Annotated in this window: 205 protein-coding genes, 2 tRNA genes, 2 pseudogenes and 1 riboswitch (2 of these 210 only partly in view); of the genes and pseudogenes, 85 read left to right on the top strand and 124 right to left on the bottom strand. The window is 71.9% G+C overall.

Annotated features, from left to right (window positions below; genetic code table 11):
* Nucleotides 1-2,030: the 5' portion of an endopeptidase La gene (lon, locus tag ADL34_RS30230; RefSeq protein WP_062668243.1), read on the bottom strand. It extends 385 nt beyond the left edge of the window; the window shows 2,030 of its 2,415 coding nt (coding positions 1-2,030); the start codon lies at nt 2,028-2,030; its stop codon lies beyond the left edge, outside the window.
* 246 nt (nt 2,031-2,276) lie between these two features.
* On the opposite strand from lon, the gene ADL34_RS30225 reads away from it, so the two are divergent.
* From ADL34_RS30225 to ADL34_RS30210, 4 genes are all read left to right on the top strand, one after another.
* On the top strand, nt 2,277-2,954 hold the full coding sequence (locus ADL34_RS30225) for a hypothetical protein (RefSeq protein ID WP_062668242.1): 678 nt from the start codon (nt 2,277-2,279) through the stop codon (nt 2,952-2,954).
* Nucleotides 2,955-3,086: 132 nt separating this feature from the next.
* A complete protein-coding gene (locus tag ADL34_RS30220; RefSeq protein WP_030956984.1) occupies nt 3,087-3,824 on the top strand; it encodes a response regulator transcription factor in 738 nt (245 codons plus the stop codon).
* Nucleotides 3,821-4,927, top strand: coding sequence for a sensor histidine kinase (locus ADL34_RS30215; RefSeq protein ID WP_062668241.1), 1,107 nt, complete (start codon nt 3,821-3,823; stop codon nt 4,925-4,927). Before ADL34_RS30220 ends, ADL34_RS30215 begins: the two co-directional genes overlap by 4 nt.
* A 291-nt stretch (nt 4,928-5,218) precedes the next feature.
* On the top strand, nt 5,219-8,998 hold the full coding sequence (locus ADL34_RS30210) for a multifunctional oxoglutarate decarboxylase/oxoglutarate dehydrogenase thiamine pyrophosphate-binding subunit/dihydrolipoyllysine-residue succinyltransferase subunit (RefSeq protein ID WP_062668283.1): 3,780 nt from the start codon (nt 5,219-5,221) through the stop codon (nt 8,996-8,998).
* Between the two features lie 82 nt (nt 8,999-9,080).
* On the opposite strand, the gene ADL34_RS30205 is transcribed toward ADL34_RS30210, so the two are convergent.
* Nucleotides 9,081-10,070: a hypothetical protein gene (locus tag ADL34_RS30205; protein WP_062668240.1), complete on the bottom strand. Its 990-nt coding sequence runs from the start codon at nt 10,068-10,070 to the stop codon at nt 9,081-9,083.
* A 136-nt stretch (nt 10,071-10,206) separates the two neighbouring features.
* Between ADL34_RS30205 and ADL34_RS30200 the strand changes: the two genes are divergently transcribed.
* A complete protein-coding gene (locus ADL34_RS30200; protein WP_055624112.1) occupies nt 10,207-10,389 on the top strand; it encodes a DUF6104 family protein in 183 nt (60 codons plus the stop codon).
* A gap of 49 nt (nt 10,390-10,438) precedes the next feature.
* Here the strand turns inward: ADL34_RS30200 and ADL34_RS30195 are convergent, their stop codons facing one another.
* Nucleotides 10,439-11,284: a hypothetical protein gene (locus tag ADL34_RS30195; RefSeq protein WP_062668239.1), complete on the bottom strand. Its 846-nt coding sequence runs from the start codon at nt 11,282-11,284 to the stop codon at nt 10,439-10,441.
* A gap of 169 nt (nt 11,285-11,453) precedes the next feature.
* On the opposite strand from ADL34_RS30195, the gene ADL34_RS30190 reads away from it, so the two are divergent.
* A complete protein-coding gene (locus ADL34_RS30190; RefSeq protein ID WP_062668238.1) occupies nt 11,454-12,443 on the top strand; it encodes a DUF4097 family beta strand repeat-containing protein in 990 nt (329 codons plus the stop codon).
* A gap of 1 nt (nt 12,444) precedes the next feature.
* On the top strand, nt 12,445-13,542 hold the full coding sequence (locus ADL34_RS30185; RefSeq protein WP_062668237.1) for a helix-turn-helix transcriptional regulator: 1,098 nt from the start codon (nt 12,445-12,447) through the stop codon (nt 13,540-13,542).
* A 138-nt stretch (nt 13,543-13,680) separates the two neighbouring features.
* Here ADL34_RS30185 and ADL34_RS30180 read toward each other — a convergent pair whose 3' ends face one another.
* The 4 genes from ADL34_RS30180 to ADL34_RS30165 form a co-directional block, all read right to left on the bottom strand.
* The gene (locus ADL34_RS30180) at nt 13,681-14,244 is read right to left on the bottom strand and encodes a Clp protease N-terminal domain-containing protein (protein WP_062668236.1); all 564 of its coding nucleotides are present in this window, start codon (nt 14,242-14,244) and stop codon (nt 13,681-13,683) included.
* Nucleotides 14,244-14,453, bottom strand: a complete 210-nt coding sequence (locus ADL34_RS30175) for a helix-turn-helix domain-containing protein (RefSeq protein ID WP_003997975.1) — start codon at nt 14,451-14,453, stop codon at nt 14,244-14,246. The genes ADL34_RS30180 and ADL34_RS30175 overlap by 1 nt, the downstream gene beginning before the upstream one ends.
* A gap of 124 nt (nt 14,454-14,577) precedes the next feature.
* Nucleotides 14,578-15,540 (bottom strand): zinc-binding dehydrogenase, encoded by a 963-nt coding sequence (locus ADL34_RS30170; protein ID WP_062668235.1) that lies wholly within the window; start codon nt 15,538-15,540, stop codon nt 14,578-14,580.
* Nucleotides 15,541-15,808: 268 nt separating this feature from the next.
* Nucleotides 15,809-17,032: an NAD(P)-dependent malic enzyme gene (locus ADL34_RS30165; RefSeq protein WP_062668234.1), complete on the bottom strand. Its 1,224-nt coding sequence runs from the start codon at nt 17,030-17,032 to the stop codon at nt 15,809-15,811.
* 662 nt (nt 17,033-17,694) lie between these two features.
* Between ADL34_RS30165 and ADL34_RS30160 the strand changes: the two genes are divergently transcribed.
* From ADL34_RS30160 to ADL34_RS30150, 3 genes are read left to right on the top strand one after another with little or no spacing between them, the layout of a single operon-like run.
* Nucleotides 17,695-18,648 carry an ABC transporter substrate-binding protein gene (locus ADL34_RS30160; protein ID WP_062668233.1) on the top strand — a complete coding sequence of 318 codons (954 nt, stop codon included), beginning with the start codon at nt 17,695-17,697 and terminating at the stop codon, nt 18,646-18,648.
* Between the two features lie 35 nt (nt 18,649-18,683).
* On the top strand, nt 18,684-19,628 hold the full coding sequence (locus ADL34_RS30155; RefSeq protein WP_062668232.1) for an amino acid ABC transporter permease: 945 nt from the start codon (nt 18,684-18,686) through the stop codon (nt 19,626-19,628).
* Nucleotides 19,625-20,386 (top strand): amino acid ABC transporter ATP-binding protein, encoded by a 762-nt coding sequence (locus ADL34_RS30150; RefSeq protein ID WP_062668231.1) that lies wholly within the window; start codon nt 19,625-19,627, stop codon nt 20,384-20,386. The genes ADL34_RS30155 and ADL34_RS30150 overlap by 4 nt, the downstream gene beginning before the upstream one ends.
* A gap of 57 nt (nt 20,387-20,443) precedes the next feature.
* Here the strand turns inward: ADL34_RS30150 and ADL34_RS30145 are convergent, their stop codons facing one another.
* Nucleotides 20,444-21,229, bottom strand: coding sequence for a class I SAM-dependent methyltransferase (locus ADL34_RS30145; protein WP_062668230.1), 786 nt, complete (start codon nt 21,227-21,229; stop codon nt 20,444-20,446).
* A gap of 98 nt (nt 21,230-21,327) precedes the next feature.
* Between ADL34_RS30145 and ADL34_RS30140 the strand changes: the two genes are divergently transcribed.
* Entirely contained in the window at nt 21,328-21,957 is a 630-nt protein-coding gene (locus ADL34_RS30140) for a CGNR zinc finger domain-containing protein (protein WP_062668229.1), read from the top strand.
* Here ADL34_RS30140 and sodX read toward each other — a convergent pair.
* On the bottom strand, nt 21,861-22,295 hold the full coding sequence (gene sodX / locus ADL34_RS30135) for a nickel-type superoxide dismutase maturation protease (RefSeq protein ID WP_062668282.1): 435 nt from the start codon (nt 22,293-22,295) through the stop codon (nt 21,861-21,863). The two genes, ADL34_RS30140 and sodX, sit on opposite strands and share 97 nt — an antisense overlap.
* Nucleotides 22,296-22,440: 145 nt before the next feature.
* On the opposite strand from sodX, the gene sodN reads away from it, so the two are divergent.
* The 3 genes from sodN (at nt 22,441) to ADL34_RS30120 (ending at nt 25,387) form a co-directional block, all read left to right on the top strand.
* A complete protein-coding gene (gene sodN / locus ADL34_RS30130; RefSeq protein ID WP_020123534.1) occupies nt 22,441-22,836 on the top strand; it encodes a superoxide dismutase, Ni in 396 nt (131 codons plus the stop codon).
* A gap of 341 nt (nt 22,837-23,177) precedes the next feature.
* On the top strand, nt 23,178-24,617 hold the full coding sequence (locus ADL34_RS30125; RefSeq protein WP_062668281.1) for a glycosyltransferase family 39 protein: 1,440 nt from the start codon (nt 23,178-23,180) through the stop codon (nt 24,615-24,617).
* A gap of 29 nt (nt 24,618-24,646) precedes the next feature.
* The gene (locus ADL34_RS30120) at nt 24,647-25,387 is read left to right on the top strand and encodes a VOC family protein (protein WP_062668280.1); all 741 of its coding nucleotides are present in this window, start codon (nt 24,647-24,649) and stop codon (nt 25,385-25,387) included.
* Here ADL34_RS30120 and ADL34_RS30115 read toward each other — a convergent pair.
* From ADL34_RS30115 to ADL34_RS30100, 4 genes are read right to left on the bottom strand one after another with little or no spacing between them, the layout of a single operon-like run.
* Nucleotides 25,374-25,592 carry a hypothetical protein gene (locus ADL34_RS30115; RefSeq protein ID WP_062668228.1) on the bottom strand — a complete coding sequence of 73 codons (219 nt, stop codon included), beginning with the start codon at nt 25,590-25,592 and terminating at the stop codon, nt 25,374-25,376. The two genes, ADL34_RS30120 and ADL34_RS30115, sit on opposite strands and share 14 nt — an antisense overlap.
* Nucleotides 25,583-25,915, bottom strand: a complete 333-nt coding sequence (locus tag ADL34_RS30110) for a DUF952 domain-containing protein (protein WP_062668227.1) — start codon at nt 25,913-25,915, stop codon at nt 25,583-25,585. The genes ADL34_RS30115 and ADL34_RS30110 overlap by 10 nt, the downstream gene beginning before the upstream one ends.
* A gap of 44 nt (nt 25,916-25,959) precedes the next feature.
* Complete coding sequence (locus ADL34_RS30105) at nt 25,960-26,268, bottom strand: hypothetical protein (protein ID WP_062668226.1); 309 nt, start codon at nt 26,266-26,268, stop codon at nt 25,960-25,962.
* 26 nt (nt 26,269-26,294) lie between these two features.
* Nucleotides 26,295-26,879, bottom strand: a complete 585-nt coding sequence (locus tag ADL34_RS30100) for a dihydrofolate reductase family protein (protein ID WP_062668225.1) — start codon at nt 26,877-26,879, stop codon at nt 26,295-26,297.
* Nucleotides 26,880-27,002: 123 nt separating this feature from the next.
* Between ADL34_RS30100 and ADL34_RS30095 the strand changes: the two genes are divergently transcribed.
* Entirely contained in the window at nt 27,003-27,593 is a 591-nt protein-coding gene (locus tag ADL34_RS30095) for a TetR/AcrR family transcriptional regulator (RefSeq protein ID WP_062668224.1), read from the top strand.
* 30 nt (nt 27,594-27,623) lie between these two features.
* Here the strand turns inward: ADL34_RS30095 and ADL34_RS30090 are convergent, their stop codons facing one another.
* From ADL34_RS30090 to ADL34_RS30080, 3 genes are all read right to left on the bottom strand, one after another.
* On the bottom strand, nt 27,624-28,217 hold the full coding sequence (locus tag ADL34_RS30090) for a GNAT family N-acetyltransferase (protein ID WP_062668223.1): 594 nt from the start codon (nt 28,215-28,217) through the stop codon (nt 27,624-27,626).
* Nucleotides 28,218-28,486: 269 nt separating this feature from the next.
* Nucleotides 28,487-29,614 carry a family 2 encapsulin nanocompartment cargo protein polyprenyl transferase gene (locus ADL34_RS30085; protein ID WP_062668279.1) on the bottom strand — a complete coding sequence of 376 codons (1,128 nt, stop codon included), beginning with the start codon at nt 29,612-29,614 and terminating at the stop codon, nt 28,487-28,489.
* Nucleotides 29,615-29,737: 123 nt separating this feature from the next.
* Nucleotides 29,738-31,144, bottom strand: a complete 1,407-nt coding sequence (locus ADL34_RS30080; protein WP_062668222.1) for a family 2B encapsulin nanocompartment shell protein — start codon at nt 31,142-31,144, stop codon at nt 29,738-29,740.
* A 304-nt stretch (nt 31,145-31,448) separates the two neighbouring features.
* Between ADL34_RS30080 and ADL34_RS30075 the strand changes: the two genes are divergently transcribed.
* Together ADL34_RS30075 and ADL34_RS30070 are read left to right on the top strand one after the other, a co-directional pair.
* A complete protein-coding gene (locus tag ADL34_RS30075; RefSeq protein ID WP_179199249.1) occupies nt 31,449-32,039 on the top strand; it encodes an N-acetylmuramoyl-L-alanine amidase in 591 nt (196 codons plus the stop codon).
* A gap of 63 nt (nt 32,040-32,102) precedes the next feature.
* Nucleotides 32,103-33,017, top strand: a complete 915-nt coding sequence (locus ADL34_RS30070; protein ID WP_062668221.1) for a 1-aminocyclopropane-1-carboxylate deaminase/D-cysteine desulfhydrase — start codon at nt 32,103-32,105, stop codon at nt 33,015-33,017.
* A gap of 31 nt (nt 33,018-33,048) precedes the next feature.
* On the opposite strand, the gene ADL34_RS30065 is transcribed toward ADL34_RS30070, so the two are convergent.
* Nucleotides 33,049-34,644, bottom strand: coding sequence for a Na+/H+ antiporter (locus ADL34_RS30065; protein WP_062668220.1), 1,596 nt, complete (start codon nt 34,642-34,644; stop codon nt 33,049-33,051).
* Nucleotides 34,645-34,779: 135 nt separating this feature from the next.
* Between ADL34_RS30065 and ADL34_RS30060 the strand changes: the two genes are divergently transcribed.
* The 3 genes from ADL34_RS30060 (at nt 34,780) to ADL34_RS30050 (ending at nt 36,872) form a co-directional block, all read left to right on the top strand.
* Nucleotides 34,780-35,040, top strand: coding sequence for a UBP-type zinc finger domain-containing protein (locus ADL34_RS30060; RefSeq protein WP_062668219.1), 261 nt, complete (start codon nt 34,780-34,782; stop codon nt 35,038-35,040).
* A gap of 270 nt (nt 35,041-35,310) precedes the next feature.
* On the top strand, nt 35,311-35,724 hold the full coding sequence (locus tag ADL34_RS30055; protein WP_055624136.1) for a hypothetical protein: 414 nt from the start codon (nt 35,311-35,313) through the stop codon (nt 35,722-35,724).
* A gap of 17 nt (nt 35,725-35,741) precedes the next feature.
* A complete protein-coding gene (locus ADL34_RS30050; protein ID WP_079034150.1) occupies nt 35,742-36,872 on the top strand; it encodes an RNA polymerase sigma factor SigF in 1,131 nt (376 codons plus the stop codon).
* A 31-nt stretch (nt 36,873-36,903) separates the two neighbouring features.
* On the opposite strand, the gene ADL34_RS30045 is transcribed toward ADL34_RS30050, so the two are convergent.
* Nucleotides 36,904-37,350, bottom strand: a complete 447-nt coding sequence (locus tag ADL34_RS30045) for a hypothetical protein (RefSeq protein WP_062668217.1) — start codon at nt 37,348-37,350, stop codon at nt 36,904-36,906.
* A 196-nt stretch (nt 37,351-37,546) separates the two neighbouring features.
* Between ADL34_RS30045 and ADL34_RS30040 the strand changes: the two genes are divergently transcribed.
* Entirely contained in the window at nt 37,547-38,515 is a 969-nt protein-coding gene (locus tag ADL34_RS30040) for a diacylglycerol/lipid kinase family protein (RefSeq protein ID WP_062668216.1), read from the top strand.
* Between the two features lie 317 nt (nt 38,516-38,832).
* Nucleotides 38,833-39,090 (top strand): WhiB family transcriptional regulator, encoded by a 258-nt coding sequence (locus ADL34_RS30035; RefSeq protein WP_003992873.1) that lies wholly within the window; start codon nt 38,833-38,835, stop codon nt 39,088-39,090.
* Between the two features lie 237 nt (nt 39,091-39,327).
* Here the strand turns inward: ADL34_RS30035 and ADL34_RS30030 are convergent, their stop codons facing one another.
* Entirely contained in the window at nt 39,328-40,794 is a 1,467-nt protein-coding gene (locus ADL34_RS30030) for a sensor histidine kinase (RefSeq protein WP_062668277.1), read from the bottom strand.
* A gap of 665 nt (nt 40,795-41,459) precedes the next feature.
* On the opposite strand from ADL34_RS30030, the gene nagB reads away from it, so the two are divergent.
* On the top strand, nt 41,460-42,245 hold the full coding sequence (gene nagB, locus ADL34_RS30025) for a glucosamine-6-phosphate deaminase (RefSeq protein WP_062668215.1): 786 nt from the start codon (nt 41,460-41,462) through the stop codon (nt 42,243-42,245).
* Nucleotides 42,246-42,301: 56 nt separating this feature from the next.
* Here the strand turns inward: nagB and ADL34_RS30020 are convergent, their stop codons facing one another.
* From ADL34_RS30020 to ADL34_RS30005, 4 genes are all read right to left on the bottom strand, one after another.
* On the bottom strand, nt 42,302-43,783 hold the full coding sequence (locus ADL34_RS30020) for a glycoside hydrolase family 3 protein (protein WP_062668214.1): 1,482 nt from the start codon (nt 43,781-43,783) through the stop codon (nt 42,302-42,304).
* A gap of 9 nt (nt 43,784-43,792) precedes the next feature.
* Nucleotides 43,793-44,623, bottom strand: a complete 831-nt coding sequence (locus ADL34_RS30015) for a carbohydrate ABC transporter permease (protein WP_062668213.1) — start codon at nt 44,621-44,623, stop codon at nt 43,793-43,795.
* Nucleotides 44,620-45,606, bottom strand: a complete 987-nt coding sequence (locus ADL34_RS30010; protein WP_062668212.1) for a carbohydrate ABC transporter permease — start codon at nt 45,604-45,606, stop codon at nt 44,620-44,622. Before ADL34_RS30010 ends, ADL34_RS30015 begins: the two co-directional genes overlap by 4 nt.
* A 79-nt stretch (nt 45,607-45,685) precedes the next feature.
* Nucleotides 45,686-46,963, bottom strand: a complete 1,278-nt coding sequence (locus ADL34_RS30005) for an extracellular solute-binding protein (RefSeq protein ID WP_062668211.1) — start codon at nt 46,961-46,963, stop codon at nt 45,686-45,688.
* A 357-nt stretch (nt 46,964-47,320) separates the two neighbouring features.
* Between ADL34_RS30005 and ADL34_RS30000 the strand changes: the two genes are divergently transcribed.
* The 6 genes from ADL34_RS30000 to ADL34_RS29975 all read left to right on the top strand — a co-directional run bounded on the left by ADL34_RS30000 (nt 47,321) and on the right by ADL34_RS29975 (nt 54,368).
* A complete protein-coding gene (locus ADL34_RS30000; RefSeq protein ID WP_062668210.1) occupies nt 47,321-48,085 on the top strand; it encodes a GntR family transcriptional regulator in 765 nt (254 codons plus the stop codon).
* Nucleotides 48,086-48,233: 148 nt separating this feature from the next.
* The gene (locus ADL34_RS29995; protein ID WP_079034149.1) at nt 48,234-48,497 is read left to right on the top strand and encodes a DUF3311 domain-containing protein; all 264 of its coding nucleotides are present in this window, start codon (nt 48,234-48,236) and stop codon (nt 48,495-48,497) included.
* A complete protein-coding gene (gene mctP / locus ADL34_RS29990; protein WP_062668208.1) occupies nt 48,494-50,122 on the top strand; it encodes a monocarboxylate uptake permease MctP in 1,629 nt (542 codons plus the stop codon). Before ADL34_RS29995 ends, mctP begins: the two co-directional genes overlap by 4 nt.
* A gap of 73 nt (nt 50,123-50,195) precedes the next feature.
* The gene (locus tag ADL34_RS29985; RefSeq protein WP_062668207.1) at nt 50,196-50,702 is read left to right on the top strand and encodes a GNAT family N-acetyltransferase; all 507 of its coding nucleotides are present in this window, start codon (nt 50,196-50,198) and stop codon (nt 50,700-50,702) included.
* Between the two features lie 45 nt (nt 50,703-50,747).
* Nucleotides 50,748-50,880: riboswitch (cobalamin riboswitch) on the top strand.
* Between the two features lie 123 nt (nt 50,881-51,003).
* Nucleotides 51,004-53,358 (top strand): ribonucleoside-diphosphate reductase subunit alpha, encoded by a 2,355-nt coding sequence (locus ADL34_RS29980; protein ID WP_062668206.1) that lies wholly within the window; start codon nt 51,004-51,006, stop codon nt 53,356-53,358.
* A 53-nt stretch (nt 53,359-53,411) separates the two neighbouring features.
* Nucleotides 53,412-54,368 carry a ribonucleotide-diphosphate reductase subunit beta gene (locus tag ADL34_RS29975; protein ID WP_420714257.1) on the top strand — a complete coding sequence of 319 codons (957 nt, stop codon included), beginning with the start codon at nt 53,412-53,414 and terminating at the stop codon, nt 54,366-54,368.
* On the opposite strand, the gene ADL34_RS35275 is transcribed toward ADL34_RS29975, so the two are convergent.
* Nucleotides 54,281-54,520 carry a hypothetical protein gene (locus ADL34_RS35275; protein WP_062668204.1) on the bottom strand — a complete coding sequence of 80 codons (240 nt, stop codon included), beginning with the start codon at nt 54,518-54,520 and terminating at the stop codon, nt 54,281-54,283. The two genes, ADL34_RS29975 and ADL34_RS35275, sit on opposite strands and share 88 nt — an antisense overlap.
* A gap of 92 nt (nt 54,521-54,612) precedes the next feature.
* On the opposite strand from ADL34_RS35275, the gene ADL34_RS29970 reads away from it, so the two are divergent.
* Nucleotides 54,613-55,578 carry a GlxA family transcriptional regulator gene (locus ADL34_RS29970; RefSeq protein WP_062668203.1) on the top strand — a complete coding sequence of 322 codons (966 nt, stop codon included), beginning with the start codon at nt 54,613-54,615 and terminating at the stop codon, nt 55,576-55,578.
* 27 nt (nt 55,579-55,605) lie between these two features.
* Here the strand turns inward: ADL34_RS29970 and ADL34_RS29965 are convergent, their stop codons facing one another.
* The 10 genes from ADL34_RS29965 to ADL34_RS29920 form a co-directional block, all read right to left on the bottom strand.
* Nucleotides 55,606-56,985, bottom strand: a complete 1,380-nt coding sequence (locus tag ADL34_RS29965; RefSeq protein WP_062668202.1) for a cytochrome P450 — start codon at nt 56,983-56,985, stop codon at nt 55,606-55,608.
* Entirely contained in the window at nt 56,982-58,067 is a 1,086-nt protein-coding gene (gene cyc1, locus ADL34_RS29960; protein ID WP_107115628.1) for an epi-isozizaene synthase, read from the bottom strand. The genes ADL34_RS29965 and cyc1 overlap by 4 nt, the downstream gene beginning before the upstream one ends.
* Nucleotides 58,068-58,340: 273 nt before the next feature.
* A complete protein-coding gene (def, locus tag ADL34_RS29955; protein WP_062668200.1) occupies nt 58,341-58,991 on the bottom strand; it encodes a peptide deformylase in 651 nt (216 codons plus the stop codon).
* Between the two features lie 74 nt (nt 58,992-59,065).
* A complete protein-coding gene (locus tag ADL34_RS29950) occupies nt 59,066-60,046 on the bottom strand; it encodes a tetratricopeptide repeat protein (protein WP_062668199.1) in 981 nt (326 codons plus the stop codon).
* 108 nt (nt 60,047-60,154) lie between these two features.
* A complete protein-coding gene (locus ADL34_RS29945; RefSeq protein WP_062668198.1) occupies nt 60,155-61,396 on the bottom strand; it encodes an HD-GYP domain-containing protein in 1,242 nt (413 codons plus the stop codon).
* A complete protein-coding gene (locus tag ADL34_RS29940; protein ID WP_062739832.1) occupies nt 61,393-62,700 on the bottom strand; it encodes an HD-GYP domain-containing protein in 1,308 nt (435 codons plus the stop codon). Before ADL34_RS29940 ends, ADL34_RS29945 begins: the two co-directional genes overlap by 4 nt.
* Nucleotides 62,701-62,810: 110 nt before the next feature.
* Nucleotides 62,811-63,113, bottom strand: coding sequence for a mycothiol system anti-sigma-R factor (rsrA, locus tag ADL34_RS29935; RefSeq protein WP_062674009.1), 303 nt, complete (start codon nt 63,111-63,113; stop codon nt 62,811-62,813).
* Nucleotides 63,110-63,805, bottom strand: coding sequence for a sigma-70 family RNA polymerase sigma factor (locus ADL34_RS29930; protein WP_062674007.1), 696 nt, complete (start codon nt 63,803-63,805; stop codon nt 63,110-63,112). The genes rsrA and ADL34_RS29930 overlap by 4 nt, the downstream gene beginning before the upstream one ends.
* A 257-nt stretch (nt 63,806-64,062) precedes the next feature.
* A complete protein-coding gene (locus ADL34_RS29925; RefSeq protein ID WP_062674005.1) occupies nt 64,063-64,701 on the bottom strand; it encodes an alpha/beta family hydrolase in 639 nt (212 codons plus the stop codon).
* Nucleotide 64,702: 1 nt separating this feature from the next.
* A complete protein-coding gene (locus ADL34_RS29920; protein ID WP_062674003.1) occupies nt 64,703-65,518 on the bottom strand; it encodes an SOS response-associated peptidase in 816 nt (271 codons plus the stop codon).
* Nucleotides 65,519-65,568: 50 nt separating this feature from the next.
* Between ADL34_RS29920 and ADL34_RS29915 the strand changes: the two genes are divergently transcribed.
* The 4 genes from ADL34_RS29915 to ADL34_RS29900 all read left to right on the top strand — a co-directional run bounded on the left by ADL34_RS29915 (nt 65,569) and on the right by ADL34_RS29900 (nt 69,184).
* Nucleotides 65,569-66,291, top strand: coding sequence for a M50 family metallopeptidase (locus ADL34_RS29915; protein ID WP_062674002.1), 723 nt, complete (start codon nt 65,569-65,571; stop codon nt 66,289-66,291).
* 95 nt (nt 66,292-66,386) lie between these two features.
* Nucleotides 66,387-67,703, top strand: a complete 1,317-nt coding sequence (gene aroA, locus ADL34_RS29910) for a 3-phosphoshikimate 1-carboxyvinyltransferase (RefSeq protein WP_062674000.1) — start codon at nt 66,387-66,389, stop codon at nt 67,701-67,703.
* 17 nt (nt 67,704-67,720) lie between these two features.
* Nucleotides 67,721-68,731 (top strand): ribosome small subunit-dependent GTPase A, encoded by a 1,011-nt coding sequence (rsgA, locus tag ADL34_RS29905; RefSeq protein WP_062673999.1) that lies wholly within the window; start codon nt 67,721-67,723, stop codon nt 68,729-68,731.
* Between the two features lie 129 nt (nt 68,732-68,860).
* On the top strand, nt 68,861-69,184 hold the full coding sequence (locus ADL34_RS29900; RefSeq protein WP_062673997.1) for a DMT family transporter: 324 nt from the start codon (nt 68,861-68,863) through the stop codon (nt 69,182-69,184).
* Nucleotides 69,185-69,247: 63 nt separating this feature from the next.
* Here the strand turns inward: ADL34_RS29900 and ADL34_RS29895 are convergent, their stop codons facing one another.
* The gene (locus ADL34_RS29895; protein WP_420714281.1) at nt 69,248-69,862 is read right to left on the bottom strand and encodes a TetR/AcrR family transcriptional regulator; all 615 of its coding nucleotides are present in this window, start codon (nt 69,860-69,862) and stop codon (nt 69,248-69,250) included.
* Nucleotides 69,863-70,054: 192 nt separating this feature from the next.
* Between ADL34_RS29895 and hisN the strand changes: the two genes are divergently transcribed.
* Nucleotides 70,055-70,855, top strand: coding sequence for a histidinol-phosphatase (gene hisN / locus ADL34_RS29890; RefSeq protein WP_062673995.1), 801 nt, complete (start codon nt 70,055-70,057; stop codon nt 70,853-70,855).
* Nucleotides 70,856-70,990: 135 nt separating this feature from the next.
* A complete protein-coding gene (locus ADL34_RS29885; protein ID WP_062673993.1) occupies nt 70,991-71,383 on the top strand; it encodes a cyclic nucleotide-binding/CBS domain-containing protein in 393 nt (130 codons plus the stop codon).
* Between the two features lie 70 nt (nt 71,384-71,453).
* Here ADL34_RS29885 and ADL34_RS29880 read toward each other — a convergent pair whose 3' ends face one another.
* Entirely contained in the window at nt 71,454-72,905 is a 1,452-nt protein-coding gene (locus ADL34_RS29880) for a catalase (RefSeq protein ID WP_062673992.1), read from the bottom strand.
* A 153-nt stretch (nt 72,906-73,058) separates the two neighbouring features.
* Here ADL34_RS29880 and ADL34_RS29875 point away from each other — a divergent pair, with 153 nt between their 5' ends.
* Nucleotides 73,059-73,475 carry a Fur family transcriptional regulator gene (locus tag ADL34_RS29875; RefSeq protein ID WP_062673990.1) on the top strand — a complete coding sequence of 139 codons (417 nt, stop codon included), beginning with the start codon at nt 73,059-73,061 and terminating at the stop codon, nt 73,473-73,475.
* Between the two features lie 142 nt (nt 73,476-73,617).
* Here ADL34_RS29875 and ADL34_RS29870 read toward each other — a convergent pair.
* From ADL34_RS29870 to ADL34_RS29855, 4 genes are all read right to left on the bottom strand, one after another.
* Nucleotides 73,618-73,691: transfer RNA gene (locus tag ADL34_RS29870), tRNA-Met, on the bottom strand.
* Between the two features lie 57 nt (nt 73,692-73,748).
* On the bottom strand, nt 73,749-75,551 hold the full coding sequence (locus ADL34_RS29865) for a tetratricopeptide repeat protein (protein WP_063892374.1): 1,803 nt from the start codon (nt 75,549-75,551) through the stop codon (nt 73,749-73,751).
* 343 nt (nt 75,552-75,894) lie between these two features.
* A tRNA-Met gene (locus tag ADL34_RS29860) sits at nt 75,895-75,968 on the bottom strand.
* 58 nt (nt 75,969-76,026) lie between these two features.
* Entirely contained in the window at nt 76,027-78,978 is a 2,952-nt protein-coding gene (locus tag ADL34_RS29855) for a UPF0182 family protein (protein ID WP_079034466.1), read from the bottom strand.
* A 167-nt stretch (nt 78,979-79,145) separates the two neighbouring features.
* On the opposite strand from ADL34_RS29855, the gene ADL34_RS29850 reads away from it, so the two are divergent.
* On the top strand, nt 79,146-79,688 hold the full coding sequence (locus tag ADL34_RS29850) for a PPA1309 family protein (RefSeq protein ID WP_062673984.1): 543 nt from the start codon (nt 79,146-79,148) through the stop codon (nt 79,686-79,688).
* Nucleotides 79,689-79,759: 71 nt separating this feature from the next.
* Here the strand turns inward: ADL34_RS29850 and ADL34_RS29845 are convergent, their stop codons facing one another.
* The 4 genes from ADL34_RS29845 to ADL34_RS29830 form a co-directional block, all read right to left on the bottom strand.
* Complete coding sequence (locus ADL34_RS29845) at nt 79,760-80,857, bottom strand: PDZ domain-containing protein (RefSeq protein ID WP_062673982.1); 1,098 nt, start codon at nt 80,855-80,857, stop codon at nt 79,760-79,762.
* A gap of 83 nt (nt 80,858-80,940) precedes the next feature.
* Nucleotides 80,941-81,105: a hypothetical protein gene (locus ADL34_RS36460; protein WP_179199429.1), complete on the bottom strand. Its 165-nt coding sequence runs from the start codon at nt 81,103-81,105 to the stop codon at nt 80,941-80,943.
* A 138-nt stretch (nt 81,106-81,243) separates the two neighbouring features.
* Nucleotides 81,244-81,705 carry a molybdenum cofactor biosynthesis protein MoaE gene (locus ADL34_RS29835; protein ID WP_062673978.1) on the bottom strand — a complete coding sequence of 154 codons (462 nt, stop codon included), beginning with the start codon at nt 81,703-81,705 and terminating at the stop codon, nt 81,244-81,246.
* 160 nt (nt 81,706-81,865) lie between these two features.
* Entirely contained in the window at nt 81,866-82,984 is a 1,119-nt protein-coding gene (locus tag ADL34_RS29830) for an SDR family oxidoreductase (RefSeq protein WP_079034465.1), read from the bottom strand.
* Between the two features lie 192 nt (nt 82,985-83,176).
* Between ADL34_RS29830 and ADL34_RS29825 the strand changes: the two genes are divergently transcribed.
* Entirely contained in the window at nt 83,177-84,649 is a 1,473-nt protein-coding gene (locus ADL34_RS29825; RefSeq protein ID WP_062673975.1) for a zinc-dependent metalloprotease, read from the top strand.
* Nucleotides 84,646-85,167 carry an NUDIX hydrolase gene (locus ADL34_RS29820; RefSeq protein ID WP_062673973.1) on the top strand — a complete coding sequence of 174 codons (522 nt, stop codon included), beginning with the start codon at nt 84,646-84,648 and terminating at the stop codon, nt 85,165-85,167. The genes ADL34_RS29825 and ADL34_RS29820 overlap by 4 nt, the downstream gene beginning before the upstream one ends.
* Before the next feature lie 70 nt (nt 85,168-85,237).
* Here ADL34_RS29820 and ADL34_RS29815 read toward each other — a convergent pair whose 3' ends face one another.
* The 4 genes from ADL34_RS29815 to ADL34_RS29800 form a co-directional block, all read right to left on the bottom strand.
* Nucleotides 85,238-85,993 carry an AIM24 family protein gene (locus ADL34_RS29815; RefSeq protein ID WP_062673971.1) on the bottom strand — a complete coding sequence of 252 codons (756 nt, stop codon included), beginning with the start codon at nt 85,991-85,993 and terminating at the stop codon, nt 85,238-85,240.
* 18 nt (nt 85,994-86,011) lie between these two features.
* Nucleotides 86,012-86,692, bottom strand: a complete 681-nt coding sequence (locus ADL34_RS29810; RefSeq protein WP_062673970.1) for an AIM24 family protein — start codon at nt 86,690-86,692, stop codon at nt 86,012-86,014.
* Nucleotides 86,693-86,703: 11 nt separating this feature from the next.
* Complete coding sequence (locus ADL34_RS29805; protein WP_062739831.1) at nt 86,704-88,422, bottom strand: TerD family protein; 1,719 nt, start codon at nt 88,420-88,422, stop codon at nt 86,704-86,706.
* 148 nt (nt 88,423-88,570) lie between these two features.
* Nucleotides 88,571-89,167 carry a M48 family metallopeptidase gene (locus ADL34_RS29800; protein ID WP_062668748.1) on the bottom strand — a complete coding sequence of 199 codons (597 nt, stop codon included), beginning with the start codon at nt 89,165-89,167 and terminating at the stop codon, nt 88,571-88,573.
* 450 nt (nt 89,168-89,617) lie between these two features.
* Between ADL34_RS29800 and ADL34_RS29795 the strand changes: the two genes are divergently transcribed.
* Both ADL34_RS29795 and ADL34_RS29790 read left to right on the top strand, forming a co-directional pair.
* On the top strand, nt 89,618-90,772 hold the full coding sequence (locus ADL34_RS29795) for a TOMM precursor leader peptide-binding protein (protein ID WP_079034206.1): 1,155 nt from the start codon (nt 89,618-89,620) through the stop codon (nt 90,770-90,772).
* Nucleotides 90,765-92,135, top strand: a complete 1,371-nt coding sequence (locus ADL34_RS29790) for an ABC1 kinase family protein (RefSeq protein WP_062668747.1) — start codon at nt 90,765-90,767, stop codon at nt 92,133-92,135. Before ADL34_RS29795 ends, ADL34_RS29790 begins: the two co-directional genes overlap by 8 nt.
* 10 nt (nt 92,136-92,145) lie before the next feature.
* On the opposite strand, the gene ADL34_RS29785 is transcribed toward ADL34_RS29790, so the two are convergent.
* The 5 genes from ADL34_RS29785 to ADL34_RS29770 all read right to left on the bottom strand — a co-directional run bounded on the left by ADL34_RS29785 (nt 92,146) and on the right by ADL34_RS29770 (nt 96,058).
* Nucleotides 92,146-92,355 carry a hypothetical protein gene (locus tag ADL34_RS29785; protein WP_062668752.1) on the bottom strand — a complete coding sequence of 70 codons (210 nt, stop codon included), beginning with the start codon at nt 92,353-92,355 and terminating at the stop codon, nt 92,146-92,148.
* A gap of 136 nt (nt 92,356-92,491) precedes the next feature.
* Nucleotides 92,492-92,815, bottom strand: coding sequence for a hypothetical protein (locus tag ADL34_RS29780; protein ID WP_062668746.1), 324 nt, complete (start codon nt 92,813-92,815; stop codon nt 92,492-92,494).
* The gene (locus tag ADL34_RS29775; protein ID WP_062668745.1) at nt 92,812-93,180 is read right to left on the bottom strand and encodes a WhiB family transcriptional regulator; all 369 of its coding nucleotides are present in this window, start codon (nt 93,178-93,180) and stop codon (nt 92,812-92,814) included. The genes ADL34_RS29780 and ADL34_RS29775 overlap by 4 nt, the downstream gene beginning before the upstream one ends.
* A gap of 175 nt (nt 93,181-93,355) precedes the next feature.
* Complete coding sequence (locus ADL34_RS35270) at nt 93,356-93,682, bottom strand: hypothetical protein (RefSeq protein WP_079034204.1); 327 nt, start codon at nt 93,680-93,682, stop codon at nt 93,356-93,358.
* Nucleotides 93,683-93,847: 165 nt separating this feature from the next.
* Nucleotides 93,848-96,058, bottom strand: a complete 2,211-nt coding sequence (locus tag ADL34_RS29770) for an ATP-dependent DNA helicase UvrD2 (RefSeq protein WP_199835654.1) — start codon at nt 96,056-96,058, stop codon at nt 93,848-93,850.
* A gap of 183 nt (nt 96,059-96,241) precedes the next feature.
* Between ADL34_RS29770 and ADL34_RS29765 the strand changes: the two genes are divergently transcribed.
* Nucleotides 96,242-96,484: a mycoredoxin gene (locus ADL34_RS29765; protein WP_062668743.1), complete on the top strand. Its 243-nt coding sequence runs from the start codon at nt 96,242-96,244 to the stop codon at nt 96,482-96,484.
* Between the two features lie 114 nt (nt 96,485-96,598).
* Here ADL34_RS29765 and nudC read toward each other — a convergent pair whose 3' ends face one another.
* From nudC to ADL34_RS29740, 5 genes are all read right to left on the bottom strand, one after another.
* On the bottom strand, nt 96,599-97,540 hold the full coding sequence (gene nudC / locus ADL34_RS29760; protein ID WP_062668742.1) for an NAD(+) diphosphatase: 942 nt from the start codon (nt 97,538-97,540) through the stop codon (nt 96,599-96,601).
* Between the two features lie 156 nt (nt 97,541-97,696).
* Nucleotides 97,697-99,100, bottom strand: a complete 1,404-nt coding sequence (locus ADL34_RS29755; protein WP_062668741.1) for a dipeptidase — start codon at nt 99,098-99,100, stop codon at nt 97,697-97,699.
* A 10-nt stretch (nt 99,101-99,110) separates the two neighbouring features.
* On the bottom strand, nt 99,111-102,719 hold the full coding sequence (locus ADL34_RS29750) for an ATP-dependent DNA helicase (protein WP_062668740.1): 3,609 nt from the start codon (nt 102,717-102,719) through the stop codon (nt 99,111-99,113).
* Nucleotides 102,720-102,876: 157 nt separating this feature from the next.
* Nucleotides 102,877-106,326: an ATP-dependent helicase gene (locus ADL34_RS29745; protein ID WP_079034202.1), complete on the bottom strand. Its 3,450-nt coding sequence runs from the start codon at nt 106,324-106,326 to the stop codon at nt 102,877-102,879.
* A 311-nt stretch (nt 106,327-106,637) separates the two neighbouring features.
* Complete coding sequence (locus ADL34_RS29740; protein WP_062668738.1) at nt 106,638-107,045, bottom strand: MGMT family protein; 408 nt, start codon at nt 107,043-107,045, stop codon at nt 106,638-106,640.
* A gap of 186 nt (nt 107,046-107,231) precedes the next feature.
* Between ADL34_RS29740 and ADL34_RS29735 the strand changes: the two genes are divergently transcribed.
* The 4 genes from ADL34_RS29735 to ADL34_RS36245 all read left to right on the top strand — a co-directional run bounded on the left by ADL34_RS29735 (nt 107,232) and on the right by ADL34_RS36245 (nt 113,645).
* Nucleotides 107,232-110,018 carry a lysylphosphatidylglycerol synthase domain-containing protein gene (locus ADL34_RS29735; RefSeq protein WP_199835653.1) on the top strand — a complete coding sequence of 929 codons (2,787 nt, stop codon included), beginning with the start codon at nt 107,232-107,234 and terminating at the stop codon, nt 110,016-110,018.
* Nucleotides 110,019-110,158: 140 nt separating this feature from the next.
* On the top strand, nt 110,159-111,706 hold the full coding sequence (locus ADL34_RS29730; protein ID WP_062668736.1) for an alpha/beta hydrolase: 1,548 nt from the start codon (nt 110,159-110,161) through the stop codon (nt 111,704-111,706).
* A gap of 134 nt (nt 111,707-111,840) precedes the next feature.
* Complete coding sequence (locus tag ADL34_RS29725; RefSeq protein WP_062668735.1) at nt 111,841-113,388, top strand: alpha/beta hydrolase; 1,548 nt, start codon at nt 111,841-111,843, stop codon at nt 113,386-113,388.
* An 86-nt stretch (nt 113,389-113,474) separates the two neighbouring features.
* Nucleotides 113,475-113,645, top strand: a complete 171-nt coding sequence (locus ADL34_RS36245; RefSeq protein ID WP_159038997.1) for a hypothetical protein — start codon at nt 113,475-113,477, stop codon at nt 113,643-113,645.
* 275 nt (nt 113,646-113,920) lie between these two features.
* Here the strand turns inward: ADL34_RS36245 and moeZ are convergent, their stop codons facing one another.
* The 12 genes from moeZ to ADL34_RS29670 all read right to left on the bottom strand — a co-directional run bounded on the left by moeZ (nt 113,921) and on the right by ADL34_RS29670 (nt 129,090).
* Nucleotides 113,921-115,099: an adenylyltransferase/sulfurtransferase MoeZ gene (moeZ, locus tag ADL34_RS29720; RefSeq protein ID WP_062668734.1), complete on the bottom strand. Its 1,179-nt coding sequence runs from the start codon at nt 115,097-115,099 to the stop codon at nt 113,921-113,923.
* 63 nt (nt 115,100-115,162) lie between these two features.
* Nucleotides 115,163-116,068 (bottom strand): spherulation-specific family 4 protein, encoded by a 906-nt coding sequence (locus tag ADL34_RS29715; RefSeq protein ID WP_062668733.1) that lies wholly within the window; start codon nt 116,066-116,068, stop codon nt 115,163-115,165.
* Nucleotides 116,056-117,066, bottom strand: a complete 1,011-nt coding sequence (locus tag ADL34_RS29710) for an NAD-dependent epimerase/dehydratase (RefSeq protein ID WP_062668732.1) — start codon at nt 117,064-117,066, stop codon at nt 116,056-116,058. The genes ADL34_RS29715 and ADL34_RS29710 overlap by 13 nt, the downstream gene beginning before the upstream one ends.
* A 205-nt stretch (nt 117,067-117,271) precedes the next feature.
* Nucleotides 117,272-118,504 carry a hypothetical protein gene (locus tag ADL34_RS29705; RefSeq protein WP_062668731.1) on the bottom strand — a complete coding sequence of 411 codons (1,233 nt, stop codon included), beginning with the start codon at nt 118,502-118,504 and terminating at the stop codon, nt 117,272-117,274.
* A gap of 121 nt (nt 118,505-118,625) precedes the next feature.
* A complete protein-coding gene (locus ADL34_RS29700) occupies nt 118,626-120,317 on the bottom strand; it encodes a DUF3492 domain-containing protein (protein ID WP_062668730.1) in 1,692 nt (563 codons plus the stop codon).
* Nucleotides 120,318-120,538: 221 nt separating this feature from the next.
* Nucleotides 120,539-122,239 (bottom strand): dipeptide ABC transporter ATP-binding protein, encoded by a 1,701-nt coding sequence (locus tag ADL34_RS29695; RefSeq protein ID WP_062668729.1) that lies wholly within the window; start codon nt 122,237-122,239, stop codon nt 120,539-120,541.
* Nucleotides 122,236-123,234, bottom strand: a complete 999-nt coding sequence (locus ADL34_RS29690; protein WP_062668728.1) for an ABC transporter permease — start codon at nt 123,232-123,234, stop codon at nt 122,236-122,238. Before ADL34_RS29690 ends, ADL34_RS29695 begins: the two co-directional genes overlap by 4 nt.
* Entirely contained in the window at nt 123,231-124,217 is a 987-nt protein-coding gene (locus tag ADL34_RS29685; protein ID WP_062668727.1) for an ABC transporter permease, read from the bottom strand. Before ADL34_RS29685 ends, ADL34_RS29690 begins: the two co-directional genes overlap by 4 nt.
* 4 nt (nt 124,218-124,221) lie before the next feature.
* The gene (locus tag ADL34_RS29680) at nt 124,222-125,940 is read right to left on the bottom strand and encodes an ABC transporter substrate-binding protein (RefSeq protein WP_062668726.1); all 1,719 of its coding nucleotides are present in this window, start codon (nt 125,938-125,940) and stop codon (nt 124,222-124,224) included.
* A gap of 195 nt (nt 125,941-126,135) precedes the next feature.
* Complete coding sequence (locus tag ADL34_RS37155; RefSeq protein ID WP_324610564.1) at nt 126,136-126,228, bottom strand: Ms4533A family Cys-rich leader peptide; 93 nt, start codon at nt 126,226-126,228, stop codon at nt 126,136-126,138.
* Between the two features lie 56 nt (nt 126,229-126,284).
* A complete protein-coding gene (locus ADL34_RS29675) occupies nt 126,285-127,691 on the bottom strand; it encodes a DUF3152 domain-containing protein (protein ID WP_420718772.1) in 1,407 nt (468 codons plus the stop codon).
* Nucleotides 127,692-128,064: 373 nt separating this feature from the next.
* The gene (locus ADL34_RS29670; protein ID WP_062668724.1) at nt 128,065-129,090 is read right to left on the bottom strand and encodes an alpha/beta fold hydrolase; all 1,026 of its coding nucleotides are present in this window, start codon (nt 129,088-129,090) and stop codon (nt 128,065-128,067) included.
* Between the two features lie 289 nt (nt 129,091-129,379).
* Here ADL34_RS29670 and ADL34_RS29665 point away from each other — a divergent pair, with 289 nt between their 5' ends.
* From ADL34_RS29665 to ADL34_RS29650, 4 genes are all read left to right on the top strand, one after another.
* Entirely contained in the window at nt 129,380-129,604 is a 225-nt protein-coding gene (locus ADL34_RS29665) for a hypothetical protein (protein ID WP_062668723.1), read from the top strand.
* 237 nt (nt 129,605-129,841) lie between these two features.
* The gene (locus tag ADL34_RS29660) at nt 129,842-130,483 is read left to right on the top strand and encodes a TetR/AcrR family transcriptional regulator (RefSeq protein WP_062668722.1); all 642 of its coding nucleotides are present in this window, start codon (nt 129,842-129,844) and stop codon (nt 130,481-130,483) included.
* Between the two features lie 194 nt (nt 130,484-130,677).
* The gene (locus ADL34_RS29655; protein ID WP_062668721.1) at nt 130,678-130,905 is read left to right on the top strand and encodes a DUF3107 domain-containing protein; all 228 of its coding nucleotides are present in this window, start codon (nt 130,678-130,680) and stop codon (nt 130,903-130,905) included.
* A gap of 218 nt (nt 130,906-131,123) precedes the next feature.
* On the top strand, nt 131,124-131,393 hold the full coding sequence (locus ADL34_RS29650; RefSeq protein ID WP_062668720.1) for a hypothetical protein: 270 nt from the start codon (nt 131,124-131,126) through the stop codon (nt 131,391-131,393).
* 151 nt (nt 131,394-131,544) lie between these two features.
* Here ADL34_RS29650 and ADL34_RS29645 read toward each other — a convergent pair whose 3' ends face one another.
* Entirely contained in the window at nt 131,545-132,309 is a 765-nt protein-coding gene (locus ADL34_RS29645; RefSeq protein ID WP_062668719.1) for a ferritin-like domain-containing protein, read from the bottom strand.
* 474 nt (nt 132,310-132,783) lie between these two features.
* On the opposite strand from ADL34_RS29645, the gene ADL34_RS29640 reads away from it, so the two are divergent.
* Together ADL34_RS29640 and ADL34_RS29635 are read left to right on the top strand one after the other, a co-directional pair.
* Nucleotides 132,784-135,129: a DEAD/DEAH box helicase gene (locus ADL34_RS29640; protein WP_062668718.1), complete on the top strand. Its 2,346-nt coding sequence runs from the start codon at nt 132,784-132,786 to the stop codon at nt 135,127-135,129.
* A gap of 108 nt (nt 135,130-135,237) precedes the next feature.
* Entirely contained in the window at nt 135,238-136,119 is an 882-nt protein-coding gene (locus ADL34_RS29635; protein ID WP_062668717.1) for an alpha/beta fold hydrolase, read from the top strand.
* Nucleotides 136,120-136,182: 63 nt separating this feature from the next.
* Here the strand turns inward: ADL34_RS29635 and ADL34_RS29630 are convergent, their stop codons facing one another.
* Nucleotides 136,183-137,076 carry an NYN domain-containing protein gene (locus tag ADL34_RS29630; RefSeq protein ID WP_062668716.1) on the bottom strand — a complete coding sequence of 298 codons (894 nt, stop codon included), beginning with the start codon at nt 137,074-137,076 and terminating at the stop codon, nt 136,183-136,185.
* A 240-nt stretch (nt 137,077-137,316) separates the two neighbouring features.
* Between ADL34_RS29630 and ADL34_RS35895 the strand changes: the two genes are divergently transcribed.
* Nucleotides 137,317-137,469 carry a hypothetical protein gene (locus ADL34_RS35895; protein ID WP_086867242.1) on the top strand — a complete coding sequence of 51 codons (153 nt, stop codon included), beginning with the start codon at nt 137,317-137,319 and terminating at the stop codon, nt 137,467-137,469.
* 85 nt (nt 137,470-137,554) lie between these two features.
* On the opposite strand, the gene ADL34_RS29625 is transcribed toward ADL34_RS35895, so the two are convergent.
* The 3 genes from ADL34_RS29625 to ADL34_RS29615 form a co-directional block, all read right to left on the bottom strand.
* Nucleotides 137,555-138,160: a MarC family protein gene (locus tag ADL34_RS29625; protein WP_062668715.1), complete on the bottom strand. Its 606-nt coding sequence runs from the start codon at nt 138,158-138,160 to the stop codon at nt 137,555-137,557.
* 113 nt (nt 138,161-138,273) lie between these two features.
* Nucleotides 138,274-139,131 (bottom strand): PHP domain-containing protein, encoded by an 858-nt coding sequence (locus tag ADL34_RS29620; RefSeq protein WP_062668714.1) that lies wholly within the window; start codon nt 139,129-139,131, stop codon nt 138,274-138,276.
* 114 nt (nt 139,132-139,245) lie between these two features.
* The gene (locus ADL34_RS29615) at nt 139,246-139,887 is read right to left on the bottom strand and encodes a DUF6758 family protein (RefSeq protein ID WP_062668713.1); all 642 of its coding nucleotides are present in this window, start codon (nt 139,885-139,887) and stop codon (nt 139,246-139,248) included.
* 173 nt (nt 139,888-140,060) lie between these two features.
* Between ADL34_RS29615 and ADL34_RS29610 the strand changes: the two genes are divergently transcribed.
* Complete coding sequence (locus ADL34_RS29610; RefSeq protein ID WP_062668751.1) at nt 140,061-141,287, top strand: MFS transporter; 1,227 nt, start codon at nt 140,061-140,063, stop codon at nt 141,285-141,287.
* A gap of 63 nt (nt 141,288-141,350) precedes the next feature.
* Here ADL34_RS29610 and ADL34_RS29605 read toward each other — a convergent pair whose 3' ends face one another.
* Entirely contained in the window at nt 141,351-141,935 is a 585-nt protein-coding gene (locus ADL34_RS29605) for a suppressor of fused domain protein (RefSeq protein ID WP_062668712.1), read from the bottom strand.
* Between the two features lie 505 nt (nt 141,936-142,440).
* Here ADL34_RS29605 and ADL34_RS29600 point away from each other — a divergent pair.
* Together ADL34_RS29600 and ADL34_RS29595 are read left to right on the top strand one after the other, a co-directional pair.
* A complete protein-coding gene (locus tag ADL34_RS29600; RefSeq protein ID WP_062668711.1) occupies nt 142,441-143,556 on the top strand; it encodes a magnesium and cobalt transport protein CorA in 1,116 nt (371 codons plus the stop codon).
* Between the two features lie 32 nt (nt 143,557-143,588).
* On the top strand, nt 143,589-144,101 hold the full coding sequence (locus tag ADL34_RS29595; RefSeq protein WP_062668710.1) for a hypothetical protein: 513 nt from the start codon (nt 143,589-143,591) through the stop codon (nt 144,099-144,101).
* Nucleotides 144,102-144,105: 4 nt separating this feature from the next.
* Here the strand turns inward: ADL34_RS29595 and ADL34_RS29590 are convergent, their stop codons facing one another.
* Nucleotides 144,106-144,855, bottom strand: coding sequence for a hypothetical protein (locus tag ADL34_RS29590; RefSeq protein WP_062668709.1), 750 nt, complete (start codon nt 144,853-144,855; stop codon nt 144,106-144,108).
* Between the two features lie 231 nt (nt 144,856-145,086).
* On the opposite strand from ADL34_RS29590, the gene ADL34_RS29585 reads away from it, so the two are divergent.
* From ADL34_RS29585 to ADL34_RS29575, 3 genes are read left to right on the top strand one after another with little or no spacing between them, the layout of a single operon-like run.
* Nucleotides 145,087-146,382, top strand: a complete 1,296-nt coding sequence (locus ADL34_RS29585; protein ID WP_062668708.1) for a magnesium transporter MgtE N-terminal domain-containing protein — start codon at nt 145,087-145,089, stop codon at nt 146,380-146,382.
* Nucleotides 146,372-146,971, top strand: a complete 600-nt coding sequence (locus tag ADL34_RS29580) for a DUF1003 domain-containing protein (protein WP_062668707.1) — start codon at nt 146,372-146,374, stop codon at nt 146,969-146,971. The genes ADL34_RS29585 and ADL34_RS29580 overlap by 11 nt, the downstream gene beginning before the upstream one ends.
* Nucleotides 146,972-147,014: 43 nt before the next feature.
* On the top strand, nt 147,015-148,148 hold the full coding sequence (locus ADL34_RS29575) for an Mrp/NBP35 family ATP-binding protein (RefSeq protein WP_062668706.1): 1,134 nt from the start codon (nt 147,015-147,017) through the stop codon (nt 148,146-148,148).
* A gap of 610 nt (nt 148,149-148,758) precedes the next feature.
* Here ADL34_RS29575 and ADL34_RS29570 read toward each other — a convergent pair.
* Nucleotides 148,759-149,739 (bottom strand): aldo/keto reductase, encoded by a 981-nt coding sequence (locus ADL34_RS29570; protein WP_062668705.1) that lies wholly within the window; start codon nt 149,737-149,739, stop codon nt 148,759-148,761.
* Nucleotides 149,740-149,913: 174 nt separating this feature from the next.
* The gene (locus ADL34_RS29565; protein ID WP_079034200.1) at nt 149,914-150,819 is read right to left on the bottom strand and encodes an MBL fold metallo-hydrolase; all 906 of its coding nucleotides are present in this window, start codon (nt 150,817-150,819) and stop codon (nt 149,914-149,916) included.
* 123 nt (nt 150,820-150,942) lie between these two features.
* Between ADL34_RS29565 and ADL34_RS29560 the strand changes: the two genes are divergently transcribed.
* On the top strand, nt 150,943-151,371 hold the full coding sequence (locus tag ADL34_RS29560; protein ID WP_062668704.1) for a MarR family winged helix-turn-helix transcriptional regulator: 429 nt from the start codon (nt 150,943-150,945) through the stop codon (nt 151,369-151,371).
* A gap of 166 nt (nt 151,372-151,537) precedes the next feature.
* On the opposite strand, the gene ADL34_RS37080 is transcribed toward ADL34_RS29560, so the two are convergent.
* Nucleotides 151,538-151,672, bottom strand: coding sequence for a hypothetical protein (locus tag ADL34_RS37080; RefSeq protein ID WP_267891486.1), 135 nt, complete (start codon nt 151,670-151,672; stop codon nt 151,538-151,540).
* Nucleotides 151,673-152,001: 329 nt separating this feature from the next.
* On the opposite strand from ADL34_RS37080, the gene ADL34_RS36240 reads away from it, so the two are divergent.
* On the top strand, nt 152,002-152,304 hold the full coding sequence (locus ADL34_RS36240; RefSeq protein WP_062668703.1) for a hypothetical protein: 303 nt from the start codon (nt 152,002-152,004) through the stop codon (nt 152,302-152,304).
* A 218-nt stretch (nt 152,305-152,522) separates the two neighbouring features.
* Here the strand turns inward: ADL34_RS36240 and ADL34_RS29550 are convergent, their stop codons facing one another.
* From ADL34_RS29550 to sigE, 5 genes are all read right to left on the bottom strand, one after another.
* Nucleotides 152,523-153,191 (bottom strand): hypothetical protein, encoded by a 669-nt coding sequence (locus tag ADL34_RS29550; RefSeq protein ID WP_062668702.1) that lies wholly within the window; start codon nt 153,189-153,191, stop codon nt 152,523-152,525.
* Nucleotides 153,192-153,417: 226 nt separating this feature from the next.
* Nucleotides 153,418-153,864, bottom strand: coding sequence for a sec-independent translocase (locus ADL34_RS29545; RefSeq protein WP_062668701.1), 447 nt, complete (start codon nt 153,862-153,864; stop codon nt 153,418-153,420).
* A 139-nt stretch (nt 153,865-154,003) separates the two neighbouring features.
* Nucleotides 154,004-156,046 (bottom strand): S1C family serine protease, encoded by a 2,043-nt coding sequence (locus ADL34_RS29540; RefSeq protein ID WP_062668700.1) that lies wholly within the window; start codon nt 156,044-156,046, stop codon nt 154,004-154,006.
* A 103-nt stretch (nt 156,047-156,149) separates the two neighbouring features.
* Nucleotides 156,150-157,121: an anti-sigma factor family protein gene (locus ADL34_RS29535; protein WP_062668699.1), complete on the bottom strand. Its 972-nt coding sequence runs from the start codon at nt 157,119-157,121 to the stop codon at nt 156,150-156,152.
* A complete protein-coding gene (gene sigE, locus ADL34_RS29530; protein ID WP_079034198.1) occupies nt 157,118-157,816 on the bottom strand; it encodes an RNA polymerase sigma factor SigE in 699 nt (232 codons plus the stop codon). Before sigE ends, ADL34_RS29535 begins: the two co-directional genes overlap by 4 nt.
* Nucleotides 157,817-158,051: 235 nt before the next feature.
* Here sigE and ADL34_RS29525 point away from each other — a divergent pair, with 235 nt between their 5' ends.
* Entirely contained in the window at nt 158,052-158,750 is a 699-nt protein-coding gene (locus ADL34_RS29525) for an O-methyltransferase (RefSeq protein ID WP_324610565.1), read from the top strand.
* 81 nt (nt 158,751-158,831) lie between these two features.
* Here ADL34_RS29525 and ADL34_RS35250 read toward each other — a convergent pair whose 3' ends face one another.
* Nucleotides 158,832-158,999, bottom strand: a complete 168-nt coding sequence (locus ADL34_RS35250; protein WP_003966491.1) for a DUF3117 domain-containing protein — start codon at nt 158,997-158,999, stop codon at nt 158,832-158,834.
* A 383-nt stretch (nt 159,000-159,382) separates the two neighbouring features.
* On the opposite strand from ADL34_RS35250, the gene ADL34_RS29520 reads away from it, so the two are divergent.
* Nucleotides 159,383-160,186 (top strand): enoyl-CoA hydratase/isomerase family protein, encoded by an 804-nt coding sequence (locus tag ADL34_RS29520; protein WP_062668697.1) that lies wholly within the window; start codon nt 159,383-159,385, stop codon nt 160,184-160,186.
* A 63-nt stretch (nt 160,187-160,249) separates the two neighbouring features.
* Here the strand turns inward: ADL34_RS29520 and ADL34_RS29515 are convergent, their stop codons facing one another.
* Both ADL34_RS29515 and ADL34_RS29510 read right to left on the bottom strand, forming a co-directional pair.
* Nucleotides 160,250-160,837, bottom strand: a complete 588-nt coding sequence (locus ADL34_RS29515; protein ID WP_062668696.1) for a DNA-3-methyladenine glycosylase I — start codon at nt 160,835-160,837, stop codon at nt 160,250-160,252.
* The gene (locus tag ADL34_RS29510) at nt 160,834-161,190 is read right to left on the bottom strand and encodes a DivIVA domain-containing protein (RefSeq protein WP_062668695.1); all 357 of its coding nucleotides are present in this window, start codon (nt 161,188-161,190) and stop codon (nt 160,834-160,836) included. Before ADL34_RS29510 ends, ADL34_RS29515 begins: the two co-directional genes overlap by 4 nt.
* 138 nt (nt 161,191-161,328) lie before the next feature.
* Here ADL34_RS29510 and folP point away from each other — a divergent pair, with 138 nt between their 5' ends.
* Nucleotides 161,329-162,189 carry a dihydropteroate synthase gene (gene folP, locus ADL34_RS29505; protein WP_062668694.1) on the top strand — a complete coding sequence of 287 codons (861 nt, stop codon included), beginning with the start codon at nt 161,329-161,331 and terminating at the stop codon, nt 162,187-162,189.
* A 53-nt stretch (nt 162,190-162,242) separates the two neighbouring features.
* On the opposite strand, the gene ADL34_RS29500 is transcribed toward folP, so the two are convergent.
* Both ADL34_RS29500 and dapE read right to left on the bottom strand, forming a co-directional pair.
* Nucleotides 162,243-163,001, bottom strand: coding sequence for a TIGR00730 family Rossman fold protein (locus ADL34_RS29500; protein WP_062668693.1), 759 nt, complete (start codon nt 162,999-163,001; stop codon nt 162,243-162,245).
* Between the two features lie 118 nt (nt 163,002-163,119).
* The gene (gene dapE / locus ADL34_RS29495; RefSeq protein WP_062668692.1) at nt 163,120-164,199 is read right to left on the bottom strand and encodes a succinyl-diaminopimelate desuccinylase; all 1,080 of its coding nucleotides are present in this window, start codon (nt 164,197-164,199) and stop codon (nt 163,120-163,122) included.
* Nucleotides 164,200-164,294: 95 nt separating this feature from the next.
* On the opposite strand from dapE, the gene ADL34_RS29490 reads away from it, so the two are divergent.
* Both ADL34_RS29490 and ADL34_RS29485 read left to right on the top strand, forming a co-directional pair.
* Nucleotides 164,295-165,269, top strand: coding sequence for a hypothetical protein (locus ADL34_RS29490; protein ID WP_062668691.1), 975 nt, complete (start codon nt 164,295-164,297; stop codon nt 165,267-165,269).
* 345 nt (nt 165,270-165,614) lie between these two features.
* On the top strand, nt 165,615-166,091 hold the full coding sequence (locus ADL34_RS29485; RefSeq protein ID WP_062668690.1) for a hypothetical protein: 477 nt from the start codon (nt 165,615-165,617) through the stop codon (nt 166,089-166,091).
* Nucleotides 166,092-166,192: 101 nt separating this feature from the next.
* Here ADL34_RS29485 and ADL34_RS29480 read toward each other — a convergent pair whose 3' ends face one another.
* On the bottom strand, nt 166,193-167,311 hold the full coding sequence (locus ADL34_RS29480) for a bifunctional succinyldiaminopimelate transaminase/glutamate-prephenate aminotransferase (protein WP_062668689.1): 1,119 nt from the start codon (nt 167,309-167,311) through the stop codon (nt 166,193-166,195).
* A gap of 111 nt (nt 167,312-167,422) precedes the next feature.
* The gene (gene fdxA / locus ADL34_RS29475) at nt 167,423-167,743 is read right to left on the bottom strand and encodes a ferredoxin (RefSeq protein WP_010474859.1); all 321 of its coding nucleotides are present in this window, start codon (nt 167,741-167,743) and stop codon (nt 167,423-167,425) included.
* 140 nt (nt 167,744-167,883) lie between these two features.
* Here fdxA and ADL34_RS29470 point away from each other — a divergent pair, with 140 nt between their 5' ends.
* Nucleotides 167,884-168,876, top strand: coding sequence for a GNAT family N-acetyltransferase (locus tag ADL34_RS29470; RefSeq protein ID WP_062668688.1), 993 nt, complete (start codon nt 167,884-167,886; stop codon nt 168,874-168,876).
* A 39-nt stretch (nt 168,877-168,915) separates the two neighbouring features.
* Complete coding sequence (locus ADL34_RS29465; protein WP_062668687.1) at nt 168,916-169,767, top strand: transglutaminase-like domain-containing protein; 852 nt, start codon at nt 168,916-168,918, stop codon at nt 169,765-169,767.
* A gap of 14 nt (nt 169,768-169,781) precedes the next feature.
* Here the strand turns inward: ADL34_RS29465 and ADL34_RS29460 are convergent, their stop codons facing one another.
* The 7 genes from ADL34_RS29460 to mshB all read right to left on the bottom strand — a co-directional run bounded on the left by ADL34_RS29460 (nt 169,782) and on the right by mshB (nt 177,048).
* Entirely contained in the window at nt 169,782-170,396 is a 615-nt protein-coding gene (locus tag ADL34_RS29460; protein ID WP_062668686.1) for a response regulator transcription factor, read from the bottom strand.
* Nucleotides 170,393-171,556: a sensor histidine kinase gene (locus ADL34_RS29455; protein ID WP_062668685.1), complete on the bottom strand. Its 1,164-nt coding sequence runs from the start codon at nt 171,554-171,556 to the stop codon at nt 170,393-170,395. Before ADL34_RS29455 ends, ADL34_RS29460 begins: the two co-directional genes overlap by 4 nt.
* Nucleotides 171,553-172,293 carry an ABC transporter permease gene (locus ADL34_RS29450; protein ID WP_062668684.1) on the bottom strand — a complete coding sequence of 247 codons (741 nt, stop codon included), beginning with the start codon at nt 172,291-172,293 and terminating at the stop codon, nt 171,553-171,555. The genes ADL34_RS29455 and ADL34_RS29450 overlap by 4 nt, the downstream gene beginning before the upstream one ends.
* Nucleotides 172,290-173,216, bottom strand: a complete 927-nt coding sequence (locus ADL34_RS29445) for an ABC transporter ATP-binding protein (protein WP_062668683.1) — start codon at nt 173,214-173,216, stop codon at nt 172,290-172,292. The genes ADL34_RS29450 and ADL34_RS29445 overlap by 4 nt, the downstream gene beginning before the upstream one ends.
* Nucleotides 173,217-173,347: 131 nt before the next feature.
* Entirely contained in the window at nt 173,348-175,636 is a 2,289-nt protein-coding gene (locus ADL34_RS36455) for a hypothetical protein (protein ID WP_062668682.1), read from the bottom strand.
* A gap of 156 nt (nt 175,637-175,792) precedes the next feature.
* Complete coding sequence (locus ADL34_RS29435) at nt 175,793-176,194, bottom strand: DUF6113 family protein (RefSeq protein ID WP_062668681.1); 402 nt, start codon at nt 176,192-176,194, stop codon at nt 175,793-175,795.
* Nucleotides 176,191-177,048 (bottom strand): N-acetyl-1-D-myo-inositol-2-amino-2-deoxy-alpha-D-glucopyranoside deacetylase, encoded by an 858-nt coding sequence (gene mshB, locus ADL34_RS29430; RefSeq protein WP_062668680.1) that lies wholly within the window; start codon nt 177,046-177,048, stop codon nt 176,191-176,193. Before mshB ends, ADL34_RS29435 begins: the two co-directional genes overlap by 4 nt.
* 285 nt (nt 177,049-177,333) lie before the next feature.
* Between mshB and ADL34_RS29420 the strand changes: the two genes are divergently transcribed.
* On the top strand, nt 177,334-178,209 hold the full coding sequence (locus ADL34_RS29420; protein ID WP_062668678.1) for a helix-turn-helix domain-containing protein: 876 nt from the start codon (nt 177,334-177,336) through the stop codon (nt 178,207-178,209).
* A complete protein-coding gene (locus tag ADL34_RS29415) occupies nt 178,206-178,415 on the top strand; it encodes a DUF397 domain-containing protein (protein WP_062668677.1) in 210 nt (69 codons plus the stop codon). Before ADL34_RS29420 ends, ADL34_RS29415 begins: the two co-directional genes overlap by 4 nt.
* A gap of 51 nt (nt 178,416-178,466) precedes the next feature.
* Here the strand turns inward: ADL34_RS29415 and ADL34_RS29410 are convergent, their stop codons facing one another.
* Nucleotides 178,467-178,661 (bottom strand): hypothetical protein, encoded by a 195-nt coding sequence (locus tag ADL34_RS29410; protein WP_003992731.1) that lies wholly within the window; start codon nt 178,659-178,661, stop codon nt 178,467-178,469.
* A 174-nt stretch (nt 178,662-178,835) separates the two neighbouring features.
* On the opposite strand from ADL34_RS29410, the gene ADL34_RS29405 reads away from it, so the two are divergent.
* Entirely contained in the window at nt 178,836-180,977 is a 2,142-nt protein-coding gene (locus ADL34_RS29405; RefSeq protein ID WP_062668676.1) for a prolyl oligopeptidase family serine peptidase, read from the top strand.
* A gap of 148 nt (nt 180,978-181,125) precedes the next feature.
* Here the strand turns inward: ADL34_RS29405 and ADL34_RS29400 are convergent, their stop codons facing one another.
* Genes ADL34_RS29400 through ADL34_RS29380 form a run of 5 tightly spaced genes read right to left on the bottom strand, consistent with a single transcriptional unit; the run spans nt 181,126 to nt 186,689 of the window.
* Nucleotides 181,126-182,163, bottom strand: coding sequence for an ABC transporter ATP-binding protein (locus tag ADL34_RS29400; RefSeq protein ID WP_062668675.1), 1,038 nt, complete (start codon nt 182,161-182,163; stop codon nt 181,126-181,128).
* Nucleotides 182,156-183,130: an ABC transporter ATP-binding protein gene (locus ADL34_RS29395; RefSeq protein WP_062668674.1), complete on the bottom strand. Its 975-nt coding sequence runs from the start codon at nt 183,128-183,130 to the stop codon at nt 182,156-182,158. Before ADL34_RS29395 ends, ADL34_RS29400 begins: the two co-directional genes overlap by 8 nt.
* A gap of 8 nt (nt 183,131-183,138) precedes the next feature.
* On the bottom strand, nt 183,139-184,143 hold the full coding sequence (locus tag ADL34_RS29390; protein WP_062668673.1) for an ABC transporter permease: 1,005 nt from the start codon (nt 184,141-184,143) through the stop codon (nt 183,139-183,141).
* Nucleotides 184,136-185,059 carry an ABC transporter permease gene (locus ADL34_RS29385; RefSeq protein WP_062668672.1) on the bottom strand — a complete coding sequence of 308 codons (924 nt, stop codon included), beginning with the start codon at nt 185,057-185,059 and terminating at the stop codon, nt 184,136-184,138. Before ADL34_RS29385 ends, ADL34_RS29390 begins: the two co-directional genes overlap by 8 nt.
* 7 nt (nt 185,060-185,066) lie before the next feature.
* Entirely contained in the window at nt 185,067-186,689 is a 1,623-nt protein-coding gene (locus ADL34_RS29380; RefSeq protein ID WP_062668671.1) for a peptide ABC transporter substrate-binding protein, read from the bottom strand.
* A gap of 314 nt (nt 186,690-187,003) precedes the next feature.
* Between ADL34_RS29380 and ADL34_RS29375 the strand changes: the two genes are divergently transcribed.
* Genes ADL34_RS29375 through ADL34_RS29355 form a run of 5 tightly spaced genes read left to right on the top strand, consistent with a single transcriptional unit; the run spans nt 187,004 to nt 192,763 of the window.
* Entirely contained in the window at nt 187,004-188,827 is a 1,824-nt protein-coding gene (locus tag ADL34_RS29375) for an ABC transporter substrate-binding protein (protein WP_062668670.1), read from the top strand.
* 3 nt (nt 188,828-188,830) lie between these two features.
* The gene (locus ADL34_RS29370; protein ID WP_062668669.1) at nt 188,831-189,883 is read left to right on the top strand and encodes an ABC transporter permease; all 1,053 of its coding nucleotides are present in this window, start codon (nt 188,831-188,833) and stop codon (nt 189,881-189,883) included.
* Complete coding sequence (locus ADL34_RS29365) at nt 189,880-190,818, top strand: ABC transporter permease (RefSeq protein WP_062668668.1); 939 nt, start codon at nt 189,880-189,882, stop codon at nt 190,816-190,818. Before ADL34_RS29370 ends, ADL34_RS29365 begins: the two co-directional genes overlap by 4 nt.
* Entirely contained in the window at nt 190,815-191,789 is a 975-nt protein-coding gene (locus ADL34_RS29360) for an ABC transporter ATP-binding protein (protein ID WP_062668667.1), read from the top strand. Before ADL34_RS29365 ends, ADL34_RS29360 begins: the two co-directional genes overlap by 4 nt.
* On the top strand, nt 191,786-192,763 hold the full coding sequence (locus tag ADL34_RS29355; protein WP_079034195.1) for an ABC transporter ATP-binding protein: 978 nt from the start codon (nt 191,786-191,788) through the stop codon (nt 192,761-192,763). Before ADL34_RS29360 ends, ADL34_RS29355 begins: the two co-directional genes overlap by 4 nt.
* Nucleotides 192,764-192,839: 76 nt before the next feature.
* On the opposite strand, the gene ADL34_RS29350 is transcribed toward ADL34_RS29355, so the two are convergent.
* The 7 genes from ADL34_RS29350 to ADL34_RS29320 all read right to left on the bottom strand — a co-directional run bounded on the left by ADL34_RS29350 (nt 192,840) and on the right by ADL34_RS29320 (nt 204,380).
* A complete protein-coding gene (locus tag ADL34_RS29350; protein WP_062668665.1) occupies nt 192,840-193,985 on the bottom strand; it encodes an ABC transporter ATP-binding protein in 1,146 nt (381 codons plus the stop codon).
* Between the two features lie 27 nt (nt 193,986-194,012).
* Nucleotides 194,013-195,074: an ABC transporter ATP-binding protein gene (locus ADL34_RS29345; protein WP_062668664.1), complete on the bottom strand. Its 1,062-nt coding sequence runs from the start codon at nt 195,072-195,074 to the stop codon at nt 194,013-194,015.
* Nucleotides 195,075-195,084: 10 nt separating this feature from the next.
* Complete coding sequence (locus ADL34_RS29340) at nt 195,085-196,062, bottom strand: ABC transporter permease (protein ID WP_062668663.1); 978 nt, start codon at nt 196,060-196,062, stop codon at nt 195,085-195,087.
* 114 nt (nt 196,063-196,176) lie between these two features.
* Nucleotides 196,177-197,973 (bottom strand): ABC transporter substrate-binding protein, encoded by a 1,797-nt coding sequence (locus tag ADL34_RS29335; protein WP_062668662.1) that lies wholly within the window; start codon nt 197,971-197,973, stop codon nt 196,177-196,179.
* Between the two features lie 123 nt (nt 197,974-198,096).
* Nucleotides 198,097-199,128, bottom strand: a complete 1,032-nt coding sequence (locus ADL34_RS29330) for an ABC transporter permease (RefSeq protein WP_062668661.1) — start codon at nt 199,126-199,128, stop codon at nt 198,097-198,099.
* Between the two features lie 912 nt (nt 199,129-200,040).
* The gene (gene typA / locus ADL34_RS29325) at nt 200,041-201,957 is read right to left on the bottom strand and encodes a translational GTPase TypA (RefSeq protein WP_062668660.1); all 1,917 of its coding nucleotides are present in this window, start codon (nt 201,955-201,957) and stop codon (nt 200,041-200,043) included.
* Nucleotides 201,958-202,187: 230 nt separating this feature from the next.
* A complete protein-coding gene (locus tag ADL34_RS29320) occupies nt 202,188-204,380 on the bottom strand; it encodes an ABC transporter family substrate-binding protein (protein ID WP_062668659.1) in 2,193 nt (730 codons plus the stop codon).
* A 352-nt stretch (nt 204,381-204,732) separates the two neighbouring features.
* Between ADL34_RS29320 and ADL34_RS29315 the strand changes: the two genes are divergently transcribed.
* The 5 genes from ADL34_RS29315 to ADL34_RS29295 all read left to right on the top strand — a co-directional run bounded on the left by ADL34_RS29315 (nt 204,733) and on the right by ADL34_RS29295 (nt 210,266).
* Nucleotides 204,733-205,023: a hypothetical protein gene (locus ADL34_RS29315; RefSeq protein WP_062668658.1), complete on the top strand. Its 291-nt coding sequence runs from the start codon at nt 204,733-204,735 to the stop codon at nt 205,021-205,023.
* 31 nt (nt 205,024-205,054) lie between these two features.
* Nucleotides 205,055-205,876 (top strand): hypothetical protein, encoded by an 822-nt coding sequence (locus ADL34_RS29310; RefSeq protein ID WP_062668657.1) that lies wholly within the window; start codon nt 205,055-205,057, stop codon nt 205,874-205,876.
* 20 nt (nt 205,877-205,896) lie between these two features.
* Nucleotides 205,897-207,840 carry a fumarate reductase/succinate dehydrogenase flavoprotein subunit gene (locus ADL34_RS29305; protein ID WP_062668656.1) on the top strand — a complete coding sequence of 648 codons (1,944 nt, stop codon included), beginning with the start codon at nt 205,897-205,899 and terminating at the stop codon, nt 207,838-207,840.
* Nucleotides 207,837-208,607, top strand: coding sequence for a succinate dehydrogenase/fumarate reductase iron-sulfur subunit (locus ADL34_RS29300; RefSeq protein ID WP_062668655.1), 771 nt, complete (start codon nt 207,837-207,839; stop codon nt 208,605-208,607). Before ADL34_RS29305 ends, ADL34_RS29300 begins: the two co-directional genes overlap by 4 nt.
* Nucleotides 208,608-208,679: 72 nt before the next feature.
* Nucleotides 208,680-210,266: a hypothetical protein gene (locus ADL34_RS29295; protein WP_234375131.1), complete on the top strand. Its 1,587-nt coding sequence runs from the start codon at nt 208,680-208,682 to the stop codon at nt 210,264-210,266.
* Between the two features lie 100 nt (nt 210,267-210,366).
* Here ADL34_RS29295 and ADL34_RS29290 read toward each other — a convergent pair whose 3' ends face one another.
* The 6 genes and pseudogenes from ADL34_RS29290 to ADL34_RS29265 all read right to left on the bottom strand — a co-directional run bounded on the left by ADL34_RS29290 (nt 210,367) and on the right by ADL34_RS29265 (nt 217,027).
* The gene (locus tag ADL34_RS29290; RefSeq protein WP_062668653.1) at nt 210,367-213,129 is read right to left on the bottom strand and encodes a SpoIIE family protein phosphatase; all 2,763 of its coding nucleotides are present in this window, start codon (nt 213,127-213,129) and stop codon (nt 210,367-210,369) included.
* 307 nt (nt 213,130-213,436) lie between these two features.
* Nucleotides 213,437-213,838, bottom strand: coding sequence for an ATP-binding protein (locus tag ADL34_RS29285; RefSeq protein WP_234375130.1), 402 nt, complete (start codon nt 213,836-213,838; stop codon nt 213,437-213,439).
* Nucleotides 213,839-213,955: 117 nt separating this feature from the next.
* Nucleotides 213,956-214,354, bottom strand: a complete 399-nt coding sequence (locus tag ADL34_RS29280; protein WP_062668651.1) for a (deoxy)nucleoside triphosphate pyrophosphohydrolase — start codon at nt 214,352-214,354, stop codon at nt 213,956-213,958.
* A gap of 28 nt (nt 214,355-214,382) precedes the next feature.
* Nucleotides 214,383-214,574 (bottom strand): annotated as a pseudogene (locus ADL34_RS29275) (SPOR domain-containing protein).
* A 353-nt stretch (nt 214,575-214,927) separates the two neighbouring features.
* Nucleotides 214,928-215,680 (bottom strand): GntR family transcriptional regulator, encoded by a 753-nt coding sequence (locus ADL34_RS29270; RefSeq protein ID WP_062668650.1) that lies wholly within the window; start codon nt 215,678-215,680, stop codon nt 214,928-214,930.
* Between the two features lie 147 nt (nt 215,681-215,827).
* Nucleotides 215,828-217,027, bottom strand: a complete 1,200-nt coding sequence (locus tag ADL34_RS29265; RefSeq protein ID WP_062668649.1) for a DUF4190 domain-containing protein — start codon at nt 217,025-217,027, stop codon at nt 215,828-215,830.
* 166 nt (nt 217,028-217,193) lie between these two features.
* On the opposite strand from ADL34_RS29265, the gene ADL34_RS29260 reads away from it, so the two are divergent.
* Nucleotides 217,194-217,886 (top strand): hypothetical protein, encoded by a 693-nt coding sequence (locus ADL34_RS29260; RefSeq protein ID WP_062668648.1) that lies wholly within the window; start codon nt 217,194-217,196, stop codon nt 217,884-217,886.
* 14 nt (nt 217,887-217,900) lie between these two features.
* Here ADL34_RS29260 and ADL34_RS29255 read toward each other — a convergent pair whose 3' ends face one another.
* Both ADL34_RS29255 and ADL34_RS29250 read right to left on the bottom strand, forming a co-directional pair.
* Nucleotides 217,901-219,478, bottom strand: coding sequence for a S8 family peptidase (locus ADL34_RS29255; protein ID WP_062668647.1), 1,578 nt, complete (start codon nt 219,476-219,478; stop codon nt 217,901-217,903).
* A 232-nt stretch (nt 219,479-219,710) separates the two neighbouring features.
* Nucleotides 219,711-220,541, bottom strand: coding sequence for an oxidoreductase (locus ADL34_RS29250; RefSeq protein ID WP_062668646.1), 831 nt, complete (start codon nt 220,539-220,541; stop codon nt 219,711-219,713).
* Nucleotides 220,542-220,655: 114 nt separating this feature from the next.
* Here ADL34_RS29250 and ADL34_RS29245 point away from each other — a divergent pair, with 114 nt between their 5' ends.
* Entirely contained in the window at nt 220,656-221,567 is a 912-nt protein-coding gene (locus ADL34_RS29245; RefSeq protein ID WP_062668645.1) for a LysR family transcriptional regulator, read from the top strand.
* Between the two features lie 87 nt (nt 221,568-221,654).
* Here the strand turns inward: ADL34_RS29245 and ADL34_RS29240 are convergent, their stop codons facing one another.
* Entirely contained in the window at nt 221,655-223,841 is a 2,187-nt protein-coding gene (locus ADL34_RS29240; RefSeq protein ID WP_062739830.1) for a DEAD/DEAH box helicase, read from the bottom strand.
* Between the two features lie 121 nt (nt 223,842-223,962).
* Here ADL34_RS29240 and ADL34_RS29235 point away from each other — a divergent pair, with 121 nt between their 5' ends.
* Complete coding sequence (locus ADL34_RS29235; protein WP_062673274.1) at nt 223,963-224,544, top strand: Uma2 family endonuclease; 582 nt, start codon at nt 223,963-223,965, stop codon at nt 224,542-224,544.
* A 259-nt stretch (nt 224,545-224,803) separates the two neighbouring features.
* On the opposite strand, the gene ADL34_RS29230 is transcribed toward ADL34_RS29235, so the two are convergent.
* From ADL34_RS29230 to ychF, 3 genes and pseudogenes are all read right to left on the bottom strand, one after another.
* Nucleotides 224,804-225,910, bottom strand: coding sequence for a hypothetical protein (locus tag ADL34_RS29230; RefSeq protein ID WP_062673272.1), 1,107 nt, complete (start codon nt 225,908-225,910; stop codon nt 224,804-224,806).
* A gap of 118 nt (nt 225,911-226,028) precedes the next feature.
* Nucleotides 226,029-226,334: pseudogene (locus ADL34_RS29225) on the bottom strand (hypothetical protein); the annotation flags it as partial.
* 164 nt (nt 226,335-226,498) lie between these two features.
* On the bottom strand, nt 226,499-227,334 hold the 3' portion of the coding sequence (ychF, locus tag ADL34_RS29220; protein ID WP_062673270.1) for a redox-regulated ATPase YchF. 253 nt of this gene lie beyond the right edge of the window; only the last 836 of its 1,089 coding nucleotides appear in the window; its start codon lies off the right edge, out of view; the stop codon is at nt 226,499-226,501.

Genomic DNA, 227,334 nt, shown 5'->3' with positions numbered 1-227,334 from the left:
AGGTCGGCGACGGGCAGCTCCAGCTCGGCGCCGCGGCTGCGCAGGAAGCTCAGCGCGATCTGGGCGCTCTCCTTCATCACGTCACCCAGCTGGCCGGTCAGCGTCAGGCCCGCCGCGCCCGTCTCCGGGTCGGCCAGCGACGCCTCGACGAACAGGACGTCACCGCCCGCGCCGGTCACCGCGAGTCCGGTCGCCACGCCGGGCACCGCCGTACGGCGCTCGGCCGGGTCCTGGGCCGACTCGGGCACGTGGTGCGGCCGGCCGATCAGGCCGCGCAGCTCGCCCTCGGTGACGGTGAACGGCAGCTTCCGCTCGTCCAGTTCGTGCTGGGCCGCCACCTTGCGCAGCAGCCGCGCGATGGACCGCTCCAGGGTGCGCACACCCGCCTCGCGCGTGTACTCGCCGGCGAGCTTGCGCAGCGCGCCCTCGTCGATGGTGACCTCGTCCGCGTTCAGTCCCGCCCGCTCCAGCTGGCGCGGGAGCAGGTGGTCGCGGGCGATGACGACCTTCTCGTCCTCGGTGTAGCCGTCGAGGCGGACCAGCTCCATACGGTCGAGCAGGGCCTCCGGGATGGCCTCCAGGACGTTGGCGGTGGCCAGGAACACCACGTCGGACAGGTCGAGCTCGACCTCCAGGTAGTGGTCGCGGAACGTGTGGTTCTGCGCCGGGTCCAGGACCTCCAGGAGGGCCGCGGCCGGGTCGCCGCGGAAGTCGGAGCCGACCTTGTCGATCTCGTCGAGCAGGACCACCGGGTTCATCGACCCGGCCTCCTTGATCGCCCGCACGATCCGTCCGGGCAGCGCCCCGACGTACGTACGGCGGTGACCGCGGATCTCGGCCTCGTCGCGTACACCGCCGAGGGCGACGCGCACGAACTTGCGGCCCATCGCGTGGGCGACGGACTCACCCAGCGAGGTCTTGCCGACGCCGGGCGGGCCGACGAGCGCCAGCACGGCACCGCCGCGCCGGCCACCGACGACACCCAGGCCCCGGTCGGTACGGCGCTTGCGCACCGCCAGGTACTCGGTGATCCGCTCCTTCACGTCCTCCAGGCCGGAGTGCTCGGCGTCCAGCACGCCCTTCGCGCCCTGGATGTCGTAGGCGTCCTCGGTGCGCTCGTTCCACGGCAGCTCCAGGACGGTGTCCAGCCAGGTGCGGATCCAGGAGCCCTCGGGCGACTGGTCGGAGGACCGCTCCAGCTTGTCGACCTCCTTGAGCGCGGCCTCGCGGACCTTCTCCGGCAGGTCGGCCGCCTCGACGCGGGCGCGGTAGTCGTCGGACTCCTCGCCGTCCTGCTCGCCGTTCAGCTCGCGCAGCTCCTTGCGGACGGCCTCCAGCTGGCGGCGCAGCAGGAACTCGCGCTGCTGCTTGTCGACGCCCTCCTGGACGTCCTTGGCGATGGTCTCGGCCACGTCCTGCTCGGCGAGGTGATCGCGCAGCTGCTGCGTGGCGAGCTTGAGCCGGGCCACCGGGTCGGCGGTCTCCAGCAGCTCGACCTTCTGCTCGGTGGTCAGGAAGGGCGAGTACCCGGAGTTGTCGGCGAGCTGCGAGACGTCGTCGATGGCCTGCACCCGGTCCACGACCTGCCAGGCGCCGCGCTTGCGCAGCCAGGCGGTCGCGAGGGCCTTGTACTCCTTCACCAGCTCCGCCACCTGTCCGGGCAGCGGCTCGGGCACGCTCTGGTCGATCCGCGTGCCCTCGACCCACAGCGCCGCACCCGGCCCGGTGGTGCCGGCACCGATGCGCACCCGGCCGCGGCCGCGAATCAGGGCACCGGGATCACCGTCGGCCAGCCGGCCGACCTGCTCCACGGTGCCGAGCACGCCGGTGCTCGCGTAGGTGCCGTCGATGCGCGGCACCAGCAGCACCCGGGGCTTGCCGGGCGTGGACCGCGCGGCGGCCTGGGCGGCCTCCACGGCGGCCCGCACGTCGGCGTCGTTCAAGTCCAGGGGGACCACCATCCCGGGCAGCACGACCTCGTCGTCGAGCGGCAGCACGGGCAGGGTGAGCGATGTGGACGTCGAAGCCATGATCTCCCCTTAGGCAGTCAAGTTGAGTTACGCCGACTCAATGCTTGACGGGACCTGATTGTTCCCGGCCCGGTGACGCGTTCGCTGACAGCGATCGGACGCGGACCCGGCGTGCCGGAACGCGCGACACTCGCATGGGGAAGCGGCGGGACGAGCTCCCCTATTCCGGCCGCTCCCGGCCGCCGGAACAGGGGAGGCCCGGACGGTGGCCGGAGCGTGCCGGGGCGGAGCTGGCAGGATGGCGCGGTGCCCACTTCGTACGACACCCCTGTAGTCCTGGACCGTCGCGAAGGCCCCCACGGGGAGGTCGTGCTGCGGCGGCACGGTGATCTGCTCCAGATCATCGCCAACGGCTGCTTCCTGATGGACACCTCCGACGGCCGCTCAGAGAGGCTGCTGGTCGACGCGGCGCTGGACGCGCTGGGCGGGCGTTCACGGCCGCACATCCTGATCGGCGGGCTCGGTGTCGGGTTCTCGCTCGCACACGCCGCGGCCGACCCGCGGCCAGGGCGGATCACCGTCGCGGAGCGCGAGCGCGCGATCATCGACTGGCATCTCGGGGGGCCGCTCTCCGGTCTCTCCGCGGCGGCGCTCGCGGACCCGCGGACGTCGATCCTGGAGACCGATCTCGTCACCCACGTGTATGAGACATCCGCCACGTACGACGTGCTCTGCCTCGACATCGACAACGGGCCCGGATGGACCGTCACCGAGGGCAACGAGAGCCTGTACTCACCGGGCGGACTGGCCGCCTGCGCAAGGGCGTTGACACCGGGTGGGGTACTGGCCGTATGGTCCGCGCAGCCCTCTCCGGAATTCGAAGAAACCTTGCGCAATGCCGGATTCCAGCAGGTGCGTACCGAAGAGATCCCCGTTGCCCGGGGCGTTCCGGACGTCGTCCACCTCGCCGTCCGACCTGGATAGCCCTGGCGCGGTGACTCCCCGTACTCTGCTTTCCTGACGCGGATCATTCAAGCGTCAATCGGAAGCATGCGCAGGCACAGCCAGTAAGCGGAATCACCCCACGGATTCCGGAAAGCAACTTTGGGGCGGGCGATGGAGCAGACACACACCTCCCACAACGGCACGGCGGCGACCCCCGGCGCACAGCGCCGGGTCCTGGTGGTCGAGGACGATCCGACCATCGTGGACGCTATCGCGGCCCGTCTGCGCGCCGAGGGTTTCCTCGTGCAGACCGCGGGAGACGGCCCGGCGGCCGTCGACACGGCCGAGGCCTGGCAGCCCGACCTGCTGATCCTCGACATCATGCTGCCGGGCTTCGACGGCCTGGAGGTCTGCCGCCGGGTGCAGGCGCAGCGGCCGGTGCCGGTGATGATGCTGACCGCGCGCGACGACGAGACCGACATGCTGGTCGGCCTCGGCGTCGGCGCCGACGACTACATGACCAAGCCGTTCTCCATGCGTGAGCTGGCGGCACGCGTGCACGTGCTGCTGCGCCGCGTCGAGCGCGCCGCCCTCGCGGCCACCACGCCGCGCTCGGGCATCCTGCGCCTCGGCGAGCTGGAGATCGACCACGCGCAGCGGCGCGTGCGGGTGCGCAGCGAGGACGTGCACCTGACGCCTACCGAGTTCGACCTGCTGGTGTGCCTGGCGAACACCCCGCGCGCGGTCCTCTCCCGCGAGCAGCTGCTCGCCGAGGTGTGGGACTGGGCGGACGCGTCCGGCACCCGGACCGTCGACAGCCACATCAAGGCCCTGCGGCGGAAGATCGGGGCCGAGCGCATCCGCACCGTGCACGGCGTGGGCTACGCCCTGGAGACGCCGACGCCATGAGCGACGGTCCGGCCGTGCGGAGAGGCCCCGGGGAGCCCTGGGGCGGCGTTCGTCCGTTCTCGATCAAGACCAAGCTGGGCGCGCTCGTCGTCATCGCGGTCCTGATCACCACCGGACTGTCGATGATCGCGGTGCGCACCCAGACGGAGCTGCGCTTCATCACGGTCTTCTCGATGATCGCCACCCTGCTCATCACGCAGTTCGTGGCGCATTCGCTCACCGCGCCGCTGGACGAGATGAACACGGTGGCCCGGTCGATCTCCCAGGGCGACTACACGCGCCGGGTCAGCGAGAGCCGCCGCGACGAGCTGGGCGACCTGGCCGGGACGATCAACCTCATGGCCGACGAGCTGGAGGCCCAGGACCAGCAGCGCAAGGAGCTGGTCGCGAACGTCTCGCACGAGCTGCGCACCCCGATCGCGGGGCTGCGCGCGGTCCTGGAGAACGTGGTCGACGGCATCGCCGAGGCCGACCCGGAGACGATGCGCACGGCGCTGAAGCAGACCGAGCGCCTCGGCCGGCTGGTGGAGACGCTGCTCGACCTGTCCCGCCTGGACAACGGCGTCGTGCCGCTGCGGATGCGCCGCTTCGAGGTGTGGCCCTATCTGTCCGGGGTGCTGAAGGAGGCCAACATGGTCGCCTCCGCGCGCGCGGGCATGACCTCGGGCTCCGGCAGCCACACCCGCACGGACGTGCATCTGCACCTCGACGTGTCGCCGCCGGAGCTGACTGCGCACGCCGACCCCGAGCGCATCCACCAGGTCGTCGCCAACCTCATCGACAACGCGATCAAGCACAGCCCGCCGCACGGCCGCGTCACGGTCAAGGCGCGGCGCGGGCCGCACCCGGAGTCGCTGGAGCTGGAGGTCCTGGACGAGGGCCCGGGCATCCCGCGCTCGGACTGGCACCGGGTCTTCGAGCGTTTCAACCGGGGCGCGGTGAGCCGGCCGCACGGCCCGGGCAGCGACGGCGGCACGGGTCTGGGGCTGGCGATCGCTCGCTGGGCCGTGGATCTGCACGGCGGCCGGATCGGTGTGGCCGAATCGGATCGCGGTTGCCGGATTCTTGTCACACTTCCAGGGCAGCCGTCCGTACAAAGTTGACGTAAAGTTCGAAGCGGAGCGCCAAGATCCACACGCATCGTGCCTGACAGGGCCGTGTGATCAGGTACAGACCTGCACCGTCGCAGCGTCAGCTCGCGGCCGCGCCTTCCCATTTGCGGTCCGCTGAAGCGGAACCACGCTTGTTTCCCGCCATTTCTGAGCCCGAAACACGCTTCCCGATGTGACTTACACGACGATGACCATGCCCGGCCTGACCTTCCCGGCCGGGGAGGCGTAGCCTTGATTCCCGCTGTCCATCACCTTGTGAAGCGGAAGAGGGCGGTTCTCGCCGTGTCGCCACAGTCCCCCAGTAACGCATCGAGCATCTCGACCGACGCGGACCAAGCGGGCAAGAACCCCGCTGCCGCGTTCGGAGCCAACGAGTGGCTCGTCGACGAGATCTATCAGCAGTACCTCCAGGACCCGAATTCGGTAGACCGCGCCTGGTGGGACTTCTTCGCCGACTACAAGCCGGGGGCTGCCGCCGCCCCGGCTGCGGCGGGTACCGCGGCCGCGGGGGCCGCGGAGACCACCGCTCCCGCCGCCGCGCCGGTCCCGGCTCCCGCACCGGCCGCGAAGCCGGCTCCGGCCAAGGCCGCCGCGCCCGCCGCTCCGGCGGCTCCCGCGGCTCCCGCGACGAAGCCCGCCCCGGCCGCGAAGCCCGCCCAGCCGAAGAAGGCCGAGCCCGCCGCCGCCTCCGCGGACGGCCCCGAGTTCGTGACGCTGCGCGGCCCGTCCGCCGCCGTCGCGAAGAACATGAACGCCTCGCTGGAGCTGCCGACCGCCACCTCGGTCCGCGCGGTCCCGGTGAAGCTGCTGTTCGACAACCGCATCGTCATCAACAACCACCTCAAGCGGGCCCGGGGCGGGAAGATCTCCTTCACGCACCTGATCGGCTACGCGATGGTGCAGGCCATCAAGGCCATGCCGTCGATGAACCACTCCTTCGCGGAGAAGGACGGCAAGCCGACCCTGGTCAAGCCGGACCACGTCAACCTCGGTCTCGCCATCGACCTGGTCAAGCCCAACGGCGACCGCCAGCTCGTCGTCGCGGCGATCAAGAAGGCCGAGACGCTGAACTTCTTCGAGTTCTGGCAGGCCTACGAGGACATCGTCCGCCGCGCCCGCGACGGCAAGCTGACGATGGACGACTTCTCCGGCGTCACGGTCTCCCTGACCAACCCCGGCGGCCTCGGCACCGTGCACTCCGTGCCGCGTCTGATGCCCGGCCAGTCGGTGATCATGGGCGTCGGCTCCATGGACTACCCGGCGGAGTTCCAGGGCACCTCCCAGGACACCCTGAACAAGCTCGGCATCTCCAAGGTCATGACGCTCACGTCGACCTACGACCACCGGGTCATCCAGGGCGCCGCCTCCGGCGAGTTCCTCCGCCAGGTCGCGAACCTGCTGCTGGGCGAGAACGGCTTCTACGACGACATCTTCGAGGCCCTGCGCATCCCCTACGAGCCGGTCCGCTGGCTCAAGGACATCGACGCCAGCCACGACGACGACGTCACCAAGGCCGCCCGGGTCTTCGAGCTGATCCACTCCTACCGGGTCCGCGGCCACGTCATGGCCGACACCGACCCGCTGGAGTACCGCCAGCGCAAGCACCCCGACCTGGACATCACCGAGCACGGCCTCACCCTGTGGGACCTGGAGCGCGAGTTCGCCGTCGGCGGCTTCTCCGGCAAGTCCCTGATGAAGCTGCGCGACATCCTCGGCGTGCTGCGCGACTCGTACTGCCGCACCACCGGCGTCGAGTTCATGCACATCCAGGACCCCAAGCAGCGCAAGTGGATCCAGGACCGCATCGAGCGCCCGCACACCAAGCCGGAGCGCGAGGAGCAGCTGCGCATCCTGCGCCGGCTGAACGCGGCGGAGGCCTTCGAGACCTTCCTGCAGACCAAGTACGTGGGCCAGAAGCGCTTCTCGCTGGAGGGCGGCGAGTCCGTCATCCCGCTGCTGGACGCGGTCATCGACTCGGCGGCCGAGTCCCGCCTGGACGAGGTCGTCATCGGCATGGCCCACCGCGGCCGGCTGAACGTCCTGGCCAACATCGTCGGCAAGTCGTACGCGCAGATCTTCCGCGAGTTCGAGGGCAACCTCGACCCGAAGTCGATGCACGGCTCCGGCGACGTGAAGTACCACCTGGGCGCCGAGGGCACCTTCACCGGCCTGGACGGCGAGCAGATCAAGGTCTCGCTCACCGCCAACCCCTCGCACCTGGAGGCGGTCGACCCCGTCCTGGAGGGCGTCGCCCGCGCCAAGCAGGACATCATCAACAAGGGCGGCACGGACTTCACCGTCCTGCCGATCGCCCTGCACGGCGACGCGGCCTTCGCGGGCCAGGGTGTCGTGGCCGAGACCCTGAACATGTCGCAGCTGCGCGGCTACCGCACCGGCGGCACCGTCCACGTGGTCATCAACAACCAGGTCGGCTTCACCGCGGCCCCCGAGTCCTCGCGTTCCTCCATGTACGCGACGGACGTGGCCCGCATGATCGAGGCCCCGATCTTCCACGTGAACGGCGACGACCCCGAGGCCGTCGTCCGCGTCGCGCGGCTCGCCTTCGAGTTCCGTCAGGCGTTCAACAAGGACGTCGTGATCGACCTCATCTGCTACCGCCGCCGCGGTCACAACGAGTCGGACAACCCGGCGTTCACCCAGCCGCTGATGTACGACCTGATCGACAAGAAGCGCTCGGTGCGCAAGCTCTACACCGAGTCCCTGATCGGTCGCGGCGACATCACCCTGGAAGAGGCCGAGCAGGCGCTGCAGGACTACCAGGGCCAGCTGGAGAAGGTCTTCACGGAGGTCCGCGAGGCCACCTCGCAGCCGTCGACGGCCGCGCCCTCGGACCCGCAGGCCGAGTTCCCGGTCGCCGTGAACACCGCGGTGACCTCGGAGGTCGTCAAGCGGATCGCCGAGTCCCAGGTCAACATCCCCGACCACATCACCGTGCACCCGCGCCTGCTGCCGCAGCTGCAGCGCCGGGCGTCGATGGTGGAGGACGGCACCATCGACTGGGGCATGGGCGAGACCCTCGCGGTCGGCTCCCTCCTGCTGGAGGGCGTCCCGGTCCGGCTCGCCGGCCAGGACTCGCAGCGCGGCACCTTCGGCCAGCGCCACGCGGTGATCATCGACCGTGAGACGGGCGAGGAGTACACGCCGCTGCAGTACCTCTCCGAGGACCAGGCGCGCCTGAACGTCTACAACTCGCTGCTGTCCGAGTACGCGGCCATGGGCTTCGAGTACGGCTACTCGCTGGCCCGCCCCGAGGCGCTCGTGATGTGGGAGGCGCAGTTCGGCGACTTCGTCAACGGCGCGCAGACGGTCGTGGACGAGTTCATCTCCTCGGCCGAGCAGAAGTGGGCGCAGACCTCCGGTGTCGTCCTGCTCCTGCCGCACGGCTACGAGGGCCAGGGCCCGGACCACTCCTCGGCCCGCCCGGAGCGCTTCCTCCAGATGTGCGCGCAGAACAACATGACGGTCGCGATGCCGACGTCGCCGTCGAACTACTTCCACCTCCTGCGGTGGCAGGTGCACAACCCGCACCACAAGCCGCTGGTCGTCTTCACGCCGAAGTCGATGCTGCGCCTGAAGGCGGCCGCGGCGAAGGCGGAGGAGTTCACCACCGGCCAGTTCCAGCCGGTCATCGGTGACGCGTCGGTCGACCCGGCCGCCGTGAAGAAGGTCGTCTTCTGCGCCGGCAAGGTCTACTACGACCTGGAGGCCGAGCGGAAGAAGCGCGGCGTCACGGACACGGCGATCATCCGCATCGAGCGCCTGTACCCGCTGCCGGGTGCCGAGCTCCAGGCGGAGATCAAGAAGTACCCGAACGCCGAGAAGTACCTGTGGGCCCAGGAGGAGCCGGCGAACCAGGGTGCGTGGCCGTTCATCGCGCTGAACCTGATCGACCACCTGGACCTCGCGGTCGGCGCCGACGTCCCGCACGGCGAGCGCCTGCGCCGCATCTCGCGTCCGCACTCCTCGTCCCCGGCCGTCGGTTCCGCCAAGCGGCACCAGGCCGAGCAGGAGCAGCTCGTGCATGAGGTGTTCGACGCCTGATCCTGCGGATCCCCGTAGGAGAGCCTGTACGGAAGGCCCGGTTCCGAGTCCTTCGACTCGGCGCCGGGCCTTCCCGCGTTTCTCAGCTCAGGGCGGCGAGGAGCTGGGCCAGCGCCCGTACGGTGGAGCGGGTCTCCAGCAGGTACGCGGTCGCGCCGGACGGGCGCCGGGCCGGCTCCCGCGCGCTGGACGGTTCGATGCCGACCGTGTCCACCTCCACGGCGAAGGGCAGCTGGAGCATCCGTACGGCGGTGGCGTGCTGGGCGGGGACGTGGAGCGCGGTCGTGACCAGCAGCAGGCGCTCCCCCGGCTCCAGTTCGGCGATCCGCTCGGCGAAGAAGGCGTAGCTGTCCGCGGTGTCCGCGCGGCGCCGCTCCGGCTCGCTGGACGGGGCGGCGACCACGCGGACGGGCAGCCTGCCGGGCGTGCGGTAGGTGCGGACGGCCCAGGTGCCGCCGGGCAGTCCGGACTCCTCGCCGGCCACGGATTCCGGTGTCTGCAGGCCGAAGGCGCGCCGTGTGCCGAAGTCCAGCGCCTCGTACTCCTCGCCGAGTTCGGGTGCCCCGGCGAGCGCCGCGAGCTCGAACTCGTCGCCCAGGAAGGGCCGGTGGCCGCCGAGGGCGGTGACGGAGCCGGTCGTCACCCGGCCGGTGCGGATCAGCTGGGCGGCGTACGCCGTGCGCGCCAGGCAGGCCCGGATGAGGCCGCCGAGCACCAGGACGTGCTCGTAGTGGCCGTAGCGCAGGCGGGTGCCGCCGCACAGGCCGAGCGCCTCGGCCGCGGCCCGCACGAGCCGTTGCTGCTCGGGCCGCACGGGCAGGTCGTCGGCGAGGTTGCGTTCCCTGCCCCGCCGGGTGTCCCAGCGCCGGGTGAAGACGTCGAGCCGTGCCAGCCGCTCCGCCGCGTCGCCCTTGCCGGCCGCGAGGTCGTGGGCCAGCTCGTGGTCCTGGTCGGTGCGGGCGAACGCCTCGACCAGGGCGCGGACCGGCGGGGAGGCCAGCCAGAACTCGATGTCCGCGGCCGGTTCAACTCCCGTGCCGACGAGGGGGACCGGGTCGAAGTGGGTGCTCATGTCGTTCCGTCTCCGTGGGATGGGTCTACCGCGCGCCGTCCCGAGAACTGCCGGGAGGGGGGCGGGGTCACGGAGCCCGCGGGGGGCGGCTCCGGCCCGGCACGCAGCCGTGGCGGACAGGACATATCCTCACTGCATGTACTTCACCGACCGAGGCATCGAAGAGCTGGAGAAGCGGCGCGGCGAGGAGGAGATCACCTTCGAGTGGCTGGCCGAGCAGCTGCGCACCTTCGTCGACCTGAACCCCGACTTCGAGGTACCGGTGGAGCGGCTGGCGACGTGGCTGGCCCGGCTGGACGACGAGGACGACGACATCTGAGGACGCGCGCGCGTCGGCCCGGACGGCGTCCGAGGACCTGGGACGGGCGTCAGTCCAGCGGCCGGACCGGCGCGCAGGCGAGGCCGAGCGCGCCGTGGGCCAGCAGGAGCGCGCCCGCGGCAGTCCAGCCGCCGCTGCGGCGGTGCAGACCCCAGGCGGTGAGGGGCAGACCGGCCGCGATCTGGACCAGGGCGAGCATGCCGCCCCGGGGCCCGCCGGCCCAGGGCGGCCACGGGCCCGGACCGTCCCCCTGCGTCCCGTGCGGGGGCGTGCGGTCGCCCTCCGGCCGGTGCGCGCCCTGCGCCGGGCGCGTGTGGGGCCATTCGCGGGCGGCGGCGCACAGCAGGTCGGCGCTGTCGCCGGGGGCGAGGCCGTCGGGCAGGTCCACGCCCGCGCGCTGGAGGACGGCGAGCAGGCCGCGCAGCCGGGAGCGGGCGTCGGAGGCCGGGTCGGGGCGGGTCAGTTCGTCGAGGGACTGCACGTCGAGCACGGGGTCGAGGCCGAGGCGCCCGGCGAAGGTGTGCATGGCCTCGTCCACGCCCACGGGGGTGCCGTTGGCGAGCCATTCGTAGCCGACCGGGCGGCGGAAGCCCGAGGCGAGGGAGTACCCGGCGCGTTCGGCGTCCCACCACAGGGCGAGGGCGGGCCACGGAGCGCCGACGGCCAGGGCGAGGGCCCAGCCGGAGAGGACGCGGTCGACCGGTTCGCCGCCGTCCTGCCAGGGCCTGCCCTCGGGCACGAGGACGCTCCACCCCTCGCCGGCGGGCGCGAGCAGCATGTCCTCGCGCAGCAGCCGGGCCACGGGCGCGACGGAATCGGGTTCCGCCCGGCACAGGAGCAGGGCGCCCGGGGCCGGCAGGGCCTCGCGGGCGGACCGGGACTGTTCCGTCGACATGCCCCCACGCTAGGCCGGTTTGTCCGGTCAGTGGGATTTGTGATCACCAGAACGAGTGCCTTGACTTTACCTGGCCGCGATATATCGTGTTTTACGGAAGACGCGATATGGCGTGTCGTGTTCAGGTCCGGCCCGTGGGCCGCGCCCGGTCAGCCAGGAGGTCCGCACCATGCCCGAGTGGTCCGTCACGGAGCCCAGGAAACTCACCTTCGAGGAGCCGGTGCGCGACCTGCACGTCCGCGTCGTCAACGGAACGGTGAACGTCGTGGGCACGGAGGAAGGTTCCGCCCGCCTGGAGGTGTCCGAGCTGGAGGGCCCGCCCCTGGTGGTGACGCAGCAGCGCGGCACCCTGACGGTCGCGTACGAGGACCTGCCCTGGAAGGGCTTCCTCAAGTGGCTGGACCGCAAGGGCTGGCGCCGCAGCGCGGTGGTCTCCCTGGCGGTGCCGGCCGGCACCCGCGTCGAGGTGGGCGTCGTCGGCGCCAACGCGTTCGTCTCCGGGCTGCGGGGGCCGTCCACGATCAAGGGCGTCACCGGCGACACCACGCTGGTGGGCCTGTCCGGCCCGGTCCGCGCGGACACCGTCTCGGGGAACCTGGAGGCGCAGGCCGTCACCGGCGACCTGCGCTTCAACTCGGTCTCCGGCGATCTGACGGTCGTCGAGGGGGCCGGCTCGTCGGTGAAGGCGGACTCCGTCAGCGGGTCCATGATCGTCGACCTCGACCCGGAGGGCCCGACGGACGTCCGGCTGACCAGCGTCTCCGGTGAGATCGCCATACGGCTGCCCGCCCCGGCGGACGCCGACATCGAGGCCAACACCGCGAGCGGCACCATCTCCAACGCCTTCGACGACCTGCGGGTGCGCGGCCAGTGGGGCGCCCACAAGATCACCGGCCGGCTGGGGGCCGGCACGGGCAAGCTCCGGGCGACGACGGTCTCCGGCTCGATCGCCCTGCTGCGCCGCCCGCCACGCGACGAGGAGCCGTGGGAGGGGCGCGCCGGCGCAGAGCCGGGCCCCACCCCGGGTGCGGCGCCCGGCCCGGTGGACGGCCCGGCGGGCGGAGCGGGGGACAATTTCCCCTCCGGCCCGGGCGACGCCCCGTCCGACGCCCCCACCCCCCGCCCGGCCGACGGCACGACCGACAAGAAGGTGCTCTGACATGCCCCCCGTCTTCGCCCACGGCCGCCTCCGCCTGTATCTGCTGAAGCTGCTGGACGAGGCGCCCCGCCACGGCTACGAGGTGATCCGCCTCCTGGAGGAGCGCTTCCAGGGGCTGTACGCGCCGTCCGCCGGCACCGTCTACCCGCGCCTGGCCAAGCTGGAGGCCGAGGGCCTGGTCACCCACACCACCGAGGGCGGCCGCAAGGTGTACGCCATCACGGACGCGGGCCGCGCCGAACTGGCCGACCGCAGCGGTGAACTGGCCGATCTGGAGCTGGAGATCCGCGAGTCGGTCGCCGAGCTGGCCGCCGAGATGCAGGCCGACGTGCGCGGCGCCGCCGGGGATCTGCGGCGCGAGATGCGGGCCGCCGCGTCCGAGGCCCGCAAGGGCGGCTCCCGACCGGAGACCTCCTTCGACGACCACACGGACGTCACCGACAAGGAGGCGTGGCGGGCCGCCAAGGAGGAGATGCGCCGGGCCAAGCAGGAATGGAAGGAGCAGGCCCGCCGCGCCAAGGACGAGAGCCGTCGCGCCCGCGAGGAGGCCCAGCGAGCCCGGCGCCAGGCCAAGGAGGCGCAGGACCGCGCCCGGGCCCAGGCCCAGGAGGAGGTCCAGCGCATCGCCCGCCGGGTCCAGGAGCAGGTGCAGGACCACTTCGCGCGTGGCGACTGGCCGACGGGGCTGCGCGAGGGCCTGACGGAACTGGCCAAGGAGTTCGGCGACTTCGGGAAGGACCACGGCAAGGGGTTCGGCCGGGACTTCGGCTTCGGCCGGCAGGGCGCCGCCGCGCAAGGGGCCTCGTCCGCCGGTGCCGACCCGGCCGGACCCTCCCCCGCCGCCGAGTACACACGGCCCCCCGAGTACTCCGAGACCCCGGAGGACTTCCCGGCCGGCTACGAGCCGTCCTGGTCCCATGAGGCCGGCAGCGGCGACCCGGTCCGCGACCTGGACCGGCTGCTCGACCGCTTCCGCGACGACATCCGCGACGCGGCCCGCGACCACGGCGTGACGCCGGATCAGTTCCGGGACGTGCGCCGCCACTTGTCGACGGCGGCGGCCCACATCGGGGCACTGCTGCGGGCGCCCAAGCCCTGAGGGAGCCGGGGCGGTACGGCCGTGCCGCCCACCTCTCACGCACCACCGCTCGTGCGCCCGTCCTCCGCGTGCCGGGTCTCGCCCGAGCCGGGCCTCGCCTGGACCCGGCCTCGCCTGCGCCCGGCCGGTGGCGGCTCGTCAGCCGGCCTTGGCCTCCGGGCCGCCGTACAGCACCCGGGTGACGGACTCATGGGTGACCCCGTGGTCCGCGAGGGCCTCGGCGGGTACGCCGGGGCGGCTGGTGAGGGCCAGCAGAAGATGCTCGTCGCCGATGTGCCGGTCCCGGCGGGCGACGGCCATGCGCAGCGACCGGGTCAGCACGTCCTTGGCCTCCTTGCTGAACGGGCGGTGCCCGGACCACCCGGTCCCGCTCCGGCGGTTTCCGGCGAGCGCGCCGACGCCGTGCGCCTCCTCGACCCGGGCGACGATCTCCGTGACGTCGATCCCGAGCCCGGAGAGGGCCTCGGTCTCGGCCTGCGACAGCCCGCCCCGCCGCCGGGCGTCGTCGAGGGCCTGGCGTACGGAGTCGACCCACTCCCCGCCGCCGAGTGCCGCCAGGGCGAACGAGGCCCGGCTGCCTTCGCGGTCCAGCAGTGCGAGCAGCAGATGCTCGGCGCCGACCGTCGGCGCCTCGTCCCGCCCGGCATGCTCCACCGCGCCCGTCACCACCGCACGGGCGTCCTTCGTGAACCGCTCGAACATCAACGCCTCCCGTATTTCTTGTGCACGGCCTGCCTGCTGACCCCGAGTTCCGCGGCGATCTCCTGCCACGACCACCCTTGGTTGCGCGCGCTGCGCACCTGCACCGCCTCCAGCTGCTCCAGCAGCCGGCGGAGTGCCGCGACGGCCCGCAGGCCCACACGTGGATCGCGATCTCCCGCCCGCTCGGCGAGATCCGTTGCCTCGGTCATGGCGTCAATGCTGGTTGACAGACCTCGTCATGTCAACCCCAGTTGACACGCCTGGGTGTGCGAGAACGCGAACGGCGGGCCCGGACCAGGTCCGGACCCGCCGTGCACGGCATCACGCGTGAGGTCAGTTGGTGAGCACGATCTTCCCGAACTGCTCGCCGGACGCCATCCGCTCGAAGCCCTCACGGGCCCGGTCCATCGGCAGCACCTCGTCGATCACCGGGCGCACCCCGGTCGCGGCGCAGAAGGACAGCAGGTCCTCCAGCTCGTCCTTCGTGCCCATGGTGGAGCCGACGACCTTCAGCTCCAGGAAGAAGATCCGGGTGAGCTCGGCGTGCGAGGGTCGGTCGCCGCTGGTGGCACCTGAGATGACCAGCGTGCCGCCGGGCTTGAGCGACTTCACGGAGTGCGACCAGGTGGCGGCGCCGACTGTCTCGATCACGGCGTCCACCCGCTGCGGCAGCCGGGCCCCCGACTCCACGGCCTCGACCGCGCCGAGCTCCAGGGCGCGCTTGCGCTTGGCCTCGTCCCGGCTGGTGGCGAAGACACGCAGCCCCGCCGCCTTGCCGAGGACGATGGCGGCCGTGGCGACACCGCCGCCCGCCCCCTGCACCAGCACCGAGTCCCCGGGCCGCACACCGGCGTTGGTGAAGAGCATCCGGTACGCCGTCAGCCAGGCGGTGGGCAGGCAGGCGGCCTCCTCGAAGGAGAGCTCCTTGGGCTTGGGCAGGACGTTCCACGTCGGGACGGCGACCCGCTCGGCGAAGGTGCCCTGGTACCGCTCGGTGAGGATGGACCGGGGCTCCCGGGGGCCGACCCCGTGCCCGCTCTGGCCGATGACGGAGTGCAGGACGACCTCGTTGCCGTCCTCGTCGACGCCCGCGGCGTCGCAGCCGAGGATCATCGGCAGCCGTTCCTCGGGGAGGCCCACGCCCCGCAGGGACCACAGGTCGTGATGGTTCAGGGAGGCGGCCCTGACGTCGATGGTGCTCCAGCCGGGGCGGGCCTCGGGGGCCGGGCGGTCCCCCAACTCCAGGCCGGAGAGCGGCTGGTCGCGGTCGATTCGGGCGGCGTAGACGGCGAACATGACCTTGACGATAGGCTCCGCGCCCGGCCGGCGGAACGGTGGGGCGCTGTGAGACACGCCCTCTTGCCAAGCCGCGGAGCGCCCCGCCGGGCGTTCCGCACCTCCGGGGCCGCCTCCGCGCGACACGCCGGACCCGCCCTCCCCGCCCACCCGGACGGGCCAGGCGGCGGGTGAGAAACGGGCGGGTGAAGAGAGGGCACGAACCGGCGGAGCGCATGGAACGGCCCCGCCCGGGGAGCCGGGCGGGGCCGTCCTCGTGACGTCCGGGTCAGCGGCGCGCGACGCCCTCGGCGCGCGCGGCGGCGGCGACGGCCGCGGTGACCGCGGGGGCCACCCGCTCGTCGAACGGGGACGGGATCACGTAGTCGGCGGCGAGGTCGTCACCGACGACACCGGCGAGCGCCTCGGCGGCGGCGATCTTCATGCCCTCGGTGATGCGGGAGGCCCGCACCTGGAGCGCCCCGGCGAAGATGCCCGGGAAGGCCAGCACGTTGTTGATCTGGTTGGGGAAGTCCGACCGGCCGGTGGCGACGACCGCCGCGTACTTGTGCGCGACCTCCGGGTGCACCTCGGGGTTCGGGTTGGCCATGGCGAACACGAACGCGCCCTCCGCCATGGAGGCGACGGCCTCCTCGGGCACCGTGCCGCCGGAGACGCCGATGAAGACGTCCGCGCCGGCCAGCGCCGACTCCAGCGAACCGGTGAGGCCGGCCTTGTTGGTGAACCCGGCCACCTCCCGCTTGACGTCCGTCAGGTCGGTCCGGTCGGCCGACACGACGCCCTTGCGGTCGGCCACCGCGACATCGCCGATGCCGGCCTCGACCAGCATCCGGGCGATGGCGACCCCGGCCGCGCCGGCGCCGGAGATGACGGCCCGCAGGTCCGCGAGCCCCTTGCCGGTCAGCCGCGCCGCGTTGCGCAGGGCGGCCAGCGTGACGACGGCCGTGCCGTGCTGGTCGTCGTGGAAGACCGGGATGTCGAGCCGCTCCTGCAGCTTGCGCTCGATCTCGAAGCACCGGGGCGCCGAGATGTCCTCCAGGTTCACCCCGCCGAAGGACGGGGCGAGGCGCACCACGGTCTCGACGATCTCGTCGACGCCGGTGCAGTCGAGGGCGATCGGGACCGCGTCGACGCCGCCGAACTGCTTGAACAGGATCGCCTTGCCCTCCATCACCGGGAGGGAGGCTTCGGGGCCGATGTCACCGAGCCCCAGCACGGCCGTGCCGTCGGTCACGACGGCGACGACGGACGACTTCCACGTGTAGTCGTTGACAAGGTCCGGCTGCTCGGCGATCGCGCTGCACACTTTCGCGACGCCGGGCGTGTACGCCAGGGACAGGTCGTCCTTGTCACGGATCGGCACGGTGGCCTGCACGGCCATCTTGCCGCCGCGGTGCAGGGCGAATGCCGGATCGAAGGAATCGAGGGGCTCGACCCCGCCGTCCTGATCGGTATTGCCCCCGCTGCGAGGATTGACGATCTCCGCTGCCACTTTGTCTGACCCCTTAGGTGTTCTGGTTGAGGGTGGGACCACTCCTGGTGAGAAGTGGGCGGGGACGCGCATGGCCCTGCTCGTTGATACGTACGACGTACGACGTACGGCCCATACGCGACGGGCGCGCCGCACACGCGCCCTGAAGCCCCGGATGAGGGGTGTAAAGAACCTTCTTACCGGACGGACCGCGCCGCGACGAGTCCAATACGTGCAAGATCACATGACGCATGGGGAGACTTCCTCACCCATGGATACGAATCGGACACGACATGAGGACGCCACCGGTGTGAATCGTGCCGAAATGGGCGGACAATCATCACCAAACATCATGAAAGGTCGATGACCCTCACGTACCCCGCATGCGACTGATCCCTGTCCCGTGAAACACCGAAGATCTTCCGGCCGGAAGGAAGGATTCCCGCAAGAGGTGCGGTCCGGGTGGACCGGCCTGCGGCGGTTCGAGGGTAACCCGTTATCCGATTTTGACATGGCGGGCGCCCTGAATGGCCCAGTCCGAATGGCAAGATGCCGTAATCACACAGGGTCGCGACACTCGAAGGCGTGTGCTCTCGTCGACCTGAGTACCCCAGGCCCCTGCCGGTCCACCGGCAGGCGCCCGCCCCATCGGCAACTCCACCCATCCGCCGGAGGAACCCACCATGACCGCACGCACCACCCGTCGTACGACCGCCGCTCGCTCCCGGTTGGCAGTGGTCGGCTCGATCGCGGTCGCAGGCGCACTGATTCTCACCGGTTGCGGTGACCAGACCGACAGCAACTCGGAGAGCTCGGGCTCGAAGAGCGCGGCGCCGCTCGCCGACAAGCTGCCGCAGGCGATCCGCGACAAGGGCGTCATCAAGGTCGGCTCGGACATCGCCTACGCCCCGGTCGAGTTCAAGGACGACTCCGGCAAGACGGTCGGCATCGACCCCGACCTGGCCGCCGCCATGGGCAAGCAGCTCGGCGTGACCTTCCAGTTCGAGAACGGCACCTTCGACAGCCTCATCACCGGTCTGCGCTCGAAGCGCTACGACGTCGCGATGTCGGCGATGACGGACACCAAGGACCGCCAGGAGGGCATCGACTCGGACACCGGCAAGAAGGTCGGTGAGGGCGTCGACTTCGTCGACTACTTCACGGCCGGCGTCTCGATCTACACCCAGAAGGGCAAGAACACCGACATCAAGACCTGGTCGGACCTGTGCGGCAAGAAGATCGTCGTGCAGCGCGGCACGGTCTCCGAGGACCTGGCCAAGGCCGAGGCCAAGAAGTGCTCCGGTGGCAAGACCATCACCATCGAGGCCTTCGACAACGACCAGCAGGCCCAGACCCGCCTGCGCGCCGGTGGCGCCGCCGCCGGCTCGTCCGACTTCCCCGTCGCCGCGTACGCCGTGAAGACCTCCGGCGGCGGCAACGACTTCCAGCTGGTCGGTGAGCAGGTCGAGGCCGCCCCGTACGGCATCGCGGTCGCCAAGAACAACACCCAGCTGCGGGACGCCCTCAAGGCCGCCCTCGAGGCGATCATCGAGAACGGCGAGTACGACAAGATCATCAAGAAGTGGGGCGTCGAGGACGGTGCGGTGAAGGAAGCCACCGTCAACGGCGGCAAGTGACCGCGCCGGACCGCGGGCACTGAAAGGCAACACCTGTGACTGACATCGACAAGAAGGACGGGCCGGCGGACACCCCGCCGGCCGGTCCGGAGGCCATCAAGGCCATCCCGGTCCGCCACTACGGACGGTACGTCTCCGCCGTCGTGGCGCTCGCCCTCTTCGGCGCGATCGTCTACGCCTTCTCCCAGGGCAAGATCAACTGGGGTGCGATCCCGGACTACTTCTTCGACGACCGCATCCTCGACGGCGTCGGCAGGACCCTGCTGCTGACGATCCTGTCCATGGCGATCGGCATCATCGGCGGCGTCCTGCTCGCCGTGATGCGCCTGTCCAAGAACCCCGTGACCTCGTCCATCGCGTGGTTCTACATCTGGTTCTTCCGCGGCACCCCGGTCCTGGTCCAGCTCATCGTCTGGTTCAACCTCGGCCTGGTCTTCGAGTACATCAACCTCGGCCCGTTCTACAAGAACGAGTGGTCGGACTTCATGACGCCGTTCCTGACGGCGCTGCTGGGTCTCGGCCTCAACGAGGCGGCGTACATGGCGGAGATCTGCCGCGCCGGTCTGCTCGCGGTCGACGAGGGCCAGACGGAGGCCTCGCACGCGCTCGGCATGAGCCACGTCAAGACGCTGCGCCGCATCGTCATCCCGCAGGCCATGCGCGTGATCGTGCCGCCCACGGGCAACGAGGTCATCAACATGCTGAAGACGACCTCGCTGGTCTCGGTCGTCCAGTACCCCGAGCTGTTCCGGGCGGCCCAGGACATCGGCCAGACCTCCGGTGCACCGGCCGAGATGCTGTTCCTCGCGGCCGCCTGGTACCTGCTGCTGACCTCGGTCTTCAGCATCGGCCAGTACTACCTGGAGCGCTACTACGCGCGCGGTTCGAGCCGGTCGCTGCCGGCCACGCCGTTCCAGAAGATCAAGGCGAACCTGCTGTCCCTGTCCAACCGCTCCGCGTCGACGGGAGGCACCGCATGACCGCCATGGTCAAGGCCGAGGGCGTCCACAAGTCCTTCGGCCCGGTAGAGGTCCTCAAGGGCATCGACCTCGAGGTCAAGCAGGGCGAGGTGTTCTGCCTCATCGGTCCCTCGGGCTCCGGCAAGTCGACCTTCCTGAGGTGCATCAACCACCTGGAGAAGATCAACGCCGGGCGGCTGTACGTCGACGGCGAGCTGGTCGGCTACCGCCAGAAGGGCGACAAGCTGTACGAGCTCAAGGACAGCGAGGTCGCGGTCAAGCGCCGGGACATCGGCATGGTGTTCCAGCGGTTCAACCTGTTCCCGCACATGACGGCCCTGGAGAACGTCATCGAGGCGCCGATCCAGGTCAAGGGCGTCGCCAAGGGCCAGGCCCGGGAGCGGGCGCGCGAGCTCCTCGACCGGGTCGGCCTGGCCGACAAGGCCGGGAACTACCCCTCGCAGCTCTCCGGCGGCCAGCAGCAGCGTGTGGCGATCGCCCGCGCGCTGGCGATGGACCCGAAGCTGATGCTCTTCGACGAGCCCACCTCGGCGCTCGACCCGGAGCTGGTCGGCGACGTCCTGGACGTCATGCGCGACCTGGCCGAGTCCGGCATGACGATGGTCGTCGTCACCCATGAAATGGGCTTCGCCCGCGAGGTCGGCGACAGCCTGGTCTTCATGGACGGCGGCGTGGTCGTCGAGTCCGGCGATCCGCGGGAGGTCCTGACCAACCCGCAGCACGAGCGGACGCAGGCGTTCCTGTCCAAGGTGCTCTGACCGGGGACAGACCGAAGGGGCGGTACGGGTGATCCGTACCGCCCCTTTCGTCATGCGCTACTTCAGTGCCAGCACCAGCGCGTCCGAAGGGGAGCACCAGACCGGCCTCGCCTCCCCGAAGCCCTGCTCACGCAGGACGCGCGCGTGCCACGCGGCCGAGGGCGTGTCGCCGTCGGCGTGGTCGCCGTAGATCTCGAAGCGGCGGGCCGTCGGCCCGGCGAGGGCCGGGTCCCGGGCCGCCAGCCGCCACCACTCGGACCAGTCCGGGACGCCGTCCGCCCTGGCCTCCTCCATGCGCGCGTGGCGCTGCGCGCGCTCGGCGGCGTTGATCCGGGGCGTCGATTCGTCGATCATGTGGTCCGCGTTCATGAAGACACCGCCGTCACGGACCAGCTCCGCGACCTGACCGTAGAGGGCCACGAGGGGTTCACGGTGCAGCCAGTGCAGGGCCGTGGCGGTCAGGACGGCGTCGTAGGAGTCGTACGGCAGCCTGGCCGGCCAGTCGGGGTCCTTGAGGTCGGCCGTGACGAAGGAGATCCGCTCGTCGCCCGCGAAGGTGCCCTCCGCGATGGCGAGGAGCGCCGGGTCGAGATCGACGCCGGTGCTCGTGGCCTGCGGGAACCGCGCGAGCAGCCGGGCCGAGATGCTTCCGGTGCCGCACGCGAGGTCGAGCACGCGCGGGGCGGGACCGACGACGGCCTCGACCATGTCCAGCATGATCCGGAAGCGGTCCTCCCGGTCGGGCATGTACCACTCCTGCTGCCGGTCCCAGCTGCGCTGCCAGCCGGCCCAGTCCGCCGTGGCCTCGGTCGTCGTGGTGGCCGAGCTGTCCAAGTCCGTCATCGGGCCCCTCCGTCACACGAATGCGTAATACCCTGGATGCGCGATCGCCCATTACCCGACCGCACGACGACGATAGAACGTCTCCGTAAGGACTACAAGTGGAACTGGCCTATTACTCGGACTACGCCGTACGACTCGTCAACAGCGAGGACCCGGCCCGGGGCAAGGACTCGCTGACCTCGGTCGAGGCCGTCCGCGACCTCTTCGGCAGCCACAAGGAGGCGGCCCGCCGCGCCACCGACGCCGACGTCACCCGCTTCCGCTCGGTCCGTGCGCGCCTGCGGTCGGTCTTCGCGGCGGCGGACACCGGCGACGAGTCCACGGCGGTGAACCTGCTGAACGCCCTGCTCCTGGAGTTCCCGGTCAGCCCGCAGATCTCCGGGCACGACGTACGGGACGACGACGGGCGCCCGCTGTGGCACATGCACCTGGCCGACCACCCGTCGAACGCGACCGCCGGCTACGCGGCCATCGCCGCGATGGGCCTGGCCTTCCATCTGACGGAGTACGGCGTCGACCGGCTGGGCCTGTGCGAGGCGTCGCCCTGCCGCAACGCCTACCTGGACACCTCGACCAACCGCTCCCGGCGCTACTGCTCGGACCGCTGCGCGACCCGTGCCAACGTCGCCGCCTACCGGGCCCGCAAGCGCCTGGAGGCCGACCGGTCGGCCGGCACCGGCCGCACTGCCGACAGCGCCCAGCGCACCACCGCCCACGGCGAGCGCTGACCGGGCTTGCGCGGCCGCACCCGCAGCCGTACACGGCCGAGGATCAGCTCGTCGGGGACGACGCCGTAGTCGGTGCTGTCGCCGCCCGCGAACGCGTTGTCGGCCAGCACCCACCAGCCGCCCTCCCGGCGCTCGGCCGCGCGCTTGACGACCAGCAGGTCCTGCTGGAAGGGGTGGCGCAGGACGACGACCTCGCCCGGCCGGGTGCGGCCCCGGTGCGACACGACGAGCAGATCGCCGTGGTACAGCGTGGGCACCATGGACGGACCGGTCACCTCGGCCCACCCGAAGGGCCGACCGGCCCGCCCGCGCTCGGTCTCCTGCGACAGCTCCGGCATCCCCGGCACCTCCCCGGTACGGTCCTCCACCAGTCTCAGTCTCACCCTGGACTTTTGTCCTAAGCCCACGGGGGCACTCGCGAAATCCGGTCTTGCAGGGAGTAATGTCCCACCTGAGAAGACGATCACGAGGAAGGAATGCTCCATGCTTTCCCGCCTGTTTGCCCCCAAGGTCAAGGTCAGCGCACACTGCGACCTGCCCTGCGGTGTGTACGACCCGGCCCAGGCCCGCATCGAGGCGGAGTCGGTGAAGGCCGTCCAGGAGAAGATGGCCGCCAACGACGACCCGCACTTCCAGGCGCGTGCCACCGTCATCAAGGAGCAGCGCGCCGAGCTGGCCAAGCACCACGTCTCGGTGCTCTGGAGCGACTACTTCAAGCCCCCGCACTTCGAGAAGTACCCGGAGCTGCACCAGCTGGTCAACGACGCCCTGAAGGCCCTCTCGGCCGCCAAGGCGTCTACGGACCCGGCGACGGGCCAGAAGGCTCTGGACTACATCGCCCAGATCGACAAGATCTTCTGGGAGACCAAGAAGGCCTGAACCCAGGCCGTTTCGTCGTTCTCCCGACGCCCGGAGGGGCTCGGCCGGTTCGCCGGCCGGGCCCCTTCGGCGTCCCGTCGGGGCGGGCGGGCCCCTCCGGTGTCCGTCGGGGCGGGCGCCTGCGCCCCGCACGTGTTTCACCGGCTTTCGGTTCCCCCGATGTGCGGTGATCGTGTTCACCTGCGGAGAATTGGCTCTTGATCGGCACGGCCCCGTAGGTTTTGGCATGTCCACCCCGGTGGATGAGATGCCGATCCCCGGGGGGAAGACCGGTGCCCGAATCCAGCTCGACGGCCGTCGTACCGGCGCCGGCCGTCCCGCGCGCGCCCACCGAAGAACCGATACCTCAGCGGCCTCGCCGGCCGTTCCTGTGGGTGCTCCCCGCGGTGTGGACCGTCGGCCTCGGCCTGTGGGGGCTCTCCCGGCAGAACAGCGTCTGGCGCGACGAGGCCGCGACCTGGCAGGTGGCCCAGCGCTCCAGCGGGGCGACAGCGCACCTCCTGGAGCACGTCGACGCCGTGCACGGCCTCTACTACCTGCTGATGCACGCCCTGTTCACCTGCTTCGGCAGCGGAACGACCACCCTGCGGCTCCCCTCGGTGCTGGCCATGGCCGTCGCGGCGGCCTGTGTGACCCGCCTCGGGCAGCGGCTGGCCGGAGACTGGGCGGGGCTGGCGGGCGGACTGGCCCTCGCGCTGCTCCCGGCCGTGCAGTTCCACCTCCAGGAGGGCCGCCCGTACGCCCTCGTCACCGCCGGGGCCGGGGTCGCGACCGTGCTGCTCGTGACGGCCCTCGAAGGGCGTGCCCGGCACCGGCACTGGGCCGCCTACGCGGCCACGGTCGCCGTGTGCGGGCTGCTGAACTGGCTGTCGCTGCTGGTGCTGCCCGCGCATCTCGTGACCCTGGCCTGGTCCCGCGCGCGTCGCCGGGTCCTGGCGCGCTGGGCGACGGCGTCGGTGTTCGCCGTGGCAGCGGTGCTGCCGCTGATCCTGTTCAGCCTCGGGCAGGCCGAACAGGTCTCCTGGATACCGCCGTCGACCTGGCACATGCTGATCGGCCCCGGGGTCCTCGTCGCGATCGGGGCGCTCGGCGCCCTGGCGGACCGCCCGCGCACCCGGCGTCCGTCGGCGGCGGCCGTGGGGCTTCCGCTGCTCGCCGTGCCGCAACTCCTGCTCCTGTGCGTCTCCTTGGTGAAGCCGCTCTTCCTGGACCGCTACGTGCTGTTCGCGATGCTGGGTCTGGCGCTGCTCATCGGCGCGGCGCTGGGCGCGGCCGTCCGGGCGCTCCGGCCGCGGCTGCCGCGCGTGTCGGTGGCGCTGGTTCCGGTGGTGGTCGCCGTGGCGCTGGTCGCGCTGCTGCCGCAGTCGCTGGCCAAGCGGTCCCCGGCGAGCCGGGTGGACGACGTGCTGGCGGTGGCGGAGGACGTAGGGCGGCTGAAGCGGAGCGGTGACGCCGTGGTGTTCGTGCCGGCGGCCCGGCGGGACGCCGCGCTGGTCTCGCCGGCCGCCTTCGCGGGGGTACGGGACATAGCGCTGGTCCGTGGCCCGGTGGAGTCCGGCACGCTCAAGGGCGAGGAGGCGTCGCCCGCCCGGATACGTTCCGCGATGCTGGCCCGGCGGCGCGTCCTGCTCGTCACGGACGCGGCGGTGGTGGCCCGGCCGGTGTCGGCGCGCCGGGACCAGGTCAAGTCGGCCGTTCTGGAGCGGTACTTCACCGTGGTGACGGACATACAGGTGCGCGGGCGGCGGGTGACCGTGTACGAGCGGCGGCCGACCCGGTGAGCGGCGGCGGCCCGGCCTACGATCACTCCATGAGCATCCGCTGGACGTACGCCTTCGTGGACCGGCCCACCGCCGTCTTCGAACGGGCCCACTCCTTCTGGGCGGCGGTGACGGACAGTCGCCTGTCGGCCTTCCGGGGCGACCGGGACGAGTTCGTCACCCTGCTGCCGGGCGGCGGGGCGGACGCCTGCGTCAAGGTGCAGGGGGTCGGGGCGGGGGCAGGGGGCGCGCATCTCGACTTCGCCGTCGAGGACGTACGGGCGTTCGTGGACGGCGCGTCGGAGCGCGGGGCCGGCCTGGTCGCCGAGCACGACGGGTGGGCCGTGCTGCGCACGCCCGCGGGGCTGTCGTTCTGCGCGGTGCCGTGGGCCGGGGAGGCGGTCCGGCCGCCCGTCGCGCACGGAAGCCGGCTCGACCAGGTCTGCCTGGACGTCCCGCCGTCCGCGTTCGACGTCGAAGTCGCCTTCTTCGACGCCCTGTTGGACGGGTGGGAGTCCTTTCCCGGCTCACGCCCCGAGTTCCATGTACTGCGTCCGCCGGCCGGGCTGCCGGTCCGCATCCTGATCCAGCGGCTCGGCGAGGAACGCGCGGCCTCGGCCCATGTGGACCTCGCCTGCGCGGACGTGACGGCGACCCGCGCCCGGCACGAGGAGCTGGGCGCCGCCTTGGTCGCGGAGGGCGCGCACTGGACGGTGATGCGGGACCCGGCGGGCGGCGTCTACTGCCTGACGGCACGTGACCCGGGGACGGGCGCGCTCAGCGGCTCCTGACGAAACAGAGGCTGTCCTCCCCCGGTGCGGGCCGCGGGCACTCCGGAGGGGGCGCCGGGCTCGTGGCGTTCTCCCAGACGTACGGCCCCGGCGGCTCGGTGGCGTCCTGCAGCCACAGCGTCACGCCGCCCGCGACGGCCACCAGCACCAGCCAGACGGCCACGATCCACCGCCATGACCGGCCGCGCCGCCCCGTCACGCCCATCGCTCCACGTCGACCACGGCGCTCACCGGCAGGGGTCCGTACACGTGCGGGAACTCCTCGCCGCCCGGCTTCACGGCCTCGTAGCGCAGCGGCACGTCCAGCCGCTCCGGGTCGACGACCAGCACCACCAGGTCGTCGGAGCCGTCGTAGGAGCCGTAGAGGAAGGCGGCGACCGCCGGGAGCTGGGCGCGGGTCGAGCAGTGGATGAAGCCCTCCTCCTGGAGCGTGCGGCCACGGGTGGAGATCTCGTAGGCGCCGCGCTCGCGGGCGGCCTCCCAGAGCGAGCGCTCGGTGAGGTGGAGGATGTACGTGTGTTCGGACATACGGCGAGCCTATGGTCCGGGGCGGACCGGCTTCCCGCCGCAGGTCAGGATTCGGACGTGGTGGTCGTCTTCTCGGTCCGGTCGGCCGGGGCGGGCTGTCCGGGCTGTTCGGGCTGTCCGGGTGGCTGTTCGGGCTGTCCGGGCTGTCCGGGCGGCACGGATGTCCCGGGCGGGGCGGGCCGGTGGTGATGATGCTGCTCGGCGGTCTCCTCCGAGGAGTGCGCCGCGCAGTCGGGGTTCCGGCAGGGGCCGGCGACCCAGGTGGGGACCCAGGCGCCGAGCGTCTTGTGACGCCGGACGACCGTCTCGACGGGCTGTCCACAGGAGGGACAGACGTGCTCTTCGCTGCCCATGTCCCCAGGGTAGGGCGGCTCGGGGCTCAGCGCTTCCTGCTGTACGTACGGACCACGGCTCCGTTGCCGAAGCCGCGGACCTCGTCGAGGGTGAACTCGGTGACGGAGAAGCCGGAGGCGAACATCGGCATGCCCGTGCCGTAGACGACCGGATAGCTCTTGATGACCAGTTCGTCGATCTCGTCGAGCAGGGCGCCGGCGAGCTGCGAGCCGCCGCACAGGTAGATGTCCAGTCCGCCCTTCTCGGCCTTGAGCGCCCGGACCCTGCCGACGACGTCGTCCGCGATCAGCTCGACCTCGGGGTCCGGCGACTCGGGCAGGGAGCGCGTCGCGACGTACTGGCGCAGATGGGCGTACGGGCTCGTGATGCCCAGCTTCAGGGCCTCGTCGTAGCTGCCGCGCCCCTGGATCACCGTGTCGAACCGCTTGTTCTCCAGGTGGTCGAGGCCGAGGGCGCGACGGCCCTGGGTCGCCACCGTCTCCGGATACTGCTCCGTGAGGTACGCCAGGAACTCCTCGTCCACGAAGCGGTACATGTCCGTGGCGTCGCCGGCGGAGTCCCCGATGAAGCCGTCGAGGGAGCAGGCGATGAAGTACGTGAGCTTTCGCAAGCCGGTCTCTTTTCGTAGGCTGACTTCAACTACTTCGGTTGTAGTGCTTCAGTTGTAGTACTCCGGCTGTAGTGGTTGCAAGTGCTTTTCCGTGAGAACTTCAAGTGAGGGAGGGGATTCCGCATGGCGGGGAATCCGGAGCGGCGGGCCGCTCTCGTCGACGCGGGCGTCGAGGTGCTGGCGCGTGAGGGGGCGCGGGGGCTGACCTTCCGGGCGGTGGACGCCGAGGCCGGGGTGCCGGTCGGCACCGCCTCCAACTACTTCACCGGGCGCGCGGACCTGCTCCGGCAGATCGACACCCGGCTGCACACGCGGCTGGCGCCGGACCCGCAGGTGCTGGCCGGGCTGCTCGAACGGCCGAAGGACCGCTCGCTCGTCACCGCGTTCATGCACGACCTGATGGGCCGGGCGACCCGCGACCGCACCGGGTATCTGGCGCTGCTGGAGATGCGCCTGGAGGCGTCACGGCGCCCCGAACTGCGCGCCTCGTTCACGAAGTCGGTGCGCGCCGACCTCGACGAGGGCCTCGCCTTCCACCGCGCCGCCGGGCTGCCCGGCGGCGACGAGGTCGTCACCGTGCTCTATCTGGCGATGCTCGGCCTGCTCCTCGAGCACCTGACCCTGCCGGACGTCCTGGACGGCGTCCTGCCCGGCGTGACCGTCCCGGACGGGCTGCTGGAACGGATCACGGCGACGGTGGTGCCGGAGGAGTAGAAGCCGAGAGGGCGTCGTGGGCGCCGCGGTTCAGGCGCGCGGCTCGCGCCACATCGGCCACATCCGCGGGCCCTCCGGGAGGTCGAGGGGGCGCCCTTCGAGGGTGAAGCCGAGGCGTTCGTACAGCACGCGGCTTCGGGCGCTGCTCGCCTCCAGGTAGGCGCCGAGGCCTTCCTGGTCGCAGCGGTCGAGCACGGCGGTGATGAGGGCCGTGCCCAGGCCCTGCCCCTGCCGCTCCGGCGCGGCGGCGATCATCCACAGGTACTCGTGGGCCCGCCCGGCCGGATGGATCCCGGCGGTCAGCCGGCCGATCAGCTCGACGCGCTCGTTGTCCGGGTCGACGGCCGCCCGCAGCTCGGCGGGGCCCTCGTCGTCCTGCCCGGGCGCGTCGGCGGGAACGGACATCCACAGCGCGCAGGCCGTGCCGTCCTCGGTGACGTCGATCCGGCCGTGGGCCAGGACGACGTCGGTGAACGCGGCCATCAGTTTCGGGTGGGTGGTGCGGCGGTGCTCCGCGCCGGGGAAGACCCAGCCGCTGACCGGGTCGTCCTGGAAGGCCGCGTCCAGCAGCCCCACCACCAGCTCGCGGTCCGCCTCGCCCGCCGTCCGGATCGCCACGCCCATGAGTCCGCGCCCTTCGTCTCAACCGGCCTTGATCGTAGGTCCGTTGACCGGACGCTGCCGCACCGGGGACGACTTTGACGTGATCCGTTCGTCTCGCGGACGCGGAGAGCGGGCACCCGTGTACGGCGGCGCAGACGTGGGACGGGCCCCGCACACCGTGGGGATGTGCGGGACCCGCCGGGCCGGAGCCGGGAAGCCGTACGGGGTCAGGAGCCGTACGGCCCCGGTGGCTCCGGGGTCCTCGTGGCCGCGGGCGGTCGCCGCGGCGCTCAGGCGCTGCGCCGGGTCACGAACTCGGCCAGTGCCAGCAGTCCACCCGCCTCCTCCGGGTCGGGCACCGCGGTGGCGAGCGCCTGCACGGCACGGGCCATCCGGTCCGCGGCCTGGGCCTGCGCCCAGTCACGGCCGCCCGCCCGTTCCACGGCGAGCGCGGTGCGCTGAAGGTCCTCCTGGTCGTAGGGCGCCTCGTACAGCGCGGCCAGCTCCTGGGCCGCCGGGCCGCCCGAGGTGAGCGCCGCGACGACGGGCAGCGACTTCTTGCGGGCGGCGAGGTCCGCGCCGACCGGCTTGCCGGTGCGGCCCGGGTCTCCCCATATGCCGATCACGTCGTCGATGAGCTGGAACGCGAGCCCGGCCTCGCGGCCGAACGCGTCGAGCGCCCGGACCTCGTCGTCGCCAGCGCCCGCGTACAGCGCCCCGAGCGCGCAGGCGCATCCGAGGAGCGCGCCGGTCTTGGCCTCGGCCATGGCGAGCACCTCGTCGAGGGAGACCCCGCCGGGGTGCCGTTTCTCCAGCGCGGTGTCCGCGTGCTGGCCCGCGCACAGCTCGACCACGCAGTCGGCGAGCCGGGACGCGGCCGCGGAGGACGCCGGATGCGGGTCGTCGGCGAGCAGGCGCAGAGCGAGCGCCTGCAGGGCGTCCCCGGCGAGGATCGCGTCGGCGTCGCCGAACACGGTCCACGCGGTGGGCCGGTGCCTACGGGTGGTGTCCCGGTCCATCACGTCGTCGTGCAACAGCGTGAAGTTGTGGACCAGTTCCACCGCGACGGCCGCCCGCAGGGCCGCCGCCCGTGCTCGTGGGCCGCCGAGCGCCGCCGCGGCGGTGAGGACGAGGGCGGGCCGGATGGCCTTGCCCGCGCCGCCCGTCGCCGGGGTGCCGTCCGGTTCGGTCCAGCCGAAGTGGTAGAGCGCGATCCGGCGCATGGCGGGCGGAAGCGACTCGACCGCGGCGCGCATCTCGGGGTCGACGGACGCCCGGGTGCCCTCCAGGATCGCCGCCGCCTCGGGCGGGTCGGCCGGTCCCGGAGCGTCCTGCGGGACGGTCGGGACGGACCCCCGCCTCTCGGGCGGTGCGGTCGGACGCGGTACCCCGGCGGTGCGGTGCTGTGTCTCCGTCATGAACTCACCCACGGCCTCGCCTCGATGAGTCGGCCCACGGTGGCCCTTCCGCTCCAGCTGGACGCCTACGCCGTGGGTCTACCCACGCGGAGTGCGCGGAACACGGCGTACCGCCGGTGAAGGTCATCGCCAACGGCCGATCTCGACGTTCTCCAGGACGCCGAGGGCGTCCGGGACGAGGACCGCGGCCGAGTAGTACGCCGTGACCAGGTAGTTGATGACGGCCTGTTCGTTGATGCCCATGAAGCGGCACGACAGGCTCGGCTCGATCTCGTCCGGGATGCCCGCCTGCTGGAGCCCGATGACGCCCTGCTCTGCCTCGCCGGTGCGCAGCGCGATGATCGAGGTCGTCCGGGCCTCGGTGACCGGGATCTTGTTGCACGGGAAGATCGGCACGCCCCGCCAGGTCGGGATGCGGTTGCCCCCCATGTCGACGGTCTCCGGGACCAGTCCGCGCTTGTTCAGCTCGCGTCCGAACGCGGAGATCGCGCGCGGGTGGGCGAGGAGCATCTTGGTGCCGCGCCGCCGGCTGAGCAGCTCGTCCATGTCGTCGGGGCCGGGCACGCCGTCGTGCGGCTGGAGCCGCTGGTCGTACTCGCAGTTGTGGAGCAGGCCGAACTCGCGGTTGTTGACGAGTTCGTGCTCCTGGCGCTCCTTCAGGGCCTCCACGGTGAGCCGCAGCTGCTGCTCGGTCTGGTTCATCGGCTGGTTGTACAGGTCGGCCACGCGCGTGTGGATGCGCAGCACGGTCTGGGCGATGCTCAGCTCGTACTCGCGGGGCCGGGCCTCGTAGTCGACGAAGGTGTGCGGGATGTCCGGCTCGCCGCTGTGGCCGGCCGCCAGGTCGAGCGCCTTCTCGCCGTACTTGTTGGTGCGCTGCGCGGGGATCGACCGCAGCTGCTCCAGATGTCCCTGGAGCGACTCGGCGCGCTCGGCGACCTGCTCGAAGTCGCGCCGGTCCAGGACCAGGACGGTGCAGGCGGTGACCGTGCGGGCCGTGTACTCCCAGATGGCGTCGGGGTCGAGCAGCGCCTGCTCGCCGAGGTAGGCGCCGTCGGCGAGGACGCCCAGCAGCTCGTCCTCCCCGTAGGGGCCGGTGCCGATCTTCTCCACCCTGCCGTGCGCGAGCAGGTACACCGCGTCGGTCGTGCTGCCGAACGACGCGATGACCTGGCCGGCGGCGAACTCCCGCTGCACGCACCGCTGGGCGAGCTCGGCCAGCACGTCCTCGTCCTCGAAGTCCCGCAGCACCGGGAGTTCGCCCAGCTCGGCGGGGATGACCTCGACCCGGTCGCCGGTCTTCACGAACGTGACGCGGCCGTCCCCCACGGCGTACGTCAGACGCCGGTTCACCCGGTACGTGCCGCCCTGCACGTTCACCCAGGGCAGCATGCGCAGCAGCCAGCGGGAGCTGATCTCCTGCATCTGGGGTGCTGACTTGGTCGTGGTGGCCAGGTTCCGTGCGGCCGCCGTGCCGAGACTCTGCTGGGTCTTGGCCTGCTCCGTACGGACCTCTTCGCCTACCGACATATGGAATTGCCCTCCCGGTCGTGCACCGGCGCCGTCGCGGCGCCACGCGTAGCGATCTGCCTGACCAGGCTTTCATCACGGAACGTGTTGGTGCTATTACACGAACGAGGGGGAATGGATCACGGCCCTGCTGGGCAGATGGTGGTCTTCTGTCCATCGGTACCGGCACCGGGGGCTGGCTGAAACAGCTCGCTCACCGTGCGAGCGGGGAAGCGACAAGGAGTCCTTGCCTCCGTTTCCGGTAAAGCACCGGTACGAGGGCGGCCGCATCCGGCGGCCGGCCCCACGGCGCGAGGAGGCGTACATGGCCACTCCGATGTCCGCGAGCAGATTCCTGCAGAGGCTGCGCGCGGAGGGCGTGACGGTCGTCGAGGTCGGCGACTGGGAGCACCACAACCGCAACCACGTGGGGCCCTGGGGCCCCGTGCACGGTGTCATGATCCACCACTCGGTGACCAAGGGCGCCGCGCACACCGTGGAGCTGTGCCGCAAGGGCTACGAAGGGCTGCCCGGCCCGCTCTGCCACGGCGTGATCACCAAGGACGGCAAGGTGCACCTGGTCGGCTACGGCCGTGCCAACCACGCCGGTCTCGGTGACGACGACGTGCTGCGCGCGGTCATCGCGGAGAAGGCCCTGCCGCCGGACAACGAGGCCAACACCGACGGCAACCGCCACTTCTACGGCTTCGAGTGCGAGAACCTGGGCGACGGCAAGGACCCCTGGCCCGAGGCGCAGCTGGAGGCGATCGAGCGGGTGTCGGCCGCCATCTGCCGGCATCACGGCTGGAACGAGCGCTCGGTGATCGGGCACCTGGAGTGGCAGCCCGGGAAGGTGGACCCGCGCGGGTTCACGATGGCGTCCATGCGCGGGCGCATCAAGGAGCGGCTGAAGTAGCGACTGCCGTAGCGGCTGACGTAGCGGCTGAAGCAGTGCCGCCGCGCCGGTCACAATGGCCGGGTGACCAGCCGTGACGCCGTACCCGACCTCGCCGCCCTGCGGCCCCGGCTACCCTCGCCGCTGCGCGAGTCGGCGGACGGGCGCCTGGAGCGGCACGGGGTACGGCTGCTGCTCAAACGGGACGACCTGATCCACCCGGAGCTGATCGGCAACAAGTGGCGCAAGCTCGCGCCGAACCTGGCGGCCGCGGCCGGACGGACGGTCGTCACCTTCGGCGGCGCCTATTCGAACCATCTGCGGGCCACGGCGGCGGCGGGCCGTCTCCTCGGTCTGCCCACGGTCGGCGTGGTGCGCGGCCAGGAGCTGGCGGAACGTCCCCTCAACCCCTCGCTCGCCCGGTGCGTGGCCGACGGGATGCGGCTGCACTTCGTCGACCGGTCGACGTACCGCCGCAAGAGCGAGCCCTCGACGCTCGCCGCCGTGCTGCGCGCGGCGGGCGCCGAGGACGCCCACGTCGTCCCGGAGGGCGGCAGCAACGCCCTCGCCGTCCAGGGGTGCCGGGCGCTCGGCGAGGAGCTGCGCGGGCGGGCCGACGTGGCCCTGATCGCGTGCGGCACCGGCGGGACCCTGGCGGGCCTGGCCGCCGGGCTGGGTCCGGACGGGCGGGCGCTGGGCGTCCCGGTGCTCAGGGGCGGCTTCCTCGGCGCCGAGGTCCGCGCCCTGCAGCACGCCGCGTTCGGGGGCCCGCGCGGCGACTGGTGGCTCGACGAGCGCTTCCACTTCGGCGGGTACGCGCGTACGACGCCCGCTCTGGAGTCCTTCGCGGAGGACTTCGAGGACCGGCACGGCATGCCCGTCGAGCGTCTTTATGTCGCCAAAATGCTGTACGCGCTCGTGGCCCTCGCGGAGGAGGGCGCCTTCGCGCGCGGGACGACGGTCGCGGCCGTCGTCACCGGGGCGCCGTTCACCGGCTGAGCCCGCGCGGGCCGCGTCGGCCCCGGCCCGGTCAGCCCGCCTCGCGGTAGGCGGCCGCCTCCTCCAGGTCCAGCCTGCGCAGCAGGGTCCGCAGCATCTCGTCGTCGATGTAGCGGCCGTCGCGCAGCTTGACGAAGACGGCGCGTTCGGCGCCGATGGCCTCCCGGGACAGCCGCCTGTAGGTGTCGTCGACGGATTCTCCGGTGATCGGGTTGGCCTGCCCGAGGCGTTCCCAGACGGAGTTGCGCCGGCGTTCCAGGACCGCCCTCAGGCGCTCGGCCAGCGGCTCGGGAAGGGCGTTGCGCTCGTCGGCGAGGAGTACGCGCAGGCGTTCCTCGGCGACCCGGGACGCCTGCGCCTGCGCGTTGGCCTCGGCGAGGGTCTCGGCCTGCGCGTCGCGCCCGGGCAGCTTCAGCAGGCGGATTAGCGGCGGCAGCGTCACGCCCTGCACGACGAGGGTGCCGATCACCGTGGTGAAGGTCAGGAACAGGATGAGGTTGCGTTCGGGGAACGGCTCGCCGTCGTGCATCCTCAGCGGGATGGAGAACGCGATGGCGAGGGAGACCACGCCCCGCATCCCGGCCCAGGAGATGACGAACGACCCCCTCCAGGTCGGGTTGTCCTCGTGTTCCCTGATCCTGGCGGAGAGCATCCGCGGCAGGAAGGTCGCCGGGTACACCCACAGGAACCGCGTGGCGACGACGACGGCGAACAGAGCGGTCGCGTACCAGGCGGCGGTGGAGCCCTCGAACTCCCCGAGGCCACGCAGGACGACCGGCAGCTGCAGGCCGATCAGGGCGAACACGGCCGACTCCAGCACGAACGCGACCATCTTCCACACCGCCTCCTCCTGGAGCCGGGTCGCGAAGTCGACCTCCCACGCGCGGTGCCCGAGGTAGAGGGCGACGACCACGACGGCGAGCACACCGGAGGCGTGCACCTGCTCGGCGACCGCGTACGCCACGAAGGGCGTCAGCAGCGAGAGCGTGTTCTGCAGCAGCGCCTCCTTCAGGTGGGTGCGCAGCCAGTGGATCGGCACCATCAGCACCAGTCCCGCGACGACACCGCCGACCGCGGCCAGCAGGAACTCGCGGATGCCGCCGGCCCAGGTGGCGCCCTCGCCGACGGCCGCGGCGACGGCGACCCGGTAGGCCGTGATCGCGGTGGCGTCGTTCACCAGGGACTCGCCCTGGAGGATCGTGGTGATCCGCGACGGCAGCCCCACCCGGCGGGCGACGGCCGTCGCCGCGACCGCGTCCGGCGGCGCCACGACCGCGCCCAGCACCAGGGCCGCGGTCAGCGGGAGCCCGGGGACGAGGAGGTAGGCGGCGTAGCCCACGACGAGGGTCGCGAAGAGGACGTACCCCACGGACAGCAGTGCCACGGGGCGCAGCTGCGCGCGCAGGTCGAGGTAGGAGCTGTCGGCTGCCGCCGTGTAGAGCAGCGGCGGCAGGATCAGGGGCAGCACGACGTGCGGGTCGAGCGTGTAGTCGGGCACGCCCGGCACGTACGACACCATGAGCCCGGCCGCGACCAGCAGCAGCGGCGCCGGCACCGGGACCCGCCGGGCGAGCGCGGCCACCGCCGCGCTCCCCGCCACCAGCAGCAGCAGCGGCATCACGTCCATGCTTCTCGCCCACCCTCGTCAGTCGCCCGCGCCCGCGCGGCCCGCTCGTCGTGTCCGGGGACGGCGGCCACCCGCGCTTCCCCGGCCATGATTTTCGCGCGCCGGTCCACGCGCGGCCGTCGTAACCTGGCAATCATGAAACAGTGCACGCACGCCGGCGGGCTGCCGCACCCGGAACCCGAACCGCTGAGCGAGACGTGTCCGGAGTGCCTGGCGGAGGGCACGCATCCGGTGCAGCTGCGGATCTGCCTCACCTGCGGTCACGTCGGCTGCTGCGACTCCTCGCCCGGGCGGCACGCCACCGGGCATCACAAGGAGTCCGGGCACCCGGTCATGCGGACCTTCGAGCCCGGCGAGCGCTGGCGCTGGTGCTTCGTGGACCACGTTCTCGTGTGACGGGGACGTAGGCTGGACGGCGCCGGAACCGGACGGTTCGACCGTCTGACGTCTGGGTACGTCAAACCGGCGCGCGCTCTTCCCAATTGGGCCCGCAGACCCCCTAGCCACGGAGCGTATCCGTGTGTTTACTATGAGTGACAGCAAGGGGTTGGGGTCCTGGGGACAGGAAACTTCGAAGCGCGGTAGCGTCACCGCTGAACCACAGATCGCGTTACCCCGGGGGGCGACCCTCGGCCCCGAGAAGCTTGTACCACCTTGGAGGTGAGGGTGTCCCAGATCGCAGGCGAGCCCGTGACCCAGGACTTCGTGGAAGTCCGGCTGCCGGCTGCGGGTGCCTACCTGTCGGTGCTGCGTACGGCGACTGCCGGCCTCGCCGCCCGTTTGGACTTCACCCTCGACGAGATCGAGGACCTTCGCATCGCGGTGGACGAGGCCTGCGCGATCCTGCTCCAGCAGGCCGTGCCCGGCTCGGTGCTCAGCTGCGTGTTCCGGCTCGTCGACGACTCGCTGGAGGTCACCGTCTCGGCCCCGACCACGGACGGCCACGCCCCGTCGCGGGACACCTTCGCCTGGACCGTCCTGTCGGCCCTGGCCGGCAAGGTCTCCTCGGCGGTGGACGAGGACAAGACCGTGTCGATCAGCCTCTACAAACAGCGCGGCGCGGGACCCGGGCCGGCGTGAGGGACGGGGACGGGCCGGTGCGGGACGAAGAGCGCGGCACACGGGGGCTGCCGGACGGCACCTCCCCCGGCTCCGACGGAGCCGGGAGCCTGGGGGCGGGCCCGAGCGGCCCGGGCGTTTCCCGCCGTATGGCGGACGGCATCGACGGCATCCCCGAGCAGGCCCGGCCGCACCCGGAGGACGACTCCGTGGCGACCGGCCTCCTGGACGACGGGCGGGATGACGAGGGTGCCGTGCAGGGCGCGCCCGCGGCCGGGCGCAACGGGGTCTCCCCGGCCCGGCCGGCGGCGAGGGCTCGGGAGAGGGCGACGGGCGGGACGATGAGCGAGCACGAGCGATACGCCGAGGGCCGGGCGACGAACGCGCGCGGCGCGCAGGCCACACGCCACGACCCGCAGGACCGCAGCGGGGCGCGCGCCCTGTTCATCGAGCTGCGCGAGCTGCAGGACGGCACCCCGGAGTACGCGGAGCTGCGCAACCGGCTGGTCCGGATGCATCTGCCGCTCGTGGAGCACCTCGCGCGCCGCTTCCGCAACCGCGGCGAGCCGCTCGACGACCTCACCCAGGTCGCCACCATCGGGCTGATCAAGTCGGTCGACCGGTTCGACCCGGACCGCGGCGTCGAGTTCTCGACGTACGCGACGCCGACGGTCGTCGGGGAGATCAAGCGGCACTTCCGCGACAAGGGCTGGGCGGTCCGCGTCCCGCGCAGGCTCCAGGAGCTGCGCCTCGCGCTGACGACGGCCACCGCGGAGCTGTCCCAGCTGCACGGCCGCTCCCCCACGGTCCACGAGCTCGCCGAGAAGCTGGCGATCTCGGAGGAGGAGGTCCTGGAGGGCCTGGAGTCGGCGAACGCCTACTCCACGCTGTCCCTGGACGTCCCCGACACCGACGACGAGTCCCCGGCGGTCGCGGACACCCTGGGCGCGGAGGACGAGGCGCTGGAGGGCGTCGAGTACCGCGAGTCGCTGAAGCCGTTGCTCGAGGACCTCCCGCCGCGCGAGAAGCGCATCCTGCTGCTGCGCTTCTTCGGCAACATGACCCAGTCGCAGATCGCGCAGGAGGTCGGCATCTCCCAGATGCACGTCTCGCGTCTGCTGGCGCGCACGCTGGCGCAGCTGCGGGAGAAGCTCCTCGTCGAGGAGTGAGCGCCGCGGAGGTGCCCGGGTGGACCGGCGGTCAGCGCTCGCCGGGTTCGGCGCCGGGCCGCCGGATTCCGAGGGCCTGCGTGGTCGACGGGCTGAGCAGGAAGACCAGCGTGGCGATCGCGGCGGCGGCGACGGCGATCCCGGCCGGGATCGCGATGCTGTCGGCCTGCAGCAGGCTGTAGGCCACCGGCAGCGCCAGGATCTGGGTGATCACGGAGGGGCCCCGGCTCCAGCTGCGCCGGGCGAGCAGTCCGCGCGCGGCGAGCAGCGGCAGCAGGGCGAGGACGACGAGCGTGACACCGAGAGTGACGGCCTGCTGCCGGTCGTCGGGGTCTCCCGTGAGCCCGAGCACCAGCACCCAGACACCGCCGACGGCCAGTCCCAGCCCTTCCAGGGCGGTGAGCACGGCGGCGTAGGTGAGCCGCCGCGGGCGCGGACCGGCGGTTTCCTCGGGAGTGGGGGTCTGCTGCTTGGTCACCCCAGAAGGGTAGCCCTCCGTGCGGGGGCTCTTTCCGGCCGAGGTCTCCTCCCTCGGCCTTCCCGGCTTGCCGGTCTCCCGGCTTCCCGGTGTCCCGGCTTCGCCCCGGCTCCCGTGGCGAGGCTCACGCGGGTTGTCCCGGTCGATCCCCACTCCGACCTGTGCCCGGTACCCCCCAGTAGGTACGCTGCCAGTCATGCGTGCACTTCTCGTGGTCAATCCGGCGGCAACCACCACAAGCGCACGTACGCGCGATGTCCTGATCCATGCGCTCGCCAGCGAGATGAAGCTGGAGGCGGTCACCACCGAGTACCGCGGACACGCGCGCGACCTGGGCCGGCAGGCGGCGGACAGCGACGACATCGACCTGGTGGTCGCCCTCGGCGGCGACGGCACGGTGAACGAGGTCGTCAACGGTCTGCTCCACAAGGGCCCCGATCCGGAGAGACTGCCGCGCCTCGCGGTGGTCCCCGGCGGTTCCACGAACGTCTTCGCCCGTGCCCTCGGGCTGCCCAACGACGCCGTCGAGGCGACCGGCGCCCTGCTGGACGCCCTGCGCGAGGGCAGCGAGCGCACGGTCGGCATGGGCATAGCCGCCGGCACCCCGGGGACCGCCGACGAGGCGGTGCCCGGCCGGTGGTTCACCTTCTGCGCGGGGCTCGGCTTCGACGCCGGGGTCGTCGGCCGGGTCGAACAGCAGCGCGAGCAGGGCCGGAGGTCCACACACGCCCTGTATCTGCGCCAGGTGGCACGCCAATTCCTCCAGGAGCCCAACCGCCGGCACGGCACGATCACCCTGGAGCGGCCGGGCGAGGACCCGGTGACCGATTTGGTGCTGTCCATTGTGTGCAACACCGCTCCGTGGACCTATCTGCTCAATCGCCCCGTGTACGCGGCACCTAAAGCCTCGTTCGATACCGGTCTCGACGTACTCGGTCTCAGCCGTATGTCGACGGTCGCGGTTGCCCGGTATGCGACCCAGTTGCTCACTTCGTCCCCCGAGCGGGGACCCCATGGCAAGCACGCGGTCTCGCTGCACGATCTGGACCGGTTCACCTTGCATTCGAAGGTGCCCCTGCCCCTTCAGATGGACGGCGACCATCTGGGGCTGCGTACGAGCGTGACGTTCACAGGCGTACGCCGTGCACTGCGTGTGATTGTGTGAGCGGAACGGGCGAAAGTCCTTTCACTCGAACGTTTAGGCCAGCATCCACCCCATGGAAGTACGGCTGTGACCTAGTCGACACCGAGGAATCAAAAAAAACTTTCCGGAAGGGGTTGTATCCGCCGCCGAGGTTTGCGAGTCTCTACATGGCGATCGGGACGGCCCGCAAGACCGGCCTCCACTGATCACCAGAATCCCCCTTCAACTCACAGGACCCGCGCCGGGGAACTGGCGGTAGGCCCTTCACTTGTTGAGGGATTCGTGAAAGCGTTCACATTCACAAGCAACCCGCATGTAATCAAGGAGAGGTAGCAGCCATGGACTGGCGTCACAACGCCGTTTGCCGCGAGGAAGACCCCGAGCTCTTCTTCCCCATCGGCAACACCGGTCCTGCGCTGCTGCAGATCGAGGAAGCCAAGGCCGTCTGCCGCCGCTGCCCGGTTATCGAGCAGTGCCTGCAGTGGGCGCTCGAGTCCGGTCAGGACTCCGGCGTCTGGGGTGGTCTCAGCGAGGACGAGCGCCGCGCCATGAAGCGCCGCGCCGCCCGCAACCGGGCCCGTCAGGCCTCCGCCTGACACTCCCACCCCGTAAGAACAGCCTGAGCTTGGCGGCGCGTACAGCGCGTACGCATCTCCCGCCCCCGAGCCGCAGCGCGCAGTACCCCCGATGCTCCCCCGTCACTCGGCCCCGGTCGAGCCGGGGGTACCCATCGCCTTGCTGACGAGCAGCAATGAGCACTGGCCCCGGACCTTCTGGTCCGGGGCTGTCTGCTGTCCGCACTCCCCCGCCGCCGGCCGCTCCCCCGGCCGGGGCTACTTGGCCGCCCGCACCGGGATGTCGAGGATCACCCGGGTGCCCCGCTCCGGCGCCGGGACCATGTCGAAGGAGCCGCCCAACTCGCCCTCGACGAGCGTCCGTACGATCTGCAGGCCGAGGTTGCCCGCCGTGTGCGGGTCGAAGCCCTCGGGCAGGCCGACGCCGTCGTCCTGGACGGTGACCAGGAGGCGGGCCTGCTTGGTCGTCCCGCCGCGGACCGCCGACACCTCGACGGTGCCGGTGTCGCCGTCGCGGAACCCGTGCTCCAGGGCGTTCTGCAGGACCTCGGTCAGGACCATCGACAGCGGGGTGGCGACCTCGGCGTCGAGGATGCCGAAGCGGCCCGTGCGCCGGCCGGTCACCTTGCCGGGCGAGATCTCGGCCACCATCGCGAGCACGCGGTCGGCGATCTCGTCGAACTCGACGCGTTCGTCCAGGTTCTGGCTGAGCGTCTCGTGCACGATGGCGATCGAGCCGACGCGGCGGACCGCCTCCTCCAGAGCCTCCCGGCCGCGGTCGGACTCGATCCGCCGGGCCTGCAGGCGCAGCAGGGCGGCCACCGTCTGGAGGTTGTTCTTGACCCGGTGGTGGATCTCCCGGATCGTCGCGTCCTTCGTGATCAACTCGCGCTCGCGGCGGCGCAGTTCGGTGACGTCCCGCAGCAGCACCAGCGAACCGATGCGGATGCCCTTGGGCTTGAGCGGGATCGCCCGGAACTGGATGACGCCGTCGTCGGACTCGATCTCGAACTCGCGGGGCGCCCAGCCGCTGGCGACCTTGGCGAGCGCCTCGTCCACCGGGCCGTGGGTCGGGGCGAGTTCGGCGGTCGTGCGGCCCAGGTGGTGGCCGACCAGGTCGGCGGCGAGGCCGAGGCGGTGGTAGGCGGAGAGGGCGTTCGGGGAGGCGTACTGGACGACGCCGTCGGCGTCCACACGGATCAGGCCGTCGCCGACCCGCGGCGAGGCGTCCATGTCGACCTGCTGGTTGGCGAACGGGAACGAGCCGGCCGCGATCATCTGCGCGAGGTCCGAGGCGCTCTGCAGATAGGTGAGCTCGAGACGGCTCGGGGTGCGGACGGTGAGCAGGTTGGTGTTGCGGGCGATGACGCCGAGGACGCGGCCCTCCCGGCGGACCGGGATCGACTCGACGCGGACCGGGACCTCCTCGCGCCACTCCGGGTCGCCCTCGCGCACGATGCGTCCCTCGTCGAGCGCGGCGTCCAGCATCGGGCGGCGGCCGCGCGGGACGAGGTGGCCGACCATGTCGTCCTGGTAGGAGGTGGGGCCGGTGTTGGGCCGCATCTGGGCCACGGAGACGTACCGGGTGCCGTCGCTGGTGGGCACCCACAGCACGAGGTCGGCGAAGGAGAGGTCGGAGAGCAGCTGCCACTCCGAGACCAGCAGATGGAGCCACTCGAGGTCGGTGTCGTCGAGGGCCGTGTGCTGGCGTACGAGTTCGTTCATGGAGGGCACGAGGCCGAGCGTACCCGGGGTCACCGACGGGGTCCGCACGCCGGCCTCGGGAGGCCGTACGGCCTCGGAGACACCCGCGGGCCGCGGCGCCTGAGAGGGACCCTCAACCCTCCCGGCACCGCAGCCCGGAGCAATATCGGCCGTGGGGTGTGCGGTCCCGGTCGGCCGAGGATGAGGACCCGGGGCAGTCAGGGCAGAGAGCTCCGGTTCCTCGGTCCGCCTTCCTGTGCGGGGAAGACGGAAGTCGGTGCGTACTTCGTTCTACGCACTCCCTGGCATTGTGGACTAGACCACTCGGGTGTGTCCATGCGTGGGAGTTGTTCGCTGTTGGCGCTTCCGTGCGGGCTCTCGGACCGGCCCGAGCCGGTCGGTCGCCCTGGCATACATCACGCAGCCTAACCCGTGTGGGTTCATGTCGGGGCGGGTCCGCCGGGGCAATTCCAGCAGCGACCCCCGGTTCGTCCGGGATCGCCCGGTTCGGCTGAAGTCGCACCGGGTAGCGCCGGCCGGCGGGAGGGCCCTCGCGGGGGTGCCGGGACGGCGACCCGCGGGGCGCGCTCACCTGGGCCGGAGGGCACCGCTCTGTTAGATTGGTCTAAACCACATGCTCCCTTCAGGGTGCCCTTCGAGTCCCTCTTCAGATCGGCAGGCCCAGCGTGGAAGTTGTCATCGTTCCGGACGCCCAGGCGGGTGGCGAGCTGATAGCCGAGGCCATGGCCCAGCTGCTCCGACGCAAGCCCGACGCCCTGCTCGGTGTGGCCACCGGGTCGACCCCGCTGCCCATCTACACGGCGCTCGCGGCCAAGGTGCGCTCCGGTGCCGTCGACGCCTCGCGGGCGCGCGTCGCCCAGCTGGACGAATACGTGGGGCTCCCGGCCGAGCACCCGGAGTCCTACCGCTCGGTGCTGCGGCGCGAGGTGCTGGAACCGCTGGGCGTCGGCATGGACGCGTTCATGGGCCCGGACGGCACGGCCGAGGACGTGCAGGCCGCGTGCGAGGCGTACGACAAGGCCCTGGCGGAGGCCGGTGGAGTCGACCTCCAGCTGCTCGGGATCGGCACGGACGGGCACATCGGCTTCAACGAGCCCTGCTCCTCGCTGGCCTCGCGGACCCGGATCAAGACGCTCACCGAGCAGACCCGGGTGGACAACGCGCGCTTCTTCGACGGGGACATCGAGCAGGTCCCGCACCACGTGATCACCCAGGGCATCGGGACGATCCTGGAGGCGCGGCACCTGGTGCTGCTGGCCACCGGCGAGGGCAAGGCGGACGCGGTCGCCGCGACCGTCGAAGGGCCGGTCGCGGCCGTGTGCCCGGCGTCGGCGCTGCAGCTGCACCCGCACGCCACGGTCGTCGTCGACGAGCCCGCCGCCTCGAAGCTGAAGCTGGCGGACTACTTCCGGCACACCTACGCCAACAAGCCCGACTGGCAGGGGATCTGAACTCCCGCCCATGACGAAGGCGCCGGTCCCCTCGGAGGGACCGGCGCCTTCGTCGTCTAGACGCCCGCGATGACCTCGGCCGCCGCGCGGCCGCAGACGCGGGCCGCGCCGTGGGTGGCGATGTGCAGGGCGCCGCGCGGGGCGGCCTGGGGGACGCCCATCTCGACCACGATCGTGTCGGGGCGGACCGTGAGCAGGTCGTCCAGGGCCGCCGCCATCCAGGGATGGCGGTGCTCGTCGCGCACGACCGCCACCAGACGGCTGTCACCGGCCGCGGCCAGCGCCTCGCGGCCGGCGTCGCCGCCCGTGTGAGTGCCCGTGCGGGTGCCGGGGAGGAGGCGGTCCAGGTCCGCCGCCACGCCCCAGGGGGTCTCGTCGCCCACGGCGATGTTGGCGACCGGCGTGAAGGCGGCCACGTACGGCGCCTCGGTGAGCGGGGTGAAGGAGGCGGCGCCCGTCAGCCGCAGGGCGCGGCGGGCCGCGACGAGGCCGATGTCGGGGCGGGCCTCGACCGGTTCCGCCGTGGCGGTGGCCGTCCAGCGGGCCAGCTCGCGGACGCGTTCGGCCGCCTCCGCGAGCCGGGCCTCGGGAAGCTCGCCCGAGCGGACGGCCGTGACGAGGGCGTCGCGCAGCCGCCGTACCGTCTCGTCGTCGGCGAGGCCGCCGCCCACGCAGATCGCGTCGGCGCCGGCCGCGATCGCGAGGACGCTGCCGCGTTCGATGCCGTAGGTGGCGGCGATGGCCTGCATCTCCATGCCGTCGGTGACGATGAGGCCGGTGTAGCCGAGTTCGCCGCGCAGCAGTTCGGTCAGGATGGCGCAGGACAGGGTCGCCGGCCGGTCCGGGTCCAGGGCGGGGACGAGGATGTGCGCGCTCATCACCGCCCGGGTGCCGGCCGCGATCGCCGCGCGGAACGGGGCGAGTTCGCGCTCCGTGAGCACCGAGACGTCGGCGTCGATGCGGGGCAGGGCGTGGTGGGAGTCGACGGCGGTGTCGCCGTGGCCGGGGAAGTGCTTGGTGCACGCCGCGACGCCCGCCGACTGCAGGCCGGTGACATAGGCGGCGGTGTGCCGGGCGGCCAGGGCGGTGCCGGCGCCGAAGGAGCGCACGCCGATCACCGGGTTCGCCGGGTTGGAGTTGATGTCGGCCGACGGGGCCCAGTTGAGGTTGACTCCGCAGGCGGCGAGGCGGCGGCCCAGTTCGGCCGCGACCTGCCGGGTGAGCTCGACGTCGTCGACGGCGCCGAGGGCGTGGTTGCCGGGGAAGCTGGAGCCGGAGCGCACCTCCAGCCGGGTCACGTCACCGCCCTCCTCGTCGATCGCCACGAGGACGTCGTCGCGCTCGGCGCGCAGCTGGGCGGTCAGGGCCGCCAGCTGCTCGGACGAGGCGATGTTGCGGCCGAACAGTCCGACGGAGGCGAGGCCCTCCCCGAGCCGGCGCAGCAGCCAGTCCGGCGCGGTGGTGCCGGTGAAGCCCGGCTGGAGGACGGTCAGGGCATCGCGCGTGAGTGTGTCGGTGCCGCTGGCGATTGTCGTCATCGGGTGGCGTTATCCCTTCACGGCGCCGGCCGTCAGGCCGCTGACAGCCCTGCGCTGCAGGAAGACGAAGAGGATCAGGATCGGGACGGCGAAGAGGGAGGACGCCGCCATGGTCGCGCCCCAGTCGTTGCCGAAGGCGGTCTGGAAGCTGGACAGCCACAGCGGCAGGGTCTGCGACTCCGCCTCCTTGTTCAGCACCAGGACCAGGGGGAACTCGTTCCACGCGGTGATGAAGCCGAACAGGGACGTGGACATCAGTCCGGGCGCGAGCAGCGGCAGGATGACCTTGAGGAAGGCCTGGGAGCGGGTGCAGCCGTCGACCATCGCCGCCTCCTCCAGTTCCCGGGGCACCGCGGCGACGAAGCCGCGCAGCGTCAGGATGGTGAAGGGCAGGATCATCATCATGTAGAAGACCGTCAGCGGCAGCAGGCTGTTGAGCATCGACGCGTCCCGGACGATCATGTACATCGCGATGATCATGACCTCCCAGGGCGCCATCTGGGCCAGCATGAAGCCGATGACGAAGCCGCGCCGCCCCTTGAACCGCATCCGGGCGAGGGCGAACGCGCCGGCCAGCGCGATGACCAGGGCGAAGGCGACCGCGCAGACGGTGACGATCAGCGAGTTGGAGACGTAGGTCCAGAAGTGGTCGACGCCGGTGGCCCGCTGGAAGTGCTCGAAGGTGATGTCGGTCGGGAACCAGACCGGGTCCTCGGAGATGATGTCGCCGGTCGGCTTGAGGGCCGTGGCGAACATCCAGTACACGGGGAAGACGAAGCCGACGAACAGGATGACGGCCGTGACGTTGGGCCACAGGCGGCCGAAGAGTGAGCGCTTCACAGCTCGTCCTCCTCTTGCTTGAGCACGATCCTGAGGTAGTACGCGGTCAGGCCGAGCAGGATCAGGATGGTCAGGACGGCGATCGCGGCACCCATGCCGTAGTGCTGGTTGCCGACGCCCTCGATGTAGGCGTAGACGGGCAGGATCTCGGTGAGCCGGTCGGGGCCGCCGCCGTTGATGGTGAAGACCTGCACGAACGCCTTGAAGACCCAGATGACCTCGAGGAAGGTCGTGGCGTACAGGAAGGGCCGCAGGAACGGCATGGTCACCGTGGTGAAGCTCTTCCACACACCCGCGCCGTCCAGGGACGCGGCCTCGTACAGCTCGCTGGGGATGGTGGTCGTGGCCGCGTAGAGGTTGATCGCGACGAACGGGATCGACATCCACACGATCAGCAGCGTGACCACGAAGAACGTGGACATCTGGCTGCTGGTCCAGCTGTAGTCGGCCATCGAGTGCCAGCCCAGCTTGTCGAGCACCCAGTTGACGACGCCGAAGCGCTGCGCGAACAGCCACTGGTAGACCGTGCTCGCGGCGACCACGGGCATCGCCCAGGCCAGCACGAGCCCCATCATGAGCGTGATCCGCATCCGCTTGCCGAGGCGGGCGAGCAGCAGGCCGATCAGCGTTCCCGCGACCATGATCAGGACGACGTTGACCGCCGTGAACAGGATCGAGCGCAGGGTGACGCGCCAGAAGTCCTCGCCGGTGAGGACCTGCCTGTAGTTCTCGACGCCGTTCCACTCGGTGACGTGCTGGATCAGCTGCGCCATGTTGAGGTTCTGGAACGACAGCAGGACGTCCTTCAGCAGCGGCCAGCCGAGCAGCAGCACGGTGGCCGCGCAGGCCGGCAGCAGCAGGAGGTACGGGACGAGCGCGCCCGGGCGCTTCCCCGTCGCGGGTCTGCCCCCGCCGGAGCGGCCCGGCGTCGTCTTCGCCACGTCCACCGGACCGGAGGGCGGCCGTTCGGTCTGCACGGTCATGCTCGCGATCTCTCTTCTCGACCTACCGGAACGAGGGTGCGGGGGGCGGCCCGACGGCCGGCCCCCGCACCCGGTGCCCTTACTGCTGCTGCGCGAGGCGCTTGTTGAACTCGTCCTCGACCTGCTTGGCGGCGGCGGCCGGGGACTTGCCGTTCAGCACGGCGGTCATGTAGGTCTTCACCGGGTTCGGCGCGTTCTCCACGGCGGCCCACTCGGGGATCAGCGGCGTGGTGCCACCGCCCGCGGCGGCCGGCGCGGCGGCCTCGGCGACCTCGTTGCCCTTCAGGTTGCTCTGCAGCGCCTCCTTGTTGGGGATGACGCCGTTGAGCTTGGCGAGCTCGCCCTCGTAGGTGTCGGACAGGGCGATCTTCAGGAACTCCTTGGCCAGCTCCTGCTTCTTGCTGCCCGCGGCGACCGCGAGGTTGGAGCCGCCGAGGAAGACGCCCTCGGGCTTGTCGGCCGTGGCACCGGGGATGGTGAAGTAGCCGATCTCCTTCTCGATCTTCGGGTTCGCCTTGATGGCGATGCCGGCCTCCCAGCCCATGCCGATGAAGGCGCCGACGTTGCCCTTGCCGAAGACCTCGCCCTGCTGCGGGGTGGCCTCGTCCTTGTCCTTGGGGGCCTTGGACAGGGCCTGGAACTTCTTGTAGGTCTCCATCGCGGCGGCGACCTTGGGGTCGGCGAGGTTGGAGACGTACTTGCCGTCCTGCTCCTTCACGAGCTGGACGCCCTCGCCGATGGTGAGGCCGACGAAGTGGTACCAGTTCTGGCCGGGCAGGTAGATCGGCTCGGCGTCGGTCTTCTCGCCGATCTGCTTGAGGTCGGCGTAGAACTCGTCACGCGTCTTGGGCGTGTCCTTGATGCCGGCGTCGGCCCAGACCTTCTTGTTGTAGAGCACGACGCGGTTGGCGAAGTACCACGGCGCCGCGTACTGCTTGCCCTCGAAGATCGAGGACTCGTTGAGGGACGCCGTCCACTCGCCGCCGATCTCGCTCTTGAGGTCCGCCAGGTCGGCGAGACCGCCGGTCTTGGCGTACGCCGGGGTCTGGGTGTTGCCGATCTCGAAGACGTCCGGCGGGTTCTCCTCGGAGAGCGCGGTGGTCAGCTTCTGCTGGATGCCGTTCCACTGCTGGATCTGGAACTTGACCTTGGCCTTGGTCTTCTTCTCGAACGCGGCGGCGACGTCCTTCTGCCACTGGTCGGGCGAGGAACCGTCCATCACCCACACCGTGAGCGTCTGGCCCGCGTAGCCGTCCGCCCCGGCCTTGCCGTCGCCGTCGCCGTTGTCGCCCCCGCACGCCGCCAGGGAGATCATCATGCCCGCGACACCGATCGCGGATATCAGCCTGCGCTTCACGCCACCCTCCTCAGGGATGCCACAAACCCCCCTGCCTCCCCGCGCTAGCGATGGGCCGGGACCTGGACCAATGGTGTAGACCAGTACCCGGAGCTTGGACCAGACCAGAAAGGGTGTCAAGGGTGCGCGAATAGCCTCCGACCAGCCGTTATGCGACCTACATATGCAGGAACCTTTAAGTAAGAAACCCTAGAAATTACGGCTCAGGGCCGCCATCAGTCGCTATACCACTGCGTTCTGTGGACTAGACCAAACGACGCGGCGGGGGTATACAGAACAGATCACGGAGCGTACGGGGACAGGCCCCGCGCCGCCGTGCCACGATGTGAGCCGCAGCCGGAGCCGGGAAGGCGGAGCATGAGCACCGACGTCAGCAGTGCGGAGAACGAGAGCGGCGTCCCCGTCCGCACCGCCCGCGTGCCCAAGTACTACCGCCTGAAGAAGCACCTCCTCGACATGACGGAGACCCAGGCGCCCGGCACACCGGTGCCGCCCGAGCGCACGCTCGCCGCCGAGTTCGACACCTCGCGCACGACCGTGCGCCAGGCCCTCCAGGAACTCGTCGTCGAGGGCCGGCTGGAGCGCATCCAGGGCAAGGGCACGTTCGTCGCCAAGCCGAAGGTGTCGCAGGCGCTGCAACTCACCTCGTACACCGAGGACATGCGCGCCCAGGGCCTGGAGCCCACCTCGCAGCTGCTGGACATCGGCTACATCACCGCCGACGACCGCCTGGCCGGACTGCTCGACATCACGGCCGGCGGCAGGGTGCTGCGCATCGAGCGGCTGCGCATGGCGAACGGCGAGCCGATGGCCATCGAGACCACGCATCTGTCGGCCAAGCGCTTCCCGGCCCTGCGCCGGTCGCTGGTCAAGTACACCTCGCTGTACACCGCGCTCGCCGAGGTCTACGACGTCCACCTCGCCGAGGCCGAGGAGACCATCGAGACCTCCCTGGCCACCCCCCGCGAGGCCGGCCTGCTCGGCACCGACGTGGGCCTGCCGATGCTCATGCTGTCCCGGCACTCCCTGGACCGCGACGGGCAGCCGGTGGAGTGGGTGCGCTCGGTCTACCGGGGCGACCGCTACAAGTTCGTCGCGCGACTGAAGCGGCCGCAGGACTGAGGCGTCAACGCCGCTGCTCAGCCGCCCTGTGGCACGTACACGATTCCTTTACATCCGAACCATGACCGAGGCCTTCCGCTGCGGTCGCGCCGTCACCTAGATTGCCCGGGCATTTCACAGGCGATCAACAAGGGGACGGAGCCGAAAGATGTCAGATGCCCCAGAAGTGAACAGAGGCGTGGTGACGCCGACCCGGGTCGTCATCGGTCTCTGCCTGGCCGCGCCCTTCGTGGCGATGTTGTGGGTGGGTTCGTACGCCAAGACCGACCCGGAGTTCATCGGCATCCCCTTCTTCTACTGGTACCAGATGCTGTGGGTGCTGCTCTCGACGCTGCTGACGATGACGGCGTACAAGCTGTGGCAGCGTGACCAGCGCGCCCGCGCCCCCCGGAAGGGCGGTGCGGCGGAATGAACGACGGCGTGAACGGCGTCGCGCTCGGCGTCTTCATCTTCTTCTTCCTGGCCGTCACGGTCATGGGCTTCCTGGCCGCGCGCTGGCGCAAGGCCGAGAACGAGCACACCCTCGACGAATGGGGGCTGGGCGGCCGGTCGTTCGGCACCTGGGTGACCTGGTTCCTGCTCGGCGGCGACCTGTACACCGCGTACACCTTCGTGGCGGTCCCGGCGGCGATCTACGCGGCCGGCGCGGCGGGCTTCTTCGCGGTGCCGTACACCATCCTGGTCTACCCGCTGATCTTCACGTTCCTGCCGCGGCTGTGGTCGGTCTCGCACAAGCACGGCTATGTGACGACCTCGGACTTCGTGCGCGGACGGTTCGGCTCCAAGAGCCTGTCGCTGGCCGTGGCGGTCACCGGCATCCTGGCGACGATGCCCTACATCGCGCTCCAGCTGGTCGGCATCCAGGCCGTCCTGGACGTCATGGGCGTCGGCGGCGGCGAGAGCACCCACTGGTTCGTCAAGGACCTGCCGCTGCTCATCGCATTCGGCGTGCTGGCGGCCTACACCTACTCGTCGGGCCTGCGCGCCCCCGCGCTGATCGCCTTCGTGAAGGACACGCTGATCTACATCGTCATCGCGGTGGCGATCATCTACATCCCGATCAAGCTCGGCGGCTTCGACGAGATCTTCGCCCGGGCGGGCGACGCCTTCGCGCAGCCGAACCCGGCCACGGGTGCCCCGCGCGGGGCGCTCACCCCGGGCGACGCGACCCAGTGGACGTACGCCACGCTGGCGCTGGGCTCCGCGCTCGCGCTGTTCATGTACCCGCACTCGATCACCGCGACGCTGTCCTCGCGCAGCCGTGAGGTGATCCGCCGCAACACCACGATCCTGCCGCTGTACTCCCTGATGCTGGGTCTGCTGGCCCTGCTGGGCTTCATGGCGATCGCGGCCGGGGTCAAGGTGCAGAACGGGCAGCTGGCGATCCCGCAGCTGTTCGAGAACATGTTCCCGGCCTGGTTCGCGGGCGTGGCCTTCGCGGCCATCGGCATCGGCGCCCTGGTGCCGGCGGCGATCATGTCCATCGCGGCGGCGAACCTGTTCACCCGCAACATCTACAAGGACTTCATCAAGCCCGACGCCACGCCCAAGCAGGAGACCGCCGTCTCCAAGATCGTGTCGCTGCTGGTGAAGGTGGGCGCGCTGATCTTCGTCCTCACCATGGACAAGACGGTCGCCATCAACTTCCAGCTCCTGGGCGGCATCTGGATCCTGCAGACCTTCCCGGCCCTGGTCGGCGGCCTGTTCACGCGCTGGTTCCACCGCTGGGCGCTGCTGGCCGGCTGGGCGGTCGGCATGATCTACGGCACGGCCGCCGCGTACGGGGTGGCGACCCCGGCGCAGAAGCACTTCGGTGGCTCCTCCAAGGAGATCCCGGGCATCGGCGAGATCGGCTACATCGGTCTGACGGCGTTCGTGCTCAACGTGCTGGTCACCGTCGTCCTGACGTTCGTCCTGAGGGCCGCCAAGGCCCCCGACGGCATCGACGAGACGAAGCCGGAGGACTACACGGCGGACGCGGGCGACCCCGGCGTCCAGGTGGAGCTGCCGCCGGCCACGGCGGGCTCGTCCCACTGAACCCCCGGCACACGGCGGGCCGTCGGAGAAATCCGGCGGCCCGCCGCCGCGTTCGTACGGCAGACTCGGCCCCATGGACATCGTGATCCGGCCGGCGGACCCCGGCGAGTACGGCATCCTCGGCGAGATCACCGCTCGGGCCTACCTCCTGGACGGCCTCCTGGACTTCGGCGGGGACGACGCCTACCTCGGCGAGCTCAAGGACGTGGCCAAGCGCGCGGCGGCCGCACAGGTGCTCGTGGCCGTCGAGCACGACCGCGTCCTCGGCGGTGTGACCTTCGTCCCGGACGGCGGCCCGATGGCCGATCTGGCCCGCCCCGGCGAGGCGGAGATCCGCATGCTCGCCGTCGACCGCGCGGCCCGGGGCCGGGGAGCCGGTGAAGCGCTGGTGCGTGCCTGTCTCGACCGCGCCCGCGCCACGGAGGGCTGTGTGCGGGTGATCCTCTCCTCCCAGTCCGCCATGCACAGCGCCCACCGCCTCTACGAGCGGCTGGGCTTCGTCCGCACGCCGGAACGGGACTGGAACCCGCTGCCGGAGCTGACCGACCTCACGCTGATCACCTATGAGTTGACGCTCTGACACCAGCGCGCCACAACATCTAGGGGTGGCGCGGCAGGCGAGCACAAGATGTATGCTCATGCTCGCTGTCGCCGCAGGGGAATCCGGTGCGAATCCGGAACTGTCCCGCAACGGTGTACTTGTGCATGTCTCATGCGCTTCGTCAGTCCGAGGACCTGCCGACAGTGCGTCCCGGCCACCCGGCCGGTGCGCTCCGACGTCCGGGCCTCGTGGAATGGGCCGGTGGACGCGACGCCCCGTGCGCTCGTGAGCTGCCCCCTGCCCTCCGCAAGGCCCTGTGCCGAGCGAGGGAGAGCCTCACGTGACCATCGCGCCAGCCGAACCGGCCTCAGCGGCGGCCGAACCGGAGAACGACGGTCCCGGTGCCGCGCTGCTGCGGACCCTGACCGAGCTGACCGCCGACCTCCCCGACGCCGACCCCGGCCGGGTCGCCGCCGCCGCGCTGCGCGGCCGGTCCGCCCGGGCCGACGAGACGGAGTTGCGCGAGCTCGCCACCGAGGCGGCGGCCGGGCTCATCTCCGAGGACCCCGCGTACAGCAGGCTGGCCGCGCGGCTGCTCACCCTCTCCATCGCCGCCGAGGCGGCCTCGCAGGGGGTCACCACCTTCACCGGGTCGGTCGCGACCGGCCACCGCGAGGGCCTTGTCGCCGACCGGACCGCCGCGTTCGTGCGCACGCACGCCGCCCGGCTCGACGCGCTCGTCGACACCGGCGCCGACGACCGGTTCGGCTACTTCGGTCTGCGCACCCTGCACAGCCGTTACCTGCTGCGGCACCCGCACACCCGCAAGGTGATCGAGACGCCCCAGCACTTCCTGCTGCGGGTCGCCGCCGGTCTCGCCGCGGACGACACCGCCGGGGCGGTGGACGAGGTCGCGGCGCTCTACCGGCTGATGAGCCGCCTGGAGTACCTGCCGTCCTCCCCCACGCTCTTCAACTCCGGTACGCGACACCCCCAGATGTCGTCCTGCTACCTCCTGGACTCCCCCAAGGACGAGCTGGACTCGATCTACGACCGCTACCACCAGGTCGCGCGCCTCTCCAAGCACGCGGGCGGCATCGGTCTGTCGTACTCCCGCGTCCGCGCCCGGGGTTCGCTGATCCGGGGCACCAACGGGCACTCCAACGGCATCGTCCCGTTCCTCAAGACGCTGGACGCCTCGGTCGCCGCCGTGAACCAGGGCGGCCGGCGCAAGGGCGCCGCCGCGGTCTACCTGGAGACCTGGCACTCCGACATCGAGGAGTTCCTGGAGCTGCGGGACAACACGGGCGAGGACGCCCGCCGTACGCACAACCTGAACCTCGCGCACTGGGTGCCGGACGAGTTCATGCGCCGGGTCGAGGCCGACGCGCCGTGGAGCCTGTTCTCCCCCGCCGACGTGCCCGAGCTGGTCGACCTGTGGGGCGAGGAGTTCGACGCCGCCTACCGCGAGGCCGAGCGCAAGGGGCTGGCACGCAAGACCCTCCCGGCCCGGGAGCTGTACGGCCGCATGATGCGCACCCTCGCGCAGACCGGCAACGGCTGGATGACCTTCAAGGACGCCGCCAACCGGACCGCCAACCAGACCGCCCTGCCGGGCCACGTCGTGCACTCGTCCAACCTGTGCACCGAGATCCTGGAGGTCACGGACGACGGGGAGACGGCGGTCTGCAACCTCGGCTCGGTCAACCTCGGCGCCTTCGTGCGGGGCGGGGACATCGACTGGGAGCGCCTGGACGAGACGGTCCGCACGGCCGTCACGTTCCTCGACCGGGTCGTGGACATCAACTTCTACCCGACCGAGCAGGCCGGCCGCTCCAACGCGCGGTGGCGCCCGGTGGGGCTGGGCGCGATGGGCCTGCAGGACGTGTTCTTCCAGCTGCGGCTGCCCTTCGACTCCCCCGAGGCCAAGGCCCTGTCCACCCGGATCGCCGAGAGGATCATGCTGGCCGCGTACGAGGCGTCCGCCGACCTCGCCGAGCGCGAGGGTCCGCTCCCCGCCTGGGAGAAGACGCGGACCGCGCGGGGCGTGCTGCACCCCGACCACTACGGCGTCGAGCTGACCTGGCCCGAACGCTGGGCCGCGCTGCGCGAGCGGATCGACGAGGTCGGTCTGCGCAACGCGCTGCTGCTGGCGATCGCGCCGACCGCCACGATCGCGTCCATCGCCGGTGTCTACGAGTGCATCGAGCCGCAGGTCTCCAACCTGTTCAAGCGCGAGACCCTGTCCGGCGAGTTCCTGCAGGTCAACTCCTACCTCGTCGAGGAGCTGAAGCGGCTCGGCGTGTGGGACGCCCGCACCCGCGAGGCGCTGCGCGAGGCGAACGGCTCGGTGCAGGACTTCGCCTGGATCCCGGCGGACGTACGGGCGCTGTACCGCACGGCCTGGGAGATCCCGCAGCGCGGCCTGATCGACATGGCCGCGGCCCGCACCCCGTTCCTCGACCAGTCGCAGTCCCTGAACCTGTTCCTGGAGACGCCGACCATCGGCAAGCTCTCCTCGATGTACGCGTACGCCTGGAAACAGGGGCTGAAGACGACGTACTACCTGCGCTCGCGCCCGGCGACGAGGATCGCCCGCGCGGCCCGCGCCACCGTCCCCGTACCGCAGGTCACCGACCCCGACGCGGTCGCCTGCTCCCTTGAGAACCCCGAGTCCTGCGAGGCCTGCCAGTGACGTCCCGTACCCCGAACCTTCTCGACCCCGGCTTCGAGCTGACCCTGCGCCCCATGCGCTACCCGGACTTCTACGAGCGCTACCGGGACGCCATCAAGAACACCTGGACCGTGGAGGAGGTCGACCTCCACTCGGACGTCGCCGACCTCGCGAAGCTGACCCCGGCCGAACAGCACCTGATCGGGCGGCTGGTGGCGTTCTTCGCGACCGGTGACTCGATCGTCGCCAACAACCTGGTGCTGACGCTGTACAAGCACATCAACTCCCCCGAGGCGCGGCTCTACCTCTCGCGCCAGCTGTTCGAGGAGGCCGTGCACGTCCAGTTCTATCTGACGCTGCTCGACACCTACCTCCCCGATCCGGAGGACCGGGCGGCGGCGTTCGCGGCGGTGGAGAACATCCCGTCGATCCGTGAGAAGGCCGGCTTCTGCTTCAAGTGGATCAACGAGGTGGAGAAGCTGGACCGCCTGGAGTCACAGGCCGACCGCCGGCGGTTCCTGCTGAACCTGATCTGCTTCGCGGCCTGCATCGAGGGCCTGTTCTTCTACGGCGCCTTCGCGTACGTCTACTGGTTCCGCAGCCGGGGCCTGCTGCACGGTCTCGCGACCGGCACCAACTGGGTGTTCCGGGACGAGACCATGCACATGTCGTTCGCGTTCGACGTGGTCGACACCGTCCGCAAGGAGGAGCCGGAGCTGTTCGACGACCGGCTCGGGCAGGAGGTCACCGACATGCTCAAGGAGGCCGTCGAGGCCGAGCTGCAGTTCGCGCGCGACCTGTGCGGTGACGGCCTCCCCGGCATGAACACCGACTCGATGCGGCAGTACCTGGAGTGTGTCGCCGACCAGCGGCTGACCCGCCTCGGCTTCGCCCCGGTGTACGGCTCCGAGAACCCCTTCTCCTTCATGGAGCTGCAGGGGGTTCAGGAGTTGACCAACTTCTTCGAGCGGCGTCCCTCGGCGTACCAGGTGGCGGTGGAGGGCACCGTCGACCTGGACGAGGACTTCTGAGTCCGGACCGCGTCGCGCTCCTGGGCCTCCCTGATCTGACGGTCGATGCGGCGGTCGTGCACGATCCCGATCACCGAGGGGAGGACCAGGAGGACGAACATCCCGAGCACGACGGCCATGGCGAGCAGTGTCTGTGTCTGTTCCGTAGTCATGACACCACTGTCGCGCCGGACACTCCTGTCGAACAGTGGCAGGACTGCCGTACGCCCTCGATTTACTGCCATCCGCGAGGCACAATGGCAGCATGCTGAAGAACGTGGCGGCCGTCCTGCTGGACGGCGTACACCCCTTCGAACTCGGCGTGGTCTGCGAGGTGTTCGGCATCGACCGCAGCGACGAGGGCCTGCCCACGTACGACTTCGCGGTCGTCTCGGCCGAGGGGCCGACGCTGGGCACCCACGCCGGCGGGCTGACCCTCTCCACGCCGTACGGCCTGGAGCGGCTGGAGGAGGCGGACCTGATCGCGGTGCCCGCGGGCAACGACTACGTCACCCGCGACTTCCCGCCCGAGCTGCTGGACGCCCTGGTCAGAGCGGTCGACCGGGGCGCCCGGGTGCTCAGCGTCTGCTCCGGTGTCTTCCTGCTGGGGGCGGCGGGCCTGCTCGACGGGCGACGGTGCAGTGTGCACTGGCGGCACGCCGACGAGCTGTCCCGGCGCCACCCCCGGGCGACGGTCGAGCCCGACGTCCTGTACGTCGACGCGGGGCCGGTGATCACCAGCGCCGGCACCGCCGCCGGCATCGACGCCTGTCTGCACCTGGTGCGGCAGGAACAGGGCACGGAGGTCGCCAACAAGATCGCCCGGCGCATGGTCGTGCCGCCGCACCGGGACGGCGGCCAGGCCCAGTACATCGAGCGGCCGCTGCCCGTCTCCTCGTGCGACACGGTCGGTGAGGTGCTGGCCTGGATGGAACGGCACCTCGACGAGGACGTCACCGTGGAGCAGCTCGCCGAGCGCGCGCTGATGTCCCCGCGGACCTTCGCCCGCCGCTTCCAGCAGGAGACCGGCACCACCCCGTACCGCTGGATCCTGCGGCAACGGGTTCTGCTGGCCCAGCAGTTGCTGGAGGCGACGGACGAGACGGTGGACGCGATCGCCGGCCGGACCGGGTTCGGCACGGCGGCCGCGCTGCGCCACCAGTTCGTACGGGCCCTCGGAACGACCCCGCAGGCGTACCGGCGGACGTTCCAGGGGCCCGAGGCCGCCTAGCCTCGGGGCCCCTAACCTCTCGACCCCCTAGCTTCGGGGCATCGTCCGCAACCTGAGGTCGTGCGGGTGGAGGGTGATGCCGACCCGGGTGCCGTCCTTGGAACCGGGTGCCTGCTCGAAGCGGTACGACGTCGCGAGCGCCGCCGTGACGAGGGTCAGCAGTGCCATCGAGAAGTGGTCGCTCGGGCACTTGCGGTTGCCGACGCCGAACGGGGCCATGGCGTGCTTCGGCACGTCCTTCGCCCGCTCCGGGAGCCACCGGTCCGGGTCGAACCGGAGATGGTCGGCGTACGACCGCGGATCGCGCTGGACCGCGTACGGGCTGTAGACGATGTCGGACCCGGCCGGAATGCGGTAGCCACCGAGTTCCGTGTCCGCGACCGCGCGCCGGGTGAGAATCCAGATCGCGGGCCGCAACCGCATTGCCTCCACGACGACATTGTTGGTGTGCCGCAGGGCGCGGACGTCCTCGAATGCCACCGGCCGGCCATCGGTCACGGATTCAACTTCCGCCCGCACCTTGTCGGCGTGTTCCGGGTGCTCGGCGAGCACATGGAGCAGCCACATGATCGTCGATCCCACGGTTTCGGCGCCCGCGGTGAGAATGGCCACGACCTGATCGTGGATCTCCTGCTCCCCAATGGGGTCGCCATTCCCGTCCGTGGCCTCCAGCAATGCCGTCAGCAAATCGTTCGGCTTTTGACCGGACGCCCGGCGTTCGGCGACGATCTCGTCGACGATGAGATGGAAGTCGGCCAGGGCGCCGTTGAATCGGCGGTTGGCCGGAAGGGGCAGCCTGTAAAGCGGCCCGAGCGGGATCACCATCCGCCGGTACATGCCCCGGAAGAGGGTGTCGAGCGCCGCGGACAGCCGCTCGGCGCGCTCGTCCATGTACGCCCCGCGCAGCAGGCAGCGGGCGGCGACCCGTACGGCGATCCGGAACGCCTCGGTGGTGCAGTCGATGGTCTCGCCGGCCGCCCACCGTCCGGTGAGCGCGTGGGCCTCCTCCTCCATGACCGGCGCGTAGCCGGGGATGGCGTCGAGCCGGAAGGCGGGCTGCATGGTGCGGCGCTGCCGGCGGTGGCGGGGGCCGTTCGCGGTGGCCACGCCCTCCTTGCCGAGCAGGTCCTCCAGCGACTCCCACAGCGGCCCGGCGATCTCGAAGTCGGTGCTCAGCGCCAGCGCGCCGGTCAGTTCGGGGGTGGTGACGGCGTACAGGGTCTTCGGGCCGAGCCTCAGCCGGACGACGTCGCCGTGGTCCCGCAGCCCGGACATGAAGGCGAGCGGGTCGCGGACCATGCGCCAGGCGTGGCGCAGCACGGGGACTCCACCGCCGGCGAGGGGCGGCTCCCGCAGTTCGGAGGAGGGACGGGAACCGGTCGTGGGGTGCGTGGACTCGACGGTCATTTCTCACCTGCCGCTTCGTTGCTGACGTACGGGGGCGTGGACCGGTCGTCCCAGCTGTCGACCTTGTACCGGCCGGACTCGTGGTGGAACCAGTAGACGGAGCTGAACCAGTTGCGCATGTCGCCGACGCAAGTTCGCACGGCGGCGCCGAGTTCCTTTCCCCGCCGGGTGCCGTCGGAGAGGGAGTCGGCGAATTCCAGGGCCTCGCGTTCGGCGACGAGGAATTCGGAGATGCAGCTGTCGACTCGTCGCCGCATTTCCGCGATCGCCTCCTCCAGGGTCAGCCGCTCATGGGTGACGAGACTGATGCCGAGATTGTGGACCTCGTCGCCCGCTATTTCCTTCGGGAGTGAGCAGAGGTCGTTGTACCAGGCGGCGAAATCCTGGCTCAGCAATGCCGCCCGCGCATAGGCGGGATGTTTTCGCACCGGGTCCGGGAGTTCCAGCTGTGCGCTCGGCTCCAGCAGATCGGTCCAGATCCGGTGGGCGAAGGTGAGACGGCGCAGGGCGAGGTATTCGTCGACGGTGGGGATACGGCCCTCGGTGCGGTTCACGAATTCCCGGTCGTACGCATCGATCACCGCGTGGAAGTGGCGGGCGAAGCGGGTGTTCCAGGAGGGGGACAGGAACGAGTAGAGGCGCACCAGGCTGTCGGCGAGGCCCGCGACCAGCGGATCGGCGTGCCGGAGGTGGTGCTCGGGCGCGTCGAGGGCGGCGTGCAGCCGCGTCCGCAGGCGCCGCCAGGCGGCCGGGCGGCGGTGGACGATGTCACGGTCGTGCCGGTCGTCCCAGACGAAGAACCACGCGCTGTAGTCGGCTATCGCCTGCAGGACGTCCTCGGGGGCCTCGGTGTAGTACCCCGCCATGAGGTCCGTGTAGCACAGGCCGTCGGCGTGCTCTTCGACCTTGTCGGCCGGCATGAGCCGCTTTTCGAGGAGCCAGGTGCGGGTCTTCTCCTGGAGCCGGGGCCAATACGGATGGAGTTGCCTGGGAAACGCTTCCTCGATCACCGGAAGAGAGAGCGATGGTGGAACGGGTACCGCCATGGGTGTCGCTGTGGTGCCGCGTGAGAAAGCATGCACGAACAAACCCCTCTCAGGCCGCCAGTCGGTCACGCCCTCCTCTGCGCCGGGCGTGCACCGTCGTGTATCCCCGCTCTTCCATTCAGCACCACAACTGACCGTTCTGGGAACGGATTTGCATCATTCACTACCCCTACAGGACCGCCGTCCCGCTGTCATCGGTGGAACACGCTCGAACAGATGACGGACATGCGAACGGCGCCCGCCCGGGACGGAGGTCGCGGGGGGCGCCGTACGGAAGGTGCCTGTGGGGCCTGTGAGGCCTGGGGGTCGTCAGTCGTTGGCGACGACGGGGTAGCGCGGCTCGTTCTCGGCCATCTGCCGCAGCGCGTCCTTGCGTTCCCGCTTGGAGAGGCGGTCGATGTAGAGGTAGCCGTACAGGTGGTCCGTCTCGTGCTGGAGGCAGCGGGCGAAGTAGCCCGTGCCGCGCACCCGGATCGGGTTGCCCTTCTCGTCCTGGCCGGTCACCTCGGCGTAGTCGGGACGGGCGAGCGGGGCGTACGCGGTCGGCACGGACAGGCAGCCCTCGTTGCTGTCGTCCAGGCGCCGCCGGTCCGCGGGCAGTTCCACGAGCTTGGGGTTGCAGACCACACCGACGTGCCGCACGCCGTCGTCGTCCGGGCAGTCGTAGACGAAGACCTTCAGGTCGACGCCGATCTGGTTGGCGGCCAGGCCGACGCCCTCGGCGGTCCGCTGCGAGGCGAACATGTCGTCGACCAGCTTCCGCAGCTCGTCGTCGAACTCGGTGACGTCCCTGCACTCCTTGTGCAGGACAGGGTTGCCGACGACCGTGATGGGCCGCGAGGTGCCACGCTCGCGGTACGCCTGCTCGCGTTCCTCGCAGTCCTCCGAGTCGATGACGAAGCCCTCGTCGTCGACGGGGAGCACGCCCGCGTGCTGCTGTTCGGTGTCCTGCTGGGCCATGACAGACGTAAGCCTTTCCTGCACAAACCGGGGATCGGACGGACGGTGATGTGGATACAGGGTACGGCGAATGCTCAGCAGACCTCTTCGAGATCACGCCAGTCACGGCTGTCCGGGCTGTCCGCGACCCAGCCGTCGAGCAGGCCCCGGACCAGCGCGGCCGGCGCCGCGACCCCGCACTCGCGCTCCGGCACCCACAGCTGCCCGTCGGTGCGGTGCCCGAGCGGGCCGGGGTGGCCCGGCTCACTGTGGTCGTGCGGGTCGAGATGCTCCCCGTCGCCCTCGTCGGACGGCATCCGTGACTCCGAGCACATCCGGCACAGCAGCCGGACGGACGACGACCAGTCCTCCGCGGCGAACCCGGCGTCGGCGGCGAGCTGCTCCAGGGCGTCGCGGTCGGACTCGGTGGCCGCCTCGAGGAGGACCACCCAGGTCGGGACCGGCGAGGGCGCCCACAGCTCGATCTCGTCGAAGACCGGGAAGGAGTGACCGGACGACGTGGTGCGCTCCCCGTGGGGCACGCCGTCGTGCAGCACGACCTCGCCCCAGCGGCGCCCGGACGACGGCAGCGGGATCGACAGCACCTCGATCCGGGCGGGGTCCAGCCGCCGCCCCCACACGACCTCGGCCTCGCCCTCCGGGGAGAGCCGTACGGCCGCGCTGCCCAGGTCCATCCCGGACGGCTCGCCGGACTCGGTGGCCCCTCCGGGCACCCGCAGGCCGTACGCCTGCCAGGCGCGCCGGGCCAGCGGCCAGTCCTGGAGCGCGGTGGCCGCGATGCCGACGTTCCACCAGTCGGGGGCGCCGGTCTCCCGGTCGAGCAGGGCGACCGCCCGCAGCCCGGCGGCGCGGGCCTGCTCCCAGTCGTGCCGGAACTTGTGCAGCAGCGCGAGATTGAACCAGGACTCGGACAGCCAGGGCTCCAGATCGGCGGCCCGCGTCAGCAGCGCGCCGGCGTCCTCGTACCGGCCGTCGCCGATGAGAGTGAACGCCCGGTCGGTGGCCTGCCGCCAGGAGGCGGAGGGCCGGTGCCGTCCCTTGCCGAAGATCCTCACGATTCCCGCCTGCCAGTTCCGTGGAGTGGGCTGGCTAGTGCTGCCCCCGGACACCCTTTCCTTCGCATCCAACCACGTACGGTTGGAAGGGCGCTCATTACCCATGGGTTACCCAGCCACGGGCATGCTCAGACCGTCTCTGGACAGGACCCGCGCCAGCGATCCGACGACCTCCGGGGCGTACTCCCCCGCCGTCCCCAGGCGCAGTTCCTCCAGGGCTTTCAATGCCCCGCCGGGCCCGGCGTCGCGGGCCTTCTCCTCGTAGGCGTTCACCGCGCGCACGATCCGGGCGGCGACCGGCTGCTCGGCGCAGGGGTCCGCGAGGCGCTCCACGACCAGGGCCACCTGCGGGCTCACCCCGGTCTGCCGGACGACGGCCCCGCCGAGCAGCGCGATGCGCCGCTGCTCCTCGGCGGGCAGCCGGGCGGTGGCCCCGGCCGGCACCGGGTCGACGAGGCTGAGCTGTCCGATGTCGTGCATGAGTGCCGCGTACTCCAGGATCGTGAGCTCCGCCTCGGACAGGCCGAGGTCCCGGCCGACCTCCCGGCTGAGGGCGGCCACCCGGCGGGCGTGCCCGGCCGGGGTGTACCCGGCGATCTCGGTGGCCCGGGCGAGGGAGGCGATGGTCTGCCGGTAGGTGGTCCGCACGGCGGCGTACCGGCGGAACGACATCTGGGTGAGCAGCAGCGGCACCGAGAAGACCGGAAGCGCCCACAGTCCGACCACGGCGACCGCGAGCGCCGTCACCGCGCCCGTCGCGCAGACCGCCGAGCCGATGCCGAGGGTGGCCCGCAGCTCGTCCCGCAGCAGCGGGCCGAACGGCCAGCCGGTGCGGGAGCGCGCGAGGGCGGCGGCCAGCAGGGCGTCGCACAGGAAGGTGAGGGTCAGGACCGCCGCCAGGAGGAGGGCGTAGGCGGTGCCCCGGCCGTGAAAGGGGCCCTGGTGGGAGAAGGGGTGCAGACAGACGGCGGCGAAGCCGGTGGTGAGCACGCGCCGCGCGAGATGGTCCCGCACGGGCCGGCCCTGCGCGATGTGCGGCACGCTGCCGAGCAGCGAGGCGGCGAGGACGACGCCGACCACCTGGGTCACCCCGTGGTGGGTGGCCTGCCCGCCGACCTCCCCGAGCAGCGCGTACGACAGGGCGGCCGCCGCGCCGAGGGGTGCGGTCTCCCGGCCCTCGGCCCCGGGCCGGCGGGTCAGTTCGCCCAGGACGACGAGGGCGCCGAAGGCGAGCGCGGTGCCGCGTCCGTCGAGGCCGTCGCGCAGGCAGTCGAGCAGGGAGAGACCCGCGAGGAGGGCGGCGCCGGTGTGGACGCACACGAGCAGGAGCGGGGGCCGCGGGGCGGTCACCGGTGGGCCCCGGGGGCGCTGGAGACGGGCGGGCGGGGCGGGGGCGCGCCGGTCTCGTCGGCGGTCACCGCGGGGTGCCAGCCGAAGCGGCGGACGGCCCGGACGAGCGCGGTGACCATCCGGGGGTCGAACTGCGAGCCGGCGCACCGCTCCAGCTCCCGCAGCGCGACGGGGACGGGCCGGGCCCGGGAGTAGGACCGGGTGGACGTCATCGCGTCGAAGGCGTCGGCGACGGCCACCACCCGGGCGGGCTCCGGGATCTGGCTGCCCCTCAGCCCGTAGGGGTAGCCGCTGCCGTCCAAACGTTCGTGGTGGTGCAGGACGGCGGCCCGGGCCTCGCCGAGGAAGGAGATGCCGCGGACCATCTCGTGCCCGTACTCGGGGTGCAGCTCGATGATCCGGCGTTCCTCGGGCGTGAGCGGGCCGTCCTTGCGGAGCAGCCGGGTGGGCACGCCGAGTTTGCCGACGTCGTGCAGGATCCCGGCGAAGCGGAGGACCTCCACCCGTTCGTCCTCCAGGCCCAGCTCCCGCGCGATCATCATGGAGGCGTGCCCGACGCGCTCGCTGTGGCCCCGGGTGTAGCCGTCCTTGATGTCGACGGCCTGGACGAGGGCGCGGATGGTGGCCTGGTGGGCCGCGTGCTCCCGGTGGTACTGGCCGAACACCCACCACGACACGCACATGGGCAGCAGCACGAGCAGGGCCGCGACCGGGCCGTACGGGCTCTGCCACAGGACGGCCATCATGAGCCCGGCGAGTCCGTGCACGGCGATGGGGGCGAGGGAGCGCGGGAAGAGACCCCGCCAGGCGCGGCGGGCGGGGACGCGCTCGGCGAGCGCCAGGATGCCGCCGTCGAGCAGGGTGAGGACCAGGCAGAACGCGACGACGGCGGCCCCGGCGGCGGCGAGCGCGCCGGGGAACTCGGCGGCGGTCACGGCGTCCGGCTCGCCCAGTGCCCCGTAGACCTCGGCGGCCGCCCGCACGGCGAGCACCAGCTGGGCGGCCCGCCACAGGCGGCGCGTTCCGCGCGGCCGGCGTCCGACGGGCCCGAGCAGCGCGCCCGGCACCGCGACGAGCGCGGCGGCGGGCGGAGGCAGCAGGAACGCCCCGGCCAGCAGCACGGGGTAGAAGGTGCCGGACAGACGTCCGCGGGCGGCGACGCGTCCCCCGCCGGCGTAGAGCGCGGCGAGGAGGGCCACCGCCCACCAGGACGGGCGCGCGGAGGGCACGGGCAGCAGACAGAGCACCGCCGCGAGTGCGGCACAGGCCACGTACACGCGTGCCCGTGCCGGCAAGGTCTCCATGCCCGGCCCCTCCCCCACCGTCACCTGCTCAGCTCACGCGGAGCCTAGGTGGGGCGGGGGGCGGGTGCGGGCGTGTCGCCCGCCATTCGCACGTTCGGGTGACGCGGGGGTCAGGTCTCCTGCGGTGTGGCGGCGACGTCGTGCTCGGGCACGGACTGACCGGAGCGGATCAGGTCGAGCCGGCCCAGCACCTTCGCGCGCAGGTCCGTGGGGACGTCGTCATGGCCGCAGCAGCGCTTGACGAGCTTCTTCACCGCTTCTTCGAGCCCGTACTTCTCCAGGCACGGCGAGCACTCCTGGAAGTGCTGCTTGAACTTGTCGCGGTCGACGTCCGGCATCTCGCTGTCGAGGAACTCGTAGAGGTGGTCGAGTACCTCGGAGCAGTCCGTCTCGTGCGGCTCTCCGCAGCTCATGAGCCCGAGCCTTTCGCTTCGTCCGACTCTCCGGCGCCGGCCGGGACCAGCCCGCGCTCGCGGGCGTAGTCCTCGAGCATGCCGCGCAGTTGACGGCGGCCCCGGTGCAGCCGGGACATCACCGTACCGATGGGTGTCCCCATGATGTCCGCGATCTCCTTGTACGCAAAGCCCTCTACGTCGGCCAGATACACGGCGATGCGGAATTCCTCGGGGATCGCCTGAAGTGCTTCCTTCACGTCCGAGTCCGGCAGGTGGTCGAGCGCCTGCGACTCGGCGGAGCGCAGACCCGTCGACATGTGCGACTCGGCGCGCGCCAGCTGCCAGTCCTCGATCTCCTCGGCCGCGGAGCGCTGGGGTTCGCGCTGCTTCTTGCGGTACGAGTTGATGAAGGTGTTGGTGAGGATCCGGTACAGCCAGGCCTTCAGGTTGGTGCCCTCGCGGAACTGGTGGAAGGACGCGTACGCCTTGGCGTAGGTCTCCTGCACCAGGTCCTCCGCATCGGCCGGGTTGCGCGTCATGCGCAGGGCGGCCGAGTACATCTGGTCGAGGAATTCCAGCGCGTCCCGCTCGAAGCGCGCGGTGCGCTCGGCGCTCGTCTCCGGGGACGTGCCCACGCCCGTGCCCAGGCCCTCGGGCTGCTCCGCCTGGCCGTTGTCGGTCCCTGCGTCGGTACCGGGAACCGGACCCACCTCCTCAAGATTCACGGCAGGACCGAATCCGGCCGTGCCTGAATCGGAGGATAGACGACCCGCCGTACCTGCCGCCCCTCGGATGGGAGCGGTCTTGGCCGCGTGCAGCACCGTCCAGTCCAGGTCGGCACGGCTGCTGCGACTCGGGCAGAAGGTCGAACCCATGCGGTGGACTTCCTCTCCTACGACGTCGGTGCCGGTGCTCAGCACCGCATGTCCGCCACAACAGAGGCCGGGCCCGCATCATTCCCGAACCTTTACCCCAGTGACCCGGCCCACCTCACTACGGCGTCCGTGACGAGGGCCACGGCCTCGTCCTGTCCGAGGGGCGCCCGCTTGGGCACGGCGAACCCGTGGTCGGCGTGGGGCACCTCGACGAGTTCGTACGGGCCGTCGGGGAACTCCTCGGGCTTGCCGAAGGGGTCGTTGCCGCCCTGGACGACGAGGGTGGGCACCCCGGCGCCGAGCAGTTCACCGGCCCGCGACTTCTCCGGCCTGCCCGGCGGGTGCAGCGGGAAGCTGAGCGCCAGCACGGCGTGCGCCCCGAGTTCACCGGCCGTGCGGCAGGCCACGCGGGCTCCGGCGCTGCGCCCGCCCGCGATCACGGGCAGCCCCGGCGCGGCGAGCGCGGGCCACAGCCCCCGCCAGCCGGTGTCCAGGGTCTTCGGCGCGGGCGCCAGCTTCTTGCCGGCCACCCTCCAGGGCTGCTCGACGAGGGCGACGCTCACGCCGTGCTCCGGAAGGGCCCGGGCGAGCGCCACGAGGTCCCGGGCCCCGATGCCGCCGCCGGCGCCGTGGCTCACGGCCAGCACGAGCCGGGGCCGGGGTGCCGGGTGCCAGGTGACGCGAGCGTCCCCCGCGTCCGTGGCGATGGTCTCGATGATCTCGGTCGTCACGTCAGAAGAGTGTGCCCTCTTCGGGGCCGTCGAGCTCCTTCAGCAGCTCCGGGCCGTTGTTGCGGACGTTGCTGACGAGGGTGGAGACGGGGTAGGCGCGCATCTGGCCGGACGGCGGCGGTGCGAGCAGGGGCCGCAGCTCCTCCGGGTCCTGGCGGGCGGGGTCCAGCCAGGCGTCCCAGCGGTCGGGGGTGAGCATCAGCGGCATCCGGGGGTGGATGTCGGCGAGGGAGCGCGGGCCCTCCCCGGGCGCGACGGCCAGCGGGGCCGTCTCCGCCTCGGTCGTGATCACCGAGCAGGTCACCCACCAGGCCCGCGGGTGGTCGTCCGGCAGGGTCCGGTCGCGCCAGAACTCGTAGAGCCCGGCCATCGCGAAGACGGAGCCGTCGGCGGGGAGCACGAAGTAGGGCTGCTTGCGCGGCCGTTTGCGCTTCCCCTCCTGCTCCAGGTCCAGCTCCTGGCGGCCGGTGACCCACTCGTAGTAGCCGTCGGCGGGGATGATGCAGCGCCGGGAGGTGAAGGCCCGCCGGTAGGACGGCTTCTCGTGCACGGTCTCCGCACGGGCGTTGATCATCTTGAAGGCGGTCTCGGGCGTCTTGGACCAGCTCGGGACCAGTCCCCACTTCAGCGTGCGCAGCTGCCGAACCGGACGCTGGTCGGCCGCGTCTTTCAGGGGGCGGTCGAGGACGACGTGGACCTCCTTCGTCGGGGCCACGTTGTAGTCCGGCTCCAGGGTCTCCTCGGGCTCCCACTTCTCGATCTCGAAGATCGCCGCGAGATCCTCGGGCCCACGACTGGCTGCATACCGTCCGCACATACGTGCCACACTGCCAGATTCCATCCACCCCGAGGGAGCCGATGCCTCACATGGACCGCACCGCATCCGCCTCGCTCGCCTCCCTGTGGGGCGAGGTCTCCGGTACCCAGACCGACCCGGACCTGTGGGTGGTGATCGCCACCCTGGTGGCGGCGCTCGCCGTGGTCGTCCCGCCCGGACTGTGGCGGCTGTCGCGCAACGCCATCACCATCGCCCACGAGGGCGGGCACGGACTGGTCGCCCTGCTGACCGGCCGGACGCTGACCGGGATACGGCTGCACTCCGACACCAGCGGCCTGACCGTCAGCCGCGGCAAGCCGTACGGCCTCGGGATGATCCTCACGGCGGCCGCGGGCTACACGGCCCCGCCGCTGCTGGGGCTCGGCGGGGCCGCGCTGCTGTCGGCCGGGCGCATCACGCTGTTGCTGTGGCTGGCGACGCTGCTGCTGCTGGCGATGCTGGTGATGATCCGCAACGCCTACGGGGCGCTCACGGTGTTCCTCACGGGCGGCACCTTCGTGGTCGTCTCGTGGCTCACGGGACCGCAGGTGCAGGCGGCGTTCGCGTACGCGGTGGTGTGGTTCCTCCTGGTGGGTGGTGTCCGGCCGGCCTTCGAGCTGCAGGCGAAGCGCTCGCACGGCGGGGCCGGCGACTCGGACGCGGACCAGCTGTCGCGGCTCACCCATGTACCGGCGGGGCTGTGGCTGTTCCTGTTCCACGCGGTGTCGCTGTGCGCGCTCCTCGGCGGGGGCCGGTGGCTGCTGGACCTGTGAGCCCCTGAGGCGCCCAGGTCACGGGGCGGTGCCGCGCGGCATGACCGGGCCCACGGCGCGGCACCGGCGGGACCGCCTGCTTATAAAGTGGGGCCATGGCCCCGAACGACGCATCCACCGCCCTCTGGCCCGCCCCGCACGCGAGCGGAGCCGTCGACGCGACGGTCCACGTGCCGGGGTCCAAGTCGGTCACCAACCGCGCCCTCGTCCTCGCCGCCCTGGCCAGCGAGCCGGGCTGGCTGCGCCGTCCGCTGCGCTCCCGCGACACCCTGCTGATGGCCGGCGCGCTGCGCACGATGGGCGTCGGCATCGAGGAGGGCGTGGGTCCCGAGGGCACCGGCGAGGCGTGGCGGGTGCTGCCGGCGGGGCTGCGCGGCCCGGCCACGGTCGACGTGGGCAACGCCGGCACGGTGATGCGCTTCCTGCCCCCGGTGGCCGCGCTGGCCGACGGCCCGGTCCGCTTCGACGGCGACGCACGGTCGTACGAGCGTCCGCTGCACGGGGTGATCGACGCGCTGCGCGTCCTCGGCGCCCGGATCGACGACGACGGCCGGGGCGCGCTGCCGCTGACGGTGCACGGCGGGGGTGCGCTTGAGGGCGGCGTGGTGGAGATCGACGCCTCGTCGTCGTCCCAGTTCGTGTCGGCGCTGCTGCTGTCGGGTCCGCGGTTCAACCAGGGCGTCGAGGTCCGGCACACCGGTTCCACGCTGCCGTCGATGCCGCACATCCGGATGACCGTCGACATGCTGCGCGCGGTCGGTGCCCAGGTGGACACCCCGGAGTCGGGCGGCGAGCCGAACGTGTGGCGGGTCACGCCGGGCGCGCTGCTCGGCCGCGATCTGACCGTCGAGCCGGACCTGTCCAACGCCCAGCCGTTCCTCGCGGCGGCGCTGGTGACCGGCGGCAAGATCCTGATCCCGGACTGGCCGGCCCGCACCACGCAGCCCGGCGACCGGCTGCGGGAGATCTTCACCGAGATGGGCGGCTCCTGCGAACTCACCGAGTACGGGCTGGTGTTCACCGGTTCGGGCGCGATCCACGGCATCGACGTGGACCTCGGCGAGGTCGGCGAGCTCACCCCGGGCATCGCGGCGGTCGCGGCCCTCGCGGACTCCCCCTCCACCCTGCGCGGGGTGGCGCATCTGCGGCTGCACGAGACGGACCGGCTGGCCGCGCTCACCAAGGAGATCAACGAACTCGGCGGCGACGTCACCGAGACCGCCGACGGCCTGCACATCCGCCCGCGTCCGCTGCACGGCGGCGTCTTCCACACCTACGAGGACCACCGCATGGCGACGGCCGGCGCGGTCATCGGCCTCGCGGTCGAGGGCGTACGCATCGAGAACGTGGCGACGACGGCGAAGACCCTGCCGGACTTCCCCGATCTGTGGACCGGGATGCTCGGGGCGTAGGGCTCGGGGACACAGCGATGCGCCGCTACGGCAAGCACACCGACGAGGACGACATCCGCACGCGCCCCGGCCGTCGGAACACCAGGCCCCGCACCAACATCCGGCCCAAGCACGAGGACGCCGCCGAGGGCATGGTCCTCACCGTCGACCGGGGCCGGCTGACCTGCCTCGTGGAGGACCGGGTCGTCCTGGCGATGAAGGCACGCGAACTGGGCCGCAAGGCCGCGGTGGTCGGTGACCGGGTGGCCCTCGTCGGCGATCTCTCCGGCAAGAAGGACACCCTCGCGCGGATCGTGCGCATCGAGGAGCGCACCTCGGTGCTGCGCCGTACCGCCGACGACGACGATCCGTTCGAGCGGGTCGTGGTGGCCAACGCCGACCAGCTCGCGATCGTCACCGCCCTCGCCGACCCCGAGCCGCGTCCCAGGCTGATCGACCGCTGCCTGGTGGCGGCGTTCGACGGCGGTCTGGAGCCGCTGCTGGTGCTGACGAAGTCCGATCTCGCGTCGCCGGACGAACTGCTGGAGCTGTACGGCGCGTTGGACATCCCGTACGTCGTCACCAACCGCGAGGAGCTGACCGACGGGGCGGCGGCGGACCGGGTGCGCGAGCATCTGGACGGCAGGGTCACGGCGTTCGTGGGCCACTCCGGCGTCGGCAAGACGACGCTGGTGAACGCGCTGGTGCCGGAGGACCGCCGGCGGTCGACCGGGCACGTCAACGCGGTGACCGGGCGCGGCCGGCACACCACGACGTCGGCGCTCGCGCTGCCGCTGGGCGGCGCGGACGGCTGGGTGGTGGACACCCCGGGCGTCCGGTCGTTCGGCCTCGCCCACATCGACCCCTCCCGCGTGATCCACGCGTTCCCCGATCTGGAGCCGGGCACCGAGGGCTGTCCCCGCGCGTGCAGTCACGACGAGCCCGACTGCGCGCTGGACGCGTGGGTGGCGGAGGGGCACGCCGATCCCGCGCGGCTCTACTCCCTGCGGCGGCTGCTGGCGACGCGGGAGCGCACGGAGGGCGACTGACCTCCGCGTTGTTTGTCCCCGCACGAGTCTGGTAAGGGCATAATCGCACCGAGCGAGCTGCAAGCCTGGCCAAAGGCTGACGATTCTGACGAAGCGGTCACCGAAACACGGCGTACGGGAGGACAGCACATGGCGTGGCTGCTGGTCATCGTGGCGGGGCTGCTCGAAACCGGATTCGCCGTCTGCCTCAAACTGTCGCACGGCTTCTCGCGGCTGTGGCCGACCGTCGCCTTCTGCATCTTCGCGCTGGGCAGCTTCGGCCTGCTGACGATGTCCCTGCGGAAGCTGGACGTGGGTCCCGCGTACGCGGTGTGGACGGGCATCGGGGCGGCGGGCACCGCGATCTACGGGATGGTCTTCCTCGGCGACATCGTCTCGACGCTGAAGATCGTGTCGATCTCCCTGGTCATCCTGGGAGTGGTCGGCCTCCAGCTGTCCGGTTCGGCCCACTAGGGGGTGCCTTGTCGATCGGGCGGGAACCCGGCCTGATCGACAAGACACCCCCTAGGGCCGCGCTCAGTCCGTCAACTGACGGTCCAACGCCTCCCGTACGAGATCGGCGACACCGTCCTCGCCGGGCGGCGGGGCGGCGACACAGGACAGGGCGAGCCGCAGGGCGAGTTCACAGCAGTGCGCGAGGCCGACCCGGTCCGGCGGGGCGGCCCCGGACGCGGCGAGCACCGAGACGGCCCGGTCGCGCACCATGACCACGAAGTCGCCCGGCGCGGGCAGCGGCCCGTCGGCCCTGCGCTGGGCGGGCACGGCCGAGGAGGACGGCACGGCGGACAGCGTCGGCGACGGCAGCCGCTCGCTCCAGCAACCGGTGAGCAGGGAGCGGACCAGGGCGTTGTCGCGGGCGAGGCGCGCGGTCCACTCGGCGGTGGCGGTCAGGCGGCCCCGGACGTCGCCGGGGGTGGCGAGGGCGCGTTCGACGCCCGCAAGATAGGTGTCGGCCTCCCTGCGGACCAGCGCGCGGGCGAGCCCTTCCTTGCTGCCGAACTCGTTGTAGAGCGTCTGCCGGGACACCCCGGCCGTCGCGGCCACGTCGACCATCCGCACGGCTGACCACGGCCGGCGCGCCAGCGCCGAGTGGGCGGCGTCGAGCAGTGAATCCCGCGCTGCAGGCATCATCGCCTCCTGGGGCGAGCGGCTTAGCGCCCAGATTTGACGGGTGCGGGGGCACTGTCAAGGGTTCGCGAAGGCGTACGGGGTGCCCTTCGGCCGGGTGTTCGGAGCCGGGACCGGGCGCCGGTCGCGCGAGCGACGGGATGCGCGCGGGGGTGTGGTGGCCCCACCCCGATCACGACAGATACGGTTCGTTCCATGCCGGACTACCTCGACGATCTCCGCCTCGCCCACGTCCTCGCGGACGCCGCCGACGCCGCCACCATGGCCCGCTTCAAGGCGCTCGACCTCAAGGTCGAGACCAAGCCGGACATGACGCCGGTGAGCGAGGCCGACCGGGCGGCCGAGGAGCTGATCCGGGGGCAGCTGCAGCGGGCCCGCCCGAGAGACGCGATCCACGGCGAGGAGTACGGCGTCGAGGGCACCGGCCCCCGCCGCTGGGTGATCGACCCGATCGACGGCACCAAGAACTACATCCGGGGCGTCCCCGTGTGGGCCACGCTCATCTCGCTGATGGAGGCGGGCGAGGGCGGCTTCCAGCCGGTCGTCGGGGTCGTGTCCGCGCCCGCGCTCGGGCGGCGCTGGTGGGCCGCCCAGGGGTACGGGGCGTTCAGCGGGCGCAGCCTCTCCGCCGCGACCCGGCTGCACGTCTCGCGCGTCTCGAAGCTGGCGGACGCGTCGTTCGCGTACTCCTCGCTCAGCGGCTGGGAGGAGCAGGGGCGTCTCGACGGCTTCCTGGACCTGACCCGCGAGGTGTGGCGCACGCGCGCGTACGGCGACTTCTGGCCGTACATGATGGTCGCCGAGGGTGCGGTGGACCTGTGCGCCGAACCCGAGCTGTCCCTCTGGGACATGGCCGCCACCGCCATCGTCGTGACGGAGGCGGGCGGCACGTTCACCGGGCTCGACGGCCGTCCCGGCCCGCACAGCGGCAACGCCGCGGCCTCGAACGGACTGCTGCACGACGAACTCCTGAGCTACCTCAACGGCCGCTACTGACCGCCCTCTTGTTGACCTCCCCTTTGCCTGTCACTCTGGGGATCCCCCACTTGTGAACTTGTGCATTGCCGACTGGCGCGTCCGGCGCCGGGCAGGAGCGGCGGTGCGGGGGCACTTCAGGAGGTGGCTCCATCCATGCTCGTACGAGACGCCATGAGCACCGTGGTCCTCACCATCGGCCCCACCCACACCCTTCGTCAGGCAGCCGCGTTGATGTCCACCCGCCGGGTGGGCGCGGCCGTCGTCCATGATCCCGACGCGGGCGGTATCGGCATCCTGACCGAACGCGACATCCTCAACTCCGTCGGTCTCGGGGAGAGTCCGGACGCCGAGCGGGTCCAGGACCACACCACCGACGACGTCGTCTTCGCCACGCCGTCCTGGACCCTGGAGGAGGCCGCCCGCGCCATGGCGCACGGCGGTTTCCGCCATCTGATCGTGCTGGAGGGCGACGAGCCCGTGGGCGTGGTCTCGGTCCGGGACGTCATCCGCTGCTGGGCCCCGGCCCGGCAGCAGGTGCCGGCCTGAGACACCGGACGGGCCGGGCTCCCCGCGGGAACCCGGCCCGTCCGTCCGGCAGGCGGTCCAGTGCCGGTGGTCAGCCGCGCAGCTCCCGCACGGCGGCCTCCAGCCGCTTGCCGAAGTCCTCGTCGGCCTGCCGGAAGTTGTTGATCGCGCGCTCGGCGATGTCGTCGCGCGTGACCCCGGAGACGGCGTTCGCCAGGTTCTTCACCAGGCGCTCCTTCTCGTCCTCCGACATCAGCCGGTAGAGGTTGCCCGCCTGCACGAAGTCGTTGTCCTCGGCGTGGACCGGCGTGACCGTCTCGCCGGTGACGCCGGAGACGGCGACGGGCTGCCACAGCGGGCGGTCCGTCTGGAACGGGCCGCCGAAGCTGTTCGGCTCGTAGTTCTTCCCGCCCTTGTGGCGGCCGTCGTACAGATGGCCGTCACGGGAGTGGGTGCGCGCCTCGGTGGCGTGCGGGCGGTTCACCGGCAGGTGGTCGGCGTTGATGCCGACGCGGTAGCGGTGGGCGTCGCCGTACGCGAAGAGACGGCCCTGGAGCATCTTGTCCGGGGAGGGACCGATGCCCGGCACGAAGTGGGCAGGGCTGAAGATCGACTGCTCGACCTCGGCGAAGATGTTCTCCGGGTTGCGGTTGAGCTCCAGCTTGCCGAACTCGATCAGCGGGTAGTCCGCGTGCGGCCAGACCTTGGTCAGGTCGAACGGGTTGAAGCGGTAGGTCGCCGCCTCGGCCACCGGCATGACCTGGACGGACACGGTCCAGGACGGGTACTCGCCGCGCTCGATGGCCTCGCGCAGGTCCCGCTGGTGAGAGTCGGGGTCCTTGCCCGCGAGGATCTCGGCTTCCTCGGCGGTCAGGTTCTTGATGCCCTGGTCCGTCTTGAAGTGGTACTTGACCCAGAAGGCCTCGCCGGCCTCGTTGGTCCACTGGTAGGTGTGCGAGCCGAAGCCGTCCATGTGGCGGTAGGACGCCGGGATGCCGCGGTCGCCGAACAGCCAGGTCACCTGGTGGGTCGACTCGGGCGACAGGCCCCAGAAGTCGAAGACGTTGTCCGCCTCCTGCGAACCGGTGTACGGGTCGCGCTTCTGGGTGTGGATGAAGTCGGGGAACTTGATCGCGTCCCGGATGAAGAACACCGGGGTGTTGTTGCCGACGAGGTCGTAGTTGCCCTCCTCGGTGTAGAACTTCACCGCGAAACCGCGCGGGTCACGTACCGCGTCGGGGGCGCCGAGGTTGCCCGCGACCGTGGAGAAGCGCAGGAAGGTCTCGGTCTCCTTGCCCACCTCGGACAGGAACTTCGCCCGGGTGTACCGCGTGACGTCGGCGGTCACGGTGAACGTGCCGTAGGCGCCGGCGCCGCGTGCGTGCACCACCCGCTCCGGGATGCGCTCGCGGTTGAAGTGGGCCAGCTTCTCCAGCAGGAGCTGGTCCTGGACGAGCACCGGGCCGCCGATCCCCGCGGTCTCGCTGTTCTGGTTGTCGGCCACCGGAGCTCCGGCCTCCGTCGTGAGCGGTCCCTGGGTCACGTACGCCTCCTGCGTGGTTCCGTATGACTCCGACCATTCCTGTCCCTTGGCCAAAGTCCTCACCGATCCTACAATGGACATTGTCTAAGTCAAGTGACGCTCCAAAGTCACATCTGTTCAGAACCTGGTCCTGGTGCTGTTAAGGTGTCCTCCATGAGTGACCTTCTGGAACGGCTGCGTGGACGCGGATGGCGCATGACCGCTCAGCGGCGCGTCGTGGCCGAGGTCCTCGCCGGTGAGCACGTCCATCTGACGGCCGACGAGGTGCACGCCCGAGCTGTCGCGAAGCTGCCCGAGATCTCCCGCGCCACCGTCTACAACACGCTGGGTGAGCTGGTCTCCCTCGGCGAGGTGATCGAGGTCTCCACCGACAAGCGCGCCAAGCGGTACGACCCGAACGCACACCAGCCGCACCACCACTTGGTGTGCGCCCAGTGCGGCACGATCCGGGACGTCCACCCCACGGGGAACCCGATGGCCGACCTTCCCGACTCCGAGCGCTTCGGCTTCTCGGTCTCCGAGGTCGAGGTCACGTACCGGGGCGTCTGCCCGAACTGCTCGAAGGCCTGATCACTTCGAAGGCCTGATCACACTTCGTCGAAGCCCCGGCGCCTCTGAGGTGCCGGGGCTTCGCCCTGCCCGGCGACTGCGGGATACGACGACGGAAACACCAAGGGCCGGAATCCTGAGGATTCCGGCCCTTGGCCTTGAGTAGCGGGGACAGGATTTGAACCTGCGACCTCTGGGTTATGAGCCCAGCGAGCTACCGAGCTGCTCCACCCCGCGTCGGTGAAATGAACACTACGTCAAGGACGCGGACAGAGGCAAATCACTTCAGGCAGCTCAGGCCGACAGCTCCTCGCGCAGAGCGTCCCGCAGCCGCGCCGCGCGCTGCGCGACCTCCTTCGGCCCGAGGGTCACCGCGCGGTCGGCCCACCGCTGGCCCTCCGCCAGCTCGCCGCGACGCGCGTAGACCAGGGCGAGGCGCAAGGCCGACCGCCCGTGCCCGGCGTCGGCCGCACGGGTCCACCACACGGCGGCCTCGGGCTCGCTGCCCTCCCTGGCCAGCAGCAGGCCGAGGTTGAACGCGCCGTTGCGCGAGCCGGCCTCGGCGGCCCTGCGGTACCACTCGGCCGCCTCCACGACGTCACCCCGTGCCGCGGCCAGCATGCCCACCCGGACCTGGGCGCGCCGGTGACCCTGGGTCGCCGCCCGCTCGTACCACTCCTCGCACTCGGTCTTCTCGTGGACGATCTCCCCGAGCTCGTGCGCGGGCTCCGGCGGGCGCCGCGCGTCGAGCAGGGTCGCCAGCCGGTACGCGGCCTCGGCGCTGCCGGCCCCGGCCGCGCACCGCAGATGCCGCTCGGCCGCGAACTCGTCGCCGTCCCGCAGACGCGCGATGCCGACCTGGAGCGCCGCCTCCGAGTGCCCGGCGGCGGCCGCGCGCTCGTACCAGCGCAGCGCGGCCTCCTCCTCGCCGCGCCCGGCGTGCAGGATGCCCAGGTTGAACGCGGCGTCCACGCTCCCGGCCTCGGCGGCCTTGGAGAACCAGGGCTCGGCGCCCGCCGCGTCCCCGACCTGCAGCAGCAGGATGGCCAGCGCGTTCGCCGCCTCCCGGTGCCCGGCGTAGGCGGCCCGGCGGTACCACTGCTCGGCCTGCGCGGTGCGCTTCTGCTCGGCGCAGAGCAGCCCGAGGTTGTAGGCGCCGTTCACGTCACCGGCGTCCATGGCGGCCCGGTACCAGCGCTCGGCGGTCTGCGTCTCCCCCCGCTCGGCGTGCAGCGCACCCAGCGCGTTGGCCGCGTTGCCGTCGCCGTCCTGGGCGGCACGCAGCCACCACACGGCGGCGCTCTCGCTGTCCCCGGCGTCGCGCAGCAGGAAGCCCAGCGCGCAGGCGGCCCTCGCCTCGCCGTCCTTGGCGGACGTCAGGTACCAGCGCCCGGCCTCCTTGAGCTCTCCCCGCCGCTCGAGGATGGCCCCGAGGTGCAGGGCGGCCCGGCGGTGCCCGCGCGCGGCGGCCTGCCGGTACCACTGCTCGGCCTCCTCCGCCGCCGCCTCGTCCGCGGCGACACCGTTGTCCGGCCCGTCCAGGTCCGTACGGCCGGCCTGCCGGTCGAGCGCGCGGGCCAGCCGGTACGCCGCCTCCCGGTGGCCGCGCTCGGCGGCCGCCCGCATCCAGCGCTCGGCGCCGGGGTCGCTGCGGTGCTCCAGCAGATCGGCGAGTGCGTACGCGCCGAGCGCGTGGCCCTGCTCGGCGGACTGCCGCAGCCAGTACTCGGCGGCGGGCTCGTCACCGCGCTCGCGGTGATGCCGGCCGAGCGCGTGCGCGGCGGCGGCCGATCCGGCGACCGCGGCGATCCGCCACCAGCCGGCGGCCTCATCGGCGTAGCCGCGCTGGTGCAGCAGCACGCCCAGGTTGTTGGCCGCGGCCCGGTCGCCCGCGGCGGTGGCCGCGCGCAGTTGCGGCTCGGCCCCGTCGAGGTCGCCGCGGCGCAGCAGCATGGCCCCGAGGACGCTCATGGCCTCGACCTCACCGCTCTGCGCGGCGAGCCGGTGGCGCGCCTCCTCGGCGGCCTCCCCCGCCTCGTCGGCGTCCACGGGACGGACCGGAACCGGGGTGTCGTCGGGCTGCACCAGGTCACTCATCGACTGCGAGGCGTCCTCCGTCGGCTGCACGGAATCGCCCACCGACCGTACAAAGTCGGCAGGCTGCGCAAACCGCCCTGTCTCCAACAGAGTTGCCTTGTCCCCCATAACGTCCATCGTCGCACCACCTGCAACCTGGGTACACCTGGTATACCGCAGCCAGTGAGGTCACTACAGCGTTTTGTCGACATGCCCACAGAGAGACAAGTCAAACACAAGAGGCCCAACTCCCCACGGCGGCGCGTCCATCCCGCTGCCCGGCACATGCGTTCGCACACCACAAAGGCCCGGATCCATGAGGATCCGGGCCTTCGGTGTCGAGCGAACGAATCGCCGACTTCAGTAGCGGGGACAGGATTTGAACCTGCGACCTCTGGGTTATGAGCCCAGCGAGCTACCGAGCTGCTCCACCCCGCGCCGTTGTGTTGCAACCGTACCACGGCGCGGGGTGGGCCCTTCGACCAGCCGAGCTGCCCTACGTACCGGTAGGACTGCTGCTCGGCTCGGGACTCTTGCTCGGCTTGGCGCTCGCGCCGCCGTCACCGGCACCGCTCGCGCCCTTGTCCGCGGCGTCCTGGGCGTCCTCGGCCCGCCGCAGCGCGTCCTGCAGGTCCTTCTGCGCCTTGCCGTACGCCTCCCAGTCGCCCTTCTTCAGAGCGTCCTGGCCGGCGTCGAACGCCTTCTGGGCGTCGTTCAACGCGTCCTGGACCGTCGGGTCGCTGGACTTCGGCGGCGGCTTCGTCCCGCCGTCGTCGCCCTCGTCCGGCGGCTCGGTGGTCGGGCCCTCGGCTCCGAAGATCTTGTTCAGCGCCTCGTCGAGGGTGTCCTCGAACGCGGTGGCGCCGCCGTAGGACACCAGCACCTTGCGCAGCAGTGGGTACTTCAGCCCGCCACCCCGGACGTAGACCGGCTCCACGTAGAGCAGTCCGCCGTCGAGCGGGACCGCCAGCAGGTTGCCGTACTCGACCTCCGAGTCGCCGCCTCTCAGCAGCCTGATCGTCTCGGCGATGTTCTGCTCGGAGTTGAACTGGCTCTGCACCTGGCTGGGGCCGTTGACCGTGGTGTTGGTCGGCAGTTTCAGAATTCTGATCTTGCCGTAGTCATTCGTCCCCGCCTCGGCGTCGACGGCCATGAACGCGCTGAGGTTGTCCCTGCCGTTGGGCGTGAACGTCGTCGTCAGCGAGAACGCCTGCGCCTGCTGGTCGGGCATCTTCATGCTCAGGTAGTACGGCGGCACCGCGCTGCCCGACTTGTTGGTCGGGTCGTCCGGCACCTGCCAGACCTCGCTGCCGCTGAGGAACGTCGTCGCGTCCTTCACGTGGTAGCGGGTGAGCAGCTCGCGCTGGACCTTGAACAGGTCCTGCGGGTAGCGGAGATGGTCCATCAGCCCGCTGGAGATCTCGCTCTTGGCCTTCACCGTGCCGGGGAACGCCTTCATCCAGGTCTTCAGGACGGGGTCCTTGGTGTCCCACTGGAAGAGCTTGACCTCACCGGTGTAGGCGTCGACCGTCGCCTTCACCGAGTTTCGGATGTAGTTGACCTGGTTCTGCTGGGCCACCACCGCGCGGTTGTCGTTGGTGGCGGTCAGCGAGTCGGCCGTGGTGTCGCCCAGGGTCGTGCGCGAGGAGTACGGGTAGCCGTTCGTCGTCGTGTACGCGTCGACGATCCACTGGATCCGTCCGTCCACGACCGCCGGGTAGGCGTCGCCGTCGATGGTCAGCCACGGGGCGACCGCCTCGACGCGCTCCTTGGGCGTGCGGTTGTACAGGATGCGCGAGCCGTCGCCGATCGCGCCGGAGTACAGGATCTGCGGCTCGCCGAACGCCACGGCGTACGCGGCCCGGTTGACCGGGTTGGAGAGGCTGACCCCGCTGTCGCCCTTGTAGCTGTAGGTCTTCTCACCGCTGTCGTCGGAGTAGTCGATCTCCTTCTGGGGACCGCCGACGATCGAGTACATCGTGGTCTTCTCGCCGTAGTAGACCCGCTGCTCGTACGTCCCGAGGTCGCCCTGGGACGGCAGGTCGGACTCGGTGAACTCCGGACGGCCCTGGGAGTCTGCGCTGGTGCCCTCGGCGGCGACGGCGCCGTAGCCGTGGGTGTACCGGAAGTGGTCGTTGATCCAGTTGCGCTTCGGGATGCCGTTGAGGTTGATCTCGCGCAGACCGATGACCGTGTCCTGGTCCTTGCCGTCCTTGCTGTACCGGTCGACGTCCAGGTTCGTCGGGAACGCGTAGTAGTTCCTGATCTGCTGGAGCTGCTGGAACGTCGGCGAGACGATGTTCGGGTCCATGATGCGGATGCTCGCCGTGGGGCCGACGTCGTCGCGCAGCTTCGTCTTGTCGTCGGTCTGGCTGGTGCCCGGGTACTCGGTCACCTTCGTGCCGTCGATGCCGTAGGCCTCGCGCGTCGCCTTCAAATTCTTCTCGACGTACGGCGCTTCCTTGGCCTGCTCGTTCGGCTGGACCTGGAACTTCTGCACGATCGCCGGGTACAGGCCGCCGATGAGGATCGCGGACAGCACCATCAGGCCGAAGCCGATCACGGGCAGCTGCCAGGTGCGCCGCCACAGGGTGGCGAAGAACAGCAGGGCGCAGATGACGGCGATGCAGAACAGGATCGTCTTCGCCGGCAGATAGGCGTTGGCGTCGACGTACCGCAGACCGGTCCAGTTGTCGGTGGCCTTGAAGTCACTGGACTTCACGGCCAGGCCGTACCGGTCGAGCCAGTAGGCGACGGCCTTCAGCGTGACGAAGATGCCGAGGAGGACCGACAGGTGCCCGGTGGCGGCGGCCGTGGCGCGCGCGCCGGGGCTGGTGATGCGCAGCCCGCCGTACAGGTAGTGGGTGAGCGCGGCGGCGATCACGGAGAGGATCACGGCGGCGAAGCCGAAGCCGAGCAGGAACCGGTACCAGGGCAGGTCGAAGGCGTAGAAGCCGACGTCGAGGTGGAACTGAGGGTCCTTCTCGCCGAAGGGCACGCCGTTGACCCACATCAGCCAGGTCCGCCACTGGCTGGAGGCGGAGGCGCCGGCGATCAGGCCGACCAGTGCCGTGATGGCGATCAGCAGCCACTTCTTGTAGGGCGCGATGCCCATGCGGTAGCGGTCGAGGTTCTGCTGCTCCATCGACATCGCGCTCAGCGGCGGGCGCAGCCGGTGGGCCAGCCAGATGTTGAAGCCGACCGCGAGGGCCATCAGCAGGCCGAAGACGAAGAACAGCCCGATCTTCGTCCACAGCGTCGTCGTGAAGACCGACGAGTAGTTCACCGACCGGTACCAGAGCCAGTCCGTCCAGAACCCCGCGAACATGGTGAAGGCCATGCCGAGGACGGCGAGGACGCCCAATGTCAGGAGCAGGGTCCGGACCCGCCGGGACGGGCGGCCCACTCTCATCCGTGGCCCGGTCGGGCCTCCGCCGCGGTCCGGCATCTGGAAAGCCAAGGTTTCGCACCCCGAAGTTCGCTGTTGGTCTGGGTCAGGCCCGCGTCTTCGTGGACCCTCTGTGGCCCCCCGTGATCGTGGGCCCACACCTATGCAACTTACTCACGCTTTACTCGGTTCCCGATTCCGGCCGGGAACGAGGCAGGATTGTGACCATGTCCAACACTCCCATGGCAGCCAACCCGCTGACCCGGGCCGTTCTCGAGATCGACGAGTACGCCTCCGGACTCGGCTGGGACCAGCCCGCCCGCCTCTTCGCCCTCGTCGACACCGCACGGCTGCGAGCCCAGGAACCCGGCCTCGCCGCCCAGCTCGGCCTGGGGGACGAGCAGGAGTCCACCGGCCTGACCCCGATCGAGCAGGACGAACTTCCAACGGGCAAGCAGCTCGACGAGTTCCTGGGCACGATCGCCTGGCCCGACGCCGTGTCCGGCTGCGCCCTCACCGTGGAGCGCCTGATGCTGCCCCCGTCCGCCGAGGCGCAGGTGCCGCAGGGCCTGAGCGACTCCGAGCTGACCCGGTGGGTGGCCGAGCACCCGGAGCGCCAGGAGGTCCGTATGACCGTGGCCGTCCTGCGTGACGGCAGCCGTGAGTCGGCGCTGCGGCTGCGGGAGAAGGACACCCCCACGGAGGTCCTGACCGGCCCCGAGCTGGTGCCCGGCCTGGCACAGGCGCTGGCGGCGACGTTCGAGGACTGAGGACTGCGGCGACGACCGCGGGGGCGCCCCTCAGGTGAGGGGCGCCCCCGCGGTCGTGCGTGCCGGGCGGGTCAGCTGCCGGTGGTGCACTTCGGCAGGGCGGCCGTGTCGCCGGAGCGGATGTCCTTCAGGGCGCCGAGCGCGTCGTCGATGGTGTCGACCTTGACCAGGGTGAGCCCGTCGGGGACGTCCCTGGCGGCGGTGGCGCAGTTGTCGGCGGGGGTGAGGAAGTACTGGGCGCCCTTGTCGCGCGCGCCCACGGTCTTCATCTCGATGCCGCCGATGGGCCCGACCTTGCCCGCGTCGTCGATGGTGCCGGTGCCGGCGACGAACTTCCCGCCGGTGAGGCTGCCCGGTGTGAGCTTGTCGTAGAGACCGAGGGCGAACATCAGTCCCGCGCTGGGGCCGCCGACGTCGGCGAGCTTGATGTCGATGTCGAACGGGAAGGTGTGGTCGGTCCCGGCGGAGATCCCGACGATGGCGCGCTTGGCGCCGCTGTCGTGGGACTCGGCGGTGGTGATCGTCACCTTCTCGGTGCCCTGCGGCGACCGGCGCTCCTTCTCCGCGGCGGCCTGCTCCTTGGCGGGGACGATCGTGAAGACGACCTTCTGGCCCGGCTTGTGCTTGGTCACCAGCTCGGCGACGTCCCCGGGCTTCTTGACGGCGGTGCCGTCCACGGCCTTGATGACGTCACCGGCGTGCAGCTCGCCCTCGGCCGGGCTGCCCTTGACGACGGTCGACACGATCACCCAGCTCCGCACCGGGATGTCCAGCGCCTCCAGGGCGGCGACCTTCGCGCTCTCCTGGGACTGGCTGAACTCCTCGGCGTTCTCCTGGGTGGACTCCTCCTCCGTCTTGCCGTCCGGGTAGAGGGTGTCGTGCGGCACGACCTTGTTGTCGTGCGCGAGCCAGCCGTAGACGGCCTCGACGAGGTTCATCCGGTAGTCGGCGCTCGTGACCCGGACGGTGGTCATGTTGAGGTGGCCGGTCGTCGGGTACGTCTTGCGCCCGGTGATCTGCAGCACCGGCTCGCCGTCGTGCTCCCCCAGGGTGTTGACCGTGGGGCCCGGGGACATCTCGGCATACGGCACGCGGATGAAGACTCCCGCGCACAGGAGCGCGATCAGCATCAGGGTGGAGGCGAGCATCGTCGCGGTGCGGCGTGGCATGGCACGACAGTACGTGACAGTCCTGTCAGAGCCCCGTCAGGGCCGGGATCCGAACCACGCGGGCGTCTCGAGGCGCGGACGGATCAGGTCCGGGACGGGGGCTTCTCCATGGCCGCGCGGAAGCGGGCGTACCCGTCGAGCTCCGGCCCGTCGCCGCGGGTCCTGCGGGTCCTGTTGGCCCAGCTCCCCCACAGCCCCGCGCCGACCGCGGCCCCGAGCGGAATCAGCAACCAGGCGAGCGCCGTCATGCGCGCCTCCCGTCCCCACAGAGCGAACCGCAACTGACTGATCAGCAGATTAACCGCTGGCACTGACAACGCTCATGCCAGGGGTGCGGTTACGCAAGCCGGGTGAGGCGGACGGGTTCCCCAGGGCTTTCCGGCAGGTCAGCAGGCGCCGACCCACTCCTCGGTGCCGTCGGAGAACTTCTGGTGCTTCCAGATCGGCACCTCGTGCTTGAGGTCGTCGATCAGCTTCCGGCACGCCTCGAACGCCTCGCCGCGGTGGGGGCAGGAGACGGCGACGACGACGGCGAGGTCACCGACCGCGAGGTCGCCGACGCGGTGCACGGCGGCGAGCGCCCGCACCGGGTACTCGGCGACGACCTTCTCGGCGATCCGCCGCATCTCGGCCTCGGCGCTGGGATGGCAGGAGTACGTGAGCGCGTCGACGTCGGCGCCGCCGTCGTGGTTGCGCACGGTGCCCACGAAGAGCGCGGTCCCCCCGGAGGCGTCGTCCCCGACGGCCTGGAAGACCTCGTCCACGGAGAGGGCCGTCTCACGGATGCCGATGAGCTTGACCGGGTCCTGAGCGCCCTGCTCGCCGGGGTGATCACTGGTAGGTGCCATGTCCCCATCGTGCCCCACGCGCGCGAGGGCGGGGAATAGCGTCATCGCCCGGCACACGCGTGTGCGGCTTTGGAGCCTCCTACAGACGACACGCGCGGACGACACGCGCGGACGGCAGCGCGAACGACACGCCCGGACGGCGCGCGGCCGTGGCGCGCGGTCAGATCCGGCGGCGGGCCTTGCGGGCCCTGCGGACCACCGCCGCGGCGCCCAGCAGCGCCACCGTCGCGCCCGCGGCACCGGCGGCCGTCGCGTCCTTGCGGCCCAGGCGCCGTCCGGCGACGGTGTGCCGCCCGGAGACCTCCTCCAGCAGCTCCGCGAGGACCTCCTCGTTGGTCCACTGCGGCCGCCATCCCGCGTCGTGCAGCCGGCTCCCGCTGACCACCCACGGGTACATCGTGTACGCGAGGTCGCCGGCCGGGGAGGGCGTCAGGCCGATGCGGTGCAGCCGCGCCGCCGCGCCGAGGGCCACCGCGGACGGCAGTTCCATGCGCCGGATGCCGCTGAGCTCCTCGACCTCCTCCTGCTCCAGCCATCCGTCGCAGCCGACGGCCAGTTCCCCGTCGACCTTCTCCAGGACGGCGTACTCCAGCGCGCCGCACAGGTCCTCGACATGGCAGAACTGCCAGGCGGGCCGGGACCCGGCGACCACGAGCAGCCGGGGCGACTCGAAGTACCTGGTCAGGGCGGTGTCGGTGCCGCCGACGAGGATGGCGGGGCGCACGACGGTGACGTTGAGGCCGGGGTGGGCGCGGGGGGCGCGGCGCGCCAGGCGCTCGATCTCCAGCAGGTCGCCGACGCCGGTGGCCTCGGCGGTCGCCCGCAGCTCGGCGTCCTCGGACAGCGGCAGCTCGTTGTCGGGCAGGGCGCCGTAGACCATGGCGGAGGTGCACAGCACCACCCGGTGCACCCCGGCGGCCGCGGCGGCCGTCAGGACGGTCTGGGTCCCCCGAACGTTGTAGGCGGTCCGCGCGGCGGAATCCGTCTCCAGATCGAGGTCGAGCGCCAGGTGCACGACGACGTCGGCGCCGCGCAGCTTGTCCGCGATCGCCGGGTCGCGCACGTCCAGGATGTGCCACTGCGCCGCCGCGCACTCGCCTCGCCGCTCGTCGATGGCGATGACCTGCTTGACCTCCTCGGAGGCGGCGAGCCGCTCCGTGAGCAGGGCGCCGACGCCTGACGCGGCACCGGTGACCGCGACGACGGGACCGCGCACACCGCGCGCGGGAGGGGTTGACGGGTTTCGCGCTGCGCGAACCTGCGGATCGGGGGAACTCACCGGGCGTCTCCAGCGGTTGTCTTCAGTACGAGCGTGAGTGACGCGTACGTACCAGGTGGCATCCATCCTGCCGCAGGCCGAGAGTCGGCGAAGCACCGAGGCCCGATCGGTCACAGGTGTCTACGCTGGGTGGTGTTATCGGGCAGTCGTGCCGCCGGCGCCAGCCGGTGGCCTTACCAGCCGAGGAACCCCGTGAGTGACACCCCATTCGGATTCGGCCTTCCGCCGGAGGAGCCGGACGACGGCGACGAGGGCAAGAAGAAGGACCAGGAGAGCGGTGGTGGTCAGGGACCGTCCAACCCGTTCGGCTTCGGGCTGCCCGGCGCCGGAGGCTTTGGCAGCCCGGGCGCCGACAATCCGTTCGCAGCCATGTTCGGTTCGCTGAGCCCCAACGATCTGGGCGCCGCCTTCCAGCAGCTCGGCCAGATGCTCTCCTACGAGGGCGGCCCGGTGAACTGGGACATGGCCAAGCAGATCGCCCGCCAGACGGTCTCCCAGGGCACGGCGGACGGCACCAAGGACGCGAGCGTCGGCCCGGCCGACCGCAGCGCCGTCCAGGAGGCGGTGCGCCTGGCCGACCTGTGGCTCGACGACGCGACGTCGCTGCCGTCGGGCGCGGGCACCGCCGTCGCCTGGAGCCGCGCGGAGTGGGTCGAGGCGACCCTCCCCGCGTGGCAGGAGCTGGTCGACCCGGTGGCCGAGCGGGTCGGCGCCGCCATGGGCGACGTCCTGCCGGAGGAGATGCAGGCCATGGCCGGCCCGCTGATCGGCATGATGCGCTCGATGGGCGGCGCCATGTTCGGCACGCAGATCGGGCAGGCCGTGGGCGTGCTCGCGGGCGAGGTCGTCGGCTCCACCGACATCGGCCTGCCACTCGGCCCGGCCGGGAAGGCCGCGCTCCTCCCGGTCAACATCGAGACGTTCGGCAAGGACCTCGGTGTGCCGAAGGAGGAGGTGCGGCTGTACCTGGCGCTGCGCGAGGCCGCCCATCAGCGGCTCTTCGCCCATGTGCCGTGGCTGCGCTCCCACCTGTTCGGCGCCGTCGACGGCTACGCGCGCGGGATCAAGGTCGACACCGCCAAGCTGGAGGACGTCGTCGGCCAGTTCGACCCGCAGAACCCCGAGCAGCTGCAGGACGCCCTCCAGCAGGGCATGTTCCAGCCGGAGGACACCCCGGAGCAGAAGGCCGCCCTGGCCCGTCTGGAGACGGCTCTGGCGCTGGTCGAGGGCTGGGTGGACGCCGTGGTGCACGCGGCCGCGAAGCCCCGTCTGTCGTCCGCGGACGCGCTGCGCGAGACGCTGCGCCGCCGCCGGGCCTCGGGCGGTCCGGCCGAGCAGACGTTCGCCACGCTGATCGGGCTGGAGCTGCGGCCGCGCCGGCTGCGCGACGCCTCCCGGCTGTGGGCCTCGCTCACGGACGCGCGCGGTGTCGACGGCAGGGACGCCCTGTGGCACCACCCGGACATGCTGCCGACGGCCAGTGACCTGGACGACCCGGACGGCTTCGTGCACCGCGAGCAGATCGATTTCTCCGAGCTCGACAAGATGCTCGGCGAGGCGGCGAGCGGCGGCTCCACCGGCAAGCCGGACCTGAGCAAGGGCGACGGGAACTCCGGCGACTCCGAGGCCGGCGAGGACCGCAAGAAGGACGACGACAGCGAGTGAGCCTGTACGACGACGCGGTCCTGGTGCTCAAGGGGTACGAGGACCAGACCGACCTGCGCCAGGTCTACCTCGACCATCTCGCGGCGCACCCCGACGGCCTGTGGAAGTCCTGCTCGGACGGCCACATCACGGCGAGCGCCCTGGTGGTCGACCCGGCCCGTGAGCGCGTGCTGCTGACGCTGCACAGGAAGCTGCGGATGTGGCTGCAGATGGGCGGCCACTGCGAGCCGGGCGACGCGACGCTGGCGGCGGCTGCCCTGCGCGAGGCCTCCGAGGAGTCCGGCGTCACCGGTCTGACCCTGCTGCCGGGCGGCCCGGTGCGCCTCGACCGCCATCCCATCCCGGCGCCCTGCAACTGGCACCTGGACGTGCAGTACGCCGTCCTCGCGCCCCCGGACGCCGAGCACGCGATCAGCGACGAGTCCCTCGACGTGCGCTGGTTCGGCTACGCCGAGGTGGCGGACGTGGCGGACGAGTCGGTCGTACGACTGCTGCGGGCGACCCGCGAACGGCTGTGAGCGCATGAGCGGGAACGGGTGAGGGGCGACCACCCTCGGTGGTCGCCCCTCACCCGTTCCTGCCCGTCCGTCAGCTCCAGACGTTGCCCTGGTTCTGACCGCGGGCACCCTGCTGGCCCATGCCGTACTGGGCGGCGAGGCCCGAGCCGATCTGGGCGTTCTGCGGGGGCAGCAGCTCGCTGGGCTGGACCAGTGCGAAGCCGGTGCCCATGAAGCTGAGCTCCCAGCCCTCACCGGTGCTGGCGCGGCGCCGCCACACCCCGGAGGAGTGCGTCTGCGCCTGCATCTGCACCCGCAGACCGGTGGACCAGGCCACGATCGCGTCCGCGTCGCAGTTGACGTACTTGTCGGGCGTCACCTGCATCATCAGCGGCATGCCGGAGGTCATCAGGGCGACCTTGCCGCGGCCGGTGATGTTGAGCTGGTACTTCCCGGAGCCGGAGATGCCGTAGAGGCTGTCCACGGCGATCACCTCGTGGTGCAGCGAGGAGTCCATCGCCAGCACGTAGCTGCTGTCGACGGTCAGCCCGTCCTGGTCGACGTCGACCAGGTGGACGTGCTGCTTGAGGTTGGCGAAGTAGACGACGCCCTGTCCGTGGCAGCGCATGAGGTCCAGGCCCTCACCGGTGCGGGCACGCGCGCGTGACTGCTGGTTGCTCTGGAACTCGGCGTCGAACTCGACGAGTCCCTGGTAGGCGACCATCGTGCCCTTACGGGCCAGGACGTCGTCGTGCCCCTCCAGGGCGACGCGGAGCATCTGCTTGTTCTGCAGGCTCCAGCGGTCCTGGGTCTGCTGGTCGTTGTAGGCGAAAATCGGGCTCTGCATGGCGTTCTCTGCTCCCCCTCAGCCCCGGACCCGGAGGCGGTCGGTACTGTCCTCGCTCGGCTGGACGACGACGATGCCCTGGCCGGAGAAGGCCATCTGGTAGGCCTCGCCGCTGCCCCGGCCGATCAGGGACTGCGCCTTGAAGCTGCGCTTGCCCTTCACCTTGAGGTTCGGCGACCATGCGACGAGCGCGTCGGGGTCGACGTACGTCTCGTCCTCGCCGCCGCCGCAGTCGACGACGATCGGCTTGCCCCGGGAGGTCAGCGCGACCCAGCCCTGCCCGGAGATCTTGGTGTTCCACAGGCCCTGCCCGGCGAACTTCGCCAGGCCCTTCACCCGCTCGACGCCCCACGTCAGATGGGCGTCGAAGGCGAGGAGGTTGGTGGCGTTGACGGAGATGCCGTCGCCGTTGAGGTTGATCACGACGACGTTGGCGCCGTAGTCGGCGAGGTAGAGCAGGCCGTCGCCGGAGCACTTCATCAGCGGCGCGCCCTCACCGGTGAGCCAGTCCTTGGCGATCTGGCGGACGGCGGGCGGGTTGGGCTCGTACTGGACGAAGCCCTCGTAGGCGACCATCGAGCCCACGCGCGCCATGAGGTCGTGCCCGGTCTGCATGGCGACCTTGACCATGTGGTTGCCGTGGTTCTCCATGCGGGCGGTGACGGGTGCGGGGGCGTAGCCCGCGAGCGGCTGGTTCATGACGGGCTCCCTCAGATCTCGTACGGCTGGACGACGACGAAGCTGCCGGGCGCGGCCCGGAACTGGAGGTTCACGCTCTCGCCGGTGTCGCCCGGGTAGGCGTTGCGGCGCATGCGCACCTGGCTGGAGACGACGACCTGCGCGGCGGCCGACCACGCGACCACGGCGTTGCAGTCGGCGAACGTCGTGGGCGTGACGGGCAGCACCACGGGGGTGCCGTGCGTCTTGACGACGATCGTGCCGGTGCCGGTGAACTGCATCGTGAACAGCGCGCCGCCGGGGATGCCGTGCCCCTCGATCCGGCGGACCTCGTACTGCAGGGACTCGTCGAAGGCGAGGACGTTCTCCGCGGAGACGCAGATGCCGTCGCCCTGGAGTTCGATGGGGTGCAGCATCGTGGAGTCCTCGGCGAGGAACACCTGGCCCTGGCCGGTGCAGCGCATGAGCTGCATCTCCTGGCCGGTCGCGTTGCCCACGATCCGGCCGGTGAATCCGGCGCCCTTGTAGCTGAAGTCGACCTTGCCCTGGTACAGCACCATGCTGCCCTGGCGGGCCAGCACCGGCTGGCCGCCGATGCCGAGGTCGACGCGGACCAGCTTCTTGTTCTGCTGTGTCCAGCGCTGACCGGTCGGCGTCTCCTTGAACTGCTGGAGCGCGGCGGCGACACCGGGTGCCTGGGGCGCGCCCGGCGGGGCGCCGTGCGGGATCTGCCCGGGGATCTGGCCGGGCATCTGCCCGGGGGCCTGCCCGTACGGGGGCTGCTGGCCGTAGCCCGGGGGCGGGGCCGGCTGGCCGTATCCGGGCGGCGGGGCCGGGGCCTGGGGTGCCTGCGGTGCGGCCGGCGCCTGGGGGTAGCCGTAGCCGGGAGGCGGCGGCGCGGTGGGCTGGCCGTAGGGCGCGGGCGCCGGGGCGGGCGGCGGCGGGGCGGCGCCGGGCGGCGTCATGGGCGCGACGATCGTCGGCTGGGCGTGCACCGACGGGGCCGGGCCGGGAGGCGGAGGCGTGGCACCCGGCGGGGGCGCGAAGCCCTGTGCGGCCGGGGCCGGGGCGGGAGGGGCCATGGGCTGCGGGGCGGGGGCCGGCGCGGGCGCCCCCGCGGGGGCACCGAACGCGGGCGGGGCCGCGGCCTGGGCGGGCGGCGCGAAGCTGGGCGCGCCGGCACCGGCCTGGGGCTGCGGCGGGGCCGCGGCGGGGGTCTCCTCCTCCGCCACCTCACCGCCGAAGTTCCTGAGCAGCGCCTCGAGACCGCCGTCGAAGCCCTGTCCCACGGCGGCGAACCGCCAGACGTCCTTCAGGTAGAAGTCACCCAGCATCACGGCGCGCTCGGTGGTGAACTCCGAGCCGCTGAAGGCGTACCGGGCCACCTCCTCGCCGCCCGCGACGATGCGGAGGTAGCCGGGGCCGATCTGCGACATCTGACCGGCGCCGTCGAGCGTCGCCGTGAACGACAGCTTCTGGATCTGCGGGGGGATCTTGTCGAGCGTGACCCGGAACGACTCGGTGTCGCCGGCCTGCGCGCCGAGGAGCTGGATGCTCTCCTCGGGGGACTTCGGCTGGTTGAAGAAGACGAAGTAACGGTCGTCGGAGAGCCGTTCGTCGGCGTCGAGACCGAAGCAGCTGATGTCGAAGGTCAGCCCTGGGCCACCGATCTGTACGCCTACGTACAGATCCGTGCCCGCCGTGAGGTCACTGATCCTGGCCTTGTGGCCGCGTTGGAATTCCCTGGCCATGCGTAACGACCGTCCCCCATCCCGAAGTGAGTGCGTCGCGACAGGCTAACGGCAAACTCGGACATCGGACGAAGCCGGTACAGACCCGGTACACAACTTCCGCGAAGGAAGCGGAGGCACCGTCTCCGGACACCGTGGGCGGGAGCGGTCACTCGCCCCGGGCGGCGGGAAGATGCGGCAGACGCTCGGCGGCGACGACGCCTTCGAGGTATCCCTTGGCCCGCTCGGTGCGGGGATACGCCTCCAGCAGCCGCCAGAAGCGCGGCCCGTGGCCGGGGACGAGGAGGTGCGCCAGCTCGTGCAGGAGGACGTAGTCCACGACGTACTCGGGCATGCCCTGCAACCGGTGCGATAGCCGGATGCTGCCCTCGGCGGGGGTGCACGAACCCCAGCGGGTGTTCTGGTTGGTGACCCAGCGGACCGAGTCCGGCCGGGCCCGGCCGCCCAGATACTGCTCCGACAACCGGTCGGCCCGCGAGGACAGTTCGGCGTCGCCGAGGACCTTCTTGCTCTCCTGGGCGGCCAGCTTGTCGAGCATGACGCGCACCCAGCGCTGCTCCTCCGCCTCGGACATCCGGGCGGGGATGAGCACGATGGTGCGATCGCCCTCGCGGTACGCCGACACCGTCCGGCGGCGCCGGGCGCTCCTGCGGACCTCGATCGCGTTCGCCCCCGAGCCGCTCACGGGCGGGCTGGTCGTACCGCGCTGTGGCGTTCCGGCGCGGTGCAGTGGGTCGGCGGACACGCCCCGACGTTACCCGTTGCCCCGGGGGGAAGTCCCGACTCCGGGACGGTTCGATTCCGATCCCTCGCCCCGGTGTCTGATTTGTACGACGAATATCCACTGCCTGTGGACAACTTTCCGCACCGATCGCCGCGTCAGGGCATGCTGACTGTCGTCGGGGAGGCCATGACCGGGCTCCCCCGGCGCACGGGGACGCACCACGACGACGGCTACGGGGGCCTGTTCATGCACGCTGCAGCTTCGACCGAGACCGACACCGGTGACACCACTGACACCCGTTTCGACACTAGTGCGGCGATTTCGACTTTTTCGCCCGGGAGTTCGGTGGAGGCGGAGACAGAGTCGGAGGCGGAGGTGCACCGGGAGGCCGGTGCGGGGCTTCCACGGGCGCCTTTGCTGAAGCCCGCGTTGCGTCGGGGCTGGCGGGACCTCAATACGGTGCAGTTCGGGATGACTCCGGCGCACGCGCTGACGCTGGGTCCGATGGACACGGCGACGGGCAGCTTCCTCGACCTGCTGAACGGCACCCGGGGGCCGGAGCTGCTGCGCGAGGAGGGCCGGCGGATGGACCTGCCCGTCGGGCATGTCGACGGACTGCTTCGACGGCTCACGCGCGCCGGCCTGCTCGACGACGCCCGGGGCGGCGGGCCAGGGGGCGACTGGCTGCGGCGCAGGAAGGCGGTCCTGGACCGGCTGCGCCCCGATCTGGCCTCACTGTCCCTGACCACCTCCGAGCCGGGTGAGGCGATCGGCCGGCTCGCCGCCCGCCGCTCCGCGCGGGTGCAGGTGCGCGGTGCGGGCCGGGTCGGCGCCGTGCTCGCCTCGCTGCTGGCGGCGGCCGGGGTCGGCGAGGTGGACGTGCGCGACATCGGGCGGGTCGAGCCGTGGGACGTGACGCCGGGCGGGCTGCCCGCCGAGACGGTCGGTGACCGCCGGGACGACGCCGCCCGCCGGATCGCACGCCGCCACGCACCGGACCGCCCACCGCGCCGCGACACCCGCTCCCCTCGCGGACAGGACGCCCACGGCCACTCGCTGGTGATCATCGCTCCGCGCGACGACGTCGGCGTGCACGCCCCGTCCCCGTCCGCCGCGGAACCGCTGATCGACTCCGGCACGCCCCATCTGTACGTCGGCGTGGTGGAGGGCACCGGCGTGGTCGGCCCTCTCGTCCTGCCGGGCGAGACGGCCTGCGCCGGATGCCTGGACGCGGACCGCACCGACCGGGACCCCGTCTGGCCCCGCCTCGTGACCCAGTGGCGGTCGGGCCGGGGGCGGGCCCGGCCCGTGCCGCCCTGCGACGTCGCGCTCGCGACCACGGTCGCCGGACTGGCCGCGGCGCACGCCCTGGCCTTCCTCGACGGCCGGATCCCGTCCACGGCGGGCGCACGATGGGAGGTGTCACTACCCGGTCTGACCTGGCACGCCCGCCCGGTGTGGGCGCATCGTGCCTGCCCGTGCGGTGCGGCGGACAAAGGCGAGGAGGAACACCCCTCCGCCGACGAGGGGTCGCACGAGACAATGGCGGAGGAACGGCCGTCGAAGAAGCCACGCCGCGAGGCGGACACCGCACGGCCGGCTCGGATCTGGAGGGCGCATGTCTGATCTTCCGCGCAAGGCGGTCACACGCACCGCCAAGCTCGCCGCGCTGCCGCTCGGCTTCGCCGGGCGGGCTACCTGGGGACTCGGCAAGCGGATCGTCGGTGAGTCCGCGGAGATCGTCGGCCGCGAACTGCAGCAGCGGACCGCCGAGCAGCTGTTCAAGGTCCTCGGCGAGCTCAAGGGCGGCGCGATGAAGTTCGGGCAGGCCCTGTCCGTCTTCGAGTCGGCCCTGCCCGAGGAGGTCGCCGGACCGTACCGGGCGGCGCTCACCAAGCTGCAGGAGGCCGCGCCGCCGATGCCGACGCGCACCGTGCACGCGGTCCTGTCGGAACGGCTCGGCGAGGACTGGCACGACCTGTTCCTGGAGTTCGAGGACAAGCCGGCCGCCGCCGCGTCGATCGGCCAGGTGCACCGGGCGGTGTGGCACGACGGCCGTGAGGTCGCGGTCAAGGTGCAGTACCCCGGAGCCGGGGAGGCCCTGCTCTCCGACCTGAACCAGCTGAGCCGGTTCGCCCGGCTGCTGGGCCCCCTGATCCCGGGCATGGACATCAAGCCGCTGATCGCGGAGCTGAGGGACCGCGTCTCCGAGGAGCTGGACTACGGCCTGGAGGCGCAGGCGCAGCAGGCCCACGCGGAGGAGTTCGCGGACGACCCGGACGTCGTCGTGCCGGCGGTCGTCCACCAGAGCGATGAGGTCCTGATCACGGAATGGATGGACGGGGTGCCGCTCTCGGAGGTGATCTCCGACGGCACCGAGGAGCAGCGCGACCGCGCCGGTCAGCTCCTGGCCCGGTTCCTCTTCTCCGGACCGGCCCGCACCGGCCTGCTGCACGCCGACCCCCACCCGGGGAACTTCCGTCTGCTGCCGGGCGGCCCGGAGGGCGAGGACGACTGGCGGCTGGGCGTGCTGGACTTCGGCACCGTCGACCGGCTCCCCGGTGGCCTGCCGACGCCCATCGGGGAGTCCCTGCGGATGACGCTGGACGGCGACGCGGACGCGGTCTACGAGATGCTGTGCGCCGAGGGTTTCGTCAAGGAGACGATCGACCTGGAGCCCGACGCCGTCATGGACTACCTGCTGCCGATCATCGAACCGGCCCAGGTCGAGGAGTTCACGTTCTCACGCGGCTGGATGCGCAGTCAGGCCGCCCGGGTGGCCGACCCCCGCTCGCCCGCCTACCAGCTGGGCAAGCGGCTCAATCTGCCCCCTGCCTATCTCCTCATCCACCGGGTGACGCTGAGCACCATCGGCGTGCTGTGCCAGCTCGGTGCGACGGTGCGGCTGCGTCAGGAACTGGAGGAGTGGCTGCCGGGGTTCGCGCCGGAGGACCTGACGGACGAGGAGGACTCGGCGGCGGAGGCCTGAGCGGCCGGGGCTACCACCAGGCGGAGTCCAGCCGGCCCTCGATCGCCCGGAGGTTCTCGCGCGAGCAGGTGTCGCAGAAGTGGACCCGGACGCCGTTCTCCACGGAGCAGGTCCAGGTGGGCCTCGGTTCCTCGCTGCGAGCGCCGCAGCGGGCGCACACCATCGGCCGGGACTCGGCGTCGGAGCCGCGGTCACCGTCGCTGCCGGGAGGACTCGTCACCCACCCGACGATAACGCCGGCGCCGGCCGGGCGTCCGGACAACGCACGGCGGGGGCCGCTCCGTTCATGACGGATCGGCCCCCGCGGGAGTCGCTGCCCTGCCGGTGGGAAGACCCACCGGCCGGCGGTGCGGCGATTACTGCATGACCGCCATGGCGAGCGCGCGGCGGGCGCGCATCGAGGCGCGCTCGGCCCGGCGCTGCATCCGGCGAGCGGTCGCCAGGCGCACGGCCTGGCGCTCCCGCTGCGCCTCGCGCTGGAGGTCGTGCATATGCGCACGTGCCAGGGCTTCTTGGATGAGTTGCATCTCTCGGTTCCTGTTCTGGCGCGAGGTGGTGGCGCCACTGGTGGTGAAGTCTTCAGGCGCGGAGCCTGCGGTCTCGTCGGTGGACGGCTTCATCGGGGCCTGCTTCTGGGGGTCGTGCGTGAGGGGGCGGTCGATCGTTCCGGTGATGTTCATGCCGTGACCGGGTTCTTGCGCGGGCGGCCACGCGGCCGCTTCCGGGCGACGACGACACCCTGGACGAACAGCTCGCCACCCCAGACTCCCCAGGGCTCACGCCGCTCCTTGGCGCCGGCGAGGCAGGCCTCCATCAGCGGGCAGGTGCGGCAGAGGGACTTGGCGTACTCGACGTCCGCCGGCGACTCGGCGAAGAAGACCTCCGGGTCGTAGGAACGGCAGGGGACGGGCACGCCGAGGTTCTCGATGGCGTCGTCGAGCGCGGTGAGCGCGGTGAGGGGGATCAAGGTCGGGTCCTCCGTGGAGCCAGGCTTGGGAATCACGTCTGAAGGCGGTACGGACGGGGCGTGCGCTTCGAGTTGCACGGTTCGTCTTCCTCGTCTGTTCGTTCCGGTCCTGTTGGACCGGTTGGCGGCTGGTACCGGGTCTTGCCTGTCCCGAGGCCCCTTCGCTCTGCCGTCCCGTGTGTGAGGACAAACAGAAGGGCCGCGGATCCCGGATGGGGTTCCGCGGCCCTGAAGGCGCCGGCCTGATCGTCGATCAGGCTGGATCACTCCAGGGTTCTGGCCCACGGAAGGCCCACATCTGGTGGTGCTGCGTCGTCTGCTTCCGGAATCCGGCACCGGTCGCCGTAAAGGCATAGGCCTGCGCCTGTGCCACTACTGCCGCTTCCAGTGCCTTGGTCGGTCGCTCATTGCGCTCACGGACGGGAAGGCCCGCGAGGGACACGGCGGACGCCGGACGAACGGCAGGAATGCCGGACAGACCGGTGCCCAGGTCCGAGGCGCCGAGCATGCACAGGGAGGCGACGACCGAGCGATCGGTCATTTTGGCGGTGCTGAAGGAGCTGGCGTTGATGCTGATCACTGGACTCGCCTCCTCTCGGCGTCTCGGGGGACTGGTGTGAACCAGTCCTGCGGGTATGCAAGTACATCACGGATCAGGGGCCTGCGAGAAGGCCTCCGTTCGCGTGGTTAAGAACCTATGGGGATTGCTGGGGCATGCGCAAACTATTTTTGCGACGAGTTCTTCTCAGCCTCCCATCTCGCTCTCCCCGACCTCCTGACCTGCGCATATGGCCAGCACGTCGGCTCCGTAGCGATCGAGCTTCCGTTTGAGGAGACCTGGAATACGGGCCAACTCATCCGGACTGCCCGGCTCCGCCTCGGCGATCGCCATCAGGGTCCGGTCCGTGAAGACGCAGAAGTCGGGCTGGCCGCTGCGCCGCGCCTGGTCGGCCCGCCAGTCGCGCAGGCGCTCGTACAGTCCCTCGTTCATGTCGGAGGGGCAGCTCTCACAGCGCATCAGCTTCATCTCACCGGCGTCGATGAGGGTGCGCCCGCAGACCCGGCAACGGGCCGGGCTGCGCTGCCTGCGTCTCGGGGCGTCCTCGCGCCGGCCGGTGGAGCCGCGCGTGTACCCCCGCTCGACGCCGCCGGTCCCGCCTCCGGAAGCCGCCCGGCCCGCGGCGCCTCCGGAACCGGGGCGCAGTCCGTCCAGGAAACGGCTGGGACGGCGGTTGGGGCGGCCGCCGGGGGCGCGGGTCAGCGCCCAGGAGACATGGAGGTGGCGCCGGGCGCGCGTGACACCCACGTACAGGAGGCGGCGCTCCTCCTCGACCTGTTCGTCGGTCTTGGCGTACGAGATCGGCATCATGCCCTCGGCCACGCCGACCAGGAAGACGGCGTCCCACTCCAGGCCCTTCGCCGAGTGCAGGGAGGCGAGGGTGACGCCCTGGACGGTGGGGGCGTGCTGGGCGTTCGCCCGCTCGTCGAGCTCGGCGACCAGGTCGGCGAGGGTGGCGCCGGACTTGGCCGCGGCGAAGTCCTGCGCGAGGTGGACGAGGGCGGCCAGCGATTCCCAGCGCTCTCTGACGGCACCGGAGCCGGCCGGCGGCTCGGACGTCCAGCCCTCCCCCGACAGCACGGCACGCACCTGCGAAGGCAGGTCCACGGCGTCGTCCAGGAGCGAGTCGTTGCCGCCGAAGCGGGCCGCGCCGCGCAGGGCGACGCTCGCCTTGCGCACCTCTGGCCGGTCGAAGAACCGCTCGGCGCCGCGCAGCTGGTAGGGGATGCCGGCGTCGGCGAGGGCCTGCTCGTAGGTCTCGGACTGGGAGTTCGTCCGGAACAGGACGGCGATCTCGGCGGCCGGCACACCGGCGTCCATCAGGTCGCGGATACGCCGGGCGGCGCCCTCCGCCTCGGCCGGTTCGTCGGTGTACTCGGTGTAGACGGGCTCGGGGCCGGGGTCGCGCTGGGAGACCAGTTCCAGCCGGTGGTCGGCGGCGCGGCCGCGGGCCTGGGAGAGCAGACCGTTGGCGAGGCGGACGACCTGGGGGGTGGAGCGGTAGTCGCGGACCAGTTTGACGACGGTGGCCCCGGGGTGGCGGGAGCGGAAGTCGAGCAGATGGTCCGGGGTGGCACCGGTGAACGAGTAGATCGTCTGGCTGGCGTCCCCGACCACGCAGAGGCTGTCGCGGTCGCCGAGCCACAGCTCCAGCAGGCGCTGCTGGAGGGGGCTGACGTCCTGGTACTCGTCGACCACGAAGTGCTGGTACTGGGAGCGCACCTGTTCGGCGATGTCCTGCCGGTCCTGGAGGACGGCGACCGTGAGCAGCAGGACGTCCTCGAAGTCGATGACGGCGCGGTCCCGCTTGAGGTCCTCGTAGACGGTGTAGAGCTGGGCGATCTCGGCCGGGTCGCGGGGGGCCTCACGGCCGGCCTTCGCGGCGGCGAGCGCGTAGTCGGCGGGGATGGTCTGGGTGACCTTGGACCACTCGATCTCGGCGGTGACGTCCCGCAGCTCGTTGCGGTCGAGGCGGATGCGGCAGGCGGCAGCCGCGTCGGCGACGAGCTGGATCTTGCGGTCGACGAGGCGCGGCATGGAACCACCGACGGCTTTCGGCCAGAAGTACTGCAGCTGCCGCAGCGCGGCCGAGTGGAACGTGCGGGCCTGGACCCCGGCGGCGCCGAGCTGGCGCAGCCGCCCGCGCATCTCCCCCGCGGCGCGGGCGGTGAAGGTGACGGCGAGGACGCTGGCGGGCTGGAGGATGCCCGCGCGCACCCCGTAGGCGATGCGGTGGGTGATGGCCCGGGTCTTGCCGGTACCGGCTCCCGCGAGCACGCACACCGGACCGTGCAGGGCGGTCGCCACCTCGCGCTGCTCGGGGTCGAGCCCGTCGAGCACCGCGTCGGGGGAGGCCGGTACCTGCGGGAAGAGGGTGGAGTGCGTTGCTGCTGTCACACGTTCATGCTGCCAGGTCGCCGGAGACGGCCGCGCAGGTTGTCCACAGGCGGGCAGGGATAGTCGTACGAATGCGGCAGGCGTCACGCGCCCGGCATACCCCGGGTGGGAATGGAGCGCCGCCGCTGTACGTTCCCCCACCGGACGACCTGATCCCCGAGCCATCCGAGGAGCGCGCGAGACATGCAGGGCACTGTGACGATGTACAGCACCACCTGGTGCGGCTACTGCCAGCGGCTGAAGAAGCAGCTGGACCGCGAGGGCATCGCGTACACCGAGATCAACATCGAGCAGGACCCCGAGTCCGCCGCTTTCGTCGAGAAGGCCAATGGCGGAAACCAGACCGTGCCGACCGTGCTCTTCGCGGACGGTTCGACGCTGACCAACCCGTCGCTGGCCCAGGTGAAGCAGAAGATCGCCGTCTGAGCACACCTCTGATCCACACCTTGGGTCACCCATCTGCTCCACATCGCGAAGAGGGTGGCGGCCCGTGACCGGGCCGCCACCCTCTTCGTCTGCGTCCGTGCGCCTCGCCGCGGGTCAGACGACGCGCGTCGGCAGCTGCTTGCCGTACCAGAGCTCGATCAGCCGGGCCGCGATGGAGATGCCGTAGGGCGGCAGGACCTCGCCCGACTCGAAGGCCGCGCGCAGGTCGTCGCGGGAGAACCAGCGGGCCTCGTGGATCTCCTCGCCGTCGACCTGGATGTCGAACGAGGTGGCGCGGGCCATGAAGCCGAGCATGAGGCTGGACGGGAACGGCCAGGGCTGGCTCGCCACGTACTCGACCCCACCGACGGTGATGCCGGCCTCCTCGAAGACCTCGCGCCGCACGGCCTGCTCGATCGACTCCCCCGGCTCGACGAAGCCTGCGAGCGTGGAGAAGCGGCCCTCGGGCCAGTGCACCTGGCGGCCGAGGAGGATGCGGTCCTCCTCGTCGGTGACGGCCATGATCACGGCCGGGTCGGTGCGCGGGTAGTGCTCCGCGCCGCAGGCGGGGCAGCGGCGGATGTGCCCGGCGGCGGCGATGACGGTGCGCTCGCCGCAGCGGGAGCAGAAGCGGTGGGTGCGCTGCCAGTTCTCCAGACCGACGGCGTGCACCATCAGGCCCGCGTCACGCGGTGACAGCAGCAGTCCTGCCTCGCGCAGCCCCGCCGGTCGCGCGGACTGGTCGATACGGCCGGGCAGGGCGTCCTTCTGCAGGGCGAAGTAGCTGACGCCGTCCTCGTCGATGCCGAGGAAGTACCGGTGCGCCTCGGTGAGGGGTGCCTCGAACGAGGGGGTCATGACGAGTTCGGTACGTCCGTCCGGCGTCTCGTCGATCAGGACCTGGCCGCCGGAGACCACGAAGCAGCGGGTCGTGGGGTGGCTCCACGCCGCCGCCAGCCAGGCCTCGTCGAGCCGGTGGTGGGCGGCGCGGTCGATGCCGCTCGGGGCGGTGAGCGAGACGGGTCGGTCGGCGGTGTGGTCGGTCGAGGTGGTCACGGGTGCTTCCAACTCCCCCAGTGGAACGGTGTGCTTCGACGGGTGGATCGGCGGGACGTGGGACTTGAGGTGACCGGGGGCGGCAGCGCTCGGCGTGGTGCGGCGGCGTCTCCAGTGTGCCGCGCGCGCGGTGCCGCTCCGGGTGGGGGCGGTGTGTCAGGGCTCATGACGCCAGTGCGCGGCGAGGTCGCCCCACAGGTAGGCGGTGGTCTCGACGCCTTTGAGGAGCAGGTCGAGCTCGACCTTCTCGTTCGGGGCGTGCCAGCCGTCGGAGGGGACGGAGATGCCGAGGAAGAGCACGGGCGCGCCGAGCACGTCCTGCAGGTCGGCGGCGGGCCCGGAGCCACCCTCGCGCGTGAAGCGGACGGGCCCCTCGAAGGCGCGGCCCATCGCACGCACGACGGACCGCAGGGCCGGGTGGTCGAGCGGCGTCAGGCACGGACGGGTGGCGCCGCTGAAGGTGATCTCGCTGCGGATCCCCGCGGGCACCTGCTCGGCGGCCCACGCGCGGACGGCCTTCTCGATGTGGTCGGGGTCCTGTCCCGCGACCAGCCGGAAGGACAGCTTCACCATGGCGGACGACGGGATGATCGTCTTGCTGCCGGGGCCCTGGTAGCCCCCGCCGATCCCGTTCACCTCGGCGGTGGGGCGGGCCCAGACGCGCTCCAGCGTGGTGTGGCCGGCCTCCCCGTGGGCGGCGTGCGACCGGGCGGTGCGCAGCCACCGTGCCTCGTCGAAGGGCAGCTCGGCGAAGAGCTCGCGCTCGCGGTCGGTCAGCTCCACGACTCCGTCGTAGAAGCCGGGGATCGCCACGCGCGCGTGTTCGTCGTGGAGGGCGGCGACCAGGCGGGCGACGGCGGTCGCAGGGTTCGGGACGGCGCCGCCGAACGAGCCGGAGTGGATGTCCTGGTCGGGGCCGTGCAGCCGGATCTCGCACTCGGCGAGGCCGCGCATGCCCGTGCACACGGTGGGGGTGTCCTCGGCCCACATGCCCGTGTCGGAGACGATCACCGCGTCGGCGGCGAGCCGGTCGGCGCGTTCCTCCACCAGAGCGCGGAAGTGCGGGGAGCCGGACTCCTCCTCGCCCTCGATCAGCAGCTTGAGGCCGACGGCCGGGGCGGTACGGCCGGTCGTGGCGAGGTGGGCCCGGACGCCGAGTGTGTGGAAGAACACCTGGCCCTTGTCGTCGGCCGCCCCGCGCGCGTACAGCCGTCCGTCGCGGACGACGGGCTCGAAGGGCTCGCTGTCCCAGCCGTCCTCTCGGGCGGCGGGCTGCACGTCGTGGTGCCCGTAGACGAGGACCGTGGGCGCCTCGGGGTCGTCGGAGGGCCAGTGCGCGAAGACGGCCGGGGCGCCGGGCGTGGGCCAGACCTCGACCGTGGGGAAGCCGGTCTCCAGCAGCTTGGCGGCGAGCCAGTCGGCGCTGCGGCGGACGTCGGGCGCGTGGACGGGCTGAGCCGAGACGGACGGGATGCGCAGCCATTCCGCGAGATCGTCGAGGAAGGCGGTGCTGTGCTGTTCGATGTACGTACGGACAGCGTCGTCCGGGGTCTGGCTCATGCTCCCGAGCCTATCGGCCCGCGCCGACATCCTGATTGGGCGGTTCCTCACACTCCGTCTCCCCGGCGGGCTCGCCGGTGAGCAGGCGTTCCAGCGCCGAGCGGTCCGGCAGGGCGTCCGGGCGTACGACCTCGCCGCTGCGGACGTACAGGAACGCGGCGCCGACCGACTCCAGGGGGACACCCTGCTGCTCGGCCCAGGCGAGCCGGTACAGGGCGAGCTGGAGGGGGTCGGCGGTGCGGGCGCGGTTGGTCTTCCAGTCGACGATCTCGTACGTCACCCCGTCGCCCTCGCCGTTGCGGTACACGGCGTCGATACGGCCGCGGACGACCCGGCCGGCGATCGCGAGCTGGAACGGGGCCTCCACCCGGTACGGCGTGCGGTGCGCGTACTCCGTTCGCTCGAAGGCATCCTTGAGGGCCTCCAGGTCGCGTTCGTCGGCGATCTCCGCCTCGCTGCCCGGCAGCTCGTCGGGCTCCAGCATCGGCAGCGTCAACTCTTCGAAGCGGGCTTCCACCCATGCGTGGAACCGGGTGCCTCGGCGTGCGGCGGGTTGCGGGGGGCGCGGCATGGGGCGCGCGAGTTCCTGCGCGAACCCGTCCGGGTCGGCGGCCAGCCGCATCAGCTGGGACGCGGTCAGGGACGCGGGCAGCGGTACGTCCGTGACGCTCGCGCGGGCACGCAGCAGCTCGCCGGAGAGGGCGTCGAGGTCGCGGTCCCAGGAGGCGAGGGTGCGGGCCTCCTCCGGTGTGAGGTGTTCGTCGTCCGAGGTGCGGGGGCGCGGCGGCGGCGCCTGGTGCGGGATGGAGGGGCGCACGGGGGTCCGTGGCTCCGGCGGGCGGGGGCGTCCGTGTTCGGCGGTCGGGTCGGGGGCGGCCTCGTCGGGGGCTCTCTCGCGCGGGGCGTCGTCGTAGCGGGCGCCGTCGTAGGCGTCGTCCTCGAAAGGGGCCTCGTCGAGGGGGGCGTCGTCCCAGAGTCCGGACGCGTCAGGGGCGTCGGCCACGGGCTCGTCGCCCAAGGGGCCGTACGCGGGGTCCTCGTCCTCGTCCGGCGGGGGCGGCCAGTCGGGGTCGTCGTAGGTCTCGGGGTCGTGCGTCGCGACTGGGTCGTCTTGGGACGCCAGCTTCTCCAGGTGCGCGAGGACCGTCTCGGCGGCCGCGCGGCGTCGGGCCAGGGCGGTCTCGTCCAGGGGCAGGGGCCAGGCGTGCTCGGCGCCCTGCCGGAGCAGGGCCGGGTTCTCCGCGCCCTCGGCCGGCTCGTCGGCCCACACCTCGATCTCGCCGTAGCCGGCCGCGCAGTGGTCGTGGAGGGCCAGCAGGAAGTCGGAGGGCCCACGGGGCTTCTTCTGGCTGGGACCCCACCAGTGGCCGGAGCCGAGGAGCAGCGAGCGGGGTCGGGTGAAGGTGACGTAGCCGAGGCGCAGTTCCTCGGTGTGCTGGTGTTCCTTCATGGCCTCGTGGAAGGACTTGAGGCCCCGGGAGTCCCAGGAGGTGACGTCGGGGAGCGTGTCGGCGTCGCCGCGCAGCTCGTGCGGGAGGACCTTGCCCTGCGCGGTCCACTTCTCACGGCCCTGGCTGCTGGGGAAGGTGCCGGTGACCAGGCCGGGGACGGCGACGACGTCCCACTCCAGGCCCTTGGACTTGTGCGCGGTGAGCACCTTGACGGTGTTGTCGCCGCCCGGCAGGGCGTTGTCGAGGCCCTTCTCGTACTGGGCGGCGGTGCGCAGGAAGGCCAGGAAGGCGAGCAGGGAGGCCTCGTGGTCGCCGGCCGCGAAGGAGGCGGCGATGTCGAGGAAGTTGGACAGGGTCTCGCGGCGCCGGGCGGCGAGCGCGTGCGGGGAGGCCGACAGCTCGACCTCCAGGCCGGTGACGGCGAGGACGCGGTGCAGGACGTCCATGAGCGGGTCGGACAGGGAGCGGCGCAGGTCGCGCAGCTCGGCGGCGAGCCGGGCGAAGCGCACGCGCGCGTCCGGCGAGAAGGGCAGCCCGTCGTCGTCCCCGGCGCCGTCCAGTGGCGTCTCCAGGAACGTGTCGAGGGCGTCCGCGAGGGAGATCACCTCGGCCGGGTCGATGCCCTCGACGGCCTCGGCGAGACGGCGGTCGGGGTCGTCGTCGCCGTCCACGCGCGCGTGGGACACCAGCAGGCGGGCGCGCCGGCCCAGCAGGGCGAGGTCGCGCGGCCCGATGCGCCAGCGCGGGCCGGTGAGCAGCCGGACCAGGGAGGCGTTGGCGCCGGGGTCCTGGAGGACCTCGCAGACGGCGACCAGGTCGGCGATCTCGGGCAGGTGGAGCAGGCCCGACAGGCCGACCACCTCGACGGGGACGTCCCGGGCGACGAGTGCCGCCTGGATCTCCGCGAAGTCGGTCGCCGTACGGCACAGGACGGCGATCTCGCCAGGCGCCTTGCCGGTGTTCACCAGGTGGGCGACTGAGTCGGCGATCCAGTCGATCTCCTCGGCGTGGGTGCTCAGCAGGGCGCAGCGCACGATGCCGTCGCGCTCGGCTCCCGGGGCCGGGCGCAGGGCCTCCACGCCCGCGTGCAGGGCGCGCAGGGGCTCCGCGAGGCCGTTGGCGAGGTCGAGGAGGCGGCCGCCGCTGCGGCGGTTCTCGCTGAGGGCCTGGCGGGTGGCGGGGCGGCCGTCGGCGTGGGCGAAGTGCTCGGGGAAGTCGTCGAGGTTGGCGACGGAGGCGCCGCGCCAGCCGTAGATCGCCTGACAGGGGTCGCCCACGGCGGTCACCGGGTGGCCGGTGCCGTCGCCGAACAGCCCGGCGAGGAGGACGCGCTGGGCGACGGACGTGTCCTGGTACTCGTCGAGGAGGACCACCCGGAACTCCTCGCGCAGAAGGCGGCCGACCTCGGGCATCTGTGCCAGGCGCGCCGACAGGGCGATCTGGTCGCCGAAGTCGAGCAGGTCCCGTTCGCGCTTGGCGGCCCGGTAGCGGACGACGAGGTCGGCGAGCTCGCGGCGCGCGGCGGCGGCCTCGGGGACCTTGCGCAGGTCGGCGTTGCTGAGCTTGGTGCCCTGGAGCGTGAGCAGCAACCGGGCGTCGTGGGCGCGCAGCGCCTCGGGGCGCACGAGGTGCTCGGACAGTTCGGCGTCGAGGGCGAGCAGGTCGCTGACGAGGTCGGCGAAGGAGCGGGTGAGGGCCGGGTAGGGGCCGGGGGCCTCGCGCAGCACGCGCGCGGCGAGCTGGTAGCGGGTGGCGTCCGCGAGCAGCCGGGAGGTCGGTTCGAGGCCGATGCGCAGGCCGTGGTCGGTCAGCAGGCGGCCCGCGAACGCGTGGTACGTGGAGATCACCGGTTCGCCCGGCGGGCGGTCCGGGTCGATGGCGTCGGGGTCGGTGACCCCGGCCCGGACGAGGGCCTTGCGGACGCGTTCGGCGAGTTCGCCGGCGGCTTTGTTGGTGAAGGTCAGGCCGAGGACCTGTTCCGGCGCGACCTGGCCGGTGCCGACCAGCCAGACCACGCGGGCCGCCATGACGGTCGTCTTGCCCGATCCGGCGCCGGCCACGATCACCTGCGGGGCGGGCGGCGCGATGATGCAGGCCGTCTGCTCCGGGGTGAACGGGATGCCGAGGAGCTCTTTGAGCTGCTCGGGGTCGGTGATACGGGCGGGCACCTGAGGAAGGCTAGCGGCGGCCACTGACAGCGTGTGCCGGATCGCCCCCCGGGGCGGAAGAAGCGCAGGTCGGAGCGGGTGGTGCGATCCGTCACGCCGGTCGCGGGGGCCGGGTTCGGCAGCGTGGGGCGGGAGGGGACGGGGCGGGGCAGGGCGGTCACTCGACCACGTGCCGCCCCTCCGGGCGCGCGCTGCACGACGCGCGGAACGCGCAGTGCGTGCAGTGCTGGCCCGCCGTGGGCGCGAACCGCTCGTCGAGGACCTTGCCGGCCGCCGTGGCCAGCAGATCGCCGACCCACTCCCCCTCCGGGCCGTCCAGCGGCTGCTGCGCCTGCACCTTGGGCAGCGTGTCGCCGCCGTCCCGCTGGGCGGCGCCCTGACGCAGCTGGACGAGTTCGGCGCCGCCCGGCTCGGCCCGTACGCCGTCGAAGGCGTCGTCGACGGCGCCCTCGCGCACGGCCAGCTGGTAGACGGCGAGCTGCGGGTGGCGGGCCACCTCGGCCGCGCTGGGCGCCTGCTTGCCGGTCTTGAAGTCCACGACGTAGGCGCGTCCGTCGGCGTCGGCCTCGACGCGGTCCATCTGGCCGCGGATGCGCACCTCGAAGTCGCCCGCCTCCAGCGTCACGTCGAAGTCGTGTTCGCTGGCCACCGGCGTGCGGCCCGCGCGGTCCATCACATGCCACCGGAGGAAGCGTTCGAGCGCCACGCGCGCGTTGGCCTTCTCCTGCTCCGACTTCCACGGGGCGTCGAAGGCGAGGGCGTTCCAGACGGAGTCGAGCCGTTCCATGAGGACCGCGAGATCGGCCGGTGTGTGCCCGGAGGCGACCTCGTCGGCGAGGACGTGCACCACGTTGCCGAAGCCCTGGGCGACGGTGGCGGGCGCGTCGGCCTTCACCTCGCGGCCCAGGAACCACTGCAGGGAGCAGGTGTTGGCCAGCTGGTCCAGGGCGCTGCCGGACAGCACCACGGGCTGGTCGCGGTCGCGCAGCGGCACCTTCGACTCGGTGGGTTCGAACATGCCCCACCAGCGGTAGGGGTGGGCGGCGGGCACCAGGGGACGGCCGTCGTCGTCGGCGAGCGCGGCCAGCCGGGCCAGCCGGAGCGCCGCGGCCCGGCGCAGCGCGTCCGACGCGCGCGGGTCGACCGTCGTGGCCCGCAGTTCGGCGACGAGGGCGGCCACGGACAGCGGGCGGCGGGGGCGGCCGGTCACGTCGACGGGTTCCACGCCGAGTTCGGTGAGGAACCGGGACGGCTGGTCGCCGTCGTCGGCGGGTGCCTTCACGGCCGTGACGACGAGCCGCTCACGCGCGCGTGTGGCGGCCACGTAGAACAGCCTGCGCTCCTCGGCGAGCAGCGCGCCGGGGGTGAGCGGTTCGGCGAGCCCGTCGCGGCCGATGCGGTCGGCCTCCAGGAGCGAGCCGCGGCGGCGCAGATCGGGCCACAGTCCCTCCTGGACCCCGGCGACGACGACCAGGCGCCACTCCAGCCCCTTGGAGCGGTGCGCGGTCATCAGGCGCACCGCGTCCGGGCGTACGGCACGCCGGGTGAGGGTGTCGGCGGCGATGTCCTCGGCGTCGATCTCCTCCAGGAAGTTCAGGGCGCCCCGGCCGCCGGTGCGCTCCTCCGCGCGCGCCGCCGTCGCGAAGAGGGCGCACACGGCGTCCAGGTCGCGGTCGGCGTTGCGCCCGGCGGCGCCGCCGCGGCGGGCGGCGCGTTCCAGGCGGGTGGGCCACGGGGTGCCCTCCCACAGGTCCCACAGCGCCTCCTCGGCCGTACCGCCGCCCGCGAGGCGCTCGCGTGCCGTGCGCAGCAGGGCGCCGAGGCGCTGGGCGCCCCGCGCGTACGTGGGGTCGTGCACGGCGAGCCGCTCGGGCTCGGCCAGCGCCAGGGCGAGCAGTTCGTCGGAGGGCGGCGGCAGCGGGTTGCCCGCGGCCCGCTCCTCGTCCCGCAGGGCCCGTCCGAGGCGGCGCAGGTCGGCGGCGTCCATGCCGGCCAGCGGGGAGGCGAGCAGCGTCAGGGCGGTCTCGGTGTCGAGCCAGCAGGGGGCGGGCTCGGTCCCCTCGTCACCGGAAGAAGCGGGCACGGAAGACCCGGACTCGCCCGGCCCCTCCTCCGCGAGTCCCTGCCCCTGCTCCGCGAGTTCCTGCCGCTCCTCCGCGCGTCCTAGCCCCTCCTCCGCGCGTCCTTGCCGCTCATCCGCGCGTCCCTGCCCCGCCACCGCCGTGGCCACCGCGCGCAGGGCCGTCAGCAGGGGCGCGACGGAGGGCTCGTGGCGCAGGGGCAGGTCGTCGCCGTCGATGTCCAGGGGCACCCCGGCGGCCGTGAGGGCGCGGCGGACGGTCGGGATGGTGCGGGAGCCGGCGCGCACCAGGACGGCCATGTCGCTCCAGGGGACGCCGTCCTCCAGATGCGCCCGGCGCAGGATGTCCGCGATGTTGTCCAGTTCGGTGCCGGCCGTCGGGTACGTGTGGACCTCCACCCGGCCGCCCTCGCGGACCGCGGTGAGTTCGCGGTGGGCGCGGACTTTGTCGGCCGGGAGCCGGGTGAGCGGCATGCGCCGGGTCACCAGCCGGGTCGCGGCGAGGAGCGCGGCGCCCGAGCGGCGGGAGGTGCGCAGGACCTCGACGGGGGCGGGGCGGCCGTCCGCGCGCGGGAAGGTGTGCGGGAACTCCAGGATGCCGTTCACGTCGGCGCCACGGAACGTGTAGATCGACTGGTCGGGGTCGCCGAACGCCACGAGGGTGCGGCCGCCGCCTGCGAGGGCGCGCAGCAGCCGTACCTGGGCCGGGTCGGTGTCCTGGTACTCGTCGACGTACACGGCGTCGTACCGCGCGGCGAGCGCCTCGGCGGCGTCGGGCCGCCGGGCGAGCAGGACCGCGCGGTGGACCAGCTCGGCGTAGTCGAGGACGCCCTGGAGGTCGAGGACGTCCAAATACTCGGCGAGGAAGGAGGCGGCGGCCCGCCAGTCGGGGCGGCCGATGCGGCGCGCGAAGTCGTCGAGGGCGCCGGGGCCGAGGCCCAGCTCGCGGCTGCGGGCGAGAACCGCGCGGACCTCGTCGGCGAAGCCTCGGGTGGTCAGGCAGGCGCGCAGCTCGTCCGGCCAGCGCACATGGGCGAGCCCGAGCCGTTCCAGTCCGGGCTGGCCGGCGAGCAGCTCGCGGACGGTCACGTCCTGCTCCGGGCCGGAGAGCAGTCGCAGGGGCTCGACGAACAGGTCGTGGTCCTGGTGGGCGCGGACCAGGGCGTAGCAGAACGAGTGGAAGGTGGTGGCCTGGGGCGCGCGGGCGGCGCCGATGCGCAGGGCCATGCGGTCGCGCAGTTCGACGGCGGCCTTGCGGCTGAACGTCAGCACGAGGATGCGCTCGGGGTCGCCCCCGCGCGCGATGCGGGCCGCCACCGACTCGACGAGCGTGGTGGTCTTGCCGGTGCCCGGGCCGGCGAGAACGAGCATCGGGCCGCCGGTGTGGTCAACCACCGAGCGCTGGGCGGCGTCAAGACGAGGGGGAGCCGCCTGGGCCGGAGGGGTACGCACCAACCGGTAAGCGCCACGGGCCCCCTGTCGCACCGGGGTGTGCGACAGGCGCCTGGTGGAGGAAGAGGAGCTCACGTGGTTCGCCGGTCCTGGTGGGTGTGCAAGGGGTCGTCGCCGGCGCGCTGCGCCGTCGCCGTCAGGCGGTGGTCGGGGCCTCGGGCGGCCGCCTTCCGCGCGGGGAGGGCGGTGACCGCGGGGTGAGGGGGACACGCGCAGCCGACGCTACGCCGGGGGACAGCACGGAAGCAGGGCTTCCGCTTCATCCCTCGGGTCACTCCTGGCACCTGTGCCCCTCGCCTCACGAACGTACGTCATGCCTCGGACGTGCCCTCCTGCCCCGGAACGCGTCACGCGTCACACGGCGGGCCCGCCGATGGCGGAAGCTGTCAGGTGTGACCCTGTGCGCGTCCACCGCCGTCCCAGCGCGCGCGTCTCATGTCGAGGCGCGGCAGGTGGCCCCCGGCTGCCCTGCTCGCCTCCTTCAGAGGCGTGCCCTCGGCGCGGTAGTGCTCCAGTGCCCGCAGTTCGTGACCGGGCAGCAGGACGCCGTCCGAGCGGACCACCCGCCACCACGGGACGGCACCCCCGTAGAGGGCCATCACCCGGCCCACCTGACGAGGCCCGCCCTCCTCCAGCCACTCCGCCACGTCGCCGTACGTCATGACGCGCCCCGGCGGGATCAGCTCGGCGACCTCCAGGACCCGCTCGGCGTACTCCGGCAGCGCGTCCGTGTGCTCCGGCAGCGCGTCCGTGTGCTGCGGACGGGCGGCGTCCGGAAGGCTCTCCTCGCTCATCCGCCCCATCCTGCACCACGCCACCGACAACGCGACGCGCCCGCCACCGTGCGTAGCCCTCGCTCCGGGGCGACGCTTCGGGCAGACTGTGCGCCCCCGCGTTTGCACCCTGATGCCCCTGTGTGTCGGTGGGGCATGCCACCATCGTGCGGGCGGTGACTGGTGATACGAGATCAAGAAGAGACGATGAAGCAGCAGGGCGTGCACCCGGAGGACGCGGAGAGCACGTCCGGCGCTTCGTCGCGCCCTGACACCGCGCGCGCCGGCGACAAGGACCCGGAAGGGACCGCCGCCGACGAGGAACAGCAGGCCGGCGGGGGTTCCGACGCGGACCGCGCGGCCGGCGAGGGCACTGCCCCGGACATCGAGGAGGCGCACGCCGACGAGGTGGAGGGCGACGAACCGCTGCTGCCCGCGCGCGTGCACCGCCCCTCCGACCTCGTCCGGGTCCTGGCGGGCGTGCTGGGCATCGTGCTGCTGCTCGCGATCGCCGCGTTCGCGCACGGCACCACCTCGGGCCTCGAACAGGACATCAACAAGGGCACCGGGCAGGCGCCCGACGTGTTCAGCAAGCTCGCGGGTCTGGTCTCCAGCATCGCCATCCTGCTGGTCCCGGTGGCCTTCGCGATCGAACGGCTGATCAAGCGGGACGGGCTGCGCATCGCCGACGGCGTCCTGGCGGCCGTCCTCGCGCACGGGGTGACACTCGCCACAGACCTGTGGGTCGCGCGGGCGGCCCCGGAGTCCATCCGGGACGCGCTCACCCAGCCCTCCCCCGGTGACGTCGGCTCGCTCACCGACCCGGTGCACGGCTACCTCGCGCCGGTCATCGCGTACATGACGGCCGTGGGCATGTCCCGCAGACCCCGCTGGCGCGCGGTCCTGTGGGCGGTCCTGGTCCTGTACGCCTTCTCGATGCTGGTCACCGGCTACACCACGCCGTTCTCGATCCTGCTGACGCTGCTGATCGGCTGGGCCGTCGCCTACGGCACGCTCTACGCGGTCGGTTCCCCCAACGTCCGCCCGACCGGCCGGACGCTGATGGCGGGCCTGCGGCACGTCGGGTTCCGCCCGGTGAGCGCGGCCCGCGAGGAGGTCGCCGACACCCAGGAGACCGCCACCGACCGCGGCCGGCGCTACTTCGTCACCCTGGAGGACGGCCCTCCGCTGGACGTCACGGTCGTCGACCGGGAGCAGCAGGCGCAGGGCTTCTTCTACCGCGCGTGGCGCAACCTCACGCTGCGCGGCTTCGCCACCCGCAGCAGCCTCCAGTCGCTGCGGCAGGCCCTGGAGCAGGAGGCCCTGCTCGCCTACGCGGCCATCGCGGCCGGGGCCAACGCGCCCAAGCTGATCGCCACCTCCGAGCTCGGCCCGGACGCCGTGATGCTGGTCTACGAGCACACCGGCGGCCGCACCCTCGACTCGCTCGCGGACGACGAGATCACCGACGATCTGCTGCGCGACACCTGGCTGCAGGTCAAGGCGCTGCAGTCCCGCCGTATCGCACACCGCAGGCTCGTCGGTGACGCCATCCTGGTGGATCGTTCCGGCAAGGTGATCATCACCGACCTGCGGATCGGCGAGATCGCGGCGAACAGCCTGCTGCTGCGCATGGACATCTCCCAGCTGCTGGTCACCCTGGGGCTGCGCGTCGGCGCCGAGCGTGCCGTGGCCTCGGCGGTCGGCGTCCTCGGCCCCGATGCCGTGGCCGACTGCCTGCCCATGCTCCAGCCGATCGCGCTGAGCCGCTCCACGCGCGCGACGCTGCGCCGGCTCGCCCGGGAACGCGCCCAGCGTGAGCGTGACGCGGTCCTGGAGGCGTCCCGGCTGTCCAAGCAGGCCCGCAGCGAGGAGGCCGCCGCCGATACCGGCGTCGACTCCGAGAAGCTGGACAAGAAGACCGTACGGGCGCAGGCGCGCGCCGAGAAGCGGGCGCTGGACGAGGCTCTGGAGGACGCCCGCGAGGAGGACCTGCTCACGCTGATCCGGCACGAGGTGCTGCGCATCAGGCCGCAGGCACCGGTCGAGCCGGCCCGGCTGGAGCGGGTGCGCCCGCGCACCCTGATCAGCTTCATCGCGGGCGCCATCGGCGCGTACTTCCTGCTCACGCAGCTCACGCACATCGAGTTCGGCCCGCTCGTCGCGAACGCCCAGTGGGGCTGGGTGGCCGCGGCCGTGCTGTTCTCCGCCCTGAGCTACTTCGCGGCGGCGATGGCCCTGCTGGGGTTCGTGCCGGAGCGGGTGCCCTTCCGGCGGACGGTGGGGGCGCAGGTCGCCGGGTCGTTCGTGAAGATCGTCGCACCGGCCGCGGTCGGCGGCGTCGCGCTGAACACCCGCTTCCTGCAGCGCGCCGGAGTGCGGCCGGGGCTCGCCGTGGCGAGTGTCGGCGCGTCCCAGCTGTTCGGGCTCGGCTGCCACATCCTGATGCTGCTGTCCTTCGGCTATCTCACCGGAACCGAGAAGACGCCCTCGCTGTCGCCGTCCCGCACGGTGATCGCCGGTCTCCTGACGGTGGCGGTGCTGGTGCTCGTCGTGACGTCGGTGCCGTTCCTGCGGAAGTTCGTCGTCACGCGCGTGAGGTCGCTGTTCGCGGGCGTCGTGCCGCGCATGCTCGACGTGCTCCAGCGGCCGCAGAAGCTGGTCACCGGCATCGGCGGCATGCTGCTGCTGACCGCCTGCTTCGTGATGTGCCTGGACGCCTCCATCAGGGCGTTCGGCAGCGAGGGCACCTCGCTGAGCATCGCCAGCGTGGCCGTCGTCTTCCTCGCGGGCAACGCGCTCGGCTCCGCCGCCCCGACCCCGGGCGGTGTGGGCGCCGTGGAGGCCACCCTGACCGTCGGCCTGATCGCCGTCGGCCTGCCCAGCGAGGTCGCCGCGCCCGCGGTGCTGCTGTTCCGTCTGCTGACCCTGTGGCTGCCGGTGCTCCCCGGCTGGCTGGCCTTCAACCATCTGACCCGCAAGGGCGCGCTGTAGGACGCCGGCCGGCGGGCCGTGGGGACGTACTCCATGCCGGGCGCCGTACGGTCGAGGGGCACCGGACGAGCGTGGCGCCGCCGTACCTCGTACGGCCCGTGTCCCGGGCGCCGCGCCCCGCACGACCGCAGGATGGGATCATGCCGAACCCGCCCCGGCTGCGCGCCGCCACCCTGACCGCCGCCGCCCTGCTGCTGGCCTCCGCGCTGGCGGCCTGCGGGGACGACGACTCCGGTGACCGCGATCTGACGGCGCAGGAACTGACGTGGCGGGACTGCCCGGCGCCGTCGCAGGCGCAGGGAGGCGGGGGCAGCCCTTCGCCGCTGCCGGACGACGGCACCTGGCAGTGCGCCAGGATGAAGGCGCCGCGCGACTGGGACGACCCCAAGGGCGACACCATCGAGCTCGAGCTGATCCGGGTGAGGACCACCGGCCCCGAGAACCGCCGCATCGGCTCCCTGATCTTCAACTTCGGCGGGCCGGGCGGCTCCGGCGTCACCACGCTTCCGGCCTTCGGCGAGTCCTACGAGACCCTGCGCACCCGCTACGACCTGGTGAGCTTCGACCCGCGCGGGGTCGGCCGCAGCGCGCCCGTGTGGTGCGAGGACGACCAGCAGCTCGACGCCTACTTCCAGCAGGACGCGACACCGGACGACGCGGCCGAGCGCACCGAGCTCGTCGACAGCACAAGGGACTTCAACAACGCGTGCGAGAAGAACTCCGGCGAGATGCTCCCGCACGTCGGCACCACCGAGGCGGCCCGCGACATGGACCTGATGCGCCAGGTCCTGGGCGACGACAAGCTCCACTACTTCGGCATCTCGTACGGCACGGAACTCGGCGGCGTCTACGCCCACCTGTTCCCCGAGAAGGTCGGACGGGCGGTGTTCGACGCGGTGGTCGATCCGACCCAGACCCCCGAGCAGGAATCGCTCGCCCAGGCCCGGGGCTTCCAGCTCGCCCTCGACAACTTCGCCGAGGACTGCACCTCCCAGGCCGAGGACTGCCCGATCGGCGACACCCCCGAGGACGTCGAGAACCGCATCGCCACACTGCTGAAGGACCTCGACGGCAAGCCGATCAAGGGCATCTTCCCGCGCGAGCTCACGCAGACGGACGCCACCAACGGCATCGTGCAGGCGCTGTACTCCAAGGACTTCTGGCCCTACCTGACGGAGGGTCTTGAGCAGGCGTACGACGGGGACGGCAGCACCCTGATGCTGCTCTCCGACTCGCTGAACGGGCGCAGCGAGAACGGCGAGTACAACAACAGCACCGCCGCGAACGTCTCGATCAACTGCGCCGACGACAAGCCCCGTTACACCCCGGCGTTCGTGGAGGATCGGCTGCCGCTGTTCCAGAAGGCCTCGGATCTCTTCGGCGACGCCCTCGCCTGGTCGATGCTCAGCTGCACCGACTGGGCCGTGCCCGGCGCCGCGGATCACCCCGACGTCAGCGCGCCCGGTTCGGCACCGATCCTCGTCGTGGGCAACACCGGCGACCCCGCCACCCCCTACGGGGGAGCCCGGAAGATGGCGCGGGCGCTGGGCGACGGGGTGGGCGTCGAGATGACCTACAAGGGACAGGGGCACGGGGCGTACGAGAGCGACAACAAGTGCGTACGGGGCGCGGTGAACGGCTATCTGCTGGACGGGAAGGTGCCCCCGGCCGGGACGGTCTGCGGGTGAAACTCGCCAATCCCTTGCATATTCGCAGGTCAGACAGTTATCCACAGGGTCCGACGGGCTTTCCGTGATCCGCCTAGTATGGCCGGACCGCCCTCCGCTGCACGGTGCGGAGGGCCCGCGAGGGGGGACACGGCATGGCACGGTTCGTACGGTGGACGGCTCTGACGGCTGCCGCCGCGCTGCTCGCGACCGGGTGCAGCGGGGGCTCGTCGGACGACCCGAAGTCCGACGGGGACACGGGCGGCAGCAGCGCCTCGGCGCCGGCCAAGAGTTCCGAGCCGGCGCTGCCCTCCTCTCTGACCTCGCAGGACCTGGACTGGGGGCGCTGCAAGGCCACTGCGGGCTCGCCCGCACCGGGCGGCGAGTGGCAGTGCGCGACGCTCAAGGCACCGCTGGACTGGAAGAAGCCCGAGGGCAGGACGATCGATCTCGCGCTGATCCGCGCCAAGGCCACCGGGGACGACCGCATCGGCTCCCTGTTGTTCAACTTCGGCGGCCCCGGCGGCTCGGGCATCGCCACCCTGCCCTGGTACTCGGCGGGCGCGTCCGCGCTGCGCGAGCACTACGACCTGGTGAGCTGGGACCCGCGCGGAGTGGGGGCCAGCGAGGGCGTGCGCTGTCGCCGAGACCAGGAGATCCAGGCGTCCGAGGCCGTCGATCTGACGCCGGACACCCCGGCGGAGGAGACGGCGTACTTCCGTGACGCCGGGGACTTCGGCAAGGGCTGCCAGAAGGCCGGGGGCTCCCTCATTGCGCACGTGTCGACCACGGACACCGCGCGGGACATGGACCTGATGCGCCAGGTGCTCGGCGACCGCAAGACCCACTACTTCGGCATCTCGTACGGCACCGAACTGGGCGGCGTCTACGCCCACCTCTTCCCGAAGAACGTCGGGCGGATCGTCCTCGACGCGGTGGTCGACCCGAGCGCCGACGCGGCGGGCCACGCCGAGAACCAGGCGCTGGGCTTCCAGCGCGCGCTCAACAACTACCTGAAGTCCACCGGCAAGAGCGCGGAGGCGGGCACCCGTGAGGTGGTCGACCTGCTGAAGCGGATCGACGCGGATCCGCTGCCGACGTCGTCGAGCCGCAAACTCACCGAGTCGCTCGCGCTCACCGGCATCATCAGGCCGCTGTACAGCAAGGCCGGTTGGCCGACCCTGACCAGCGCGCTCCAGGCGGCCCAACAGGGCGACGGCACCGAACTCCTGGCCCTCGCCGACGAGTACAACGACCGTGAGGCGTCGGGGAGGTACGGCACGGGCAGCCACTCGCAGCGGGTCATATCGTGCCTGGACGACAAGCAGCGCCCGACGGCCGAGGACGCGAAGGAGCTGCTGCCGCGCTTCGAGAAGGTCTCGCCCGTGTTCGGCCCGATGCTGGGCTGGGACACGGCCGGCTGGTGCCACGACTGGCCGGTGTCCGGTCAGTACGACACCCCGGAGGTGAGCGCCGCGGGCTCGGCCCCGATCCTCCTCGTCGGCAACACCGGCGACCCGGCGACCCCCTACGAGGGGACGCGCCGCATGGCCGACGAACTCGGCAAGGGGGTCGGCGTGATGCTCACCTGGAAGGGCGAGGGCCACTCCGCGTACGGCAAGGGCAGCGACTGCGTGGACTCCACGGTCAACGCGTACCTGCTCAAGGGCACCGTCCCGAAGGACGGCAAGGTCTGCTCCTGACGACTCGCCCAAGATCTGTACGCGACGGCAACCCGCTGCGATCATGAACGCCGGGCAGAAGCCCGCAGACGTGGGGGGGTAGGACGATGCGTGACCTGATCGTGAGCCTGGTGCTGATCGTCGCAGTGTTCGCACTGCTGCTGGCACTCGGCAGCAGCATGGGCGGCGTGGAGACCGGCATCTGGGCGGTGGCGCTGCTGGCGGCGATCACTGTGGTGGTCCGCCGGTACGCACGACAGAGGCGGCTGGGCCAGTGACGTGAAGGCGTCGATCATCACCCTCTGATCGCCGATCACATCCGCGCCCGGCCAACTGGCCGCATACGCCGTTCCCTTCGGGTTGCCCTTGATGGCGAGCGCACCGTACCCGCACGCACTGACAACGGAGGCGGCTCAGCCCAGCTCGGCGAACTCGGCCGTCTCTGGGCCGTGCGAGGCCAACCGGCGCCGACCGACAACGACAGAAGCCCACGGCATCTGAGTAGTTCAGAGCCGTGGGCTTCCTCGGTCCCGCTGGTCGGCGGGAGCCTCGGTCAGTAGACCGGCTTGTTCGGTTCGATCTGGTTGACCCAGCCGATGACGCCGCCGCCGACGTGGACCGCGTCCGAGAAGCCCGCGGACTTCAGGACCGCCAGGACCTCCGCACTGCGGACACCCGTCTTGCAGTGCAGGACGATCTTCTTGTCCTGCGGGAGGGTCTCCAGGGCGGTGCCCATGAGGAACTCGTTCTTCGGGATCAGGCGGGCGCCGGGGATCGAGACGATCTCGTACTCGTTGACCTCGCGGACATCGATGATGTCGATGTTCTCGCCGTCGTCGATCCACTCCTTGAGCTGCTTGGGAGTGATCGTCGAGCCGGCCGCCGCCTCCTGGGCCTCCTCGGACACGACGCCGCAGAAGGCCTCGTAGTCGATGAGCTCGGTGACGGTCGGGTTCTCGCCGCAGACCGCGCAGTTCGGGTCCTTGCGGACCTTGACCTGGCGGTACTGCATCTCCAGGGCGTCGTAGATCATGAGGCGGCCGACCAGCGGGTCGCCGATGCCCGCGAGGAGCTTGATGGCCTCGTTGACCTGGATGGAGCCGATGGACGCGCAGAGCACGCCCAGGACGCCGCCCTCGGCGCAGGAGGGGACCATGCCCGGCGGCGGGGGCTCCGGGTAGAGGCAGCGGTAGCACGGGCCGTGCTCGGACCAGAACACGGAGGCCTGGCCGTCGAAGCGGTAGATCGAGCCCCACACGTACGGCTTGTTCAGCAGCACGCAGGCGTCGTTGACCAGGTAGCGGGTCGCGAAGTTGTCCGTGCCGTCGACGATCAGGTCGTACTGGCTGAAGATGTCCATCACGTTGTCGGCCTCGAGCCGCTCCTCGTGAAGGACCACGTTCACGTACGGGTTGATGCCCTTGACGGAGTCACGGGCGGACTCGGCCTTGGAGCGGCCGATGTCGGCCTGGCTGTGGATGATCTGGCGCTGGAGGTTCGACTCGTCGACCTCGTCGAACTCCACGATGCCGAGCGTGCCGACGCCCGCCGCGGCCATGTACATCAGCGCCGGCGAGCCCAGGCCGCCGGCGCCCACACAGAGCACCTTGGCGTTCTTCAGCCGCTTCTGCCCGTCCATCCCGACGTCGGGGATGATCAGGTGGCGGGAGTACCTGCGAACCTCGTCTACGGTGAGCTCTGAAGCGGGCTCGACCAGGGGTGGCAGCGACACGGAGACTCCGTTGGTCGGTCGATCACTACATTTGTTCTCCTCGTAACAGTGCCACGGCCTTTTTCATTCCGAGACACCTGTTCCGATCCGCGAGACGATGTCGTCCCAGTAGCCGGGCATGGCCTCCCAGGGGTCGGTGCGCCCGCCGCGGTCGGTGCGGTCGGTGAACCAGACGGTCGCGGCACCCTGCCAGCGCGCGATGCGCATCGCCTCGTCCAGGTGTCCGCGCGGCACTCCGTGGACCAAGTGGCAGAAGCGGCCCGGCGGATAGTCGGCCGTCCACTCCGCCACCTGCGACCAGCGGTACTCGGACCAGGGCCCGGAGAACGTGACGAGCTGGTCGCCGCACTCGGCGTATCCGGGGTGGGGGTGGGTGCCGTGGCCGAGGACGATGTGGGCCTTGTCACGCAGCGCGCGCAGCGTGCCGACCGCGCGGCGGGTCTCGGGCAGGTCGGCGCGTTCGATCGGGCAGCGGTCGAGGTAGAAGCCGTCGACCCGGTACCAGTCGACGTACCGCTGGGCCTCGGACATCAGGTCGCCCAGGCTCCGGCCGCCGCCCCCTCGGGAGGGGCCCCGGCCCGGCCCGCCTGAGCCCGTCGCCCGTGGGCCCGTCGCACGCGAACGCGCCGCGCCGGCACGGGCGGTGTCGAAGCGGGTCGTGTCGAACCGGGCCGTGTCGAACCGGGCGGTGTCCAGGCGGCTCGTGTCCAGACGGGAGGCGTCCAGGTGGCCGAGGACGCGGACGCCCGCGTTGCGGAGCCGGCCGGCCGCCTCCAGGCAGTGGGGGTCGGGCTGGGTGCCGGGGCCGTCGGCGACGTTGAGGACGGCCCAGTGCACGGGGGCGCCGGGGCGGGTCAGCTCCGCCCACTCGGCGGGCGCGAGCAGGGGGTGGGCCAGGCCGGGGATGCCGAGCCCCGGGCGCAGGTCCGTGCTCGCGGTCGTCGTGGGGGTACCGGTCAGATACGGCATGCCGCCTCCATCCAGATGTCGCCCAGGGACTCCTCGAGGCTGATGCGGGGGCGCCACCCCAGCCGGTCGCGGGCGGTGCGCACGTCGGCCTGCTGCCAGCTGCCGCAGCCGTCCGGGTAGGCCACGGGCGCGGCGTTGTGGCCCACGTGACCCGCGTGACCGGCGTGGGTGCCGTGCGGGCCGTGCGCCGCGTGGTCCGAGTCGCCCCGGGGGTGGCCGATCGTGGCGCGCAGCGGCCCTGGCGGGCCGTCGAGTTCGTGCAGGGCGCCGCCGTACCCGGCCACCCGGGCGAGGACGGCGGCGGCGTCGCGCAGCCGGACGGCGCGCCCGGAGCCGATGTTGATGACGCCCTGCGCCGCCGAGAGGGAGGCGGCGTGGACGGCGCGGGCGACGTCCCGCACGTCGACGAAGTCCCGCTGCGCCCCGAGCCCGGTGAGCTTCAACTCGCCGTCGCCGGACTGCATGGCCCGGCGCATGGCCTCGGCGAGACGGCCGAGCGGGGAGCCGGCCGGGGTGCCGGGCCCCGCGGGCGAGAACACCCGCAGCACGACGGCGTCGAGACCCGACCCGAGGACGAGCTCGGTGGCGGCGAGCTTGCTGACGCCGTACGGGCCTCCGGGGCGGGGCACGGCGTCCTCGGCCGTGGAGGAGCCGGGCTGGCTCGGGCCGTATTCGGCACCGCAGCCGATCTGCACGAGCCGGGCGCCGCAGCCGCTGCGCCGCAGGGCCTCGCAGACGGTGGCGACGGCGACGGTGTTGTGCCGGGTGAGCTCGCGGGCGCCGCCGCGGGTGGCGCCGGCGCAGTTGACGACGACGCCGGGGTGGACCGCGTCGAGGAAGCGGGTGAGGGCACCGGGGCTGCCGGACGCGAGGTCGAACCGGACGTCCGCGTCGTCGCCGCGGCCCAGCGCGGTGAGCTGGACGGCGGGGTCGGCGAGGAGACGGTCGGCGACGAAGCGGCCGAGATAGCCGTTGGCTCCGATCAGCAGGACTCTCATCGCGCGGCTCCCGGGGCCGAGGGGAGGTCGGGTCGGGAGGTGGTCATGGGAGGTCTCTCCTTCGTCGGGGTGCCTCCGGCGGTTCGGGCCGGGGGCCAGAGGTGGTGGGAGAAGCAGGACAGGCGGGGCGTGGCGGGGCGGCGGGGGCGGAGGCACGGCCGCGAGCCCTGCGCCGCCGAAACGCCGGGTCGCCGTCCGCCGGCGCTCACCACCGGTCCTCCCCCGCCGCGTGGGCCGACGCCCGGGTCAGGGTGCGGCTCGCGTGGAGCAGCAGGGCCAGGGCGGCTGCGCCGCAGGCGAGGACCGGGACGGCTGCGGGACCCCAGGCGTCGGCGAGCGCCCGGGTGGGGGCCGCCAGCCACGCGCAGCCCGGAAGGCGGGCCCCGAAGACACTGGCGAGGGCCGTCGCCTCGGCCGCGGCGGTGGCGGTCAGGACGAGCGCCGGGGCGTGGGTGAAGCCGTGCACGGTGAGGAGCCGGGCGAGGAAGAGCAGGGCGCCCAGCGTGAGGGTCGCCGGGTAGGCGGCGGGCTCGTCCAGGGCCGCGGCGGTCGCGGCGGTGAGGGCCGCGAGGGCACCGACGTAGGCGGCGAACGCGGCCAGCAGCAGCGGCTGCACCGAGGTGGCGAAGTCGGCCAGTGCCCGGCTGGAGGACAGCGTGCGGCGGGCCCGTACGGCGAGGAGGTGCGCGCACCAGGCCGCGGGGGCGCAGGAGAGCGCGAGGGCCAGGAGGGGCGCGGTGGTCAGGGGCCAGGAGCCCTCGGCGCCGCCGCCGGGCAGGGTGTCGGGTCCTCCGGTGAGGGCCGCGCGCAGGAGGCCGTCGCCGAGCAGGGCGTAGCCGAGGAGCCAGCCCGTCCAGGTCGCCGTCGGGCGGGTGGTGTGCGCGGTCGACAGCGGGCCCCTGGAGAGGGCCGCGCGCAGGGCGAGGAGCACGGCGAGCGCTCCCACGGCGGCCGCGATCAGCCGGGTCTGGCCGTGGGTGAGACGTACGGCGGCCAGGGTGGCCGTGCCGAGCGCGCCGGGCAGGAGGGTGAGCAGCACCCAGTCGGCGCGTACGCGCGGCGGTGCGACGGGGGCGGGGTCGTCGGGCGCGTCCCCGTCGCGGGGCACGCGCGCGTACATCTCCTCGGCCAGCGAGAACACGTCCCGGTGCCGGAAGCGGGCGGCGGTGCGGTCGGTGATGCCGTGGGCCTCGAGTCCGGCGGCGATCTCCAGGGGGTCCACCGCGCGGGCGCACAGGTCGTGGTGCCGGTGCATCAGGGCCTTCACGGGGTCCGCGCCCGCGCGGGGCGGGCGGGGACGGTCGAGGGGGTCGGCGAGGGCGGCCTGGTCCTCGGGGCCCTCGGCGCCGGCCGTGAGCCACTCCTCGGCGCGTTCGTCCCAGACCTCCGGGCCGCCGGGCGCGGTCATGGGGTGGTCGGTCCCTCCTGCGGCGGTCATCGCGTCTCCTCCCACGCCGGCGCCGGTCGAGCCGGCGTACGGCCGGTCCGCACGCCCCTCGTCGCGCCCTCTAGCGTCACCGGGACCGGGCAAGCCGGCGTGACACCCCTGCGTACGCCCCTCATCGCGCCCCCTCCGGCGTGGGAAGCCCGGGAGCCTGGGCGGGTGCCGTCGGCTCCGGCCCGCCTTGCGGGCGGTTGCTGGTCCAGTGCCCGGGGACATGCGCCTCGGCGGGGACGCCGAACGGCAGCGGGGCACCGGCGTCGTCGAGGACCACGCGCCGGACCGGCGTTCCGGCGACGACGTCGAGGTAAATGCCGTGAAATGCCGCGACGTTCTGCTCGACCGTGAACAGTTCGAGCGCTCGCGCGCGGGCCGCCGCGCCGAGGCGTTCACGGCGCTCGGGGTCGCGCAGCAGCGTCACGCACGCCTCCGCGAGCGCCCGCGGGTTGCGCGGCGGTACGACGAGACCGGTGCCGCCGATGACCTCGACCACCGCGCCGACGTCGGTGGACACCGTGGCGCGGCCACAGAGCATGGCCTCGACCAGGCCGACGGGGAAGCCCTCGACGACGCTGGACAGGACGGTCACCGCGCCGGAGGCGTAGGCGTCGGCGAGGGACGGGAGCTGCGGCCCGCCGATCTCCTCGAAGGAGACGGGGTTCTCCCCGACCGTGTGCGGGCCGTCGGCCTCGTCGGGGAAGAGCTGGGCGGCCAGCGCCCTGCAGTGGCCGAGGTAGGCCTCCCCCTCGGGCCCCGCCGGGGCGCCGACGATCCGCAGGCGGGTCTTCGGCTCCTCCTTTCGGACCTCGGCGAAGGCGTGCAGCAGGGAGACCAGGTCCTTGGCGGGTTCGACGCGGCCGACCCAGACCAGCGTGTCGGGGTCCGCGCACGACGACGCCTCGCCGACCTCCGCGAAGCGGGAGGCGTCCATGCCCGGGTAGACGGTGCGGAGCCTGGAGCGGTCGGCGCCGCAGCGCTCCTGCCAGCGGCGGGCGTGGGCGTTGCCGGGGGTGATGACGGCCGCCCGGTCGTACGCCTCGGCGGCGAGGGCGCCGTGGAAGCCGGCGAGGAGGGCGCGTACGGCGGGCGGGGCGCCGGTGCCGGCGAGGTACTGGGTGCGCAGCCGGACGCCGTACTCGGTGAGCAGCAGCGGTACGTCGCAGAAGTGCCGGGCGAGCAGGCCGGTCAGGGCCGCGGTGCCGCCGGAGGTGGCGTGGCTCAGGTCGGCGGCGCCCAGCCCGTCGTCCTCGTACCAGTCGAGCGAGAGGGGGCGCAGGGCACGTTCGAGGTGGGCGGCGACGGCCAGGAGGTCGGGGACGCGCGCCTCGCGCGCCGTGCGCATCGCGTCCCGCGCGCGGCAGGCGCGTTCGAGGGTGCGGACGGCGGTCTCGGACCGTAACGCCCCGGCCAGTCCGCCTTCGTCGCGGGCGAGTTCGGCGAGCCCGTACAGCGCGTTGCCGAAACGGTCCGCCTGGAGGGTCGACGGGGGCTCCGTGGCGCCGTCGGCTCCTCGGTCGCCGCCCACGCAGAGGACGGCGGCCAACGCGCCGTAGTGCTCCTCGAAGCGCCGGCGGGCGCGGCGGCCGTACACGACCCCGTCGTCCTCGGCGGTCCACAGCGACGCCGTGCGCACCCGGCTGACCTGCGGGGGCAGCGGGACCCAGCCCTCGTCCTCCTGGCGCTCGCTGCGGCTGAGCGCGTAGATGTCGAACTCGTGCTGCCCGAGCCCGCGTACGAGCCGGTCGCACCAGAGCCTGGCGTCACCGCTCACATACGGATAGCCACCCTCCGCAATCAGTCCGATGCGCACGAGTACACCCCCGATCTCCCTTGAGGGGAGCCGCCGTACGGCGGCGGCTCACAGCGGGAAGAACGTATGCGCACAAGGCGGTGGCGCGATGGACGGTTGTCCATCGCGCCACCAAAAGGGGTGAACGGTCGTAACTTTCCCGTGCGGGTCGCGTTCCGTCGCGCTAGGAGTTCAAACGCACACGGATCGTCACGCTCTCCACCCTGTTCCGACGGGTCCGGTCAGATCGTGGCCGGCTCCCGTCGCGCCGACCGCCGTCGCGCCGCGACCGCCGGGTCGAGCGCCGGTACGGCGGCCAGCAGTTGCCCGGTGTACGGGTCCTGCGGGTGGTCGTACACCTGGTCGGCGGGCCCCTGTTCGACGATCCGCCCGCGCCGCATCACGGCGACCCTGTCGCTGACCTGGCGGACGACGGCGAGGTCGTGCGCGATGAAGACCAGCGCGAGGCCGAGTTCACGCTGCAGCTCCGCGAGCAGCGCTACCACCTGGGCCTGCGTGGTGACGTCGAGCGCGGAGACGGGCTCGTCGCAGACGATGACGCGCGGGTCCGCGGCGAGCGCCCGCGCGATGCCGACGCGCTGGCGCTGGCCCCCGCTGAACTCGTGCGGATAGCGGTCGTGGTGGGCCGCCTCCAGGCCGACGCGCTCCAGGAGTTCGCGCACCCGGGCCCGGATCCGTGTCTCGTCCCGTTCGCCCCGCGCGCGCAGCGGGTCGGCGATCGACTCGCCCACGCTGCGGCGGGGGTTGAGGGAGGAGACGGGGTCCTGGAACACCATCTGCACGGACGGATCGACGCCCACGCGCGCGTGCCCGTCGTGGCGGACCTCTCCGGCCGTCGGCTCCAGGAGTCCGACGAGCATGCGGCCGAGGGTCGTCTTGCCGCTGCCGCTCTCCCCCACCACGCCGAGGGTCTCGCCCCGGCGGACGGTGATCGACACCCCGTCCACGGCCGCGAACGCCTTCTTCCCACGCCCGAACACCCGGTGCAGCCCGACGGCCTCCAGCACCGGCTCCCCGGGCCCGTCGCTCCCGGAGGCGCTCCCGGCATCGCACCCGGCGCCGCTTCCGGCATCGCTCCCGGCGCCGGTCTCCGCGCCCGGCTCGGCACGGCCCGCCCGGGGCGCGTCCACGCGCGGGACGGCGCCGAGCAGTTCGCGGGTGTACGGCTCCCTCGGCGCGCCCAGGACCTCCGTGACGGACCCGTGCTCCACCTGCCGCCCGTGCCGCATGACCAGCACCTCGTCGACGCTCTCGGCGGCCACGCCCACGTCGTGGGTGACCAGCAGCAGTCCCATCCCGGTCTCCTCGCGGAGGGTGTGCAGCAGGTCGAGGATCTGCGCCTGGACGGTGACGTCGAGGGCCGTCGTGGGCTCGTCGGCGATCAGCAGCTCGGGCTCGCAGGCCAGCGCCATGGCGATGAGCGCGCGCTGGCGCATGCCGCCGCTGAACTCGTGCGGCCGCGACCGGGACCGCCGTACGGCGTCCGGGATGCCCACCCGGTCGAGCACCTCCACGGCACGCGCGCGTGCGGCCCGCCGCGAGGCACGCGTGTGCACCCGGTACACCTCGGCGATCTGGTCGCCGACGGCGTAGTACGGGTCGAGCGAGGACAGCGGGTCCTGGAAGACCATGGCGGCCGTCCCGCCCCGCAGCCGGCGCAGCGCGTCCTCGGACGCCCGCCCCACGTCGAGGCCCGCGACCTCGATCGTGCCGCCGACCTCCGCCCCCGTGCCGCGGTGCAGGCCGAGCAGGGCGGAGGCGACCGTGGACTTGCCGGAGCCGGATTCGCCGACGAGGGCGAGGGCGGCGCCGCGTTCCAGCCGGAACCCGAGCCCGTCGACGGCCCGCAGGCCGCCGAAGTCGACGGTCAGGCCGTCCACCTCGACGAGGCTCCCGGCCGTGTCCTTCACGGTGTCGCTCATGTCAGCACCACCCGTCGGTCGGCCAGCGCGTACAGGACGTCCGCGACGGCGTTGGCGAGGACCACGAAGAAGCCGGTCACGAGGACCATCCCGACGACCACGGGCAGGTCGACGACCTTGACCGCCTCGACCATCTCCCGGCCGACGCCGGGCAGTCCGAACAGGGTCTCGGTGAGCACGGCGCCGCCGAACAGGACGCCTATGTTGTTGGCGTTCACGGCGATGAGCGGGGCGAGCGCGCCGCGCAGGGCGTGCCGCCCGATGACGGCCCGCTCCCCGACACCGTAGGCGCGGAAGGTGCGCACATGGTCCTCGGTGAGCGTCTCCAGCATCGCGGCGCGGGTGATCCGGGCGTACGTGGCGGACTCGACGAGCGCCAGCGACAGCCAGGGCAGCAGCAGGTTCCACGCCCACTGTTCGGGGTCGTCGGTGAAGGGGACGTACTGCGGGAAGGGCAGCAGTTCGAGCTGTCCGCAGACGACGATCATCAGGACGAGCCCGATGACGAAGACCGGGGTGGACATGCCCGCGAGGGTGACGGTGGTCAGCAGCCGCTCGGTGAGCCGGCCGCGCCGCCACACCGACAGCACGCCGGTGCCGACGCCGATGATCAGCCACAGCACCATCGAACCGAGCGCGAGCGAGGCGGTGACCGGCAGCTTCGCCAGGATCAGCGTCAGGACCTGCTGGTCGCTCTGGTACGACAGCCCGAGGCAGGGCGCGGAGCAGTGCTGGACCGAGGTGCCGGTGGAGTAGTCCTGGCCGGCGACGATCCCCTGGAGGAAGTGCCAGTACCGCGCGTACAGCGGGTCGTCGAGGTGCAGTTGCGCGGAGACCTGCTGCACCTGGGCCGGTGAGCAGCGCGGGCCGCAGGTGATCTGGGCGACGTCGCCTGGAGTGACGTAGAAGACCACGTAGATGATCACCGAGAGGGCGAGCAGGGTGACGACGGCGCCGGCCGCCCGGCGCACGGCGAATCCGCCGAAGCCGTTCATGACCGGCCGCCCTTCCGGCCCGTGCCGACGCGCAGCCGGGAGGCGGCGCGCGGGTCGAGGGCGGTGCGGACGCCGTCGCCGAGCACGGTGAGGGCGAGGACGGTGACGAACAGGGCGCCGGCGGGCAGCAGCAGGTACTGCGGGGCGGCCTGGTACCAGACGTTCGCGGAGGTGAGCATCTGTCCCCAGGACGGTGTCGGCGGCCGTACACCCACGCCGAGGAAGGACAGGGCCGCCTCGACGGAGATGTTCGTCGGCACGAGGATGGCCGCGAACGTGATGACGGGCGCGGCGAGGCCGGGCAGCAGTTCGCGTCGGGCGATGCGGACCGTGCCCCAGCCGCTGAGACGGGCGGCGGCCACGTGGTCGGCCTCCTTGAGGGTGAGCGTCTGCGCGCGGACCAGCTTGGCGAGGGTGGCCCAGCCGGAGACCAGCCCGACGACCAGCGCCACCAGGACGGGGCGCGGGAAGCTCGTGGGCACGACGGCGAGCAGGGCGAGCGCGACGATCATCAGGGGCATCGCGACGAAGATGTCGGCGACACGGGTCAGGAGCTGGTCGATCCAGCGGTTCCCGAGCCCGGCGGCGAGGCCGACGGCGACCCCGAGGACGAGCTGGACGACGGTCGCCGCGAGGGCGACGCCGAGGGACACGCGGGCGCCGTACACGAGCCGTGCGAACAGGTCGCGTCCGGTCTGTGGTTCGACGCCGAGCCAGTGGTCGGCGCTGATGCCGCCGAGGGGTCCGACGGGGACGCCGCCGCGCGCGGAGTCCACGAGGGACGGGTGGTAGGTGGTGGGGTCCTGGCCCTCGAGCGCGGTGAGCAGGGGCGCGGTGAGCGCGACCAGGACGAGCAGGGCGACGGCGGACGCCGCGACGAGGGCGGCGCGCCGCGTGCGCAGCCGCCGCCAGAACTGACGGGCCCCCGAGACCCCCGGAGCGTCCGCCCCGGGGGTCTCGACGGCGAGAACTGCCTCGCTCACGGCGCTACTTCACCGCGACCTGGGAGACGTCGAGGACGCCGGTCCAGTCGCTGATCACGACGTTCTTGACGTCCTTGCCGTACAGCCGCTTGTAGACGGGGTGGAACAGCGGCACGGTGAGGGCCTTCTCCCCGATCCGGCTGTCGAGGGCGCCCCACCGCTCGGCGGCGGCGTCGAGGTCGGTCAGCTTGTTGATCGCGTCGATCTCGGCGTTGACGGAGGCGTCGTCCAGCAGGCCGTTGTTGAAGTTGGCGCCGTCCTTCACGATCTGCCGGCCGTCGAAGATGGGGGCGAGGAAGGGACCGCCGGAGGGCCAGTCGGCACCCCAGTGGGCGAGGAAGAACCCGGGCTCGGTCTTCACGTCGTGGATCTTGTCGGAGTAGTCGTTGTCCTCCAGGCCCTGGAGGCGGACGGTGATGCCGGCCTTCTTCAGGGCGTCCTGGATGGCGGTGGCGATCTCGGGGCTGGTCTCGAAGTCCTTGGCGTTGGAGTGGGTGAGGGTGACGGTCAGCCCGTCGCCGTGCCCGGCCTCCTTCAGCAGCTCCTTGGCCTTCGCCGGGTCACCGCTCTTGCCGGCCGGGTAGTGGTCGTACGGCGTGTGGCCGAAGGACTTCTGGTCGGGCAGGAAGGTGGTGGCGGGCTCGGCGAGCGCGGAGCCGCCGGCGGCGTTGACGACGGAGGAGCGGTCGAGCGCGTAGGAGATCGCCTGGCGCACCTTGGGGTCGTCGAACGGCTTCACCTTCGGGTTGAACGCGATGTAGTTCGTGTAGCCGAAGTGGCCGGTGCCGACGCGCGCGGCCAGGTCCTTGTCGCCGGAGACCTTGGCGAGTTCGGCGGGGCCGAGGTTGGTGTCCGTGGTGACGGCTGCGGCGTCCGCCCCCTGGGACGCGGAGAGCCGCTGGTTGATCACGGAGGAGTCGAGCCCGGACCGTACGTCGATCTTGTCCGGGTACGCCTTGCGCTCGGCGTCGGTCGCGGCGGACCAGTGCGGGTTGCGCTCCAGGACGAGCCGCTCCCCGTCGTTCTCGTTCGAGACGACCTTGTACGGCCCGGAGGAGACCGGGTGCTGCTCGTACTTGGTGCCGGTGTCCTTGGCCTTGGGGACGGGCGTGAACTGCGTCTGGGTGGCCAGATACGGGAACTCGCCCTCTGGCTTGTTCAGATGGAAGACGATGGTCCGCTCGTCCGGCGTCTCGATCGCCGACAGACCCTTCTTGTCCTTGTACGGCCCCTGGTAGCCGGCGGCGCCGACCAGCCAGTCCCGCAGGTAGGGGGCGCCGCCGGAGAGCTCAGGGGCGAAGGAGCGCTCGATGCCGTACTTGACGTCGGCCGAGGTGATCTCGGTGCCGTCCTCGTACTTCAGGCCCTCCTTGAGGGTGAAGGTCCAGACGGTGGCGTCCTTGTTGGGGCGCCCGGTGTCGGTGGCGAGGTCGGGGACGACCTGAGCCCCGGCCTCGCCGTTCTCGCGATTGCGGGTGGTGAGGGTGCGGAAGACGAGCGAGGGGACGTTGCCGCCGCCGGAGGTGTAGAGGCGCGCGGGGTCGAAGTCCTGCTGCGGGTTGGAGTTCAGAACGGTCAGCGTGCCGCCCTTGTGCGGCGCGGAGTCGTTGCCGGCTGCCTTGGCATCGTTGTCCTCAGGCCCGCAGGCGGCGGCGCCCGCTGCCACGACCAGGCTGACGGATGCCGCTGCCACGCGGCGCGCTATGACGGACGGTTGACGCATCGGAGACGACCTCTCGGTTGATGAACGCGTGCCGGTCCCGCTTCGGATCTCGAAGCATGAGACGGAACGACACGGAGTGAGACGTGCTGGAACGGACGTCTGCCCCGGCGCCGGGTCGTCGAGAGGCCGCGCCGGGTCAGGGACCGCAGCGCGGAGGAAAGAGGGGGTCGCGACGCGTACGCCGAAGGGCGGGCGTCAGCGACAGTCGATGTCGGCCACGCACAGAGCGGTCACGCCGATGAGCGCCAGCTCGATGGCGGCGCGGCAGGTGGCGGGACGGCACGACATGCGCAGAAATATGAACGATCTGGCTGCGCATGTCAATGTGAGCTGTGAGTCACCTGTCAACTCCCGGGGAACGCCCAGGGGTTGGCCTTGCAGCTGATCCCGTCGTGGTCGAGGAACTTGGTCTGCTGCTGCATGACCGGGGCGAGCTCGCCGTCCTTGTCGCAGGTGACATGGCCGAAACCGAGCCGGTGGCCGATCTCGTGGTTGATCAGCATCTGCCGGTAGGCGTGGATGTGGTCGCCGTAGGTCTCGGACCCCTGCGCCCACCGGTAGGCGTTGATCATCACGCGCTCGGTGGCCGCCGAGTCGCACGAGACGTTGTCCTCGGTGGTGTCGAGGCCGGACTTGGCGCACCAGTCGGCCGTGGTACCGGGGCTGGCGAGGGTGATCACGAAGTCGGGGTCGCCGTCGTGGACGCGCTCGAAGGTACGGGCGCCGCCGTGGGCCCAGCTCCGCTTGTCGTTCAGCGTCTTCTGCACGGCCTCGGCGAACAGCTCGGCGTCCAGCCCGAGGCCCCGCTCGACGTCCACGCGGTAGGTGAACTTCCGTCCGCCGCCGGGGGCCTTGTCGGTCCCCGGTACCGCGTCGAACTTCCCGGAGCCGGTCGCGTCCGCGGCCAGCGCGTACCGCCGGCCCATCTTCTGGTCGTACGTCAGCGGTGTCGCCGAGGGCGTCGGGCGGTCGTCGGTGCGGGAGGCGGCGTCACGGGAGTCCCGCGTCCCGCCCTCGGCTGCCCCGGTCTGGGTGCCGGTGCCGCCTTGGCCCTGTGCGGCCTGGCCCGCGACCACGACGGCCAGCACGGTGACGACGGCGGCGGCCGCGACCCCGGTGAAGGCCCGGCCCCTGCCGCCCTTGACGGCGGCGGGCACGCCGGTCGGCGGCGCGTCGTCGGCGACGCCTGACGTATCGCGGTCGGCGGCCGGCGGGTACGCCCGCTCGGCGGTGTGAGGCGCGCGGACGCCGGTGTCCGCGTCGAAGGCGTCGACGAACTCCTGCCGGGGTCCCGCGGAGCCGGGCGCCTGGCGGGGCCGCGGCACGGGGGCACCGGTCGCCGCCGTGCCGTGGGCGACCGCGGTACGCCCTCTCAACTCGCCCCAGCCGCCCCCGGGTTCCCGCTGCTCGGGGTGACCGCCGCGAGCCCGGGGAACCCCGTGGGCGGGCGTGCCGTCCGCGAACCGGGGGACGCCGCGCGCGGGTGTGCCGTCGGGGAACATCGGCACCCCACGCGCGGGCGTGCCGTCGCCATAGCGGAGCACACCACGGGCCGGGGTGCCGTCGGGGAGGCGCGGGACGCCCCGTGCAGGGGTGCCGTCAGGGAGACGCGGGACGCCCCGTGCAGGGGTGCCGTCAGGGAGACGCGGGACGCCACGCGCAGGGGTGCCGTCGGGCAGGCGCGGGGTCCCTTGGGCCGGGGTGCCGTCAGGGAGACGCGGGACGCCACGCGCGGGCGTCCCGTCGGGCAGGCGCGGGACCCCACGGGCCGGGGTCCCGTCGGCGAAACGCGGCACACCGCGCGAGGGAGTGCCGTCGGGCGGCCTCGGCACACCCTGGGCCGGACGCGGGACACCGCGCGCGGGGGTGCCGTCCGGTAGGCGTGGGGAGCCGTGTGGGGGCGTGGGGGCCGCCGGATAGGGCTGCCCGCCGTACGCCGGGGGTCCTCCTCGCCGGGCGGGCGGGGGCGTCGGAGCTCCCGAGGGGCGGCCGGGACCCGGTACAGAGGGCCGGCCCTGTGGCGGGCCCTGCTCGGGCGGCGCCTGCGCGGCGTCCTGTCGTGCCGTCGTCTCCGCGGCGTCCCGTCTGGCGAGGCCGCGCCGGCTGTGGCGTCCCACGCGCGCCTCAGCTCCCCGGGTTCTCGGTCGGGGCACCCGCGCCGGTGCCGGACGGGCGTCGGCCCGCGTCGGGCTCACCGCCCGGGGTCCGCGCGAGGAGGTCGAGGAAGCCCCGGGCCACGACGTCCGGGTACTCCATCATCGCGACGTGCCCCGCCTCCGGAAGGGTCAGCAGCCGGGAGTCCCGGAAGGCACGTGCCGCCCTGACGGACATGCGGTGGCCGACGAGCTGGTCCTTGCCGCCGTAGACGAGCAGGGTCGGGGCCAGCACCCGCTCGGCCTGCCGCCACAGCGCGTGCTGTCCGCCCAGGGTGTAGGCGTTGACGAGCCCGCGCGCGGACCGTGTCATCGCGTCCCAGAAGTACGGCAGCCGCAGCCGCCGTTCCATCTCCGCGACGGCGTCGCGGAAGCCCTCCGGCGTCACCCGTCCCGGCTCGCCGTAGCAGAGCTGCAGCACCCCCCGCACGCGCTGCTCCGCCGTCCACTTCCGGGTGAGCCGCGTGAAGAGCGCCGTCACCCCCGGCACCGCCAGCAGCCCGGTGGGCACGGCGGTGCGCTGGACGCGGAGCTCCGGTAGCGCGGGCGACACGAGGGTGAGCGTACGGACGAGGTCGGGGCGGACGGCGGCGACGCGCGTGGAGACCGCACCGCCGAGCGAGTTGCCGAAGAGGTGTACGGGGCCGCGGCCGGACGCGTCCAGATAGCGGATCACCGCGCGTGCGTGCGCGGTGATGGAGTAGTTGCCGTCGTCCGGTGGCGGGGAGTCGCCGAAGCCGGGCAGGTCGACGGCCTCGGAGTCGACGACGCCGTCGAGCTGCTCCATGAGCGCCGACCAGTTGAGCGAGGAGCCGCCGAGCCCGTGGACGTACAGCGCGGGGGGCAGCCCTTCACGCGCGGGCGGGCGCGACCGCACGGTGAGCGTCACGCCGGGCAGCCCGACCGACCGCAGCCGCTCCCCCTCCGCGACCCGGACGGTCGCCACCTGGGGGAGCACGTGGGCGGCCGGCACGGAGGGCAGCTCGGTCGAAGACATGCGGCAATGTTACGAGGTGATCACGCGGTGATTCATGCGTTCGCCATTGTGTTCGCCATCACAAGCCGACGCGTACATGGCAGGACTACCGCCGGGAACCGGCCACGGGGACCGTCCCGTGCGCAGCGGTCCGGAAACCGCCCGGATCGCCCGCGAACGGCCCGCTCATCGCATAGCGTCCGGATCGGGTGTCTCCTAGGCTCGTACGCAGGGCACCCGGACACGGACCCCAGTCTCGCCCGGGGACACCGCACCCCCCACGGGGACGTTCTAGGAAAGGGAGCCCACCATGGCCGTCGATCCCACCGACCCCGAGACGTTCGTGCACGACGACTCCGAGGACGCCGAGGAGTTCGACGTCGAGGCGCCGCCCGCCGACGCCGCAGAGCAGAAGGCGGACGTCACACCGGACCGCGACGACCCGCTGACGGAGGTGGACCCGGACCGGGCCAACGAGGCCGATCTGGTCGAGCAGGCGCGCGTGGTCTCCCTCGACGAGGACGACTATCGCTGACCGGCCGGTGCCGCGAGGGCCGGGACCGGCGAGGGCCCGTCCGGGCGCGGGAACAGGGCCGCTGAGCAGGAGAGATTCGAGGCCCATGCCCATTGCGACCCGGTTTCAAACCCTCCGTGCGACTTTCGCCACCGTCCGGTCCGTGAAATTCTGCGCTCGCACCGCGCACACCGGGGTTACCGAAAAGTACGATGGCGACGCGGCGCACACCGCATGTGGACGATCTTGGGAGGCGGCGTGACAGCCATCGAGCAGACAGAGGCGGCACGCCCGCGAGGCACGCGCCTGCCGCGCCGTGCCCGACGGAACCAGCTGCTGGGCGCCGCCCAGGAAGTCTTCGTGGCGCAGGGCTACCACGCCGCCGCGATGGACGACATCGCCGAGCGCGCCGGTGTCAGCAAGCCGGTGCTCTACCAGCACTTCCCGGGCAAGCTCGACCTCTATCTCGCGCTCCTGGACCAGCACTGCGAGTCGCTGATCCAGTCGGTGCGCAGCGCGCTCGCGTCGACCACCGACAACAAGCAGCGCGTGCGCGCCACGATGGACGCCTACTTCGCGTACGTCGAGGACGACGGTGGCGCCTTCCGGCTGGTCTTCGAGTCCGACCTGACCAACGAGCCCGCCGTGCGCGAGCGCGTCGACAAGGTCACGAACGACTGCGCCGAGGCGATCTGCGACGTCATCGCCGAGGACACCGGGCTCTCGCGCGCGGAGTCGATGCTGCTGGCCTCCGGCCTCGGCGGGCTCGCGCAGGTGGTGGCCCGCTCCTGGCTGCACAGCGACCGCAGCGTCCCGCGCGACCAGGCCGTCCAGCTGCTGACGTCGCTGGCCTGGCGCGGTATCGCCGGCTTCCCGCTGCACGGCTCCGACGCGCACTGAGCCGCACACGTCACGCACCACGCGCGCGTACGGCCGCCTCGGGCCCGCACGCGCGCGTGGTGCGCGTTTGTTCCCGTCCGCTGTTCGCTCCTGGCGTGGCCCGGCGGAGCGTGGACATCCCCTCACCGGGCTAATGTGTGCTGGGTACGGCGCGCAAGGTCGCGCACTTCACTGACCGTCGGAGGGACATAGCCGTGGAGGTCAAGATCGGCGTGCAGCACGCGCCCCGCGAGATCGTTCTGGAGAGCGGTCAGAGTGCCGAGGACGTCGAGCGGGCGGTGTCCGAGGCGCTGGCAGGCAAGTCTCAGCTGCTGAGCCTCGTCGACGAGCACGGCCGCAAGGTCCTCGTCCCGGCCGACCGTCTCGCGTACGTGGAGCTCGGTGAGCCGGCTCCGCGCAAGGTGGGCTTCGGCGCACTCTGAGGCATCCGCCGCCACAGCGTGCGGAGAGGGGCCCGGCGACCACGGTCGCCGGGCCCCTCTTCCGTTCCCCGCACCGCGTTCCGCGGCGTCGGCGCCTCCAGGTCTCCTCCACGCGCGGGACACAGCCCGTTCACAGAGGAGGATTGGATTCCGCAGGTCAGGGGTATGACGGGGTACGACCGTTTCGAGCAGGTCGGCCATGTGGGAGGGACCCCAGCATGCTCTTGGAAGCGCTCAGCTCCGCGATCCTCGGCCTGGCCCTGGCGTGGGCCGCGTACAGCCGCCTGCCGCACCGCATGCCCGCCCGCTCGCTCGTCCTGCCGACCGGTGCCGGCGGCGCCCTCTTCGGCGCCTTCGTCACGCACACGGCGCTCGACTTCGGCAACCTCGCCGTGATCCTGACCGGCGCCGCGATCGTCGCCGCCGCCTCACTCTCCCTGCTGGTGCGCCCCGCGGGAAGACTCGGCCGCCGCTCGGCCACCGCCTAGGGGGTGTCTTGAGGAGGGAGTCGATGCGGCGCATCGGCGACCGACGACAACGCGGCGAGGCGCGGTGCCAGACACCGGGAGCCCGGCCTGATCGGCAAGACACCCCCTAGCCCGGAGGAAGCGGTCGCCGAGCGCCTGACATGTGGGGCGGCTAGGCCGCCAGGCCCAGCGCGGCCATCCGCTTGGTGTGCGCCTCGGTGATCCGCGAGAACATCTTGCCGACCTCCGCGAGGTCGAACCCGTCCGCGACCCCGCCCACGAGCATCGTCGACAGCGCGTCCCGGTCCGCGACCACCCGCTGCGACTGCGACAGGGCCTCGCCCATCAGACGCCGCGCCCACAGCGCGAGACGGCCGCCCACACGCGGGTCGGCGTCGATGGCCGCGCGCACCTTCTCCACGGCGAACCCGGCGTGGCCGGTGTCGTCCAGCACGGCCAGCACCAGATCGCGCGTGTCCGAGTCGAGCCGGGCGGCGACCTCCCGGTAGAAGTCGCTGGCGATCGAGTCGCCGACGTACGCCTTGACGAGGCCCTCCAGCCAGTCCGAGGGGGCCGTCTGCCGGTGGAAGCCGTCCAGGGCGGCGACGAACGGCTCCATGGCCTCGGTGGGCTCGACACCGATCTCGGCGAGCCGGTCCCGCAGCTTCTCGTAGTGGTGGAACTCGGCCGACGCCATCTTCGCCAGCTCCGCCTTGTCCGCGAGCGTCGGCGCCAGCTTTGCGTCCTCCGCCAGCCGCTCGAACGCCGCCAGCTCGCCGTAGGCCAGCGCGCCGAGCAGGTCGACGACGGCGGCCCGGTACTGGGGATCGGTGGAGGCCTTCGCCCAGTCCTGGGCGGCGACCCCGGTGCGTGCGACGGGGGCGTCGGCGGTGTCCGCGGCGTCAGAGGTGTTGTCAGGCGTCGTCATGAAGCGCACAATAGCCCGCTCGGTGCGTGACGGAAGTCCCTGGTCAATCACTGTGACGACGACTACGTGACCAATTCGGCCATCGCATGTGCGCGATTCCGGGGTATGGTGGTAATGCGCCCGCTGAGTACTCTGACGTACCCGACGGGCCGCGCGTTATGAGGATGCCCGGTCGGTGGCCCGATCGGCTCCGACCCGACAGCCCTCCCCGGCCGTACGGCACCATGCGTACGACGACCGGAGGGACACCCTCAGCGGTACGAGCGCTAGAGCGTCGGCAGTGGTCCCGTGCCTTACGGTCCCGCCGTACGGCAGCCGACGTCCCCGGCACGGTCCGTCAAGACCCCCCGCGCGCTCGCCTCGCACCGCGTACACAGAAGAGGCAGCACCCTGACTACGACTTTCCGAGAGCTCGGAATCCTTCCCGAGACCGCCGAGGCCCTGGAGGCCGTCGGCATCGTCACCCCCTTCCCCATCCAGGAGATGACCCTCCCCGTCGCCCTCTCCGGCACGGACGTCATCGGCCAGGCGAAGACCGGCACCGGCAAGACGCTCGGTTTCGGCCTCCCCCTCCTGGAGCGGGTCACCGTCCCCGCCGACGTCGAGGCCGGCCGCGCCCGTCCCGACGCCCTCACCGACGCCCCCCAGGCGCTCGTCGTCGTCCCCACGCGCGAGCTGTGCCAGCAGGTCACCAACGACCTGCTGACCGCGGGCAAGGTCCGCAACGTCCGCGTCCTCGCCATCTACGGCGGCCGCGCCTACGAGCCCCAGGTCGAGGCCCTGAAGAAGGGCGTCGACGTCGTCGTCGGCACCCCGGGCCGGCTTCTCGACCTCGCGGGCCAGAAGAAGCTCGACCTCAGCCACATCAAGGCGCTCGTCCTCGACGAGGCCGACGAGATGCTCGACCTGGGCTTCCTCCCCGACGTCGAGAAGATCATCAACCTCCTGCCGGCCCGGCGCCAGACCATGCTGTTCTCGGCGACCATGCCGGGCGCGGTCATCGGCCTCGCGCGCCGCTACATGTCGCAGCCGACCCACATCCGCGCGACCGCGCCGGACGACGAGGGCAAGACGGTCGCGAACACCGCGCAGTTCGTCTACCGCGCGCACAACATGGACAAGCCCGAGATGGTCGCGCGCATCCTCCAGGCCGAGGGCCGGGGGCTGGCCATGGTCTTCTGCCGCACCAAGCGCACCGCGGCCGACCTCGCCGACCAGCTCCAGCAGCGTGGCTTCGCGGCCGGCGCGGTCCACGGCGACCTCGGCCAGGGCGCCCGTGAGCAGGCGCTGCGCGCGTTCCGCAACGGCAAGGTGGACGTGCTCGTCTGCACCGACGTCGCCGCGCGCGGCATCGACGTCGAGGGCGTCACCCACGTCGTCAACTACCAGTCGCCCGAAGAGGAGAAGACGTACCTGCACCGCATCGGCCGCACCGGCCGCGCGGGCGCCAAGGGCATCGCGATCACCCTCGTCGACTGGGACGACATCCCGCGCTGGCAGCTGATCAACAAGGCGCTGGAGCTCGACTTCAACGACCCGCCGGAGACGTACTCCACGTCGCCCCACCTCTTCGAGGACCTGAAGATCCCCGCCGGCACCAAGGGTGTCCTGCCCCGCTCGGAGCGCACGCGCGCCGGGCTGGCGGCGGAGGAGCTGGAGGACCTCGGCGAGACCGGTGGCCGCGGCGCCCGCGGCCGTGGTGGCCGCGGCGGCCGGGACGACTCCCGCACCGAGGAACGTGAGCGCCCGGCGCGCACGCCGCGCCGCCGTCGCCGGACGCGCGGCGGGAGCCCGCTGGACGCCCCGGCGGCGCCCGACGCCACCGGTACGCCGGCGGCGGAGGCGGCCCCCGCGGAGACCGCGGAGTCCGCGACCGAGTCGCGCACGCCCCGCCGCCGTCGCCGCACCCGCGGCGGCGCACCGGCCGAGGCGTCCCTGACGGCCGCGCCGGCCCCGCAGGAGGCCGAGGCCGCCGTGGCCACGGCCGAGGGCCCGGCCGTGGAGACCGCCGAGGAGACCGCGGCGAAGCCGCGCCGCCGCCGTACCCGCAAGTCGGCCGAGGCGCAGACGGCGCCGGTGGCCGAGGCCGCCGAGGAGGCCGTACGGGCGTCCGAGCCGGTCGCCGCACCGGTGACGGAGGAGGCCCCCGCGGCCGCCCCGCGCCGCCGCACCCGCAAGGCCGCCGCGACCGCCGAGGCCCCCGCCGAGGTGGCCGAGACGACCGAGGCCAAGCCGCGCCGGACGCGGAAGACGGCCGAAGCGGCCCTCGACACGGCCGAGGCCACCGAGGCCAAGCCCAAGGCCCGCCGCACCCGCAAGACCGCGGCGACCGCCGAGGCGGCCGACATCCCGGCGCAGACGGCTCAGGAGCCGGAGGCCGCCGAGACGACCAAGCCGCGCCGGACCCGCAAGGCCGCCGCGACCGCCGAAGCGGCCGTCGACACGGCCGAGGGCACGGAGGCCAAGCCGAAGGCGCGCCGCACCCGCAAGACCGCGGCGACCGCCGAGGCTCCGGCCGACGCGTCCGAGACGGCCGAGGCCAAGCCGCGCCGGACCCGCAAGGCCGCCGCGACCGCCGAGGCCGCCGTCGACACGGCCGAGGGCACGGAGGCCAAGCCCAAGGCCCGCCGCACCCGCAAGACCGCGGCGGCGACCGCCGAGGCCGCCGACATCCCGGCCCAGGCCACGCAGGAGCCCGCGGCACCCCGCCGCCGCACCCGCAAGGCCGCGGCCGCCGAGGAGACCGTGGAGACGGCCGCCGAGGCGAAGCCGAAGGTGCGCCGCGCCCGCAAGGCCACGGCAGTCGCCGAGGAGCCCGCGGAGAGCTGACCCGCACGACGCCGACGGCCCGGCCCCACCGAGAGGGGGGCCGGGCCGTCGGCGTTCCCGGGCTCCCGCGCGGTGGACGCCGGGGGCGCACCGGTTACCCTCCCCCTCGTGAGCAGCGAACCCGTCCACACCCCGCCTCCCGGCTCCCACGCCTACGCCCTGCGGACCGACCGCGGCGCCTTCGCCGTCGTCGACTGCCCCGTCGCGCCCGGGGTGCGGCCCCGCGGGGTCGCGCTGATGCTGCCCGGATTCACCGGCAGCAAGGAGGACTTCACCCTGATGCAGGGGCCGCTCGCGGAGCGCGGCTATCGCACGGTGGCCGTCGACGGGCGCGGCCAGCACGAGTCGGACGGGCCCGAACACGACGAATCCGCCTATGAGCGGGGTGAGTTGGCGCGTGACGTACTCGCGCAGGCGGCGGCCCTCGGCCCCCTCGACTCCCCGCTGCACCTGTTCGGCCACTCGCTGGGCGGCCAGATCGCCCGCGCGGCCGTCCTCCTCGACCGCACGCCCTTCCGGTCGCTGACCCTGATGGCGTCGGGCCCCGCCCAGATCTCGGATTCCCAGCAGCAGCGCGTGAAGCTGCTGCGGGACGCGCTCGCGGTGATGACCATGGCCGAGACCTGGGAGGCGATCCTCGCCATGGGGCCGCCCGAGGAGGTCGGCGGCCCGGCCCGCGGCATCGGCGGCCCGGAGCTGCTGCGCCGCCGCTGGCTGGGCACCAAGCCCGCGCAACTCCTGGCGACGGGACGCCAGTTGTGCACGGAACCGGACCGCGTGGACGAACTCGCCGCCCTGCCGCTGCCGTTCCACGTCCTGTCGGGGGCGAGCGACGACACCTGGCCGGTCTCCGTCCTGGACGACATGGCCGAACGGCTGCGCGCGCACCGGACGGTGATTCCGGGTGCCGAGCACTCACCCAACGCCGACCGGCCCCTGCCGACCGCCCGGGCCACGGCCGACTTCTGGGACACGGTCACCGGGGGCTAGGTCGTGTCCGCAAAGTCCCGCCTGCCGCCCTACGGGCGAACGACGGGACTTTGACGAAAGACCCTAGTACTGGCCCTGCAGGTGCTCCCAGAAGCCGTCGCGCAGCGCGCGGCGCAGGTCGGCCTGGCCGCGCAGGGAGTACTGGAGCAGCCCCTCCGCCTCGACCAGCAGGTCCTGGTCGACGGAACCGGGGAGGTACGGGTGGCCGGGCAGCAGCTCGACCAGTGACTCGCGGCCGCGTGCCGCGAGCCACTTGGCCGCGATCTGGGCGCCGACGAACCGCACGTCCTCCCGGGTGGGCCGGGCGGACGGGGCTTCGTAGGCGGCGGCGGTGCGCCGGGAGACGTACGGCTTGAAGAAGTCGAGGTCGAGGGTGCGCTGGCTGTCGACCTCCCAGAGCAGCGGCTCGGCCTGGTTGCGGCCCTCCGGCGCCTCGATGCCCCACAGGTGGACGCGCGCCCCGTACCCCTGGGCCGCCTCGACCGCCGACACGAGGTCCTCGTCGCCGCCGAGGAGGGCCGCGTCACTGATGGCGCGGTGCCGGGCCAGGGACTCCAGGTCGGTCCTGATGAGGGAGTCGACGCCCTTCTGCTGGTTGTGGGCGTTGAGGTTGCCCAGGCGCACCTTGACGTCGGGGAGTTCGGCGATCGACTGCTGTTCCGCGGTGTGGATGCGGCGCCGGGCGCCGTCGTACCAGTAGACGCGCAGCAGCCGGCTGTCGGCGAAGATCGAGCGGGCCCGGTCGATGAGGGCCTCGATCAACCCCTCGGCGTCCAGGTCGAACGCCCGGCGGTCCTCCGTGCCGGCGACCAGGCGCCCGGCGGCGGCGTAGAGGTAGCCCGCGTCGACGAAGATCGCATGGGTGGAGGGCGTCTTCGCCACCTCGGCGAGCATGCGCAGCAGCAGCTCGTTGGTGTGGTCGATGCGGGCGGCGAGCGCCGCCAGGTCGTCGTTCATCGACTCCATTGTCCCGGCGGTCACGCTGCGAACACAACCGGTCCCGGTCGGTCCCTGCTTGATCGTTCGACGATCTCTTACCGGTCAGTAGTTAGTCGTTCGAAAAATTTCTTTAGCGTAGGGAATGTTTGTAACACGCGGCCCGTTAGATACCTATGGAACCGGGAGCGCCATGGCTCGCGGGGACCTCCACCCCAGATGTTCTCCTCAGGAGGATGACCAGACGAAGGGAGAAGCCATATGCGCTTCGAGATCATGCGACTCGACGAGCTGGACGGCACGCCCGTGGACAGCACCGTCGTGGACGCCGCCTCCGTCAACCGGATCGTTCAGCAGGCTGCCGCCATAGGGCAGCGACTCTGGATCCGCCCGGCCGACACCTCGGCCTCGTAACGCGCGGATCGACGCGAAGCTTCAGGGCCCCGTACGGCACGACGCCGTACGGGGCCCTTTGGTCTGCCGAGGGGGTGCCCGGGTCTCAGCTCCCCTTGATCACCTGGGTGACGCCGTTGATGATCTGCTGGACGGCGATCGCGGAGAGCATCATGCCCGCGAGCCGTGTCACGAGGACCACTCCCCCGTCCTTGATGACCCGGATGATCAGCAGCGAGTACCGCATCACGAGCCACAGCACCACGTGGATGGCGAGGATCGCCGTCCACACGGACACCTGGCCGCCGACGCTGTCGGCCTTCTGCACGGCGAGGATGACGGAGACGATCGCGCCCGGCCCGGCGAGCAGCGGCATGCCGAGCGGCACGAGGGCGACGTTCACGTCCTTGGTCTGCTGCGGCTCGTCCGTCTTGCCGGTGAGCAGGTCGAGCGCGATGAGCAGGAGCAGCAGACCGCCGGCGATCATCAGCGCCGGGATCGAGACATGCAGATAGTCGAGGATCTGATGGCCGAGGAGGCCGAACACCGCGATGACCCCGCCCGCCACACAGACGGCCTGGAAGGCCATCCGCCGCTGCACCTTGGCGGGCCGGCCGGCGGTGAGCGCGAGGAAGATCGGGGTGATCCCGGGGGGATCCATGATCACGAACAGGGTGAGGAAGAGCGAGCCGAAGACGGCGACGTCGAACATGGGTGAGCTGTGCCTTGCGCAGGGGCGTGCCACCGTGACCGGCCGCCCGCGAGGCGGGCAGGGGTGGGCACGGCGGACGACGCCGGGTGGATCGGACGGGCGGGTGAGGGTGCTCAGACTCCGCCGGTACCGGGGACGGGGAACGCGCCGGTCGCCCGCCGCGTGATCTCGCCGTACACCTCGGGGTCGGTCGTGTACTCGCCGAGGACGCAGGTCTTGCGGCTGCCGTGGTAGTCGCTGGAGCCGGTGGTCAGCAGCCCGAGCTCCTGGGCGAGTCCGCGCAGCCGCGCGCGGGTGCCGGGGTCGTGGTCCATGTGGTCGACCTCGATCCCGTCGAGGCCGGCCGCGGCCAGCTCGGCGATCGTGGACTCCGGGACCGTACGGCCGCGCTTGCTGGCGGCGGGGTGGGCGAAGACGGTGACGCCTCCCGCGGCCTTGACCAGCCGGACGGCCTCGAAGGGATCCGTCTCGTGCTTCTCCACATGGGCCCGGCCGCCGTCGGCCAGCCAGTCCTCGGTGAAGGCCTCGTCCACGGACGGCACGACACCGAGCTCGACGAGCGCGGAGGCGACGTGCGGGCGGCCGACCGAGCCGCCGCCGGCGATCCGGCTCACCTGCTCCCAGGTGACGGGCACACCCAGCGCGTTCAGCTTGGCGACCATGCCCTTGGCCCTCGGCACCCGGTCGTCGCGCACCAGCTCGCGCTCGGCGAGCAGGGCGGGCTCCTCGGGGTCGAAGAGGTAGGCCAGCAGATGCATGCTGATCCCGTCGACCCGGCAGGACAGCTCCGCGCCGGTGACGAGCGTGAGCCCCTCCGGCAGCGCGGCGATCGCCTCGGCGTAGCCGCGGGTCGTGTCGTGGTCGGTGAGCGCCACGACGTCCAGCCCGGCCTCGGCGGCGTGACGCACCAGCTCGGCGGGGGTGTCCGTACCGTCGGACGCGGTGGAGTGGGTGTGCAGGTCGATACGCACGACGCGGACTCCAGTCGGGACGGCACGGAAGGGACCGCACAAGGATAGCCGTATTTCCGGACTCGCCTGTCACACCCGCACGGCACCGGCGCCCCCTACACCGAGGGGCGCCTCCTACGGTTCGAGCAGGCGAGGGGACAGCGCCCCGCAGGGCACCAGCTCCACCTCGGCCCCGGCGTCCCGCAGATCGGTGAGCACCAGTTCGTCGTACAGGAGCAGCCCGGACTGCTCGGGCCACGTGATCGCCCACAGCCACATCCCCAGCGCCTCGCCGGCGAAGACCGCGCGGTCGTCGGGGGTGCCGGAGACATGCCACAGCGGGGTGGGGCGGCCGGTGGCGAGGACCTTGGCCTGCGGCGGTTTCTCGACGTCGATGTACGCCCCGGGGTCGGGTCCGTCGATGCCGGCGTAGCGGGCGCCGAGTCCGACGCCGAGCTCCTCGGCGATCAGGATCAGCTCGCCGGGGCCGCCGAGCGGTCCGGGTCCGGAACAGGCCACGGCGCTCGCGCGTCCGCCGCTGCGGTCGTCGCCCGCGCTGGCGACGCCGGTGAACAGCCACCCGATCGGCAGCGGCCACGGCATCCACACGGGCACCCGCGTGCGGTGCACGACCACTCCGAGCGCCTCGACGCTGGGCGGGATCACGGGCTGCACCGGATACACGGTGCCGTGCACGTCGCACTGCCAGGTGTCGGCGAAGAGTCCGGGAGCCCTGACCCGGCCACCGCACTTCGGGCAACTGGGTTCGCCCCTCATAGGGCCCCACGGTCCTACCCCTTCCGCGTCACGTCAAGGACGATCACCCGTCCGGACGGAACGCGTGGACCGCGAGGATATAGATGTAGCTTGCATTAATTAGAATAGCTAACCTAATCTGTTCAGGTACCAACCACCTTCACCGACTGAACCAGTCCTGATTGGAGAACGGCATGGACCCCCTCGATGCGGGATCCGGCGGCATCCTCCGGCAGCCCAAGGCCGTCTGGGCGACCGCCGGCGCGTCCGTCGTCGCCTTCATGGGCATCGGGCTCGTCGACCCGATCCTGCCGTCCATCGCGAGCGGCCTGGACGCCACGGCCGGCCAGGTCTCCCTGCTCTTCACCTCGTACTTCCTGATCACCGCCGTGGCGATGCTGCTCACCGGCTTCGTCTCCAGCCGCATAGGCGGGCGCAGGACGCTGCTGCTCGGCCTGGCGCTGGTCGTCGTCTTCGCCGCGCTCGCGGGCACGTCCGGCTCGGTCGGGGAACTGGTCGGGTTCCGGGCCGGCTGGGGCCTGGGCAACGCGCTCTTCGTGTCCACCGCCCTCGCGGTGATCGTCGGAGCCGCGGCCGGCGGCAGCGCGGCGGCGATCCTGCTGTACGAGTCCGCCCTCGGGCTCGGCATGGCCTGCGGCCCGCTGCTGGGTGCGCTGCTCGGCGACGCCAGCTGGCGCTACCCGTTCTTCGGCACGGCGTTCCTGATGGCCGTCGGCTTCCTGTGCATCACGGCGTTCCTCAAGGAGCAGCCCAAGCCGGCCACCAAGACCTCGGTGCTCGACCCGATCCGCGCCCTCGGCCACGGCGGCCTGGCGTCGGCGGCGGCCTCGGCGTTCTTCTACAACTACACGTTCTTCACCGTGCTGGCCTTCACGCCGTTCGTGCTGGACATGAGCCCGTACCGGTCGGGCGCGGTGTTCTTCGCCTGGGGTGTGCTGCTCGCCGTGTTCTCGGTGATCGTGGCGCCGCGCCTGCAAAAGCGGTTCGGCTCGCTGTGGGTCCTCGGCGGCTCGCTCGTCCTGCTCGCGGCCGACGTGCTCGTCCTCGGCTACGGCGACCACACGACCGCCGTGGTCTGCACGATCCTGTCGGGGGCGTTCATCGGCGTGAACAACACCGTCTACACCGAGCTGGCCCTCGGCGTGTCGGACGCGCCGCGCCCGGTGGCCAGCGCCGGCTACAACTTCGTCCGCTGGTTCGCGGCGGCCGCGGCGCCGTTCTTCGCCCCGCGGATCGAGGAGTGGACCGGCAGCCTGAAGGTGCCGTTCGTGGTGGCCGCCGTCACCGCGGTGCTGGGCGCGCTCGTCGTCCTCGTCCGCCGCGGGGCGCTCACCCTGGCGGCCGAGGAGCACACCACCCGGCACGCGACCCGGGACAGCGTCACCGTGTTCGCCAACTGACGCTCCCCTACGGCCGGTTGGTGAGATCGCTCACGTGGGGCTCATCGGGCGCTCACGCGACGCTCACGTCAACGGGACGGACGTGCGGGTGGGATCCCGCAGGTCCGTCCCCTGCGTCAGCCAGCGCTCCTGGAGGGCCTGGGCGCCGTGCACGCGCTTCCAGGCGGCCTCGTTCGGCGTCATCGGGAGCAGCGGCAGGAAGCTCACCGGGTCGAGGGGGGCGTCGAGGTCCAGGTCCTCCACGAGACCGCCCGGCTCGGCGACCAGCACCGAGGTGAACGGGGCGCCGGGCCACAGGGGTTCACCTACGTCGAGGGAGGCGCCGGGGGCCACGACGACACCCTCCACCTGCGGGGACGCGGCGAGCACCGCGAGCGGGCGGAGCACCTTGTCGGTGTCGGCGAGACCGGCGCGGACGGACAGGACCAGCTCGGCGCGGGGGCCCTTGACGGGGTCGGCGACCACGGCCGTCGGGTCCGTCATGGGGTGCGCGGACATGCCGAGGGTGGCGTAGCGGACGATGTCGCCCTCCTGGAAGCGGAGCACCTCGACGCGGTCGGTGCCGAGGAAGGTGACCGCCGCGCGTGCGTCCGGTTCACCGAGGGCGGTGCGCAGCCGGGCCTCGACCAGGGGAAGAACATCAGCCATGTGGCGAGCATAGAACTCGTCAGGACGCGGCAAAGCAGCGCCTTGACACTTCTGTCGGCTGATACTCTTGCCCGGTGTTCGGGCAGCGTGCCGAGGCATCGCGAACGAGTCCCGACGCCTGAATACTCCCGTACGGGGAACCCCTTAGGGGTATGGAACGTCCCTCACGAGGGACCGGCCGGAGGAGGTGGGGCTGTCATGGATCGAAGTCGACCGTGCAGTACCACTCGCTCTTCCCGCCGTTGATGTAGCTGGCTCGGCTGTTCCGGCTCCGGCTGACCGCCGCCTTTCACGCTCGTGTTCCTGACGCGGAAGAGCACTTCGTTTCGCTTTGCCTGATCGGTCTGATCTGTTTCAGCAACGAAGCCCATCACCGCAACGGTGCGGTGCTCCCCGCTTTGTGGACGTACCAAACATCCTGAGGTCAGGACGTCCTCATTCCGGGCAGTTCCACCCGTGCGGCGGTACGCACGCGCTTCGTTGCCCGTCGCGAAGGAGCCTGCTCATGTCGATGATCCGCGACCTGCGTGCCGTGGTCCGTCCGTCCCGCATCTCGCTGCGCAAGGACAGCGGCCCGTACGAGACCACCCGTGACCCCGCGACGCCCTCCGCCGTCGTCGACTGCGCCGTCTACCGCGACGGCGCCCGCCTGGCGACCGCGACGCCGCTGACGCCGCACGAGGCGATGCGCCAGGTGCGCCGCGACGGAGGCTTCGTCTGGATCGGGCTGCACGAGCCCACCGAGGCCGAATTCGCTGGTATCGCCGGTGAGTTCGGGCTGCACCCGCTCGCCGTCGAGGACGCCGTGCAGGCGCACCAGCGGCCCAAGCTGGAGCGCTACGACGACACCCTGTTCACCGTGTTCAAGACGGTCCACTACGTCGAGCACGACCGTCTCACCGCCAACAGCGAGGTCGTGGAGACCGGTGAGGTGATGTGCTTCACCGGCCGGGACTTCTTCATCACCGTCCGGCACGGCGGCCAGGGCTCGCTGCGCGCGCTGCGGCACCGCCTCCAGGACGACCCCGAGCTGCTCGCGAAGGGCCCGTCCGCGGTGCTGCACGCCATCGCCGACCACGTGGTGGACGGCTACATCGCCGTCGCCGACGCCGTGCAGGACGACATCGACGAGGTGGAGACCGAGGTCTTCTCGCCGGGCCGCAAGGGCGCCCCGCGCGGCACGGACGCCGGCCGGATCTACCAACTCAAGCGCGAGGTGCTGGAGTTCAAGCGTGCGGTGTCGCCGCTGCTGCGCCCGATGCAGCTGCTGAGCGAGCGGCCGATGCGGCTGATCGACCCCGACATCCAGAAGTACTTCCGGGACGTCGCCGACCACGTCGCGCGCGTGCACGAGCAGGTCATCGGCTTCGACGAGCTGCTGAACTCGATCCTCCAGGCCAACCTCGCGCAGGCGTCCGTCGCGCAGAACGAGGACATGCGCAAGATCACCTCATGGGCGGCGATCATCGCCGTCCCGACGATGGTCTGCGGGGTGTACGGCATGAACTTCGACTACATGCCGGAGACGCACTGGAAGTACGGCTACCCGGTGATCCTCAGCGTGACCGTCGCGATCTGTCTGGGCATCCACCGCACGCTCAAGCGCAACGGCTGGCTCTGATCCGGACGGGCCCCGCTGGATAGGCTTGGGCCATGACAAGCGAGCTGCTCGACCAGGCCCTCGTCGAGGAGGCCACGAAGAAGTCCGGCCTCGTCTGGGTCGCGGCGCCGGGCGTCCCGGCCCGCGCGCTGTGGCACGTGTGGCACGAGGGTGCCGCGTGTGTCGTGGGCGACGGCCCGGGTGAGCAGCCGCTGCCCGGCCTGACCGACGGGGCCGCCGTCGAGGTCACCGTGCGCAGCAAGGACAAGGGCGGCCGGCTGGTGTCCTGGCCGGCGCGGGTCGTCGAGCTGGCGGCGCGGACCGAGGCGTGGGAGGCCGCGGTAGCCGAGCTCAAGGGCAAGCGCCTGAACGCCCCGGACGGGGAGGCGATGCCCGAGCGCTGGGCGCGCGAGTGCCGGGTGCTGCGCCTGGAGCCGGCGGGAGCGCCGGCCCCGCTGCCGGACGGCTCTCTCGCCGAGGTCCCCGTGCCGACACCGGCGACGACCCGCCACCCGATCCCGGCGGGGCTGCCCCGCCTGCTGGCGAAGCGCCGCAAGCGGGGCTGAGGGTTCAGGACGACGGCAGCTGCCGGCCGTAGTCCACGGTGTCGTCCTTGTTCGGCTTCTCCAGCGGGAAGTCCTTGCCCCACGCCGAGAAGGTGAGGGTGCCCGCGCCGCCCGCGCGGGTCAGGAGCAGCGGGTAGGGCTTGCCCTCCAGGGAGACGTCGAGGGTGCCGCCGTCCCCGCCGTCGCCGGAGAGCCTGATGGTGCGCAGGCCCGCCTGCTCGTGGTGCCCGTCCGTGGTCACTTTGCCGTGCAGCGCCAGCAGCCCGTCGAGCAGGACGTCCTTCTCGGTGAACCCGCTGAACTTCTGGTACGAAGGATCGCCCTGCGGCACCTTCACGTACTTGCCGTCCAACTTGTCGACCGCCCCGGCGTCCGTCTTGCCGTCGGTGCCCGCGTCGCTCCAGAAGCCTGCGTCGGCCTTCAGGAACAGCTGCTCGCCGACGCGCAGCAGATGGAACGTGGACCCGCGCGCGGTGACCGATCCGGTCGCGCCGTCGGCCTTCAGCCGCATGTCGAGTCTGTAGGTGCGTCCGCTGGTGACCACGTTCCCCGAGAGGCGCACCGCCTGGGCGGAGTCGGCGGCGGCCCGGGTCTTGCGCTGGATCTCGGCCACCGGCAGCTTGCCGACCCCGTTGGTCCCCGCGTCGGGGTCCTCGCTGCCGCATCCCGTCAGCCCCGTCGCCGACACGGCCAGGGCGCACATGGCGGACACCAGCACGGCCTTGCGGGGGCGGCCGTGGGGAATCGCAGTCACAGGTGGGGCTGCCTTTCTGTCGTGGTACCCGAGCGGCGTACGGCAGCGTACCGGGGCGCCGGGTCCCGGGCGGAGCCAGTCCGTCCGGACCCCTCACCAGGGCGGACCGGATGCGGACGGGCTAGCCTGAAGCCCACCCCAGCGGGCAATTCGGAAAGGGCGCCCCGGCGCGGCACCCCGTCACAGCAGCACCAGGAATTCGGCCGACCCGCACGCAGAGGAGCCTCAGCCATGGCAGCCGGCGCGCCCCGGATCTTCGTCTCGCACCTCGCCGGTGTCGCCGCGTTCGACCCGAACGGCGACCAGGTGGGCCGGGTGCGGGACCTGGTCGTCATGCTGCGCGTGGGCCGGCGCCCGCCGCGGCTGCTCGGCCTCGTGGTCGAACTGTCCACGCGGCGCCGTATCTTCCTGCCGATGACCCGGGTGACCAGCATCGAGTCCGGGCAGGTCATCACGACCGGGGTGCTGAACGTCCGCCGGTTCGAGCAGCGGCCCACCGAGCGGCTGGTCTTCGGTGAGCTGCTCGACCGTCGCGTCACCCTCGTGGAGACCGACGAGGAGGTCACCGTCCTGGACCTGTCGGTGCAGCAGCTGCCCGCCCGCCGGGACTGGGAGATCGACAAGGTGTTCGTCCGCAAGGGCGGCCGGGGCGGCGCCTTCCGGCGGGCCAAGGGCGAGTCGCTGACGGTCGAGTGGTCGGCCGTCACCGGGTTCTCCCTGGAGGAGCAGGGCCAGGGCGCGGAGAACCTGCTGGCCACGTTCGAGCAGCTGCGCCCCGCCGACCTCGCCAACGTGCTGCACCACCTCTCCCCCAAGCGCCGCGCCGAGGTCGCCGCCGCCCTGGACGACGACCGCCTCGCCGACGTGCTGGAGGAGCTGCCGGAGGACGACCAGATCGAGATCCTCGGCAAGCTGAAGCAGGAGCGCGCCGCCGACGTCCTGGAGGCCATGGACCCCGACGACGCGGCCGACCTGCTCGCCGAGCTGCCCGCGGACGAGCAGGAGCGGCTGCTGAACCTGATGCAGCCCTCGGACGCGGCCGACATGCGCCGCCTGATGTCGTACGAGGAGCACACCGCGGGCGGTCTGATGACGACCGAGCCGATCATCCTGCGGCCCGACGCCACCGTCGCGGACGCCCTCGCCCGCATCCGGCACCCCGACCTGTCGCCGGCGCTGGCCGCCCAGGTCTACGTGTGCCGCCCGCCCGACGAGACCCCGACCGGCAAGTACCTCGGCACGGTCCACTTCCAGCGCCTGCTGCGCGACCCGCCGTACACCCTGGTCAGCTCCATGGTGGACGAGGCGCTGGAGGCCCTGGAGCCGGACGCGACGCTGCCCGTCGTCGCCGGGTTCTTCGCGACGTACGACATGGTGGCGGCGCCCGTCGTCGACGACTCGGGGTCGCTGCTGGGCGCGGTCACCGTGGACGACGTGCTGGACCACATGCTGCCCGACGACTGGCGGGAGACCGAGTTCCACCTGGACGAGGACTCCGGCGGGGGAAGGGGCCCGGATGGCTCCTGAGCGCGAGGGCGGCGCACGCGAGCGCGCCACGGCGGGCGCGACCGCCGCCGGACGGGGACCGCGGACCCGGCTGGACCAGCCGCGCCCGCCGCGCCGCCGCATCCTGCCCGAGTGGGACCCGGACGCCTTCGGACGGCTGTCGGAGCGGGTCGCCCGGTTCATCGGCACCGGGCGGTTCCTGGTGTGGATGACGGTCGTGATCATCCTGTGGGTGCTGTGGAACATCGCGGCGCCCAGCGAGCTGCGCTTCGACGAGTACCCGTTCATCTTCCTGACGCTGGCCCTGTCCCTGCAGGCGTCGTACGCGGCCCCGCTGATCCTGCTCGCGCAGAACCGGCAGGACGACCGGGACCGGGTGAACCTCGAACAGGACCGCAAGCAGAACGAGCGGTCGATCGCCGATACCGAGTTCCTGACCCGCGAGATCGCGGCGCTGCGGGTCGGCCTGGGCGAGGTCGCCACCCGCGACTGGATGCGCTCGGAGCTGCAGGACATGCTGAAGGAGCTGGAGGAGCGGCACAACGGGCATCGCGAGCGCGGGGTATTCCCGGCGGAACGGCCACCGGGACGTGACGTAGACGACCGCTGACGGCCTTACCCGGGCATGGCTACCGGGCCGTACCATCGTCCTTATGGCTACGGAAGACGCGGTGCGCGAAGCACTGGCGACGGTGAACGACCCCGAGATCAACCGCCCCATCACCGAGCTGGGGATGGTCAAGTCGGTGGAGATCGGTGCGGACGGTGCGGTCGCGGTCACCGTGTATCTGACGGTCTCCGGCTGCCCGATGCGCGACACCATCACGCAGCGTGTGACGGACGCGGTCTCCCGCGTCGAGGGCGTGACCCGGGTCGACGTCACGCTCGACGTGATGAGCGACGAGCAGCGCAAGGAGCTGGCGAACGCCCTGCGCGGCGGCCAGGCCGAGCGTGAGGTCCCCTTCGCCAAGCCGGGCAGCCTGACCCGGGTGTACGCGGTCGCCTCCGGCAAGGGCGGCGTCGGCAAGTCCTCGGTGACGGTGAACCTGGCGGCGGCCATGGCGGCCGACGGTCTGAAGGTGGGCGTCGTCGACGCCGACATCTACGGCCACAGCGTGCCGCGCATGCTGGGCGCCGACGGACGCCCGACCCAGGTCGAGAACATGATCATGCCGCCGTCGGCGAACGGCGTGAAGGTCATCTCCATCGGCATGTTCACCCCGGGCAACGCCCCGGTGGTGTGGCGCGGCCCGATGCTGCACCGCGCGCTCCAGCAGTTCCTCGCGGACGTCTACTGGGGCGACCTCGACGTCCTGCTCCTGGACCTGCCGCCCGGCACCGGCGACATCGCGATCTCGGTCGCGCAGCTCGTCCCGAACGCCGAGATCCTGGTCGTGACGACTCCGCAGCAGGCCGCCGCCGAGGTGGCCGAGCGGGCCGGCTCCATCGCCGTCCAGACGCACCAGAAGATCGTCGGCGTGGTCGAGAACATGTCGGGCCTGCCCTGCCCGCACTGCGGCGAGATGGTCGACGTGTTCGGCACCGGCGGCGGCCAGACGGTCGCCGACGGCCTGACCCGCACGACGGGTGCGACGGTCCCGGTCCTCGGCAGCATCCCGATCGACGTCCGCCTGCGCGAGGGCGGCGACGAGGGCAAGCCGGTCGTCCTGACCGACCCGGACTCCCCGGCGGGCGCGGCCCTGCGCTCGATCGCGGGCAAGCTGGGCGGCCGCCAGCGCGGCCTGTCGGGCCTGTCGCTGGGGATCACCCCGAAGAACAAGTTCTGAACTCGCACGTCTGCGGTCTGCGGCTCCGTCACTGGTCAAACTTCTGACCAGCGGCGAAGCCGTCGACGTCTGTCAACGTTGGTGGTCGTTGAGCGCCCATGCACGGCCCAGAGACGGCCCGAGCGGACCGCCCTCGGCATGTCCCTCCATACGAACTACAGGCGGGGGTTCATTGAGGTCGGCCGAGCACGTCAGCCGGTCGCCTGACGCCTGGGCTCGTCGTCGACTGGGCTGGGGGTCGCGCGGGGGTGCTGCTGTGCCACTGTCCGAGTTCGTTGATGCCGACGTTGGGCGTCAGCGGAACAGTTCCGGAACTGGGCAGACCTCCAGCGGTTCGGCCGGCCGGTCCGCCCACTGCCACCAAGTGTGCCGACCAGCGCATCGCCACAGAGAGCGGCAAATCCTCCGGCCGTCCAGGCGGCTACCTGTCGTGGCTGGAAGTCTGTTCCTGGGACACGGCAAGATCATCTCGTCTCTGACCATCGGTTACGGGACGGGTCTCAGCGACCCGAGCAGCTGGCACCAGGCCCTCGAAGCGACATAGGGAGTCGACGGCCCGGTGCTCCTGTGGTTGGCGAGCGTGTGGCCTGTATTCATGTCCGGGCCGAGGTCAACGCTCCAGGGTGCGCAGGCCCGCCTCGTCGTGGGTCTCGCCGACGGCTGGGGGGAGATCGTTGAGCTTCTTGAGCTGTTCTGAGGTCAGCTCCACGGCGTCAGCGGCGGTATTCTCCTCGACGCGTGCCACGCGCTTGGTGCCGGGGATGGGGGCGATATCGTCGCCCTGGGCCAGCAGCCAGGCCAGGGCGACCTGCGCCGGGGTGGCACCCGCCTCGGCTGCGAGGGCTTCGATCTTGTCGGCGATGCGCAGGTTGTGCTGGAAGTTCTCGCCGGTGAAGCGGGGGTTGTTCTTGCGCAGGTCGGTGTCGTCGAAGCCGCTCGTGGAGCGGATCTGTCCGGTGAGGAAACCGCGTCCCAGGGGCGAGTAGGGCACGAACCCGACGTTCAGTTCCCGCAGCAGCGGCAGCACCCGCGCCTCAGCATGTTCCCGGGCCCACAGGGAGTACTCCGACTGGACTGCAGCGATGGGGTGGACGGCGTGGGCGCGGCGAATCGTTTCCGGCCCGGCCTCGGAGAGGCCGATGTGGCGGACCTTGCCCTCTCGGACCAGTTCTGCCAGCGTCCCCACCGTGTCCTCGATGGGCGTGTTCGGGTCGACCCGGTGCTGGTAGTACAGGTCGATGTAGTCGGTGCCCAGCCGCTTGAGCGAGCCCTCCACGGCAGTGCGGATGCTGGCCGGGCTGCTGTCGAGCTGCCCGGCCGGCCGGCCGGTGTGGGAGATCATGCCGAACTTCGTCGCCACCACGGCCTGGTCGCGACGGCCCTTGAGCGCCTTGCCGAGGAGTTCCTCGTTGATGTAGGGGCCGTAAACCTCGGCGGTGTCGAGGAACGTGACCCCCAGTTCAAGGGCGCGGTGGATGGTGCGGATCGACTCGGCGTCGTCCGTGTTGGCGCCGGTGTAGGCGTAGGACATCGACACCAGGCCTAGACCGATACGGGAGACATCCAGGTCCCCCAGCTTGATGTGCTTCATTGGGCTTCTCTCATTCTCTGGCTGTTGTCGGAATCACTGGGCGCTGCTCCCGGCTCCGCGGTCCATCGCCTTGTCGATCATTCGAGTTGACAGTGTCTGGTCGCGCGAGCAGGGCGGGCCCTGATCCGCTTTGCAGTGCTCTTGGGCAGGTAGTGGCTGCAGGGGAGCAGGGCGTCATAGGTCGTCACCGACGGATGAGGCGTCCAGGGGACGCCAAGTGGGGCTGTCGCCGTCCCGCCGGACATGTCCGAACACCACGTCCGCGAAGTGGATGCCGAAACCGATCGTGTCGGGCTCCGCCAAGTCGGCGACGAGGCGGCGGCGATAGTCGGCCGCCGGGACGGGGTCGCCGTCGAAGGCCAGGGGCCATTCGGGGTGCTCGACCTGGATCGATGAGAGCATGGCGTCGCCGAAGGCGATCAGCCGCTGCCCGCCCGATGTGATGACGTACTCGGCATGTCCGGGCGTGTGACCGGCGCCTATCCGCATCCGTACTCCCGGAAAGATCTCCTGCCCGTCCGCCACGGTGCGGACGCTCGGTGCCAGGCCGGCCATCTCCTTGCTCATCCCCTGCGCCTCCAGCACACCGCGGTGAGCCCATTCAGGTTCGGACATCAGGTAATCGGCGTGGGCGAGTGGGGGCCGGTCACCGCCCGGTGCGGGATGCCAGGCCCAACCGATGTGGTCGGGGTGCAGGTGAGTGAAAGCCACCGCCTCGATCTCCTCGGGCCTGCGACGGAGTGCGGCCAGGCTGTCCAGGAGCGCACCGCCGTGCATCGTGGCGACCGGGCCCTGCGAGGCGTGCGAGTCGTGTGGTCCGATCCCGACGTCGATCAATAGTGCGCGGTCGCCGTTCTCCACCAGCAGGCCACCGATGCTCACCACCAGGTTGCCGGACGTGTCCAGGAACTCGGGTCGTGCGTCCCACACCTCTTCAGGGGTGTCGGGAAGCAGATCGCGCGGCCTGAGCCGCGCCGCTCCGTCCGGTACGTAGGTCACCTTCACGTCGCCCAGTCGTACCGAGCGGATACCCGCCGGCTTCCTCAGCCTCTGGACCAGATCGTCTGCGGAATACGCCACGTTTCCTCACCTTGTCGATCATCGTTGCGTCGCCCGGACGCGACGACGCAACCATAAGCATCAAGCCAGAATATTACAAGCTTGAATGATTTTAGCTTGATGCGATTTGGTAGGGTGGAACGCATGACGAAGCCCCCGGAGCCGCAGACCGTCGCCGAGCGAAGGGTGTGTGGCCTGATCAACGGACTGGCCCAGCAGATCTCCGATCATGTGCGCGTACGCGCCGCGACTCTGGGCCTCACCGTGCCGCAGGTGACCGCGCTGCGGGAGATGACCGGACCGATGACCATGCGCGAGCTCGCCGAACGCATGAGCTGCGAGCCCTCCAACGTGACCTTCGTCATCGACAAGCTGGAGAAACAGGGCCTGGTCGAACGACGCGCGCACCCCACCGATCGCCGCGCCAAGCAACTCATCCTCACCGCCGAGGGCGGTTCCCTCCGTGAACAGGTCCTTGAACTCCTCGCCCAGGACTCGCCGCTGGCCGGTCTCAGTCCTGATCAGCAGCGCGCTCTCAGGGACCTGCTTGAGCAAGCAATTGTCCGTCCATGAGTGGACGCCGGCAGAGGGCCGCTGGGTTTGCGGCCACGGCTCGTTCGGCGGGGCCTACGGTTCGGCGGGTGTCTCCGGGAACAGCAGCCGTTCGTAGTTCCACCCACTGAAGTGGCCGGCAGCTTCGGCCGTTCTGGCTGCCTGACCACCGAGGGCGAGAACGACGTCACGAGGCGACGTGCCCCAACGGCTCTGTCATGAGGTAGTCGCCGTAGTTGCGGTAGCCGTCCGGACACAGGAATGCGCGGATCAGGCGGTTCTCGTAGGGCTCGAGTCGTCTGGGGTGCTGGCGCACTCCCATACGGGCGTGCAGACCTCACGACCTCTCCGCGACCAGTCGTCGCGCGGTGCCGATGACGGAGCTGCTCGGCGTCGCCCGGGACTCATGCCGGCAATTCGATGGGGTTGATCCGGGCTCTCTCGGCGCCGTGTGAACCGGTCGGGCGGGCCAGCCGGCGGTACTGAACTTGAACCCGGGATGTCGGTCGACTCGTGGTGACGGCGTCAGGGTCCGAGACCGCCGGCTGCTACCGGCTCGGGTTCAGGACGATGGCTTTTGCCAGCGCCGCGGCGAGATTCACCCGACGTCATCGCTCCAAGAACAGACCTCCAGCCTGAGAGGTAGCCGCCGTGCGCGAAGACCAGGACCTCGCCAGGGCACTCGCCGGTTTCGGTGAACAGTTGCACGTCGGCAGCCACGACGGTGCCGGGGCCCGTTGGCGCGAGCTCCACCGCGTCGGCGTCGAGGTCGAAGTAGGCAGTGCCGCAACCGCACTCACAGCGGGATTGCACCCTGAGTCGGGGCACCTGCCGTCGGAGGGCGACGTGAACCGGCTCGTCCGGGTTCAGGACGAGGTCAAGCACGTCGGCTACGTCCTCGAGCAGGCTGTCAGTCCTGCCGCCACCGTAGCTGACCAGCAGCTTTGTGGATGAAGAGTCAGGACGCGGACCCCTCGACCCGCGAGTCCGTCGAGTCCCGCTCTTTGGCGAGCCTTCTCACTCTGACGGCCCACGGGCGGCCCCCACGGGGCGAACCATGCCGTGACCTGCGGCTTCAAGTTCTGACCCGCCCTCAGGGGCGTACGTACGTCGAAGGGGCGCCGCGAGCTTCGCGGCGCCCCTTCGACGTGCGGGTCACGTCGACGTGCGGGTCACGCGTAGGACGCGATGTCCTTGATCATGGCGAAGCCCAGGCCGTACGCGCTCATGCCGCGGCCGTACGCGCCCAGGTGGACGCCCTCCTGGGTGGAGCCCGCGAGGACCCAGCCGAACTCGGACTCCCGGTAGTGGAACGGGGTGGGCACGCCGTCCACCGGCAGGGACAGCGTCGACCAGTCCGGTCCGTCGAGGTCGTCGGCGAGCGCCCACGCCGTCTCGGTCTGCTGGTCGAGCCAGTCGTCCCGCAGCGAGTGGTCCATCTGGCCGGGCCAGGTGAAGGACAGCAGTCCCACGCCGGCCAGCCAGGCCGCCGAGGAGACCGTGGTGGCCTCCAGCAGGCCCGTTCCGTCGGCGCTGCGGCGGGACGGGTTGGCGGCGACGCTCACGACCACCGCGAACTTCTCGCGGCCCTCCGCCGCCTCGTTGAGCACGGACGGTTCGTCACCGTGCCCGATCGAACCGTGTTCCACGGCCCCGTCGGCCGCCGTGCCGACCTGCATCAGCCAGCGCGGCCCGGTGAACGCCTCGTCGAGGCCGTACCAGGGGAAGGGCGCCAGCAGGTAGCCGTCGACCGTGCGCCGGGCGGAGGGGGCCTGCCGGCCGCTCTCCTCGGTCGATTCCTGCGCGACCGCCCGACTCGTCGTCTGACTCGTCGTCTCCATGTGCCCGGACGCCTCCTCGATCTCGCCGCACCAGGCCGGCCCGCCCCCCTTCGGGCGGCGGTCCCTGTTGGGTACGGTCCGCACAACAACTCGGCAGCATAGCCACACCGCTGCTGACAGCCGGGAAGCCGCCCGGCGCGCGAGGCGCGCGGACGGCGGGATCAGGCCGTGCGGGGGCCCGGCCGGCGTATGAGAAGCGTCACGTACGGGCCGGGCGCCGGGCTTCTCAGGTGGCGTCCGCGTCGTACGGCGGGTGCTCGACGCGCGGGGTCTCCGGCTTCTTCGTCATGTCGACCCGGCCGGCCCCGGACGAGGCCGGCCCGGCGGCGGGTGCCGCGGGCGACTCGGTCTCCCGGCCGTGGACGGCGTCGGTGACCTCGGCCATCTCCTTCTTCAGGTCGAAGCCGTTGCGGATCTCCTTCAGCCCCAGTTCCTCGTTGTCCAGCTGCTTGCGGATGAAGGTCTTGGGGTTGAGGTCCTCGAACTCGAAGTCCTTGAACTCCGGGCCGAGTTCCTGGCGGATGTCCTGCTTGGCGCTCTCCGAGAACTCGCGGATCTTGCGGATCGTCCGCGTGACGTCCTGGATGACCTTGGGGAGCTTGTCCGGACCGAAGACGAGCACGGCGAGGACGATCAGCGTCACCAGCTCGAGCGGTCCTATGTCATTGAACACCTGAAGCTCCTTGCGATGTCCTCGGTCCTCGGCCCTCGGTGGTCGCCTGCGGGTCTTTCCGTGGTCCGGGCCGCCCCCACGTTACCCGGCCATCCACCACGACCGGTACTGTGCCGGGCGGTGTGAGACCGGTGTGAGTTCACCGCCCGCTCGACGAGCCCAGCGTCAGCTTCAGCGTGATCTCCTTGCCGTCCCGCTTCAGCGTCAGCTCCAGGCGGTCGCCGGGGCGGTGGGCGCGGGTCTTGATGATCAGTTCCTCGCCGGAGTGCACCCGTGCCCCGTCGATCTCGGTGATGACGTCACCCGGCTCGATACCCGCCTTGGCGCCGGGTCCGCCCTTGGTGACGGCGGGGCCGCCCTCGCTGTCCTTCGTCCCGACCCGGGCGCCGTCGCCGCCGTACGCCATGTCCAGGGTGACGCCGATGACCGGGTGGGTGGCCTTGCCCGTGTTGATCAGTTCCTCGGCGACGCGCTTGGCCTGGTTGACCGGGATGGCGAAGCCCAGGCCGATGGAGCCGGCCTGGCCGCCGTCGGGCTCGGCGCCGCTGCCCGCCGATCGGATGGCGGAGTTGATGCCGACGACCCGGCCGGCCCGGTCGAGCAGCGGGCCGCCCGAGTTTCCGGGGTTGATGGGCGCGTCGGTCTGCAGGGCGTCGACGTACGACACGTCGCTGCCGTCCCCGTCCTCGCCGCCGGCGGTGATGGGGCGCTGCTTGGCGCTGATGATGCCGGAGGTGACGGTGCCTTCGAGGTCGAAGGGGGCGCCGATGGCGACGACGGGGTCGCCGACCTGGACGTTCTCGGAGTTGCCGAGCGGCAGGGGCCGCAGTCCGCTGACGCCGGTGACCTTCACGACCGCGAGGTCGTAGCCGCTGTCCCGGCCGACCACGGTGGCCTTGGCGGTGTCGCCGCTGTGGAACGTCACCGATATCTCGCCGTCGTCGCCGGCGGGTTCGACGACGTGGTTGTTGGTCAGGATGTGGCCGCGGTCGTCCAGCACGAACCCGGTGCCGGTCCCCTGCTCCGAACGGCCGCTCACATGCAGGGTGACGACGCTGGGCAGGGCCCGGGCGGCGATCCCCGCGACGCTGTCCGGGGCCCGGTCGGGCGCCTCGGCGCCGGCCTGCGGCAGCTCCACGGTGTCCAGGCCGCCGTTGCGTTCGAGGTAGGCGCCGAGGGCTCCGCCGACGCCACCGGAGACGAGGGCGATGACCAGGGCGCCGACGAGGAGCGCCCCCTTCACACCTCTGCGCCGCCGCACCCCGGCCCCGCTCTCCTGCAGCGGCGCCGCCGCCGCCCGCTGCGCCGCGCGCGCCCAGGGGTCGTAGTTGCGCCAGGGGTCGTGGGGAGTGCCGAGGGTGCCGGGCGCGCCGGGCACCGTGGGAACGGCAGGCGGCGGCGCGTCCGCGAAGGCGGGATCGGGCGCGGCGTGGACAGGGGCGCCGGGCGCCTGGTGGTGGGGTGCGGGCGCCGACTGGGCGGGGACCGCCTGCTGGTGCGGCGCGGGCGCCGACTGGGCGGGGACCGCCTGCTGGTGCGGCGCGGGCGCGGGCGCCGCCGCTGCCGGGGTGCCGTGGGCCGGGGTGGCCGCCGGGTGCTGGACCGGCGGGGCGGGCGCCCAGGGGCCGGGCTCACCGTAGGGCGGCGTGCTGTAGGGATCGGGGTCGTGCAGGGGCCGCGGGCTCGCGTCCTGGGGCGGGGCGGGGGCGACGGGAGCCGACGTGGCTTCCGTGCCCGTGCCGGCGTCTGCCGACGGGCTGCCGGGGGCCTGCGAGGCTTCCGTGCCCGTGCCGGCGTCCACCGCCGGGGTGCTCAGGTCCGAGACAGGCGCGGCCGGTGCGTTCGCTGGCGTGTCCGTCTCGCCGCCCTCCGCCGGGGAGACGGCGCCCGAGGCCGACGCGTCCGCTGTCGTGGCCGTCTCCGAGGGCTCCTCCCCCTCACGCGGCTGAGGTACCGGCTGCCGTTGCGGGACCGCGAGTTCGAAGTCGCCGTCGGGGGTGGCGCGCGAGTCGGGGGCGGGCGGGAGCGGGTAGTCGTCGGCGGTGCCCGGCGTCTCCTGGGGCCGCGCGGGGCGGGCCAGTTCGAAGTCGCCGTCGGCGGAAGCGCCGGACGCCCCCGGGGAGCCCTCCTGCGGCCGGGAGCGGTTCCACCACTTCGCCCGCGTGGGCTTCCCCTCGTTCATGCTCTGTTTCCCACTCACTTCGGCCACCCGTCCGGCGGGCACGCGGACGCGCGGCCCACCCCGGATTCAACCAGGTTCGTGGGCCGCCGCGCAGTGGGCCGGGTCAGGGGCCGGTGGCCGGAGAGGCGGAAGGTGAGGAGGTCGTGCCGGGGACGGGTGCGGCGAGCAGACCCGGGGTGGCGGCGGTCCCGGAGTCCTTGGACCAGGAGGTCAGGCTGAGCGGCGGGGTGGCGCTCAGCGGACGTATCAGCGGGGACATGGCGGCGGCGCCCGCCACCACGGGGGCCGTCAGCGTCCGCATGTCCTGGGCCGCCGACAAGGCCGGCGTCCCGGGGAGCAGCGGTGCGGGCGTCCTGGTCGGGGCGACCGGGGTCCGCGCCGCTCCGGACGCCTGCCCCTGGGCGAGCAGCGGGCCGGTGCTCCGGCGGCGCTGGTTCTCCGGGGCCGTGGTGGCGCCGGTGCCCTGGGAGCGGGCCGGGGTCACGTTGCTGCCGCCGGAGCCGCCGCGCGCCTCGGTGTCGGCGGGCACGCTGCCGGTGACCCCGCCGAGGGCGAGGGCGGCCAGCGACACGGCTCCGGCCGCGACGAAGGCGAACCGCATCCGGGAGGACGCGTGACGGTCGGGGTCCTGACGTCCGGTCACCGGATGGGTGCGGAAGCCGCGGTCGGCTCCGGTGAGGGCGGCGGCGTGCCCGCCCGAGGGGACGTACCCGAACTCGAACGCGTCGTCCCGCTTCACTCCGAAGACACCCGCGGTGCCCGGCCGTCCGGCCGTCCCGAATCCGCCCCCGCCGAGCGGCGAGCCGCCGCCGTCCTGGTCACCTCCTCCAGAGAGGCCCTGGAGCCGGGCCAGGAAGCTCTCGGAGGGCGGCGGGGGTGCCGCCTCCGCGAAGACGTTCTTCAGCCGGCGCTGTGCGTCGACCTCGGCCTTGCACCGGGCGCAGGTCGCCAGGTGGGCCAGGACGCGCTCACGCGTCTCATGACCGAGCTCCCCGTCGACGAGGGCGGAGAGTCGGTCGCCAAGGTGCTGCTCGGCGAGGAGCCGTTCCATGGGGTCGGGTCGAAGGCCGCTCACGTGCTGGCGCCCCCTCCCCCCAGAGCGGCCACGCGCGGCACGAAGGAGCGGCGCTCGGCGCGCGCCTCCGGCGAGCGGTGGGCGAGGGCCTTGCGCAGCTGCGAGCGGCCGCGGTGGATCCGCGAGCGGACGGTGCCGAGCTTGACGCCGAGGGTGGCGGCGATCTCCTCGTACGAGAGTCCCTCGATGTCGCACAGGACGACCGCGGCGCGGAACTCCGGTGCGAGGGTGTCGAGGGCCTGCTGGACGTCCGCGTCGAAGTGGGCGTCGTTGAAGACCTGCTGGGGCGTGGGCTCCTTGCTGGGCAGCCGCTCGGCGGCGTCCTCGCCCAGCGCGTCGAAACGGATGCGCTGCTTGCGGCGCACCATGTCGAGGAACAGGTTGGTGGTGATGCGGTGCAGCCAGCCCTCGAAGGTGCCCGGCGTGTAGGTCGACAGGGAGCGGAAGACACGGACGAAGACCTCCTGGGTGAGGTCCTCGGCGTCGTGCTGGTTGCCCGTGAGGCGGTAGGCGAGCCGGTAGACGCGCCCGCTGTGGGTGCTGACGATCTCCTCCCAGGTGGGCGGAGTCCACGCCTGCCCGTCCGCGTCGGTGGAGAAGGTCGCGGTCTGGGCGGAGTCGCCGGCGTGGCTGTGGTCAGCGGTGTCGTTCACGGATTTCGGCCTGCCCGCCGATCCGAGGAAGCGCCGCAGCACCCCTCCCCGATCCGCAGGCGCAGCCGCACCTCCCCTATCGGCTCTGGTGGTGTCCAGTGGAGCCCCTACCATAGCCACCTCGCCCGTTAGCTCCGGATAAGCGGTTTTCCCAGAGTTTGAACTGGGCTGACACGGCTGGTGCGGCTGCGTCAGCACTTGCTCGCGACCCTGCTCGTCATCGTGATCCAACCGTGTCCCCCCGCTCGTCTTCCCACCCTTCCAAACGCGCGGTCCCATCTGCGGGTTCCCGGGCGCAACGGATACAGTCACGCCGAGGCAACCACGGGGACAGGAGAGGGTCATTACCGGCAACCGGCAGACGAGCTGGGCGTTCGCCGACGCCTACGTCGCCGAGGACGACGTCCTGCGCTGGGCCCGGGACCGGGCCCGGGAGGCGGGACTGCGCTCGGTGTCGCCCGGCACGGGCGCCGCGCTGGGGTTGCTCGCCGCCACCGTGGACGCCAAGGCGGTCGCGGAGATCGGCACCGGCACCGGCGTGTCGGGCATCCATCTCCTGCACGGCATGCGCCCGGACGGTGTGCTGACCACCGTGGACTCGGAGCCGGAGCACCAGCAGTTCGCCCGTCAGGCGTTCCGCGCCGCGGGGTTCGCCAGCAACCGCGCCCGCTTCATCCCGGGCCGCGCGCTGGACGTCCTGCCCCGCCTCGCGGACGCCGGCTACGACCTCGTCTTCTGCGACGGCGACCGGCTGGAGTTCCTCGACTATCTCGCCGAATCGTTGCGTCTGCTGCGCCCCGGGGGCCTGGTCGCCTTCGAGGGCGTCTTCGCCAGCGGCCGTACCGTCGACTCAGGGCCGCAGCCCACCGAGGTGATACGCGTCCGGGAGCTGCTGCGGGCGGTGCGGGAGAGCCAGGAGCTGGTCCCGTCGCTGCTGCCGGTGGGCGACGGGCTGCTGTGCGCGGTCAAGCGCTGAGGGACCTCCGCCGCCCGGAGAGCAGCAACCCCGGCATCCGTGGAATGCCGGGGCCACCGAAAGGGTAGGGTCGCGTCCGCGTCAGCCGACGACCTTCTTGAGGGCGTCGCCGAGCGCGTCGGCCTCGTCAGGGGTCAGCTCGACGACGAGCCGACCGCCGCCTTCGAGCGGAACGCGCATGACGATGCCCCGCCCCTCCTTGGTCACCTCGAGCGGGCCATCGCCCGTCCGCGGCTTCATGGCCGCCATGCTCGTTCCCCTTCCTGAAACCAGCTCATCGTCAAAGCCGACGGCCCCATGGAGGGCACGCGTCTCGGGAGTGAGACACGCGACACCGGCATCGAACACATTGCTTCCCAGCCATTATCCCGCATGCCAGGACCCGATGACCAACATCAGTCGGCATCGCTTGGGCAACGCGCGCGAGCAAAACCACCCAATTCGGCGATGTGGCTGCGATACTGCGCCACCCCGCGCACTTCGGCGGCACACGCCCGTGCGTGGATTCTTTGACGCAGGTCACACGTCCCGCGCCCGTGGCGGCCCGTGATCTCCGCCATGCTGTCCCTCAGACATGGGCGTACCGACGAGTACGAGTACGCCCGGAGCCGCCACACCGGAGGGGATACGCCATGGCCGACACCGTGCTCTACGAGGTGAGCGACGGGCTGGCGACGATCACGCTGAACCGCCCCGAAGCGATGAACGCGCTGAACATCGCCGCGAAGGTCGCCCTGCGGGACGCGGTCGAGGCCGCCGCGGGCGACGACGCCGTGCGGGCCGTGCTGCTGACGGCGGCCGGGGAGCGGTCGTTCTGCGTGGGTCAGGACCTGAAGGAGCACATCGGGCTGCTGGCCTCCGACCGGGAGTCCGGGACGAAGCTGACCATGACCACGGTCAAGGAGCACTACAACCCGATCGTCCGGGCGCTGGCCGGGATGCGGAAGCCCGTCGTGGCCGCGGTGAACGGCGTCGCCGCCGGGGCCGGTCTCGGCTTCGCGCTGGCCGCGGACTACCGGGTGGTCGCGGAGACGGCCGCCTTCAACACGTCGTTCGCCGGGGTCGCCCTGACCGCCGACTCCGGGATCTCCTGGACTCTGCCGCGGGTCGTGGGCCCGAGCCGCGCCACCGACCTGCTGCTCTTCCCGCGCAACATCACCGCGCAGGAGGCGTACGACCTGGGCATCGCGAACCGGCTGGTGCCGGCGGCGGAGCTGCGCGCCGAGGCCGAGCGGGTGGCCCGGGGCCTCGCCGCGGGCCCGACGGTGGCGTACGCGGCGATCAAGGAGGCGGTGGCGTTCGGGCTGTCGCACTCCCTGGAGGAGACCCTGGAGAAGGAGGACGAGCTGCAGACGCGCGCGGGCACCTCCGAGGACCACGCGATCGCGGTGCGGGCCTTCGTGAACAAGGAGAAGCCCGCCTACCTGGGCCGCTGACACCTGGCCGCTGACACCTGGGCCGCCGGCACCTGGGCCGCCGGGCGGAGGGCGCCGCCCGCGTCAGGCGGCGCCCCGCGCGACGCAGTCCGCCAGATGGTCGTCGACCAGGCCGCACGCCTGCATGAGGGCGTACGCCGTCGTCGGGCCGACGAACCTGAGGCCCCGCTTCTTCAGGGCCTTGGACAGGGCCGTCGACTCCGGGGTGACCGCGGGGACGTCCGCCAGGGTCTTCGGGACCGGGCGGGCGGCCGGGTCGGGGGCGTGGGACCAGATCAGGGCGTCGAGCTCGCCCGGCGCCCAGCCGGCCAGCACCTTGGCGTTGGCCACGGTCGCCGCGATCTTCAGCCGGTTGCGGATGATCCCGGTGTCGGCGAGGAGGCGTTCCTCGTCGGCTTCCGTGAAGGTGGCGACCCGGGCGATCTCGAACCCGGCGAAGGCCGCCCGGAACCCCTCCCGGCGGCGCAGGATCGTGATCCAGGACAGGCCGGACTGGAAGGCCTCCAGGCTGAGCCGTTCGTACAGGGCGTCGTCGCCGTGGACGGGGCGGCCCCACTCCTCGTCGTGGTAGGCCACGTAGTCCGGGGTGGACAGGGCCCAGGGGCAGCGCGGGGCGCCGTCCGGGCCCGCGAGGGCCGAGCCGTCGCTCACCGCTGGTCCTCCTGGTCGGGCTTCTCCATGGAGACCTGGCCCCGCGGCGCCCGCGCGCCGGCCAGCGCGGACTCCAGATCGGCGATGCGCGCGTCGCGCTCGGCGAGCTCGGCGCCGAGGCGGCTGAGGGCGTCGTCGACGTCGGCCATGCGGTAGCCGCGGGCGGCGAGCGGGAAGCGCAGGCCCTCGACGTCGGCCCGGCCGACGGGGCGGTCCGGCGGCAGCGGGTCGTTCAGCCGCTCGGGCGCCGCCTCGGGCAGCGGTCCGTCGCCCTCGCCGCCGCCCACAACGGCGAGCGTCACCGCGCCGACCACGACGGCCAGCGCGACGACCAGGAACAAGAACATGAGCATCGCTGTGGCCCCCACGGTCCGTGATGCGAGCGGTCGGGTGTGTCAGGGTCCGATCGTGCCATGCGACGCTGACGGTTAGGGTCGCAGGCGGCCCGAAGGGCGCACGCAGCGGGAATGTCGAGGGAAGGTCAACAGGGGATGCTCAGGCTGGGCAGTCGTGAGTTCGGCGCGCACGAGCCGGTGATCATGGCGATCGTGAACCGGACCCCGGACTCCTTCTACGACCAGGGGGCGACGTTCCACGACGAGCCGGCCCTCGCGCGCGTGGAGCAGGCCGTGGCCGAGGGCGCGGCGATCATCGACATCGGCGGCGTCAAGGCGGGTCCCGGCGAGGAGGTGTCCGCCGAGGAGGAGGTGCGGCGCACGGTCGGGTTCGTGGCGGAGGTGCGGCGGCGCTTCCCGGACGTCGTGATCAGCGTGGACACCTGGCGGGCCGAGGTCGGTGCCGCGGTGTGCGAGGCCGGGGCCGACCTGCTGAACGACGCCTGGGGCGGTGTGGACCCCGGACTCGCGGAGGTCGCTGCCCGCCACGGGGTGGGCCTGGTGTGCACGCACGCGGGCGGCGCCCGGCCCCGCACCCGGCCGCACCGGGTGACGTACGACGACGTCATGGCGGACATCCTGCGGGTGACCGTGGGCCTGGCGGAGCGGGCGCTCGCGCTGGGGGTGCCCCGCGAGTCGATCCTGATCGACCCGGGGCACGACTTCGGGAAGAACACCCGGCACAGCCTGGAGGCGACCCGGCGGCTCGGGGAGATGGTGGAGACGGGCTGGCCGGTGCTGGTCTCCCTGTCCAACAAGGACTTCGTCGGGGAGACCCTGGACCGGCCGGTCAAGGAGCGGGTGGTCGGGACGCTCGCGACGACCGCGGTGTCCGCGTGGCTGGGCGCCCAGGTGTACCGGGTGCACGAGGTGGCGGAGACCCGGCAGGTGCTGGACATGGTGGCGTCGATCGCCGGGCACCGGCCGCCGGCCGTGGCGCGGCGGGGACTGGCCTGAGCCCCCCGCCACGCCCCTCACGCGCCCCCGCCACACTCCTCACCCGCCCGGGGTCAGCGGCTCGCCTCCTTGGAGACCAGGGCGACCGCCTCGTCCACGTCGTCGGTGACGTGGAACAGCAGAAGGTCCTTCTCGGACGCCTTGCCCTGGGCCACCAGGGTGTTGGTCAGCCAGTCCACCAGGCCGCCCCAGTACTCGGTGCCGAACAGCACGATCGGGAAGCGGGTGACCTTCTGGGTCTGGACGAGGGTGAGCGCCTCGAAGAGTTCGTCGAGGGTGCCGAGGCCGCCCGGGAGCACCACGAACCCCTGGGCGTACTTGACGAACATCATCTTGCGGACGAAGAAGTACCGGAAGTTGAGGCCGATGTCGACGTAGGGGTTGAGGCCCTGCTCGAAGGGCAGCTCGATGCCCAGGCCGACGGAGGTGCCGTTCGCCTCGAGGGCGCCCTTGTTGGCCGCCTCCATGGCGCCGGGGCCGCCGCCGGTGATCACGGCGAAGCCGGCCTCGACCAGGCCCCGGCCCAGCCCCACCCCGGCCTCGTACTCCGGGGAGTCCACCGGGGTGCGCGCGGAGCCGAACACACTGATCGCGGGGGGCAGTTCGGCGAGCGTGCCGAAGCCCTCGATGAACTCCGACTGGATGCGCAGGACCCGCCAGGGGTCGGTGTGCACCCAGTCGGTGGGGGCGCGCTCGTCCAGCAGGCGCTGGTCGGTGGTGCCGGCCTGCACCTGGTGGCGCCGGCGCAGCACCGGCCCCAGCCGCTGCTCGTCGGGGGGCTGCTTCTTCCCCTCGGGGTTACCCGTAGCCATGTGCGCTCCCTCCGTGTGCCAGGACGTTCCACCTCAGCGTAGATCTACGCGGGTTACCCGCGAGGGACGTCAGCATGTCCGCCCCGCGGCGTCCCGAACCCCCGGCGCCCCGATCGGGTCACGCGGAGAGCCACGCGCGCAGCCGCTCCTCCCCCGCGAGGATCTTCGCGGTCTCGACGCGCTCGTCCCGCTTGTGCGCAAGGTGCGGGTTGCCGGGGCCGTAGTTCACGGCGGGGACGCCGAGGGCGGAGAAGCGGGAGACGTCGGTCCAACCGTACTTGGGCCGCGGGACGCCCCCGACGGCTTCCATGAAGGCCGCGGCGGCCGGGTGGGACAGGCCGGGCAGGGCGCCGCCGCTGTGGTCGTCCACGACGAACTCCTCGACGCCGCAGTCGGCGAACACCTCGCGCACGTGCGCGACGGCCTCCTCCTCGCTGCGGTCGGGGGCGTAGCGGAAGTTCACGGTGACGACGCACTCGTCGGGGATGACGTTGCCGGCGACGCCGCCGGAGATGCCGACCGCGTTCAGGCCCTCCCGGTACTCCAGGCCGTCGATCACCGGGTGGCGCGGCTCGTAGGAGGCGAGGCGGGCCAGGATCGGGGAGGCCGCGTGGATGGCGTTGGAGCCCATCCAGGAGCGCGCGGAGTGCGACCGCTCCCCGGTGGTCTTCAGCAGGACGCGCAGGGTGCCCTGGCAGCCGCCCTCGACCTCGCCGTCCGAGGGCTCCAGGAGCACCGCGAAGTCGCCCTCCAGCCATTGCGGGCGGTTCTCCGCGATGTGCTTGAGGCCGTTGAGGTCGGCGGTGACCTCCTCGTTGTCGTAGAAGACGAACGTGAGGTCCCGGTTGGGGGCCGGGACGGTGGCCGCGATGCGCAGCTGGACGGCGACGCCGGACTTCATGTCGCAGGTGCCGCAGCCCCACAGGACGCCGTCGTCGTCGAGGCGCGAGGGCACGTTGTCCGCGATCGGCACGGTGTCGATGTGCCCGGCGAGGATGATCCGCTCCGGCCGGCCGAGGTCGGTGCGCGCCAGGACGTTGTTGCCGTACCGCTCGACCGTCAGGTGCGGCAGGGCGCGCAGGGCGCCCTCGATGGCGTCCGCGAGGGGCTTCTCCGAGCCGCTCTCGGAGGGAAAGTCGACCAGCCGGGCGGTGAGCAGGGCGGCGTCGAGGCTGAGGTCAAGGGAGGTGTCGGCCATGGGGCCGACCCTAACCCGCGGTCCTGAACGCACGGTCCCGTCCCTCTTTTCCCACGACTCTCCTACCACTCAGTAGCCTCGGCTACCTTGTAGGCGTGCCGAAGACGTCGCCTTCCTCACGCCGTGGCCGCCTCCTCCGCAGGGGGGCGGCCCTCCTGGTCCTGCTCTCCGTCGCGGGGTACCTCGCCGTGCAGTACGTCACCGGCGGCGCGCGCATGCCGGGCTGCGCGGTCGTCTCCGCCGAGGGGGACGGCACCCGGTACGAGTTCACGCCGGAGCAGGCCGTGAACGCGGCGACGATCGCCGCGGTCGGTACCGGGCGGGGGCTGCCCGAGCGGGCGGTGACGATCGCGCTGGCGACCGCGCTGCAGGAGTCGGCGCTGCGCAACATCGGGCACGGCGACCGCGACTCGCTGGGCCTGTTCCAGCAGCGGCCGTCGCAGGGCTGGGGCACCGAGCAGCAGATCATGGACCCGACCTACGCGGCCGGCGCCTTCTACGAGCACCTGGTCAAGGTCCCGGACTACACCCGGCTGCCGCTGACGCAGGCCGCGCAGCGCGTGCAGCGCAGCGGCTTCCCGGAGGCGTACGCCAAGCACGAGCCGGACGCGGAGTTGCTCGCCGCCGCCCTCACCGGCCGCGCCGCCGCCACCCTGACCTGCGACGGACGTCCGGAGACGGCGCCCACGGCGGGCACGGACCGGGTGCGCGCGGCGCTGGTGCGGGACTTCGGACGCGACGCGCTCCAGTCGGCCGCCGCCGAGGTCGGCGGCACGGCGTCGCCCTCGCCCGCCGGCGCGCGGAGCGACGGCGGGGACGGGCGGACCGTGGTGCTGCCGGTGACCGCGGACGGGCGGGCCGGGAAGAAGCGCGCGGCCGGCGAACGCGGCTGGCAGCTGGCGCACTGGGCCGTGGCCAACGCGTCCCGGCTGCACATCGAGCGGGTGGCGTTCGCGGGGCGGGAGTGGACCGCCGGGCACACCGACAGCCGGTGGCGGACGAGCGGCGCGCAGGGTGCCCCGGAGGGCGGGAGCACCGCGGACGCGGTCCGGATCACGACGACGCGGTAGTACGGGCAGACGTTCAAGGACTCACTCCGCGGGGTTACCGCGGGTGTCGCCGGGCGCCGGGGCGGGCAGGCTTCCGCCCCGGGCGGTCCCACACGGCCAAAGCCCTTGTGAACAAAGGGATGCAAGGGTTCCGCACACGTTTCGGCGCGGAGCGTTATGCCCGTTTTTGTCCGCAGGCGATTATGCGACGCATTGCCAACTCTTTACGTTGTCGCGCCGCAACCTTCCCGGCCTTCGAGCGGTAGTCACTGCGCCGAGCCCGGAGATCAACAGCCTGTCGGTCAACTGCCGGGCCTGGTCGGACACTTCATCTTTCTCATCCGACTTACCCGTCGAAGGAGCATCATGACCCTCCCCCTGACCCGCCGGATCGCCCGTGCCGCGCTGATCGTCGCTGCGGGAGCGGCTGCCGGGGTCGGTGCGGCCGGCTCCGCCAGCGCGGCCCCCGAACTGCCCGACGCGTCCAAGCTCGGCGGGCTCTCCGCCCTCGACGGCGCGAGCGTCGTCGACGGCGCCGCCCAGAACGCCACCGGGCTCGCGAGCGGTGCCGTCGACAGCACGGTCGACCAGGCGCTGCCGACGGCCACGCAGACCGGTGACAAGGTCACCAAGAAGGGCACCAAGGCCGCCAAGAAGGCCGGCGGCAAGGTGACGAAGACCGGCGGCAAGGCCGCGAAGAAGGCCGCGCCGGCCGCCCAGGAGGCCGCGGGCGGCGTGGCCGGGTCGGTCGGCACCGTCCTCGGCGACGCTGCGGGGGCCGCCACGCAGGGCGGTCTGCCCGCCACCGGCTCGCTGCCGGTGCAGGGCCTTCCGATCGGCTGACGCGGCCGCAGGCGGACGAGAGCGGCGGGGTCCGGGACGCTTCCCGGACCCCGCCGCTCCGTGTGTCTCGGGGCCGCTCCGTGTCTCCGGCCGGCCGCGTCTCAGGCCAGCCGCTCGACCGCGGCCCGCACCCGCTCGTCGGTGGCCGTGAACGCCACCCGCACATGCCGGGCCCCGGCCTCGCCGTAGAAGTCGCCGGGCGCCACCAGCACGCCGCGCTCGGCCAGGTGCGCCACCGTCGACCAGCAGGACTCGTCCCGCGTGGCCCACAGGTAGAGGCTCGCCTCGCTGTGCTCGATCCGGAAGCCGTGGTCCTCCAGGGCCGTGCGCAGGGCGGCGCGGCGGGCCGCGTAGCGCTCCCGCTGGACGCGGACGTGCTCGTCGTCGCCCAGGGCCGCCACGACGGCCGCCTGGGTCGGCGCGGACGTCATCATGCCGCCGTGCTTGCGGATCTCCAGCAGCGGGGCCAGCACCGCCGGGTCGCCCGCCAGGAAGGCGGCGCGGTACCCGGCGAGGTTCGACCGCTTGGACAGCGAGTGCACGGCGACCAGGCCGTCGTACGAACCGCCGTTGACGTCCGGGTGCAGGACGGAGACCGGCTCGGCCTCCCAGCCCAGCTCCAGGTAGCACTCGTCGGAGAAGACCAGGACGCCGTGCTCGCGGGCCCAGGCGACGATCCGGGTCAGCTCCCGCTTCGAGAGGACCTTGCCGGTGGGGTTGGACGGCGAGTTCAGCCAGAGCAGCTTCAGCCCGCGCGGGTCCAGGTCGGGCCCCGCGGCGCCGGCCGCGAACGTCTCCGTGTCGTACACCTCGTACCCGGCACGGGCCAGCCGCGCGCCCACCTCGTACGTCGGGTAGGCCAGGCGCGGGTACGCCACCCGGTCGCCGGGGCCGAGGCCCAGCTGCGTGGGGAGCCAGGCGACCAGTTCCTTCGAGCCGACGATCGGCAGCACGTGCCGGTGGGTGACCTCGCGGGCGCCGAGCCGGCGCTCCACCCAGCCGGTGATCGCGTCACGCAGCGCCGGGGTGCCCCACACCGTGGGATAGCCCGGGGAGTCCGCCGCGTCGATCAGCGCCTTCTGGATCAGCTCGGGGACCGGGTCGACCGGTGTGCCGACCGAGAGGTCGACGATGCCGTCCGGGTGCGCCGCGGCCGTCTTCTTGTACGGCTCCAGCTTGTCCCAGGGGAAGGTCGGGAGTCGGTCGGAGACTGCGGACACGGGATGTCGCTCACTTTCTGGTACGGCCGGACACGCCGACGCCCCGGCCCCGTACGGCGGTCGAGGCCGTACGGGACCGAGGCGGCACGCTGTGCGGGTCGCCGATGGGGGTTACCCGTTCTGCGGCGGCAGCGCGGCGATGAAGGGGTGGTCCCGCTCGATCAGACCGAGCTTGCTGGCGCCGCCGGGGGAGCCGAGCTCGTCGAAGAACTCGACGTTCGCCTTGTAGTAGTCCTTCCACTCCTCCGGAGTGTCGTCCTCGTAGAAGATCGCCTCGACCGGGCAGACCGGCTCACAGGCACCGCAGTCGACGCATTCGTCCGGGTGGATGTACAAGGACCGCTGGCCCTCGTAGATGCAGTCGACCGGGCACTCCTCGATGCACGCCTTGTCCTTGACGTCGACACAAGGCTGCGCGATGACGTAGGTCACGCTGTCGTTCCTCCTCGATTGGGCGCTGGCGGGCCTCCTCAGGCTCCGCCGCCTGGCGCGCGGGAGCGCGGCGTCGTCGATGCCCGCCCCTAGTATCTCCGTTCTTGGGCATGATCCGAACAGGAGGGGTGAACTGACCTGTGGAAATCTCTGCGACGGGGCGCCTTGAGGTCCGTATCACCGCTGCTGACGTGGGCAAACGGGTTTCCGTACGCCGCCTGGCCGATGCCGCTGGTTCGGGTGAGAAGTTCACCGACACGGTGGGCGTGCTCGCATCGTGGAACGACGGTGTGCTGCTGATCACACGGAAGAGTGGTGAGACCGTCCGCATTCCGGAAGCCTCGCTGGTCGCCGGGAAGGTGGTTCCGGCCGCTCCGGCCCGCCGCCGCGGCCCCGCCGCGACCTACGAGGAGCTCGCGCGTGTCGCCGCCCGCGCGTGGCGGCCGGTCGAGAGCGAGCGGCTCGGCGGCTGGGAGCTGCGCGCCGCCGCCGGTTTCACCCGCCGCGCCAACTCCGTCCTGCCGCTGGACGATCCCGGGCTGCCGTTGGACGCCGCGCTCGACGCCGTGCGCCGCTGGTACGCCGACCGGGGCCTGCCCGCGTACGTCCAGACGGCGACGGGCGCCGAGGGCACCCAGGAGCGGCTGTGCGCGGAGCTGGAGCGGCGCGGCTGGGAGCGCGAGGTGACCGCCGAGCTGTGGATCGGGGCGCTGGCGCCGGTCGCCGACCGGCACGAGGGCTCCGGAGTGGTGCTGAGCCGGGAAGCGGACGAGGCTTGGCTTGCGCGGTATCAGCGCAAGGGAGTGAGCGACGTGGCCCTGAAGGTGCTGGGCAGCGGCCCCTCGGTGTGGTTCGCGTCCGTCCCCGCCGGGGACGGCGAGGCGCCCGCCGCGATCGGGCGCTGTGTCGTGGACGGCCGGTGGGCCGGGTTCTCCGCGGTCGAGGTCGATCCGGCGCTGCGGCGCCGAGGCCTGGCCCGGCGGGTGATGGCCGCGCTGTCGGCACGGGCCCTGGAGGAGGGGGCGTCGGCGGCCTGGCTCCAGGTCGAGACGGACAACGCGGGCGCGCGCGGCCTGTACGCCGGGATGGGCTTCGCGGCGCACCACGCGTACCACCACTACCGATCCGCCTGAGCGGCGGTACCGATCACCGTGGAAGGGCACGAGCCGGCTATGCGTCCCCTGTATCCCCCGACTCCCGAGCGCTCCGCCGAGCTGCGGCGGCGGTTCGCCGAGGAGGCGCGGTCCGAGCGGCCCGACCTGTCCGCGCTCTGCCTGCTCATGGGGGCCGAGGCGGACGGGGAGCTGGACGAGGCGGGCATGGACGCCGCGCAGATGGAGCTGGACGAGATGGCGGGGCGGCTGCCGTACCGGCCGGGCGGGCCGCGCGCCTGGGCGGTGGCACTGCGGGAACTGCTCGGCGAGCGGTACGGGTTCCGCGGCTGCGCGGCGGACTACGAGTGGCTGGAGTCGTCGCTGTTGCACGAGGTGCTGCTGCGGCGCAGGGGGCTGCCGATCCTGCTGTCGGTGGTGTGGATGGAGGTGGCCCGGCGGGCCGGGGCCCCGGTGTACGGGGTCGCGCTGCCCGGGCACTTCGTGGTGGGGTTCGGCCCGGCCGACGAGCAGGTGCTCGCCGATCCGTTCGACGGCGGGCGGGTACTGACCGGCTCCGACGCGGAGGTGCTGGTGGCCGGGGCCACGGGGGCGCCGCTGGAGCCGTCGATGCTGACGCCGGCCGATCCGCTGGAGGTGGTGACGCGGATCCTCAACAACGTGCGCGCGTGGGCCGCGGCCCGGCCCGAGCGGACGGACGTGGCGCTGTGGGCGGTGGAGCTGTCGCTGCTGCTGCCGGCGCACCCGGCCCGGCTGCGGTTCGAGCGGGGCACGCTGCTGGTCAAGCGCGGTGACTTCGTGGGGGGTGCCGCGGAGATGGAGGAGTACGCGGAGCTGATCGAGGTGGTCGACGAGGGGGCCGCGGAGCGGGTGCGCGCGGAGGCCCGCGCCGCCCGGGCCCTGCTCAACTGACCCCTGCGGCCGGACTACAGCCAGCCCTTCTCCCTCGCTATGCGCACCGCCTCCGCGCGGTTGCGGGCCGCCAGCTTCTGGATCGCCGTCGACAGGTAGTTGCGGACCGTGCCCTGGGACAGGTGCAGGGCCGCCGCGAGTTCGGCGTTGGTGGAGCCGTCCTCCGCGGCGCGCAGCACCTCCCGCTCGCGGTCGGTGAGCGGGTTGGCGCCCTCGGCGAGGGCCGCCGCGGCGAGGGTCGGGTCGATGACCCGCTCCCCCGCCAGCACCTTCCTGATCGCCTCGGCCAGTTGGGCCGCCGGGGCGTCCTTGACGAGGAACGCGTCGGCGCCGGACTCCATCGCGCTGCGGAGGTAGCCGGGCCGGCCGAACGTGGTGAGGACGACCAGCTTCACGGCGGGCAGCTCGGCGTGCAGGAGGGCGGCGGCCTCGATGCCGGTCGCCCCCGGCATCTCGATGTCGAGGAGGGCGACGTCCACGTCGTGCGCCCGGGCGGCCGCCAGCACCACGTCCCCGCGGGCCACCTGGGCGACCACCTCGATGTCGTCCTCCAGACCGAGCAGGGCGGCCAGGGCCTCGCGCACCATGGACTGGTCCTCGGCGAGGAGGACCTTGATCGTCGGGCTCATGCGCCGGATCCTACGTCCGCCGGGACACCCGGGGCCGGGGCCCGGGCGATCAGGCGGAAACCGCTGCGGGTCCGGCCCGCCTCCAGGGTGCCGCCGGCCTGGGCCAGGCGTTCCGTGAGCCCGGTCAGACCGTGCCCCGGAGCGCCGCCCGGAGCGCCCGACCCGTCGTCCTCCACGGCGAGTTCCACCAGGAGGCCGTCCAGCGTCTGGCGGCGCACGAGCTCCACCGTGCAGCGCCGGGCGCCGCTGTGCCGCACCACGTTGGTGACGGCCTCGCGCAGCGCCCAGGCGAGGGCCGTCTCGCTGTCCTCGGGGACGCCGGTGAGGTCCGGTTCGGCGGGGAGCTCGGCGGTGATGCCGGCCGCCGTCAACGCGACCCGGGCGCCCGCCAGTTCCTCCAGGAGCCGGGGCTTGCGGTAACCGGCGACGGCGGCCCGGACGTCCACGAGCGCCTGCCGGCTGACCTGCTCGATGTCGGCGACCTGCTGGGCCGCCTTGTCCGGGTGGCCGGGGAGCATCCGGCCGGCCAGCTCGCTCTTCAGCGTGATCAGGGACAGCGAGTGCCCGAGCAGGTCGTGCAGATCGCGGGCGAGCCGCAGCCGTTCCTCGTTGGCGGCGAGCCGGGCGACCGTGGCGCGGGCCTCCCTCAGCTCTATCGTCGTGCGGATCAGCTCGCGCACACCGGTCATGGAGAAGCCGCCGAGCAGAGCCGGGAAGAGCAGTCCGGTCAAAAAGGCGGTGCCACCCGGCACCACGAAGGCGACACCGGTCAGCAGCGCGGACACGGCCGGGATCGTCCAGCGGGCCAGGCGGAACGGCAGGGCGGCGCCCGAGGAGATGGCCACGTAGACGAAGAGCACGAGCCACTGCCGGCCCAGGGTCAGGCTGAGCACGGTCGACTGGGCGGCCAGCACCGCCACGGAGCCGAGGACGACGGCGTTGTGCTCGCCGCGCCCGGCGCGGAAGACCAGGGCGAAGTACCAGGCGACGAAGGCGGCCAGACCGATCCAGCCGAGGACCACGACCCCGTCGCTGTGGCCTCCGTGGAGCAGATCGTCGACCGGAGCGCCCAGGTAGGCGAGCCAGATGCCGATCCAGAGGAACTTCACGACCTGCTGTCTGCGGTTCTGCGGGCGCTGCCCCATGCCGACGCTGCTCACGCTTTCAGCGTGTCCTTTCGGTACAGCCAGGCCGCGCCGCCGCCGAACAGCACGAAGAACACGGCGAGGAGGGCGATGTCCCCGGCGTGCGGGGCCTGACTCTGCTCGATGGCCTGACCCAGTGCAGCGTACGCGCGCGTCGGAACCCACTCGGCGATGTCCTGGAGCCAGCCCGGGAAGGTGGTGGTCGGCATCCACAGGCCGCCGAGGATGGACAGCCCGAAGTAGGTGATCATCGTGATGGGGCGGACCGCGTCACCGGTCGCCAGGTAGCCGAGGGCGACGCCGAGCGCGGCGAACACCAGGCTGCCGGCCCAGATCGCCCCGGTGAGGGCGAGCCACTGCCAGGCGTCCAGGCGCACGTCCTTGCCGACGGCGGCGACGAGGAAGACCATCACGATCGCGGGCAGGCTGACCACGGCGGCGCTCGCCGTCTTGGCGAGGACGTAGCCGCGGCCGGGCAGCGGGGTGAGCCGGAGCTGCCGCACCCAGCCGTTCTCCCGCTCCTTGGCGATGCGTTCGCTGTTGCCCATCAGGACGGCCGTCAGGGCGCCGAAGGACGCCATCGACACCATCATGTAGGTCGGCAGGGTCAGTCCGGTGCCGTCGACCTTCGTGGTGCTGTCGGCGGTGCCCGCGATCAGCAGGAACAGGATGGACGGGTAGGCCACCGAGAAGAACAGCGACTTGCGGTTGCGCAGGGCGCGGGCGAGTTCGAGGCGGATCAGGGCGTTCATGACGGGCGGGCCTCCTCCGCGGCGGTGATGGCGACGAACGCCTGCTCCAGGCCGAGCCCGGCGACTTCGAGATTGCGGGGGTACAGGCCGAGGCCGTACAGGGCGTGCACGGTCGCGTCGGCGTCGGCGGACTGCATGCGCACGGTCTGGCCGGAGACGTCGCAGCGCGTCAGGGAGGGCAGCGTCCGCAGCGCGTCCGTGTCGACCGGGCCGTCCAGGTCGAAGGAGATCCGGCGGGCGCCCGCCTTCGCCTTGATCTCGGCGGCGGTGCCGTCGGCGAGGAGCCGGCCCCGGTGCAGCACCAGGACCCGGTCCGCGATCGCGTCGGCCTCCTCCAGGTAGTGCGTGGCGAACAGGACCGTACGGCCCCGGTCGGCCTGCTCGCGCATGGTCGCCCAGAACGCCTGGCGAGCGGTGACGTCCATGCCGGTGGTGGGCTCGTCGAGGACGATCAGGTCGCTGTCGCCGGCGGTGGCGAGGGCGAACCGGACGCGCTGGGCCTGCCCGCCGGAGAGCTTGTCGACCTTGCGGCCGGCGATCTGGGTGACACCGGCGCGGGCGAGGACGTCGGAGACCGGATACGGCCTCGGGTGCAGGGAGCAGGCCAGGCGCACCAGTTCGGCGACGGTGACCTCCTCCATCAGCCCGCCGCTCTGGAGCATGGCGCCCACCCGGCCCGCGACGATCGCCTCGCGCGGTTCGGTGCCGAGGACGCTGACCGTGCCGCTGTCGGGCCGCTTGAGGCCGAGCAGCAGGTCGAGCGTGGTGGACTTGCCGGCCCCGTTCGGGCCGAGGAGGGCGACGGTCTCTCCCGGGTGCAGCGCGAGTGTCAGGCCGTCGACGGCGCGTACGTCCCCGTAGGTCTTGCTCACCCGGTCGAAGCCGGCCACCGGGGCGGCCGTTTTCACGGCTGTCGTTGTCATGAACCCAGCCTGGCCGCCGGGCCGGGGTCCCCGGCAGTGCCGCCGGTCCTGTGTGCCGGATGACAGATGTCATACGACGGCCAGGGGGCACCCGGCGCCCGCCGCGTGCCCCCTGGCCTGCCGAACCGTCGCTAGTTCGGGTTGGTGTCGATGGTGACCGTGCGCTCCGCCGGGGTCTTGCCGCGCAGTGCCTTGCGCAGGGCGGAGGCGACGTCCTCCGGGAGGACGTCCCGCTTGCCGCTGGCGCCGTTGATCTGCACCCCCGCGAAGGTGGTGCCGTAGGCCGTCTTGAGGGCCTTCAGGTCGTAGGTGTCGACGAGCTTGCCGTCGACGGCCTTCGCTCCGAGGATCTTCGGCAGGGACAGCGAGCCGAACTGGATGCTGTGGGCGGCGTCCGTCTGGATGGTCACCTTGGTGGCCATCGCCGGCTCGGCGAAGTCCTTCATGAACCGGTCGACCTCGGCCTTGCCGACGGTCGGCTGCCGCGTGGTCGTCGGCACCTGCACCGCCGCGGACTGCCCGGTCTCCACCTGGGTGCGGTACGCGGCCTCGACGGCGGACGTCGAGCGGGCGACGTCGATGCCGGCGCCGGGCTTGCCGTACACGGCGACCGCCTTGCCGGTCCTGAAGGACACCGTGCCCTCGGTCACCGACCCGCTGCCGCCGGATGCGGCCTGGAGGGCGGCGTGCAGCTTCTCCTCGTCGGTGGGCATGGCCGGTTCGACGACCCGCTGGTTGCCGAACAGGGAGCCGATGACGGAGACCGGGTTGTAGTCGCTGCTGGCGGCGTCGCTCACCGTCTGCTGCATGTCGAACTGGAGCCCGGCCTTGTCCGGGTCCAGCGGGACGGTGCGCCCGCCCACGGACAGCTTCAGCGGCTTGCCGACCCGGTCCTCGAAGGCGTCGTTGAGCTTCTTGACGGCGTCGTCGCGGGTGCCGCCGCCGATGTCGACGCCGAGCACGGTGGTGCCCTTGGGCACGTCGGTGTGGTTCATCAGCAGACCGGCGCCGTACAGGCCCCCCGCGAGGACGACCAGGCCGCCGCCGAGCAGCGCGAGCTTGCTGCGGCCCTTCTTCTTGGGCGGTCGGGCCGCCGGGGCGCTCGGCGCGGCCGGCTCGGGCGCGGCGGGGCCCGGACCCCGGGAACCGCCCTGCGGGCCGCCGGACACCACCGGGATGCCGCTGGTGACGGTGTGCCCGGAGACGTTGTCGGCGACGCCGTGGTGCGGTTGCCCGGGCTCGGGGGCGTGCTTCTGCGGGGTGAGGATCGCGGTGTCGTCGCTCAGGCCGCCGCCGGGGACGTGGCCGCCCGGGGCGTGCGGGGCGGCGCCGGGGCCCGGGCGGCCCGGGCCCGCCTGGATGCCGGGCGCGCCGGGACCGGCCGGGCCGGGGCCCATGGGTCCGCGGGGCCCGCCGCCCCCGAGGGGCGGGACGGGCGGGCCGTCGCCGGTGACGGGGCCGGTCGTCGGGCCCGTGGGACCCTGCGGGCCGCCGCCGGGGCCGCCGCGGCCGAAGTCGTTCGGGCCGTTGAAGTCGTCGATGCCGCCGGGACCGCCGGGGCTGTCCGGGGCGTTGAAGTCGGCGGCCGGGTCGATGTTGCCGGGACCGCTGTAGCCGCCCTGGGGGCCGGGGCCGTTCGGGCCGCTCTGGCCACCGGAGCCGTTGTCGGAGAAGTACGGCAGGTCGTCGCGGCGCGCCTCACCGGCGGGCGGACGCGCGCCGGGGCCGCCGGGCGTGCCGCTGCCGCCGCGCGGTCCGGCCGCGAGCGCCTCGGTCACGTCGAAGGAGCCGGTGCCGCCGCCGTGGCCGGGGGCCACCGGGCCGCCGGTCGCGCCGGGCAGCCCCGTGCCGGTGCCGCCGGACGGGCGGGGGCCGCCCTCGGTGCGGGCGCCGGGCACGCTCACCGAGCCGACGACACCGCCGGGCCGTCCCGGACCGGCGCCGGGGCCCTTGGGGCCGGGGGCGGCCGGTCCCGAACCGGCGGGCGCACCGGTCCCGTTGCCCGACGGACCGCTCTGAGGGCCCTTGGCGGACGGGGACTTGCGCGGGGCGAACCAGTCGCTGGCCTTCTCCTCCGCCGGAGCCGCGGGTTCGGCCGCCGGTTCGGCGGGCGCCGGGCCCGCGGCGGGGGCGGCGGGCGCCTGGGGCTCCTGGGCGTCCGCGGCGGCGCCGGGCTTCCCGCCGTCGGGGACGGGCTTGCGCACGACGACCGGCGGGATCGGCCGTGATCCGGGGATGTTGATCCGGATGCGGGTCGTCAGCGTGGTCTCGGTCTTGCGTTCCTCCGGCGCACCCGAACGGGCCGCGCCCGCACCGTTCTCGGAAGCCACGGGGGTCCCGTACGGCGGCGTCCCCGAAGGGTAGGCGGCTCCGCCGCGCCCGTCGGGCCCGGAGGACGGAGTGTCAGTTTCACGACTCAAGGCAGGTTCTCCCGGTTGGCTCCGCCGCCCGTACCTCACTGCGTCGGGCGGCTCGGCGGCGCGCACCACCATACTGGCCACTTCTGACGCGTATCCCACGACCGCCTGGGAAACCCACACGGGACTCGCACGTGCACGGTATGAAGAAGTGGTACGTCACTTGCCAAGTCGGACCCCGTCACCACCCGGTTGCCGTAGCGGTGCAAGGGTGGCGCAGATCACAGCCATGGCCATCCCTCCGAGGAGGAAGAGGTAGGCGGAGGCTCCTGTGCCGAAGACGAAGTCGCCCTCGGGGCGGCTGGCGGTGAGCAGGAGGACGGTGATCGCCCAGCCCGCGGCGGCGGCGACCGCCCCGCCCCGGCTGCCCGTGGCGCGGGCGGCACCGAGCATCAGCCCGGCCTCCCCCGCGAGCGCGAGCAGCAGGCCGCCCGGGAACCAGGCGGGCTGCACCAGCGCCCCGGCGACCCCGACCAGGGCGCCGAGCACGAGGAGCCCGAGGTAGGCGAGGACGCGGGGGGCGGAGGGGCCCTTCAGCGGCCGGGCGAGCATCGAACTCATGACGTCTCCTCGATCCCCGCGAACAGGTCGGTCTCGGGGGCACCGACGGGCTCCCCCTGGACCAGTTCGTAGTACTCGGTGGTCAGCAGGGGCTGGGCAAGCTCGTTGGACAGCGCGAAGTACCGCCCGGACACCTCGATCTGCGTGGCGTGCGCCCGCATCGCGGCGGCCTTGGCGGCGGCGTGCGCGGTGCCGTCGATCACGGTGGTGATCCGCTCGTCCTCGACGACGCCGGGCACGTCGGCGGCCGTGGCGGCCTTGGTGAACGGCAGACCGGGCAGATCCGCCTGGAGCCGGGCGAACGCCTCGTCCACGGCGGTGCGCGGGACGCGGTTCCAGTAGATCTTGGGGATGCGCCAGCCGGCCTCGGCGGCCAGCTCGGCGCCGCGCATGGCGACGCGGTGGGCCTGGATGTGGTCGGGGTGCCCGTAGCCGCCGTTCGGGTCATAGGTGACGAGGACCTGGGGGCGCACCTCCAGGATGACGTCCACGAGCGCGCGGGCCGCCTCGTCCAGGTCCGCCTGCCACAGGCACGCCGGGTCGTCGTTGTCGGCGGTGTCCATCATCCCGGAGTCCTCGTAGCGGCCCGGGCCGCCGAGCTGCCGGAAGTCCTCGACGCCGAGCTCGCGCATCGCGGCGGTGAGCTCGCCCAGGCGGTACTCGCCCAGCGCGGCGCCGGTCAGATGGCGCAGCCCGGCGGGGATGACCTCGCCGTGCTCACCGAGGGTGCAGGTGACCAGCGTGACCCGCGCCCCCTCGGCCGCGTACGTGGCCATGGTGACGCCGTTGTTGATCGACTCGTCGTCCGGGTGCGCGTGCACGAGGAGGAGACGCCGGGCAGGCAGTTCGGTCATGGGGCCAGCCTACGAGGCCGCTGCCGCCCCTACTCGGCGGCCTGTCGGCCTTCGGCGCCGCCCTCTCGGAAGATCTCGTCGGCGGACGGGGCGGTGGCGGCCCGGACGAGCCACCGGCTCAGGAGCTCGGGGACGCCGACGCCGCGCGCCTCGCCGCTCGCACCGGAACACCGGCTGTCGGGTCCCGGTGACTGTCCGGTGCTTGTCCGGCGGTGTCCGGGCTTGTCGGCACCGGTCACGCGGGTACGGAGCCAGTCGGTACGGCCGTACGACGGAGGGCGCGACATGTCTGTGGACGGGGAGATCCGGCGGCTCAAGAGCGAGGCCGACGAGCCGGGTTGGGAGGTGGACCCGGACGACGACTGGGGTCTGGCGGTCGTCGCGACCGTGGGGCGGCAGCTGAAGCTGCGGCGGGAGGCCGTCGGGATGCGGGCCGCCGTGTTCGGGGAGGCCCTCGGGTACGGCGAGGACATGGTCTACAAGATCGAGGCGGGCAAACGGATCCCCCGGCCCGAGTATCTGGACCTGGCGGACGAGGTGCTGGGCGCCGGCGGGCTGCTCTCCGCGATGAAGGAGGACGTCAAGAAGGTCCGGTATCCCAAGAAGGTGCGGGATCTGGCCCAGTTGGAGGCGCGGGCGGTCGAGATCGGGGTGTATGTGTGCAGCAGCATTCCCGGTCTGCTCCAGACCCCGGACCACGCACGGGCCTTGTTGGCGTCGTGGCTGCCCGTCTACGCCCCCGAGGACCTGGAGCGGCGCGTGGCGGCTCGCATGGCACGGCGCTCGGTCTTCGAGCGGTCACCGGCCCCGGCTCTCGGATTCGTCCTGGAGGAGGCCACGCTGCACCGGAGGGTCGGAGGCACAATGGTGCGGCGACAGCAGTTCGAACGCCTGCTGGAAGTAGGGCGGTTCAACAACGTCACCCTTCAGGTGATGCCGTTGGGCAGTGCACCGCACCCGGGCATGAGCGGCAGGATCGAGCTGCTCAAGTTCGAGGACGGCACGGCCGTGGGGCGCTCCGACGGAGCGTTCAACGGGCGGCCGGTCTCGGACCCCAGGGAGCTGCGCATTCTTGAGCTGCGGTACGGCACCGTCCGGGCTCAGGCACTGCCGCCCGGGGAGTCACTGGCCCTCATCGAGCACCTGCTGGGAGAGACATGATCCGCACGTCCGCCGCCGGGGACACCCCCGACCTGGCCTGGTTCAAGAGCAGTTACAGCGACGGCCCCGACGGCGACTCCTGCGTAGAGGTCGCCCGCACCCCGGGTGCCGTCCACGTCCGTGACTCGAAGCACGTCACCGGGCCTCGGCTGGCGGTCACGCCGGCGGCCTGGGCCGGGTTCGTGGCGTACGCCGCCGGGGGGTGAGTGGGGCGGGCTCCGGACCGTGGGGTGCGGAGCCCGAGAATGGCGGGCGGCTCAGAACTTGATGCTGCCGATCATGCCCGCGATGTTCGTCGTCAGCTCACTGATCGTGGGCGCGACGGTCGAGGACGCCAGGTAGAAGCCGAGCAGCATGCAGACGATCGCATGCCCCGCCTTCAGCCCTGACTTCTTGATCAACAGGAAGACGATGATCGCCAGCAGCACCACCGCCGAAATCGAGAGTGCCACGGCGGCTCACCTCCAAGAATCCCAAGCGGGGGTCGGTCTATGGGGGCAGATAAATCCATGCAGCAAGCCAGCAGGTTCATACCCACTATGCGACAGTGATCATAACTATCCGTACGTGCGCATCGGTCGGCGCACAGCCGCACAAGGGGGCGCACTGGCCAATATGGTCGGGGCATGACGACCGAGCCAGTCTCCTTCCCCAGGCGGCACGCCCGCACCCAGAGATTCACCTTGGGAGCGCCCCGCGCGTTCACGGTGGCACCCGACGGTTCCCGTGCCGTGTTCCTGCGCTCCTCCTCCGGTACGGACCCGGCGAGTTCGCTGTGGGTGCTCGACACGGCGGAGGGCCGGGAGCGCGTGACGGCCGACCCGCGCGCCCTGCTCGGCGGGGCGTCGGAGAACCTCCCGCCCGAGGAGCGCGCGCGCCGCGAACGCAGCCGTGAGGGGGGCGCCGGCATCGTCTCCTACGGCACCGACGCGGCCGTCGAGCTGGCCGCGTTCGCCCTGTCGGGGCGGCTGTTCACGGCGGAGCTGCGGGCCGGCACGGCCCGTGAACTGCCCGTCCGCGGACCGGTGATCGACCCGCACCCCTCCCCCGACGGACGGCACGTGGCGTACGTCGCGCGGGGCGCGCTGCGGGTGGTCGGAGCGGAGGGCGAGGACGACCGGGCGCTCGCCGAACCGGAGTCGGACGGGGTCACCTACGGGCTGGCGGAGTTCATCGCGGCCGAGGAGATGGGCCGTCACCGGGGGTACTGGTGGAGCCCGGAGTCGGACCGGCTGCTGGTCGCGCGGGCGGACGACACCCCGGTGCGGCGGTGGTGGATCTCCGACCCGGCGCATCCCGACCGGGCGCCTCGGCAGGTGCCGTACCCGGCGGCGGGGACGCCCAACGCGGAGGTCCGGCTGTTCGTGATCGGCCTGGACGGGACGCGCACCGAGGTCTCCTGGGACCGGGCGCGCTATCCGTATCTGGCGCGAGTGCACTGGTCGGCGGCGGGTGCGCCGCTGCTGCTCGTACAGGCGCGCGACCAGCGCAGCCAGCTGTTCCTGGCCGTGGACCCGGCGACGGGGACGACCCGGATGGTGCACGCCGACGAAGATCCACAATGGCTGGAACTTTTCCCTGGTGTGCCGTGCTGGAGCCCGTCCGGTCACCTGGTGCGCATCGCCGACGAGGGCGGCGCGCGGGTGCTGACGGTGGGCGAACGCCCGTTGACCGGACCGCAGTTGCATGTGCGCGCGGTGCTCGATGTGTCCGACGACGACGTGCTGGTCTCGGCGTCGGCCGGTGCCTCGGCGACCGATCCCGAGATCGGCGAGGTGCATGTGTACCGGGTGAACGAGCTCGGCGTGGAGCGTGTCTCGCAGGAGCCCGGCGTGCACGCGGCGGTGCGTGCCGGAGGCGTGACCGTGCTCGTCTCCCACACGCCGGACCGGCCCGGGGCTCGGGTCCAGGTGCTGCGCGACGGCAAGGCGATTGGCTTGGTCCGGTCGCATGCCGAAGATCCTGGAGTGACTCCCCGGCTCACGCTCACCGAGGGGGGCGCACGGCGCATCCCGTGCGCCGTGCTTATGCCTCGGGACTACGCCGGTGACACCCCCCTGCCGGTGCTCCTGGACCCGTACGGCGGGCCGCACGGCCAGCGGGTGGTGGCCGCCCACAACCCGCATCTGACCTCCCAGTGGTTCGCCGACCAGGGCTTCGCCGTGATCGTCGCCGACGGCCGGGGCACTCCGGGCCGCTCGCCGGCCTGGGAGAAGGCTGTCAAGGACGACATCGCGGCGGTCGTGGTCCAGGACCAGGTCGACGCCCTCCACGACCTCGCCGAGCGGTTCCCGCTCGACCTCGGCCGGGTCGCCATCCGCGGCTGGTCCTTCGGCGGTTATCTCGCGGGCCTCGCCGCACTGCGCCGGCCCGACGTCTTCCACGCGGCCGTCGTCGGCGCCCCCGTCACCGACCTGCGCCTGTACGACACCCACTACCAGGAGCGGTACGTCGGGCACCCCGACGAGCAGCCGGAGGTCTACCGGCGCAACTCCCTGATCGACGACGCCGGTCTGGTGGACGCGGCCGAAGCGCACCGCCCGATGATGATCGTGCACGGCCTGGTGGACGACAACGTCGTCGTCGCCCACTCGCTGCGGCTGTCCTCGGCGCTGCTCGCCGCCGGCCGGCCGCACGAGGTGCTGCCGCTGTCGGGGGTGACGCACATGACCCCGCAGGAGGAGGTCGCCGAGAACCTGCTGCTGCTCCAGCTCGACTTCCTGAAGCGGTCGCTCGGGCTCGACCAGAAGGCGAAGGACCGGGCCTAGAAGGCGACGGACCGGGGCGCCCATGGGCACCCCGGTCCGTCTACGGCACCCGCACGGCCGTACGCTGTCCAGCCTGACGCGTCCGTATATCGGAACCGGGTCGGTCAAGTTGCCTGCGTGTTAACGCGGTTCGTGGGCCTTTGCGGTGTTACGGCCGGGCCTCCGCGGCCACCACCCGCTTCTCCTCCGCGAAGTGGCACGCCGACGGGTGCGCCGCCGGACCCCCCGCCGCGCGCAGCGGCTCCGGCACCGCGAGCACCGGCACCTCCTCGGCACAGCGCTCCCGCGCCTTGAAGCAGCGGGTGCGGAAGCGGCAGCCGGACGGCACCTGGGTCGGGGACGGGACGTCGCCGGTGAGGATGATCCGCTCCCGGTGGGCGCGGGCCCGTGGGTCCGGGACGGGGACCGCGGAGAGCAGCGCCTGGGTGTAGGGGTGCGTGGGATGGTCGTAGATCTCGGCGTCCCCGCCGGTCTCCACCATCCGCCCGAGGTACATCACGCCGACCCGGTCCGAGATGTGCCGGACGATCGACAGGTCGTGGGCGATGAAGACGTACGAGAGGCCGAACTCCCGTTGCAGGCGCGCCATCAGGTTGATCACCTGGGCCTGCACGGAGACGTCGAGCGCGGAGACCGGCTCGTCGGCGACGATGATCTCCGGGCGCAGCGCCAGGCCGCGCGCGATGCCGATGCGCTGGCGCTGCCCTCCGGAGAACTGGTGCGGGTAGCGGTTGATGTGCTCGGGGTTCAGCCCGACCACGTCGAGCAGTTCGCGCACCCGGCGGCGCCGGTCACCCTTCGGGGCCACCTCGGGGTGGATGTCGTACGGCTCCCCGACGATGTCGCCCACCGTCATGCGGGGGTTGAGCGAGGTGTACGGGTCCTGGAAGACCATCTGGATGTTGCGACGCACGGCCTTCAGGGCGCGGCCCGACAGCCGGGTGATGTCCTCGCCCCGGTAGCGGATGGTCCCGGCCGTCGGACGCTCCAGGTTGACCAGCATCCGCGCGACGGTCGACTTGCCGCAGCCGGACTCCCCCACGACACCGAGGGTCTCGCCGCGGTGGAGGGTGAGGTCGACGCCGTCGACCGCCCGCACGGAGCCGACCTGCTTGCGCAGCAGGACGCCCCGGGTGAGCGGGTAGTGCTTCACCAGTCCCTCGACCTCGAGGATCGCCTCAGGCATGCAGGCACTCCGTCCGGAAGTGGCAGGCGCTGCCGCGCACCTCGGAGACCGCGTACAGCGGGGGCTCGTCGGAGCGGCAGACGTCCCGGGCCATCGGGCAGCGGGGGTGGAACGCGCACCCGGGCGGGATGCGCGTGAGGTTGGGCGGCAGCCCTCTGATCGCGGTCAGCTCCCGGCCCTTGAGGTCGAGCCGGGGGACGGAGTCGAGCAGGCCCCGGGTGTACGGGTGGGCGGGCGCCTTGTAGATGTCGTGGACCGGCGCCGACTCCACGATCCGGCCCGCGTACATCACGGCGATCCGGTCGGCGACGTCGGCGACCACCCCGAGGTCGTGGGTGATCAGGACGAGCCCCATCCGGTACTCGCGCCGCAGCTCGGCGAGCAGGTCCATCACCTGTGCCTGCACGGTGACGTCGAGGGCGGTCGTCGGCTCGTCGGCGATGATCAGCGCCGGTTCCAGCGCGATCGCCATGGCGATCATGATGCGCTGGCGCATGCCGCCGGAGAACTGGTGCGGGTACTGCTTCACACGCTCGCGGGCGCCCGGGATGCGCACCCGGTCCATCAGCTCGACCGCCTTCGCGCGGGCGTCCTTGCGGGACATGCCCCGGTGCACGACGAACATCTCGCCGAGCTGGTCGCCGACGGTCAGCACCGGGTTCAGGGACGACAGGGCGTCCTGGAAGATCATCGCCATGCCGGCGCCGCGCACCCGCCGCCGCTCCTCCTCGCCGAGCCTGAGCAGGTCCCGGCCCTGGAACAGCACCTCGCCGCCGGTGATCCGCCCCGGCGGCGAGTCCAGAATGCCCATCACCGCCTGTGCGGTCACCGACTTGCCGGAGCCGGACTCGCCGAGCACCGCGAGGGTCTCCCCCGCGTCCACGCCGAAGCTGACGCCGTTGACGGCACGGGCGATCCCGTCCCGGGTCCGGAACTCCACCTTCAGGTCACGCACGTCGAGCAGCATCGCGTCCCTCACCTCAGCTTCGGGTCGAGGGCGTCGCGCACCGCGTCGCCCAGCATGATGAAGGCCAGGACGGTGACCGCCAGCGCCCCCGAGGGCCACAGCAGCGCGTGCGGGGCGGTGCGGACGTACGGGGAGGCGGCGGAGATGTCGATGCCCCAGGACACGCTCGGCGGTTTCAGGCCCACCCCGAGGTAGGACAGGGTGGCCTCCAGGGCGATGTACGTCCCGAGCGCGATCGTCGCCACCACGATCACCGGGGCGACCGCGTTGGGGGCGATGTGCCGCAGCAGCAGCCGGGCCGGGGAGGCGCCGAGGGCGCGGGCGGCCTGCACGTAGTCGTTCTGCTGGACGGTGATGACCGAGCCCCGGGCGATCCGGGAGATCTGCGGCCAGCCGAGCAGCACGATGAACCCGACCACCGGCCATACCGAGTTGGCGGTCACCACCGACAGCAGGACCAGGCCGCCGAGGACGACCGGGATGGCGAAGAAGACGTCGGTGATCCGCGACAGCACGCCGTCCCACCAGCCGCCGAAGAACCCTGCGAGCGCGCCCAGCACCGAGCCGAGGAGGGCCACCCCGAGCGTGGCGCAGACGCCGACGACGACGGACGTCCGGGCGCCGTACACGGTGCGGGTGTAGACGTCGCAGCCCTGGCCGTCGAAGCCGAAGGGGTGGCCGGGCGCGGAACCCTGCTGGGCGCGGGCGAGGTCGCACTTCAGGGGGCTGCCGGAGGCGATCAGGGACGGCCACACGGAGATGACGGCCAGGAAGAGGATGACGAGGGCCGAGGCCAGGAAGACGGGGTTGCGGCGCAGGTCGCGCCAGGCGTCCGACCACAGGCTGCGGGGCCGGTCGGCGGTCTCGGCCGGGCCGGCCGCGGGCGGGGCGGGCTCGCCCGCTCCGTCGGGGGCGGCCGGCGGACGCCGTACCGTCCCCGCCTCGGTCGCGCTCAGGTCCATCGCGCCGCCGCCGGCGATCACCCCCTCGGGCGGGAACGGCTGTTCAGGCATAGCGGATCCTCGGGTCGAGTACGGCGTACAGCAGGTCGACGACCAGGTTGCAGAGCAGGAAGACGAGGACGAGGACCGTCACGAAGCCGACGACCGTCTGGGTGTTCTGGCGCACGATGCCCTGGTAGAGCTGGTAGCCGACGCCGTGGATGTTGAAGATCCGCTCGGTGACGATCGCGCCGCCCATCAGGAAGCCGATGTCGGCGCCGACGAACGTGACGACGGGGATGAGGGAGTTGCGCAGCAGGTGCCGGGTGACGACCCGGCGCCGGGGCAGGCCCTTGGCGACGGCCGTGCGGACGTAGTCGGAGCGCCGGTTCTCCGCGATGGACGTCCGGGTCAGCCGGGTGACGTAGGCCAGGGACACCGAGGCGAGGACGAGGCCCGGCAGGAGCAGTTCCCCGAAGGGGGCCGCCGGGGACACCGACGGCCTGATCCAGCCCCACTGGACGCCGAGCCACAGCTGGAGCAGCAGGCCGGTGACGAAGGTGGGGACGGAGACGACCACGAGGGTGAGCAGCAGCACGCCGGTGTCGACGGGACGGCCGCGGCGCAGACCGGTGAGGACGCCGAGGGTGACCCCGATGAGGATCTCGAAGCAGATCGCCACGATCGTCAGCCGGAGGGTGACCGGGAAGGCCGTGGACATCAGCTCGGTGACCTCCTGACCGTTGAACGCGGTCCCGAAGTCCCCGGTGAACACGTTCCCCATGTAGGTCAGGTACTGCCGCCACACGGGCTGGTCGAGGCCGAACTCCTGGCGGAGCCGGGCGGCCGTCGCAGGGTCGCACTGGCGGTCGCCGCACAGCCCCGCGACGGGGTCGCCCATCACGTTCACCATGAGGAAGATCAGCAGGGTGGACCCGATGAACACCGGGACCATCTGCACCAGGCGCCGGACGACGTACCGTCCCATGGCGGGCTCAGCCGACCTTGATCTGTTCGTAGACGGGGACGCTGAACGGGTTGAGGGTCACGTCCGACAGGCGCTCGGACCAGCCGGCGCTGCCGTTCTGGTACCAGAGCGGGATGGCCGCCATCTCGTCGCGGACGACCTCCTCCGCCTGCTGGAACAGCTTCACCGCCTGCGCGGGGTCCGTCTCGGCGTTCGCCCGGTCGACGAGCCGGTCGAACTCCTTGCTGGACCACTTGCCGTCGTTGGAGGAGGCGTTGGTGTAGTAGAGCGGCTGGAGGAAGTTCTGGGTCAGTGGGTAGTCCATCTGCCAGCCCGCCCGGAACGGCCCGGCCAGCTTCTGGGTGGTGGACTTGCCGCGGAAGTCGGCGAAGGTGCCGATCGGGTTGCCGACGCAGGCCTTGTCGTCGTCCAGGGCGTTGTTGATGGAGTTGCAGACGGCGTCCACCCACAGCTTGTGGGAACCGGTGTCCGCGTTGTACGTGATCTTGACCTGGCCGCCGGGCAGCCCGCCGCCCTCCTCGATCAGCTTCCGGGCAGCGGCGGCGTCGTACTCGCACCACTGCCCGCACAGCCCCGCCTTGTAGCCGCCCTCGGCGCCGAGCACCGGTGACGTCCAGTCAGTGGCCGGGGTGCGGGTGCCCTGGAAGATGGTCCGGGTGATCTGCTCGCGGTCGATGGCCCGGGACAGGCCCTTGCGGACCTTGTCCGCGCCCGGCCCGGTCCAGCGCTTGTCGTAGTGCGGGAAGGACAGGGTCTGGATGATGCCGGCCGGGGTGTTCAGGTAGCGGCCGTCGAGGTCGGCGCGGACGTTCTTCAGCTGCTGCGCGGGCACGTCGTCGACGAGGTCGAGGTTGCCGGCCATCAGGTCGGTGTACGCGGTGTTGTTGTCGGTGTAGACCTTCAGCGTGACGCCGTCGTTGCGGGCCGCGTCGGGCCCGGCGTAGGCGTCCCATCGCACCAGCCGCATCTCCGAGCCCCTGGTGTACGCCTGCACGGTGTACGGCCCGTTGCCGACGGGCCTGGCGAGCCAGCCCGCGTGGTCCTGGTAGAACGCGCGCGGCAGCGGGACGAACGCGTTGTAGCCGAGGGTGTCCGGGAACCCGGAGAACTTCTGGCTGAGCGTGACGGTGAAGGTCCGCTCGTCGACGACCTTCAGTCCTGACATGGTCTTCGCGCGCTGCCCGCCCTGCTCGGGGTGGACCTGGTCGTAGCCCTCGATGTAGCTGAAGAAGTAGGCGTTCTTCTGGTTGTTCTCCAGACTCGCCCCGTAGTTCCAGGCGTCCACGAACGACTTCGCGGTGACCTTCTCGCCGTCGCTGAACGTCCAGCCGTCCTTGAGGGTGATCGTGTAGTGCTGCGAGTCGGACGTCTCGATGCGCTCGGCGACCATGTTCTTCGCCTCGCCGGTCTTCGGGTCGTACTGCTTCAGACCGCGGAAGATCATGGACAGCACCTTGCCGCCCTGCACCTCGTTGGTGTTGGCCGGCTCCAGCGGGTTCTGCGGGTCCGTCCAGGAGGAGCTGAGCACCGCGCCGCCCTCCCCGGCGTCGGCGCCGCCTCCGCAGGCCGTCGTCGCGAGCGCAACGGCCATCGCGCCCGCGGCCCATCTGGCGTAGCTGGCTGCGCGCATCGGGTGCCTCCTCGTGACCGCGGCGCCCGGGTCGACGCCATGCCCTGGCAGCCACTATCGGCAGCCGCGCGGGCTGCGCGCATGCGCACGGAGGCCATCCGGGGAAGGGGTTGGCCCGTTCGGCCGCACGGTCCCCGTCAGGGCGTCAGGCCGCCACCAGGGACTCTTCAGCGGTCTGGACCAGTGGCTGTCTCAATCTCATCACTTCGTTGTTTCCGCAGGCCACATGGGGTTTCATGCGCCGTTGACGTGCGCATGAACGCGCTGACAGTCCAACAGGCCGTCCCTCTGCAAGCGATGACGCGAGGTCACACATGAGTACTTCTCAGCAGCACGGCAGAGCGCGGCGGCGACTGGCCGCCGCCACCGGAGCCGGCGCCCTGATCCTTACGGCCGGGCTGGTGCCGCAGCAGGCGGCGGCCGCAGACGGCGACAAGGTCCTCACCGTCGCAGTCGCACAGAGCGTCGACTCACTGAGCCCGTTCCTCGCCCAGCGGCTCCTGAGCACCAGCATCCACCGGCTGACGTACGAGTACCTCACCAACTACGACGCCGAGGACGCCCGTGCCGTCCCCGCCCTCGCCACCAAGTGGACGTCGTCGCCGGACAAGCTGACCTGGACCTACACGATCCGCTCCGACTCCTCGTGGTCGGACGGCGAGCGGGCCACGGCCGAGGACGCGGCCTGGACGTTCAACACGATGATGACCGACCCGGACGCGGCGACCGCCAACGGCAGCTTCGTCGCCAACTTCCGCAAGGTGACCGCCCCGAGCCCCACCGAACTGGTCATCGAGCTGAAGAAGCCGCAGGCCACGATGACGGCGCTGGACGTGCCGATCGTGCCGAAGCACGTCTGGGAGAAGGTCGACGACTACTCCGAGTTCAACAACGACAAGAACTTCCCCATCGTCGGAAACGGGCCATTCATCCTCACCGACTACAAGCCCGACAGCTATGTGCGGCTGAAGGCCAACAAGGACTTCTGGCGCGGGGCGCCCAAGTTCGACGAGCTGGTCTTCCGCTACTACAAGGACCAGGACGCGGCGGTCGCCGCCCTGCGCAAGGGCGAGGTCTCCTTCGTCTCCGGATCGCCGGCGCTCACGCCCGCCCAGGCGTCCTCGCTCAAGAGCGAGAAGAACATCAAGGTCAACGACGCCCCCGGCCGCCGCTTCTACGCCCTGGCCGTCAACCCCGGCGCCCGGGCGAAGAACGGGGAGACGTTCGGCGACGGCGACCCGTCCCTGAAGGACGAACGGGTGCGGCACGCCCTGTTCATGGCCGTCGACCGCAAGACCGTCGTCGACAAGGTCTTCCAGGGCTACGCCGTGCAGGGCGAGGGATACATACCGCCGCGCTTCGATTCCTACTTCTGGAAGCCGTCGGACGGCCAGGAACTCGCCTACGACCCCGCGAAGGCGGCCAGACTCCTCGACGAGGCCGGCTACAAGAAGAACGGTGACGGCAAACGCGTCGGCAAGGACGGCAAGCCGCTCGACTACCGGGTGCTGTGCCACGCCACCGACCCCAACGACAAGGCGATCGGCCAGTACCTCCAGGAGTGGTGGGGCGAGCTCGGCATCGGCGTCTCCCTGAACTGCGTGGACAACGTCACCGACCCCTGGCTGGCCGGCACCTACGACCTCGCGTTCGACGGCTGGTCCGTCAACCCCGACCCCGACTTCGTCATGTCGATCCACACCTGCGGGGCGCTGCCCGCCACCCCGAAGGACACGGGCGCCACCGACAACTTCATCTGCGACAAGCAGTACGACGAGCTGTACGCGAAGCAGCTCGCCGAGTACGACCCGGTCAAGCGCGCCGACCTCGTCAAGCAGATGCAGTCCCGGCTGTACGACCTCGGCTACATGAACGTCATGGCCTACCCGAACGCCGTCGAGGCCTACCGCACCGACCAGATCGCCTCGATCACCACGATGCCGAAGAAGGCGGGCAACATCTACGGGCAGGACGGCTACTGGAGCTGGTGGTCGGCCACCCCGGCGGACACGGGCGACTCCGGCGGCTCGGACTCGACGGGGGTCGTCGTCGGCATCGTCGCCGGTGTCGTCGTGCTCGTCGGCGCGGGCGCGTTCCTCGCGCTGCGGCGGCGGTCCACCGCAGAGGACCGCGAGTAGCCCATGACCGCCGAAGCACCCCTCACCGCGGCCGTCGAGGCCGCCGCGCCCGCGGTCCCCGGACCGCGGGCGCGCACCACCACGCGCTATCTGCGCTACGGCGCGGGCAAGGTGGCCGGCGCCGCCGTCTCCCTGTTCGCCGTGCTCGTCACCGGGTTCTTCCTGTTCCGGCTGATCCCCGGCGACCCGGTGAAGACCATGACCGGCGGGCGGCCCGTGTCGGCCGAGCAACTGGACTCCTACCGACGTGAGTTCGGTCTCGACCTGCCGCTGTGGCAGCAGTTCACCGAGTACTGCGGCAAGGCGCTCACCGGCGACCTCGGGACGTCGTACCAGTTCCACACACCCGTCGTCGACAAGATCTCCGAGGCGCTGCCCAACACGCTGATCCTCACCGGCACCGCGTTCGTCCTCTACACCCTGCTCGGCATCGTGCTGGGCACCCGCTCCGCCTGGCGGCACGGCGGGCTCGGCGACCGGCTGAACACCGGGCTGGCGCTGACCCTGTACTCCGTGCCGTCCTTCTGGCTGGGCCTGCTGCTGATCATCGTGTTCTCCGTCGGCATCGGCCCGGTCCCCGGTCTCTTCCCGACCGGCGGCATGGAGTCCGGCGGCGAGGAGGGCTTCGCCCACGTCCTCGACGTCGCCCACCACCTGGTCCTGCCCGTCGTCACGCTGGTCGCGGTCGAGTACGGCCAGACCCTGCTGGTCGCGCGGTCCGCGCTGCTGGACGAGATGGGCGGCGACTATCTGACGACCGCCCGCGCCAAGGGGCTCCGGGACGACCAGGTGCGCCGCCGGCACGCCGTGCCCAACGCGCTGCTGCCGACCGTCACCCTCGTCTTCGTCAATCTGGGCCGGACGGTCGCCGGCGTCATCCTGGTCGAGACGGTGTTCTCCTGGCCGGGGCTCGGCGGACTGTTCTACCAGGGGCTGAGCGTCCCCGACCTGCCGCTGGTGCAGGGCCTGTTCCTCTTCTTCGCCGGGACGGTGATCGTCATGAACACCCTGGCCGACCTCGTGTACCCGCTGCTCGACCCCCGGGTGGGCCGATGACGGCCGGGACCGGGGAGCCCGTGAAGGACGGCGCTCCCGAGGCGCCCGGTCCGCGGACGCTCGCCCGCCGCCGGCGCCGCGCGTCCGCCGCCCGCTTCTGGCGGGAGTACCGCACCCACCGGGCCGGACTGGTGGGGCTCGCCGCGCTCGCCCTGTTCGCGCTGGTCGCCCTGACCGCCCCGCTCACCGTCGGCTCCGACGTGTCCAGCGTGACCGGGGCGCCCGGACAGCCGCTGGAGACCCCCAGCGGTGAGTTCTGGCTGGGCACCGACCGGTTCGGGCGAGACCTGCTCGGCCTGGTGGTGTGGGGGTCGCGGGTGTCCCTGCTCGTGGGGCTGCTCGCGGCCGCCCTGTGCGTGGCGATCGGCACCCTGGTCGGGATCACGGCGGGCCACTTCAAGGGCGCCTACGCCACCGTGGTCATGCGGATCACCGACTGGTTCCTGGTGATGCCGACGCTGGTCCTCGCGATCGCGCTGGCCACCGTGATGTCCCGCTCGCTGGGCACGGTCGTGCTGGCGATCGGCGTGACGTCCTGGCCGACGACGGCCCGGCTGGTGCGGGCGCAGACCCTCGCCGTGGAGGCCCGGCCCTACATCGAGCGTGCCCGGGCGCTGGGCGGCGGGCACCGGCACATCATGGTGCGGCACGTCCTGCCCAACGTGATGCCGCTGGTGCTCGCCCAGACGACGCTGATGATCTCCTCCTCCATCCTCGCCGAGGCGACGCTCGCCTTCCTGGGGCTGGGCGACCCGACCGTCGTGTCCTGGGGCGGGCTGCTCCAGGACGCCCGGGAGGCGGGCTCGGTCAGCTCCGGGAACTGGTCGTACCTGGTGCCGCCCGGCCTCGCCATCGCGGGTGTCGCGCTGGCGTTCACGCTCTGTGGGCGCGCGGTGGAGTCCGTCCTCAACCCCAGGCTGGGGGTGGCCCGTTGACACTGCTCGAGGTCCGGAACCTGGAGGTGACCTACCCGGGCGGCGCGGCCGCCGTACGGGGGGTCGACCTGAGCCTGGAGGCCGGGCAGAAGCTCGGCATCGCCGGGGAGTCGGGGTGCGGCAAGTCGACGCTCGCGCTCGCCCTGCTGCGGCTGCTGCCCGCCGGCACCCGGGTCGGCGGCGAGGTCCTGCTGGACGGCGAGGACGTCCTCACCATGCGGTGGGGCCGGGTGCGCGCGGTGCGCTGGGCCGGGGCGTCGATCGTCTTCCAGGGCGCGATGCACTCGCTGAACGCCGTGCACCGCGTCGGGGACCAGATCGCCGAACCGATCCTGCTGCACCGCCGGGCGACCCCGGCCGCCGCCCGGCGGCGCACCGGCGAGCTCCTGGAACAGGTGGGGCTCCCGGGGGCGCGGGCCTCGGCGTACCCGCACGAACTGTCCGGCGGGCAGCGCCAGCGTGTCATGATCGCGATGGCGCTGGCCTGCGACCCCCGCCTGGTCGTCGCCGACGAGCCGACGACCGCGCTGGACGTGATGATCCAGGCGCAGATCCTGCGGCTCATCGAACGGCTCGTCGCCGAGCAGGAGCTCGGGCTCATCGCCATCAGCCACGACCTCGCCGTCCTCGCGGAGACCTGCGACCGGATGGCGGTGATGTACGCGGGCCGGGTGGTCGAGGAGGGACCGGCGCGCACGGTGTACGAGAACGCCGATCACCCCTACGCCCGGGCGCTGTCGGAGGCGTTCCCGAGGATCGGCGACCCCGCCTCCCGGTTCGCCCCGCGCGGCCTGCCGGGCGACCCGCCGGACCCGTCGGCGCTGCCCCCCGGGTGCGCCTTCCACCCCCGCTGCCCGGTCGCGCTGGACTCCTGCGCGGTCGACGACCCGGCGCTGCGCGTGTCGGGCACCGGGCGGCGGGCGGCGTGTGTGCACGTGGGCGCGGCCCAGGACGCGAGGAGCGGAACATGAGCCTGCTGAGCGCGCGAGAACTGCACGTCACCTTCCCCGGCCGGCACGGCGGCCCGCCCGCCCGCGCGGTGGACGGCGTCGAACTGGACATCGGGGCCGGGGAGATCGTCGCCCTGGTCGGCGAGTCGGGCTGCGGCAAGACGACCCTGGCCCGGGCCCTGCTCGGGCTCGTCCGGCCGACCCGGGGACGGGTCGTCTTCGACGGCAAGGAGGTACGGCCCGACGCGCGCGCCCTGAAGGCGTACCGGCGCCGCGCCCAGCTGGTCCTCCAGGACCCGACGGGCTCCCTCAACCCCCGGCACACCGTGTACGAGGCGGTGGCGGAGGGCCTGCGCATCCACGGGCACACCGGCGACGAGCGCACGGCGGTGGCCGAGGCGCTGTCCCGGGCCGGACTGCGGCCCCCCGAGCGGTTCTTCCTGCGCTACCCGCACGAGCTGTCCGGCGGGCAGCGCCAGCGCGTGGTCATCGCCGGCGCCCTGGTCCTCGCCCCCGAACTCCTCGTCGCCGACGAGCCGGTGGCCTCCCTGGACGCCTCCGTGCGCGGGGAGATCCTGGCACTGCTGCTGCGGCTGCGCGCCGAACTCGGGCTGTCCGCGCTGGTCGTGACGCACGACCTGGGCCTGGCGTGGAACATCGCGGACCGGGTGGCGGTGATGTACCTGGGCCGGATCGTGGAGACCGGGGACGTCGAGCAGGTCCTGACGGCACCACAGCACCCGTACACACGGGCGCTGCTGTCGGTCCTCCCGGAGGCACCGGGCACGCCGGTGATCCTCAGCGGCGAACCGCCGGACCCGTCACGGGTGCCGGCCGGCTGCCGCTTCCACGCGCGCTGCCCGGTGCTGGCGAGCGGCGAGGCGGACCGGGCCGGGGTGGCGGACGCCTGCCGCACCGAGGACCCGGAGATCCTCGACGGCGGGGCGCACGCCCAGGTGGCCTGTCACTGGGCACGGGCGGCCACGAGGGCCTGAGACGTACGAGGACCGGGGTGCGGGCGCCTGCTGCGGCGCTCGCACCCCGGTCCTCGTGGGTCGGCGTGGGACGGTGTCAGCTCTTGCCGACCGGCCCGTCGCTGTCGGAGGCGCCCTCCAGGGCCTTCAGGCCGGCGTCCAGGACGACGTCCTCGCCCCGGTCCGCGATGGTGGGGTCCTCCGGGTAGTGGCACGCGGTCAGGTGACCGGGCTTGCTGCCCTCGATGCGCAGCAGCGGCGGCTCCTCCGTGGCGCACTTCTCCGTCGCCTTCCAGCACCGGGTGCGGAACCGGCAGCCGGACGGCGGCTCGATCGGCGAGGGCACGTCACCGGCGAGGCGGATGCGCTCCCGCTTCGTGGCGTCGATGTCCGCGTCCGGGACGGCCGACAGCAGCGCGTGCGTGTACGGGTGCCGCGGGCCGTTGTAGATCGAGTCACGGTCGGCGATCTCGACGATCTTGCCGAGGTACATGACCGCGACGCGCTCCGAGAAGTGCCGGACGATCGCCAGGTCGTGGGCGATGAAGACGAACGCGATGCCCATCTCCCGCTGCACTTCCTGCAGCAGGTTCACCACCTGGGCCTGGATCGACACGTCGAGGGCCGAGACCGGCTCGTCGGCGACGATCAGCTTCGGCTCCAGCGCGATGGCCCGCGCGACGCCGATGCGCTGGCGCTGACCGCCGGAGAACTCGTGCGGGAAGCGGTTGTAGTGCTCCGGGTTGAGACCGACGATCTCCAGGAGCTCACGGACGCGCTTCTCGCGGCCGCCGGGAGGGTTGATCCCGTTGATCTCCATCGGGCCGGAGATGATCGTGCCGACCGTCTGCCGCGGGTTCAGCGACGCGTACGGGTCCTGGAAGATCATCTGGATCTCGGACCGGATCGGCGCCAGCTTGCGGCGATCGGCCCGGCTGATGTCCTGGCCCTTGTACTCGATGGTGCCCGCGGTCGGCTCGTAGAGCCGGGTCAGCAGCCGACCGGTGGTCGACTTGCCGCAGCCGGACTCACCGACGAGGCCGAGGCTCTCGCCCGGGTAGACCTCGAAGTCCACGCCGTCGACGGCCTTGACGTGGCCGACGGTGCGCCGGATCGGGAAGCCGCCCTTGATCGGGAAGTGCTTGGTCAGTCCGCTGACCTTCATCAGCGGTGCCTCGTCGCTGCCCCGCTGCTGCGGGACGGCGTCGGCGACCGCCGTGGTCGTGTTGTTCTTGTCGCTCATGGTGATGCCCCAGTCGCCGGTTTCCGCTCAGCCCAGCCGGGGCTGAATCGTGTCGATGAAGACCTGCTGCCGCTGCTCCCCCGTCAGGTGGCAGGCGGCGGCACGCCCGGCGGCGAGCGCCGGCCGCTCCCCCGCGCACAGCCCGCCCTGCACCTTGTCGGTGTGCGCGCACCGCGGGTGGAACGGGCAGCCCGACGGCGGGTTCAGCAGGGACGGCGGCGAGCCGGGGATCGGCAGCAGCGGCTCGTCGACGCTCGAGGACAGCCGCGGCATCGAGCCGAGCAGGCCCCAGGTGTACGGGTGCTGAGGCGCCTTCAGCACCTCGCGCACCGAGCCGCGCTCCACGGCCCGGCCGGCGTACATCACGAGGATGTCGTCCGCCATGTTGGCGACCACGCCGAGGTCGTGGGTGATCATGATGATCGCGGAGCCGAACTCCTGCTGCAGGTCCTTGAGCAGGTCGAGGATCTGCGCCTGCACGGTCACGTCGAGCGCGGTGGTCGGCTCGTCCGCGATGAGCAGGTCCGGGTCGCAGGCCAGCGCCATGGCGATCATGGCGCGCTGGCGCATACCGCCGGAGAACTGGTGCGGGTAGTCGTCCACGCGCTGCTGCGGGTGCGGAATGCCGACCTTCTCCAGCAGATCGATGGCACGCACCCGGGCGTCCCGCTTGGAGGCGCCGGTGTGCTTCATGAACGGCTCGGCGATCTGCCGGCCCACCGTGTAGTAGGGCGACAGGGCGGTCAGCGCGTCCTGGAAGATCATCGCCATCTTCTTGCCGCGCAGCGTCTCCAGCTTCTTCTCGCCGGCGTCGGTCAGTTCCTGGCCGTCCAGCGTGATGGAGCCGTCGATCGTCGTCGTCTTGCGGTTGTGCAGACCGAGGACGGCGAGGTTGGTCACGGACTTGCCGGAACCGGACTCGCCCACGATTCCGAGGGTCTTGCCGCGCTCGAGGTCGAAGGAGAGCCCGTCCACCGCCTTGACGATGCCGTCCTCGGTGGAGAAGTGGACCTTGAGGTCGCGCACCGAGAGAAAGGCGTCCCCCGAGGCGGGAGCAGCGGCCTCTTCGGGCTTGGTCTGAGTGGTCACGGTGGTTCTCCTAGGACAGGCGCACGCGCGGGTCGATGACGGCGTACAAGGCGTCCACGATCAGGTTGAAGACGATGATGAGCGCGGCGCTGACCAGCATGACGCCCATCAGCATGGGCAGGTCCTTGTTGGTCACGGAGTCGAGGGCGAGCCGGCCGAGTCCCGCCAGGCTGAACGTCAGCTCGGTCACCATGCCGCCCGAGAGCAGGGAGGACAGGTCGATGCCGAGGATGGTGACGATCGGGATGAGGGAGCCGCGCCACGCGTAGCGGAAGAACGTGTAGTTGGCCGACATGCCCTTGGCACGCGCGGCTCTGACGTGTTCCTCCTGGAGCTGCTCGATCATCGAGGAGCGGCTCATACGTGTGTAGTTGGCGGTGAAGATGGTCGCCATGACGACCCAGGGGATCAGCAGGCCCATGAACCAGCCGCCGATGTCCTCGGAGAAGGGCACGTACTTCGGCTTGTCGAGCCAGCCGGTGCTGTAGACGAGCGCGAGCAGGACCAGCGGGCCGAGGAAGTAGATCTGCAGGGAGCTGACGACCAGCGAGCCGGAGCTGAACAGCTTGTCGATCCAGGTGCCGCGGTTCTTGGCGGCCAGCAGGCCGGCGCCGAGGCCGAGGAAGAGGAAGACGATGAGGCTTCCGGCGGTCAGCGACAGCGTCAGCGGGAAGCGGTCGACGATCGTGTCCCAGACGTTCTGGTTGTTGGCGAAGGAGACGCCGAAGCAGGGGGCGGCACAGTGGCCGACGGCGAAGTCACGGCCGGCGAAGATGCCGACGAGGAACGTCCAGTACTGGACGGTGACCGGCTTGTCGAGGCCGAGGTTCTTGTGAATGATCGCCAGCGCGTCCGGAGTGCAGTTCTTTCCACAGGCCAGAGTGGCCGGGTCCTGCGGGATGGCGAAGAACATGAAGAACGTGAACGCACTGATCAACAGCAGAATCAGCGCCGCGCCGAATGTCCGGCGGATGAGGAATTGAAGCATGGCAGGCAGCTGCTCTCAGGACGGCGGCAATCGGAGAGGGGTCTGGCAGAGGGGTGGGGGACGGGTGGTGGGCGCTCCGCCGCGCGCCCACCACCGTCGCCCCGACCGTGCGGGTTACTTCTTCAGGAAGACGCGGGTGACGTCCACGTAGCTCGAGTCGGAGCTGTAGCGGATGCCGCCGATGTTCGAACCGAAGATCTGGAAGACCTTGGTGTAGTAGATCGGCGCGGCCGGGTTGACTTCCTTGGAGATGTACTCGTTCAGCTCGGCCCAGGCCTTGGTGGCCTCGGTCGTGTCAGTGATCTTCGCGATCCGCGCGATCTCCGAGTTGACCTTCGGGTCGTTGATGTGCGAGTAGTTCGACGCACCGTCCTGGATCGCGTTGCCGTCGTACAGCGGCGGGAAGACGGTGGACGCGGACGGCCAGTCCTGACCCCAACCGGTCATGTACAGGTCGTAGCCGTTCTTGACCTTGCCGACCTGCTCGTACCAGGTGGCGGAGTCGATCTCCTTCTTCTGGATGTCGAGACCGATCTTCTCCAGGGCGGTGGCGATCAGCACGGCCTGCTGCTGGCGGACCGGGGTGTTGCCGTAGGCGTAGACGAGCTTCTTGCCCTCGAAGCCGCCCTCCTTGATGAGCTTCTTCGCGGCCTCGATGTCACCGTTCGGCTTGCCCTTGCGGTTGAACGGGTCGAACGCCTCGTCGTAGCCCGGGGTGGTGGGCGACATCAGGGAGTTGGCGACCTCGCCGCCGTAGGCGCCACCGTCGGCCTTGAAGACCGAGGCGGAGGGCAGCGCGAGGGTGATGGCGTCGCGCAGCTTCTTGTCCTTGACGCGGTCAAGGTTGAAGTTGAGCTGCCACACGTACGGCGCGTAGCCCTGGATGGTGCGCTTCATCGCGGCCTTGTTGCCCACGACCTGCTGCAGCTGCGTGGTGGCGACCTGGCCGGTGAACATCATGGCGTTCTTGGCCCCGCCCTGGTCGGCGAGCAGCGTCTTGGTCTGGTCCTCGTCATCGTGGTTCATCTCGATGTCGAAGCCGTCGACGTACTGGTGGCGAACGGAGTCGGACTTGGGGTCCCACTTGTCGTTCTTGACCAGCTTCATGGACTTGCCGGGCTTGAAGTCGGCGATCTTGTACGGACCCAGGGCGACCGGGTCGTTGTCGTACTTCTCCTTGGTGTCCGTCTCCTCGGGCACGACGCTGTAACCGGGCATGGTCAGCATCTGCGGGAGGTCGACCTGGGCCTCCTTGAAGTGGAAGACGATCGTCTTGTCGTCCGGGGTGTCCAGGACGGTCTTCGGCAGGTGCTTGCCCTTGTCCGGACCCGGGTAGGCCTTGCGGTAGGTGGTGCCGGCACCCGACAGCGCCTGCTGCAGGTAGGTCGGGCCGTCCGTGATGTAGGACGCGTACAGGCGCTCGACCGTGTGGCGGATGTCCGCCGAGTTGATCGGGTTGCCGTTCTCGTCCTTCAGGTCGTCCTTGAGGGTGTAGGTCCAGGTCTTGCCGCCGTCCGAGACCTTGCCCGCGTCGGTGGCGAGGTCGCCCACGACGGTCAGGTTGCCCTGGTCGTCCTCGTCGTACTGGGTCAGGCCGCGGAAGATCAGACGGCTGAGCAGCTTGCCGTCGGAGACGTAGATCTGGCCCGGGTCCAGGTGGGAGAAGTCGGCCTCCTGGTACACGGTCGCCACGCCGCCGGGCTTGGCGCCCGGGACCTCGGGAGCCGGACCGGTCGACGCCTTCGCGTCACCGATCTGCACCGGCTTGGACTGCGCCTTGGCATCGTCCTTGGTCTTGCTGTTGTCCTTGCTGGAGCCACCGCCGCCCCCGCCGCAGGCGGTGAGGGTCAGGGCGCCCGCGGCGACCGCGACTATGGCGGCCGAAGCGGCGCGGTTACGGAAGATGCTCATGGAGACGATCCACCTGCCTGTGAGTAGTGAGCACTGCTGATACTGGGCCGGGACGGTGCCGTACGGCGCCGGGGGCCGACCGAGCGGGGTGTGGGGGGAGGGTGGGAGACAACCCGGGGAGGGTCAGCGTCCCGTCTTGGGGTCGAAGGCGTCCCGTACCGAGTCGCCCAGGAGGTTGAACGCCACGACGAAGATCACCATGGCGATGCCGGGGAAGAGCATGTAGTACGGGTCCTGCTCGACGATGTTGGCGCCGATGGCGAACATCCGACCCCAGTCCGGGGTGGGTTCGACGTATCCGACGCCCACGAAGGACAGGAACGCGATGCTGAGGATCGTGCTGGGCAGCGTCAGGGTGGCCTGCACCAGCGTGGGGGTCACGATGTTGGGCAGAAGCTCCTTGCGGATGATCCGCCAGGGCGAGGCACCGGAGATCCGGGCGGCCTCGATGAACTCGCGGTCGCGCAGCGACAGCGTGGCGCCGCGGACGATGCGCGCCATGCTCATCCAGCCCAGGAAGGACAGGACGATGATGATCGCGCAGGTCCGCACATAGGTGGGCGTCTCCTCGTCGGGGGCGACGAACACCGTGGTGATGACCGGCATCGCGGCGACGAAGAACAGCTGGCTCGGCAGCGCCATGAAGAAGTCGGTCACCCGGCCGAGCCAGTAGTCGATACGGCCGCCGAAGTAGCCGCCGACGAGTCCGAGCAGCACACCCAGGATCGTCATGATGATCGTCGCGGCGAGGGCGGTGGCCAGCGAGGTCCGGATGCCGTAGACCAGCTGCGTGAGGACGTCACGGCCGAGGCCCGGCTCGATGCCGAACCAGAACTCTCCGTCGATACCGCCGACGGGCTTCGCGGGCATGGTGAACATGTCCAGAAGCTCGGGCCTGTCCTGGCCGTACAGGGTGTACGGGTCCTTGCCGTAGACCATCGAGATCAGCGGCGCGGCTGCGGCGATCAGGAAGTAGAACAGGACGACGAAAGCGGACACCACGCCGGTCCGGTCGCGCTTGAACCGCGCCCACATCAACTGGCTGGGGCTGCGCCCCGCGAGCTTCTTCGGCTCCTCGGCCTTGCTCGGTGACGCGCTCTCTTTGTCCAAGGCGGAGGAGGTGTCAACACCCTCAAGCTCGATTGGACTCGTCATGATTCGTCCATTTCACAGGTTGGAGGTCACCGGGGAGGAACACTGGCCCGGCAGCCTTCGCACGGCGTACGTATCCGCAGCGCGCGAGGGGGAACAACGACGGAGGGGCGTCGGCCGCCCCTGGGGGAACCCTGGCTCGCGACCGGCTGGAGGCCGGCCAACGGAACGAGTCGTCAAGGAAGTTCGCGACGCCGCGTCGCGAACGCAACCACCGTGACGGCACTGAGCGCACCCGCGGGGCCTACACCTGCCATCGGGGACGACGCGACCCATATGGCGCTTGTGGCACCTCGCATGGGTTCCTCCTCATGAATCCGCTGGTTCACCGCAAAGAGAGGCACACGACACCTTCCGGTCCCATTCCGGTCCCGAAAGCCGCCAGGTGCCCCCCGCGCTCGAGAGTCGGCGCAGTCAGCGCGTGACCCGTTCAGACGAGCTCTACGCGCCTAACTATCTGCCATCGGCCACGCGACGAACCACAGTCTCGAGGTCTCGGTTCGATCACAGATAGGGGCCAGGTCTTCCAAAATCCGGACAAAGGGTTTGGCGAGAGATCACTACGAAACGGACTTGTTACACATCTATCGGAGCGAGGCGTCCGAATAGCGGACAGCCGTCTCGAAAATCGCTTGCCGCTCACCCGCCGAAAAGGGAGGGTGCCCGCGGGGCGTCGTGTCCTCCGCCACAGTCCGGCGGGACGGCCCGCACGGTCCGTCACCGGACCCGCGGTTACCGGCAGTCGCACCGCCGCCGCTTGCGGGCAGGATAGTGCGACCTGTCCCGTTCTCCGGCATCTCACCAGGGATTCAAGGGTTTTCCCTATGCCGTTCCCGTAGGCCTCTCACCGGCCCCGGACGCACGACGGCACCGGACACCCCCGGCAGGGGCCGTCCGGTGCCGTCAGAGCGTGCGTCAGCCGTGCTTGGCGCGGCTCGCGGCGCGGGCGCGCTCGCGGGCGTCCAGGTTCACCTTGCGGATGCGGACGGCCTCCGGAGTCACCTCGACGCACTCGTCGTCGCGGCAGAACTCCAGGGACTGCTCCAGCGACAGCTTGCGCGGCGGGACGATCGACTCGGCCACGTCGGCCGTGGACGACCGCATGTTGGTGAGCTTCTTCTCCTTGGTGATGTTGACGTCCATGTCGTCGGCGCGGGAGTTCTCGCCGACGATCATGCCCTCGTACACCTCGGTGCCGGGCTCGACGAAGAGCACGCCGCGCTCCTGGAGGTTCGTCATCGCGAACGCGGTGACGGCACCGGCGCGGTCGGCGACCAGGGAGCCGTTGTTGCGGGTCGTCAGCGTCCCGAACCAGGGCTCGTGGCCCTCGTGGATCGAGTGGGCGATACCCGTGCCGCGGGTCTGGGTCAGGAACTCGGTACGGAAGCCGATGAGACCGCGGGAGGGCACGACGAACTCCAGGCGCACCCAGCCGGAGCCGTGGTTGGACATGTTGTCCATACGGCCCTTGCGGACGCCCATCAGCTGCGTGACGGCGCCCATGTGCTCCTCGGGCACGTCGATGGTCATGCGCTCGACCGGCTCGTAGGTCTTGCCTTCGACCTCCTTGGTGACCACCTGCGGCTTGCCGATGGTCAGCTCGAAGCCCTCGCGGCGCATCTGCTCGACCAGGATGGCCAGCGCCAGCTCGCCGCGGCCCTGCACCTCCCAGGCGTCGGGGCGCTCGGTGTCCAGGACGCGGAGGCTGACGTTGCCGATCAGCTCGCGGTCGAGGCGGTCCTTGACCTGGCGGGCGGTGACCTTGCGGTCCTTGACGGCCGCCTTGGCGTCGGCGCCCTTGCCGGTGCCGCCCCGGCCGACCAGCGGCGAGGTGTTGGTACCGATGACCATGGAGATCGCGGGCTCGTCGACCGTGATGAGCGGCAGCGGCACCGGGTTCTCGGGGTCGGCCAGCGTCTCGCCGATCATGATGTCCGGGATACCGGCGACCGCGCAGATGTCACCCGGGCCCGCCTTCTCGGCCGGCTTGCGGGTGAGCGCCTCGGTCATCATCAGCTCGGAGATGCGCACGTTGGTGACGGAGCCGTCGCGCTTCATCCACGCGACGGTCTGCCCCTTCTTCAGCTCGCCCTGGTGGACGCGCAGCAGCGCGATACGGCCGAGGAAGTTGTCGGCGTCCAGGTTGGTGACGTGCGCCTGGAGGGGGGCTTCCTCGTCGTAGGTCGGGGCCGGGATGTGCTGGAGGATCGTCGAGAAGAACGGCTCCAGGCTGGTGGAGTCCTCCGGGACGGTGCCGTCGGCCGGCTTGGTCAGCGAGGCGATGCCGTCACGGCCGCAGGCGTAGACGATCGGGAACTCGATCTGCTCCTCGTCCGCGTCCAGGTCAAGGAATAGGTCGTAGGTCTCGTTGACGACCTCGTCGATCCGGGCGTCCGGGCGGTCGGTCTTGTTGATGCAGAGGATGATCGGCAGCCGGGCGTGGAGGGCCTTGCGCAGCACGAAGCGGGTCTGCGGGAGCGGGCCCTCGGAGGCGTCGACGAGCAGCACCACACCGTCGACCATCGACAGACCGCGCTCGACCTCGCCACCGAAGTCGGCGTGGCCGGGGGTGTCGATGATGTTGATCGTGATCGGGTCCCCGCCGTCCTTGGGGTGGTACTTCACCGCCGTGTTCTTGGCGAGGATCGTGATGCCCTTCTCACGCTCCAGGTCGTTCGAGTCCATCATGCGGTCGTCGACCGAGTCGAGCTGGTGGGCGGCGAAGGCACCGGCCTGCTTCAGCATGCCGTCGACGATGGTGGTCTTGCCGTGGTCGACGTGGGCGACGATGGCGACGTTGCGGATGTCGTGACGTGTTGCGGTCACAGCCATGTTGTGGCGTACTCCCGGAGTGTGAGGACGGCCCTGCTGCGTACGTCTGTGTTACGCGGGCCCTGCCGGGCGGAACATGCCACGGCCTTACCCCATCGTACGGGGCCGCGGCCACCGGGGCTTGGCGGGATGTGACGGCGCAGGTCAGCACCGCTTTGGGGAACGCGAAGGGCGCCGCTGGGGCCGGATCGGCCCGTGCGGCGCCCGTGAGCGGCTCCCGAGGAAGGGGACTACGAGGCGGAGGGGGCCGGCTGGCCCTTCGCGCCCTTCTTCAGGAAGCCCATGTCCTCGAAGACCGGGGCTGTGAACCCGAAGGCGCCCGCGTTGGCGAGGTCCGTGCGCGCGGCCGTCAGCTGGGGCCGCTGGTAGAGGGGGATCGAGCCGGCCGCGGCCCAGATGCGGGAGTCCGCCTTGCGGATCAGGGACCGGGACTCGGACTCGTCGAGCGTGCTGACCGCCTGCTCGAAGAGCTGGTCCACCTGGTCGGTGCCGACCCTCGTGTAGTTCTGCTCGACGTTCAGCGAGCCGTCGGCGGCCGGGACCGGCTTGGCGTAGATCGGCCGGGCGTCGGTCGCGGGGAAGGCGGAGCCGGGCCAGGAGTAGAGGGCGAGGTCGTACTGGCCGGACGCGATGTGGTCCTTGAAGTAGCTCTCGTCCGAGACCTTGGTGACCTCGGTGCGGATGCCGACCCGCTTCAGCATGAGGCCGATCCGGTCCGCCACCGTGCGCAGGGTCCCCGACCCCTCGCCGTCCGGCACGACGAAGCGCAGCGTCAGCGCCTTGCCGTCCTTGGCGAGCTGGCGGGTCGCGGCGCCCGCGGGAGCGGCCGTGCCCTGCGGGGCGTACGCCCCGGGCGCACCGCCGGACAGCTGCATGCCGCCGTACTGCTTGCCGTCCTGGGCGAGCGGGCGGCCGTCCTGCTCGTCGGCGCCCTTGTCGTCCTCGCCGACGATGTAGGTGTCGTCGTCGGATTTCTTGCCGGACTTGGACTCGCCGTCCTTCTCGCCGTCCTTCTTGGCCTTCTCCGTCTTCTCCCCGGAGTCCTTGTCCTTGTCCTTCTCCTTCTTCGCGGACCCGCCGGTCTTGTCGGCCTCGCTGCCGGCGGCCTTCTCGCCCTTCTTCTTCTCCTTCACCGGTCCGCCCGGCACCCAGCCGGCGTCCGCGAGGAGCGCCTGCGCCTCCGCGGTGTCCTGGCCGCCGATGGCCCCGCTGTTGTCGGCGTAGGCGGCCTGTCCGGACAGGGCGAGGTGGCTGCCGACCGGCTCGGCGGGCAGCCCGAGCGGCCGCAGGACCGTCTCGGCCAGCTTCTCCCGGTCCAGGGCGCGGGCCACGGCCCGGCGCACCCGCTCGTCGGCGAGCGGTCCGTCGCCGCCGCCGTTGAGCGCGAGCTGGGTGTAGGAGGGCTCGAGCGACTTGCGGATCTCGAAGCCGTGGAAACGCTCCTTGTCCTTGCGCTGCGCGGGCGTCAGCTTCTTCAGGTCGGGGCCCATCAGCGGGGTGCCGGAGGGGCTGGCCGAGGGGTTCTCGGGGCGCGGGGCGGCGATCGCGATACGCCGGGCGGCGGCCGGGTCGACGTCGGCGAGGTCGAGGCGCCCGGCGGCCAGCTCGGTGGCCCGCTCGTCGCGGGGCACGGCGCGCAGCACGATCTCGTTCAGCTTCGCGGGCTCGCCCCACCAGCGGGGGTTGCGGGTGAGCCGGATCTCGTCGCCCTTGCGGTCGATCTTCCGGACGGTGAACGGCCCGGCGCTGACCTTGAGCCTGGTCCGCGCCCCGTCGTTGAAGGAGTCCGGCGTGCCCATGACCTCCTTCGGATACAGCGGCGAGAACAGCGACCGCCAGTCCGCGTACGAGCGGGCGAAGGTGACCCGCACCTCCAGGTCGTTGTCGCCGCGCTCGATCTTCTGGATGCGGTCGTAGCCGGCGTTGCGGGCGGTCCAGTAGGCGCTGTCCTTGCCGGACAGGGCACGCCACTGGGCGGCGAAGTCGGCGGCGCCGATCTCCCGGCCGTCGCTCCAGACGGCCTGCTGGTTCAGCTTGTAGAGCACGACCTGCTTGGGCTCGGTCTCCACGACCTCGGCGGACTCCAGGTACGCCTCGTTGCGCTCGGGGCGCCCGCTCTCGTCGAGCCGGTACATCGAGGGCAGCGTGGCCTGGGCGATCCGGGAGGTGGTGGCGTCGGCGTCCGACTGGAAGGTGTTCAACGTCTCCGGCACGGAGTCGACCGCCCAGCGCAGGGTGCCGCCGTCGGCGATCCGCGCCCGAGCGGCCGGGGCGACGTCCTGACCGGCCAGCGGCTTGCCCGCCGGGTCCGGGTCGCTGCAGCCGGCGAGCACCGGCAACGCCAGCACCCCCGTGGTGAGGAAGGCGGCAGCGCGCATGACCGCGCCGCGGCCGGGCCTGGTTCCGACGCCGTCGTGGGACATCTGCGTACCTCCGGGGAGCGGCTCCCGCCGGTGACAATTAGTGCGTTCTGATCACGTTTGGCGGTATTTTGGTGCTGATCAGATCTACGGCACCCCACTGAAGAGGAAAGGGTTCGCCAGGCGCAGACGACACGGCGCCAGGGGCACGCAAGGCCACCCGTGCGGAGCACAGCGCCCCGCACACTCCTTCGATCCCCCGGCGCACACAGAGCGCGTGCGAGCGCGCGCCGACGGCGCGCAATCCGCCAATCGCTGCACACGACTTCACAGAGGCTGGTGTGACGCGCAACACTCGCAGGCGCATGAACGTTGCCACCCAGGGCCGCAGGGCCCACGGAAGTGAGGTCACGTCATGTCCGTGCACGACGACTTGATCGCCGTCCAGCGCTGCCTGGACGACCTGGCGCGGTCCGTGGGCCGCCTGGAGAAGCAGCTCGGCACGGCCGGGCTGGAGATGCGCCGCGTGCGCACCGACGCCAACCATCTGCGCGAGAGCGTCGCGCTGCTGCGGGAGGCCGCGGCGAGCCCGGCGGCCCCGCGCAGGCCGGAGCTCGTCACCATCCCCGACACGCCGTACGACGACTCGCTGTGGATCGACACGGACGACGAGGGTCTCGGCGCCCGGGACCGCCGCGCCCCCTGATCCGACCCCCTGACCCGACCGGAGTCATGCATTGGCCACTGGTACGGAACCCCATCTGAACAGCGGCGGCGTACGCACCGGTACCCGCGCCGCGATCGACGCCCCGCACCTGCGGGCCGACCGCTGGTGGCTGGCCCCCGCCGCCACCGCGGCCGGTCTGCTGGCGTTCATCGTGTACTCGACCTGGCGGGCCTTCGCGAACGCGGACTACTACGCGGCGCCGTACGTGTCCCCCTTCTACTCGCCCTGCCTCGCGGAGAACTGCGAGCCGATGCGCGGCGGGCCGAACTGGGAGCTCTTCGGGAGCTGGTGGGGGATCTCGCCGGCGATCATCATCCTGATCTTCCCGCTGGGCTTCCGGCTGACCTGCTACTACTACCGCAAGGCGTACTACCGGGGGTTCTGGATGTCGCCCCCCGCCTGCGCGGTCGCGGAACCGCACGCGAAGTACTCCGGTGAGACCCGCTTCCCGCTGATCCTGCAGAACGTCCACCGGTACTTCTTCTACGCGGCGCTGCTGGTCGCCGGCATCCTGACGTACGACACGGTGCTCGCCTTCCGCGACGAGACCTACGCCTGGGGCCACATGGGCCTCGGCACCCTCGTCTTCCTCGCCAACATCGCGCTGATCTGGGCGTACACCCTCTCCTGCCACTCCTGCCGGCACATCGTCGGCGGCAAGCTCAAGCACTTCTCCAAGCATCCCGTGCGCTACCGCATGTGGCAGTGGATCGGGAAGCTCAACGCCCGTCACATGCAGCTCGCCTGGGCGTCGCTGGTGAGCGTCGCGCTCGCCGACTTCTACGTCTATCTCGTCGCGTCCGGGGTCTTCGACGATCCGCGCTTCTTCTAGATTTGGTGGGGACTGAACACATGTCCGTGGTCGACCGGCAGGAGTGGGACGTCGTCGTGGTCGGTGCCGGGGGCGCCGGCCTCCGCGCGGCGATCGAGGCGCGGGAGCGGGGCGCCCGTACGGCCGTGATCTGCAAGTCGCTGTTCGGCAAGGCACACACCGTGATGGCCGAGGGCGGTATCGCGGCGGCCATGGCCAACGCCAACGAGCACGACAACTGGCAGGTGCACTTCCGCGACACCATGCGCGGCGGAAAGTTCCTCAACCAGTGGCGGATGGCCGAGCTGCACGCCCAGGAGGCCCCGCAGCGGGTGTGGGAGCTGGAGACCTGGGGCGCGCTCTTCGACCGTACGAAGGACGGCCGGATCTCGCAGCGCAACTTCGGCGGGCACGAGTACCCGCGCCTCGCGCACGTCGGCGACCGCACCGGCCTGGAGCTGATCCGCACCCTCCAGCAGAAGATCGTCTCGCTCCAGCAGGAGGACAAGAAGGAGACCGGGGACTACGAGTCGCGGCTGAAGGTCTATCAGGAGTGCACGGTCACCCGGATCCTGAAGGACGGCAGCCGCGTCTCCGGCGTCTTCGCCTACGAGCGGGAGACCGGCCGCTTCTTCGTCCTGGAGGCCCCGTCCGTGGTCATCGCGACCGGCGGCATCGGCAAGTCCTTCAAGGTGACGTCGAACTCGTGGGAGTACACCGGCGACGGGCACGCGCTGGCGCTGCTCGCCGGGGCGCCGCTGCTGAACATGGAGTTCGTGCAGTTCCACCCGACGGGGATGGTCTGGCCGCCGTCGGTGAAGGGCATCCTGGTCACCGAGTCGGTGCGCGGCGACGGCGGGGTGCTGCGCAACTCCGAGGGCAAGCGGTTCATGTTCGACTACGTCCCCGACGTCTTCAAGGAGAAGTACGCGGAGTCGGAGGAGGAGGGCGACCGCTGGTACGAGGACCCGGACAACAACCGGCGCCCTCCCGAGCTGCTCCCCCGCGACGAGGTCGCCCGCGCGATCAACGCCGAGGTGAAGGCGGGCCGGGGCTCCCCGCACGGCGGGGTCTTCCTGGACGTGTCCACGCGGATGCCCGCCGAGGTGATCCGGCGCCGGCTGCCGTCGATGTACCACCAGTTCAAGGAGCTGGCGGACGTCGACATCACCGCCGAGGCGATGGAGGTCGGGCCTACCTGCCACTACGTCATGGGCGGGATCGCGGTCGACTCGGACACGGCGGCGGCCCGCGGGGTGCCGGGGCTGTTCGCGGCCGGTGAGGTGGCCGGCGGGATGCACGGCTCCAACCGGCTGGGCGGCAACTCGCTCTCCGACCTGCTGGTCTTCGGGCGCCGGGCGGGCTGGCACGCCGCCGAGCACGCGGCCGCCCAGGCGTTCGAGCGCCCCGGAGTCGGCGACGTGCAGATCGACAACGCGGCGGCGGAGGCGCTGCGGCCCTTCTCGGCGGAGGGGCCGGCCGGGTCCGCGGACGCCGGGCGCCCGCCGGAGAACCCGTACACCCTGCACCAGGAACTGCAGCAGGCCATGAACGACCTGGTCGGCATCATCCGCCGCGAGGCCGAGATGGAGCAGGCGCTGGAGAAGCTGGCCGAGCTGCGGGTGCGGGCGCGGCGGGCCGGGGTCGAGGGGCACCGGCAGTTCAACCCGGGCTGGCACCTCGCGCTGGACCTGCGGAACATGCTGCTGGTCAGCGAGTGCGTGGCGCGGGCGGCGCTGGAGCGCACCGAGTCGCGCGGCGGCCACACCCGCGAGGACCATCCGGACATGGACCGCCGGTGGCGCAACATCAATCTGCTGTGCCGTCTCACCGACCCGACGGGCGGCCTCGCGGCCACCGACCCCGAGCGCGGCCAGATCGACCTCGTCCGGGAGACCACCGAACCCGTCCGACAGGACCTGCTCGCCCTCTTCGAGAAGGAGGAGCTGGTCAAGTACCTCGCCGAAGAGGAGCTCTACCAGTGAGCAGCTACGAGGCCCGCTTCAGGGTGTGGCGGGGGGACGTGCAAGGCGGCGCCCTGGAGGACTTCGCCGTCGAGGTGAACGACGGCGAGGTCGTCCTCGACATCATCCACCGCCTCCAGGCCACCCAGGCGCCCGACCTGGCCGTCCGCTGGAACTGCAAGGCGGGCAAGTGCGGCTCGTGCTCGGCCGAGATCAACGGGCGGCCGCGGCTGATGTGCATGACCCGGATGTCGGTGTTCACCCGCGAGGAGACGATCACCGTCACCCCGCTGCGGGCCTTCCCGGTCGTACGGGACCTGGTGACGGACGTCGGCTTCAACTACGACAAGGCCCGGCAGGTGCCCGCGTTCGTGCCGCCGGAGGGCGTGGCCCCCGGCGAGTACCGGATGATGCAGGAGGACGTGGACCGCTCGCAGGAGTTCCGCAAGTGCATCGAGTGCTTCCTGTGCCAGGACACCTGCCATGTGGTGCGCGACCACGAGGAGAACAAGCCGGCCTTCGCCGGGCCCCGCTTCCTGATGCGCGTCGCCGAGCTGGACATGCACCCGCTGGACGCGGCCGCCGAGAGCGGGCTGGACCGCAAGAGGACGGCGCAGGACGAGCACGGCCTCGGGTACTGCAACATCACCAAGTGCTGCACCGAGGTGTGCCCCGAGGGCATCAAGATCACGGACAACGCGCTCATCCCGCTGAAGGAACGGGCCGTGGACCGCAAGTACGACCCGCTGGTGTGGCTGGGCTCGAAGATCAGGAGGCGGTCCTCGTAGTGGGGGCGCGCCCGCACCTCCCCTGACGCATCCCGGTCGCGCGGGCGCATACCTGCTCATACGCTCCGGAATGTGACGTCATCCTTGATCCGGGGCCGGCCGCGGCGCTCCCGCGCGCACATATCCGCGCGCGTGGCGCACTCCCTGCTGGGCGCGCTGATCGGGGTGGCGTGGCTGGTACTGCCCGGCACGGCGGCCGGCGGCACGGTGGGCGGCGGGCCGCACCGGCCGGTGGCGGGCGCGCTCGGCCAGCGGGACGACCGGGGCACGCACACCGCCGATCTCGTGCTCCCCATGATCGCCGTGGTCGCGGCGGGGGCGCTGGCGAGCTTCGGGTTCTGGCGGCGCAGACGGCGGGCCACGGGGCGTACGACCCCCGGTGGGGCGCCGGTGCCGGGCGCGGAACCACCTGACGAGGAGCTGGACGAGCGGGCCCGGGACGCGCTGGTCCGCGCGGACGGGTGGGTGCGGGTCGGCCGTGAGGAGCTGGGGTTCGCCGAGGCCCGGTTCGAGGACGGGCCGCCGGAGGAGATCGAGGACGTCCGGCGGGCCCTGCGGGAGGCCGAGACCGAACTGGCGGCGGCCTTCCGCATCCGCTGGCGGTACGAGCACGGGGTCCCCGAGGAGGACGCGGCCCGCCGGCACGCGCTGGCGGGTGTCGTCGGGCGGTGCGAGGAGGCGGGGCGGCTGCTGGACGTGCGGGCCGCCGCCTTCGACACGCTGCGGCGCCTCGAGGAGGGACCGGGCGGCGGGCTGGGGGCCGCCCTGGCCGTCGCGGAGGGCCGGTTCCGGGGCCTGACCGCACGGACCGGGGACGCAGACGCGACCCTCCGCGACCTCGGCGAGCGCTACGCCGCCTCGGCGGCCTCCACGGTCGTGGGGAACGTCGAACAGGCCAAGGACCGCCTGGTGTTCGCGACCACCCGTCTGAACCTCGCCCGGCAGGCCGCCGACGCCGGGGACGTCGGGCGGGCGGCGAGCCGCCTGCGGGCCGCCGAGGGCGCCGTCGCCCAGGCCGGGATCCTCATCGACGGCGTCGAACGGCTGCGCCGGGACCTCGCGGCGGCCGCGGAGCTGGTACCGGCCGCGCTGACCGGCGCGGAGGCGGAGATCGCCGGCGCCCGACGGGCCCTCGCCGGGGAGACCGCCGCCCACCCGGACGTCACGCCGGGCGAGCTGCGCGCCCGCGCGGGCCACGCCGACGTCGTCCTGGCGGGCGTACGGCAGGAGCTGGCCTCGGGACGGCCGTACGACCCGCTGGGGTTGCTGCGGCGGATCGTGCGGGCCGTGGCACCCCTGGCCGCCGGGCGTGCCGGGGTGCTCCCGGCCGCCGCCGCCCTCTGCGCGCGGGCGGCCGTCGCGGGGGCGGACGACGTCGTGGCGACGCACGGGGCGGTGGTGGGGTGCGCGGCCCGCACCCGCCTGGCGGAGGCCCGCCGCTGCGAGCGCGTGGAGGACCTGGCCGACCTGGTGACGGCCGACGCGCTGGCCGAGGAGGCCCGCGACCTGGCCGACGAGGACATCCGCCTCCACGGCCACCCACCCGAGCCGACCCCCGACCTGACGGCCGCGGCCGTCGGCGCCCTGCACCCCACACCAGGGAGCTACGGCGGCCCCCGGACCTCCGGCCGACGCCGCGAGGTGGACGAGCAGGGGTGACCGGGGCGTGGCTCGGGACGGCTACTCCCGAGCGGGGCGTCCGGCGCCATCTCGACCCCGGCGCCCCGAACCGGGCGGGCCGGAGTGGAGGGGGCCAGGGTCAGAAGAGGCTCAGGAGGGCCTCGGCCGGGTCGGTCAGGGTGGTTTCGCCGTCGGGGAGCGGGAGTTCGAACCAGACCGTCTTGCCGCGCGGTGTACGGCGGGAGCCCCAGGCCGCGCTGAGCAGGCCGACCAGCTGGAGACCGCGGCCGCCCTCGTCCGTGTCGCGGGCGCGGCGGCGGCGCGGCTGGACCAGGCCGGCGTCCCAGACCTCGCACACCAGCGTGCGGTCCAGGAGCAGGCGGAGCCGGATCTCGCCCTCGCCGTAGCGCAGCGCGTTGGTGACCAGTTCGCTGACGAGGAGTTCGGTGGTGTCGACCAGCGCCTCCAGGTCCCACGACTGCAGCCGGGCGCGGGCGTACTCGCGGGCGCGCCCCACGCTGCGCGGCTCGCGCGGCAGCGTCCAGTCGCCGACCGAGTCGGCGGGCAGCCCCTGCACACGGGCCATCAGCAGCGCGATGTCGTCCTCGCCGTGATGGGTGTCGAGGGTGTTGAGGACGTGGTCGCACACGTCCTCCAGCGGCCTCGACGGGTCGGTGAGCGCGCCCACGAACGCCTGGAGCCCCTCGTCCAGGGGATGGTCGCGCGACTCGACCAGTCCATCCGTGTAGAGCGCCAGCAGGGCGCCCTCGGGCAGTTCGACCTCCACCTCCTCGAACGGCTCGCCGCCGACGCCGAGCGGCATCCCCGGCGGCACGTCCAGCATCAGCGCGTCCTCGCCGGGCTCGACGAGGACCGGCGGCAGATGCCCGGCGTTGGCGAAGGTGCAGCGCCGGGTCACCGAGTCGTAGACGGCGTACACGCAGGTGGCGAGGTACACCTCGGACAGGTCCGCCTCGCGGGGCCGGCGCGCCGCGCGGGTGGCCTGCTGCACCCCGCCGGGGGCGCCGAGCCCGCGCGCGATCTCGTCGAGCGCGGACAGCACCTCGGCCGGTTCGAGGTCCAGCAGTGCCAGCGTCCGTACGGCGGAGCGCAGTTCGCCCATCGCGACGGCGGCGCGCAGCCCGCGCCCCATCACGTCGCCGACGACCAGCGCGGTGCGGTGGCCGGGCAGTTCGATGACGTCGAACCAGTCGCCGCCCACCTCGCTGTGCCGGTCGGAGGAGGCGTTGCCGGGCAGATAGCGGCAGGCGATGTCGAGTCCGGCGGCGACCGGGTCGCCGGGCGGCAGCAGCGACCGCTGCAGTATCAGGGCGCGTTCGTGCTCGCGCCGGTACAGGCGGGCGTTGTCGATGCAGACCGCCGCGCGGGCCGCGAGTTCCACGGCGAGTTCGCGGTCGCGGTCCCCGAACGGCTCGCTGCCCTTCGTCCGGGCGAACTGGGCGAGTCCGACGACGGTGTCGTGGGCGACCATCGGCACGGCGAGCGTGGACTGCACGAGCCCGCCCTCCTCGCCGGGCACGTGCTGTACGCGGGCCGTGCGCAGGGCGTCCGCGCAGGGCGAGTTGAACGGGTAGTGGTGCACGCCGCCGACGGCGACCTCGGCGCCGCCGCCCACGAAGGGCGCGTCGGAGACGGCGCTGGAGAAGGCGACCCGGCGCAGTTCCGCGCTGCCGTCGGCGAGTCCGGGCGGCGTCTCGTCACCGGCCAGCAGCCCCTGGTAGAGGTCGACGGTGGCGAGGTCGCAGAAGCCGGGCACCACGACGTCGAGGAGTTCGCGGGCCGTGGTCTCCAGGTCGAGGGAGTTGCCGATGCGGGCGCCGGCGTCGTTCAGCAGGGCGAGGTTGCGCCGGGCGGCGGCCGCCTCGCGGGCGGCGGCGCGCCGGGCGGTGATGTCGATGCCCAGCCAGGCGATGCCGATGGGACGGCCGCTGCCGCTGTGCACCCGGTAGAGGTTGACGGACCAGTGGCGGCGCTCGTCGGAGCCCGGCAGGAAGCCGGTGACGTGCATGTCGGTGATGGAGTCGCCGCTCTCCAGGACGCGGCGCAGGGTGGCCGCGACCCGCTCGGCCTCGGGCCGGGCGAGGTAGTCGTGGACGCCCCGGCCACGGTGGTCGTCGGGGGCGCCGCCGAACAGGGAGGCGAAGCGCTGGTTGGCGCGGCGCACCCGCAGATCGGTGTCGATCAGCAGGAACCCGAAGGGAGATTGACCGAAAATGGCCTGCGAGGCGGCGAGGTCGGTCTCCATCCGGCGCAGGGTCCGGACGTCGACGACGATGCAGACGGCGGCCTTCTCCCCCTCCTCGGTCCGCGTCGGCATGACGTACACCTCGGCGAGGCCGTCCCTGCCCCGGCCGCCGTCCTCGGCGCCGTCCGGCACCCGGAAGGGGACCACGCCGGTCCACTCGCGCCCGTCCAGGATCTCGGCCATCTTCCGCTGGCCCTGCGCGCGCAGGTCGGGGTCGATGAACGCCTCGATGGGGTCCATGCCGACCGCGCGCTCGGCGGGGATGCCGAAGACCTGCTCGGCGCGCAGACTCCACTGGTCGACCAGGCCGTCGGGGCCGATGGAGAAGGACGCGACCTTGATGTAGTCGTAGATCGAACCGGGCGGCTTGCTCTGCCACAGCGGCTCGCCCGGGCGCGGCTCCTCGGAGCCGAACGCGGTCGTGTCCGGGTCCTGCGGGCCGTGGGGTGCGCGGGCGTCCGGTGCACCGGCCGGGGCGGCCTCGGCGGAGACGGGTGTGCCGTGGGAGGCGGGTGTGCCGTGTGAGGCGGGTGTGCCGTGGGAGGCGCGAGCGTCGGAGAGATCCCCGGCGGCCCTCGCCCCGCCCTTGTTCGACGGGTCCTCGGACTCCGTCGCCTTCGCTGGTATCTCGCTCACGCGAACCGTCCCCTCCAGCTCACCGCGTCCGGCACCGGTCACCGGCGGCGGCTGCCCGCAGTATCCAGCACTACGGCCCCGCACAACACGGTGTTCACGATCACAGCACGGTCCCGATGCTTTTCGGTCCCCGCCGCGGAAACACTTCCAGTCTTCTAACCAGCGGACACGCCCTCGAATCACGACCTTGGTCACCCGTCACCGGCGGGAACCGGCCGCCGGTGGTCCGGGGCGGACGGAGGGCGTCCGGCAGGGGGCTGACGAAGGGCGTCCGGCCGGGTGCTGACGGAGCGTGGGCCGCGGGGCGTCAGCGGGGGATCGCGAGTTCGAACCAGACCGTCTTGCCGGTGCCGCGTCCCGGCCGGGTCCCCCAGCGGCGGGAGGTGCGCGCCACGAGCTGGAGTCCGCGGCCGCTCTCGTCCTCGTCGGCGGCGCTGCGGGCGCGCGGCGGATCGGGCAGGGGGTCGGAGACCTCGACGAGCAGCACCCCGTCGTCCCCGGAGGGACGCACCAGGCGCACCCCGATGGGACCGGTGGCGTGCCGCAGGGAGTTGGTCACGAGTTCGCTGACCAGGAGGGCCGCGACGTCGGCGAGGGTGCCCAGCTCCCAGGCGCGCAGCCGGGCGCGTACGGCCTCGCGGGCCGCCCGGACGGCACCGGGCTCCGCGGGGAAGGTCCATTCGGCGCAGTCGCCATCGGTGTCGAGCACGCCGATCACTTCCCAGCCAGCGGGGGCCACTCCATGTCCGGTTTCATGGGGTTAATGGGCACATACCCGATATTCGGGCGACAGTACCGCGCCGGGCGGGTCAAGGGCAGGGGTTCGTCAGGACGTCAGCCGCCGGGCCACCTCGCGGACGGCGGGCACGTCCTGCTCCAGCCAGTCGACGTCCCACAGCTCGCCGGCGTCGAGCCAGCGCAGGTCGTCGTGGTCCTCCAGGGGCTGGGGCGCCGGGCTGGCGGGCCGCAGGCGGGCCGTCCACACATGGAGGACGAAGGGGGCCCGCAGGGGCCAGACGCCCGGGACGCGCTCCATCACCTCGGCGTCCACGCCGAGTTCCTCGCGCAGTTCGCGGGCGAGCGCCGCGTCGGGCTCCTCGCCCGGTTCGACCTTGCCGCCGGGGAGCTCCCAGCGCCCGGCCAGGTCCGCCGGCGCACTCCGGCGTGCGGCGAGCAGGCGTCCCGCGTCCAGCAGCGCGGCGCCGACCACGATCCGTTCCGTCATGCGCCGGAGCCTACGGGAGCGCGTCGGGTCAGCGGTCGGCGCCGCTGCCGTTCGGTGTGATGCGCTCGACCCAGTAGAGCTGCTTGTGTCCACGGCCGTCGAGGCTGTCCGCGATCTTCTCGGCCTCCGCCCGGGTCGCGTACCGGCCCACGCGATAGCGATTGCCGTTGTCGTCCTGCCGGACGACGAGCTAGGGAAGAGTGATCGTGCTGTCGTTCACCGCGCCCCACTGCTCCTTCCCGCCCACGGCCGCCCGTATAACGCTCGCGGCCTGTGCCGTGCCCCGCCCGCTGAGGAAACCGCAATCCGCATATGCCCGAGCCTACGCCTAACCTTCACGCAGCGAATACGGCTTTTCACAAAGAGGTACGCAACCAGCCAAGCCGGAGGGGGCGCACGACGCAGAACGCGCCGTGCGCGCAAGGCGGTGCGCCCACTGGGTGGGCATGTCGAAGAAACCCGGCGCGACCTGCGGGAACGACCGCGAGGCAACAGAGCGCGCCGGGGCGGGTGTTGTCACCCCGCGCCGGGCAACGGCTGGAGGATGTGCGCTACTTCACTCGCGCCCGCGCGCTACTTGACCGGCAAGTGGTACGCGACGCGGTAGCGGTCGGCCGGCACCACCACGTCCGCCGTCTCCACCGGGCGGCCCGACGCGTAGTAGGTGCGCTGGATGACGAGGACGACATGGCCGGGGACACCGCCCAGCGCGTGCAGTTCCTCCGCGAGGCCGGGGCGGGCGCCGACCTCCTCGGTGACGTTGTCCACGACGACGTCGATGGCGGCCATCCGCTCGACGACGCCCATGCCGCCGAGCGGGCCCTCCTCGGGCAGCATCACGGGCGTCCGGCCGGTGACGGCGAGGGGCTCCCAGGAGGTGGAGAGCATCATGGGCTCACCCGCCTCCCGGAACAGATACCGCGTGCACATCACGCGCTCGCCCGGGCGGATGGCGAGCCGCTCGGCGACGGCCCTGCTGGCCACCGCCTGCTCGCTGCGGGACTCCCAGGTGCCGCGCACATCGCCGTCGGCCTGCTCCTGCCGGAACGGGGTGGCCCCGCTCGGCGGGCGGAAGCCGGAGCGGGCGATACGGCGGGGCACGGGCCGCTCGCGCACATAGGTCCCGGAGCCGGAGCGGCCCTCGACCAGCCCCTCGGCCATGAGCACCTTGCGCGCCTCCAGGGCGACAGTGTCCGAGACGCCGTACTCCTCACGGATCCTGGCCTGGGACGGGAGGCGGGTGTGCGGAGGGAGTGAACCGTCGACGATCTTCTTACGGAGATCACCCGCGACACGCAGATACGCCGGCTGCTCACCGAAAGTCACTGGCCGCTCCCATCAGGTTGTACAGACAGCAACAGCGTGGCAACCAAGCGTTGTCCTGTGCAAGCAAAGGCCAGAGAATCACTCGATGTGATGACTTGTGGCGGCGGAGGGCTTTACGCAGGCACTTTCTCCCCGTTATAGCCGCGCTCACACCTGAAGATCGCCCGCGTCCTCGCTCCCGCCGCCGCTGTCGGAGTCGTCCTCGTAGAGCGGCACCGTGGTGTCCAGGCCCAGGGCCTCGCGCGCGGTGACCGTCGTGGGGCCGTCCACGTACGCGTAGCCCTTCTCGTAGTGCGTGAAGTACGTGTCCGAGTCCTTCGCCGCGGCCGCCCGCCCCCACTCCGCGCGGGCGTCCTCCATCTCCCCGACCAGCTCGGTCACCGGCTTCTTCGCCCCGTCCGGCCAGCGGTGCCCGCGCAGCGCCGCGATCTGCTCGCCGAGCACCCGCCGCACGTCACGGGCCCATTCCTGGTTCGCGGCGAGGTCGTCGTCGGGGTGCGCCTGCGGCTCCTCGTACAGCACCGCGTCGACGGCGTTGACCGCGGTCAGGAAGGCGACCTGGTCGGCGTCGAGCGTCGTGGCGTCGCCTCGCAGCGAGCCTGTCAGCCGGCCGTCCTTCTCGGTGCTGCCGAAGAGGCAGGTGAGTTCCCGGTCGCCGAACCGCCAGCTCTGCGGGGTGGGGATGAAGTAGTAGACGTCCACGTCCTCGGGCACGCCCCAGGTGTCCATGGCGTAACCGTCGCTGAGGGCATAGCACTTGTCGTCGGCCGTGCGGGACAGCTCGTCCTCGCCGGGGTAGCGGCCGCCAGGCAGCGTCACCACCGCGAAGACCTCGCCGTCGTGCGCACCGGCGCAGGGCACCTTCTCCGCCTCGAAGGTCTCCCCCTCCAGGGTGCCCGACGGGGTGTCGAAGCAGTCGCCCTTGTCGAGCGCGAAGGCGCTGCCGTCACCCCTCGCGGCGCCCTTGAAGCCGTCCCAGAAGTCGGATGCGGCGCCGGTGGACAGCATCAGCGCCCACAGCGCCAGCCCCACCGCCGACAGCACCGACCCGGCGATCGCCATGCCCTTGCCGCGCTCGCCCTTCCTCCGGATCTGCGCGAGCGCGATCAGCCCGAGCACCAGTCCGACGGCCGGCACGAAGCACAGGATGCCGAGCACGAGGGACCCGATCGCGAGACCGTTGACCGGCGCCTGCCCCCCGTAGGGGCCGTACGGAAATCCGTACGGAGAAGGGAACGGCGGCGGCACGGACGGCCCCTGCGGGTACGGCCCTTGCGGGTACGGCCCCTGCGGCTGCTCCGGCGGCCCGTACGGCTGGTGGGGTCCGGAGGGCGGAGGTATCGACACGGGTACCGTGCTCCTGGTTCGGGCGGCGGGGATCGGCGAACGCCTGCGCGCATCGTAAGCGCGGGACGAGAGGGGACGACATGGGGGTCGCACGGGCGACTGTCCGTGCGGTGAACGGGCTCACGGCCCGCTGGGCCGGCTGCGGCCGTTCAGGGAGACCGCCTGGATGCCCGAGGCCGGGCCCTGGTGCGGGCGGGAGCTGACGGGACTCACGCGCTCCGGCGCCGTCCTGGACCGGGTCGGTGTGGCGGGCACCCCGGCGGGACGCGTCACGGAGCTGAAGGTGCTGGGCGACACGGCGACGGACGTCCATCTGGTGCTGGGCGAGGACGGGATGACACCCGGACAGGTCCTGGGAGCGGCGGTGGAGGTGCTGGAGCGCCGGTCCCCGGCCGTTCCGGGGCACGCGCTGCCCTACGGCGAGGTGGGCCCCGGCCTGAGCGTCGTACGGAAGCTCTCCCGGGAGCCCGCGCCGCCGACGCTCCACGTCCTGGTCCCGGCGTTCGGCCTGCGCGCCGACCACGATCTGACGGCGTCGCCCGGCGTGTTCGGGCTCACCACGGCCCGCGACCGCACGCGGGGGCACTTCCCCGGCATCAGCGCCTCCCCGCTGGCCGTGGGGTCGGCCGGGCAGTCCGTGACGGCGCGGTTCGGCGCCGACGGCTTCCACGCGGCGGCGGTGACGGCGATCACCGCGGTCGCGGGCGCCCCCCCCCGCCGCTTCGATGGCGGACGACGCAGGTCCGCGCCACGTTCGACCGGCCCTTCGGCTTCCTCGCCGTGCACCGGCCCACCCGCCTCGTCCTCGCGGCGGGCTGGGTCGAGGAACCCGAACGCCACCGCGAGGACGAGGACTTGACCGGATGACCGGTACTAGAACTGGAGCGCCCAGGCGTCGATGCGGCCCGTGTCCAGGCGCGCGTTGTCGCTGACCCTGAGTTTCCAGGTGCCGTCGGCCGTCTCCGAGGAGGCGTTCACCGTGTACGTGGTGTCGATGTTGTCGGCGCTGCCGCCGGTGCCGTAGGACTTCAGCGTGTAGGCCGAGCCGTCCGGGGCGACCAGCTGGATCTGGAGGTCGCCGATGTAGGTGTGGACGATGTGCACCTCTACGGCGAGGGCCGAGGGGGCGTTGCCGGAGACGCCGGAGACCGTCACCGGGGACTCGGCGGTGGCGTTGTCGGCGATCGTGTGGTCGGCGGTGTTCTCGAAGCGCGGTCCGGGCGGGGTGGTCGTGCCGCCGCCGACGTACAGCAGGCGGTTGGGCGAGCCCGAGCCGGGGCTGCCGACGACGCCGCTCGTGGCGGCCTCCGTCAGGGCCGAGGCGACCTGCGCCGGGGTGGCGGAGGGGTTGTCGGCGAGGTAGAGCGCGGCGGCACCCGCGACGTGCGGGGTCGCCATCGACGTGCCCGAGATGGTGTTGGTGGCCGAGTCGCCGCTGTTCCAGGACGAGGTGATGGACGAGCCGGGCGCGAACAGGTCCAGTGCGCTGCCGTAGTTGGAGTAACTCGCCCGGGCGTCGGTGGAGGTCGTCGCGCCGACCGTGATCGCCTCGGTGACGCGGGCGGGCGACTTGGTGGAGGCGTTCGTCGACTCGTTGCCGGCGGCGACGGCGAAGGTGACGCCGGAGGCGATGGCGTTGCGTACGGCCGTGTCGAGGGCGGTGTCGGCACCGCCGCCCAGCGACATGTTGGCGACGGCCGGCTTGACCGCGTTCCGGGCGACCCAGTCGATGCCGGCGACGACCTGGGCGGTCGTGCCCGAGCCGGAGTTGTTCAGCACGCGGACGCCGACGATCTTCGCCTTCTTGGCGACGCCGTACGAGGACCCGGCGACCGTTCCCGCGACGTGCGTGCCGTGGCCGTGGCCGTCCTGGGCGGTGTTGTCGTTGTCGATGGCGTCGTAGCCGTAGGAGGCGCGGCCGCCGAAGTCCTGGTGGGTGATGCGGACTCCGGTGTCGATGATGTACGCCGTCACGCCCTGCCCGGCCGAGTCGGGGTAGGTGTAGGAGTTGTCGAGCGGCAGGTTCTTCTGGTCGATGCGGTCCAGGCCCCAGGAGGGCGGGCTGGGCTGGGTGCCCTCGACGTGGAAGGTGCGGTTCTGGACGACGGAGGCGACGGCCGGGTCGGCGGCGAGCCGCGCGGCCTCGGTCTCGGACGCCTCGACCTCGTAGCCGTTGAGGGCCGTGCGGTAGGTGCGCTCGATGCCGGCGCCGTAGCGCTCGACGAGGGCCCGGGCCGTCTTCGAGTCCGAACGGGCCCGGTCGGCCTTGAGGGTGACGATGTAGCTGTCGGCCACGGCGTTCGCCGCGCCCGCGTACTGGACGTGGCCCTCGGGTGCGGCCGAGGCGGGGAGCGCGGTGACGAGGCCCGCGGCGAGGACCGCGGTGGCCGCCGTGCTGAGCAGGGCCAGTCTTCGGCGGGTCGTGCGCTGGGGGGTACGCATCACTGCCATCTGAGGGTTCCTCCTCAATCGGTGGTGCGCCGGCGTGGGGTGGCACGGGACGACGAGGGAAGCCAGACAACGTCAGAGCCATGCCCGTCATGATCATGACAAGTCCGTACGGCGTCCGTGCGCCAGCCGAAAGATTGAGGCCTCCACAGGAATTGCACAAGGGCCCTGCGTGAGCCAGTCGTCGGGCGAGCCGCTCACGCAGGGCGGAGGGAGGATCCGGCGCGGGGCTCGGTCAGACGTCGAACGCCGTCGCCCGCGCACTCTTCTCCCAGGGCGCGATGTCCTCGCGGACCTGGTCGAGGTGGCCGAGCACCGCACTCACGCCGTCGTCCCCGAGCGGCAGCCGCAGCGGGGTCGGCTCCGCCTGGAGCGCGGCCAGGATGACCGCCGCGGCCTTGGCCGGGTCACCGGGCTGCGAACCGTCGCCGCCCTCGACGAAGCCGCGCGTCGCGCTCACCTTCGGGTACAGCCCGCTGTCCGTGCTGGCCCCGGCCCGGCCCGTCTCGAACAGCGAGGTGCGGAAGGCGCCCGGCTCGACGATCAGCACCTTGATGCCGAAGTCCGCGACCTCGTCCGCCAGCGCCTCCGACATGCCCTCCAGGGCGAACTTCGTTCCGCTGTACGCGGAGAAGCCCGCGAACGACATCTGCCCGCCCATACTGGACAGCTGCACGATCGCCCCGGACCGGCGCTCGCGCATGTGCGGCAGCACGGCCCGCACGAGGGCGGCGGGACCGAAGACATGCACGTCGAACAACGCCCGCAGCTCGTCCTCGGTGGTCTCCTCGAAGGCGCCGACATGCGTGCGTCCCGCGCTGTTGACCAGGACGTCGATCCGTCCGTGCCGCGCGACGACGTCCGCCACGGCCGCCTCGGCGGCGCCCGTCTCCGCGACGTCCAGGCGCAACGCCTCCACCTGGTCGGGGTGGGCCGCGAGCAGATCGTCCATGGCCTCGGGCCGCCGTACCGCGCCGACCACCACATCTCCGTCGGCCAGCGCCAGCTCCGCGAGCGCCCGCCCGAAACCGCTGCTCGCCCCGGTGATCAGCCAGACCTTGTTCATGACTACTCCTCGTTCCGCGACGGGGTCCGACGGGCCTCGGCGGGTCGCGTCGGCCTACGCGGTTCAGCCTCCTGCGGAACCCCCTTGCCCGTCCAAGACCCACGCTGATAACCGATGGTTATGACGCTGGACGTTCATGTACGAGACCTGCGCTACTTCGTGACGGTCGCCGAGGAACTGCACTTCACGCAGGCCGCCGCGCGGCTGTACGTCTCCCAGCCCGCCCTCAGCAAGCAGGTCCGGGCGCTGGAGCGGCAGTTGGGCGTCGAGCTGCTGCGCCGCGGACCGCGTGGCGTCACCCTCACCGAGGCGGGCGCCGCCCTCCTGCCGCACGCGCGGCGCGTGCTGGCCGCCTGGGCGGAAGGGGCGGAGGCACTCGACACGGTCCGGGCGGCGGCCCGCGGCACGCTGGTCGTGGGCATGAGCACCAGCCCCGGCCGCGGCGGGCTGCTGCCGGCGATCCGCTCGCGGTTCACGGCCGCGCACCCCGAGGTGACGGTCCGGCTGCGGCAGGTGAGCTGGGAGGACCCCACGGCGGGCCTGGCGGACGGCGAGGCCGACGTCGCCTTCGTCTGGCTGCCGCTGCCCGACGCCGGGCGCTACGGCTGGACGGTGGCCGCCGAGGAGCCCCGGCTGGTCGCCCTGCCCGAGGCACATCCGCTGGCCGCCCGGCCGGAGGTGGACTTCGCCGACCTCGCCGACGAGCCCTTCCTCGCCCTGCCGAAGAGCGCGGGGCCGCTGCGCGAGCACTGGCTGGCGCTGGACGAGCGCGGCGGACGGCCCCCGCGCATCGGGGCCGAGATCGCGAGCACGGAGGAGACCTACGAGGCGCTGGTCGCCGGCCTCGGCATCTGCCTCGTGGCCTCGGGCAACGCCCCCCTGATCACCCTCGGCGGCGTGGTCAGCCGCCCGGTCCGGGGCCTCTCCCCCACCCGCTACGCCCTGGCCTGGCGCCGCACGGACGAGGACCGGCCACTGGTGCGGGGGTATGCGCGGGCTTGCGGGGAGGTCACGGGGCAGGGGTGAGGGGGCGCCTGTGAGGGGGGCCAGTGAGGGGCGCCTGTGAGGGGGGCCTGTGAGGGGGCGGCCTCTACCGGGAAAGCCGTGCAGCGCTCACGCGTCCTCGGTGGCCGGTGCCCGGGTCGGCGTCGGCGTCGCGCCCAGGCGGGCCTGTTCCTCCTCGACGATGCGGCGGGCCAGGCCGAGGTCGGAGACGTCCACCGCGTCCGGGGTCGACTCGGCGACGGCACTGCGGCGGGCGTAGGCGTCGAAGAGGCGGGACTTGTTCTCCAGGAGCCGGACCAGGCGTTCGTCCACGCCGCCCGTGCACAGCAGGCGGTGCACCGACACCGAGCGGACCTGGCCCATGCGGTGGGCGCGGGCGACCGCCTGGTGCTCGATGGTCGGCTTCAGCTGCGGCTCGCACAGGATCACCACGGACGCGGCCTGCATGTTCAGGCCCACTCCCCCGGCCTCGATCTGCGCGAGCAGCACCGCGTGACCGGGCGCGGCGGCGAAGTCGTCCACCATCCGCTGCCTGCGGGCCGGCGGCACACTGCCGGTGAGCGGCCCGAACACATGCCCCTCGTCGCTCTTCCCGAGTGCCTCGTGGACCGTGCCCAGGACGTCGCGGAACGCCGAGAACACCACGGCCTTGTGCCCGTTCTCGGCGGCCTCCTCGACGATCTCCCGCAGCCGCTCGAGCTTCGCCGACCCCTCGGGGCGTGCGTACGCCGCCCTGCGCATGGCCATGAAGTTGCCCGCCCGCACGGCCTCCCGGTACGCCTCCTCGTCCTGCGCGCTGGGCTCCTCCCACTCGTCGGTGTGCTGGAGCGCGGGGAGTTCGGTGAGCACGTCCTGCTGGTTGCGGCGCAGGTAGACGGGCGCGACCGCCTTGCGGAACGCCTTCGAGCCCGCCACGCCGTCGTGCTCGTCGACGCGCTCGGCGAGGTCCGGCTGCAGGATGCGCACCAGGCTGCGGAACTCCTCGACCCGGTTCTCCATGGGCGTGCCGGTCAGGAACAGCACGCGGTCACAGGTCCCCGCCCAGGCGGAGACGGCGCCGGCGCGGCGCGTGCCCGGGTTCTTGACGTAGTGCGCCTCGTCGACGACGAGCATGCCGAGCTCGCCGGTGCCGGGCACCGGGAAGCCGCGCAGGGCGTCGAAGGTGGTGACGGCGACGCCGCCCCGCTCCTTCCAGTCGGCGAACGCGTCCTGCCGGTCCGGGCCGTGCACCGGGGTCACCCACAGCGTGCTGCGCTTCTCGGTCTCCCGGGTCCAGTTGATGAGCACGCTGGCCGGGCAGACCACCAGGAAGTGGGTGTCGCCGCTCGCGGCCAGGTGGGCCAGCGCGGCGATGGCCTGGATCGTCTTGCCGAGCCCCATCTCGTCGCCGAGGATCACCCGGCGCTGCGCGAGCGCGAACCGCGTGCCGAACGCCTGGTAGCCGCGCAGCGACACCCGGCGGCGGGTGTCGTCCAGCGACTGGGCGCGCACCCGGTCGGCCACCTCGTCCGGCAGGAAGCCCTCGGCGGCGGCCGGGTCGGGGGCGCGGCCCGACACCTCGGCGAGCAGGCTGTAGTACTCGGCGGAGCGCAGCTCGAAGTCGACCAGGGCGGCCACGTCGGACTCCGGGCGGCGCAGCAGGTCCACCGACGCCTGGGCCAGCAGTCCGGGTACGCCGTCCTCGTGGGCCCGCTCCGTCGCGGCGCGGATCTCCGCCACGGCGGCGGCCGCCCGCTCCCGTCCGGCCCGCCCGGCGAACAGCATGCGCAGCCGCCCGGCCGCGGGGGCCGCCTCGGTGAGCAGCGGTCCGAGCCGCTTCACCAGCCCGGCGGCCGTCTCGACGGCGCGGCGCGCCTCGGGACCGGCCTCCACCAGCACGTTCAAGGCCGCGACGAGGGCGGTGGTCCGCGGCTCCGGCCGGTCCACGTCGATGTGCACGGCGACGGTGTCCCCTACGGCGTCGGCGATCCGGCGTGCGGCGGCCACCGTCTGGTCGGCGGTCTGCCGGCCGACGCCGGGCAGCTGCCGCAACCGGTAGGCACCGGCGTCGAGGACCTGCCCGACCGTACGGAAGCCGCCCTTCTCCACCTCGCCCAGCCGCAGCCGGCCCTCGGTGAGGTCCTTCAGCCGGGCGACCGGGATGCCGTCCAGCTCCCGCCGTACGAGGTCGTCGTGGATCGGCGCCAGGGCCGCGTGCACGGCGGCCACGGCCCGCGCGTGGTCCTCGGCCACGGCCCGCGCGGCCTCGTACAGCCGCCGCCCCCCGACGACCGCCTCCCGCTCACTACGCCCCATCCCGCGCAACCCTCCCCAACGTCTCCCCGCATCCTGCCACCGCCGGCGAACCCCTTCCCCATCCGGTGCGCCGCCGCACGATCTCGTGGTCGGGTCCCAGCCGAGTCGCTACCGTTGCACCATGACCGCACTGCCCGACTGGATGCGCCCCCCGCGCGAGGAAGGCTGGTTCGCGGAGGACCTGGACCGCCTCCCCGAGGCGCCCCGCCACACCGAGCTGATCGACGGAGCGCTTGTCTTCATGATGTCGCCGCAGAGGTGGTGGCACGGCCACCTCGTCACCATGCTCACCGTCGCTCTCATGGAGCAGGCACCCGGCGATGTCAGGGTCGGCCGCGAGATGACCATCAGGCTCGACGCGCGGAATCGCCCCGAGCCGGATCTGCTGCTGACGACAGCGGACTACGACGGAGACCGCACCTGGTTCGCGCCGGACGAGGTGCGGCTCGTCATCGAGGTCGTCTCACCCGAGTCCGCACATCGGGACCGCACGGTCAAGCTCCGCAAGTACGCGGAGGCGGGCATCCCGCACTACTGGTGCATCGAGGACGAGACAGGATCCCCTGTCGTCCACGTCTACGAACTCGACGGCCCGACCGGCGCCTACGCCCCCGCCGGCATCTTCCGTGGCACCCTCGCCCGCCCCGTGCCCTTCGAGATCACCCTGGACCTCGACAAGCTCACCCCGCGGGGCGGCACCTGAGCCGGCGCCGGACCGCATGGAGGCTCTCCGGCCCTCACGTCGGCCGGACCACCACGACCGGGAGCGGGTCGTCCGTGAGGGCGGATCGGTGCGGTGGAGAGCCGCCAGACCGTGCAGGTCGAAAGGCGCCCGCGCCAGCTTGATGGAGCCGGCGAAGAGCAGTTCATGCGGTCGTTGACGGTGGGGTCCGAAGATCGGACAGCAGATGTCGACCACTTTGGGAGGCACGGGCGTCTGGCGCTGTTCGATTGCCAGGCGGCTAGAAGGGGTCGGCCGAGGTGCTCTGCGTGACGTTCTCGACGATCGTGCGCAACCACGGGCTGCGCACGGCCGGCAGCCGGACCAAGGTGTGCAGGAACGTTGCCCGGTCGGCCCGGAACAGGTAGTTGGGGAGCAGCGGGAGAGGGTCGTCGCGGAGTACGCCCTGGGGTATGCGGCCTGACGCAGGCACCGGCAAGCAGGGCTGGGGAGAGACCAGCCACAGCCACACCCCCAGCGGCAGGGGCACCGGGTATGCCGACGCAGTGGGGCTGGCGGGGGTCCAGGTCCGACCCGTCTGGGGATGGACCGGTACGAGGAGGATGTGGGCGCCCGCGTTCGGGGAGGGCTGTCCAGGTCCGGCCAGTACGGCGCGCCGCTTCGGAGGGCCTGCGGGCAGCAGGGCGTCGAGCGCGCGTTGGAACACGTCCGCGGTCAGACCGCCCGGAACCTTCACCGGCCGCCCGTGGGAGGCGACCAGCAGGTGGGCGAGCGCCTGGCCGGCTGCCGCCTCCCACTGCGGGCTCCACGACCAGTAGTGGCCCGACCCCATCCGTCCTCCCCACGTGGCAATCGGCTCGAACGGGGGCGTCTTCTCCCCCTTCTCTGCCAGCTCCGACCAGGAGAGGGGCGCAGCGTGGATACCGTCAACGGGGATGCGGTGCACGGCGTCCGGGCTGAGCCGCACTGCCTGCCAGAGCGAGCAGTCGTCGACCCTGGTCGCCACGGGGAGGTCGCATGTCTCGCAGGCCATGTTGGGTCCCTCGGCTCCGTCGAGGCCGCAGCAGGCACCGCCGCGTTTCCCAGGGATCAGGCGGGTTCCGCGGATATCGCCGGGCGCGATGACACTCGCCCCGGGCGCGCTGTCGGACAGGACGTGGACCGGCGCGTAGATGCCTCGTGCCTCCGCCTCGTCCGGATCGATCTCGTCCCACATCCGCCACGGGCCTCCCCAGGGGTCCGGGTCCACGGCAAACGTCCCGGACTCCATGAGAACCGGAAGCTGGGCCCCGTTCCCGTACTTCTGACGGGCGTGGACCGGCAGTGAGACCGGGGACAGCGCGGTGGTCAGCTCGGCGCCGCATCCCGCACACACGAAAACGAACAAATGCCCTCCGCCTGGGAAACAGACGCATCGTCGCAACTGGCCGGCAGCCGGCCAACATGTTTTCTCATCCGTCGCGGGAACGGCACCGCAGGGTCGGCGATGCATGCCCGCGGAAACGTCAAGGAGCGAACGGCTCCGCCAACAGCACGACCCGATCGCTCTCGACGTCGAACCCGAGTACGGGATGGCTGCCGTCGCCGCCCTCGGCATCCATCAGCACTGGTTTCCCCAACCGCCGTCCGATGGCCGTGAGGAACCCGCAGAGCAAGTCGAGTCGCGCCTGCCCCTGGAGTTCCCGCAGGTCGACATCGAAGTCGATCTCGTCCGACGAATGGAAGCGGAAGATCACCAGCACGTCGACAGCCGGCCAGACCCTCAACTGCGCGCACTCAGCATCGGCCGGGCGGGACAGCGCTGTCTCCGCCCCTCGTTCTGTCCGGCCTCACGCGGCACCCCGGAAACCCCGGCACACGGCCAGGAGACAGGCTGATCCGGCCGGAGAGAACAGGGGCCAGACCCTAGGATCTGGCCCCTGACCTGGGGGTTTACGCCCTGACCGGGCACTTCAGCCGATCAAGGAATCAGGCACTACACGTTGAAGCGGAACTCCACCACGTCCCCGTCCTGCATGACGTAGTCCTTGCCCTCCATGCGTGCCTTGCCCTTCGCGCGGGCCTCGGCGACCGAGCCGGTCTCGACCAGGTCCTCGAAGGAGATGACCTCCGCCTTGATGAAGCCCTTCTGGAAGTCGGTGTGGATGACACCGGCGGCCTCGGGGGCGGTGGCGCCCTTCTTGATCGTCCAGGCGCGGGACTCCTTGGGGCCGGCCGTCAGGTAGGTCTGCAGGCCGAGGGTGTTGAAGCCGACGCGGGCCAGGGTGGCGAGGCCGGGCTCCTCGGCGCCGACCGACTGCAGGAGCTCCATGGCGTCCTCCTCGTCGAGCTCGGCGAGGTCCGCCTCCAGCTTGGCGTTGAGGAAGATCGCCTCGGCGGGGGCGACCAGGGCGCGCTGCTCGGCCTTGAAGTCGTCGTCTACCAGTTCGTCCTCGTCGACGTTGAAGACGTAGAGGAAGGGCTTGGTGGTCAGCAGGTGCAGGTCGTGCAGGAGCTCCTCGTTGCCGGAGCCCTGGACGATGCCCGCGGAGAAGAGGGTGTCGCCCTTCTCCAGGATCTCCTTGGCCTCCTCGACGGCCTTGACCTTCGGCGCGATGTCCTTCTTGATCCGCGACTCCTTCTGGAGGCGCGGCAGGACCTTCTCGATCGTCTGGAGGTCGGCGAGGATCAGCTCGGTGTTGATCGTCTCGATGTCGTCCTTGGGCGAGACCTTGCCGTCGACGTGGACGACGTTCTCGTCCTTGAAGGCCCGGATGACCTGGCAGATCGCGTCGGACTCACGGATGTTCGCCAGGAACTTGTTGCCCAGGC

The sequence above is a fragment of the Streptomyces sp. NRRL WC-3605 genome (genome assembly GCF_001509795.1).
Taxonomy (GTDB): Bacteria; Actinomycetota; Actinomycetes; order Streptomycetales; family Streptomycetaceae; genus Streptomyces; species Streptomyces viridochromogenes.
The sequence above is the reverse complement of the archived record's forward strand: the minus strand, read 5'-3'. Positions and strand labels throughout refer to the sequence as shown.

Coding starts and splice junctions, on each gene's coding strand:
- ADL34_RS30220 (WP_030956984.1), top strand. CDS start 3,087: ATGGAGCAGACACACACCTCCCACAACGGCACGGCGGCGACCCCCGGC.
- ADL34_RS30215 (WP_062668241.1), top strand. CDS start 3,821: ATGAGCGACGGTCCGGCCGTGCGGAGAGGCCCCGGGGAGCCCTGGGGC.
- ADL34_RS30205 (WP_062668240.1), bottom strand. CDS start 10,070: ATGAGCACCCACTTCGACCCGGTCCCCCTCGTCGGCACGGGAGTTGAA.
- ADL34_RS30200 (WP_055624112.1), top strand. CDS start 10,207: ATGTACTTCACCGACCGAGGCATCGAAGAGCTGGAGAAGCGGCGCGGC.
- ADL34_RS30195 (WP_062668239.1), bottom strand. CDS start 11,284: ATGTCGACGGAACAGTCCCGGTCCGCCCGCGAGGCCCTGCCGGCCCCG.
- ADL34_RS30190 (WP_062668238.1), top strand. CDS start 11,454: ATGCCCGAGTGGTCCGTCACGGAGCCCAGGAAACTCACCTTCGAGGAG.
- ADL34_RS30185 (WP_062668237.1), top strand. CDS start 12,445: ATGCCCCCCGTCTTCGCCCACGGCCGCCTCCGCCTGTATCTGCTGAAG.
- ADL34_RS30180 (WP_062668236.1), bottom strand. CDS start 14,244: ATGTTCGAGCGGTTCACGAAGGACGCCCGTGCGGTGGTGACGGGCGCG.
- ADL34_RS30175 (WP_003997975.1), bottom strand. CDS start 14,453: ATGACCGAGGCAACGGATCTCGCCGAGCGGGCGGGAGATCGCGATCCA.
- ADL34_RS30170 (WP_062668235.1), bottom strand. CDS start 15,540: ATGTTCGCCGTCTACGCCGCCCGAATCGACCGCGACCAGCCGCTCTCC.
- ADL34_RS30160 (WP_062668233.1), top strand. CDS start 17,695: ATGACCGCACGCACCACCCGTCGTACGACCGCCGCTCGCTCCCGGTTG.
- ADL34_RS30150 (WP_062668231.1), top strand. CDS start 19,625: ATGACCGCCATGGTCAAGGCCGAGGGCGTCCACAAGTCCTTCGGCCCG.
- ADL34_RS30145 (WP_062668230.1), bottom strand. CDS start 21,229: ATGACGGACTTGGACAGCTCGGCCACCACGACGACCGAGGCCACGGCG.
- sodX (WP_062668282.1), bottom strand. CDS start 22,295: ATGCCGGAGCTGTCGCAGGAGACCGAGCGCGGGCGGGCCGGTCGGCCC.
- sodN (WP_020123534.1), top strand. CDS start 22,441: ATGCTTTCCCGCCTGTTTGCCCCCAAGGTCAAGGTCAGCGCACACTGC.
- ADL34_RS30120 (WP_062668280.1), top strand. CDS start 24,647: ATGAGCATCCGCTGGACGTACGCCTTCGTGGACCGGCCCACCGCCGTC.
- ADL34_RS30115 (WP_062668228.1), bottom strand. CDS start 25,592: ATGGGCGTGACGGGGCGGCGCGGCCGGTCATGGCGGTGGATCGTGGCC.
- ADL34_RS30110 (WP_062668227.1), bottom strand. CDS start 25,915: ATGTCCGAACACACGTACATCCTCCACCTCACCGAGCGCTCGCTCTGG.
- ADL34_RS30105 (WP_062668226.1), bottom strand. CDS start 26,268: ATGGGCAGCGAAGAGCACGTCTGTCCCTCCTGTGGACAGCCCGTCGAG.
- ADL34_RS30095 (WP_062668224.1), top strand. CDS start 27,003: ATGGCGGGGAATCCGGAGCGGCGGGCCGCTCTCGTCGACGCGGGCGTC.
- ADL34_RS30090 (WP_062668223.1), bottom strand. CDS start 28,217: ATGGGCGTGGCGATCCGGACGGCGGGCGAGGCGGACCGCGAGCTGGTG.
- ADL34_RS30085 (WP_062668279.1), bottom strand. CDS start 29,614: ATGACGGAGACACAGCACCGCACCGCCGGGGTACCGCGTCCGACCGCA.
- ADL34_RS30080 (WP_062668222.1), bottom strand. CDS start 31,144: ATGTCGGTAGGCGAAGAGGTCCGTACGGAGCAGGCCAAGACCCAGCAG.
- ADL34_RS30075 (WP_179199249.1), top strand. CDS start 31,449: ATGGCCACTCCGATGTCCGCGAGCAGATTCCTGCAGAGGCTGCGCGCG.
- ADL34_RS30065 (WP_062668220.1), bottom strand. CDS start 34,644: ATGGACGTGATGCCGCTGCTGCTGCTGGTGGCGGGGAGCGCGGCGGTG.
- ADL34_RS30060 (WP_062668219.1), top strand. CDS start 34,780: ATGAAACAGTGCACGCACGCCGGCGGGCTGCCGCACCCGGAACCCGAA.
- ADL34_RS30040 (WP_062668216.1), top strand. CDS start 37,547: ATGCGTGCACTTCTCGTGGTCAATCCGGCGGCAACCACCACAAGCGCA.
- ADL34_RS30035 (WP_003992873.1), top strand. CDS start 38,833: ATGGACTGGCGTCACAACGCCGTTTGCCGCGAGGAAGACCCCGAGCTC.
- ADL34_RS30030 (WP_062668277.1), bottom strand. CDS start 40,794: ATGAACGAACTCGTACGCCAGCACACGGCCCTCGACGACACCGACCTC.
- ADL34_RS30020 (WP_062668214.1), bottom strand. CDS start 43,783: ATGACGACAATCGCCAGCGGCACCGACACACTCACGCGCGATGCCCTG.
- ADL34_RS30010 (WP_062668212.1), bottom strand. CDS start 45,606: ATGACCGTGCAGACCGAACGGCCGCCCTCCGGTCCGGTGGACGTGGCG.
- ADL34_RS30000 (WP_062668210.1), top strand. CDS start 47,321: ATGAGCACCGACGTCAGCAGTGCGGAGAACGAGAGCGGCGTCCCCGTC.
- ADL34_RS29995 (WP_079034149.1), top strand. CDS start 48,234: ATGTCAGATGCCCCAGAAGTGAACAGAGGCGTGGTGACGCCGACCCGG.
- mctP (WP_062668208.1), top strand. CDS start 48,494: ATGAACGACGGCGTGAACGGCGTCGCGCTCGGCGTCTTCATCTTCTTC.
- ADL34_RS29985 (WP_062668207.1), top strand. CDS start 50,196: ATGGACATCGTGATCCGGCCGGCGGACCCCGGCGAGTACGGCATCCTC.
- ADL34_RS29975 (WP_420714257.1), top strand. CDS start 53,412: ATGCGCTACCCGGACTTCTACGAGCGCTACCGGGACGCCATCAAGAAC.
- ADL34_RS35275 (WP_062668204.1), bottom strand. CDS start 54,520: ATGACTACGGAACAGACACAGACACTGCTCGCCATGGCCGTCGTGCTC.
- ADL34_RS29970 (WP_062668203.1), top strand. CDS start 54,613: ATGCTGAAGAACGTGGCGGCCGTCCTGCTGGACGGCGTACACCCCTTC.
- ADL34_RS29965 (WP_062668202.1), bottom strand. CDS start 56,985: ATGACCGTCGAGTCCACGCACCCCACGACCGGTTCCCGTCCCTCCTCC.
- def (WP_062668200.1), bottom strand. CDS start 58,991: ATGGCCCAGCAGGACACCGAACAGCAGCACGCGGGCGTGCTCCCCGTC.
- ADL34_RS29940 (WP_062739832.1), bottom strand. CDS start 62,700: ATGGAGACCTTGCCGGCACGGGCACGCGTGTACGTGGCCTGTGCCGCA.
- rsrA (WP_062674009.1), bottom strand. CDS start 63,113: ATGAGCTGCGGAGAGCCGCACGAGACGGACTGCTCCGAGGTACTCGAC.
- ADL34_RS29920 (WP_062674003.1), bottom strand. CDS start 65,518: ATGTGCGGACGGTATGCAGCCAGTCGTGGGCCCGAGGATCTCGCGGCG.
- ADL34_RS29915 (WP_062674002.1), top strand. CDS start 65,569: ATGGACCGCACCGCATCCGCCTCGCTCGCCTCCCTGTGGGGCGAGGTC.
- aroA (WP_062674000.1), top strand. CDS start 66,387: ATGGCCCCGAACGACGCATCCACCGCCCTCTGGCCCGCCCCGCACGCG.
- rsgA (WP_062673999.1), top strand. CDS start 67,721: ATGCGCCGCTACGGCAAGCACACCGACGAGGACGACATCCGCACGCGC.
- ADL34_RS29900 (WP_062673997.1), top strand. CDS start 68,861: ATGGCGTGGCTGCTGGTCATCGTGGCGGGGCTGCTCGAAACCGGATTC.
- ADL34_RS29895 (WP_420714281.1), bottom strand. CDS start 69,862: ATGATGCCTGCAGCGCGGGATTCACTGCTCGACGCCGCCCACTCGGCG.
- hisN (WP_062673995.1), top strand. CDS start 70,055: ATGCCGGACTACCTCGACGATCTCCGCCTCGCCCACGTCCTCGCGGAC.
- ADL34_RS29885 (WP_062673993.1), top strand. CDS start 70,991: ATGCTCGTACGAGACGCCATGAGCACCGTGGTCCTCACCATCGGCCCC.
- ADL34_RS29875 (WP_062673990.1), top strand. CDS start 73,059: ATGAGTGACCTTCTGGAACGGCTGCGTGGACGCGGATGGCGCATGACC.
- ADL34_RS29865 (WP_063892374.1), bottom strand. CDS start 75,551: ATGAGTGACCTGGTGCAGCCCGACGACACCCCGGTTCCGGTCCGTCCC.
- ADL34_RS29855 (WP_079034466.1), bottom strand. CDS start 78,978: ATGCCGGACCGCGGCGGAGGCCCGACCGGGCCACGGATGAGAGTGGGC.
- ADL34_RS29850 (WP_062673984.1), top strand. CDS start 79,146: ATGTCCAACACTCCCATGGCAGCCAACCCGCTGACCCGGGCCGTTCTC.
- ADL34_RS29845 (WP_062673982.1), bottom strand. CDS start 80,857: ATGCCACGCCGCACCGCGACGATGCTCGCCTCCACCCTGATGCTGATC.
- ADL34_RS36460 (WP_179199429.1), bottom strand. CDS start 81,105: ATGACGGCGCTCGCCTGGTTGCTGATTCCGCTCGGGGCCGCGGTCGGC.
- ADL34_RS29835 (WP_062673978.1), bottom strand. CDS start 81,705: ATGGCACCTACCAGTGATCACCCCGGCGAGCAGGGCGCTCAGGACCCG.
- ADL34_RS29815 (WP_062673971.1), bottom strand. CDS start 85,993: ATGCAGAGCCCGATTTTCGCCTACAACGACCAGCAGACCCAGGACCGC.
- ADL34_RS29810 (WP_062673970.1), bottom strand. CDS start 86,692: ATGAACCAGCCGCTCGCGGGCTACGCCCCCGCACCCGTCACCGCCCGC.
- ADL34_RS29805 (WP_062739831.1), bottom strand. CDS start 88,422: ATGGCCAGGGAATTCCAACGCGGCCACAAGGCCAGGATCAGTGACCTC.
- ADL34_RS29795 (WP_079034206.1), top strand. CDS start 89,618: ATGACTCCGGCGCACGCGCTGACGCTGGGTCCGATGGACACGGCGACG.
- ADL34_RS29790 (WP_062668747.1), top strand. CDS start 90,765: ATGTCTGATCTTCCGCGCAAGGCGGTCACACGCACCGCCAAGCTCGCC.
- ADL34_RS29780 (WP_062668746.1), bottom strand. CDS start 92,815: ATGAACATCACCGGAACGATCGACCGCCCCCTCACGCACGACCCCCAG.
- ADL34_RS29765 (WP_062668743.1), top strand. CDS start 96,242: ATGCAGGGCACTGTGACGATGTACAGCACCACCTGGTGCGGCTACTGC.
- ADL34_RS29755 (WP_062668741.1), bottom strand. CDS start 99,100: ATGAGCCAGACCCCGGACGACGCTGTCCGTACGTACATCGAACAGCAC.
- ADL34_RS29740 (WP_062668738.1), bottom strand. CDS start 107,045: ATGAGCGAGGAGAGCCTTCCGGACGCCGCCCGTCCGCAGCACACGGAC.
- ADL34_RS29735 (WP_199835653.1), top strand. CDS start 107,232: ATGAAGCAGCAGGGCGTGCACCCGGAGGACGCGGAGAGCACGTCCGGC.
- ADL34_RS29730 (WP_062668736.1), top strand. CDS start 110,159: ATGCCGAACCCGCCCCGGCTGCGCGCCGCCACCCTGACCGCCGCCGCC.
- ADL34_RS29725 (WP_062668735.1), top strand. CDS start 111,841: ATGGCACGGTTCGTACGGTGGACGGCTCTGACGGCTGCCGCCGCGCTG.
- ADL34_RS36245 (WP_159038997.1), top strand. CDS start 113,475: ATGCGTGACCTGATCGTGAGCCTGGTGCTGATCGTCGCAGTGTTCGCA.
- ADL34_RS29715 (WP_062668733.1), bottom strand. CDS start 116,068: ATGCCGTATCTGACCGGTACCCCCACGACGACCGCGAGCACGGACCTG.
- ADL34_RS29710 (WP_062668732.1), bottom strand. CDS start 117,066: ATGAGAGTCCTGCTGATCGGAGCCAACGGCTATCTCGGCCGCTTCGTC.
- ADL34_RS29705 (WP_062668731.1), bottom strand. CDS start 118,504: ATGACCGCCGCAGGAGGGACCGACCACCCCATGACCGCGCCCGGCGGC.
- ADL34_RS29695 (WP_062668729.1), bottom strand. CDS start 122,239: ATGAGCGACACCGTGAAGGACACGGCCGGGAGCCTCGTCGAGGTGGAC.
- ADL34_RS29690 (WP_062668728.1), bottom strand. CDS start 123,234: ATGAACGGCTTCGGCGGATTCGCCGTGCGCCGGGCGGCCGGCGCCGTC.
- ADL34_RS29680 (WP_062668726.1), bottom strand. CDS start 125,940: ATGCGTCAACCGTCCGTCATAGCGCGCCGCGTGGCAGCGGCATCCGTC.
- ADL34_RS37155 (WP_324610564.1), bottom strand. CDS start 126,228: ATGTCGTGCCGTCCCGCCACCTGCCGCGCCGCCATCGAGCTGGCGCTC.
- ADL34_RS29670 (WP_062668724.1), bottom strand. CDS start 129,090: ATGTCTTCGACCGAGCTGCCCTCCGTGCCGGCCGCCCACGTGCTCCCC.
- ADL34_RS29665 (WP_062668723.1), top strand. CDS start 129,380: ATGGCCGTCGATCCCACCGACCCCGAGACGTTCGTGCACGACGACTCC.
- ADL34_RS29650 (WP_062668720.1), top strand. CDS start 131,124: ATGCTCTTGGAAGCGCTCAGCTCCGCGATCCTCGGCCTGGCCCTGGCG.
- ADL34_RS29640 (WP_062668718.1), top strand. CDS start 132,784: ATGACCCTCCCCGTCGCCCTCTCCGGCACGGACGTCATCGGCCAGGCG.
- ADL34_RS29630 (WP_062668716.1), bottom strand. CDS start 137,076: ATGAACGACGACCTGGCGGCGCTCGCCGCCCGCATCGACCACACCAAC.
- ADL34_RS35895 (WP_086867242.1), top strand. CDS start 137,317: ATGCGCTTCGAGATCATGCGACTCGACGAGCTGGACGGCACGCCCGTG.
- ADL34_RS29625 (WP_062668715.1), bottom strand. CDS start 138,160: ATGTTCGACGTCGCCGTCTTCGGCTCGCTCTTCCTCACCCTGTTCGTG.
- ADL34_RS29615 (WP_062668713.1), bottom strand. CDS start 139,887: ATGAGGGGCGAACCCAGTTGCCCGAAGTGCGGTGGCCGGGTCAGGGCT.
- ADL34_RS29610 (WP_062668751.1), top strand. CDS start 140,061: ATGGACCCCCTCGATGCGGGATCCGGCGGCATCCTCCGGCAGCCCAAG.
- ADL34_RS29605 (WP_062668712.1), bottom strand. CDS start 141,935: ATGGCTGATGTTCTTCCCCTGGTCGAGGCCCGGCTGCGCACCGCCCTC.
- ADL34_RS29600 (WP_062668711.1), top strand. CDS start 142,441: ATGTCGATGATCCGCGACCTGCGTGCCGTGGTCCGTCCGTCCCGCATC.
- ADL34_RS29595 (WP_062668710.1), top strand. CDS start 143,589: ATGACAAGCGAGCTGCTCGACCAGGCCCTCGTCGAGGAGGCCACGAAG.
- ADL34_RS29585 (WP_062668708.1), top strand. CDS start 145,087: ATGGCAGCCGGCGCGCCCCGGATCTTCGTCTCGCACCTCGCCGGTGTC.
- ADL34_RS29580 (WP_062668707.1), top strand. CDS start 146,372: ATGGCTCCTGAGCGCGAGGGCGGCGCACGCGAGCGCGCCACGGCGGGC.
- ADL34_RS29575 (WP_062668706.1), top strand. CDS start 147,015: ATGGCTACGGAAGACGCGGTGCGCGAAGCACTGGCGACGGTGAACGAC.
- ADL34_RS29570 (WP_062668705.1), bottom strand. CDS start 149,739: ATGAAGCACATCAAGCTGGGGGACCTGGATGTCTCCCGTATCGGTCTA.
- ADL34_RS29560 (WP_062668704.1), top strand. CDS start 150,943: ATGACGAAGCCCCCGGAGCCGCAGACCGTCGCCGAGCGAAGGGTGTGT.
- ADL34_RS37080 (WP_267891486.1), bottom strand. CDS start 151,672: ATGGGAGTGCGCCAGCACCCCAGACGACTCGAGCCCTACGAGAACCGC.
- ADL34_RS29550 (WP_062668702.1), bottom strand. CDS start 153,191: ATGGAGACGACGAGTCAGACGACGAGTCGGGCGGTCGCGCAGGAATCG.
- ADL34_RS29540 (WP_062668700.1), bottom strand. CDS start 156,046: ATGAACGAGGGGAAGCCCACGCGGGCGAAGTGGTGGAACCGCTCCCGG.
- ADL34_RS35250 (WP_003966491.1), bottom strand. CDS start 158,999: ATGGCGGCCATGAAGCCGCGGACGGGCGATGGCCCGCTCGAGGTGACC.
- ADL34_RS29520 (WP_062668697.1), top strand. CDS start 159,383: ATGGCCGACACCGTGCTCTACGAGGTGAGCGACGGGCTGGCGACGATC.
- ADL34_RS29510 (WP_062668695.1), bottom strand. CDS start 161,190: ATGCTCATGTTCTTGTTCCTGGTCGTCGCGCTGGCCGTCGTGGTCGGC.
- folP (WP_062668694.1), top strand. CDS start 161,329: ATGCTCAGGCTGGGCAGTCGTGAGTTCGGCGCGCACGAGCCGGTGATC.
- ADL34_RS29500 (WP_062668693.1), bottom strand. CDS start 163,001: ATGGCTACGGGTAACCCCGAGGGGAAGAAGCAGCCCCCCGACGAGCAG.
- dapE (WP_062668692.1), bottom strand. CDS start 164,199: ATGGCCGACACCTCCCTTGACCTCAGCCTCGACGCCGCCCTGCTCACC.
- ADL34_RS29485 (WP_062668690.1), top strand. CDS start 165,615: ATGACCCTCCCCCTGACCCGCCGGATCGCCCGTGCCGCGCTGATCGTC.
- ADL34_RS29465 (WP_062668687.1), top strand. CDS start 168,916: ATGCGTCCCCTGTATCCCCCGACTCCCGAGCGCTCCGCCGAGCTGCGG.
- ADL34_RS29460 (WP_062668686.1), bottom strand. CDS start 170,396: ATGAGCCCGACGATCAAGGTCCTCCTCGCCGAGGACCAGTCCATGGTG.
- ADL34_RS29450 (WP_062668684.1), bottom strand. CDS start 172,293: ATGAACGCCCTGATCCGCCTCGAACTCGCCCGCGCCCTGCGCAACCGC.
- ADL34_RS29445 (WP_062668683.1), bottom strand. CDS start 173,216: ATGACAACGACAGCCGTGAAAACGGCCGCCCCGGTGGCCGGCTTCGAC.
- ADL34_RS29435 (WP_062668681.1), bottom strand. CDS start 176,194: ATGAGTTCGATGCTCGCCCGGCCGCTGAAGGGCCCCTCCGCCCCCCGC.
- mshB (WP_062668680.1), bottom strand. CDS start 177,048: ATGACCGAACTGCCTGCCCGGCGTCTCCTCCTCGTGCACGCGCACCCG.
- ADL34_RS29420 (WP_062668678.1), top strand. CDS start 177,334: ATGTCTGTGGACGGGGAGATCCGGCGGCTCAAGAGCGAGGCCGACGAG.
- ADL34_RS29415 (WP_062668677.1), top strand. CDS start 178,206: ATGATCCGCACGTCCGCCGCCGGGGACACCCCCGACCTGGCCTGGTTC.
- ADL34_RS29405 (WP_062668676.1), top strand. CDS start 178,836: ATGACGACCGAGCCAGTCTCCTTCCCCAGGCGGCACGCCCGCACCCAG.
- ADL34_RS29400 (WP_062668675.1), bottom strand. CDS start 182,163: ATGCCTGAGGCGATCCTCGAGGTCGAGGGACTGGTGAAGCACTACCCG.
- ADL34_RS29395 (WP_062668674.1), bottom strand. CDS start 183,130: ATGCTGCTCGACGTGCGTGACCTGAAGGTGGAGTTCCGGACCCGGGAC.
- ADL34_RS29390 (WP_062668673.1), bottom strand. CDS start 184,143: ATGCCTGAACAGCCGTTCCCGCCCGAGGGGGTGATCGCCGGCGGCGGC.
- ADL34_RS29385 (WP_062668672.1), bottom strand. CDS start 185,059: ATGGGACGGTACGTCGTCCGGCGCCTGGTGCAGATGGTCCCGGTGTTC.
- ADL34_RS29380 (WP_062668671.1), bottom strand. CDS start 186,689: ATGCGCGCAGCCAGCTACGCCAGATGGGCCGCGGGCGCGATGGCCGTT.
- ADL34_RS29375 (WP_062668670.1), top strand. CDS start 187,004: ATGAGTACTTCTCAGCAGCACGGCAGAGCGCGGCGGCGACTGGCCGCC.
- ADL34_RS29370 (WP_062668669.1), top strand. CDS start 188,831: ATGACCGCCGAAGCACCCCTCACCGCGGCCGTCGAGGCCGCCGCGCCC.
- ADL34_RS29365 (WP_062668668.1), top strand. CDS start 189,880: ATGACGGCCGGGACCGGGGAGCCCGTGAAGGACGGCGCTCCCGAGGCG.
- ADL34_RS29355 (WP_079034195.1), top strand. CDS start 191,786: ATGAGCCTGCTGAGCGCGCGAGAACTGCACGTCACCTTCCCCGGCCGG.
- ADL34_RS29350 (WP_062668665.1), bottom strand. CDS start 193,985: ATGAGCGACAAGAACAACACGACCACGGCGGTCGCCGACGCCGTCCCG.
- ADL34_RS29340 (WP_062668663.1), bottom strand. CDS start 196,062: ATGCTTCAATTCCTCATCCGCCGGACATTCGGCGCGGCGCTGATTCTG.
- ADL34_RS29335 (WP_062668662.1), bottom strand. CDS start 197,973: ATGAGCATCTTCCGTAACCGCGCCGCTTCGGCCGCCATAGTCGCGGTC.
- ADL34_RS29330 (WP_062668661.1), bottom strand. CDS start 199,128: ATGACGAGTCCAATCGAGCTTGAGGGTGTTGACACCTCCTCCGCCTTG.
- typA (WP_062668660.1), bottom strand. CDS start 201,957: ATGGCTGTGACCGCAACACGTCACGACATCCGCAACGTCGCCATCGTC.
- ADL34_RS29320 (WP_062668659.1), bottom strand. CDS start 204,380: ATGTCCCACGACGGCGTCGGAACCAGGCCCGGCCGCGGCGCGGTCATG.
- ADL34_RS29315 (WP_062668658.1), top strand. CDS start 204,733: ATGTCCGTGCACGACGACTTGATCGCCGTCCAGCGCTGCCTGGACGAC.
- ADL34_RS29305 (WP_062668656.1), top strand. CDS start 205,897: ATGTCCGTGGTCGACCGGCAGGAGTGGGACGTCGTCGTGGTCGGTGCC.
- ADL34_RS29280 (WP_062668651.1), bottom strand. CDS start 214,354: ATGACGGAACGGATCGTGGTCGGCGCCGCGCTGCTGGACGCGGGACGC.
- ADL34_RS29260 (WP_062668648.1), top strand. CDS start 217,194: ATGCCCGAGGCCGGGCCCTGGTGCGGGCGGGAGCTGACGGGACTCACG.
- ADL34_RS29255 (WP_062668647.1), bottom strand. CDS start 219,478: ATGGCAGTGATGCGTACCCCCCAGCGCACGACCCGCCGAAGACTGGCC.
- ADL34_RS29250 (WP_062668646.1), bottom strand. CDS start 220,541: ATGAACAAGGTCTGGCTGATCACCGGGGCGAGCAGCGGTTTCGGGCGG.
- ADL34_RS29245 (WP_062668645.1), top strand. CDS start 220,656: ATGGTTATGACGCTGGACGTTCATGTACGAGACCTGCGCTACTTCGTG.
- ADL34_RS29240 (WP_062739830.1), bottom strand. CDS start 223,841: ATGGGGCGTAGTGAGCGGGAGGCGGTCGTCGGGGGGCGGCGGCTGTAC.
- ADL34_RS29235 (WP_062673274.1), top strand. CDS start 223,963: ATGACCGCACTGCCCGACTGGATGCGCCCCCCGCGCGAGGAAGGCTGG.